Annotated in this window: 198 protein-coding genes (2 of these 198 running past the window's edge); 112 read left to right on the top strand and 86 right to left on the bottom strand. The window is 66.0% G+C overall.

The annotated features are described in order from the left end of the window. Together AC56LK_RS02605 and fliB are read right to left on the bottom strand one after the other, a co-directional pair. On the bottom strand, positions 1-38 hold the beginning of the coding sequence (locus AC56LK_RS02605; protein ID WP_497182997.1) for a flagellin N-terminal helical domain-containing protein. It extends 1,408 nt beyond the left edge of the window; 38 of the gene's 1,446 nt are visible here — the first part of the coding sequence; its start codon is at positions 36-38; the stop codon falls past the left edge of the window. Between the two features lie 314 nt (positions 39-352). Next, positions 353-1,585 (bottom strand): flagellin lysine-N-methylase, encoded by a 1,233-nt coding sequence (gene fliB / locus AC56LK_RS02600; RefSeq protein ID WP_497182996.1) that lies wholly within the window; start codon positions 1,583-1,585, stop codon positions 353-355. A gap of 283 nt (positions 1,586-1,868) precedes the next feature. Here fliB and AC56LK_RS02595 point away from each other — a divergent pair, with 283 nt between their 5' ends. Then, positions 1,869-2,120 carry a hypothetical protein gene (locus tag AC56LK_RS02595; protein WP_497182995.1) on the top strand — a complete coding sequence of 84 codons (252 nt, stop codon included), beginning with the start codon at positions 1,869-1,871 and terminating at the stop codon, positions 2,118-2,120. Between the two features lie 36 nt (positions 2,121-2,156). On the opposite strand, the gene AC56LK_RS02590 is transcribed toward AC56LK_RS02595, so the two are convergent. From AC56LK_RS02590 to AC56LK_RS02575, 4 genes are all read right to left on the bottom strand, one after another. Next, complete coding sequence (locus tag AC56LK_RS02590; RefSeq protein ID WP_497182994.1) at positions 2,157-3,713, bottom strand: GGDEF domain-containing protein; 1,557 nt, start codon at positions 3,711-3,713, stop codon at positions 2,157-2,159. A 108-nt stretch (positions 3,714-3,821) separates the two neighbouring features. Beyond that, on the bottom strand, positions 3,822-4,469 hold the full coding sequence (locus AC56LK_RS02585; protein ID WP_497182993.1) for a response regulator: 648 nt from the start codon (positions 4,467-4,469) through the stop codon (positions 3,822-3,824). Then, positions 4,462-5,916 carry a sensor histidine kinase gene (locus AC56LK_RS02580; protein WP_497182992.1) on the bottom strand — a complete coding sequence of 485 codons (1,455 nt, stop codon included), beginning with the start codon at positions 5,914-5,916 and terminating at the stop codon, positions 4,462-4,464. Before AC56LK_RS02580 ends, AC56LK_RS02585 begins: the two co-directional genes overlap by 8 nt. Next, entirely contained in the window at positions 5,913-6,086 is a 174-nt protein-coding gene (locus AC56LK_RS02575; protein WP_497182991.1) for a hypothetical protein, read from the bottom strand. The genes AC56LK_RS02580 and AC56LK_RS02575 overlap by 4 nt, the downstream gene beginning before the upstream one ends. 58 nt (positions 6,087-6,144) lie before the next feature. Here AC56LK_RS02575 and greB point away from each other — a divergent pair, with 58 nt between their 5' ends. From greB to AC56LK_RS02560, 3 genes are all read left to right on the top strand, one after another. Next, positions 6,145-6,714, top strand: a complete 570-nt coding sequence (gene greB, locus AC56LK_RS02570; RefSeq protein ID WP_497182990.1) for a transcription elongation factor GreB — start codon at positions 6,145-6,147, stop codon at positions 6,712-6,714. Between the two features lie 47 nt (positions 6,715-6,761). Next, positions 6,762-7,358 (top strand): biliverdin-producing heme oxygenase, encoded by a 597-nt coding sequence (locus tag AC56LK_RS02565; RefSeq protein ID WP_497182989.1) that lies wholly within the window; start codon positions 6,762-6,764, stop codon positions 7,356-7,358. Positions 7,359-7,459: 101 nt separating this feature from the next. After that, a complete protein-coding gene (locus AC56LK_RS02560) occupies positions 7,460-7,885 on the top strand; it encodes a YciI family protein (protein WP_497182988.1) in 426 nt (141 codons plus the stop codon). 47 nt (positions 7,886-7,932) lie between these two features. Here the strand turns inward: AC56LK_RS02560 and AC56LK_RS02555 are convergent, their stop codons facing one another. The 6 genes from AC56LK_RS02555 to AC56LK_RS02530 all read right to left on the bottom strand — a co-directional run bounded on the left by AC56LK_RS02555 (position 7,933) and on the right by AC56LK_RS02530 (position 14,934). After that, a complete protein-coding gene (locus AC56LK_RS02555; RefSeq protein WP_497182987.1) occupies positions 7,933-8,319 on the bottom strand; it encodes a VOC family protein in 387 nt (128 codons plus the stop codon). A gap of 37 nt (positions 8,320-8,356) precedes the next feature. Beyond that, a complete protein-coding gene (locus AC56LK_RS02550; protein WP_497182986.1) occupies positions 8,357-10,531 on the bottom strand; it encodes a tetratricopeptide repeat protein in 2,175 nt (724 codons plus the stop codon). Positions 10,532-10,676: 145 nt separating this feature from the next. After that, on the bottom strand, positions 10,677-12,920 hold the full coding sequence (locus tag AC56LK_RS02545) for a RelA/SpoT family protein (protein ID WP_497182985.1): 2,244 nt from the start codon (positions 12,918-12,920) through the stop codon (positions 10,677-10,679). Between the two features lie 77 nt (positions 12,921-12,997). Then, on the bottom strand, positions 12,998-13,201 hold the full coding sequence (rpoZ, locus tag AC56LK_RS02540; protein ID WP_056443456.1) for a DNA-directed RNA polymerase subunit omega: 204 nt from the start codon (positions 13,199-13,201) through the stop codon (positions 12,998-13,000). A 51-nt stretch (positions 13,202-13,252) separates the two neighbouring features. After that, positions 13,253-13,897 carry a guanylate kinase gene (gmk, locus tag AC56LK_RS02535; protein ID WP_497182984.1) on the bottom strand — a complete coding sequence of 215 codons (645 nt, stop codon included), beginning with the start codon at positions 13,895-13,897 and terminating at the stop codon, positions 13,253-13,255. A 149-nt stretch (positions 13,898-14,046) separates the two neighbouring features. Further along, positions 14,047-14,934, bottom strand: a complete 888-nt coding sequence (locus AC56LK_RS02530; RefSeq protein WP_436104774.1) for a YicC/YloC family endoribonuclease — start codon at positions 14,932-14,934, stop codon at positions 14,047-14,049. Positions 14,935-15,028: 94 nt separating this feature from the next. On the opposite strand from AC56LK_RS02530, the gene AC56LK_RS02525 reads away from it, so the two are divergent. The 5 genes from AC56LK_RS02525 (at position 15,029) to hemW (ending at position 19,628) form a co-directional block, all read left to right on the top strand. Continuing rightward, positions 15,029-16,009 carry a serine/threonine protein kinase gene (locus AC56LK_RS02525; RefSeq protein WP_497182983.1) on the top strand — a complete coding sequence of 327 codons (981 nt, stop codon included), beginning with the start codon at positions 15,029-15,031 and terminating at the stop codon, positions 16,007-16,009. Positions 16,010-16,017: 8 nt separating this feature from the next. Beyond that, positions 16,018-16,956 carry a PP2C family protein-serine/threonine phosphatase gene (locus AC56LK_RS02520; protein ID WP_497182982.1) on the top strand — a complete coding sequence of 313 codons (939 nt, stop codon included), beginning with the start codon at positions 16,018-16,020 and terminating at the stop codon, positions 16,954-16,956. A gap of 13 nt (positions 16,957-16,969) precedes the next feature. Continuing rightward, a complete protein-coding gene (gene rph / locus AC56LK_RS02515) occupies positions 16,970-17,704 on the top strand; it encodes a ribonuclease PH (RefSeq protein ID WP_497182981.1) in 735 nt (244 codons plus the stop codon). A 92-nt stretch (positions 17,705-17,796) separates the two neighbouring features. Further along, a complete protein-coding gene (gene rdgB / locus AC56LK_RS02510; protein WP_497182980.1) occupies positions 17,797-18,384 on the top strand; it encodes an RdgB/HAM1 family non-canonical purine NTP pyrophosphatase in 588 nt (195 codons plus the stop codon). Beyond that, the gene (gene hemW / locus AC56LK_RS02505) at positions 18,381-19,628 is read left to right on the top strand and encodes a radical SAM family heme chaperone HemW (RefSeq protein WP_497182979.1); all 1,248 of its coding nucleotides are present in this window, start codon (positions 18,381-18,383) and stop codon (positions 19,626-19,628) included. Before rdgB ends, hemW begins: the two co-directional genes overlap by 4 nt. A gap of 3 nt (positions 19,629-19,631) precedes the next feature. Here hemW and AC56LK_RS02500 read toward each other — a convergent pair whose 3' ends face one another. From AC56LK_RS02500 to AC56LK_RS02485, 4 genes are all read right to left on the bottom strand, one after another. Next, positions 19,632-20,633, bottom strand: coding sequence for a M28 family peptidase (locus AC56LK_RS02500; protein ID WP_497182978.1), 1,002 nt, complete (start codon positions 20,631-20,633; stop codon positions 19,632-19,634). A gap of 144 nt (positions 20,634-20,777) precedes the next feature. After that, entirely contained in the window at positions 20,778-22,202 is a 1,425-nt protein-coding gene (locus AC56LK_RS02495) for an efflux transporter outer membrane subunit (RefSeq protein ID WP_497183041.1), read from the bottom strand. 8 nt (positions 22,203-22,210) lie between these two features. Then, positions 22,211-25,369, bottom strand: a complete 3,159-nt coding sequence (locus tag AC56LK_RS02490; RefSeq protein WP_497182977.1) for an efflux RND transporter permease subunit — start codon at positions 25,367-25,369, stop codon at positions 22,211-22,213. 30 nt (positions 25,370-25,399) lie between these two features. Next, positions 25,400-26,620, bottom strand: a complete 1,221-nt coding sequence (locus AC56LK_RS02485; RefSeq protein ID WP_497182976.1) for an efflux RND transporter periplasmic adaptor subunit — start codon at positions 26,618-26,620, stop codon at positions 25,400-25,402. Positions 26,621-26,775: 155 nt separating this feature from the next. On the opposite strand from AC56LK_RS02485, the gene AC56LK_RS02480 reads away from it, so the two are divergent. Next, positions 26,776-27,396, top strand: a complete 621-nt coding sequence (locus tag AC56LK_RS02480; RefSeq protein ID WP_497182975.1) for a TetR family transcriptional regulator — start codon at positions 26,776-26,778, stop codon at positions 27,394-27,396. A gap of 28 nt (positions 27,397-27,424) precedes the next feature. On the opposite strand, the gene tal is transcribed toward AC56LK_RS02480, so the two are convergent. From tal to pgi, 6 genes are all read right to left on the bottom strand, one after another. Then, positions 27,425-28,354, bottom strand: coding sequence for a transaldolase (tal, locus tag AC56LK_RS02475; RefSeq protein ID WP_497182974.1), 930 nt, complete (start codon positions 28,352-28,354; stop codon positions 27,425-27,427). Positions 28,355-28,380: 26 nt separating this feature from the next. Next, positions 28,381-28,878, bottom strand: coding sequence for a GAF domain-containing protein (locus AC56LK_RS02470; protein ID WP_497182973.1), 498 nt, complete (start codon positions 28,876-28,878; stop codon positions 28,381-28,383). Positions 28,879-28,946: 68 nt separating this feature from the next. Then, complete coding sequence (locus tag AC56LK_RS02465; RefSeq protein ID WP_497182972.1) at positions 28,947-29,801, bottom strand: SIS domain-containing protein; 855 nt, start codon at positions 29,799-29,801, stop codon at positions 28,947-28,949. A 12-nt stretch (positions 29,802-29,813) separates the two neighbouring features. Next, positions 29,814-31,283, bottom strand: a complete 1,470-nt coding sequence (zwf, locus tag AC56LK_RS02460; protein WP_497182971.1) for a glucose-6-phosphate dehydrogenase — start codon at positions 31,281-31,283, stop codon at positions 29,814-29,816. A 127-nt stretch (positions 31,284-31,410) separates the two neighbouring features. Continuing rightward, positions 31,411-32,307, bottom strand: coding sequence for an SMP-30/gluconolactonase/LRE family protein (locus AC56LK_RS02455; protein ID WP_497182970.1), 897 nt, complete (start codon positions 32,305-32,307; stop codon positions 31,411-31,413). A 27-nt stretch (positions 32,308-32,334) separates the two neighbouring features. Then, the gene (gene pgi, locus AC56LK_RS02450) at positions 32,335-33,978 is read right to left on the bottom strand and encodes a glucose-6-phosphate isomerase (RefSeq protein ID WP_497182969.1); all 1,644 of its coding nucleotides are present in this window, start codon (positions 33,976-33,978) and stop codon (positions 32,335-32,337) included. A gap of 226 nt (positions 33,979-34,204) precedes the next feature. Here pgi and edd point away from each other — a divergent pair, with 226 nt between their 5' ends. The 4 genes from edd (at position 34,205) to AC56LK_RS02430 (ending at position 39,063) form a co-directional block, all read left to right on the top strand. Beyond that, positions 34,205-36,124, top strand: a complete 1,920-nt coding sequence (gene edd / locus AC56LK_RS02445; protein WP_497182968.1) for a phosphogluconate dehydratase — start codon at positions 34,205-34,207, stop codon at positions 36,122-36,124. Next, a complete protein-coding gene (eda, locus tag AC56LK_RS02440; protein ID WP_497182967.1) occupies positions 36,121-36,744 on the top strand; it encodes a bifunctional 4-hydroxy-2-oxoglutarate aldolase/2-dehydro-3-deoxy-phosphogluconate aldolase in 624 nt (207 codons plus the stop codon). Before edd ends, eda begins: the two co-directional genes overlap by 4 nt. 7 nt (positions 36,745-36,751) lie before the next feature. Beyond that, the gene (locus AC56LK_RS02435) at positions 36,752-37,309 is read left to right on the top strand and encodes a Rhs element Vgr protein (protein WP_497182966.1); all 558 of its coding nucleotides are present in this window, start codon (positions 36,752-36,754) and stop codon (positions 37,307-37,309) included. 146 nt (positions 37,310-37,455) lie between these two features. Beyond that, positions 37,456-39,063 carry a methyl-accepting chemotaxis protein gene (locus AC56LK_RS02430; protein WP_497182965.1) on the top strand — a complete coding sequence of 536 codons (1,608 nt, stop codon included), beginning with the start codon at positions 37,456-37,458 and terminating at the stop codon, positions 39,061-39,063. Positions 39,064-39,072: 9 nt separating this feature from the next. Here AC56LK_RS02430 and AC56LK_RS02425 read toward each other — a convergent pair whose 3' ends face one another. Genes AC56LK_RS02425 through AC56LK_RS02405 form a run of 5 tightly spaced genes read right to left on the bottom strand, consistent with a single transcriptional unit; the run spans position 39,073 to position 43,429 of the window. Beyond that, a complete protein-coding gene (locus AC56LK_RS02425; protein ID WP_497182964.1) occupies positions 39,073-39,828 on the bottom strand; it encodes a hypothetical protein in 756 nt (251 codons plus the stop codon). Next, complete coding sequence (locus AC56LK_RS02420) at positions 39,825-40,265, bottom strand: GNAT family N-acetyltransferase (RefSeq protein WP_497182963.1); 441 nt, start codon at positions 40,263-40,265, stop codon at positions 39,825-39,827. Before AC56LK_RS02420 ends, AC56LK_RS02425 begins: the two co-directional genes overlap by 4 nt. Then, a complete protein-coding gene (locus AC56LK_RS02415) occupies positions 40,258-41,481 on the bottom strand; it encodes an ABC transporter permease (RefSeq protein WP_497182962.1) in 1,224 nt (407 codons plus the stop codon). The genes AC56LK_RS02420 and AC56LK_RS02415 overlap by 8 nt, the downstream gene beginning before the upstream one ends. Continuing rightward, positions 41,478-42,224: an ABC transporter ATP-binding protein gene (locus AC56LK_RS02410; RefSeq protein WP_497182961.1), complete on the bottom strand. Its 747-nt coding sequence runs from the start codon at positions 42,222-42,224 to the stop codon at positions 41,478-41,480. Before AC56LK_RS02410 ends, AC56LK_RS02415 begins: the two co-directional genes overlap by 4 nt. Next, positions 42,221-43,429, bottom strand: coding sequence for an efflux RND transporter periplasmic adaptor subunit (locus AC56LK_RS02405; RefSeq protein ID WP_497182960.1), 1,209 nt, complete (start codon positions 43,427-43,429; stop codon positions 42,221-42,223). Before AC56LK_RS02405 ends, AC56LK_RS02410 begins: the two co-directional genes overlap by 4 nt. A 166-nt stretch (positions 43,430-43,595) precedes the next feature. Here AC56LK_RS02405 and rpiA point away from each other — a divergent pair, with 166 nt between their 5' ends. Further along, positions 43,596-44,273 (top strand): ribose-5-phosphate isomerase RpiA, encoded by a 678-nt coding sequence (rpiA, locus tag AC56LK_RS02400; RefSeq protein WP_497182959.1) that lies wholly within the window; start codon positions 43,596-43,598, stop codon positions 44,271-44,273. A gap of 14 nt (positions 44,274-44,287) precedes the next feature. After that, the gene (locus AC56LK_RS02395) at positions 44,288-44,635 is read left to right on the top strand and encodes a hypothetical protein (protein WP_497182958.1); all 348 of its coding nucleotides are present in this window, start codon (positions 44,288-44,290) and stop codon (positions 44,633-44,635) included. A gap of 44 nt (positions 44,636-44,679) precedes the next feature. Here the strand turns inward: AC56LK_RS02395 and AC56LK_RS02390 are convergent, their stop codons facing one another. Then, a complete protein-coding gene (locus AC56LK_RS02390) occupies positions 44,680-44,955 on the bottom strand; it encodes an oxidative damage protection protein (protein ID WP_497182957.1) in 276 nt (91 codons plus the stop codon). Positions 44,956-45,008: 53 nt separating this feature from the next. Further along, positions 45,009-46,322, bottom strand: a complete 1,314-nt coding sequence (gene argA / locus AC56LK_RS02385; protein ID WP_497182956.1) for an amino-acid N-acetyltransferase — start codon at positions 46,320-46,322, stop codon at positions 45,009-45,011. A gap of 55 nt (positions 46,323-46,377) precedes the next feature. Between argA and hrpA the strand changes: the two genes are divergently transcribed. Next, positions 46,378-50,436: an ATP-dependent RNA helicase HrpA gene (gene hrpA, locus AC56LK_RS02380; RefSeq protein WP_497182955.1), complete on the top strand. Its 4,059-nt coding sequence runs from the start codon at positions 46,378-46,380 to the stop codon at positions 50,434-50,436. Positions 50,437-50,473: 37 nt separating this feature from the next. Here hrpA and AC56LK_RS02375 read toward each other — a convergent pair whose 3' ends face one another. The 8 genes from AC56LK_RS02375 to AC56LK_RS02340 form a co-directional block, all read right to left on the bottom strand. Continuing rightward, positions 50,474-51,148 carry a PRC-barrel domain-containing protein gene (locus AC56LK_RS02375; protein WP_497182954.1) on the bottom strand — a complete coding sequence of 225 codons (675 nt, stop codon included), beginning with the start codon at positions 51,146-51,148 and terminating at the stop codon, positions 50,474-50,476. 404 nt (positions 51,149-51,552) lie between these two features. Further along, complete coding sequence (locus AC56LK_RS02370; protein ID WP_497182953.1) at positions 51,553-53,310, bottom strand: MFS transporter; 1,758 nt, start codon at positions 53,308-53,310, stop codon at positions 51,553-51,555. Positions 53,311-53,336: 26 nt separating this feature from the next. Further along, positions 53,337-54,425 (bottom strand): N-acetylglucosamine-6-phosphate deacetylase, encoded by a 1,089-nt coding sequence (locus tag AC56LK_RS02365; RefSeq protein ID WP_497182952.1) that lies wholly within the window; start codon positions 54,423-54,425, stop codon positions 53,337-53,339. Continuing rightward, positions 54,426-55,193 (bottom strand): DeoR family transcriptional regulator, encoded by a 768-nt coding sequence (locus AC56LK_RS02360; protein ID WP_497182951.1) that lies wholly within the window; start codon positions 55,191-55,193, stop codon positions 54,426-54,428. 36 nt (positions 55,194-55,229) lie between these two features. Next, positions 55,230-56,555 (bottom strand): D-tagatose-bisphosphate aldolase, class II, non-catalytic subunit, encoded by a 1,326-nt coding sequence (locus AC56LK_RS02355; RefSeq protein ID WP_497182950.1) that lies wholly within the window; start codon positions 56,553-56,555, stop codon positions 55,230-55,232. Then, positions 56,552-57,505 carry an ROK family protein gene (locus tag AC56LK_RS02350; RefSeq protein ID WP_497182949.1) on the bottom strand — a complete coding sequence of 318 codons (954 nt, stop codon included), beginning with the start codon at positions 57,503-57,505 and terminating at the stop codon, positions 56,552-56,554. The genes AC56LK_RS02355 and AC56LK_RS02350 overlap by 4 nt, the downstream gene beginning before the upstream one ends. Further along, entirely contained in the window at positions 57,492-58,628 is a 1,137-nt protein-coding gene (locus tag AC56LK_RS02345) for an SIS domain-containing protein (protein WP_497182948.1), read from the bottom strand. Before AC56LK_RS02345 ends, AC56LK_RS02350 begins: the two co-directional genes overlap by 14 nt. A 128-nt stretch (positions 58,629-58,756) precedes the next feature. Further along, a complete protein-coding gene (locus tag AC56LK_RS02340) occupies positions 58,757-58,909 on the bottom strand; it encodes a hypothetical protein (protein WP_497182947.1) in 153 nt (50 codons plus the stop codon). Between the two features lie 43 nt (positions 58,910-58,952). Between AC56LK_RS02340 and AC56LK_RS02335 the strand changes: the two genes are divergently transcribed. The 5 genes from AC56LK_RS02335 to AC56LK_RS02315 all read left to right on the top strand — a co-directional run bounded on the left by AC56LK_RS02335 (position 58,953) and on the right by AC56LK_RS02315 (position 68,717). Further along, positions 58,953-62,267 (top strand): TIM-barrel domain-containing protein, encoded by a 3,315-nt coding sequence (locus tag AC56LK_RS02335; protein ID WP_497182946.1) that lies wholly within the window; start codon positions 58,953-58,955, stop codon positions 62,265-62,267. A gap of 91 nt (positions 62,268-62,358) precedes the next feature. Continuing rightward, complete coding sequence (locus AC56LK_RS02330) at positions 62,359-63,720, top strand: Gfo/Idh/MocA family protein (RefSeq protein WP_497182945.1); 1,362 nt, start codon at positions 62,359-62,361, stop codon at positions 63,718-63,720. A 34-nt stretch (positions 63,721-63,754) separates the two neighbouring features. Then, the gene (locus tag AC56LK_RS02325; RefSeq protein ID WP_497182944.1) at positions 63,755-65,011 is read left to right on the top strand and encodes a DUF3472 domain-containing protein; all 1,257 of its coding nucleotides are present in this window, start codon (positions 63,755-63,757) and stop codon (positions 65,009-65,011) included. 53 nt (positions 65,012-65,064) lie between these two features. Next, positions 65,065-68,037, top strand: a complete 2,973-nt coding sequence (locus tag AC56LK_RS02320; protein WP_497182943.1) for a TonB-dependent receptor plug domain-containing protein — start codon at positions 65,065-65,067, stop codon at positions 68,035-68,037. A 65-nt stretch (positions 68,038-68,102) separates the two neighbouring features. Further along, a complete protein-coding gene (locus AC56LK_RS02315; protein WP_497182942.1) occupies positions 68,103-68,717 on the top strand; it encodes a TetR/AcrR family transcriptional regulator in 615 nt (204 codons plus the stop codon). A gap of 212 nt (positions 68,718-68,929) precedes the next feature. Here AC56LK_RS02315 and AC56LK_RS02310 read toward each other — a convergent pair whose 3' ends face one another. Genes AC56LK_RS02310 through AC56LK_RS02300 form a run of 3 tightly spaced genes read right to left on the bottom strand, consistent with a single transcriptional unit; the run spans position 68,930 to position 74,173 of the window. Further along, the gene (locus tag AC56LK_RS02310) at positions 68,930-71,740 is read right to left on the bottom strand and encodes an Hsp70 family protein (RefSeq protein WP_497182941.1); all 2,811 of its coding nucleotides are present in this window, start codon (positions 71,738-71,740) and stop codon (positions 68,930-68,932) included. Between the two features lie 7 nt (positions 71,741-71,747). Beyond that, a complete protein-coding gene (locus AC56LK_RS02305; protein WP_497182940.1) occupies positions 71,748-73,592 on the bottom strand; it encodes an Hsp70 family protein in 1,845 nt (614 codons plus the stop codon). Then, positions 73,589-74,173 carry a DUF2760 domain-containing protein gene (locus AC56LK_RS02300; RefSeq protein WP_497182939.1) on the bottom strand — a complete coding sequence of 195 codons (585 nt, stop codon included), beginning with the start codon at positions 74,171-74,173 and terminating at the stop codon, positions 73,589-73,591. The genes AC56LK_RS02305 and AC56LK_RS02300 overlap by 4 nt, the downstream gene beginning before the upstream one ends. Positions 74,174-74,390: 217 nt before the next feature. Here AC56LK_RS02300 and AC56LK_RS02295 point away from each other — a divergent pair, with 217 nt between their 5' ends. Next, complete coding sequence (locus AC56LK_RS02295; RefSeq protein ID WP_497182938.1) at positions 74,391-74,552, top strand: hypothetical protein; 162 nt, start codon at positions 74,391-74,393, stop codon at positions 74,550-74,552. Positions 74,553-74,804: 252 nt separating this feature from the next. Here the strand turns inward: AC56LK_RS02295 and AC56LK_RS02290 are convergent, their stop codons facing one another. The 3 genes from AC56LK_RS02290 to AC56LK_RS02280 all read right to left on the bottom strand — a co-directional run bounded on the left by AC56LK_RS02290 (position 74,805) and on the right by AC56LK_RS02280 (position 76,510). Continuing rightward, entirely contained in the window at positions 74,805-75,707 is a 903-nt protein-coding gene (locus AC56LK_RS02290; protein ID WP_497182937.1) for a DUF2145 domain-containing protein, read from the bottom strand. Beyond that, positions 75,708-76,172: a hypothetical protein gene (locus tag AC56LK_RS02285; RefSeq protein WP_497182936.1), complete on the bottom strand. Its 465-nt coding sequence runs from the start codon at positions 76,170-76,172 to the stop codon at positions 75,708-75,710. 182 nt (positions 76,173-76,354) lie between these two features. Beyond that, entirely contained in the window at positions 76,355-76,510 is a 156-nt protein-coding gene (locus tag AC56LK_RS02280; protein WP_497182935.1) for a hypothetical protein, read from the bottom strand. A 249-nt stretch (positions 76,511-76,759) separates the two neighbouring features. On the opposite strand from AC56LK_RS02280, the gene AC56LK_RS02275 reads away from it, so the two are divergent. Continuing rightward, positions 76,760-77,848 carry an endonuclease/exonuclease/phosphatase family protein gene (locus AC56LK_RS02275; protein WP_497182934.1) on the top strand — a complete coding sequence of 363 codons (1,089 nt, stop codon included), beginning with the start codon at positions 76,760-76,762 and terminating at the stop codon, positions 77,846-77,848. A gap of 24 nt (positions 77,849-77,872) precedes the next feature. On the opposite strand, the gene hepT is transcribed toward AC56LK_RS02275, so the two are convergent. Together hepT and AC56LK_RS02265 are read right to left on the bottom strand one after the other, a co-directional pair. Further along, positions 77,873-78,289 carry a type VII toxin-antitoxin system HepT family RNase toxin gene (gene hepT, locus AC56LK_RS02270; protein WP_497182933.1) on the bottom strand — a complete coding sequence of 139 codons (417 nt, stop codon included), beginning with the start codon at positions 78,287-78,289 and terminating at the stop codon, positions 77,873-77,875. A gap of 26 nt (positions 78,290-78,315) precedes the next feature. Next, the gene (locus AC56LK_RS02265) at positions 78,316-79,554 is read right to left on the bottom strand and encodes a putative Na+/H+ antiporter (RefSeq protein WP_497182932.1); all 1,239 of its coding nucleotides are present in this window, start codon (positions 79,552-79,554) and stop codon (positions 78,316-78,318) included. 191 nt (positions 79,555-79,745) lie between these two features. Here AC56LK_RS02265 and imuA point away from each other — a divergent pair, with 191 nt between their 5' ends. The 3 genes from imuA to AC56LK_RS02250 all read left to right on the top strand — a co-directional run bounded on the left by imuA (position 79,746) and on the right by AC56LK_RS02250 (position 82,553). Next, entirely contained in the window at positions 79,746-80,507 is a 762-nt protein-coding gene (gene imuA / locus AC56LK_RS02260; protein ID WP_497182931.1) for a translesion DNA synthesis-associated protein ImuA, read from the top strand. Beyond that, complete coding sequence (locus AC56LK_RS02255; RefSeq protein ID WP_497182930.1) at positions 80,437-81,984, top strand: Y-family DNA polymerase; 1,548 nt, start codon at positions 80,437-80,439, stop codon at positions 81,982-81,984. Before imuA ends, AC56LK_RS02255 begins: the two co-directional genes overlap by 71 nt. Positions 81,985-82,100: 116 nt before the next feature. Continuing rightward, complete coding sequence (locus AC56LK_RS02250; protein ID WP_497182929.1) at positions 82,101-82,553, top strand: response regulator; 453 nt, start codon at positions 82,101-82,103, stop codon at positions 82,551-82,553. Between the two features lie 6 nt (positions 82,554-82,559). Here the strand turns inward: AC56LK_RS02250 and AC56LK_RS02245 are convergent, their stop codons facing one another. Further along, positions 82,560-83,255 carry a GNAT family N-acetyltransferase gene (locus AC56LK_RS02245; RefSeq protein ID WP_497182928.1) on the bottom strand — a complete coding sequence of 232 codons (696 nt, stop codon included), beginning with the start codon at positions 83,253-83,255 and terminating at the stop codon, positions 82,560-82,562. 56 nt (positions 83,256-83,311) lie between these two features. Then, on the bottom strand, positions 83,312-83,707 hold the full coding sequence (gene arfB, locus AC56LK_RS02240) for an alternative ribosome rescue aminoacyl-tRNA hydrolase ArfB (RefSeq protein WP_497182927.1): 396 nt from the start codon (positions 83,705-83,707) through the stop codon (positions 83,312-83,314). Positions 83,708-83,873: 166 nt separating this feature from the next. On the opposite strand from arfB, the gene AC56LK_RS02235 reads away from it, so the two are divergent. Both AC56LK_RS02235 and AC56LK_RS02230 read left to right on the top strand, forming a co-directional pair. Continuing rightward, positions 83,874-86,258, top strand: coding sequence for a sensor domain-containing protein (locus AC56LK_RS02235; protein ID WP_497182926.1), 2,385 nt, complete (start codon positions 83,874-83,876; stop codon positions 86,256-86,258). Positions 86,259-86,393: 135 nt separating this feature from the next. Beyond that, positions 86,394-88,646, top strand: a complete 2,253-nt coding sequence (locus AC56LK_RS02230) for a DOMON domain-containing protein (protein ID WP_497182925.1) — start codon at positions 86,394-86,396, stop codon at positions 88,644-88,646. Here AC56LK_RS02230 and AC56LK_RS02225 read toward each other — a convergent pair. Beyond that, positions 88,624-89,754, bottom strand: coding sequence for a metallophosphoesterase (locus AC56LK_RS02225; RefSeq protein WP_497182924.1), 1,131 nt, complete (start codon positions 89,752-89,754; stop codon positions 88,624-88,626). The genes AC56LK_RS02230 and AC56LK_RS02225 overlap by 23 nt on opposite strands. 194 nt (positions 89,755-89,948) lie before the next feature. Here AC56LK_RS02225 and AC56LK_RS02220 point away from each other — a divergent pair, with 194 nt between their 5' ends. From AC56LK_RS02220 to AC56LK_RS02205, 4 genes are all read left to right on the top strand, one after another. Beyond that, positions 89,949-90,407: an Hsp20 family protein gene (locus AC56LK_RS02220; protein ID WP_497182923.1), complete on the top strand. Its 459-nt coding sequence runs from the start codon at positions 89,949-89,951 to the stop codon at positions 90,405-90,407. A 179-nt stretch (positions 90,408-90,586) separates the two neighbouring features. After that, positions 90,587-92,119: a Do family serine endopeptidase gene (locus tag AC56LK_RS02215; protein WP_497182922.1), complete on the top strand. Its 1,533-nt coding sequence runs from the start codon at positions 90,587-90,589 to the stop codon at positions 92,117-92,119. Between the two features lie 47 nt (positions 92,120-92,166). Continuing rightward, complete coding sequence (locus tag AC56LK_RS02210) at positions 92,167-92,829, top strand: response regulator (protein ID WP_436104842.1); 663 nt, start codon at positions 92,167-92,169, stop codon at positions 92,827-92,829. After that, positions 92,826-94,202 carry an ATP-binding protein gene (locus AC56LK_RS02205; protein WP_497182921.1) on the top strand — a complete coding sequence of 459 codons (1,377 nt, stop codon included), beginning with the start codon at positions 92,826-92,828 and terminating at the stop codon, positions 94,200-94,202. Before AC56LK_RS02210 ends, AC56LK_RS02205 begins: the two co-directional genes overlap by 4 nt. On the opposite strand, the gene AC56LK_RS02200 is transcribed toward AC56LK_RS02205, so the two are convergent. Further along, the gene (locus AC56LK_RS02200) at positions 94,203-94,970 is read right to left on the bottom strand and encodes a LytR/AlgR family response regulator transcription factor (RefSeq protein ID WP_497182920.1); all 768 of its coding nucleotides are present in this window, start codon (positions 94,968-94,970) and stop codon (positions 94,203-94,205) included. Beyond that, a complete protein-coding gene (locus tag AC56LK_RS02195) occupies positions 94,967-96,073 on the bottom strand; it encodes a sensor histidine kinase (RefSeq protein WP_497182919.1) in 1,107 nt (368 codons plus the stop codon). The genes AC56LK_RS02200 and AC56LK_RS02195 overlap by 4 nt, the downstream gene beginning before the upstream one ends. A gap of 145 nt (positions 96,074-96,218) precedes the next feature. Between AC56LK_RS02195 and dacB the strand changes: the two genes are divergently transcribed. Together dacB and AC56LK_RS02185 are read left to right on the top strand one after the other, a co-directional pair. Beyond that, on the top strand, positions 96,219-97,673 hold the full coding sequence (gene dacB / locus AC56LK_RS02190) for a D-alanyl-D-alanine carboxypeptidase/D-alanyl-D-alanine endopeptidase (RefSeq protein ID WP_497182918.1): 1,455 nt from the start codon (positions 96,219-96,221) through the stop codon (positions 97,671-97,673). 28 nt (positions 97,674-97,701) lie between these two features. Next, on the top strand, positions 97,702-99,840 hold the full coding sequence (locus tag AC56LK_RS02185; RefSeq protein ID WP_497182917.1) for a TonB-dependent receptor plug domain-containing protein: 2,139 nt from the start codon (positions 97,702-97,704) through the stop codon (positions 99,838-99,840). A gap of 6 nt (positions 99,841-99,846) precedes the next feature. Here AC56LK_RS02185 and AC56LK_RS02180 read toward each other — a convergent pair whose 3' ends face one another. Next, positions 99,847-100,179 carry a hypothetical protein gene (locus AC56LK_RS02180; RefSeq protein WP_497182916.1) on the bottom strand — a complete coding sequence of 111 codons (333 nt, stop codon included), beginning with the start codon at positions 100,177-100,179 and terminating at the stop codon, positions 99,847-99,849. Positions 100,180-100,329: 150 nt separating this feature from the next. Between AC56LK_RS02180 and AC56LK_RS02175 the strand changes: the two genes are divergently transcribed. Together AC56LK_RS02175 and AC56LK_RS02170 are read left to right on the top strand one after the other, a co-directional pair. Next, a complete protein-coding gene (locus AC56LK_RS02175) occupies positions 100,330-101,457 on the top strand; it encodes a branched-chain amino acid ABC transporter substrate-binding protein (protein ID WP_497182915.1) in 1,128 nt (375 codons plus the stop codon). Between the two features lie 12 nt (positions 101,458-101,469). Next, on the top strand, positions 101,470-101,715 hold the full coding sequence (locus tag AC56LK_RS02170; RefSeq protein ID WP_497182914.1) for an antitoxin Xre/MbcA/ParS toxin-binding domain-containing protein: 246 nt from the start codon (positions 101,470-101,472) through the stop codon (positions 101,713-101,715). A 107-nt stretch (positions 101,716-101,822) separates the two neighbouring features. Here the strand turns inward: AC56LK_RS02170 and AC56LK_RS02165 are convergent, their stop codons facing one another. From AC56LK_RS02165 to AC56LK_RS02140, 6 genes are all read right to left on the bottom strand, one after another. After that, a complete protein-coding gene (locus tag AC56LK_RS02165) occupies positions 101,823-102,011 on the bottom strand; it encodes a hypothetical protein (RefSeq protein WP_436104850.1) in 189 nt (62 codons plus the stop codon). A gap of 72 nt (positions 102,012-102,083) precedes the next feature. After that, complete coding sequence (locus AC56LK_RS02160) at positions 102,084-103,808, bottom strand: response regulator (protein ID WP_497182913.1); 1,725 nt, start codon at positions 103,806-103,808, stop codon at positions 102,084-102,086. Further along, on the bottom strand, positions 103,795-105,285 hold the full coding sequence (locus AC56LK_RS02155) for an ATPase domain-containing protein (protein ID WP_497182912.1): 1,491 nt from the start codon (positions 105,283-105,285) through the stop codon (positions 103,795-103,797). Before AC56LK_RS02155 ends, AC56LK_RS02160 begins: the two co-directional genes overlap by 14 nt. A 152-nt stretch (positions 105,286-105,437) precedes the next feature. After that, on the bottom strand, positions 105,438-107,867 hold the full coding sequence (locus AC56LK_RS02150; RefSeq protein WP_497182911.1) for a TonB-dependent receptor plug domain-containing protein: 2,430 nt from the start codon (positions 107,865-107,867) through the stop codon (positions 105,438-105,440). A gap of 195 nt (positions 107,868-108,062) precedes the next feature. After that, entirely contained in the window at positions 108,063-109,901 is a 1,839-nt protein-coding gene (locus AC56LK_RS02145; RefSeq protein ID WP_497182910.1) for a M61 family metallopeptidase, read from the bottom strand. Between the two features lie 93 nt (positions 109,902-109,994). Beyond that, a complete protein-coding gene (locus AC56LK_RS02140; RefSeq protein ID WP_497182909.1) occupies positions 109,995-110,774 on the bottom strand; it encodes a PhzF family phenazine biosynthesis protein in 780 nt (259 codons plus the stop codon). Positions 110,775-110,873: 99 nt separating this feature from the next. On the opposite strand from AC56LK_RS02140, the gene AC56LK_RS02135 reads away from it, so the two are divergent. The 7 genes from AC56LK_RS02135 to AC56LK_RS02105 all read left to right on the top strand — a co-directional run bounded on the left by AC56LK_RS02135 (position 110,874) and on the right by AC56LK_RS02105 (position 120,488). Further along, complete coding sequence (locus tag AC56LK_RS02135) at positions 110,874-114,056, top strand: error-prone DNA polymerase (RefSeq protein ID WP_497182908.1); 3,183 nt, start codon at positions 110,874-110,876, stop codon at positions 114,054-114,056. Positions 114,057-114,597: 541 nt separating this feature from the next. Further along, the gene (locus AC56LK_RS02130; RefSeq protein WP_497182907.1) at positions 114,598-116,253 is read left to right on the top strand and encodes a multicopper oxidase family protein; all 1,656 of its coding nucleotides are present in this window, start codon (positions 114,598-114,600) and stop codon (positions 116,251-116,253) included. 8 nt (positions 116,254-116,261) lie between these two features. After that, positions 116,262-116,843 (top strand): SCO family protein, encoded by a 582-nt coding sequence (locus AC56LK_RS02125; RefSeq protein WP_497182906.1) that lies wholly within the window; start codon positions 116,262-116,264, stop codon positions 116,841-116,843. 305 nt (positions 116,844-117,148) lie between these two features. Next, positions 117,149-117,595: a hypothetical protein gene (locus tag AC56LK_RS02120; protein WP_497182905.1), complete on the top strand. Its 447-nt coding sequence runs from the start codon at positions 117,149-117,151 to the stop codon at positions 117,593-117,595. Positions 117,596-117,614: 19 nt separating this feature from the next. Beyond that, complete coding sequence (locus AC56LK_RS02115; protein ID WP_497182904.1) at positions 117,615-118,142, top strand: gluconokinase; 528 nt, start codon at positions 117,615-117,617, stop codon at positions 118,140-118,142. 103 nt (positions 118,143-118,245) lie between these two features. Further along, entirely contained in the window at positions 118,246-119,853 is a 1,608-nt protein-coding gene (locus tag AC56LK_RS02110) for a DUF4139 domain-containing protein (protein WP_497182903.1), read from the top strand. 110 nt (positions 119,854-119,963) lie between these two features. Beyond that, on the top strand, positions 119,964-120,488 hold the full coding sequence (locus AC56LK_RS02105) for a cytochrome C (RefSeq protein ID WP_497182902.1): 525 nt from the start codon (positions 119,964-119,966) through the stop codon (positions 120,486-120,488). A 7-nt stretch (positions 120,489-120,495) separates the two neighbouring features. Here the strand turns inward: AC56LK_RS02105 and AC56LK_RS02100 are convergent, their stop codons facing one another. The 4 genes from AC56LK_RS02100 to AC56LK_RS02085 form a co-directional block, all read right to left on the bottom strand. After that, positions 120,496-122,769, bottom strand: a complete 2,274-nt coding sequence (locus tag AC56LK_RS02100; protein ID WP_497182901.1) for a penicillin-binding protein 1A — start codon at positions 122,767-122,769, stop codon at positions 120,496-120,498. Positions 122,770-122,949: 180 nt separating this feature from the next. Next, on the bottom strand, positions 122,950-124,635 hold the full coding sequence (locus AC56LK_RS02095; protein WP_497182900.1) for a methyl-accepting chemotaxis protein: 1,686 nt from the start codon (positions 124,633-124,635) through the stop codon (positions 122,950-122,952). Positions 124,636-124,729: 94 nt separating this feature from the next. After that, a complete protein-coding gene (locus tag AC56LK_RS02090; protein ID WP_497182899.1) occupies positions 124,730-125,776 on the bottom strand; it encodes a M48 family metallopeptidase in 1,047 nt (348 codons plus the stop codon). Between the two features lie 15 nt (positions 125,777-125,791). Continuing rightward, complete coding sequence (locus tag AC56LK_RS02085; RefSeq protein WP_497182898.1) at positions 125,792-126,934, bottom strand: YjgN family protein; 1,143 nt, start codon at positions 126,932-126,934, stop codon at positions 125,792-125,794. A gap of 220 nt (positions 126,935-127,154) precedes the next feature. On the opposite strand from AC56LK_RS02085, the gene pyrG reads away from it, so the two are divergent. The 5 genes from pyrG (at position 127,155) to AC56LK_RS02060 (ending at position 131,741) form a co-directional block, all read left to right on the top strand. Further along, the gene (pyrG, locus tag AC56LK_RS02080; protein WP_497182897.1) at positions 127,155-128,834 is read left to right on the top strand and encodes a CTP synthase; all 1,680 of its coding nucleotides are present in this window, start codon (positions 127,155-127,157) and stop codon (positions 128,832-128,834) included. Beyond that, positions 128,831-129,685 (top strand): 3-deoxy-8-phosphooctulonate synthase, encoded by an 855-nt coding sequence (kdsA, locus tag AC56LK_RS02075; RefSeq protein ID WP_436104864.1) that lies wholly within the window; start codon positions 128,831-128,833, stop codon positions 129,683-129,685. Before pyrG ends, kdsA begins: the two co-directional genes overlap by 4 nt. Before the next feature lie 90 nt (positions 129,686-129,775). Further along, positions 129,776-131,062, top strand: a complete 1,287-nt coding sequence (gene eno, locus AC56LK_RS02070; RefSeq protein WP_497182896.1) for a phosphopyruvate hydratase — start codon at positions 129,776-129,778, stop codon at positions 131,060-131,062. A 62-nt stretch (positions 131,063-131,124) separates the two neighbouring features. Further along, positions 131,125-131,466, top strand: a complete 342-nt coding sequence (gene ftsB / locus AC56LK_RS02065) for a cell division protein FtsB (RefSeq protein WP_497182895.1) — start codon at positions 131,125-131,127, stop codon at positions 131,464-131,466. A 14-nt stretch (positions 131,467-131,480) separates the two neighbouring features. Continuing rightward, complete coding sequence (locus AC56LK_RS02060) at positions 131,481-131,741, top strand: helix-turn-helix domain-containing protein (protein WP_497182894.1); 261 nt, start codon at positions 131,481-131,483, stop codon at positions 131,739-131,741. 67 nt (positions 131,742-131,808) lie between these two features. Here AC56LK_RS02060 and AC56LK_RS02055 read toward each other — a convergent pair whose 3' ends face one another. From AC56LK_RS02055 to AC56LK_RS02045, 3 genes are all read right to left on the bottom strand, one after another. After that, on the bottom strand, positions 131,809-132,315 hold the full coding sequence (locus tag AC56LK_RS02055) for a Dps family protein (RefSeq protein ID WP_497182893.1): 507 nt from the start codon (positions 132,313-132,315) through the stop codon (positions 131,809-131,811). A gap of 130 nt (positions 132,316-132,445) precedes the next feature. Beyond that, positions 132,446-133,411: an Hsp33 family molecular chaperone HslO gene (gene hslO / locus AC56LK_RS02050; RefSeq protein WP_497182892.1), complete on the bottom strand. Its 966-nt coding sequence runs from the start codon at positions 133,409-133,411 to the stop codon at positions 132,446-132,448. Positions 133,412-133,414: 3 nt separating this feature from the next. Next, complete coding sequence (locus AC56LK_RS02045; protein ID WP_497182891.1) at positions 133,415-133,939, bottom strand: gamma carbonic anhydrase family protein; 525 nt, start codon at positions 133,937-133,939, stop codon at positions 133,415-133,417. A gap of 154 nt (positions 133,940-134,093) precedes the next feature. On the opposite strand from AC56LK_RS02045, the gene AC56LK_RS02040 reads away from it, so the two are divergent. The 9 genes from AC56LK_RS02040 to bamC all read left to right on the top strand — a co-directional run bounded on the left by AC56LK_RS02040 (position 134,094) and on the right by bamC (position 141,565). Further along, positions 134,094-134,987, top strand: a complete 894-nt coding sequence (locus AC56LK_RS02040; RefSeq protein ID WP_497182890.1) for an alpha/beta fold hydrolase — start codon at positions 134,094-134,096, stop codon at positions 134,985-134,987. Positions 134,988-135,218: 231 nt separating this feature from the next. Then, positions 135,219-136,049: a 3',5'-nucleoside bisphosphate phosphatase gene (locus AC56LK_RS02035; protein WP_497182889.1), complete on the top strand. Its 831-nt coding sequence runs from the start codon at positions 135,219-135,221 to the stop codon at positions 136,047-136,049. A gap of 234 nt (positions 136,050-136,283) precedes the next feature. Next, positions 136,284-136,493, top strand: a complete 210-nt coding sequence (locus AC56LK_RS02030; protein WP_436104875.1) for a cold-shock protein — start codon at positions 136,284-136,286, stop codon at positions 136,491-136,493. 119 nt (positions 136,494-136,612) lie between these two features. Then, positions 136,613-137,488, top strand: a complete 876-nt coding sequence (htpX, locus tag AC56LK_RS02025) for a protease HtpX (RefSeq protein WP_497182888.1) — start codon at positions 136,613-136,615, stop codon at positions 137,486-137,488. Between the two features lie 30 nt (positions 137,489-137,518). After that, positions 137,519-138,142: an L-threonylcarbamoyladenylate synthase gene (locus AC56LK_RS02020; RefSeq protein ID WP_497183040.1), complete on the top strand. Its 624-nt coding sequence runs from the start codon at positions 137,519-137,521 to the stop codon at positions 138,140-138,142. Between the two features lie 52 nt (positions 138,143-138,194). Continuing rightward, complete coding sequence (locus tag AC56LK_RS02015) at positions 138,195-138,851, top strand: site-2 protease family protein (RefSeq protein WP_497182887.1); 657 nt, start codon at positions 138,195-138,197, stop codon at positions 138,849-138,851. Positions 138,852-138,860: 9 nt separating this feature from the next. Beyond that, the gene (locus tag AC56LK_RS02010) at positions 138,861-139,436 is read left to right on the top strand and encodes a class I SAM-dependent methyltransferase (protein ID WP_497182886.1); all 576 of its coding nucleotides are present in this window, start codon (positions 138,861-138,863) and stop codon (positions 139,434-139,436) included. A 57-nt stretch (positions 139,437-139,493) separates the two neighbouring features. Then, positions 139,494-140,375, top strand: a complete 882-nt coding sequence (gene dapA, locus AC56LK_RS02005; protein WP_497182885.1) for a 4-hydroxy-tetrahydrodipicolinate synthase — start codon at positions 139,494-139,496, stop codon at positions 140,373-140,375. A gap of 41 nt (positions 140,376-140,416) precedes the next feature. Further along, on the top strand, positions 140,417-141,565 hold the full coding sequence (gene bamC, locus AC56LK_RS02000) for an NlpB/DapX family lipoprotein (protein WP_497182884.1): 1,149 nt from the start codon (positions 140,417-140,419) through the stop codon (positions 141,563-141,565). Between the two features lie 131 nt (positions 141,566-141,696). Here the strand turns inward: bamC and AC56LK_RS01995 are convergent, their stop codons facing one another. From AC56LK_RS01995 to AC56LK_RS01985, 3 genes are all read right to left on the bottom strand, one after another. Next, a complete protein-coding gene (locus AC56LK_RS01995) occupies positions 141,697-141,984 on the bottom strand; it encodes a hypothetical protein (protein ID WP_497182883.1) in 288 nt (95 codons plus the stop codon). 270 nt (positions 141,985-142,254) lie between these two features. After that, complete coding sequence (locus AC56LK_RS01990; RefSeq protein ID WP_497182882.1) at positions 142,255-142,734, bottom strand: DUF7931 domain-containing protein; 480 nt, start codon at positions 142,732-142,734, stop codon at positions 142,255-142,257. Between the two features lie 11 nt (positions 142,735-142,745). Further along, positions 142,746-143,867: a JmjC domain-containing protein gene (locus AC56LK_RS01985; protein WP_497182881.1), complete on the bottom strand. Its 1,122-nt coding sequence runs from the start codon at positions 143,865-143,867 to the stop codon at positions 142,746-142,748. 76 nt (positions 143,868-143,943) lie between these two features. Between AC56LK_RS01985 and AC56LK_RS01980 the strand changes: the two genes are divergently transcribed. Continuing rightward, on the top strand, positions 143,944-144,477 hold the full coding sequence (locus tag AC56LK_RS01980) for an FKBP-type peptidyl-prolyl cis-trans isomerase (RefSeq protein ID WP_436104883.1): 534 nt from the start codon (positions 143,944-143,946) through the stop codon (positions 144,475-144,477). Positions 144,478-144,539: 62 nt separating this feature from the next. On the opposite strand, the gene AC56LK_RS01975 is transcribed toward AC56LK_RS01980, so the two are convergent. The 5 genes from AC56LK_RS01975 to AC56LK_RS01955 all read right to left on the bottom strand — a co-directional run bounded on the left by AC56LK_RS01975 (position 144,540) and on the right by AC56LK_RS01955 (position 152,707). Continuing rightward, positions 144,540-145,511, bottom strand: a complete 972-nt coding sequence (locus tag AC56LK_RS01975) for a hypothetical protein (RefSeq protein ID WP_497182880.1) — start codon at positions 145,509-145,511, stop codon at positions 144,540-144,542. Beyond that, the gene (gene mutS, locus AC56LK_RS01970; RefSeq protein ID WP_497182879.1) at positions 145,511-148,174 is read right to left on the bottom strand and encodes a DNA mismatch repair protein MutS; all 2,664 of its coding nucleotides are present in this window, start codon (positions 148,172-148,174) and stop codon (positions 145,511-145,513) included. Before mutS ends, AC56LK_RS01975 begins: the two co-directional genes overlap by 1 nt. 151 nt (positions 148,175-148,325) lie before the next feature. Then, positions 148,326-150,023 (bottom strand): hypothetical protein, encoded by a 1,698-nt coding sequence (locus tag AC56LK_RS01965; protein WP_497182878.1) that lies wholly within the window; start codon positions 150,021-150,023, stop codon positions 148,326-148,328. A gap of 323 nt (positions 150,024-150,346) precedes the next feature. Beyond that, positions 150,347-150,925 carry an SCO family protein gene (locus AC56LK_RS01960; protein WP_497182877.1) on the bottom strand — a complete coding sequence of 193 codons (579 nt, stop codon included), beginning with the start codon at positions 150,923-150,925 and terminating at the stop codon, positions 150,347-150,349. A 66-nt stretch (positions 150,926-150,991) separates the two neighbouring features. Continuing rightward, a complete protein-coding gene (locus AC56LK_RS01955) occupies positions 150,992-152,707 on the bottom strand; it encodes a multicopper oxidase family protein (RefSeq protein ID WP_497182876.1) in 1,716 nt (571 codons plus the stop codon). Positions 152,708-152,880: 173 nt separating this feature from the next. Here AC56LK_RS01955 and AC56LK_RS01950 point away from each other — a divergent pair, with 173 nt between their 5' ends. Then, the gene (locus AC56LK_RS01950) at positions 152,881-153,105 is read left to right on the top strand and encodes a hypothetical protein (protein WP_497182875.1); all 225 of its coding nucleotides are present in this window, start codon (positions 152,881-152,883) and stop codon (positions 153,103-153,105) included. 671 nt (positions 153,106-153,776) lie between these two features. After that, positions 153,777-154,919, top strand: a complete 1,143-nt coding sequence (locus AC56LK_RS01945; protein ID WP_497182874.1) for a GNAT family N-acetyltransferase — start codon at positions 153,777-153,779, stop codon at positions 154,917-154,919. 20 nt (positions 154,920-154,939) lie between these two features. Here the strand turns inward: AC56LK_RS01945 and AC56LK_RS01940 are convergent, their stop codons facing one another. From AC56LK_RS01940 to AC56LK_RS01930, 3 genes are read right to left on the bottom strand one after another with little or no spacing between them, the layout of a single operon-like run. Further along, positions 154,940-155,794 carry a MaoC family dehydratase gene (locus tag AC56LK_RS01940; protein ID WP_497182873.1) on the bottom strand — a complete coding sequence of 285 codons (855 nt, stop codon included), beginning with the start codon at positions 155,792-155,794 and terminating at the stop codon, positions 154,940-154,942. Continuing rightward, a complete protein-coding gene (cphA, locus tag AC56LK_RS01935) occupies positions 155,794-158,364 on the bottom strand; it encodes a cyanophycin synthetase (RefSeq protein WP_497182872.1) in 2,571 nt (856 codons plus the stop codon). Before cphA ends, AC56LK_RS01940 begins: the two co-directional genes overlap by 1 nt. 27 nt (positions 158,365-158,391) lie before the next feature. Further along, positions 158,392-160,560 (bottom strand): cyanophycin synthetase, encoded by a 2,169-nt coding sequence (locus AC56LK_RS01930; RefSeq protein WP_497182871.1) that lies wholly within the window; start codon positions 160,558-160,560, stop codon positions 158,392-158,394. A 330-nt stretch (positions 160,561-160,890) separates the two neighbouring features. Here AC56LK_RS01930 and AC56LK_RS01925 point away from each other — a divergent pair, with 330 nt between their 5' ends. The 16 genes from AC56LK_RS01925 to AC56LK_RS01850 all read left to right on the top strand — a co-directional run bounded on the left by AC56LK_RS01925 (position 160,891) and on the right by AC56LK_RS01850 (position 180,117). Further along, a complete protein-coding gene (locus tag AC56LK_RS01925) occupies positions 160,891-163,173 on the top strand; it encodes a cyanophycin metabolism-associated ABC transporter (RefSeq protein ID WP_497182870.1) in 2,283 nt (760 codons plus the stop codon). Continuing rightward, positions 163,173-163,640 carry a cyanophycin metabolism-associated DUF1854 family protein gene (locus AC56LK_RS01920; RefSeq protein ID WP_497182869.1) on the top strand — a complete coding sequence of 156 codons (468 nt, stop codon included), beginning with the start codon at positions 163,173-163,175 and terminating at the stop codon, positions 163,638-163,640. Before AC56LK_RS01925 ends, AC56LK_RS01920 begins: the two co-directional genes overlap by 1 nt. A gap of 196 nt (positions 163,641-163,836) precedes the next feature. Next, positions 163,837-164,724, top strand: coding sequence for an alpha/beta hydrolase family protein (locus AC56LK_RS01915; protein WP_497182868.1), 888 nt, complete (start codon positions 163,837-163,839; stop codon positions 164,722-164,724). Further along, entirely contained in the window at positions 164,711-165,151 is a 441-nt protein-coding gene (locus tag AC56LK_RS01910; protein WP_497182867.1) for a MarR family winged helix-turn-helix transcriptional regulator, read from the top strand. The genes AC56LK_RS01915 and AC56LK_RS01910 overlap by 14 nt, the downstream gene beginning before the upstream one ends. 106 nt (positions 165,152-165,257) lie before the next feature. Further along, complete coding sequence (locus tag AC56LK_RS01905) at positions 165,258-165,794, top strand: pyridoxamine 5'-phosphate oxidase family protein (RefSeq protein WP_497182866.1); 537 nt, start codon at positions 165,258-165,260, stop codon at positions 165,792-165,794. Positions 165,795-165,802: 8 nt separating this feature from the next. Further along, on the top strand, positions 165,803-167,050 hold the full coding sequence (locus AC56LK_RS01900) for a nucleotide disphospho-sugar-binding domain-containing protein (RefSeq protein WP_497182865.1): 1,248 nt from the start codon (positions 165,803-165,805) through the stop codon (positions 167,048-167,050). Positions 167,051-167,125: 75 nt separating this feature from the next. Continuing rightward, on the top strand, positions 167,126-169,678 hold the full coding sequence (locus AC56LK_RS01895) for an excinuclease ABC subunit UvrA (protein WP_497182864.1): 2,553 nt from the start codon (positions 167,126-167,128) through the stop codon (positions 169,676-169,678). 127 nt (positions 169,679-169,805) lie between these two features. Next, positions 169,806-173,288 (top strand): response regulator, encoded by a 3,483-nt coding sequence (locus tag AC56LK_RS01890; protein ID WP_497182863.1) that lies wholly within the window; start codon positions 169,806-169,808, stop codon positions 173,286-173,288. A gap of 47 nt (positions 173,289-173,335) precedes the next feature. Next, positions 173,336-174,127 (top strand): CheR family methyltransferase, encoded by a 792-nt coding sequence (locus AC56LK_RS01885; protein WP_497183039.1) that lies wholly within the window; start codon positions 173,336-173,338, stop codon positions 174,125-174,127. A 29-nt stretch (positions 174,128-174,156) separates the two neighbouring features. Beyond that, entirely contained in the window at positions 174,157-174,753 is a 597-nt protein-coding gene (locus AC56LK_RS01880) for a chemotaxis protein CheB (RefSeq protein ID WP_497183038.1), read from the top strand. Beyond that, positions 174,750-175,964 carry a hybrid sensor histidine kinase/response regulator gene (locus AC56LK_RS01875; RefSeq protein ID WP_497182862.1) on the top strand — a complete coding sequence of 405 codons (1,215 nt, stop codon included), beginning with the start codon at positions 174,750-174,752 and terminating at the stop codon, positions 175,962-175,964. The genes AC56LK_RS01880 and AC56LK_RS01875 overlap by 4 nt, the downstream gene beginning before the upstream one ends. A gap of 156 nt (positions 175,965-176,120) precedes the next feature. Further along, positions 176,121-176,363 carry a hypothetical protein gene (locus AC56LK_RS01870; protein ID WP_497183037.1) on the top strand — a complete coding sequence of 81 codons (243 nt, stop codon included), beginning with the start codon at positions 176,121-176,123 and terminating at the stop codon, positions 176,361-176,363. A 261-nt stretch (positions 176,364-176,624) separates the two neighbouring features. Then, positions 176,625-177,188, top strand: a complete 564-nt coding sequence (ahpC, locus tag AC56LK_RS01865; protein ID WP_497182861.1) for an alkyl hydroperoxide reductase subunit C — start codon at positions 176,625-176,627, stop codon at positions 177,186-177,188. A gap of 119 nt (positions 177,189-177,307) precedes the next feature. Further along, positions 177,308-178,894 (top strand): alkyl hydroperoxide reductase subunit F, encoded by a 1,587-nt coding sequence (ahpF, locus tag AC56LK_RS01860; RefSeq protein ID WP_497182860.1) that lies wholly within the window; start codon positions 177,308-177,310, stop codon positions 178,892-178,894. Positions 178,895-179,002: 108 nt separating this feature from the next. After that, positions 179,003-179,590: a helix-turn-helix domain-containing protein gene (locus AC56LK_RS01855; RefSeq protein ID WP_497182859.1), complete on the top strand. Its 588-nt coding sequence runs from the start codon at positions 179,003-179,005 to the stop codon at positions 179,588-179,590. Next, positions 179,590-180,117: a GNAT family N-acetyltransferase gene (locus AC56LK_RS01850; RefSeq protein ID WP_497182858.1), complete on the top strand. Its 528-nt coding sequence runs from the start codon at positions 179,590-179,592 to the stop codon at positions 180,115-180,117. Before AC56LK_RS01855 ends, AC56LK_RS01850 begins: the two co-directional genes overlap by 1 nt. 38 nt (positions 180,118-180,155) lie before the next feature. On the opposite strand, the gene AC56LK_RS01845 is transcribed toward AC56LK_RS01850, so the two are convergent. Further along, positions 180,156-181,835, bottom strand: a complete 1,680-nt coding sequence (locus AC56LK_RS01845; RefSeq protein ID WP_497182857.1) for a hybrid sensor histidine kinase/response regulator — start codon at positions 181,833-181,835, stop codon at positions 180,156-180,158. Positions 181,836-181,842: 7 nt separating this feature from the next. After that, positions 181,843-183,015, bottom strand: a complete 1,173-nt coding sequence (locus AC56LK_RS01840) for an FIST signal transduction protein (protein WP_497182856.1) — start codon at positions 183,013-183,015, stop codon at positions 181,843-181,845. A 567-nt stretch (positions 183,016-183,582) separates the two neighbouring features. On the opposite strand from AC56LK_RS01840, the gene AC56LK_RS01835 reads away from it, so the two are divergent. The 4 genes from AC56LK_RS01835 (at position 183,583) to AC56LK_RS01820 (ending at position 188,686) form a co-directional block, all read left to right on the top strand. Then, positions 183,583-185,292, top strand: coding sequence for a RecQ family ATP-dependent DNA helicase (locus tag AC56LK_RS01835; RefSeq protein ID WP_497182855.1), 1,710 nt, complete (start codon positions 183,583-183,585; stop codon positions 185,290-185,292). 15 nt (positions 185,293-185,307) lie between these two features. After that, entirely contained in the window at positions 185,308-186,357 is a 1,050-nt protein-coding gene (locus tag AC56LK_RS01830; RefSeq protein ID WP_497182854.1) for a ligase-associated DNA damage response exonuclease, read from the top strand. Continuing rightward, complete coding sequence (locus tag AC56LK_RS01825) at positions 186,350-187,984, top strand: ATP-dependent DNA ligase (protein WP_497182853.1); 1,635 nt, start codon at positions 186,350-186,352, stop codon at positions 187,982-187,984. The genes AC56LK_RS01830 and AC56LK_RS01825 overlap by 8 nt, the downstream gene beginning before the upstream one ends. Positions 187,985-188,089: 105 nt before the next feature. Continuing rightward, positions 188,090-188,686, top strand: a complete 597-nt coding sequence (locus AC56LK_RS01820) for a YdcF family protein (protein WP_497182852.1) — start codon at positions 188,090-188,092, stop codon at positions 188,684-188,686. A gap of 140 nt (positions 188,687-188,826) precedes the next feature. Here AC56LK_RS01820 and AC56LK_RS01815 read toward each other — a convergent pair whose 3' ends face one another. From AC56LK_RS01815 to AC56LK_RS01800, 4 genes are all read right to left on the bottom strand, one after another. Continuing rightward, positions 188,827-189,885, bottom strand: a complete 1,059-nt coding sequence (locus AC56LK_RS01815; RefSeq protein ID WP_497182851.1) for a GGDEF domain-containing protein — start codon at positions 189,883-189,885, stop codon at positions 188,827-188,829. Between the two features lie 22 nt (positions 189,886-189,907). Next, complete coding sequence (locus tag AC56LK_RS01810) at positions 189,908-190,144, bottom strand: hypothetical protein (protein WP_497182850.1); 237 nt, start codon at positions 190,142-190,144, stop codon at positions 189,908-189,910. 139 nt (positions 190,145-190,283) lie between these two features. Then, positions 190,284-190,610 (bottom strand): hypothetical protein, encoded by a 327-nt coding sequence (locus tag AC56LK_RS01805; protein WP_497182849.1) that lies wholly within the window; start codon positions 190,608-190,610, stop codon positions 190,284-190,286. Positions 190,611-190,667: 57 nt separating this feature from the next. Next, complete coding sequence (locus AC56LK_RS01800) at positions 190,668-191,747, bottom strand: NAD(P)H-dependent flavin oxidoreductase (protein ID WP_497182848.1); 1,080 nt, start codon at positions 191,745-191,747, stop codon at positions 190,668-190,670. An 84-nt stretch (positions 191,748-191,831) separates the two neighbouring features. On the opposite strand from AC56LK_RS01800, the gene AC56LK_RS01795 reads away from it, so the two are divergent. The 5 genes from AC56LK_RS01795 to AC56LK_RS01775 all read left to right on the top strand — a co-directional run bounded on the left by AC56LK_RS01795 (position 191,832) and on the right by AC56LK_RS01775 (position 197,567). Continuing rightward, positions 191,832-192,704: a LysR substrate-binding domain-containing protein gene (locus AC56LK_RS01795; RefSeq protein ID WP_497182847.1), complete on the top strand. Its 873-nt coding sequence runs from the start codon at positions 191,832-191,834 to the stop codon at positions 192,702-192,704. Positions 192,705-192,752: 48 nt separating this feature from the next. Further along, positions 192,753-193,142: a tautomerase family protein gene (locus AC56LK_RS01790; protein ID WP_497182846.1), complete on the top strand. Its 390-nt coding sequence runs from the start codon at positions 192,753-192,755 to the stop codon at positions 193,140-193,142. A gap of 138 nt (positions 193,143-193,280) precedes the next feature. Further along, positions 193,281-195,740: a ligase-associated DNA damage response DEXH box helicase gene (locus AC56LK_RS01785; RefSeq protein ID WP_497182845.1), complete on the top strand. Its 2,460-nt coding sequence runs from the start codon at positions 193,281-193,283 to the stop codon at positions 195,738-195,740. Then, complete coding sequence (pdeM, locus tag AC56LK_RS01780) at positions 195,737-196,393, top strand: ligase-associated DNA damage response endonuclease PdeM (RefSeq protein ID WP_497182844.1); 657 nt, start codon at positions 195,737-195,739, stop codon at positions 196,391-196,393. Before AC56LK_RS01785 ends, pdeM begins: the two co-directional genes overlap by 4 nt. Positions 196,394-196,478: 85 nt before the next feature. Then, positions 196,479-197,567, top strand: coding sequence for a glycine zipper 2TM domain-containing protein (locus AC56LK_RS01775; RefSeq protein WP_497182843.1), 1,089 nt, complete (start codon positions 196,479-196,481; stop codon positions 197,565-197,567). A 60-nt stretch (positions 197,568-197,627) separates the two neighbouring features. On the opposite strand, the gene AC56LK_RS01770 is transcribed toward AC56LK_RS01775, so the two are convergent. The 3 genes from AC56LK_RS01770 to AC56LK_RS01760 form a co-directional block, all read right to left on the bottom strand. Further along, a complete protein-coding gene (locus AC56LK_RS01770) occupies positions 197,628-198,422 on the bottom strand; it encodes a Crp/Fnr family transcriptional regulator (RefSeq protein WP_436108032.1) in 795 nt (264 codons plus the stop codon). 415 nt (positions 198,423-198,837) lie between these two features. After that, complete coding sequence (locus AC56LK_RS01765; RefSeq protein WP_436104915.1) at positions 198,838-199,482, bottom strand: response regulator; 645 nt, start codon at positions 199,480-199,482, stop codon at positions 198,838-198,840. 97 nt (positions 199,483-199,579) lie between these two features. After that, entirely contained in the window at positions 199,580-200,047 is a 468-nt protein-coding gene (locus tag AC56LK_RS01760) for a universal stress protein (RefSeq protein WP_497182842.1), read from the bottom strand. Between the two features lie 385 nt (positions 200,048-200,432). Here AC56LK_RS01760 and AC56LK_RS01755 point away from each other — a divergent pair, with 385 nt between their 5' ends. The 22 genes from AC56LK_RS01755 (at position 200,433) to AC56LK_RS01650 (ending at position 225,346) form a co-directional block, all read left to right on the top strand. Beyond that, entirely contained in the window at positions 200,433-201,296 is an 864-nt protein-coding gene (locus AC56LK_RS01755) for a protein phosphatase CheZ (RefSeq protein WP_497182841.1), read from the top strand. Then, positions 201,296-203,182, top strand: a complete 1,887-nt coding sequence (locus AC56LK_RS01750; RefSeq protein ID WP_497182840.1) for a chemotaxis protein CheA — start codon at positions 201,296-201,298, stop codon at positions 203,180-203,182. Before AC56LK_RS01755 ends, AC56LK_RS01750 begins: the two co-directional genes overlap by 1 nt. A gap of 246 nt (positions 203,183-203,428) precedes the next feature. Beyond that, entirely contained in the window at positions 203,429-204,829 is a 1,401-nt protein-coding gene (leuC, locus tag AC56LK_RS01745; RefSeq protein ID WP_497182839.1) for a 3-isopropylmalate dehydratase large subunit, read from the top strand. A 39-nt stretch (positions 204,830-204,868) separates the two neighbouring features. Next, the gene (locus AC56LK_RS01740; protein ID WP_497182838.1) at positions 204,869-205,003 is read left to right on the top strand and encodes a hypothetical protein; all 135 of its coding nucleotides are present in this window, start codon (positions 204,869-204,871) and stop codon (positions 205,001-205,003) included. 28 nt (positions 205,004-205,031) lie between these two features. After that, entirely contained in the window at positions 205,032-205,679 is a 648-nt protein-coding gene (gene leuD, locus AC56LK_RS01735) for a 3-isopropylmalate dehydratase small subunit (protein WP_497182837.1), read from the top strand. Positions 205,680-205,692: 13 nt separating this feature from the next. After that, positions 205,693-206,763: a 3-isopropylmalate dehydrogenase gene (gene leuB / locus AC56LK_RS01730; protein ID WP_497182836.1), complete on the top strand. Its 1,071-nt coding sequence runs from the start codon at positions 205,693-205,695 to the stop codon at positions 206,761-206,763. Positions 206,764-206,785: 22 nt separating this feature from the next. Then, positions 206,786-207,913, top strand: coding sequence for an aspartate-semialdehyde dehydrogenase (gene asd, locus AC56LK_RS01725; RefSeq protein ID WP_497182835.1), 1,128 nt, complete (start codon positions 206,786-206,788; stop codon positions 207,911-207,913). Between the two features lie 280 nt (positions 207,914-208,193). Continuing rightward, positions 208,194-211,253, top strand: a complete 3,060-nt coding sequence (locus tag AC56LK_RS01720) for a motility hub landmark protein FimV (protein WP_497182834.1) — start codon at positions 208,194-208,196, stop codon at positions 211,251-211,253. Continuing rightward, positions 211,250-212,050 carry a tRNA pseudouridine(38-40) synthase TruA gene (gene truA, locus AC56LK_RS01715; RefSeq protein ID WP_497182833.1) on the top strand — a complete coding sequence of 267 codons (801 nt, stop codon included), beginning with the start codon at positions 211,250-211,252 and terminating at the stop codon, positions 212,048-212,050. The genes AC56LK_RS01720 and truA overlap by 4 nt, the downstream gene beginning before the upstream one ends. 8 nt (positions 212,051-212,058) lie before the next feature. Further along, on the top strand, positions 212,059-212,751 hold the full coding sequence (locus AC56LK_RS01710; RefSeq protein ID WP_497182832.1) for a phosphoribosylanthranilate isomerase: 693 nt from the start codon (positions 212,059-212,061) through the stop codon (positions 212,749-212,751). Then, entirely contained in the window at positions 212,735-213,976 is a 1,242-nt protein-coding gene (gene trpB / locus AC56LK_RS01705; protein ID WP_497182831.1) for a tryptophan synthase subunit beta, read from the top strand. The genes AC56LK_RS01710 and trpB overlap by 17 nt, the downstream gene beginning before the upstream one ends. Before the next feature lie 45 nt (positions 213,977-214,021). Further along, entirely contained in the window at positions 214,022-214,819 is a 798-nt protein-coding gene (gene trpA, locus AC56LK_RS01700) for a tryptophan synthase subunit alpha (protein WP_497182830.1), read from the top strand. Between the two features lie 267 nt (positions 214,820-215,086). Then, complete coding sequence (locus AC56LK_RS01695) at positions 215,087-215,371, top strand: hypothetical protein (RefSeq protein ID WP_497182829.1); 285 nt, start codon at positions 215,087-215,089, stop codon at positions 215,369-215,371. Between the two features lie 280 nt (positions 215,372-215,651). Beyond that, positions 215,652-216,524, top strand: coding sequence for an acetyl-CoA carboxylase, carboxyltransferase subunit beta (gene accD / locus AC56LK_RS01690; RefSeq protein ID WP_436104930.1), 873 nt, complete (start codon positions 215,652-215,654; stop codon positions 216,522-216,524). A 1-nt stretch (position 216,525) separates the two neighbouring features. Next, positions 216,526-217,788, top strand: coding sequence for a folylpolyglutamate synthase/dihydrofolate synthase family protein (locus tag AC56LK_RS01685; protein WP_497182828.1), 1,263 nt, complete (start codon positions 216,526-216,528; stop codon positions 217,786-217,788). Between the two features lie 27 nt (positions 217,789-217,815). After that, positions 217,816-219,006 carry a hypothetical protein gene (locus AC56LK_RS01680; RefSeq protein WP_497182827.1) on the top strand — a complete coding sequence of 397 codons (1,191 nt, stop codon included), beginning with the start codon at positions 217,816-217,818 and terminating at the stop codon, positions 219,004-219,006. Between the two features lie 12 nt (positions 219,007-219,018). Next, positions 219,019-220,293: a bifunctional tetrahydrofolate synthase/dihydrofolate synthase gene (gene folC, locus AC56LK_RS01675; RefSeq protein ID WP_497182826.1), complete on the top strand. Its 1,275-nt coding sequence runs from the start codon at positions 219,019-219,021 to the stop codon at positions 220,291-220,293. 12 nt (positions 220,294-220,305) lie between these two features. Next, the gene (locus tag AC56LK_RS01670) at positions 220,306-221,196 is read left to right on the top strand and encodes an SPOR domain-containing protein (RefSeq protein WP_497182825.1); all 891 of its coding nucleotides are present in this window, start codon (positions 220,306-220,308) and stop codon (positions 221,194-221,196) included. Between the two features lie 16 nt (positions 221,197-221,212). Further along, positions 221,213-221,701 (top strand): CvpA family protein, encoded by a 489-nt coding sequence (locus AC56LK_RS01665; RefSeq protein ID WP_497182824.1) that lies wholly within the window; start codon positions 221,213-221,215, stop codon positions 221,699-221,701. A gap of 37 nt (positions 221,702-221,738) precedes the next feature. After that, on the top strand, positions 221,739-223,262 hold the full coding sequence (gene purF / locus AC56LK_RS01660; RefSeq protein WP_497182823.1) for an amidophosphoribosyltransferase: 1,524 nt from the start codon (positions 221,739-221,741) through the stop codon (positions 223,260-223,262). An 8-nt stretch (positions 223,263-223,270) separates the two neighbouring features. Next, positions 223,271-224,509 (top strand): cystathionine gamma-synthase family protein, encoded by a 1,239-nt coding sequence (locus tag AC56LK_RS01655; RefSeq protein WP_497182822.1) that lies wholly within the window; start codon positions 223,271-223,273, stop codon positions 224,507-224,509. Between the two features lie 102 nt (positions 224,510-224,611). Beyond that, positions 224,612-225,346 (top strand): tetratricopeptide repeat protein, encoded by a 735-nt coding sequence (locus AC56LK_RS01650; protein WP_497182821.1) that lies wholly within the window; start codon positions 224,612-224,614, stop codon positions 225,344-225,346. Positions 225,347-225,397: 51 nt separating this feature from the next. Here the strand turns inward: AC56LK_RS01650 and lexA are convergent, their stop codons facing one another. Beyond that, the gene (lexA, locus tag AC56LK_RS01645) at positions 225,398-226,030 is read right to left on the bottom strand and encodes a transcriptional repressor LexA (protein ID WP_497182820.1); all 633 of its coding nucleotides are present in this window, start codon (positions 226,028-226,030) and stop codon (positions 225,398-225,400) included. A 155-nt stretch (positions 226,031-226,185) separates the two neighbouring features. Continuing rightward, the gene (locus AC56LK_RS01640) at positions 226,186-226,404 is read right to left on the bottom strand and encodes a DUF6289 family protein (protein WP_497182819.1); all 219 of its coding nucleotides are present in this window, start codon (positions 226,402-226,404) and stop codon (positions 226,186-226,188) included. A gap of 267 nt (positions 226,405-226,671) precedes the next feature. Here AC56LK_RS01640 and rpsF point away from each other — a divergent pair, with 267 nt between their 5' ends. The 4 genes in view from rpsF to rplI are tightly spaced (at most 39 nt apart) and all read left to right on the top strand, a layout consistent with a single transcriptional unit that may run on beyond the window. Further along, the gene (gene rpsF / locus AC56LK_RS01635) at positions 226,672-227,064 is read left to right on the top strand and encodes a 30S ribosomal protein S6 (protein ID WP_005666068.1); all 393 of its coding nucleotides are present in this window, start codon (positions 226,672-226,674) and stop codon (positions 227,062-227,064) included. Positions 227,065-227,092: 28 nt separating this feature from the next. Continuing rightward, complete coding sequence (gene priB / locus AC56LK_RS01630) at positions 227,093-227,383, top strand: primosomal replication protein N (protein ID WP_497182818.1); 291 nt, start codon at positions 227,093-227,095, stop codon at positions 227,381-227,383. A 36-nt stretch (positions 227,384-227,419) separates the two neighbouring features. After that, positions 227,420-227,710: a 30S ribosomal protein S18 gene (gene rpsR / locus AC56LK_RS01625; protein ID WP_379726590.1), complete on the top strand. Its 291-nt coding sequence runs from the start codon at positions 227,420-227,422 to the stop codon at positions 227,708-227,710. 39 nt (positions 227,711-227,749) lie between these two features. Further along, a protein-coding gene (gene rplI / locus AC56LK_RS01620) for a 50S ribosomal protein L9 (RefSeq protein WP_497182817.1) crosses the window boundary here: on the top strand, positions 227,750-228,065 show its 5' portion. The gene runs 137 nt beyond the window's last position; only the first 316 of its 453 coding nucleotides appear in the window; the start codon lies at positions 227,750-227,752; the stop codon falls past the right edge of the window.

Genomic DNA, 228,065 nt, shown 5'->3' with positions numbered 1-228,065 from the left:
TTCAGGGATGCAACGTTGGTATTGATTACGGATGCCATGGTATTTCTCCAGACTGGTATTTCGGGGTGGGCCACCTTGCCCTGTTCACTTTGGTGCGCCACCTGTTCCGTGACGATCACACCGCTGTTGATGCTGGTAACGGAGTACCCCGGGTAATCTTTATGGTGGGCAATGAAAATAGTTGGCGAAAAAAATCCTCAAGTTCCCTGTCGCGCCGCGTCTAAACGACCCTGGAGCACAAAACTTTAGGGCCGAAAAAATTAAATTTTCTGAAAATTGCTCTTCAAGTCCTCGCGCCGGGCAAAAAAAAACACGGCCCGGGCCGTGTTTCCATGCCATCTTGACCACAAGATCAATGGCGCAGGAAGCCATACAGCTTGTCCAGGCTGTCCAGGCCACTATTCTTGAGCGCATCGTTGACGCGCTGCGCGAAATCCGCGTGGTGGCGGAAGCGGCGGTAGAACACCTGCACCGTCTCGACCAGGGCGGCGGCGTCGGGGAGGGGGGCAGCGCCCGCGCACCGTCCCGCCAGCATCAGGCGCAACAGGCCGAAGCGCGAGATCAGTTGCAGGTAGCTGTCGTATGCCGTGCTGCGGTCGAATGGGAACAGGTGTGTGAACATTTCATTCAGGATGTAATGCTCCAGCAAGTGCGGCGCTGCCTCCAGCGCCAGGGGCAGGCGCTTCACGCCGGTAGTATAGGCCGCGAGCAGATCTTCGACGCGCGCGTCGCCCGTTTCCGGGTCGGCGCCGAGATTGGTCGCGACCGTCGCCAGCACGGCGCGCTCGCGCTCGGTGCGCGCGCCCCCGTCTTTTCCGCCCCAGATTGTGGCGAATACCAGCGCCTGCGCTTCGTGGTCCGGTTGCAGTTCGTGCAAGGCGTCGAGTGCCGAACCGCTTCCCAGCAGGGAGGTGAAGCCGTGGATGAGCGCGCCGGCTGCGGCGCTGTCGCTTTCAACTGCAGTGAACTGTTCGCAGAACACGCCCAGCAGCGCCAGGCGCTGCCACAGTTCCAGGCCCTGCGTTCGCATGAGCTGCAGGCAGAAGATCCGCACGTCATGCATGAGCTGCTCGGGAAAACCCTCCCTGGGGCGCGCCAAGAGCAGCTCGTCCGGTCGGATGGCCACGTTCGTTTCGATGAATTCGAAGGCGTCCGGCGCCAGCAGGGCCTGGCGCGCCGCCTCGGGACAGGACAGTTGCAGCGCTTGCTGCATCTGTCCGCCAAAGTCCGCGGAGACGCGGGGATAGCTGAAGCAAGTGTTCGACAGGTGGCTTTCATCCATGTGCTTTTGCACGCCGCACAGGCCGCCCTGCATCATCGGGCAGCTGCCATCCGACTCGCTCATATCGAGCCGGCCATAGAAGCGATCGCTCCCATCGCTGTCCTGGCGCCGCAGGCCGCGATCGAAAGCAGCCTTCAATTCCGGATGCCCGCTCTGGCGATAGGCTTCAAAGGTTTTCTTGTCCAGGCTGACCAGCCATCCGGAGCAACAGTTGTCTTCGCATTCGGCGCCGATGCAGCGGAAGCGGCTGACATAGGTGGGCATCAAGGCTTGGATGGTACGGGTCAGGTGCAGGGTTGCCATGGTCGGGGTTCGAAGAATGTCATCGGGGCCGTGGCGCTCCGGAGCGGAGGCCGCAGCTTGCGTGGCGCAAGTCTACCTGCGTCGCGGCCCGCGCCATGACCTGATTACCGCCCGGTTCCTGTCCCTGTTTCCGGTTTGCCGCCCGCGACCCGCACCAGGACCGGCAGCCATGGAGAATAATTTTGCCAATCCCGCCTGCCGGGGCCGACAAAATGCTAGGATTTTGGCAAGCCCGGCCGTATTGACGGGCGCCGCCACCGATAGTTCTTGCATGGAGAACAATATGAAGAGGATCGCAGCAGGTTTGGCCGCACTGGCACTGGCAGGATGCGCCACGCAGGATGTCCCGGATGGCCCGACCGAGGCCGAACTGATCGCCAGTGCCGGCAACACCGCCGGCCAGGACGGCCACCAGATGACCGGCAGCCGCCTGAAGGACCGGACGTCGACCGACCGCATGCTGAAGGCGGTCGGCGCGCAGGGCGCGCGCGACGAGATGCGCAATGCGCCCCGGCCCGGCGCTATAACAAATTAGTTTCGCTAAACTTATTACAGCTTAGATAAGCGCAGCTTAATCTGCGACCACGACCCGGTTCTTGCCGCTCTGCTTAGCCTGGTACATGGCCCGGTCGGCCCGCGCCATCAGGCTGGCCTGGTCCTCGTTCGGGGTGCGCAGGGCCACGCCGCAGGAGAAGGTGATCAGCATCTTCTCGTTGTCGTGCAAGAAGAAGTGGCGGGTCAGCTCGCGCTGCACGCGCACCATCGCCGCCGCCGCCGCCTCGACCGGGGTTTCCGGCATCAGGATCAGGAATTCCTCGCCGCCGAAGCGGGCGATCACGTCCATCGAGCGCAGCGTGTCGCGCACCACCTTGACCAGGTGCTTGAGGGCGCCGTCGCCGGCCAGGTGGCCGTAGGTATCGTTCAGCTTCTTGAAATTGTCGAGGTCGAGCATGGCCACGCACAGCGGCGTGTCGCGGCGGTCGGCACGCGCGCTTTCGCGCTCGAAGACGTCGTCCAGGCCGCGGCGGTTCAGGCTGCCCGTCAGCTGGTCTTCGCGCACCAGCTCGCTCATGTGCTGCAGTTCCGCCTCCAGCGTGCGGATGCGTTCCTCGGCTTCCTGCACCTCGCGGTGCACCGCCACCATGCGGTCGCGCGAGGCCAGCGCCTCGTCCTGGGCGGCGCGCATCTCGCGCAGTACTTCGTTCATTACCTCGTTCAGCTCGCCGATATTGGCGGCACTGCCGATGCGTTCAGAGTAGCCGGCCAGTTTCGCATGGTGGTCGCCGGTCGAGGCCGCCACCGAGCCAAGGCGGTCGATGAAGCTCATCATCATGTTCTTGACGGTGGCGCGCACGTCCGAGAGGCTGTGGCGCAGCTGGCCCTGCTTGAGGATCACGTCCTTCAGGCTGCGCGTCGCGTCTTCCAGGGCGCGCACGTCGAGCGGGCCGGCGATCAGGTCCTGCACGGCGGCGATCTGGCCGCGCATCCAGCTGTCGTCGTCGAGCAGCTCGTTGACGTTGTCGAGCAGCAGGCGGAACAGGCGCAGCAGCAGTTCCTGCTGCTCGGCGCTGTCGCCGCTGCGCAGTTCGATCTGGTAGCATAGCTGCTTCAGGCGGCCGGACAGTTCGCCCAGTTCCTCGCCGCGCGCCAGGCGCACGGAGCCGCCCAGCGTTTCGGCCTCGGTGACGAGGTCCGGACTGCCTGCCAGCAGGGTGGCCAGCGCATAGGCCAGTGCGCGGTTCAGCATCTCGCGCAGTTGGCGCGCCTCCGGATCCTCGTCGCCGAGCGCCATCACCGGCGTGTTGCGCCGCAGGTGGCGGTCGGCCACCTGGCCCAGCGCCTGGGCATAGGCGGTCCAGTCGCCGGTTTTGGCGGCGCGCACCAGGCGGCGGCCGTACTCGGACACCTCGCCCGGCGTGTCGGCCAGGCGGCGCGCGAAGTTCTCCAGCAACTCGGTGGCTGCGTTGCCGGCGGGCGCCGGCGGTGGCGTGCCGGCGATCTCGTCATAGATGGCCCGGTAGGCATCAGGCGTGGGCGCGATACGGCGCGTCGCGAGGCGCCGGAAAGCTTCGCGGGCAATATCGGCGGGGTTCTGGCCGGTGGCGGCGGGCGGGGACGAAATGGACATGGTGTAAAGACGCGAATTGCTGTTTGGCGTAATGATAAGCAGCTTCTTTGCCAATCATCAATTAAAAAACGGAAACAAAGTGTTTTAGTCCTGCGCCATACAACAATGTCACCCAACCAGCTGGTTGCGGATGGCGTAGTGCGTCAGTTCCGCACTGTTCTTCAGCTTCATCTTGGCCAGCAGCCGGGCGCGGTATTCGCTCACCGTCTTCACCGACAGCGACAGTTCGCGCGCGATGTCGCTGACCGTCATCCCGGAGGCGATCATGGTCAGGGTCTGGTACTCGCGGTCGGACAGCGTGTCGTGCAGGGGCGCCTCGTGGTCTTCGCCGACCTGGGCCGCCAGGGTCTGGGCCAGCGCGGCGCTGACGTATTTCTGGCCGGCGGCGACCTGGCGGATCGCCGTCACCAGCTCGCGCGGGGCGCTCTGCTTGGTCATGTAGCCGGCCGCGCCCGCCTTCAGCGAGCGGATCGCGTACTGGTCTTCGCGGTGCATCGACAGCATCAGCACCGCCAGTTCCGGCTTGTCCTTCTTGATCTGCTTGAGCACCTCGATGCCGTTGCGGTCGGGCAGGGAAATGTCGAGCAGCATCACGTGCGGCTTGGCCTTGCCGACCAGCTTGATGGCGTCGAGCCCGGTTTCGGCTTCGCCGGCGACGATGAGGTCGCGCTGCTCGGCCAGGATTTGCTTCAGGCCCTCGCGGACGATCGCATGGTCGTCGGCGATGAATACCCGGATTGTTGCCTTGTCACTCATTCTTGCCTGTGTCGGTTGATGCCAGCCTGGTCTTGATAGTCACCATCGTGCCACCTCCGGGCGCCGTCGACAAGGCCAGCGTTCCGCCGAGTGCCTTGGCCCGCTCGCTCATGCCGCGCAGGCCGAAGGAATGGGGCTTGAGGCGGTCGGCCGCCGCGATGCCGCGCCCGTTGTCGCAGATGCTCAGGGTCAGGTGGGCACGCTGGGGCCGCAGCGTCACCGTCACCCGGGTAGCGCCGGCGTGCTTGGCGATATTGGTCAGCGCTTCCTGGAAGATACGGAACAGGGCGGTGGCGTGGTCGTCGTCCAGCAGGATTTCCTTCTCGGGGCAGCGGAAGATGCAGGCGATGCCCATCTGCTTTTCGAATTCCCGGGCCTGCCATTCGAGTGCGGCCACGATGCCGAGGTCGAGCATGGTCGGGCGCAGGTCGAGCGAGATCCGGTGCACCGCCTCGATGGTGCGGTCGACCAGGTCGTCCACGTAGTTCGCCTTTTCCAGCAGGGCAGGCTGGTTGTCGGGCAGGCGCGCGCTCAGCATGGCCAGCGCCATCTTGATGGCCGTCAGGTTGCCGCCCAGGTCGTCGTGGATCTCGCGCGCGATGCGCGTCCTTTCCTGTTCCTTGACCTGCTCGATGTGGTCGGTCAGCTCGGCCAGGCGGGCGCGCGAGCGCACCACTTCCTGCTGCTCCTGCTTGCTGGCGCTGATGTTGGTCATGATGCCGTCCCACTGCACCGCGCCGCCTTCGACGAGGTACGGGGTGGCGCGCAGGTTGATCCACTTGACGTCTTTCCAGGCATCGATCCAGATCCGTCCTTCCCAGTTCCAGCCCGTCATGGCGGCGCGCGAAACCTGCATCGATTCCAGGTAGCCCTTGCGGTCTTCCGCCAGGATCAGGCGTTCGAACAGGGTGGCATCATGCTGCAGTTCCAGCACCGACAAGCCGAGCAGGGCCGAACAGCCCTCGCTCAGCCAGGGGAAGTCGATGCGCCCGTCGGGATACGACACGAACTGGAACACCAGGCCGGGCGTATTGCGCACGATGGCGTCGAAGCGCGCCTGCGACTGGGCCAGGGCCTGGGCGGCCGCCTGTTCCAGGCTCAGGTCGTCGGCGATGGCCAGCAGGAAGGCATGGCCGTCGCGCACGATGCGCAGGAAGCACAACCGGACCGGGTAGCTGCTGCCATCAAGGCGCCGCAGCTGCGTGCGCAGGCTGACCTGGGCGCCGATTTCCTCGCCCAGTCCTGCCAGCAGTCCGCCGAGCGCGGCGCAGTCGAGGGTGGGCGCGAGCGCATGGACGTCGAGCGCCTCCAGGGCGGCGGCATCCATGCCGAGATTCAGGCGCGCGGCCTGATTGGCGTCCACCACCTGCAGGGTGGCGGCGTCGAGCAGGTAGATTTCCGAGGCGGAGGCCTGCATTTCGGCGGCCAGGGCGGGCATGGGACTCATGGAAGTTCGGTCTCTGTCTTGTTCTGGCGGCGCGCCCTGGCGCGCGTCCTGAGTCGCCCCAGCACACGCAGCAGGTGGCCGGGTTGCTGCCGCAGGCGGCGCAGCAGCCCGCGCAGCGCGGCAAGGAGGGTGCTGGCGGACGGATGGGGCGGCGGGTTTGCTCGTCTCATGATGCGCATGATACGGCAAGCAATGCAATCGGGGCGCCGCTGCCGTTACAATGAGGCCATGAACAAGGCATTCGTAAAAGAGTCGGACAACGACGAAGACGACGCGGAGGCGTTGGCGCTGGCCCAGGCGATTCCCGCCGGGGCCAAGAACTACATCACCCCGGCCGGCTACAAGGCCATCAAGGACGAGCTGCTGCAGCTGATCGACGTCGACCGTCCCGAGGTGGTGAAAATCGTGCACTGGGCCGCCTCGAACGGCGACCGCTCCGAGAATGGCGACTATATCTACGGCAAGCGCCGCCTGCGCGAGATCGACCGCCGTATCCGCTTCCTCACCAAGCGCATGGATTCGGCCTTCGTGGTCGACCCCAGCGTGCATTACGGCAACGATCAGGTCTTCTTCGGCGCCACCGTCAGCTACCTCAACAAGGCGGGCGAGGAGCATACGGTCACCATCGTCGGCATCGACGAGCTCGACCCGCTGCGCGGCAAGATCAGCTGGGTCTCGCCGGTGGCACGCGCCCTGACCAAGGGGCGCGAGGGGGATGTCATCACGCTGCAGACCCCGCTTGGTACGGACGAGCTCGAGATCCTGTCGGTGGACTATCCCGAGCCCATCGCCGACTGAGCTCCCGGCGCTGGTAAGATGAGCGATTCGCCGCTTTCCCCGCCCCCATGAACCGTTCCAACGACGCCGCACGCGATACCGATGTACTGGCCGCGCTGCGGACTGCGACTGCCTCGCGCCACGAGCGGCTCGACAGCGGCTTGCCGCTGTCCGCCCCCCTTTCCAACCTCGACGATTACGCCGTGCACCTGTGCATGGTGCGCGACTGGCTGGCGCCGCTCGAGCGCTGGCTGGGCGGCTTCGCCGACGGGCCCCAGGCGGAGCCCACGCTGCCCCCGACTGCGCGCCTGACCGCGATCCAGGCCGACCTTGCCGAGCCCGGCATGCCGGAGGTCCCCCCATTGCGGCCGGCCACCGCCTGGCCGGTCGGCGCCGGCGCCGCCTGGCGCTGGGGCGTCGCCTATGTGATCGAAGGTTCGCAGCTCGGCGGCGCCGTCCTGTACGGCAAGCTGGCCGGGCCGCTGGGGCCGCATCCGCTGCGCTACCTGCGCGGCGAGGAGGGCGGCCCGGGCCCGCGCTGGCGCGCCTTCATGCAGGCGCTGCGCGCGCGCGTCACCAGCCCGCATGAGATCGCCGAAGCCTGCGCGGGCGCCTGCGCGGCCTTCGATGCCATCCTGGACCTTGCGCCACTGAAAAAAAATTAAAAAAGCCGGGCGGCGATGTCGATTCCGCGCCGCGCCGCTCGTCGTAGTGTCAAATGGTGGACAAATAACGCCATCTTCAACCACACCAAACGGAGGATACGATGCGATTCATGATTTTGCTGAAGGCGGACAAGCACAGCGAAGCTGGCGAAATGCCGGACGAGAAACTGCTCACGGACATGGGCAAGTTCAACGACGAACTGATCAAGGCCGGCGTGATGGTGTCGGGCGAAGGCCTGCATCCGTCCTCGCGTGGCGCGCGCGTGCACTTCGGCAAGGACGGCAAAGTGCGCGTGGTCGACGGCCCCTTCGCCGAGACCAAGGAATTGCTGGCCGGGTTCTGGATCTGGCAGGTGAAATCGAAGGAAGAAGCGATCGACTGGGTCAAGCGGGTGCCGATGCCGATGCTCGGCGGCGAAGCCGAGATCGAGATTCGCCAGATCTTCGACATGGAAGACTTCGGCGAGGCCATGACGCCCGAGCTGCGCGCGCAGGAAGAACGCCAGCGCGCCGCACTGGCCGGCTGAGCGGCGCTTACCGGTAAGCGGCGGGGATCGTCAGCCCGCCCGCGAACTTATTGCCCCGCGGGTGGCTCCCAGAGCTCGACCTTGTTGCCCTCGGGGTCGATGACCCAGCCGAACTTCCCGTACTCCGAATCGTCGGTCTGGTCCAGCACATGGCAGCCTTCGGCGCGCAGGGCCTGCAGCAGGGCGTGCAGGTCGGCGACCCGGTAGTTGATCATGAAGTTCGCCTTGCCGGGCGCGAAGTGCTCGCTGCCGGCCTGGCCGATCGACCAGACGGTCACGCCCCCGTCCGGCTTGCGCGCCTCGTCGCTCCAGGTGAAGGCCGCGCCGCCCCAGTCCAGCACGTCGACGCCGAGGTGGCGCGCGTACCAGGCGCGCAGGGCGACAGGGTCTTGCGCGTGGAAGAAGATGCCGCCGATGCCGGTAACCCGTTTCATGTCATGTCCGATCTGCACTTGATGAGGGATAGCAACATTACCACTGCTTGCCCGGCAGGTCGATAGCCGCCGCCGGCATGCCGGCGCACCATCGTTGCCACATCAGGCGAAACGCCTGTTCGAGACCGTCGGCAACCCGGTCGAAGGCGTCCGATCCCCACAGCCGCGAACTGCCGCGTAGCGATGAGCGCACCTGGGCCAGTGCCGGCAAGTCTTTGCTCAGCGCTATGCCTTTGCGGACGAAATCCTCCGTATCAGTCGCGATAAATTGCTGCAGGCCATGGTGTCCAAGCATGCAGGCCCCCTGTCGCCCGGCCATGGTCGCGCCTGCCAGCGTCAGCGTCGGCACACCCATGTGCAGTGCGTGCAGCGTCGTGGTGCCGCCTGTGTAGGGGAAGGTGTCGAGGCACACGTCGACCTCCTGATGCAGGGCCAGGTAATCGTCCAGGCCGGTGCGCGGGTGGAAGCGCGTGCGCTGGGGATCGATGCCTTCCTCCTGCAGCCAGGCCTGTAACTGTTCGCGGTCACGTCCTCCCGGAGGCATCGCGGCCAGGAGCAGGCGTGCATCCGGCAGGGCACGCAGGAGGCTGCCCCAGCGGGCGATGACGCGGCGGTTGATCTTGCTGAGCCGGTTGAAGCTGGCGAACGTCAGGTAGCCGTTCGCCAGCGCGGGCAAGGGCAGGAGCCCGGGCGCGTGCGCGGGCGGCTTGAACGCGATGGAAGTGGGCAGGCGCACCAGCTTTTCGGTGAACTGGTCGTCGAACTGACCATGCGGGAGCATGTGCGGGTCGCTCAGGCAATAATCCATCGCCGCCAGGCCGGTGGTGCCGGGGTAGCCGATCCAGGTCGCCTGCAGTGGCGCCGGCTTGCGCGCGAACATGGGCAGGCGGTTGTGGGCGGTATGGCCGGACAGGTCGATCAGGATGTCGATGCCGTCGGCACGGATCAGCGCGTCCAGCGCCGTGTCGTCGAACTCGGCGACGTCGCGCCATTGCGCCATCGTGCCCCGTAAGCGCGCCGTGACCTCGTCGTGGATCGGATAATTATAGTAAGCATGCAGCACCAGGCCGGGACGCCTTGCAAGGCACGCGAATACCGGCTCGACAAAGCTGGCGACCGCGTGGTTACGCAAATCCCCCGAAACGAAGCCGATCCGCAAGGGGCGTCCTGGCTCCGGTGTATTGTCCCATGCAAGCGGCTGCGGCAGGTATGCTTCCAGCCGCAGGCCGAACTGGCGGTGTTCGTCGAACAGCGCGCCGGGCGCGATGCTATCCATGTGACTCATACAGAACAGCATGTTGCTGCGCGCATCGCTGTGGTCGGGGCACACCTGCAGCGCGCGGCGATAGGTATCGATCGCCTCGTCAGGGCGGCCCAGGCTTTCCAGGATGACCGCAAGCGTATTCAGGGCTTCGGCATGGCCCGGATCGAGACGCACGGCAGCGGCTGCACTCGCGTGGGCCTCGCTCAGGCGCCCCACTTCCATCAGTGCCGACGCCATGTTGCTGAGCGCGTGAGGGTTGTCCGGCTGCATGGCGAGCGACTGTTCGAGAACCTGCAGGGCCTCGGCATGCCGGCCGGTGTCCTTCAGCACTACGCCCAGGTTGCAGAGCGATTCCGCATCGTCGGGGCCGAACGCCACCGCTTTTTCCATTGCCGCCATGGCCTGGATCGGCTTGCGGTTCTTGTGGAGGATGGCGCCCAGCAGCTTCCAGCCGAACGCATGCTGGGGGAAGCGGTCGCTCAAGCCACGCGCCGCCTGAGCGGCCGCTTCCATGTTTCCTTGTGCGAAGAGGGCGGCGGCGGCGTCGATCTCCTGCGCTTCCGGCGCGGCGTTTGCGCTCAGCTGCTGTTCGAAGGCGTCGAGCTCCGGCCCCTGCAGCCCTTGGCTGCGGCCGAGCGCGATCAGTTCGCGGGCGGTGGCGAACTGGCGTGCCGCCATCAGCGCGTCCAGGTAAACCAGCCAATAGGCCGCTTCTTCTGGCGCGGCCTGCAGGGCATTGGCGAAATGCGGGATTGCCGCGCCCGGATCGCCGGCCCCGCGTTCGAGCAGGCCCAGCCCGACATGGGCTTCGGCACGGTCGGGCTGGAGCTGCAGGACCGCACGATACAGTTCGCCAGCCTGGTCGTGCCGGCCGGCATCGGTCTCGCGCAGCGCGGCCTGCAGCGCTGCATTGGCGAGCTTCTGGATTTCGTCGTTGGACGCTGACATCGGTGGTTCCTGCGCGGAGGCTGTGGAATACGTATTATCCCTCAGTTGCTGGGCAGGAGCGGCGGCCGGGCTGTCGCAGGTGGTGGGGACCTTCAGGCTGGAGCGCGCCCCACGTGGCCCTGGCTCTCGGCTGAGCCTGCTGGCGTCAGGAGCGCTCGCGCTCGACCCGGTTGACGCCCGCCACCCGCCGCAGGTTGCGGATCAGCTGCGCCAGGTGCACCCGGTCCTTCACCTGGATGGTGAAGCGCAGCTGCGTCATCACGTGTTCGTCGTCCTCGTCCATGCCGACATAGGTGATGTTGGCGTCGGACTCGCCGATCTCGGCCGCGACGCGCGCCAGGATGCCCTTTTCATTATTGATGAGCAGGCGGATGCGGCAATCGAAGCGGCGGTTGAGTTCCTCGCCCCATTGCACGGCGATCCAGCGGTCGGGTTCCTTGGCGCGGATCCGCGTCGCCGGCAGGCAGTCCTTGGTATGCACCACCAGGCCCTGGTCGCGGCGCAGCTGGCCGACGATCTGGTCGCCCGGGATCGGCAGGCAGCAGGGCGCCAGCTGGACCGACACGCCTTCGCTGCCGTAGATCGTGACCGGATCGATGTCGCTGGCCGGGACCGGCAGGCTGGATGGCTTGTGCTCGGGGTCGGCGTCCATCAGGCCGAAGATGTGGCGCGCCACCAGCTGCGGCATGCGCTTGCCGATGCCGATGTCGGCATACAGCTCTTCCATCGACTTGGCCGAGGATTCGGCCAGCAGCTTTTCGATCGTGGCCGGCGGCAGGTCAGGGCTGAGGTTGCGGGCGGCGAGGGCGCCGGCCAGCAGTTCCTGGCCCAGCTCGACCGACTCGTTGACGTTCACCGTGCGCAGGTAGTGGCGGATCGCCGAACGCGCCTTGCCGGTGCGGACATAACTCAGCCAGGTCGGGCTCGGGCGCGATTCCGGGTCGGTGACGATCTCGACGATGTCGCCGTTGTGCAGTTCGTTGCGCAGCTGCGCCGGCTCGTTGTTGATCTTGACCGAGACCGTGTGGTCGCCGATGCCGGTGTGGATCGAGTAGGCGAAGTCGAGCGCCGTGGCGCCGCGCGGCAGCGCGATGATCTTCGACTTCGGCGTGAACACGTAGACCGAATCCGGGAACAGGTCGACCTTGACGTGCTCGAGGAATTCGGCCGAGTCGCCGGTCTGCTGCTGGATGTCGAGCAGCGACTGCAGCCAGGCGTGGGTGCGCTGCTGCAGGTCCGACATGTTCGAATCGCCGGTCTTGTACAGCCAGTGCGCCGCCACGCCGCTCTCGGCGGTGCGGTGCATGTCCTGGGTGCGGATCTGGAATTCGACCGGGGTGCCGTAGGGGCCGATCAGGGTCGTGTGCAGCGACTGGTAGCCGTTGATCTTGCGGATCGCGATGTAGTCCTTGAACTTGCCGGGCATCGGCTTGTACAGGGCGTGCAGGGTGCCGAGCGCCACGTAGCAGTTCGGGACCGTGTCGACCACCACGCGGAAGCCGTACACGTCAAGCACCTGCGAGAACGACAGGTGCTTGTTGCGCATCTTCTTGTAGATGCCGTACAGGGTCTTTTCGCGGCCGTAGACTTCGGCCTCGATGCCGGCGCCGGCGAGTGTGTTCTTGACTGACTCGAGGATCTTCTTGACCACTTCGCGGCGGTTGCCGCGCGCCGCCTTGATGGCCTTGGCCAGCGTGGACCAGCGAAGCGGGTAGAGATGGGCAAAGGACAGGTCCTGCAGCTCGCGGTAGATGTCGTTCAGGCCGAGGCGGTGCGCGATCGGCACGTAGACTTCCATGGTCTCGCGCGAGATGCGGCGGCGCTTGGCCGGCACCATCACGCCCATGGTCCGCATATTGTGCAGGCGGTCGGCGAGCTTGATCAGGATCACGCGCACGTCCGAGGCCATGGCCAGCAGCATCTTGCGGAAGTTCTCGGCCTGGGCTTCGATCTGGCTCTGGAACTCGATCTTCTCGAGCTTGGACAGGCCGTCGACCATGTTGGCGACCTGGGCGCCGAAGCGCTCGATCAGCTCGTCCTTCTTGACGTCCTGGTCTTCGATCACGTCGTGCAGCAGCGCGGCCATGATGGCCTGGGCATCGAGCTTCCACTCGGCGCAGATCTCGGCGACGGCGATCGGATGGGAGATGTAGGGCTCGCCCGACTTGCGGACCTGGCCGAGGTGCATCTCGTCGGAGAAGCGGTAGGCTTCCTTGACCTTTTTCAGCTCGGCGGGGGTGAGGTAGTCGGACAGCTTGTTGATCAGCTGCGTAACCGAAGCAACGCCCGGGGCGGGCGCCGGTGCCTCGGCGTCTTGCGGTTTGCCCGGGCGCTTGCCGCGGGCGGGGGGCGTGTCTGGATGGGTCGAATCCGGGGAAGACAGTTTCATGCGTTCTATCGATCAGCCAGTGTAGGCACAGAATAACAGAATATCGATATACCTAAATCCGCCCACCCCACGGGCTCTTACATCGGCACCTTTTTCAGCATCTCGAGGCCGACCTTGCCGGCGGCGATTTCGCGCAGCGCGACGACGGTCGGCTTGTCCTTGGCTTCGACCTTCGGGGTGTGGCCCTGCAGCAGCTGGCGTGCGCGATAGGTCGCGGCCAGGGTCAGCTGGAAGCGGTTCGGGATGTTCTTGAGGCAATCTTCGATGGTAATACGGGCCATGGTCACTCCTGAATAGACAATGTGCGGCAAGCCATTTACGGCGCCGCGCTCTTACGATGGTTGATGCGCGTGGATTCCCAGCTGGGCAAACAAGTCGGCGTTGCGGGCCGCCTGCTGGGCGAAACGGCAACGTGTCGCTTTGACAATCGCCTGCAGTTCCGCGAGGGCGACGTTGAACTCTTCGTTGATGATAGCATATTCGAACTCCGGAGCGTGAGCGATCTCCCCCCCGGCGGCCAGCAGGCGGCGGGTGATGATATGGGGCTCGTCGGTGCCGCGTTTGTGCAGGCGCTCCTCCAGGGCTTCGATCGACGGCGGCAGAATGAAGATGCCGGCCGCGTCGGGGAACTGCTTCTTCACCTGGCGCGCGCCCTGCCAGTCGATTTCCAGCAGGATGTCGGTGCCGTTCTTCATTTCCTGTTCCACGGTCAGGCGGCTGGTGCCGTAGTAATTGCCGTGGACTTCCGCCCATTCCATGAATTCGCCCCGGTCGGCGCGCGAGACGAAGTCTTCCGCCGACGTGAAGTGGTACTCGCGGCCGTCCTGCTCGCCCGGACGCGGCGGACGCGTGGTGGTCGAGATCGACAGCTTGATGCCCGGTTCCAGCTTCAGCAGGGCGTTGACCAGGGTCGATTTACCGGCGCCGGACGGGGCGGCGACGACGAACAGGCTGCCGGAGAGGGCGGGAGTGAGCATGATGTGGTTCCTTGTTTGGTACGTAGTGTTCATCATAAGTTTGAACGCGCGGGCGGGGAACCCGCCCGCCCTGCGTAAGGTGGGCGGGTCTCCCGCCCGCGCGTTCAAATCACCGTCGCGCTGTTGCGCAACGACAACATACAAATTATTTATTCGAGGTTCTGAACCTGCTCGCGCATCTGCTCGATCAGCAGCTTCAGCTCCATCGACGCATCGGCCAGCTCCTTGACCGAGGCCTTGGCGCCCAGCGTATTCGCCTCGCGGTTCAGTTCCTGCATCATGAAGTCGAGGCGCTTGCCGACCTGGCCGCCCTTCTTGAGGATGTGGCGGGTTTCGTTCAGGTGGGCCGACAGGCGCGACAGCTCTTCCGAGACGTCGATGCGGATGCCGTACAGCGTCACTTCCTGGCGGATGCGCTCCAGTACTTCCTGGCGGCTCAGCACCGACGGGTTGCCGTGGCCGGCCAGGCCCAGCGCGTCCTGCATGCGCTCGACTGCTTTCTGCTGGAACTGCGAGATTACCTGCGGGATCAGCGGCGTGATGCGCTTGACGATCGCTTCCATTGAATCGATGCGCGACAGCAACATCGCCTCGAGCGCCGCGCCTTCGCGCTTGCGGCTGTCGACGAAAGCGGCGACGGTGGTCGCGGTGAGGGCGGCGACGTCAAGCTGCAGGGATTCCTGGCCGACCGTCGATTCCTCGATGACGCCGGGCCAGCGCAGCAGCTCGGCCACCGTCATCTGCGGCGCCGCGGCGAAGTGCTTGGTCACTTCGGCCTGCAGGCGCGCGAGGTCGGACAGCAATTCCTGGTTGAGTGCCTGCGAGCCGCCGGCAGCCTTGCGGCCGAAGGACAAGCGCACTTCAACCTTTCCGCGCGTGATCGCGGCCATGATGGCGGAGCGCAGGTCGGGTTCGAGCGCGCGCAGGTCGTCATTGATGCGGAACTGGAGGTCGAGGAAGCGCGAATTGACGCTCTTGATCTCGATCGTGAGGGTGCCGGCAGCGCCTTCGCTGGTGGCCACCGCATAACCTGTCATGCTTGAAATGCTCAATGAAATCCCCGTTTTTTTATTCTTTACAAAGGCGACATTTATCCCACACAATCGTTGTGTTAAGCAAGGATTCTCCTGAATGGCCGCACAGAATAACGCCCCCCTGCCGGATGGCCTGGAAATTGCCGGATATCGCATTGTAAAGAAAATTGCGTCCGGTGGGTTCAGTATTGTTTATCTGGCATATGACGCCGAAGGCAATGCGGTCGCCATCAAGGAATACCTGCCCAGCCAGCTCGCCTTGCGCGCGCCCGGCGAGCTGATACCCGTGGTTTCCAAGCCCAACCTACCGGTCTTCCGCATCGGCCTGAAGTGCTTCTTCGAAGAGGGGCGGGCGCTGGCGCGCATCGTCCATCCGAACGTGGTGCGGGTGGTGAACTTCTTCCGTGCCCACGAGACGGTCTACATGGTGATGGCCTACGAGTCCGGCCACACCTTGCAGGACCATATCGCGCGCCTGCATGCGAGGGGCAGCCGCATGGGCGAAGCCTCGATCCGCCAGCTGTTCAAGGGCGTGTGCGCCGGCGTGCGCGAAGTCCACGCCAACAAGCTGCTGCACCTGGACCTGAAGCCGGCCAACATCTACCTGCGCAGCGACGGCTCGCCGCTGCTGCTCGACTTCGGCGCGGCGCGCCAGACCATCAACATCGATGCGCCGATGCTGGCGCCGATGTACACGCCCGGTTTCGCGGCGCCCGAGCTGTACAGCAAGGCGGCGGCACTCGGACCCTGGACCGACATCTACAGCATCGGCGCGGCCATGTACGCCTGCATGACGCGCTCGATGCCGCAGCCGGTGGAAGCACGCAAGATCGAGGACAAGACCGAGGCCGCGCTGGCCACGCTGGCGGGCAGCTATTCGCCCGAGCTGATCGACATGGTCCGCTCCTGCATGGCGCTCGATCCGCTGGCGCGCCTGCAGAGCGTGTTCTCGATGCAGAAGGTGCTGCAGGCCGCGCCCTCGATCGCGCCGCAGGCCGAGGAAGAAGAATCCGAAGCGCCGGCCGCCGGCTGGCGCGGCCTGGCAGGGCGCCTCGGATTCGGGCGCAAGGCGAGCTAGGAGAGAACATGCAGTTTTCCGTCTATCAGCAAACCCACATCGGTGGGCGCAAGGTCAACCAGGACCGCATGGGCTACAGCTTCACGCGCGACGCGCTGCTGCTGGTGCTGGCCGACGGCATGGGCGGCCACCTGGCCGGCGAGGTCGCCGCCACCATCACGCTGCAAACGATGTCGATGATGTTCCGCATGCAGGCCAAGCCCTACGTGAAGAAGCCCGAGCGCTTCCTGGAAGAGGCCCTGAACCAGGCCCACTGGGATATCCTCGCCTACGCCGAAGCCAACAAGCTGCCCGAGACGCCGCGCACCACCGTGGTGGCCTGCCTGGTCCAGCACAACTGCGCCGTATGGGCGCACTGCGGCGATTCGCGCCTGTACTGGGTGCGCCGCAACCAGGTGCTGGCGCGCACGCGCGACCACTCGCACCTCGAATACCTGATCGACCGCGGCAAGGCCAGCGAGGCCGACCGCAATACCCACCCGGACCGCAACAAGCTGTGGAACTGCCTCGGCGCCAACCAGGCGCCGAAAGTCGAGCTGTCGCGCCAGGCCAGCCTGGAGCCGGGGGACACGCTGCTGCTGTGTTCGGATGGCCTGTGGGGCATGCTGCCCGAGACCGAGATCGTGCACCGATTGTCCACCTCGACCATCGTGCAGGCCGTGCCCGACATGGTGGCGATGGCGGCCGCGATCGGCGGCGCGCGCGCGGACAACACGACCGCGCTGGCGATCACCTGGCAGGGCGCGGAGGCGAAGGGCAGCCTGGGGCCGGACGTGATCTCGACCCAGATGCTGCCCGAGGACGAGGTCAGCTCGACGATCACCGCCGGCCAGCCCTTGCCCTCGGGTGCCGCCGACGTTGCAGATGCGTTCGACGAAGACGAGATCGAAAAGGCGATTGCCGAGATCCGCGAAGCGATCGAAAAATCTTCCCAATTACTCAAATAAGAAAAGGCTTCCCATGACGTTTGCACAACGCCCGAGCGGGCGCGCGGTCGACCAGCTGCGCGCCATCCGCATCACCCGCCAGTACACCCGGCATGCCGAGGGATCGGTGCTGATCGAATGCGGCGACACCAAGGTGATCTGCACCGCCAGCATCGAAGAGAAGGTGCCGGGCTTCCTGAAGGGCAAAGGGCAGGGCTGGCTGACGGCCGAATACGGCATGCTGCCGCGTTCGACCCACACCCGCATGGACCGCGAGGCCGCGCGCGGCAAGCAGACCGGCCGCACCCAGGAAATCCAGCGCCTGATCGGCCGCTCCCTGCGCGCCGCCTTCGACCTGGAAGCCTTCGGCGAGCGCACCCTGCACCTGGACTGCGACGTCATCCAGGCCGACGGCGGCACCCGCACCGCCTCGATCACGGGCGCCATGGTGGCGGCCTACGACGCGTTCAGCGTGCTGGTGGGGCAGGGGCTGCTGGCGGCGGTGCCGGTGAAGCACTTCGTGGCGGCGATCTCGGTGGGCGTGTACAAGGGCACGCCGGTGCTGGACCTGGATTACGTCGAGGATTCGGATTGCGATACCGACATGAATATCGTGATGACGGACCAGGGGCATTTCATCGAGGTGCAAGGGACGGCTGAAGGGGCGGCCTTCGATCGCGTCGGGATGAACCGGCTGCTGGATCTGGGGCAGTTGGGGATTACGGAGTTGATTCGTTTGCAGAAGCAGTCGCTGGGACTGATTGGCTGATTCGGCATGCTTAATCCGCACCGCAGCCACAAAGCGTCCTTTAGCCCAACGCGCTAAAATACCACCCCTCCGCGCCACCGCACCCCATCGCCATGACCCAACGCCTGATCCTCGCCTCCAATAACGCCGGCAAACTGAAGGAATTCGCCCAACTGCTGGAACCCATCGGGTTCGCGCTGCACCCGCAAGGCGAATTCAATGTCCCGGAAGCGGAAGAGCCCTTCGGCACCTTCGTGGAAAACGCCCTGGCCAAGGCCCGCCACGCGTCGCGCCTGACCGGCCTGCCGGCCCTGGCCGACGACTCCGGGGTCTGCGTCAACGCACTGGGCGGCGCACCGGGCGTCTACTCGGCCCGCTACGCCGGCGAACCGAAATCCGACGCCCGCAATAACGAAAAACTGGTCGCCGACCTGGCCCGGCACGCCGACAAGTCGGCCTACTACTATTGCGTGCTGGTCTACGTGCGCCATGCCGATGACCCGCAGCCCGTGATCGCCGACGGCCAGTGGCATGGCGAGATCATCGACACGCCGCGCGGCGCCAACGGCTTCGGCTACGACCCGCACTTCCTGATCCCTTCGCTCGGCAAGACCACCGCCGAACTCGAGCCAAGTGTGAAGAATGCCCACTCGCACCGTGGCCAGGCCCTGCGCGCCCTCGTGGAAAAACTGTCCAAATGATTCCGATTAAAGTCGCCGGCCCAAGTCATGGCACAAGCGCGGGCGAACCGCGTTCACCCGCCGCGACGGCCCTGCAATACCTGCAGCCGGGCGCGCTGAACCTGACAGCCCTGCCGCCGCTGTCGCTCTACATCCACTTCCCCTGGTGCGTGCGCAAGTGCCCGTATTGCGACTTCAATTCGCACGAGGCCAAGGGCGAGCTGCCGGAGAAGGACTACCTGGACGCCGTGCGCCTCGACCTGGAGCAGTCGCTGCCGATGATCTGGGGCCGCAAGATCCACACCGTCTTCATCGGCGGCGGCACGCCGAGCCTGATGTCGGCCGCCGGCCTCGATCGCCTGCTGTCCGACGTGCGCACCCTGCTGCCGCTCGAGATCGGGGCCGAGATCACCATGGAAGCCAATCCAGGCACCTTCGAAGCCGAGCGCTTCAAGGCCTACCGCGACAGCGGCGTGAACCGCCTGTCGATCGGGACCCAGAGCTTCAACGGCGCCCACCTCAAGGCCCTGGGCCGCATCCACGACGAAGCCGAGGCCCTGCGCGCGGTGGAAATCGCCTGTTCGACCTTCGATAATTTCAACCTCGACCTCATGTTCGCGCTGCCGTCGCAGACGCTCGACGAAGCGCGCCGCGACCTCGCGACTGCGCTGTCCTTCGCCCCGCCGCACCTGTCGATGTACCACCTGACGATGGAACCGAACACGGTGTTCGCCAAGTATCCGCCGGCGCTGCCGGACGACGACCTGAGCGCCGACATCCAGGACATGATCCTCGAAGCCACGGCCGCCGCCGGCTACCGGCACTACGAGGTCTCGGCCTATGCCAGGGAAGGCCGCCAGGCGCAGCACAACCTGAACTACTGGCAGTTCGGCGACTACCTGGGTATCGGCGCCGGCGCCCATTCGAAGATTTCGTTCCCGCACCGCGTGCTGCGCCAGGCGCGCTACAAGCAGCCGGGCTCCTTCATCGACGCCGCCAAGCGCGGCAACCCGGTGCAGGAAGAGCACGAGATCGCGCGCGCCGACATGGGCTTCGAGTTCATGCTCAATGCCCTGCGCCTGGTCGACGGCTTCGATCCGAACCTGTTCGGCGAGCGCACCGGCATGAACATCAGCGCCATCAGCAAGGCGCTCAACGAGGCGGAAAGCAAGGGCCTGCTCTACCGCGACCACAAGCTGATCAAGCCGACCGAGCTCGGCCAGCGCTTCCTCAATGATCTGCAGGAGATGTTCCTGGCGGGGTAAGGTTCAGGTGCGTACTGCACCCGCCAGCGATTCGATGGTGCGCGCCAGTCCCTTGACCACGCGCGCCATGCCCGTGTAGTCGAGCTTGTCCGGCGTATCCTCCGCCGTGTGGTAGTAGGGGTAGCGCAGGAAGGCGGTGTCGGTGATCATCAGGGCAGGGTAGCCGTGCCGGTTGTAGGAGGCATGGTCCGACAAGGTCACGCCCATCACGTGGGCCGGCGCCGCCAGGCCCTCGGCCGGGAAGTCCGACTGCGCCCGGAACGCCCCCAGCGCCTGGCGCACCAGCGCCGACGATTCGAGCGTGCCCACGAAGGCGATGAAGTTGCCGGTGCTCGGATACTGCTTCTCCAGCCCCGGCGGCAGCTTCCGGCTGTTCTGCGCCTGCGAGTACCAGCCGACCGTTTCCAGGATCAGGGCCCCTTCCACGTTCTGCCCGTTTTTCTTCAGCTCGCGGGCGTGCTGCATGCTGCCCATCTCTTCGCCCATGAAGAATGGCGGCTCCTCGTTGACGAAGAAGACGAACTTGATTTCGGTGCCGCGGCTCGGCTGCATGGCCTTGAGCAGGCGCGCCAGCTCCAGCACGGCGGCGGTGCCGCTGCCGCCGTCGTTGCCACTGAGGTTCGCGCCCGGGGCGCCGCCCGCGGAATCGTAATGGGCGCCGACGATGAAGATGCGTTCCGGCTTGCTGCCCGGCGCCGTGTTCGCAATCGAGACTTCGATGTTGCGCACCTTCTGGCCGCCGGCCTGGTATTCCTGGCGGCGCAGGCGGTAGCCATAGCCTTGCAGCGTGCTCTCGATGTGCCGTGCGGCCTGCTCCTGCGCGCGCGGGGTCGCGGTGTTGTGCTCCTGGCTGGCGATCGCCGTGACGTGCGCGCGCAGGCGGGCGGACAGGTCGGGGCCGGAAGCGGACGGGGCGGAATCGGTTTCCAGGGTCAGCGTCGCCAGCGCGACCGCAAGCAGGATCGCGATGAGGATTTTCCAGTGTGAGCGGGCGAATTTGCGCATGGCAGTCGGGCAGCGAGCCCCCAAGCGTTCATGCGTCCAGTGTAGCGAGCTTGTGAAACCTGCATCATTTCAATTCCGCGTTTCAATTCGACAGCGCAAAAAAATCGGGCCGCGAAGGGCCCGATGTCATGGACAAGCAGCAGCTCAGCGCGCCGCCACCGGCGTGCCCGGCTCGGTCCAGCCGCCGCCCAGCACGCTGTACAGCGTCACCTGGTTCTGCAGGCGCTGCAGGTTGGCCTGCACCGCCGCCTGCTGCGCCTGGAACAGCGCGCGCTGGGCGTCGAGCAGCTCGAGGTAGCTGGCCGCGCCGTTACGGTAGCGCAGGTCGGCCAGGTTGAAGCGGTCGGCCTCGGCCTCGGCCACCGCGCGCTGGGCGCGCAGCTGCTCGCTGAAGGTCGATTGCCCGGCCAGCGCGTCCGCCACTTCGCGGAACGCGGTCTGGATCGAGCGCTCGTACTGCGCCACCGCGACGTCGCGCTGGGCGCGGGCAGAGCCCAGCACGGCGGTATTGCGGCCGTAGTCGAAGATCGGCAGGATCGCCTGCGGCGCGAAGGTCCAGCCGTAAGTGCCGCTCTTGAACAGGCCGGACAGCTCGGTGCTGGCGCTGCCCACGCTGCCCGTCAGCGTAATGCGCGGGAAGAAGTTGGCACGCGCCGCGCCGATGTTGGCGTTGGCCGCGATCAGCTGCTGCTCGGCCGCGCGGATATCCGGGCGGCTGGCCAGCAGGCTTGATGGCAGGCCGGCCGGCAGGTCGGGCAGCTCGGTGGTCGCCAGGGTGGTGCCGCTCGGTACCGGTTCCACCGGGGTGCCGACCAGCAGCGTGAGCAGGTTGAGGTCCTGCGCGCGCTGGCGCTGCTGCGCCGCGAGCGTGGCCAGTGCGGTTTCCACCAGCGAGCGCGCCTGCTGCAGTTCGAAGCGCGAGGCTACGCCGTTGTCGAAGCGCAGCTGGGTCAGGCGCAGCGATTCCTGGCGCGTGCCCAGGGTCTGCTGGGTGATCGCCAGCAGCTCTTCGTCGGCCAGCAGCTGCAGGTAGACGCTGGCCACCGAGGAGACCAGGCTGATCTGCGCCGACTTGCGCGCTTCTTCGGTGGCCAGGTACTGGGCCAGCGCAGCCTGCGACAGGTTGCGCACGCGCCCGAACAGGTCGAGCTCGAAGCTTGATACCGAGAAGCCCGACTGGTACAGGCTCGAGATCGGCTCGTCTTCGCCGGTGGTCTGGCGCTGGCCGCTGATGCCTACGCCGACGGTCGGCAGGCGGTCGGCGCGGCTGATGCGGTACTGCGCACGGGCCTGCTCGATGTTGGCGATTGCGACGCGCAGGTCGCGGTTGTTGCTCAGCGCCTGCTCGATCAGGCCGCGCAGGCGCGCGTCCGGGAAGAAGCGCTGCCAGGCGATCATGGCCGGCGCCTCGCTCGCCAGCTGGGCGGCCGGCGCGCTGGCGGGCTTCGCCAGTTCAGGGAAGGCCCCGGCCACCGGCGCCGCCGGACGCTCGTACTTCGGCGCCAGCGACATGCAGCCTGCCAGCGTCATAGCCAGAGCGAGCGGAGTCAAGCGGGTCATTTTTTTCATCATGTCGATCATATTTTTTCCTGGACTGCGCTTGCAGCGTCTTCCTCATGCGCGTACTTCTTGCGCTGGCGTTCGCTGCCCTTGAAGATCTTGCGGACCACGACGAAGAACAGCGGCACGAACAGCACGCCCAGCGTCGAAGCCGTAATCATACCGCCCATCACGCCGGTACCGATCGCGCGCTGCGATGCCGAGCCGGCGCCGCCCGCGATCACCAGCGGCAGCACGCCGAGGATGAAGGCCAGCGAGGTCATGATGATCGGGCGGAAGCGCAGGTGCGCCGCCTCGATCGCCGCTTCCATCGGCGACTTGCCCTGCGCCTGCAGGTCCTTCGCGAACTCGATGATCAGCACCGCGTTCTTCGCCGCCAGGCCGATGATGGTCACCAGGCCGATCTTGAAGTACACGTCGTTCGGGTAGCCCCGCATCATGGCTGCCAGCACGGCGCCCAGGATACCGAAAGGCACCACCAGCAGCACCGACACCGGGATCGACCAGCTTTCATACAGCGCGGCCAGGGCCAGGAAGATCGCCAGCAGCGAGAAGGCCATCAGGATGCCCATGGTGCCGCCCGAGAGCTGTTCCTCGCGCGACTGGCCGGTCCACTCGAAGGCGAAGCCCGGCGGCAGCTTGGCTGCCAGGCGCTCCATCTCGGCCAGCGCGTCGCCGGTCGAATAGCCCGGCTTGGCGTCGCCCGAGATGCTCATTGCCGGATAGCCGTTGTAGCGCAGGGTCTGCATCGGACCGGTCACCCAGCGCGTGGTCGCGAACGAGGACAGCGGCACCGGCTGGCCCTGGACGTTCATGGCGTTCAGGCGCAGCAGGTCGTCCGGCTGCATGCGGGCGCTGGCATCGGCCTGCACCACGACGCGCTGCAGGCGGCCGGCGTTCGGGAAGTCGTTCACGTACGAGGAACCGAGCGAGGTCGAGATCGCGGTGTTGATCGCATCGAAGCTCACGCCCAGGGCCTGGGCCTTGTCGCGGTCGATGTCGAGCATGACCTGGGGCGCGTCTTCCAGGCCTTCCGGGCGCACGCCGGCCAGGATCGGGCTCTGCGCCGCCATGCCGAGCAGCTGGTTGCGGGCTGCCAGCAGGGCGTTGTGGCCGTTGCCGCCGCGGTCCTGCAGGCGGAAGCTGAAGCCGGTGCCGCGGCCCAGTTCCGGGATCGGCGGCGGCGACAGCGCGAAGATGAAGGCGTCGCGCACACCGGACAGGCCGCCGATGATGCGGCCGGCCACGGCCTGGGCGCTCGAATTCTCGCCCTTGCGCTCGTCCCAGTCCTTCAGCGGGATGAAGGCCAGCGCCATGTTCTGGCCCGCGCCCGAGAACGAGAAGCCCAGCACGCTGACCATGTTGGCCACTTCCGGCTGCTTCATGATGAAGGCCTCGGCGGTACGCATCACCTCGTTGGTGCGTTCGAGCGTGGCGCCCGGCGGCAGCTGGATGTTGGCGATCACGTAGCCCTGGTCTTCGTTCGGCAGGAAGGAGTTCGGCATGCGGGTGAAGAACAGCGTCACCAGGCCGATCACCAGCGCGAAGGCGAGCAGCGCGCGGCCCGAGTTGCGGATCAGCTTGCCGACCCAGCCCTCATACCCCTTGGCGGTCCTGGCGAAGCGGCGGTTGAACCAGCCGAAGAAACCCTTCTTCTCGTGATGGTGGCCGGCTTCGACAGGTTTGAGCAGGTGCGCGCACAGGGCCGGGGTCAGGGACAGCGCCAGGAAGGCCGAGAAGGCGATCGAGGAGACCATGACCACCGAGAACTGGCGGTAGATGTTGCCCACCGCGCCGCCGAAGAAGGCGAGCGGCACGAACACCGACATCAGGACCACGGTCACGCCGACGATGGCGCCCGAGATCTGGCCCATGGCCTTGCGGGTCGCGGCCAGCGGGCTCAGACCCTCTTCGCTCATGATGCGCTCGACGTTCTCGACGACCACGATGGCGTCGTCGACCACGATACCGATCACCAGCACCATGCCGAACATGGTCAGCACGTTGATCGAGTAGCCCAGCGCCAGCAGGGTGCCGAGGGAACCGAGCAGGGCGACCGGAACCACGATGGTCGGGATGATCGTATAGCGGAAGTTCTGCAGGAACAGGTACATCACCAGGAACACCAGCACGATCGCTTCGACCAGGGTATGCAGTACCTGCTCGATCGAGATGTCGATGAACTTCGAGCTGTCGAAAGGCACGGTGGCCTTCATCCCGGCCGGGAAGAACTTCGACAGTTCATCCATGCGCTCGCGCACCAGGCGCGCGGTTTCCAGCGCGTTGCCGCTCGGGGCCAGCTGCACGCCGATGCCGGTGGACGGCTTGCCGTTCAGGCGCGCCGAGGTGCCATAGGCCTGGCCGCCGATTTCGATGCGGGCCACGTCCTTCAGGCGCACGGTCGAACCGTCCGGATTCGCGCGCAGCACGATGTTGCCGAACTGTTCGACGGTGGAGAGCTGGCCGGTCACGACCACGGTCGCGGTGATTTCCTGGCCGCGTGCCAGCGGCAGTTCGCCGATGGTGCCGGAGGCCACCTGGGCATTCTGGCTGCGGATCGCGTTGTTGACGTCGGCCGGCGACAGGCGGAAGCCCACCAGCTTGGCCGGGTCGATCCAGACGCGCATGGCGCGCTCGGTACCGAACAGCTGCGCGGTACCGACGCCCTTGATACGCTGGATCTCGGGCAGCACCGTGCGCGAGGCGTAATCGCCCAGCGCGATCGGGTCCCACTTCGGATCGTCGGACGAGAGGATGGTAAACAGCAGGAAGTTCGCGCGCACCTTGTCGACGCGCACGCCCTGCTGGTTCACCGCCGCCGGCAGGCGCGGGGCCGCGCGCGACAGGCGGTTCTGGACGTCCACCTGGGCCAGCTCCGGATTGGTGCCGGTTTCAAAGGTCAGGGTGATCGAGCCGCTGCCGTTGGCGGTGCTGCTCGATTCCATGTAGACGAGGCCCGGCGAACCGTTCATCTCGCGTTCGATGACGGAGATGACCGAGTCTTCCAGGGTCTGGGCCGACGCGCCCGGATAGGCGGCATTGATCACGATCGATGGCGGGGCCACGTTCGGATACTGGGCGATCGGCAGCTGGGTGATCGAGACCGCGCCGATCACCATGATGAACAGCGCGATCACCCAGGCGAAAATAGGGCGGTCAATAAAGAAACGTGCCATGAATTAGTCCTGTTCTTGTCCTGCGGCGGCTCAGTTGCGCGCCGAGGCGGTGGCCGGAGCCGGCGCCGCGCCAGGCGCCGCGGCGGTGGCAGCATGCCACGGCACGACCTTGACCGGGGTACCCGGCGGCAGCATCTGCAGCTTCTGGAAGCCGTCGACCATCACGCGTTCGCCTTCCTTCAGGCCTTCGGTGACGATCCAGTTGGCGCCCTGCTGCGAGCCGATCTTGACGGTGCGCGGCGTCGGTTTGTTGTCCGGGCCGACGACCATCAGGGTATCGCCCTGCGGGCCGCCGCGGGTGACGGCCTGCTGCGGCACCACGATGCCGTTCGGGAGCTGGGCCTGGGCCAGGCGCACGCGCACGTACTGGCCCGGCAGCAGGGCGTTGTCCGGGTTCGGTACCTGCGCACGCAGGGTGACCTGGCCGGTGCTCGGGTCGACGGTGACGTCCGAGAACAGCAGGCGCCCCTTGGTAGCCAGCTCGGTGCCGTCGTCCAGCACCACCGTCACCGGTGCATCTTTGGCGTTACCGCCGCCGGCCTGCTTGCGCAGGCGCTGCAGCTCGGTGGCCGACTGGGTGATGTTCAGGTACATCGGATTGGTCTGCTGGATCAGCGCCATTTCGGTCGCCTGGGTCGCCGAGACGAGGGCGCCTTCGGTCACCAGCGAGCGGCCGATGCGGCCCGAGATCGGGGCGTACACGTTGGCGTAGCCCGCGTTGATCTGGGCGATGCGCACCTGGGCCCTGGCGGCCGCAACGGCCGCTTCCGCCTGCTTCTGGGCGGCCACGGCGTTGGTGTATTCCTGCTTGCTGATGGCATTGGCCTCGACCAGTGGCTTGTAGCGCTCGGCCTGGGCGGCGGCCTGGTTCAGGGTTGCCTGGGCGCTGCCGACGTCGGCCTGGGCCGCGGCGAGGCGTGCCTGGTAGGGAGCCGGATCGATCTGGTACAGGGACTGGCCTTGCTTGACTTCGCTGCCTTCAGTGAACAGGCGCTTGAGCACCACGCCGTCCACGCGCGCGCGGACCTGGGAAGTGCGGACCGGCTCGGCACGCGCCGGCAGTTCGGTCAGCAGCGACACCGGCTCGTACTTGGTGGTGACGACGCCGACTTCCGGCGCCGGCATGCCGCCGCCTGGGCCAGCGGCGGCCGGGGCGGCGTCATTCTTGCCGCAGCCCGACAGCAGGGCGATGGCCACCAGCGTGCCTGCGGCGATGCGGGTCAGGGTCAGGGAGGAGTGGTCTGAGCGCATTACGTATGCTTCCTTCTCATTGTTGTTTCGATATCCGGCGTCAGATACTTCGATGACGCACGAATTGTTACTGGCTTTCGGGGACAGTTTTATATACTATCACGGCTGTATGTTTATTGCTGGAGAGCCCCAACAAATTTAAGGGCAATGAAAAAATGGCACGTAAAACCAAGGCGGAGGCTGCGGCGACCCGCGACAGCATCCTTGACGCTGCAGAAAAATTGTTCGCTGAACAAGGCGTATCAAGAACAACTTTACAACATATTGCGAGCGCTGCGGGAGTGACGCGGGGCGCGATTTATTGGCATTTCCTCGACAAGGGCGCGCTGTTCAACGCCATGTTCGACCGCGCCAAGATGCCGATGGACGAGGCCATGCAGCAGCTCGACGAGCAGCGCGACGTCAGGGATCCGCTGCAATGCCTGCGCGACGACATGATGACGGTGCTGCGCATCGTGGTGGAAGACGAGAAGGCGCGCCGCGTGTTCGAGATCGCCACCCTGAAGACGGAATTCATCGACGAGGTGGATTCGGTACGCGCGCGCCGCCGCGAGTCGATCGGCCTGTGGCAGGACCGCATGGAAGCGCACCTGAAGCAGGCGCAGGAGAAGGGCATGCTGCGCCCGGGCGTCACCACCCTGGCCGCCGCGCAGGGTGGCTGGATCATGGTCGATGGCCTGATCCGCAACTGGATCTTCGAGCCGGCCTGGTTCGACCTGCAGGAGCTCGGCGGGACGGTGATCGATACCTACCTGAACGGCCTGCGGGCGATGTAAAAAACGCGCCGGAGGCGCGTTTTCCTTGTTACTTCATTTCTTCGATCATCTTCTTCAGCTTGATCGAATCCGCCACGAAGGCGCGGATGCCTTCGGCCAGCTTCTCGGTTCCCATCGCGTCTTCATTCAGCATGAAGCGGAAGGTCTTCTCGTCGATTGCGATCTTCCGGATGTCAGCGTTGGCATCGGCCACCAGCTTGCGCTCGACCGGCGCCTGGGTGTCGGCCAGCTTCTGCAGCAGGTCCGGCGAGATGGTCAGCAGGTCGCAGCCCGCCAGTTCCAGGATCTGCGAGGTGTTGCGGAAGCTCGCGCCCATGACTTCGGTCTTGTAGCCGAACTTGCGGTAGTACTGGTAGATGCGCTTGACCGACTGCACGCCCGGATCGTCGGCGCCCTGGTACTCAAGGCCGGTCGACTTCTTGTACCAGTCGTAGATGCGGCCGACGAAGGGCGAGATCAGCTGGACGCCCGCTTCGGCGCAGGCGATCGCCTGGCACAGCGAGAACAGCAGGGTCAGGTTGCAGTGAATGCCTTCCTTCTCCAGGATCTCGGCGGCGCGGATGCCTTCCCAGGTCGAGGCGATCTTGATCAGCACGCGCTCGCGCGACACGCCGGCCTTCTCGTACAGGGCGATCAGCTCGCGGCCCTTGGCGACGGTGGCTTCGGTATCGAAGGACAGGGCGGCATCGATCTCGGTCGAGACGCGGCCCGGCACGTACTTCAGGATCTCGACGCCGAAACCGATCAGGAGGTTGTCGACGATTTCATCGACCGTGGCGTGGGGCGCATCGGCGATCGCCTTTTCCAGCAGCGGACGGTATTCCGGCTTCTGCACGGCCTTCAGGATCAGCGACGGATTGGTGGTCGCATCCTGCGGCGCGTAGGCCTTGATCGACTGGAAGTCGCCGGTATCGGCGACGACGGTGGTGTATTGCTTGAGTTGTTCGAGTTGGTTCATGGCGGGGCGCTTAAAGATGAGTCAAATTAAAAGTCGGTGCCGTCGATGAAGGCGGCGAGCATGCCTTCCAGGCCGGCGCGGTCTTCGTCCGAGAAGCGGTTCAGTACCGGGCTGTCGATGTCGAACACGCCCAGCAGCACGCCGTCCTTGATCACCGGGATCACGATCTCGGATGCCGAGGCCGAATCGCAGGCGATATGGCCCGGGAAGGCGTGCACGTCCGGCACGACGATGGTCTTGCGCTCGACCGCGGTGGTGCCGCAGACGCCGCGGCCGAAGGGAATGCGGGCGCAGGCCGGCTTGCCCTGGAAGGGGCCGACCAGCAAATCCTGGCCGTCGCCCTTGCGGGCCGGCACGGTGAAGTAGAAGCCGGCCCAGTTCAGGTCGGCGAGGGTGTCGTACACGAGGGCAGAGAACTGCGCGGCGTTCGCCATCAAATTGCGTTCGCCTTCGAGGACGCTTTCGACCTGGCGCACCAGCAGGGCGTAGTCAGGGCGGGAGCTGCGTTCGGGATTGATGTGCATGGCGTGACCCGGGATGCTATGGAAACCGGGTATTTTACACCTGCGCGAATGTGCGCGCCGCCGGCGGCTCAGCCGAGGAAGGAATCGAACTGCATGTCGAATTCCTGCAGCGCCTTCTGCGCGTTCTGCATTTTCTTGCGGAATTCCGGCCCGCGCCGCAGCGCCAGCCCCACCGCCAGCACGTCGATCACGACCAGGTAAGCCAGGCGCGCTGAAATCGGCGTGTAGGGGTCGATCGCGAACACCAGGTCGATCGGGATGAACAGGGTCGCGATCTCGGCCAGCGGCGTCCCGGAGGGCGCCAGCACGATCACGTCGGCGCCGCCGCGCCGCGCCAGCTTGGCCGAGCGGGTCAGCGCCGGATTATTGCCGCGCTGCGAAATCGCCACCACCGCATCGCCTTCGCGCAGCAGGGCCGCGGCGATCGAGTGGATCGCCGGATCGGTATAGGCGACCGTCGGCACCCCCGAGCGGAAGAACTTGTGCTGGGCGTCGGCGGCCACGAAGCCCGACGAGCCCTGGCCGTAGAACTCGATCTTGTTGGCGCGCGACAGGATGTCGAGCGCCTTCTGGACCAGTTCCGGCTTGAGGTTGTTGCGCAGGTCGAGCAGGGTGTTGATCGAACGGCTGCAGATCTTGTTCACCAGGTCGGACGCCAGGTCGTCCGGCGCCGGCTGCTCGTTCGCACCCGGCAGGGCCAGGGCGAGACCCTGGGCCAGCTTGAGCTTGAACTCGTGCCAGCCGTCGTAGCCGAGGGTGCGGCAGAAACGCACCACGGTGGGTTCGGACACCTGGGCGCTCTTGGCCAGCGCCGTGATGTTCTGGCTCACCGTCACGGAAGGCGCGGCGAGCACGGCGAGCGCCACCTTGCGCTCGGATTTCGAGAGCGAGTCGAGCTGGGTACGGATGGAATCGAGCAGCATGATGGCCTAGGTTCAGTCTTCCGGCAGCACTTCTTCGCGCCACTGCAGCCCGTCGCGGCCGATCAGCGCGCTCGCGGCGGCAGGGCCCCAGGTGCCCGAGGTATATGGTACCGGCGCGTTGTCGTTCTGCTCCCAGTGCTGCAGGATCGGCTCGACCCATTCCCAGGCCGCTTCCAGCTCGTCGCCGCGCATGAACAGGGTCAGCTGGCCGCGCAGCACGTCGACCAGCAGGCGCTCGTAGGCTTCCATGCGCGGGCTGGTGAACTGCTCGCGGAAATCGAGTTCGAGCTCGGCCTGCTTCAGGCGCATCGAATCGCCCGGGGTCTTGGCCATCAGGTTCATCGACAGGCCTTCGTCCGGCTGCAGGCGGATCACCAGGCTGTTGGGCTGGAAGCTCGAGGTCGGCTGGTTGAAGATCGAATGCGGGATCTGCTTGAAGCGCACCACGATCTCGGCCAGGCGGTCGGCCATGCGTTTGCCGGTGCGCAGGTAGAAGGGCACGCCGGCCCAGCGCCAGGTGTCGATCTCGGCCTTCATGGCCACGAAGGTCTCGGTCTTCGAGCCCTTCGGCGCTTCCGGTTCTTCGCGGTAGCCCGGCACGGCCTGGCCGTCGATGTGTCCGGAGCGGTACTGGCCGCGCACGATGTTCTGCGCCAGCGTGGTCGGGGTGAAGCGCTTTAAGGACCTCAATACCTGCAGCTTGGCGTCGCGCACGGCGTCAGGCGCGATCGAGGTGGGCGGTTCCATCGCCACGATGCACAGCAGCTGCAGCAGGTGGTTCTGCAGCATGTCGCGCAGCGCGCCCGAGGTGTCGTAGTAGCCCAGGCGGTTGCCGACGCCGATCTTCTCGGCGATGGTGATCTGCACGTCCGAGATCCATTCGCGGCGCCACAGCGGCTCGAACAGGATGTTCCCGAAGCGCAGGGCCAGCAGGTTCTGCACGGTCTCCTTGCCCAGGTAGTGGTCGATCCGGTAGATCTGCGACTCGGCGAACACCTTGCCGACATCCAGGTTGATCTGCTTGGCCGAGGCCAGGTCGCGGCCCAGCGGCTTTTCCAGCACCACGCGCGAGCTCGGCGTCACCAACGTCGTTTCGGCCAGGTTGTCGCAGATGGTCGCGAACAAATGCGGCGGAGTCGCGAGGTAGTAGACGCGGGTCAGTCCCTCGTCCTGGCGCAGGGCCTCGGCCAGCGGGCCAAAGGTGGACAGGTCGGTGGCGTTCAGCGACACGTAGACGATGCGCTTCAGGAATCTCGCCCAGGTGTCGCTGGCCGGCGCCTCCTTGATGTGCGGCTTCGAGTTCTTTTCGATGAACGCGAGGAAGTCTTCCTGTGTGAAGTCGTCGCGGCCCACGCAAATGATGCGGGCCGTGTCGGGCAGGTCGTGGCAGACGTCGCGCGCATACATTGCAGGGAGCAGCTTGCGCATCGCAAGGTCGCCGCTGCCACCAAAGAAAACGAGGTCGAAATCGGAAAGGGCCATGGGATATCTGAAAGAGGAGGGTAAGCGTTTGTGTAAATTTACTACACGATTATTCGCTTAGCAAGAAAATATACTACGGAATTGCCTGCTTGGGAACAGGGCCGGCAGTGCCGGCCCCGTGCAAGCATCAACGGTGATGCAGGTACTCCGGCTCTTCGCGCCCGGCGACATCGACACGGATAGCCAGCAGCTTGCCGCTGAGCGGATACTGCGCCAGCTCCTCGGCCGAGCGGCCATGGCTGGCGCTGGTGATGTAAAGCGTGCGCAGGTCCGAGCCGCCGAAGGCGACCGAGGTCGGGCAGCGCACCGGCAGCAGGATCTCGCGCAGGATCTCGCCGCTTGGGGCCAGCCGCAGCACGCGCCCGCCTTCGAACATCGCCACCCAGTAGGCGCCTTCGCTGTCGACGGTGGCGCCGTCCGGACGGCCGCCGTAGTCCGGGGCCGATTTGTCGGTCGAGAAGGTCTTGATCGTGCGCCCATTCGATTGGACGCCGGTCGCCGGATCGTAGTCGTAGCAGTCGATCCGGTGGGTGGTGGTATCGGCATGGAACATCGTGCGGCCGTCCAGGCTCCAGGCCAGGCCGTTCGAGTTGGTCATGCCGCCCGTCCAGGCGCGGCGCAGCTGGCCCTGCTCGAGCACGTACATCTCGGCCGCCGGCTTGTCGCGCGGCTCGTACATGGTGCCGATCCAGAAGCGGCCCGCCGGATCCACGCGGCCGTCGTTGAAGCGGACGATGGACGTGTCGTAGGGCGCGTCGGCGATCGGCGTTTCCTTGCCGCTGGTGGTGTTCAGGCAGATCAGGCCCGTGCGCGTTGATACCACCAGGTTGTTGTCGCCGTCGATGGCCAGGGCCGAGGGCTCGGAGCCCATCTTCCAGTACGAATACTTGCCGCTGGCCGGGTGCACGCGGTTGACCGTGTGCCCGTTGATGTCGACCCAGTACAGCGCCGACTCGACTTCGTGCCAGGTTGCTGCTTCGCCGACGAGCATCGGCGCGTCGTGCACCACTTCGAATTTATCCATTGCCATATGATTGCGTGTGGTTCAGGTTCAGACGGCGGCCTTGGCGCGGGCGATCAGGCCGTTGGTGGAGCTGTCGTGATTGGCCGGCTGCGGCTCGCCCGCCAGCTCGGCTTCGATCTTCTTCGCCAGCACCTTGCCCAGTTCAACGCCCCACTGGTCGAAACTGTTGACATTCCAGATCACGCCCTGCACGAAGGTCTTGTGTTCGTACAGCGCGATCAGGGCGCCCAGGGTGGACGGCGTCAGGCGTTCCATCAGGATGGTGTTGCTCGGGCGGTTGCCCGGGAAGGTCTTGTGCGGCGCCAGGCGCTCGACTTCTTCGGGCGCCAGTCCCTGCGCCTGCAGGTCGGCACGGACCTCGTCAATCGTCTTGCCCTTCATGAAGGCTTCCGACTGCGCGAAGCAGTTCGCCAGCAGGGCGGTGTGGTGATGCTGCATCTCGTGGGCCGGACGCAGGGCGGCGATGAAGTCGATCGGGGTCAGGTCGGTGCCCTGGTGGAGCAGCTGGAAGTAGGCGTGCTGGCCGTTGGTGCCCGGCTCGCCCCAGATCGCCGGGCAGGTCGGGGTGTCGACCGGGTCGCCGTCGCGGGTGACGCACTTGCCGTTGCTTTCCATGTCGAGCTGCTGCAGGTAGGCCGGGAAGCGGTTCAGGTCCTGGTGGTAGGGCGCGATCGTGACCGAGTGGGCATCCAGGAACTCGCGGTTCCAGAAGCCGACCAGGGCCAGCAACATCGGCATGTTCTGCTCGACCGGAGACGTGCGGAAGTGCTCGTCCATCTCGTGGGCGCCGGCCAGGAAATCGCTGAAGTAGCCGAAGCCGACCGCCAGCGCCACCGACAGGCCGATCGCCGACCACACCGAATAACGGCCGCCGACCCAGTCCCAGAACGGGAACATGTTGGCCGGGTCGATGCCGAAAGCCTTGATCGCCTCGGTATTCGTCGAGACGGCGACGAAGTGCTTCGCCAAGGCCGCTTCCGGTGCATGGTTCAGGAACCAGCTGCGCGCGGTCTGCGCGTTCATCATGGTCTCGGCGGTGGTGAAGGTCTTGGAGGCGACGATGAAGAGCGTGGTTTCCGGATCGACCTGGGACAGGGCCGCGTCCATGTCGTGGCCGTCGACGTTCGACACGAAGTGCATGCGCAGACGCGGATGGGCATAGTGGCGCAGGGCCAGCACGACCATCTTCGGGCCCAGGTCGGAACCTCCGATGCCGATGTTCACGATGTCGGTGATCGGCTTGCCGGTGTGGCCCAGCCATTCGCCGCTGCGCACCGCATCGGTGAAGCTCTTGACGCGGTCGAGCACGGCGTGCACCTCTAGGTTGACGTCCTGGCCGTCGACGCTGAGCGCCGCGCCGCGCGGGGCGCGCAGGGCGGTGTGCAGGACGGCGCGGTTCTCGGTATTGTTGATGCGTTCGCCGGCAAACATGGCGTCGCGTTGGGTCTCCACGCCGCGCTCGCGTGCCAGCGCCGCCAGCAGTTCAAGCGTGCGCCCGTCGAGGCGATTTTTTGAATAGTCTAGGAACAGCCCCGCGGCTTCGAGCGACATGCGCTCGAAGCGCTGTGGATCGGCGGCGAAGAGGCTGCGCATCTCCCAGTCTTCGGCCGCGAGGGCATGGTTTTCGAGGGCTTGGAAGCTGGCGGTGCTGGTCAAGGATGGCGTGCGCATGGGGTCGGTGTCGAGGGAACAATATTGTCAAGTGCAGATTATCGAATAATACAGGAAGCAAGCGTAAATTCACTACACAAAAACTAGCCGCTTTGATCAGGGCTTTCGCTGCGCGAGGTTCCCGCTCCGGACGAGTTCAGTCTGGGTTGAGAGGCAAACCGCGCTATCTGCGCTGCTTTCAAATTCGTAGTAAAATTTCAGATACCAACTAACGAAGGAATCGAACATGGCGCTGCATCCTGTAGTAGAACAGGTAACGAACCGGATCATCAAGCGAAGCCGTCCCTCGCGCGCGGCCTACCTCGCTCACCTTGAAGCGGCCCGCGTGCAGGGCGTGCAGCGCGGGTCGTTGTCGTGCACCAACCTCGCGCACGGCTTCGCCGCCTTCCCGGCCAACGACAAGCTCAAGCTGAAGGAATACAAGAAGCCGTCGGTGGCGATCGTCTCCTCCTACAACGACATGCTGTCGGCCCACCAGCCCTTCGAGACCTACCCGCAGCTGATCAAGGAAGCCGTGCGCGAGGTCGACGCCGTGGCCCAGTTCGCGGGCGGCGTGCCGGCCATGTGCGACGGCGTGACGCAAGGCCAGCCGGGCATGGAGCTGTCGCTGTTCTCGCGCGACACCATCGCCATGGCGACCGCGGTCGCGATGTCGCACAATATGTTCGACTCGGCCCTGTACCTGGGCATCTGCGACAAGATCGTGCCGGGCCTGCTGATCGGCGCGCTGCATTTCGGCCACATCCCGGGCATCTTCGTGCCGGGCGGCCCGATGACTACCGGTATCTCGAACAAGCAGAAGGCGGCGATCCGCCAGCGCTACGCCAAGGGCGAAGCCACCCGCGAGGAACTGCTGGAAGGCGAATCCGCCTCCTACCACGGCGCCGGCACCTGCACCTTCTACGGCACCGCCAACAGCAACCAGATGCTGATGGAGATGATGGGCCTGCACATGCCGGGCTCCGCCTTCATCACCCCGGGCACGCCGCTGCGCGACGCACTGACGCGCGCAGCAAGCCATCAGGCGGTCGCGATCTCCCAGCAGGGCAGCAACTACATGCCGATCGGCCGCATCGTCGACGAGAAGAGCATCGTCAACGCCATCGTCGCGCTGCACGCGACCGGCGGCTCGACCAACCACACCCTGCACATCATCGCGATCGCGCGGGCGGCGGGCATCGTGGTCGACTGGAACGATTTCGACGAACTGTCGAAAGTCGTGCCCTCGCTGACGCGCATCTACCCGAACGGCGAAGCGGACGTGAACCACTTCCAGGCCGCCGGCGGCCCGGGCTTCGTGATCCGCGAACTGCTCGATGCCGGCCTGGCGCACGAGGACGTCAACACCATCCTCGGCCACGGCCTGCGCGCGCACTGCAAGGAGCCTTTCCTGGGCGAGGACGGCAAGCTCGTGTTCCGCGACGCGCCGGCGCAAAGCGGCGACGAAGCCGTGCTGCGCCCGGCCAGCAATCCTTTCTCGAACAACGGCGGCATGGTGCTGGTGCAGGGCAACCTGGGCCGCGCCGTGATGAAGATCTCGGCGGTCAAGTCCGAGTACCACGTGATCGAAGCGCCGGCACTGACCTTCGATTCGCAGGAAGACTTCATGCAGCGCTACAAGGACGGCCTGCTGAACCGCGACTTCGTGGCCGTGATCCGCTTCCAGGGCCCGCGCGCCAACGGCATGCCGGAACTGCATGCACTGACCCCGGCGCTGTCGAACCTGCAGGATGCCGGCTTCAAGGTGGCGATGGTCACCGACGGCCGCATGTCCGGCGCTTCCGGCAAGGTGCCGGCGGCGATCCACGTGTCGCCCGAGATCCTGGCCGGCGGCCCGCTCGGCCTGGTGCGCGAGGGCGACATCATCCGCGTCGACGCCACCACCGGCTCGCTCGAAGCCCTGGTGCCGGACGATGTCTGGGCGTCGCGCAGCATGGCGACCGCCGACCTGTCGAAGAGCCACATCGGCATGGGACGCGAACTGTTCGCGATGTTCCGCTCCCATTCCAGCCCGGCGGAGCTGGGGGCGGCGACGTTCCCGCTGCCGTCGCCGATTGATACCACCGTACCGCTGCACGACGGCATCCAGACCGACGAAGTGCAACCCGGTTCCGACGAAGACTTTCTCTTTAGGACGCAGAAATGACCTTACTTGAAATCATGCGCTCGGCGAGCGTGATCCCCGTCATCGCCATCGACGACCCGGCCCACGCCGTACCGCTGGCGAAGGCCCTGGTGGCGGGAGGCATCCGCGTGCTGGAAGTGACGCTGCGGACCGAACACGGCCTGCAGGCGATCCGCGACATGAGCGGCGTCGAAGGTGCGATCGTCGGCGTCGGCACCCTGACCCAGCCGCACGAGTTCGCGGCCTCGCGCGATGCGGGCGCCGTGTTCGGCGTGTCGCCGGGCCTGACCCCTTCGCTCATCGAGGCGTCCAGGAAGAGCGGCCTGCCGCTGCTGCCGGGCGTGATGACCCCGTCCGAAGTGATGGCGGCGCGCGAGCACGGCTTCAAGCAGCTGAAACTGTTCCCGGCGGTGCCGGCGGGCGGCGTCGGCATGCTGAACGCGATCGGCGGTCCGCTGCCGGACGTGACCTTCTGCCCGACCGGCGGCATCTCGATCGAGACCGCGCCGAAGTTCCTGGCCTGTAAGAACGTGGCCTGCGTGGGCGGTTCCTGGCTCACGCCGAAGGACCTGATCGCGGCCGGCGACTGGGCCGGGATCACCGAACTGGCAAAGGCGGCGGCCGCGCTGCGTGCCGGCTGAGCGTTCCATGAAACGCCCTCGTTCCCGGCCCCTGACCGGGAACGAGATCGCGATGGCGTCGCTGCTGTTCCGCGACGCCATCGACTACAGCCGCGTCCGTATTCACGGCCGGCGTTACATGCCTTTCCAGCCGAAGAACTGCTGCATGACGCCGAACGGCAGCATGTACTTTCACCGGTCCTGCTTCCTTCCCGATTACACGCGTGGGGATCCGACCGCGATCCACTGGTTCATCCATGAGATGGTGCATGTGTGGCAGCATCAGCTGGGCTATCCGGTGCGTTTGCGCGGGGCCATCCGGCTTGGCCTGCCATATGCCTATTCGCTGCGCGCGGGAACCACGCTGGCGGACTACAACATGGAAGCGCAAGGCGACCTGCTGGCCGATTATTTCGTGCTGAAGTACCTGAAGAAGCCGCAAGCGATGCGGCAAGCGCAATACCGCGACAGCCTGCCGATGTTCGAGCAAGTGCTCGCCGGCTTCCTTGCCGCGCCCCGTAATTCGGACAACCTGCACCGTGGGGTGGCGCGCTGGCTGGCTCGCCGCGCCATGCGTCGATCCTAGCTATTGTTTCCGCGCAACACTGTGATAATCGGCTAGATTTGCATTGCAAGCGCTGCTGTAGCATTGATGAGCGTATTTCCATGCAGCAACATCAAGCCCGTGTTGACCTGCTTCTCATCTCACAAACCAAGCTACGCTGCATCTCCATGTTAAAAAATCTGAAAATCGGCGTGCGTCTTGCGCTGTCATTCGCGGTGGTCGGCGCCTTGACCATCCTGCTTGCCGTCATCGCCGTGCTGCGGATGAACGAAACCGCCCACGTGATCGCCGAAGAAAAGCGTATCCGGACCACCGAAGTCGCCCGCCTGTACGAGCTGCGGGAGGCTCTGGGCCAGACCGGCCTCGCGGCGCGCAATGCCTTCATCTACGAGCGCAATGAAGACGCGCTCCGAGAGCTCGACGTGCTCGACCAGCAAAAGGCGCTCTACCTGCAACGCCTGCAGCAGCTCGAGCCGATCCTGAAGGGACGTGCCGATTTCGACAAGGCGAGTGCCGGCCTGAAGGCGATGGCGCAGGCACTTGAGCGGCCCCGGCAGTTCCGCCAGGCGAACCAGATGGCGGAGTTCGGAACCTTCCTGGTGAACGATTGCAGCCCGCTGCGCCGGCAGATCGTCACCGACCTGGACGTCATCATCAAGAGTATCGACTCGGAACTGCACCGGGCGAGCGACGACGTCGATACCGTGCTCGACGCCTCCAGAACGGTGGTGCTCGCGATCGCGCTGGCCGCCTTGCTGATCGGCGGCGTGCTGGCGGTGCTGGTCACCCGCAGCATTACCCGTCCTCTCGGCCGTGCCACCGCATTCGCCGAAGCCGTGGCGGTCGGCGACCTGAGCGCACGCATCCGCTCCACCTCGTCCGACGAGATCGGCACACTGTTGCTCGCCCTGGGCAATATGCGCGCAGGCCTGGCAAAGATTGTCCATGAAGTACGTTCGCGCGGCGATGCGATTTCGCGCAGCAGCGACGAGATCGCAGCGGGCAACATGGACCTGTCGGCCCGTACCGAACAGCAGGCCGGCTCGCTGGAAGAAACCGCCTCCTCGATGGAAGAGCTGACCTCGACCGTCAAGCAGAACGCCGACAACGCCCGCCAGGCCAACGTGCTGGCGGAAGCGGCCTCGCAGGTGGCGCAGCGCGGCGGCGCCGTGATCGGCCAGGTGGTCGGCACCATGTCCGACATCGATGCGTCGTCCGGCAAGATCAGCGACATCATCGGCGTCATCGACGGCATCGCCTTCCAGACCAACATCCTCGCACTGAATGCAGCCGTGGAAGCGGCGCGGGCGGGCGAACAGGGCCGCGGCTTCGCGGTGGTGGCGAGCGAGGTGCGCAACCTGGCCCAGCGATCGGCGGCGGCGGCCAAGGAAATCAAGAGCCTGATCCACGACTCGTCCGAAAAGGTCGCCAGCGGCAGCAAGCTGGTGGCCGAAGCCGGCGCCACCATGCAGGAAATCGTCGACAGCGTGCGCCGCGTGACCGACATCATGGGCGAGATCACCTCGGCAAGCCAGGAGCAGACGGCCGGCATCGAGCAGATCAACCAGGCAGTAGTGGAGATGGACCGTGCGACGCAGCAGAACGCCGCGCTGGTGGAAGAGGCGGCGGCTGCGGCCGAAGCGATGAAGGAACAGGCGGCCATGCTGAATACGGCCGTTGCCGCGTTCCGCACCGACGCAGGGCAGGAGGGGACGCCGGCTGTTGCCACGGCGCGGTCCGCCGCAAGACCGCCGCTCAGGCCGATGCTGGCCTGAGGACGCTTTTCAGATACCGCCCCTGCTCAGGGTGACGATCTCGAGCGGACCGATAAACCGGATGTCGGCTGGCCCGGCATTCGCCTTGGCGGGATCGAACTTCAGCACCCGGCAGGCGCCGTCGGTCTCGGTCTCGGCCGCGTACCCGCCGATCTCGATGCGCCCCTCGTTCGTCCGGAAGCAGGCCCTGAGTCCGTCGTATGCGACCATGCGGACTTCACGCAGGCCATTCCGGTTGAACGGGATCTGGTGCTGTACCGACCTGACCTCGCTCATCGCCTGCGCAAACGTGGCATAGGAGATGACCTGGCGCTCGCCGACCCGCAGCTTCCATTCCAGGGCGACGCGTCCTTCCCTGGTGGGGGTGTTGAACATGATGGTCGCATTCTCGTGCACGGCCTCGCGCAGCTCGGGCAGAAGGAAATAACCGCCGCGGGTGACCGGAACGACGTGATCGGTCGTGTCGCCGACGATGGCGACCGCCCAGGACTTGGGATCGAAGCGATCGTAGTCCGGCCCCTTGTCGCTGGCAAAATTCACCCGAAGCCGCACGTCGACGACGCGCCGCCGTTCGGGAAGGAGCGACTGCACATAGTTCTGGATGTAGAGGAAGTCCTTGTAGGGCAGGTCGCCGGGATTGGTCTTGCGGTGGACTTTCACCGGCGGCAGTTCTTTCAGTACCGGCGCGCTGGCATCCTGGGCGGATGCGCAAGCGGCCGGAAAGGCCAGGAAGGCAGCAACTACGGCACGGGCGCGCATGTTCATCGCATGTCGTCTCGCCTGGCTAAAACGAATTCGGCCTCGGCGCCCTGGCCCGGCATCCTGGTCCAGCCCTGGGCCTGATAGAACCGGTCGGCCCTGGTGCCGGGTGTCGTACCAAGCTTGACACGCTCGTGCCCGAGTTCGAACAGCCAGTCGACCGCCAGCGCGAGCAGGGCCTTGCCGAGTCCCCGTCCTTCCATTCCCGGGCTGACGAACAGCGCCCAGATCGACGCATCGTGCCGGTCCGCATAGCAGAAGGCGGCCACCGCGCCGTCGACTTCCGCCACCCAGCCCCGCCCATCCTTCTCGAGATAATCCTCGTACATCTGCAGGGTCACGCGGGCCGGGTCGGACAGCACGTTCTCGCGGACCGACAGGCGGATCGCCGACATCGCCGGGATGTCGGCACTGCGGGCCCGGCGCAAGCGCAGCTCACTCATAGCGCAGGCAATCCACGGGCAGCAGGCGCGAAGCGCGGCGCGCCGGATAGAAGCCGAAGAACACGCCGACCGCCGTCGCGAAGCCGCAGGCCACCAGCACGCCCTGGAAGGTGAGGAAGACGTCGAACTCGCCGGTCGAGGTGATCGCCGCCGCACCGGCCGCCGCGATCGCGACGCCGACCAGGCCGCCGGCCACGCAGATCACGACCGACTCCGCCAGGAACTGCAGCAGCACCGCACCCGGCCGCGCACCGATGGCCATGCGGATGCCGATCTCGCGGGTGCGCTCGGTGACCGACACCAGCATGATGTTCATGATGCCGATCCCGCCCACCAGCAGGGAAATCGCGCCGATCAGGCCGAGCAGCAGGGCGACGCCCGCGCTGATCTTCTCGGCGGTCTCCGCGAACGAGGCGATGTTCTCGACCCGGAAGTCGTCCGGATCGCCGGGACGGATGCGGTGACGGACGCGCAGGGTTTCCTTGATGTCCTCCACCGCTTCGTCGAGCGACATGTCGGGCCGGCCCTGCGCGGCGATATAGTGGGCGTTCTGGGGGAAAGGCGTGCGGATCAGGTTCGCGCTGGCCGCCGTGCCCGGCACCAGCACCATGTCCGCGATGTTTCCGCCGTCGATCTGCTTGCCTTCGCCGGCCAGCACGCCGATCACCTGGAAGGCGACGTTCTCGATACGGATGTAGCGGCCGAGCGGATCGGTCCTGTAGAAGAACTGGTCCGCCACCTTCTGCCCGATGACCACCATGCGCGCCGACGAGCGCATGTCGGCTTCGCTGAAGGTGGTGCCGGCGTCGAGTTTCCAGTTGCGGATCTTGAACATGGCCGGGGTGACGCCATGCACGGTGCTGTTCGCGGTCTCGTTGCCGGCGCTGAGCTTGAAGCCGCCCTGCAGGGCAGGCGCCGCGCCGACCAGGCTTGGCAGCCGGTTCAGGGCCTCTGCATCGGCAAGGGTGATCGACTGTATCGCGCCGGCGCGTGCGCGGCGCTCGGAGGTACGGTCGCCGCCCGGGAACACGTAGATCATGTTGGTGCCCAGCTGCTGCAGTTCCTTGCCGATGAAGCGCTGCATGCTGTCGCCGATCGCGAGCAGCAGGACCACCGAGGCGATGCCGATGACGATGCCGAGCATGGTCAGGGCAGTGCGCAGGCGGTTGGCCGCCATCGAGCGGAAGGCTTCGATCAATACCTGGATGAAGTTCATGCCACCGCCTCCGCCGGGTTTGCGTGCGGATTGGTGTTCAGCTGGCGCAAGCCCTCGGCGGACGCTCCGTCGTACATGACCCGCCCGTCCTTCAGGCGCACCAGGCGGCGGCTGTAGGCGGCGACGTCGGGCTCGTGGGTGACGAGCACGATGGTGATGCCGCGCTCCTTGTTGAGTTCACGGAAGCTGTTCATGATGTCGTCGCTGGTATGCGTGTCGAGGTTGCCGGTCGGTTCGTCGGCCAGCAGCAGCGGCGGATCGGTGGCCAGGGCGCGGGCAATCGCCACGCGCTGCTGCTGGCCGCCCGACAGCTGGTTCGGCGTGCGTTTGGCCAGGCCGCCCAGGCCGACGCGTTCGAGCTCCTGCAGCGCGCGTGTGTGCGCCTTGCCGCGGCCGATCCCTGCATAGATCAGCGGCAGGGCCACGTTCTCGGCCACGCTCATGCGCTTGATCAGGTTGAAGCTCTGGAACACGAAGCCGATGGCGCGGTTGCGGATATCGGCCAGCTGGGCGCGCGACAGCGACAAGGTGTCGGCGCCGTCGAGCAGGTAGGTACCGCCGGTGGCCTGGTCGAGGCAGCCGAGGATGTTCATCAGGGTCGACTTGCCCGAGCCGGACTGGCCCATGATGGAGACGAAGTCGCCGCGCGCCACCTGCAGGTCGATCCCGTGCAATACCCGGGTCTCGACGCTGCCGCTCACATAGGTCTTGGTGACGCCGCGGATATCGATCAGCATGCTCATAGGCCTTCTTCAGGTTTCGCCAGGGCACGCGTGACGATCTGGTCGCCCGCCTTCAGGCCGCCGCCCAGCACTTCGGTATAGCGGAAGTTCGACAGGCCGACCCGGATGTCGACCGGCTGCGGCTCGTTCTTGGCATCCAGGCGGTAGACCTTGAACATGCGCGCCGTCTCGTTGGCGCTGCGGAAGGCCACGTCATCATCCGGGGCCGGCTTGAGGGCCGCCTGCCTGACCTCGGGCTTGGCTTTCTCCTTCTTGCGCAGCTTTTCCTGTTCTTCTTCCGGCAGCTGGAAGCGCAGGGCGGTGGTCGGGATGCGCAGCACGTTCGGGCGGTTGGCCACGACCAGGCGCACCTGGGCCGTCATGCCCGGCTTCAGCATCTCGTCCTTGTTGTCGACGTCGAGCACCACGTTGTAGGTGACGACGTTCTGCACCACGTTGGCGGCCAGGCGGAACTGGCGCATGGTGGCGTGGAATTCGCGGTCCGGATAGGCATCGACCACGAAGCGTGCCGGCAATCCGTCCCTCAGGGCGCCGACGTCGGCTTCCGAGACGCTGGTGTCGATCTGCATCTTGGTCAGGTCGCGCGCGATCTGGAACAGGTTCGGCGTATTGAACGAGGCGGCCACGGTCTGGCCCAGGTCGATGGTGCGCTTGATGATCACGCCGTCGATCGGGGAGCGGATCACGCTGTTGTTCAGGTCCGCACGGGCGCGGTCGAGCTGGGCCTGGGACAGCTGCACGTTGGCGCGGGCGACGTCCATCTCGCGGCGCGACCCGTCGAGCGCAGTGCTGGACACGAAGTGCTGCGCCACCAGCTGCTGGTTGCGCTGGTAGTTGGCCTCGGCCAGCCTGAGGTTGGCCAGGGCCGAGGCCTTGCTGGCCTCGAACTGGCGGATCTGGGCATTGAAGATGGTCGGGTCGAGCTTGAGCAGCACCTGCCCCTTGGTCACGCGGTCGTTGAAGTCGGCATTCAGTTCGACCACGGTGCCGGACACCTGCGAGCCGACGTTCACCAGCGCCACCGGGTTGATGGTGCCGGTGGCGGTGACGGTCTGGTTGATGGCGCCCGTGTCGACCGCCGCGCTACGGTACTTCGACGGCGGAATCTTGGGTTCGCCCTTCGGGACCAGCCAGAAGGCGGCGGCGCCGCCCACCACGACCAGCGCGGCGGCAATCGCCACCCGCTTCTTGGTAAAGAGTTTCATTGTGCTCTCGTTATGCCTGCGGAAAGACTTAGTGTGCTGTAGAGATATCAGCTTTGCAATGCATGATGCATCGACTGTCGAAACGGTGCGATGAAGCGTCGATTTTGAGGGGTGAACGGGGCGATCCGTTAAAATGGCGGCTTCCTTTTATCTCACTGACAGCATCATGACCCAGGACGAACTCAAGCAAGCCGTGGCGCGCGCCGCCATCGATTACGTGGTGGACGGCGAAATCATCGGCGTCGGCACCGGCTCCACCGCCAACTTCTTCATCGACGAACTGGCGAAGATCAAGGACCGCATCAAGGGCACCGTCGCCTCGTCCGAAGCCACCGCGGCCCGCCTGCGCGGCCATGGCATCCCGGTGTTCGAGCTCAACGACGTGAGCTCGATGGCGGTCTACATCGACGGCGCCGACGAGATCACCGCCAGCGGCGCGATGATCAAGGGCGGCGGCGCGGCCCTGACGCGCGAGAAGATCGTGGCCTCGGTGTCGAAGAAATTCGTCTGCATCGCGGACGGCTCGAAGCTGGTCGAGACCCTCGGCAAGTTCCCGCTGCCGGTCGAAGTGATCCCGATGGCGCGCGCCTCCGTGATGCGCCAGCTGGCGGCCCTCGGCGGCCAGCCGCGCCTGCGTACCAAGGCGGGCAGCGATGAAGCCTTCATCACCGACAACGGCGGCGAGATCATCGACGTGGTCGGCCTGTCGATCACCGATCCGGTCGGCATGGAAGAGCAGATCAACCAGATGGTCGGCGTGATCGCCGTGGGCCTGTTCGCCAAGGCCGGCGCCAATGTCTGCCTGCTGGGCACGTCCGAAGGCGTCAAGACCCTGACTTTCTGAGCGGAGAACGCAGCATGAAGCACGCACTGGTCCTGTTTGCCGTCCTGCTGGGCGGCTGCACGCTGTTCAAGAGCAAGATGGAACCGGCGCGCGCGCCCGTGGCGGCCGTTGCCAGGACGGCGCCGGCGGCGCTGCTCGACCCGAACGGCACGCCGATCGAGCGCGTGCCGTTTCGGATGGGCGTGTCCTCGGCGACGGTCGAGAAGATGGCGAAGCAGCAGGGCTGCACAAGCGGGCAGGGCGCCGGACTGGTGACGGAAGCAGGGCCGGTGGAGGTTTACCGGATGCGCTGCGAGGATGGACCGATGCGTGGGAAGGTGTTCATGGCGCGTTGTGAATTGCGCCAGTGCGTGAAAATGTAGTTGCGGCGTAAGGCGGACGGCAGGCCGTCCGCCGTGCCAAGACCTTAGGCCGCCGGCGGCACGTAGCCCTGTGCCTGGTCGGCTGCGCCGTCACCGAAGAAATGACGTTCCATCTGCTGCGCCAGGTACTTGCGCGCGCGGTCGTCCGCCAGGTTCAGGCGGTTTTCGTTGATCAGCATGGTCTGGTGCTTCAGCCATGCCTGCCAGGCCTCTTTCGAGACCGACTGGTACAGCTTCTTGCCCATTTCGCCTGGTACCGGCGGGAAGTCCAGTCCTTCGGCTTCCTTGTTCAGTTTGATGCATTGGACGGTGCGGGCCATGGTATTGCTCCTGTAATCCTGTTAAGTGCGCTATAAAGCGGGTCAGACCGTCATTATAAAGTCTTGATGAAAACCTGTGACCGGCGCTGCCAGTTATACATGTGCTGGCGGTCCTTGGGCAGGTCGTCGACCGTGGCCGGCACGAAGCCGCGCTTCTTGAACCAGTGCGCCGTGCGGGTGGTCAGCACGAACAGCTTGGTCAGGCCGGCGGCGCGGGCGCGGTTCTCGATGTGCTTGAGGATGCGCTCGCCGTCGCCCTGGGTCTGGGCGTCCGGGCTCACGGTCAGGCAGGCCATTTCGCCCATCTTCGCTTCCGGGAAGGGATACAGGGCGGCGCAGCCGAAGATCACGCCGTCGTGGTCGATCACCGAGAACTGGTCGATTTCGCGTTCGATCAGCTCGCGGCCGCGGTAAACCAGGGTGCCGTCGGCTTCCAGCGGTTCGATGAGCTTGATAATTCCGCCGACGTCCTCAATTGTGGCCTGGCGCAGGCTCTCCAGGTTTTCGTGGCTGATCATGGTGCCGACGCCGTCGTGGGTGAACAGCTCGAGCAGGGCGGAGCCGTCCATCTCGAAAGGCACGATGTGGGCGCGGTCCACGCCGCTGTTGCAGGCCTTGATGGCGTGGCGCAGGTAGAAGGCCGCGTCGGGCGGCAGGAAACCGGCCTGCAGCACGGCCTCGGCCTGGTGCGAGGACAGTTCGCGGATCTCGGCGCCCGCCGCATCCGACATCATCCCGGTTTCGGTGATGAAGATCAGCTTGTCGGCGTGCAGGGCGATCGCGGCCGCGGCGGCCACGTCTTCCATGGTCAGGTTGAAGATCTCGCCGGTCGGCGAGAAGCCCAGCGGCGACAGCAGCACCAGGCTGTCCTCGGTCTGCAGGATGGGCTGGATCTTGTCGGCGGCGATCTTGCGGGTCACGCCGGTGAGCTCGAAGTCGGTGCCGTCGATCACGCCGAGCGGACGCGCGACCACGAAGTTGCCCGAGACGATGCTGATCTGGGCGTGCGACATCGGGGTGTTCGGCAAGCCCTGGCTGAAGGCGGCTTCGATGTCGAGACGCAATTCGCCGGCGGCTTCCTTCGCGCATTCGAGCGCGGCGGGGTCGGTGATCCGGACACCGTTGTGGAAGCGGCCTTCCACGTTACGCAGGGCCAGCTGCTCCGCCACCTGTGGACGCGAGCCGTGCACCAGCACCAGGCGGATGCCGAGTCCCAGCAGCAGGGACAAGTCCTGGGCCAGCACCGGCAGGGCGCCGGAAGCGACCAGTTCGCCCGGGAAGGCGACGACGAAGGTCTTGCCGCCGAAGGTGTGGATATACGGCGCGACAGAGCGCAGCCACTGGACGAATTGGGTAGGGTTTTCCATTTGCCGCATTATAATTCGCTGCGCGTTGTGCGCACCAAATACCTCGTAAAAATCAATGTCTGATCAGAGTAACAAGCCTTCGCAGCCGCAGGCGCATGCCGTTTCCAGGAACACTTCCGCAACCGACCAGCGCAAGCCGCGGCCGGAGGGAGAGGCACGCCGTCCGCGTCCGCCACGCGACGCGGCGCGTGCTCCCGAAGTCCGGACGCCACCCGTGCGCAACCCGCTCCCGCCGATCACCTTCCCCGAAGACCTGCCGGTCTCCGGCCGCCGCGCCGAGATCGCGAAGGCGATCGAAGCAAACCAGGTGGTCATCGTCTCCGGCGAAACCGGTTCCGGCAAGACCACCCAGCTGCCGAAGATCTGCCTGGAGCTGGGCCGCGGCCAGAAGGGCCTGATCGGCCACACCCAGCCGCGCCGTATCGCCGCGTCGAGCACCGCCAAGCGCATCGCGCAGGAACTCGGCTCGCCGCTGGGCGAGCACGTGGGCTTCAAGGTGCGCTTCAACGACACGCTCTCGAAGGGCGCGTCGGTCAAGCTGATGACCGACGGTATCCTGCTGGCCGAAACCCAGACCGACCCGCTGCTGCGCGCCTACGACACCATCATCATCGACGAGGCGCACGAGCGCAGCCTGAACATCGACTTCCTGCTCGGCTACCTGAAGCAGCTGCTGCCGCGCCGTCCCGACCTGAAGGTGATCATCACCTCGGCGACCATCGATGCCGAGCGCTTCTCGCGCCATTTCGGCACGCCGGAGAAGCCGGCGCCCGTCATCGAAGTCTCGGGCCGCCTGTACAAGGTCGAAGTGCGCTACCGCCCGGTCGACCGCGATCCGGTCACGGCCACCAACGCCAAGCCGGGCGAGCCGGCACCCAAGGCCCAGGTGGCGCGCCAGGTTGTACGAGATAAGCGCGACCTGATGGAGGCCGTGGTCGACGCCGTCGATGAGTTGTGCCGCATCGGCTCGGGCGACGTGCTGGTCTTCCTGCCGGGCGAGCGCGAGATCCGCGATTGCGCCGAAGCCCTGCGCAAACATCATCCGCCGCACGTCGAGATCCTGCCGCTGTTCGCCCGCCTGTCGGTGGAAGAGCAGGACCGCGTGTTCAAGACCACCAATGCGCGCCGCATCGTGCTGGCCACCAACGTGGCCGAGACCTCGCTGACGGTGCCGGGCATCCGCTACGTGGTCGATACGGGCCTGGCGCGTGTAAAACGCTACAGCTTCCGCAACAAGGTCGAGCAGCTGCAGATCGAGCCGGTGGCGCAATCGTCCGCCAACCAGCGTGCCGGCCGTTGCGGCCGCGTGGCCGACGGCGTCTGCATCCGCCTCTACGAAGAAGACGATTTCAACAAGCGCCCGAAGTTCGCCGATCCGGAGATCCTGCGTTCCTCGCTGGCCTCGGTCATCCTGCGCATGAAGTCGCTGCACCTGACCGACGTCGAGACCTTCCCCTTCATCGAGCCGCCGCAAGGCCGCGCCATCGCGGACGGCTACCAGCTGCTGCAGGAAGTCGGCGCGGTCGACGACACCAACGAACTCACACCGCTCGGTAACAAGCTGGCCAAGCTGCCGCTCGACCCGCGCGTGGGCCGCATGATCCTGGCGGCGGTGGACAACGACTGCCTCACCGAGATGCTGATCGTGGCCTCCGCGCTGTCGACGCAGGATCCGCGCGACCGCCCGATCGAATACCAGCAGCAGGCCGACGAGAAGCACAAGAAGTTCGCCGACGAGAAGTCCGAATTCCTCAGCTACCTCAAGATCTGGGCCTGGTTCGAAGATGCGATCGAGCACAAGAAATCGAACCGCCAGCTGCAGGAAAACTGCCGCGCCAACTTCCTGTCGCAGCTGCGCCTGCGCGAGTGGCGCGACGTGCATTCGCAGCTGCTGACCGTGGCGCGCGAGCAGGGCTGGCGCCTGAACGCCGCCCCGGCCACCTACGACCAGCTGCACCTGGCCCTGCTCACCGGCCTGCTCGGTAACATCGGTTTCAAGGCCGAGGACGAGCCGGTGTTCCTGGGCGCGCGCGGCATCAAGTTCCACATCTGGCCGGGTTCCTACCTGGCCAAGAAGCCGGGACGCTGGGTGATGGCGGCCGAGCTGGTCGAGACCACGCGCCTGTATGCGCGCACCATCGCCCAGATCCAGCCCGAGTGGGTGGAAAAGATCGGCGCCCACCTGCTCAAGAAATCCTGGGGCGAGCCGCGCTGGGAGAAGCGCCAGGCGCAAGTGACGGCGCTGGAGCGCGCGACCCTGTACGGCATCGTCGTGTACAGCAACCGCCGCATCAACTACAGCCAGTACAACCCGCGTGAAGCGCGCGAGATCTTCATCCGCGACGCCCTGGTGGCCGGCGACTACGAGACCCGGGCGCCGTTCTTTGCGCACAACCACAAGCTGGTGCGCGAGATCGAGAACCTCGAACACAAGTCGCGCCGCCTGGACGTGCTGGTGGACGAGCAGCTGATCGCCGCCTTCTACGACAAGGAGATCCCGGACACGGTCGTGAACGGCGCCGGTTTCGAGAAGTGGTACAAGGACGCCGCGCGCGACAACCCGAAGCTGCTGTACCTGGTGCGCGAAGAACTGATGCGGCACGAAGCGGCCGGCGTCACCACCGAGCTGTTCCCGAAGACGATGAACGTTACCGGCATCGAGATGGGCCTGACCTATCACTTCGAGCCGGGCAGCCCGCGCGACGGCGTGACCCTGGCCGTGCCGCTGTTCGCGCTGAACCAGATTCCGCAGGAGCGGGCGGGCTGGCTGGTGCCGGGCATGCTGAAGGAGAAGGTGCACCTGCTGCTGAAATCCCTGCCGCAGAAACTGCGCCGCCATTGCGTGCCGCTGCCGGAGTACGCGGCGAACTTCTACGAGCGCCACCAGGACCCGCTGCGTTTCGCCAGGGGCGACCTGATCGACGCGCTGATCGACGACATCCACCGGCACACCAGCGCCCGCGTGCTCACCACCGACTTCAAGCAGGAGACCCTGCCGGCCCACCTGTCCATGAATTTCAAGGTGATCGACGAGCACGGACGCCAGCTCGACATGGGCCGCAACCTGGCGACGCTGCAGGCGGAGCTGGGCGGGCAGGCGCGCCAGAGCTTCCAGAAGATGGCGGAAGCCACGCCGGCGGCGGCGCCGGCCAAGCTGCAGGCCGCGGCTGCGCCGGCCGCGCCCGCGCCGTCGAAAGGGAAGGGCAATGCGCCCCAGACCAAAGCACCGGCCGCCGCACCTGCCGCTTCGGCGGCCGGCGCGGTCCAGCACACCGGGCTTACCACCTGGAGCTTCGGCGAGCTGCCGGAACTGCTGGAGATCACCCAGGGCAAGCTGACCCTGATCGGCTTCCCGGCGCTGGTGGACAAGGGCACGCACTGCGACCTGGAAGTCTTCGACGACCCCAACGTCGCCGCGCGCACCCACCGCGTCGGCCTGCGCCGCCTGTTCGCGCTGCAGCTGAAGGACCAGCTCAAGTTCGCCGAGAAGAACATCCCCGGCCTGCAGCAGATGGGCATGCAGTTCATGAGCATTGGCACGCAGGAAGACCTGCGCGACCAGATCATCGCCAAGGCGATCGACATCGCCTGCCTGCAGGATCCGCTGCCGCTGGACGCGGCATCCTTCAACAAGCGCAAGGAAGAGGGCAAGGGGCGGATCGGGCTCCTGATCAACGAGATCGCGCGCCTGGTGGGCTCGGTGCTGGCGGAATTCCACGGCATGCCGAAGCGTATCCAGAGCCTGCCGCAGGCGGTGCAGCAGGACATCCAGGGACAGCTGCAGGGCCTGGTCCACAAGCGCTTCATCGCGGACAACGAGTACAGCCAGCTGGCGCACTTCCCGCGCTACCTGAAGGCGATCAACGTGCGTCTCGAGAAGCTGCGCGGCAATCCCTCGCGCGATGCGCAGCTGATGGCGGAGTGGCAGGGCGCGGCCAGCCAGTTCCAGCGCACGCTCAAGAACCAGGCGGGCAAGAACAACGACCCGCGCATGACGGAGTTCAGGTGGATGCTGGAAGAATTGCGCGTGTCGCTGTTCGCGCAGGAGCTGCGGACGCCGATGCCGGTGTCGGCCAAGCGGCTGCAGAAGGTGTGGGAGTCGATGATTCGGTGATGCATGGTGGGCGGGTTTTCCCGCCCACCATGCAAGATCAGCCGATATTGCTGCCGCGGATGCGGCTCAGGTCCTTGTCATCCCCTTCATGACTCGGCCGCGGATCGGCACTGCCGCCGACGCCGTAGGAGTCCCCGTGCAGGCTGCCCGAACCGACGCTGACGCCCAGGCTGCTGCCTGCGCCCGTCGCGCTGCCGGCCGACCCCGCCCCCATGCTCGATCCCATGCCGCTGCCCATCGCCGAGCTGGCGCTGGTGCCGCCGATCATGCCGCCCATCGTCGTGCTCGGACCCATGGTCGGCGCCCCCGAACGCTGCGGATCGGTGCCGTAGAAGCTGTGGACGCCGCCGGCCCAGCTCACGTCGCTCATGTCGGGCCAAGCATCCTTGTCGAAGCCCGGCGCGTTCCTCAGGCGTTCCTTGTCCACGTTGAGCACCATGCGCTTGTTCTCGGTGTCCAGGTGCAGCGCCTGCCAGGGCACGGCGAGCAGCTTTTCGCCCAGGCCGAGGACGCCGCCGAAAGCCAGCACGGCGTAGGCCACCTGGCCGGTCTGCATGTCCAGCATGATTTCCTTGATGTCGCCGAGGTCTTCCTCCTGCGCATTGACGACGCTGTCACCGATCAGAGTATCGGCGCCCATCAGCGCCGGTCCGGGACCGGTGCTGCGCGTGTTCCTGTACATCCCATATTTGTCTCGATCTGCGTAGCTCATGGCAACCTCCTTGGTCGTTGAGTTGTCCGCGAAGCAGAAACCTACCCGTCAAGGGTAGCCCGCTGCTTCCATCATATGACTCAATCGCCACAAGGCGCGCGCGGAAGGGGCCTGCGTGCGCGCTATGCGAGCTGGCGCACAGAGCGGCATTTGCAGCGTGGTTAATGTACTAAGTAATGTTTCGGAGAAAAAAGAGATGACAGTCAATTCGCGCTGCAACTACACCGGCCTGTTCAGCAAACGCATCCCGACGCGTTCGGTCGCTACCGCATTCACTTCCGTTTTCGCCCGCCTGGGCTGGTTCGGCCGCCGCTGAACCGGGGCGCAGCGCGCGGGCCGGCCCCGGCCCGCGCGCCAGTCTCAGGGTAGCGCCCGCTACCTGATCCGGCGCCTCATCGAGGTGCCTATCCCAGCTTTTCCATCGATTCCTGCCCTTTCGGCCCGTTGCCCGCAGCGGCGCCGGTGAAATGCAGTTCGATCTCCTCCAGCGTCTTGCCCTTGGTCTCCGGCAGCAGGAAGGCGGCGGTCAGGAAGTACAGCCCCGCGAAGCCTGCGCCGACGAAAAAGACGGCCGAGTAGCCGTAAAAGCCCACCGTGGGCAGGAACATGGCGGCGATCACGGTCGAGACGAACTGGTTGACCAGCAGCGCGATGCTCATGCCGTTCGAGCGGATCCGGGTCGGCATCAGCTCGGACAGCGCCAGCCACACGCACACGCCCGGCCCCACCGCGAAACCGGCGACGAACAGGCAGATCGCCAGCGCCACCTGCCAGCCGTGGGTCTCGGAGGGCACCGTGCCCAGCCAGGCGCGCTCGATTACCAGCGGCGCGTCGCGGCCCGCGGCCGGGTCGGCGAAGGGATTCAGGTGCCAGCGGCGCAGGGTGGCGCCGATCACGCTGTCCTCGTCGATGGCGTCTTCGCGCCGCAGCTGCACCGTGGGCAGCAGCGGATCGTCGCTGCGCAGCGACTTGACGTCGGTGAAGGGGCCATAGGCGTAGGCCACAGTCAGCTGCTGCGGCGCGCTGCCGCCGGCGCCGAGCGCGGCCAGCTGCTTGCCGTCCAGGCGCAAGGCGAGACGGTCGTCATGTACCTGGGCCTCGACCAGCATGCGCACGTCGCGCTGGCCGTCTTCGGCGCCACGGAACAGCAGGCCGGCCGCCACCAGCGCGACCACGATGGTGGCGCTGCCCAGCATCAGCAGGAACTTGCGGCCCTTGCGGTCGACCAGCACCACCGCCACCACGGTCATCACGGCATTCAGCACCTTCAGGCCGACGTCCGCGGTGTTGGCGGTGGAGCCGGGCAGGCCGGCCTGGTTCAGGATCGTGACCACGTAGGCGAGGATGGAATTGATGCCGGTGGCCTGGGTCAGGGCCAGCACCAGGCAGGCCAGCAGGAAGGGCAGCACGTAGCGGCGGCTGGCCAGCGAATCGCGCAGCGGGACCGGCGGCGCATCCGGCGCGGCCGGACCGCCGGCGCCGCGCATGGCCAGCCAGCGCGGCGATTCCTTCAGCGCCAGGCTGCCGAGGGTGAACACCAGGCCGGGAGCGAGGCAGAGCCAGAAGATGCTGCGCCAGGCCTTGTCCTGGGCTGCGAACACCAGTTCCGCCCGGGCCGCCTGCGGCAGCGCGGCGGCCGCACGGGTCGCCTCGTCGACGGTGTGCGCCTGGCTCAGGCCGATCACCGCCGCACCGACCAGGCCCACCGTCAGCATCAGCTGGAACAGGGCGGCGCCGCGGCCACGGCGTGCGGCCGGCAGCGACTCGGCCAGGTAGAGCGGCACCACGACGCCGATCAGGCCTCCGCTGATGCCCTGCAGCAGGCGGCCCAGCAGCAGCGGCGTGTAGCCTTCGGCCAGGGCGATCATGGGAATGCTGAGGGTGAACAGCGCGCCGGCCAGCACCATGGCGCGGCGGCGCCCGATGGCGTCGGCCAGCGCGCCGGCGAACAGCGAGGACAGCACGGAGCCGAGCAGCACCGCCGCCACGATGAAGGACAGCTGCTGGGTGCTCAGCTTCCAGGCCACCGAGGCCGTCGATTCCAGGTAGGGCAGGGCGCCGGCGATGATGCCGACGTCGATGCCGTACAACAGGCCGCCCATGCCGGCGATGAACAGCAGGTAGCGCATTGCGCGGTCGGACGTGGGGTCAAGGGCGTTCATCGTGTCTCCGGAGTGTTTTATGTTTTCTAATTGCCGAGGGCGATCGCTTCGCCTTCGACGTAGACCGCGGCCGGGCGCAGGGCTGCGTCCAGCACGACCATGTCGGCCCAGGCGCCGGGCGCGAGTCGTCCGCGTTCCGTTTCGCCCAGGTAGTCGGCGGGGAAGCGCGACAGGCGCTGCGAGGCATCCGCCAGGTCGAGCCCGAGGTCGACGAAGTTGCGCAGCGCCGCGTCCATGGTCAGCACGCTGCCGGCCAGCGAGCCGCCGGCCAGGCGCACGCAGTTCCCGCACTTGAACACGCGCTGGGTGCCGAGCGCGTATTCGCCGTCCGGCATGCCGGTGGCCGAGGTGGCGTCGGTCACGCCATACAGGCGCGGGATGGCGCGCAGCGCGGCGCGCAGGGCGCCCGGGGCCACGTGCTGGAGGTCGGGGATGATCTCGGCGTACTCGGCGTGCGCCAGCGCCGCGCCGACCATGCCGGGTTCGCGGTGATGCAGGCCGCTCATGCCGTTGAACAGGTGGGTGAATCCGGCGGCGCCGGCGCGCAGCGCAGCCACGCCGTCATCATAGCTGCCGGCGCTGTGGCCGATCTGCACCCGGATGCCCAGCGCCGCCAGCTGCGGGATCAAGGCAAGGTTGTTGTCGACTTCCGGCGCCATCGTCAGCACGCGGATGGGCGCGATGGCGTGCAGGCTGCGCACCAGTTCCAGGCGGGCGGGAATCACGTCGGGCGGCTGGGCGCCGAGGCGCGCCAGGTTCAGGAAGGGGCCCTCCAGGTGCACGCCGAGCATGCGCGCGCCGCCCTGGGGACGATCGGCGATGACGCCGGCCAGGCCGTGCAGGGCATGGCGGATGCCGGCTTCCTGTGCGGTCAGGGTGGTGCCGAGCAGGGAGGTGGTGCCGTGGCGCGCATGGCTGCGGGCCACCACGGCGCCTGCTTCGCCGCCTGTCATGATGTCGGTGCCGGCCGCACCGTGGACGTGCAGGTCGATGAAGCCGGGGAGGATGGTGTGCCCGCTGGCGGCAGGGCCCTCGATGATCCGGTGGATGCGATCGCTGAAATCGATACTGCCTGTGATCCAGCCTTGGGGAGTGAGGATTCTGCCGCTGAGCATTTAGTCCGCTATGAGTAATTCGATGCCCAGCTTCTGCAAGCCCTCGCGGTATTCCGGGCCGATGCTGGCATCGGTGATGACGGTATCGACCCGGTCCAGCTGCACGATGCGGTGCAGGCTGACCCGGCCGAACTTGGAGGCGTCGGTGAGCACGATGATCTTCTTGGCCCGCTCCACCATCTTGTGGTTCAGGCTCGCTTCCGCCTCGTGATGGGTGGTGACGCCGAACTGCAGGTCGAAGCCGTCCACGCCGAGGAACAGCTTGTCGAAGTTGTAGGCCTGCAGGGTCGCCTCGGCCTGGCTGCCCTGGATCGACAGGGATTGCTTGCGCAACTGGCCCCCGGTCAGGATCAGCTCCACGCCGGCGGTGTCGGCCAGCTCCCAGGCGATGTTCAGGCCATTCGTCATCACCGTCACGTTGTTCGCCTCGCGCAGGTGGCGCGCCAGCGAGATCGTGGTGGTGCCCGAGTCGATGATGATGTTGTCGCCTTCCTGTACCAGGGTGGCGGCCAGGGCGCCGATGCGGTCCTTCTGCTCCTGGTTGATCGCATCCTTCTGGCGGATCGACTGCTCGGGCGGCGGGGTGCGGGTGAGGGTGGCGCCGCCGTGGCTGCGCGTGGCCAGTCCCTGCGCCTCGAGCGCGCTCAGGTCGCTGCGGATGGTCACCGCCGAGACGCCGAATTCCTGCACCAGGTCGGTCACGTGGACCGAACCCTGGCGGGTCAGGTGCTGGAGGATGGCTTCGCGGCGTTGGGTGGTGTTTCGCATGGTGGCGGCTCGGGTCGGCGGTCGAAAACGGCGAGCTTAACAGATCGATGCGGCGTGATCGACTGCCACCGCTGCGTTGTGGTTGCAGGCCCTTGCGTATTGCGCCAGCACCTGGCCGATCTTGTGCTCCAGCAGCGCGCGTGCGCCGGTACCGAGCCGGCCTTGCAGCACCTCGAGGTACTGCTCGTGCAGGTGCTGGCTCAGGAGCGGCAGCGGAATCTCCACCGCATCCAGGTTGGCGCACAACCGCTCCACCGCGGCCGCCACCGGCGCCTCGTTCCAGTAGTAGCGGCAGCGGTCGGACAGGCCGTAGCGGCGCATCAGGCGCTGTTCTTCGCTGCTGCCCGGGTAGTGCTTGCGCCAGTGCTCGGGCTTGGCCAGCATGACCTCGTCCAGCACCGCCATCAGGCGCGAGGCCCGGGCCGCCGGCACCAGTTCGTCCTCGATCTGGCACAGGGCCAGCAGGCCTTCGCGCAGGGCGAAGGTGGCGGCCGGGCCGACCTTCAGGATGGCGAAGTGGTCACTCACCATCTGGTGCAGGCTCGACTCGCGCTGGTAGTCGGTGGAGTGGGCTTCGAACACCAGGCCCGGCTGGCCGGCCACGAAGGCCGACAGCAGTTCGGCCTGGGCGGCATCATAGTGCTGGATGTGACTGTGGTCGAAGTCCACGCCGGGCTGCACCACCATGGCGACCACGCGGCGCCAGGCGGCGTGCAAGCCGGCGTCGAGGAAGGCGCGGCAATGCACTTCCAGCGTGCGTTCGGCCGCTCGTGGCGAGGTCGGGGCGCCGGCATCGGCGAGGGCCGATTCGCCGCCCGGCACCGGCACTTCGGTTCCGATCACGTAGACCGGCGGCGGGTGGCCGGCCTGCTCTGCCGCGGCGTCGGCAATGGCGGCCAGGCGTGCCGAGCGCGCCGCCACCGTCTCGTCATCGAGGGTGGCCGGGTCGTCGGCGCAGCGCATGCTGCAGTCGAGGTGGATCTTGTGGAAGCCGGCGGCGGCATAGGCCGCGACCAGCACCTCGGCATGGGCCATGGCTTCCAGCGCGGGACGCGTTTGCCAGGCGTTCGGGCCCAGGTGGTCGCCGCCCAGCACCAGGCGCTCGCGCGGGAAACCGCGCTCCCGTGCCAGTTGGTGGACGTAGTCGCGGAACTGTTCCGGGTTCATGCCGGTATAGCCGCCGAACTGGTCGACCTGGTTCGAGGTCGCCTCGATCAGCAGCAGGGTGTCGTAGCGCAGCGCCACGCCCATGGCGGCGCTCAGGACCATGGGATGGCTGCAGCAGACGCTGTACAGGCCGACGGCTTCGCCGCGGCGGTGCGCCTTGACGAGCTGCTGGACGGGCGAGAGGGTCTGGTTCATGGTGCGCTCCGGTTCGGTTGTTGTTGGCGGGCCAGCAGGGCGGCGCCGCGTGCCCCGCCGGCGTCGCCGAAGCGCGGCGGCAGGATCGGCGGCACGAGCGCTCCGGGGAACAGGTGGCGCCGCACGGCGGCCGGCAGCTGCTGGTATAAATGGGGCAGCTGCGACAGGCCGCCGCCCAGCACGATCGCGTGCGGATCGAGCCCCAGCACCAGGCTGGAAAAGGCATGGGCCAGCAGGTCGAGGTGGGCGGCCAGCGTCGCCGCGGCCACCGCATCGCCGGCATTGGCACGCGCCGCGATCACCATCGGCTCGGCGCCATCACCGCCGAGGTGGCGGTGCAGCATCCGCATGCCCGGACCGGACACGTAGCGTTCGAAGCAGCCCTGGCGTCCGCAGGGGCAGGGGATCGACGGCAGGCCGTACTGGGCGAGCAGGTGGGCCGGCACCGACCAGTGGCCCCATTCGGCGGCCACGCCGTTGAAGCCGCGCTGCAGGCGTCCGCCCGCACAGTAACCGCCGCCGGCGCCGGTGCCGAGGATGGCGCCGAACATGGTCGGCAGGCCGTCGGCGGCGCCGCCCTGCGCTTCGGACAGGGCGAAGCACTGGCAGTCGTTGCCGATGACGACGGGGCGTCCCAGCGCCTGTTCCAGCGCCGGGGCGACCAGGCGGCCGTTCAGCGCAGGTACGTTGGAACTGAGCTGGCGGCCGCTGGCCGGATCGGCGACGCCGGGCAGGCCGACGCCGACCGCGGCCTGGCGGCCGAGCGCCGCGTCGGCGCGCCCTACCAGGCCGGCGACGCCCTGCACGAAGGCCGCGAAATCGTGGCCGGGCGTGGCGATCCGCTCGCGGAACACCTCGCGCAGGCCGGCGTCATCGGCGAAGGCGACCAGCTCGATCTTGCTGCCGCCGATGTCGATGCCGTGGAAGCCTTGTGGATCAGTGTTCGTCATGGCGGTAGATGGTGACGCCCTTGACGACACGGTTGACCGTGCCGCTGGCGAAGGGATTGTCGGGACGCAGCTGCAGGGCAGCCGACTGGTGCAGGGCAAGCTGCTGCGCGACCAGCAGCCACAGCGGCGCCAGCCAGGCATCCGGCAGCGCCGGCACGGGGATGCCGATGTCGCCGCCCGGACCCACGGTGACGATGCGGCCGGCCACGCCGTCGCGCCGCAGCTCGTCGACCAGGTCGGCTTCGTAGCGTTGCGACAGCGCCTTGCTGCTGCCGAAGACGAGCACCAGCGCGCCGGCGTTGAGCACCGACTTGGGACCATGGCGGAAGCCCAGCGGCGTGTTCGCCATCGCCGGCACGCGCCCGGCCGTCAGTTCCAGCAGCTTGAGCGCGCTTTCCTTGGCCAGGCCTTCGAGCGGGCCGCTGCCAAGATAGACCACGCGGCCGGCCTCGGCAGCGGCCAATGCCGCCACCGGGGCTTCCCAGGCCGCCATGGCATCCTGGGCCAGGCCGGCCAGGGTCGCGATGCGTTCGACCCCGTCGCCCTTGCCGAGTACCGCCAGCGCGGCCAGCAGCATGCAGGTGAAGCTGCTGGTCATGGCGAAGCCGCGGTCGCAGCTGGCGGCCGGCATCAGCAGGTTGAAGGCGCGGCTGTCGCCGGCGCTGTCGCGTGCCAGCCTGCCTTCGGGGTTGCAGGTGATGTTCAGCAGGCGCGCATCCGGCACCAGGTCGCGCACCAGCTGGACGGCGGCCAGGCTTTCCGGGCTGTCGCCGCTGCGGGCGAAGGATACCAGCAGGGTGGGTGCGCCGCGTTCAAGATAGAGCTCGGGATGGGTGAGCAGGGTGGTGGTGGCGATTGCCCGCACCTGGGCCGGCCAGGCGGCATTCAGCTCGTCGGCGACGATTTCGCCGACATAGGCCGAGCTGCCGGCGCCGGTCAGGATCACCCGCTGCAGCGGATCGGCCAGGCATCCGCCCAGGAAGGCTTCCACCTGTGCGCGGCTGCCGCGCAGGCCGGCGGCCAGTTCGCCCCACAGCGCGGGCTGCTGGGCGATTTCCTCGGCGGTGTACAGGCCGCCGATGTCGCGCCATGCTTGTGGGCTTCGCTGCAGAAGAGTAGTCATCGAAAGAAAGGTAAAAAGTTTTCAGTGCGATCCATCATAAATAGAAAGTTTGCGAAAGTCAAATACGAAAGTAAAACGAAAGTTATATTGATCGGAAGATCGGATGTGAGTCACAGAACGTAGCAATTTCACCACTGACCGCTCATCAATTTCGCGATAAACGAAAGTTCAAATACCGATAAAAGCGCCAAACGAAAGGTAAATTCCGGAATATTTGGCTTCTTTCGAACTTTTTTGAAATTTTTCTTTCCTTTTTGTTGACCTGCTTTGCTTTTGTTCATACATTATCCTCATCGAAACGCCAAACGATCCGAAAGAGCCGTCATGAAGCATCCATCTTCCCTGCATCGCCTGCTCGTCCTGCCCATGCTGCTGCTGGCCGCCTTTCCGGCCGCTGCCGCCCCGCTGGGCAAGCTGCGCACGGTCAGCGCGGGCCAGGCCGACGGTCCTTCGTGGGACATCGTGGCCGATTCCGGTGCCCGTGTGCGTATCAGCCTGCCGCGCGCCGACGTGCTGCGCATCCAGGCAGGACGCAAGGAGCTGAGCGGCCCGGGCGACAAGGCCGCGCCCATCGTGGTGGCCACGGCTTCGGCCAAGGTGGAACACCAGTTCAGCGAAGAGAACGGCCAGCTGGTGCTGCGCACCGCCGCGCTCACGCTGCGGGTCGACCGCGCCCCCTTGCGCTTCACCCTCTACCGCAGCGGCGAGACCCAGCCCCTGTGGCGCGAACTGCAGCCGCTCGACCTGGGCGACAAGCACAGCGTGCAGGTGCTCTCCAGCGACAAGGCCGAGCGCTTCTACGGCGGCGGCCAGCAGAACGGCCGTTTCGAATTCAAGGGGCGCGAGCTGCCGGTGTCGTATTCGGGCGGCTGGGAAGAGGGCGACCGCCCGAATCCGGCGCCCTTCCTGATGAGCTCCCGCGGCTGGGGCATGCTGCGCCACAGCTGGGCCGACGGCAATTACGACCTGCGCGAAGACGGGCAAGTCACGCTGCAGCATGCGGAAGAACGCTTCGACGCCTACTACTTCGTCGGCACGTCGATGCACGAGGTGCTGGCGCGCTATACCGAATGGACCGGCCGTGCGCGCATGCTGCCGCGCTGGGCCCTGGAATACGGCGACGCCGACTGCTACAACGACGGCGACAACGTCAAGAAGCCGGGCACGGTGCCGCGCGGCTGGAGCGATGGCCCCACCGGCAAGACGCTTGATGTGGTCGACAGCGTGGCGCGCAAGTACCGCGAGCACGACATGCCGGGCGGCTGGATCCTGCCCAACGACGGCTACGGCTGCGGCTATACGGCGCTGCCCGAGACCGTGCAGGGCCTGGCGAAACACGGCTTCCGTACCGGCCTGTGGACCGAGAACGGCGTCGACAAGATCGCCTGGGAGGTCGGCACCGCCGGCAGCCGCGCCCAGAAGCTCGACGTGGCCTGGACCGGCAAGGGCTACCAGTTCTCGCTGGACGCCAACAAGGCCGCCTATGACGGCATCCTGAACAATTCCGACGGCCGTCCCTTCATCTGGACCGTGATGGGCTGGGCCGGAACCCAGCGCTATGCGGTGGCCTGGACCGGCGACCAGAGCGCCAGCTGGGACTACATCCGCTGGCACGTGCCGACCCTGATCGGCTCCGGCCTGTCCGGCCAGGCCTATGCCACCGGCGACGTCGACGCGATCTTCGGCGGCAGCCCCGAAACCTTCACCCGCGACCTGCAGTGGAAGAGCTTCACGCCGGTGCTGATGGGGATGTCGGGCTGGTCCGCGAGTGCACGCAAGCATCCGTGGTGGTTCGACGAACCCTACCGCAGCATCAACCGGCGCTACCTGAAGCTCAAGATGCGCCTGACCCCCTACATGTACACGCTGGCGCACGAGGCCGAGCAGACCGGCGCGCCGCTGGTGCGCGGCCTGATGTGGGACTACCCGGGCGACCCGGCGGCCCTGGGCGAGGCGCATAAATACCAGTTCCTGCTCGGGCGCGACCTGCTGGTCGCCCCGGTCTATCGCAGCCAGGCGGTCAGCCAGGGCTGGCGCACCGGCATCCACCTGCCGCAGGGCCGCTGGATCGATTACTGGGATGGCCGCCAGCTCAGCGCCGACGGCCAGGGCCGCGACATCGACCTGCAGGTCACGTTAGAGAAGCTGCCGGTATTCGTGCGCGCCGGCGCCATTATCCCGATGTACCCCGAGATGCTGTACGACGGCCACAAGCCCAAGGACCGGCTCACGCTCGACCTCTACCCCGAGGGCGAATCCGAATACGTTTTGTATGAGGACGACGGCAATACGCGCCGCTACCAGCAGGGCGCGTCGAGCCGGCAGCGCATCGCCATGCGCGAACAGGGCGGCAAGGTGGACGTGACCATTTACCCGGTCGAAGGCAGCTACGACGGCCAGGAAGCGCGGCGCGGTGTCAGCCTGCGCCTGCCGAGCCGCCGGCGTCCGGCCGGGGTGCTGCTGGGCGCCGCGCCGCTGAAGGAACTGGCCAGCCGCGCCGCCTTCGACGCCGCGGATGCCGGCTGGTTCTTCGACCCGGCCGAGCGCCTCGGCAGCATGCACGTGAAGGCCCCGCCGCAGGACATCCGCCAGCCGCTGGCCTTCACGCTGCAGGGCATCGCCCGCCCGGCCGCCGACGACGCCTTCCCGGCCGCACCGGTGCCGGGCCGGGCCCTGCCGGCGGACGCCATGGTGGTCGTGAACCGTCCTGCCGAAGAGCCGGGCCATCCGCTCGAAAACGCGTTGGACGGCAAGCCCGAGACCTGGTTCCGCAGCGTGCGCAGCCAGGCGGTCAAGAGCGGCGCCCACGAGTGGGTGATCGGTTTTACGGAGCGCCGCCTGGTGGACGGCATCGAGATCGCCCCGCGCAGCGACAAGAACTGGAAGCACGGCCAGGTGCGCGATTACGAGATCTACGTCGCCGACAGCAATGGCGAGTGGGGCGCTCCGGTGCAGCGCGGCCGCCTGGCGCTGTCGCAGGACATGCAGGCGATCGCTTTCCCGGCCACCGCCGGACGCCTGCTGCGCTTCCGCGTGCTCAGCACCCAGAACCCGGACGGCAGCGGCGCGGCGGCCACCGACCCGATGGTCACGGCCGTGGACGGTTCCGCCCCGGCGCGCGCCGTCGATGCCTCCGCGCCGCTCGAGGTCGCGCCGATCACGCTGTCCGAATTCCGCGTGCTCGAGTACCGGGCGCCGGAAGGAACTGAGCTGCGGCGCTACCTGAGCGAACTGCCGCTGCCGAAAAGCTTTGGGCGCGACAAGCCCGCCGGCAAGGCCAGCGAGATGCGCATGAACGGCCTGCGCTTCAACAAGGGCATCGGCGCCGGACCTTCCAGCCGGCTCGACCTTCAACTCGGCGGCAACTGGCGCCTGCTGCGCGCCGACCTGGGCGTGGACGACAGCTGCCGCAGTGTGGGCAAAGGCGGCAGCATGCGCTTCCAGGTCTGGAGCGGCGAACGCCTGCTCTACGACAGCGGCCTGGTCACGGCGCCGGCGGTGGTCAAGCCCGAGATCGACGTGCGCGGCCTGAAGCAACTCAGCCTGCGCACCCTGGGCGACAAGTCGTCCGGAACCTGCGGCAACTGGGCCAATGCCGCCCTGATCGGCACGGAAGGCGCCACGCTCAAGCTGCGCTAGAGCTTCCCATTACCTTGCAGTGACAGAGCCCCTCTCCGGACGGGGAGGGCTTCTTGCATCCTTCGACCTGAAAAAAGAACGGAAACAGCCTATGAAACGACGCAATTTTCTCTCCTTCGGTCCTGCACTGGCGGGCAGCGCCCTGGCCGCCGGCGCCATTCCCGGCGCCGCCGGGGCAGGCCGCCAGCGCCTGCGCCTCGGCATGATCGGCACCGGCATGCGCGGCCAGGTGCTGCTGCGCGAACTGGTGCGGCGCGACGACGTCGAGGTGGCCGCGCTGTGCGACATCGAGCCGATCATGCTCGGCCGCGCGGTCGAGATGGTCACCAAGGCCGGCCGCGCGCGCCCGGCCACCTTCGGCGCGGACGGCGACCAGCAGGCATACCGCCGCATGCTGGACGCCGGCAAGCTGGATGGCGTGATCATCGCCACCCCTTGGGAATGGCATGCCCGGATGGCGATCGACGCCATGGAAGCCAAGGTGCCGGTGGGCTGCGAGGTGGTGGCCGGGGTGAGCCTGCAGGACCACTGGGACGTGCTGGCCACCCAGCTCAGGACCAACACGCCTTACATGCTGCTCGAGAACGTGTGCTACCGGCGCGACGTGCTGGCGGTGCTGCGCATGGTGCGCTCCGGCCTGTTCGGCGATCTGGTGCACCTGCAGGGCGGTTACCAGCACGACCTGCGCGCCGTGAAGTTCAACAGCGGCGATCCGGCCAAGCCCTACGGCGGCGGCGTCGAGTTCGGGGCCAAGGGCTGGTCCGAGGCGCGCTGGCGCACCGAGCACTCGGTGCGCCGCAACGGCGAGCTGTATCCGAGCCACGGCATCGGTCCCTGCGCGATGTACACCAACATCAACCGCGGCAACCGCTTCACCCGCATCAATGCCTTCGCCAGCAAGGCCGCCGGCCTGCACGACTACGTGGTGCGCCAGGGCGGCAAGGACCATCCGAACGCCAAGACCCGCTTCAGCCTGGGCGACATCGTCACCACCACGCTGGCCTGCGACAACGGCGAGACCATCATCCTGCAGCACGACACCTCGCTGCCGCGCCCGTATTCGCTGGGCTTCCGCGTGCAGGGCACGCGCGGGCTGTGGATGGACCTGAACCGCTCGGTGCACATCGAGGGCGTCAGCAAGCCGCACGAATGGGACGAGGCCAAGACCTGGTTCGAGAAATACGACCACCCGCTGTGGCGCAAGCACGGCCAGCAGGCCGCCGGGGCCGGCCACGGAGGCATGGACTTCTTCGTGATCCACGCCTTCGTGGAAGCGCTGAAGGCGAACGCGCCGATGCCGATCGATATCTACGACGCCATCACCTGGAGCGCGATCACGCCGCTGTCCGAGCAGTCGATCGCGCTCGGCTTCCAGACGCTCGACTTCCCGGACTTCACCAACGGGGCCTGGCGCACCCGCAAGCCGATCTTCGGATTCGACGACCGTTACTGATTCCACGCTGTTCCACCCCAACCAGGAGAACCAGATGAAACCGATGTTGCCGATCTTGCGCGCTGCCACCCTCATCCTGCTCGGCGCCAGTGCCGCCATTGCCGCCGCCCAGTCGCCTGCCACCGTGGCCTTGCCGGGCAATGCCTTCGTCACCACGGCCGGCGCCGGCGCGACCGAGACCATCACGGCCAACGGCCTGGCCAACTGGACCAGCGCATCGACCGTGAGCAGCGCCTGGTTCCGTATGGCGCAGGCCGGCGCTGCCACCATCGGGCTGGATGCGAGCCTGGCGGGCGGCAAGTCGAGCACGGTGCGGGTGACGGTCAACGGTACGCCCTTCGAGGTCAGGCTGAGCAAGGGGCCGAAGAAGACCTATGCCGTTGGCACGCTCAGCCTGCCGGCCGGCTACATCCGGATCGACCTGCAAGGCGTCGGCAAGGACGGCGCCTACTTCGGCGAGGTTTCCGGCATCAAGGTGACGACGGCTTCCAGCCTCAATTACGCCAACGACCCGGCCAACTACTACTGGTCGCGCCGCGGCCCATCGGTCCACCTGGGCTACACCGTACCCGCCAACACCGAGTACTTCTACAGCGAAGTCACGGTGCCGGCCGGGCAGGATGCGATCGGCTCCTACTACATGGCCAACGGCTTCAATGGCGGCTATGTCGGCATCCAGGTGAAGTCGCCCTCCGAGCGCTGGGTGCTGTTCTCGGTGTGGGACGCCGACAACGGCGCCAAGACCACGCTGGTGGGCAAGGGCGCCGGGGTGGTCGACAACGCCTTCGGCGGCGAAGGCACCGGCGGCCAGACCTACCTGGTCTACAACTGGGCGGCGGGGAGCACCTACCGCTTCCTCACCCGCGTGCGCCCGGACGGCGCCGGCGCCACCGATTTCTCGGCCTGGTTCTTCGCGCCGGAACTCGGCACCTGGCGCTACATCGCCACCTGGAAGCGCCCGGCCACGACCACCTGGCACGCCGGTGTGTATTCCTTCCTCGAGAACTTCATCGATACCAAGGGCTACCTGGGCCGGCTGTCCGAGCACGGCAACCAGTGGGCGCGCGGCACGGACGGCGCCTGGAGCGAAATCACCTCTGCGCGCTTCACCGGCGACGCCACCGCCGTCAACGGCCAGCGCCTGGACTATGCCGGCGGCTTGCGCAACGGCCGCTTCTACCTGCGTAACGGCGGCTTCTTCAGCGACTACGTGCCGCTCAACCAGACCTTCAACCGTCCCGCGACGGGCAGCGCGCCCGCGGTCAACGTCGACACCCTGCCGCTGCAATAAAACCTACCCCATCGCCCCACGGGGGGCACATATCCATAAAAACAGGAGAGGCAATGAGACTCAAGAAGATGATGGCCGCGCTGGCGGCAGCCGGTCTGGCAACGGGCGCCCTGGCGCAGGAACCCGCCACCAAGCCCGAGGACAGCAAGGACGGCAAGATGGCGCGGGTCGAGGTGACCGGTTCGAGCCTGAAGCGCATCAACGCCGAAACCGCGTCGCCGGTGCAGGTGGTGGACGCCAGGCAGATCGAGAACATGGGTGCGCGCACCCTGATGCAGGTGCTGGACAACCTGCCGGCCGCGCGTCCGGCCCAGCAGGACTTCCGCTCGATGTTCACCGGCTCGGACGGCGGCTCGCAGGCCAACCTGCGCGGCCTGGGCGCCCAGGGCACCCTGGTGCTGCTCAACGGCCGCCGCCTGTCCTTCTACGGCGCGCCGTCCGGCTTCCAGACCATGTTCGTGAACATCGACGCGATTCCCGCGGCGGCGATCGAACGCATGGAGATCCTGACCGACGGCGCCTCGGCGGTGTACGGCTCGGATGCGGTGGCGGGCGTGATCAACGTGATCACCAAGAAGAACTACCAGGGCCTGGAAGCGCGCGTCAGCCATGATTCCTCGGCCGATGTCGACTCGTATGGCGAGCGCCAGGGCGGCATCGTGTTCGGCACCGGCGACCTGGGCGCCGACGGCTACAACGTGATCGGCTCGCTCAACCTCTACAAGCGCGACCGCATCGCCCTGTCCGATACCTACGACAAGCGTCCGGACCACTTCTACGTCAACAACCCGAACTTCATCCCCAACTTCCGCATCGGCACCGGCAGCGAGCCGGGTGTGCTGAACCCGGGCACGTTCTTCGTGTTCAACCCGGCCCGCAACAACGCCCGCACCCAGCGCGCCGTCGGCGGTTGCCCGACCGCGATCACCGAGGCCTCGGGCACCCGCTGCGTCTGGAACAACCTGCCGTATGCGCTCGATACCGGCCCCTCGTCGGAGCGCGCCACCGGTTACCTGGCCGGGCGCAAGCGCTTCGCCAACGGCTTCGAAGGCTTCGCCGAAGCGGCCTACACCCACATCAAGATGGTGGGTGCGAACGGTCCGCGCAGCTTCAACAGCGGCAGCACCAACAACTGGTTCGCACGCAATACAGGAACGAAGCTGAACACCTTCGCGATTCCCTACCTGGGACCGAACAACGCCTACCTGAAGGGCAGGCTGGCGCCGGACATGGCCGCCCTGATGGGCGGCGCCGCCGGCCTGAACTACCTGATGCAGGACGCCACCAACCACTTCGGCCAGCGCAACATCGACGACAGCTACCGCGCCCTGGCCGGCCTGCGCGGCACCGTGTTCGGCGACTGGGAATTCGAGACCGCGCTGAGCGTGGCGGGCAGCCATTCGACCTTGTACCAGACCATCAACATCAATACCGCCGGCTTCGCGAAGGCCTTCGGTCCCTTCACCACCGACCCGGTGACGGGCCGCACCTACATCGCCGACAACCCGGCCTACAAGTTCGGCGAGATCAGCGAGGCCAATGCCGCGCTGCTGCGCCAGGCCTACCCGACCTTCGACATCCAGTCCTGGACCAAGCTGATCACCTGGGACGCGAAAGTCGAGGGCACGCTGGCGAAGATCGGCGGGCGTGAAGTGCGCGCCGCCTTCGGCACCAGCCTGATGCGCGAAAGCTTCGACACCCCGGGCAATGCCGACGCAGCCAACGGCCTGATCACCCAGCAGGGCGGTTCCTGGTTCGACGGCAAGCGCACCATTGCCGCCGTGTTCGGCGAAGTGGTGGTGCCGCTCACCGAGAAGCTCGAGCTGAACGCCGCCGCCCGCCTCGACAAGTACCCGAACTTCAGCGCCAACCTGGCGCCGAAGATCGGCGTGGTGTGGCGCGCGCGTCCGGAAGTCATGGTGCGCGGCACCTATTCGGAGGGCTTCCGCGCGCCGAACCTGGCCGAATCGGGTTCGGGCGGCGTGTTCGCCCAGGTGGGCGGCATCCGCGATACCGTGCGCTGCGACGAGACCAATGCCATCGCGCGCCTCTTGATGCGCTCCGTCTCGGCGGCCGAAGTCGACCTGGGACGCAGCCTGCTGAACTCGAACTGCTCGACCACCGTGGGCGGCCTGACCCCGCCGAACCCGGAACTGGAGCCGGAAAAGGCGAAGATCGCCACCCTTGGCCTGGTGCTGCAGCCGGTGCGCGACGTCAGCGTCTCGCTCGACTACTGGATCGTCAACCGCCGCAACGAGATCGTGCGCCAGGACTTCAACCAGCTGTTCACCGAACTGGTGGACCAGTACGGCCCCGGCCTGGCCGGCACCGACCAGGCGATCCGCAATGCCCTGACCGATGCCGACCGCGCCAACATGGCTGCAATCGGCACCATGTGCGCCAATCCGGCCAATGCGGGGGCCTGCGCCGGCACGCGGCCGACTTACTCGGTCGGCAACCTGGGCGGCCTGATCAACTCCTACCTGAACCGCGGCCGCACCCTGGTCGACGGCTTCGACATCGATGCGCGCACCCGCATCGGGCTGGGCGACTACGGACGCCTGAACACCGGCGTGGCCTTCACCATCCGCCGGCGCGAGATCTACAACTACGAGGACGGCAGCGGCTTCTCGGGCAACTACGTCGGCTACTACAACTCGCCGCGCCTGCGCGGCACCTTCAACGCCGACTGGAACTACGCTAACTTCACCACCAGCCTGTTCGTGAACTACACGGGCAAGACCAAGTGGGCCTACGGCGAGTACGACACCGACAACACGCCGGAGAACTGCCTGGCCGCCGGGGTCTCGCTGCCGGAGAACCTGTGCGGCGGCGCGCCCTCGTTCACCACGGTCAACCTCGGCTTCAACTGGAAACCGACCAAGAACCTGAACCTGGGCCTCAACATCAAGAACGTGCTCGACAAGAAGCCTTACTACGATCCGAACGGCTGGGAAGGCTATAACCACAGCCAGAACCTGTTCGGCCGCCAGTTCGCTTTCTCGGCCAGCTACAAGTTCTGGTAAGCGTGGAGTGCGAGGCAGCAAGAAAAAGCGCTTGCTGTTTCGCACACCTGTGCTAAAGTGAGGGCATGAACACCACGGCCAAAAGCGAAGCGACCTTTGCGACCATCCTCGAGGCCGCCTATGCGATGGCGGCGCAGGATGGGATCGGCAAGGTATCGCTGGGTGAGCTGTCCAAGCGCACGGGCATCAGCAAGAGCGGCGTGTTTTCCCGCGTCGGTTCGCTCGAGGCCCTGCAGGACGCCGTGCTGGACGAATACGACCGCCGCTTCGCGGAGGAAGTCTTCGCCCCCTCGCTGCAGGCGCCCCGGGGCTTGCCGCGCCTGGTCCTGCAGGTGGAATTGTGGCTGAAGAAGATCGGCAACGAGACGGAGCGCGGCGGCTGCCTGTACACGGCCGGCGCTTTCGAGTTCGACGACGTGCCCGGACCGCTGCGCGACCGCATCGAGGCCGGCGTGACGCGCTGGCGCGCCTCGTTGCGCAAGACTGTCCTGCAGGCGATGGAAGCGGGACACCTGCGGCCGGACACCGAACCCGAGCAGCTGGTGTTCGAGGTCTACAGCCTGGCGATCGGGGTGATGCACGATGCGCGCTTCCTGCGCACCGCCGCCGTGCCGCGCAGGGCGCAACGGGCATTCAACCGCCTGATATCGACGTACAAGAGTTTTAACGATCTCGAGTAGGGAATCACCGGACCGGGGCGGGCACGCCCGTCCCTTTTTTTACATTCATTTCGCACACCCGTGCGAAACAAGCTGTGCTGAAGGAGTCGATCATGTCTGCATTCTGGTTGCTGCTGGTTCCCGTCGCCGGGTTTGTGTGGGTCGGCGTTCGCGGTGTCATGTGCGCGCTGCCGAAGTCGAACGAGGACTTCGTGTTTTGCTGATGCGCTGTGTCAGCGCAGCAGCTTGAGGCCGGGCGGCAGCGCATCGCCCAGCATGCGGGTCTCGACGGCCTGGTCGAGTTCGACGACTTCGCGCACCATGGCCGCCCAGGCGGGCGGCGCGCCGCTGGCGGACAGGCGGCGCAGCACTTCGTCGCGCACGGCCTGGCCGATGTCGCGCGAGCGGTCGCCGGTCATGCGTGCGATGTGGGCGGCGGCGAAGCCGGCCGGCTCGATCTTCTTCCAGTCGAGCTGGAGGAGCTGGCCGAGCCAGCTCTCGGCCGATGCCGCCGGGGCCACTTCGTGCGCGGCGCCATGGAAGGACTGGCGCGCACCGACGCGGCCCAGGGCCCATAGGTAGCGCGCATACCTTGCCGTGGCGCGGGCGTCGATCTTGGCGCCGCCGGGCATTTCCATGACCTGGCCCATCAGCCACTCCCCGATCTCGGCCTTGTAGGCGGACGGGATGCGTTCGAGCGAGGCGCCGACGCGCAGCATGTCGTCCTCGCTGCCGTCGACCAGCGTGACGGGGCGGCGTCCGCGCTCCGCTTCATTGGCCTGCAGGTTGAATGCGAAGTCGTCGAGCAGGCGCAGCTGGGCTTCGGTCGAGAGACCGCCGGCCACGCGACGCCACAGGGTCCACCATTCGGCGCGCACCTGGCTGTCCTTGTGGTACTGGACGCCGGTCTCGAACATCGCCCACAGCTGCTCGATGCGCCATTCGTCGAGCGGATGGCCGAAGCCCGGGCGCAGGCAGTAGCCGGTCAGGTTGAGCCACGCGCGCTCGTGCTCGGCCGAGCGACGACGGCCCTTGGCGCGCGCCAGCAGGGCGTCGAACAGGCGGCGCAGCAGCGGCGTGGTCCAGCGCTCGCGCCCGCCCAGCAGGTGTTCGAGCGAGGCGCGCAACTGGCGCACCTCGCGCGGGTCGACTTGCTGCGAACGGTTGCCGAAGATGCGGTCGATGCGGGCGATGGCATCGTCGAGCTGGGGCGGCAGGGCCGTGTCCTCGACCGCAGCCTCGTCCTCGCCGCGCAGCTGGAATTCGAGGCGCCAGCGTTGGGAGGGATCCTCTTCGGCCACGCAGGAGACTTCCAGCGTGCCGACTTCGGACAGCACGGTGGCCAGCTGTACCGGAATGTCGGTAGTCCGCGTGCTGCGCAATACCGTGGAGATGGCGGGCAGGCGCACGATGTCGGCGGCCGGCAGGTCCGCCAGGTGGCCCGCCTGCGGCAGGACGCCGCCCGGGTCGGCGGTGGACGATACCAGGTGGAAGCGTACCGGCCGCCCGAGCCGCAGGGCGAAGCTGCGGCCTTCCAGGCGGACTTCTTCGCCGGCGGGCGCGCCGCGCGGCAGAAGGCAGACCGCGCGCAGGGTGTCGCCTGACTGTTCCGCATCCAGCAGCAGGTAGTAGTTGCGCGCGGAGCCGCTTTCGATGCTCGGCGCCTGGCCCGCGCGCGCCAGCGAATAGGCGACGCCGCCGCGCGCCACGGCCACGTCCGGATCCTCGTTGTGCAGCACCTGCACCGGCGCGCCGCGCCAGGTGGACAGCACCTCGGCCAGGCGCCGGGCCAGCGCCGCGCCGCGGAACACGCCGCCGTTGAGCAGCAGGGCGTCGGGCACGGGCAGGCTGCCATCGTCCGCGACGCCGAGGGCTTCGCGCGCCGCCTGCGCATGTTGGCGCAGGAAGCCGGCCAGGTGGCGCGTGACGGCCGGATCGCTCGCATACGGCAGGCCGAATTCGACGATACCGGCGCGCGCGCGCTTCGCCCCTTCCTGCGCTTCGTTCGGCGGGAAGAAGCCGTCGAGGACGATGCGCTGCACGTCCTCGCGCGTGATGGTGGCCGAGCGGCTGGCGCCGATCAGGCGCGAGCCCGAACCGAGCTGGGTGACGTTCACTTGTTCCGGTGCGCCGGGCGCGAGCAGCTGTTCCTTGGCGGCGCGGCAGCGTTCGGTGAGCTGGGCCAGGCGGCCGGCCGACAGGCGTTCGGGCGCATGTTCTCCCGCGAGGCGCGCTTCGGCCAGGTGCGCCAGCGCCAGGTCCATGTTGTCGCCGCCGAGGATTAAATGATTGCCGACGCCGATGCGGGTCAGCTTCGGCTGGCCGTCTTCGTCCAGTTCGACCTTGACCAGGCTGAAGTCCGTGGTGCCGCCGCCGACGTCTGCCACCAGGACCAGGCGCGTGCCCGCCAGGTCCTGGGCCAGGGTGCTGCGGTGGCGGTACAGCCAGTCGTAGAGGGCGGCCTGCGGTTCTTCCAGCAGGCGCAGGTCCGGCAGGCCGGCCATGCGCGCCGCCTCGAGCGTGAGTGCGCGCGCGCCTTCGTCGAAGGAGGCGGGCACGGTGAGGACGATCTGCTGGTGTTCCAGCAGCGCCTTGGGGAAGCGCCGGTTCCAGGCCGCGCGCAGGTGCGCGAGGTAGCTGGCGCTGGCCGCGACCGGCGAGACCTTGGCGATGTCCGCATCCTCGGCGCCCCAGGGCAGGATGGGGGCCATGCGGTCCACGCCCGCATGCGACAGCCAGCTCTTGGCGCTGGCCACCAGCCGTCCCGGCGCCTGCGCGCCGAGCACGCGCGCCAGGCGGCCGACGGCGACGCGCTCGACCCCGGCGGGGTCTGGCGAGGCCCAGGGCAGCTGGAGTTCGCCGGGAGCGAGTTCGCCCTCGGCGGGGTGGTAGCGCATCGAGGGCAGCAAGGGCGCGGCGGCGACTTCGCCGGGCGCGACCAGCTGCTCGATGGCCAGCAGCTCGACCTGCCCTGCGCCGGGCAGGGCATAAGCGAGCACCGTGTTGGTGGTGCCCAGGTCGATGCTGACGAGGTACGCAGTCACTACGAGGTCACTGCTGGCGGACGTCGAACTCGATCTTCCAGCGCTGGCCTTCGCGCGATACGGCGGCCAGTTCGAGCGTGCCGGCGTCGGTTGCGAGCGCGTGCAGTTTGACCTGCACGACGTCGCCCGCGATGCGTCCCTCTGCCGGAAGAGTTGCCTGAATTTCGTTCATCTCCTGCAGCTCGTCCGGACCCCAGAACTCGAGCACCTCGCCGATGCGGTCCTGGCGGCGCGTGGTGGAACCGAAGAAGCGGAAGGTGACCGGCTCGCCCACCACCAGGCCGAACTCCTGGCCCGGCAGTTCGAGTTCGCTGCCTTCTTCCATGCCGAAGGGCGCCACGCACAGCGCCTCGATCGGCGGTTCCATGCCCGGGATTGCCGGCATCGAGGACTCCACGCCGACGTAGTAGGAACGGGCCGTGCCGCCGCGGATGCGCACGCCGCCGCCGCGCCGCGCGTAGCTGAAGTAGGCGGCGCCGCGTGCGACAGCGAGGTCGAGGTCGGCGCCTTCCAGCATGCGTGCCGGTTCCGCGCCTTCCATGTAGAGCCAGTCGTTGATGGTGTCCATCACGCGCTGGGCCAGGATGCCCGACTTGAACACGCCGCCGTTGAATAGCACGGCGCTCGGGTGCAGGAAACTGTGTTCGGCGTTCACGCGGCCTTCGAAGCCTTCCAGCTCCGCCGTGGCGCCGGCCTGGCGCGCCAGGAAGGCGGCCAGGTGTTTGGTGATCGCGGCGTCCTGCGCATACGGCAGGCCGACCTGGGTCAGGCCGGCGCGCTGGCGGGTGGCCGGTCTGCTCGATGCGTCCACGCGCGGGAAGAAACCGTCGGTGATGAAGGCGGTGACTTCCTCGCGCGTCAGTTCGGTGCGGATCGAGCCGCCGATGAGCTTCGAGCCGCGGCTCGGCACGACGATCGGCCAGACGGTGCCGTTGGGGTCGGCCAGCAGGTGTTCCTTGGCGCCGCGGCAGCCGTAGGTGAGGGCGCGCATCTGCCAGGTATCCAGCTGGGTGCCGCCCGCCTGCAGCTTGCGTGCCACGAAGTGGGCCAGCGCCAGGTCCATGTTGTCGCCGCCCAGCAGGATGTGGTCGCCCACGGCCACGCGGTGCGGTTCGAGCTTGCCGTCGCGCTCGAGGATGGCGATCAGCGAGAAGTCGCTGGTGCCGCCGCCCACGTCCACCACCAGCACGATGTCGCCGGCCTTGACCTGCTTGCGCCAGGCGCCCTTGCTACCCTGGATCCAGCTGTACAGGGCCGCTTGCGGCTCTTCCAGCAGGGTAGGCGAGAAGCCGGCGTTGCGCGCTGCTTCGGCGGTGAGTTCGCGCGCGCCCGGGTCGAAGGAGGCGGGAATGGTGACGGTGACCTGCTGCTGGTCGAAGGGCGCACCCGGATGGGCGGCGTTCCATGCCTGGCGCAGGTGCGCCAGGTAGCGGGTCGAGGCCTCGAGCGGCGAGACGCGCGTGACTTCTTCCGGCGCGTCGTGCGGCAGGATGGCGGCGCGGCGGTCCACGCTCGGGTGGCTCAGCCAGCTCTTGGCCGAGGACACCAGGCGGATCGGGGTGGTGGCGCCGCGGCTGCGCGCCATTTCGCCGGCGATGAAGCCTTCGCCGCCGGCGCTCCAGGGCAGGGCCGTTTCGCCCGCCGCCAGTTCGTCCGGGTGCGGCAGGTAGAGGAAGGAGGGCAGCAGCGGCAGGGCCTCGACCGTGCCCGGCCCGGTCAGTTGCGGGACCGGCAGCACGCCGTCGACGGCCTTTTCGCCGTCGCTGGCCTGCAGGTCGACATAGGACAGGGCGCTGTGGGTGGTGCCGAGATCGATGCCGATGGCGTAGCGCGCGTCTTGTTGGTCGCTCACAGTTCCACCTCCGCCGGTGCCAGCACGCGCGCGTCGTGCTTCTCGGCCAGCTGCGGCAGCTGGACCCTGGTGGCGCGCCAGCCGCGGTGCGACAGGGTGCCCTTGAACGGGGCCTGGCCGACCACGTTGCCGGTCAGGCGCACGCTGGCGGCATCGAAGCCTTCTTCCAGCGTGAGGCGCGCGCCTTCGGCTTCGGCGCGTACGGGCTCGATGGTGAAGTGCTCGCGCAGCACGCGCGCGCAGCCTTCGTGCACGATGCGCGCGGCGGCGCCGATGTCGGCGTCGGAATAGGCGCTCAGGTTTTCCTGGGCGAAGTCGATCAGGCGGGCTTCGCGCTGGAACAGGCTCAGCAGTTGCAGGGCCGATTCGGCGGTCGGGGCGCGCAGCGGCGCGGCGGTCGGGGCCGGGGTGGGAGCAGGCGTCGGGGCCGCGGTCGGGGCCGGCGTCGGCATCGCGACCGGGCCTACCCGGTCATCGCGCACGCGTGCGGCGAATTCGGCGTCGCCGAGCGATTTGAAGAAGGCGCCAAAGGCGATCGAAAGCCGGCTCCAGAAGCCAGGCAATTGGGTCGGTGTGTTCATTCTTGATGTTCGGTAGGGTGGGGACGGGCGCGCTCGGGGCCGAGGTCCGGAAAACGCGCATGATACCAGTTTGGCTACAGCCGAGGCACGCGTGCCTCCCGTCGGTCCTTTACAGATAGTTGGATGGTGAATGACGATCATCATGGATCGCAATTTGATTTCTATCTCAGAGAGCGCATACTGTCCTCATTCAATCGCGCTTTCAGGGAAGAACATCATGTCTACCACCTTCGACTTCATCCGCAGCCTGTTCCGTAGCCCCGCCCTTGCCCCTAGCGGCAACGCGGTCGATCTCCGTACGCTGTACCTGCTGAGCCGCGGCCGCGACTCGGTGTCGCCCGCCGTCCTGCGCAAGCTGGCCGACGCGGCAGCCAAATAAGCCGCCGCCGCCGCCGCCGTCAAGCCCTGCCCCGAGCAGGGCTTTTTGTTGGTGCGGCGGATATCGGCGCGCCATGCGCGATCCAATCGGGGTAGGCTGGATTCTTCGAGAGCGGCCGGTCGCGGATCCAGGTCTACCGTTCGGAGTAGGCGACATCCATGTCATGGAAGACATGGGCATGAAGGCGGTGTGGCTGAAGGACCCCTGGCGGGAATATCCTGAACATCAACGGCCGCTGAGCGGCCTGCAGGTTCAGGGGGCGAGCGGGATCACCTCGTCGCCCGCGGCCGGTTCGCAGGCGGCGCCCAGCGGCTCCCAGCCGCGGCGCACCACGATGCGCTCCTGCGTATGGCACAGCTCGACGCGGCGCGCCTGCGGCGCCCGGCGCTGCACGAAGGCTTCGATCGAGGCCGGCACGCTCACGTGCAGCGCGAGCGCATGCAGGTCGTCCGCCGGGTGGTCGCTCATGTGCACCAGCGGCACGAACTGCCCGGCGAACATCATCCAGTGCGAAGGAATCCGGACCGGGCCGGCGGTATAGCCCTGCGTGCGCAGCCAGCCCTGGGCGTCTTCGCGCGCATGGGCGCTGCCGTCGAGGCGGCCCCAGGCGCTGGCGAGCAGCTCGGCCACCCAGCCGTTGCAATTCTGGTAGCGGGTGCCGTAGGCATAGGCGTTGGCGCTGTATTCTCCGCCCAGCAGGGCCAGCGCCAGGCGCTTGTCCAGCGCCGCCCCTTCAAGCAGGGCGCCGTCTTCGTCCGGCGGGAATACCAACGAGATATGGCCGCGCGTGGGCGCGTCGGCGCCCAGCGCGAAGCCGGCGACGCCCTGGTCGAACAGGCGCGGGCGCGATTCGTCGCAAGCGTAATAGAGCTGGCGCACGGCCCAGGGACCGCCGGGATTGTCGCGCAGGGCGATGCCGGCATGCGAATACAGCTGGCCGAAGCGGCTCAGGTCGAGGCCGGCGCGTGCGATGAGGGCGACGCGCGCCCCGGAGCGCTCGAGTTCGGTCTTGACCGCGCCGGCGAAACGCAGCACGCGGTCCTGCTCGGCGGCGCTGATGTCGATCGACTGCTGGCAGAAGGCCGGCAGCCCGGCCTGGGCGGCCGCGCTCGCGCCCAGCAGGAGCGCGGCCGCGGCGAGCTTACTGAACTTCACTCAGATGGTGACCTTGCGCGAAGCCAGGTCGCGGTACCAGTCGTCCTGCAGGGCCAGGAAGAACGAGCGCTTGCTGTCGGCGTGGGCGAACTCGAAGCCGTACACACGCTCGCTGACCTGCACCAGCTCGCCCTTGTTCACGCCGCGCTCGGCCAGTGCGCGGTTGGGCACGTCGAGGGTGAACTCGCGCGCCGGACCGGCGGCCACGGCACGCAGGGTCATGCGGGTGGTGTCGGGCTTGGCCGGGGCCTGGGCAATGTCGATCACGCGGTAGTCCCCGGCGGCCACGCGGTCCTCGCCGCTCGAGCTGTTGCTGGAGGCGCCGATCGAATCGGAAATGCTGCCGGACGAGGCCGAGCCCGCGCTCGAGGCGGACGAGGTGAAGCTGGTGGCGTGGGTCGGCGCGGCGCAGGCGGCAGCGAAAGCGGCCAGGCACAGCGCGCGGGACAGGGTGGTGAAGGTCATGGTGCTTTTCTGTGAGGATGAATCGGGAATGACGGCTATGGTAACTGCGCCGCGTACTGTTGAGAAGGCGGCCGGCGAGGAATTCTGTAAGTTCTTGTAATTCTGTCTACCAGCGTGTTGGCGTTGCGCCCAGCCGGCGTCACGGCCCGCGGGTGTGGCCGTGGTCGATGCTTCCGCCTTGCTCAGGCGGACAGCAGGAGATACGTGGCGCCATAGCCGAGTACGGCTGCCAGGATAACGAGGAGGATTCCCAGCAGCGGATACAGGTTGATTTCCGGCTTGCCTCGGGCGCTAGGCTTGGGGAAATGTCTGAAGTGCCCTGTCTTGATGTGATTCATACGGACCACCGCGAATGTCGTTCATTTGGAACGCACATTACGCCTTGTCTTCGGAGTTTCAAGCGTCGAACCGGGGGTGGATACGAATACTTACAAATTTCTTGCCATTATTTGCGGCAGCTCAATGAAAGCTGACAGGGGCATTCAAGATCTTGTCGCTTGTGCACGCTAGCGTACAGAAGCGTGGGGCCGGAAAGCGCATACTTCGACCATCGCCTTTGATGAGTCACCAGACCGCCCTTGAGTACCATGCTGCCCACTTTCGTGATCCTGGTCGCCGTGATCGTCCTCGCGACGCTGCTGCCCTTGTTGCGATGCACGGGGTGGTGGATACGCGACCTCGATTTCCCGCGCCTGCAACTCGCCATCCTGTCGCTTGCCGTGCTGGTCGGACAATTCCTGTTCCTCGACTGGCGGGACGCCAGATTCCATTTGCTGCTGGTGGCCAATGCCGCCTGCCTCGCTTACCAGGCCTGGTGGATCATTCCGTACACTAAGGCCTATCCCCATGAAGTGAAGAACGCGGTCGCCGGTGGAGCGAACCGGCAGTTCCGTATCTTGACGGCGAATGTGCTGATGCCGAACCGGAATACCGATGGCCTGATCGCCCTGATCAGGAAGCATCAGCCGGATATCTTCGTGACACTGGAAACGGATAGCTGGTGGCAGGAGCGGCTGGACGTGCTCGAGGACGAGTATCCCCATGCGCTCAAGTGCCCGCTCGACAATCTGTACGGCATGCACGTGTACTCGCGCCTCCCGCTGGAAGACAGCGCCATCCAGTTCCTGGTCGAGGACGACATCCCGTCGATCCATACCCTGGTCGTCCTGCCCTCCGGACAGAAGGTACGTATGCATTTCCTGCATCCGACCCCGCCCAGCCCGACGGAGCACATGGAATCGACCCAGCGCGACGCCGAACTGCTGGTGGTCGCCAAGAGCGTGAACGAGGCCGGTCTGGAAACGCCGGTGATCGTCGCGGGCGACCTGAACGACGTCGCGTGGTCGACCACGACCCGGCTGTTCCGCAAGATCAGCGGCCTGCTCGATCCGCGCATCGGGCGCGGCATGTTCAATACCTTCCACGCCGGCTTCTGGTTTGCCCGCTGGCCGCTCGACCACCTGTTCCACAGCGAGCATTTCACGCTGTCGCACATCGAGCGCCTGCCTTCCTTCGGCTCGGACCATTTCCCGATGCTGGTCGAGCTGACCTATGACAGCGCACGCGGCGCCGACCAGGAGGGCTTGGAGGCGGACGAGGAAGACCACGCCTTGGCCGAGGAGAAGATCGCCGCCGAGGACGTCGAAGTCTCGGACGTGCACGAACCGCAGCCCTGAGAGCGGCCTGCGTGCCGCCCCGGCTCAAGCCGTTGCGGCGCCGCTCACCAATGCCTGGGCATAGACCGTGAAGTCGTCCAGCCCGCGCTTGAGGACGGTCACCAGGGCCGGCAGCGGCGCTTCCTGGTAGTCCCACTCGGCGCGGCAGAATTCGCCGGTACGCTTGAGGTCCTCGGCCAGTACCGGAGAGATCCAGCCGTGTTCGGCCAGCAGGGTGATCACTTCGCGCTCGTCCTGCGGCAGGCCGAGGCGGGCAGTGCCGATCACGTAGTCGCCCATTTCGATCGCGGCTTCCCAGGCGCGGATCACGTTGAGGGTGGCCGCGTCCTGGCGCGTGAGGTCGCTGACGAAGGTGGTCGGGTCTTTTTCGTATTCCTCGCGTGCGCGCCGGCAGCAGCGTTCGATGGTGCCGGCCTTGTGTACCAGGATGTCGTCGTCCATCTCGCCCTCCGTTTGTTTCAGCTCCATCAGACCAGGAACATCACCGCCGCCACGCAGGTCGGTCCCAGCGCGCCCAGGAACAGTCCGCCCATGCCGATCGAGCCTTCGCTGAAGCCCTCGCGCAGCAGCGCGGCGCCGGCCGGATTGGGGGCGTTGGCGATCACGGTCAGGCCGCCGCCGCCGACCGCGCCGGCCACCAGCATGTACTTGGCGTGGTCGGACAGACCCTCGATCAGCGAACCGAGGTAGGTCAGTGCCGCATTATCGGTGATTGCCGTCAGGGCCAGCGCGCCGAAGAACAGCGCGGTCGGCTCCAGGCTGGAGACCAGGGGCTGCAGCCACCACTGCTGCATCCCGCCCAGCACCACCAGGCCGGCCAGGAAGAAGGCGACCAGCAGGCCTTCCTTCAGGATCAGCGGCGACTGGTGTTTCGGATAAGCCTTGGTGTAGCCCAGGAAGAGCAGGAACAGGCCGATGAACAGCACCGGGTGGTGGGCCAGCAGCACGACGCCGGCCAGCAGGGCCAGGTGGACGGCGGAGACGATGGCCGGCATGTGCACGTCCGCCACCGCCGCGCCTGGCGCCAGGTGGCGGCGCAGCAGCCAGGTGATGACGCTGGCATTGAAGATCACCGCCAGCGCCGCGCGCCAGCCGAAGGTCGAGGCCATGAAGGCGCTGTCCCAGCCCCAGGTGGCGGCCACCATCAGCACCGGCGGGGCGGCATAGGAGGTGAGGGTGCCGCCGATCGAGACGTTGACGAACAGCACGCCGATGGCGCCGTACTTGAGCCATTCGGGGATCCCGTGCCGGAATACCTGCGGCGCCAGCATCAGGGCGGCCAGCGTCATCGCGGCCGGCTCGGTGATCAGGGAGCCGCTCAGCGGCACCAGCGCCAGGCCGAGCCAGCACAGCGCCACTTCCGTGCGTAGCGGGGCCAGCCGTGCAAGCAGGGCCAGCAGGTCGCGCACCGCATCCAGCACCGGCTGCGAGGCCGCGATCACCATCACCACGAACACGAACAGCGGTTCGGTGTAGTGGCGCGATTCGGCATAGGCGATGGCTTCGCTTCCGCCGGCCAGCAGGGCCATGACGAGGATCAGCACGAAGGCCCAGAAGCCGAACACCACCTCGACTTCGCCCATCAGGTGGAACAGTCCGGCATGGCGTGGATGGCGTTTGGCCAGCGAGTGGAACAGCTTGGTGGAAAAGGTATGGACGAGGGCGATCGCGAACAGGATGGCACCGCTGAGTTGGAGCGTGGTCATTGTCTGGATGTAAATGGACGAGCCAGCATTATTCCATGATTCGCCATTGGCACCCGGGTTTTCCGGCAGAGCGCACCTTTAGGTTTTGTCAATACCAATCGCCCGACTGGTATGTCCAAAATGAATACATCTTGCCAAATTCCGGCTCAGCGAGTACTGTACGTTTATACAGTACTTTTTACCAACCCACCATGATCCTGTCATCCACTCCGGGAATTTCGCCCCCGCCCAAGCCACCTGTGGCTGAGCCGGAGGCCTTGCATCCTTCCCTCTGGCGCGCCTCGCAACTGGCGCGTTCGGGCACGCGCTGCGTCGACACCGGGCATGCGGCGCTGTCGGGCCAGTTGCCCGGCGGCGGCTGGCCCGCCGGCACCCTGGTCGAACTGCTGCAGCAACAGCCCGGCATCGGCGAAATGCGCCTGCTGCGCCCGGCCCTGCAAGCCTGCGCAGAGCGCCGCATCGTCCTGCTGCAGCCGCCCCATCCGCCGCAAGCCCTGGCGCTGGCCGCGCTGGGCCTGCCGCCCTCGCAACTGCTGTGGCTGCGTACCGGCCGCAGCGCCGACGCGCTGTGGGCGGCCGAGCAGGTGCTGCGCAGCGGCAGTTGCGGCGCGCTGCTGTTCTGGGCCAACCATGCGCGCGGCGAAAGCCTGCGCCGCCTGCACCTGGCGGCCCAGACCGGCGAAACCCTGTTCTTCATGCTCCGCCCGCTGGCCGCGGCGCAAGACGCATCGCCTGCGCCCTTGCGCCTGGCGCTGCGCCCGGCGGCCGGCGGCATGCACATCGACTTCGTCAAGCGCCGGGGGCCGCAGCGCGATGCGCCGCTGCTTTTGCCACTTTCTTTGCCGCTTGGTTTGGCTCCAACTTCTTCTCTCTTGCAACGACATGCGTTTGTGGATCGGCCTGTCACTACCCCAGCTGCCGCTCGAGGTCTTCAGTCCCAACTGGTCCAGTGACCCGGGCAGCGTCGTGCTGGAGCAGGAGCGCGTGCTGGCGGTCTCGCCGGCGGCGCGCGCGGCCGGCGTCCAGCGCGGCATGCGGCGCGGCGGCGTACTCATGCTCATGCCCGAAGCACGGCTGGTCGAGCGCAGCAGCGCGCGCGAAGCCGAGGCGCTCGATGCGGTCGCGTTGGCGATGCTGCAATACACGCCCCAGGTCGCGCTGGCCGAAGAAGCGACCTTGCTGCTCGACATCGGCGCCAGCCTGCGCCTGTTCGGCGGCATCCGGGCCCTGTGCGCGCGCGTGCGCGCCAGCCTGCGCGCGCTCGGCTTCACCGCCTCGCTCAGCTGCGCGCCGACGGCGCGTGGCGCCTGGCTGCTGGCACGCGCCGGCGCCGCCTTTGCCGGTGGCGGCGGGCGGAGCCGCGGGCGGGCACCCGCACGTTCATTACGGATGGCCTCGCTCGAACGCCGCCTCGAACGCCTGCCGGTGGCCCTGCTGCCGCCGGCCCGGCCTTATATGTCCTGGTTCGAGGGCATCGGCTGCGAACGCCTCGGCGAGCTGCGGCGCCTGCCGCGTCCCGGCCTGCAGCGGCGTTGCGGGCGCGAGCTGCTCGACATGCTCGACGCCGCCTACGGCCTGTGTCCCGAGCTGTTCGAGTGGGTGACGCCGCCCGACAGTTTCCGGGCCCGGCTCGAATTGTTCGACCGCATCGAGCAGGCCGAGCTGCTGCTGGCCGGCGCCCACCACCTGATACTGCAGCTGGTCGGCTGGCTGTGCGCGCGCCAGCTCGCGGTAGAGCGCATCACGCTGCTGATGGAGCACGAGCGCGGCCGGGTGGCGATGCCGCCGACGGCGCTCGAGATCGTCCTGGCCGAGCCGGCCTGGCGCGACGAGCACCTGGTGCGCCTGCTGAAAGAGCGGCTGGCCAGGCAGGAGCTGCCGGCGCCGGTGATCGGGCTCGGGCTGGAAGCGCGGCAGGTAAGGGCGATGGCGCCGCCGACCGAATCGCTGTTCCCCGAGCCGGGCGGCAGCGAGGAAGACCGCATGCGCATGCTCGAGCTGCTGGTGGCGCGGCTGGGAGCCGACAACGTGCTGCAGGCGCTGCCCCAGGCCGATTACCGGCCCGAGGTCGCCAACGAATGGGTGCCGGTGCAGGAAAAGGGCAGCGCCGCCCGCAGTGCCGCGCGCAACGCAGCCTTGTGCGATGCGCGCCTGCCGCCCGACGTGGCCAGCCTGCCGCGTCCGAGCTGGCTGCTGGCCAAGCCGATCGCGCTGCTGATGCGCAACCACCGGCCCTTCTACGGCTCGCCGCTGAAGGTGGCCTCGACCCCCGAGCGCATCGAGGCCGGCTGGTGGAGCGAAACCCAGACCCGCGACTACTTCATTGCCGAAGGACAGGACCATACCTTGTACTGGATCTATCGCGAGCGCATCGTCGGCGCCGGCGAGGATGCCGAACCGCGCTGGTATCTGCACGGGCTGTTCGGCTAGCAGCCCCTTCGGTGCGAACCGGGCGCTTCCCTGGGCGCGCTTGCGCGATACTAGACGGCAGGCGCAGCGCATCCCGGCTGCGTTGGCAATGAACAATTTCACTCCATGGAGGCCGCGTGTTCGGCTTGATGAGCAGCCGCTGGTGTAGCGACAAGGCGCCGTCCGGATTCCCGCCCGGCAGCACCCAGGAAGCCGGGCAGGATGCGGGAACGCCGGTGCAAGGCGTGCGCAAGGTGCTGGTCGTGGACGACGAGGCCGACGTCGCCGACCTGACCGAGGTGCTCCTGTCGGCGCACGGCCTGGACACCGTGGTGGCCTACTCCGGCGCCGCGGCCCTCGACATCCTGGCGGCCGATCCCCAGATCGATGCCGTCGTCTCCGACGTCATGATGCCCGGCATGACCGGCCTCGAACTGGCCGAGCAGATCGCCGGGCGCCATCCCAGGGTCAAGATCGTCCTGGCGTCCGGCTACATGGCGCCGTCCATGTTCAAGGACCAGCCGCTGAAGCAGTTGTTCATCGCCAAGCCCTACCGGATCGAGCAGCTCCTCAGGCTGCTGCGTACCTGACTTCGCTCAGTCGCTCCGCTCGGCACGCGTCAGGTGCAACTGCCGGCGCAGCACATAACCCAGCGATTCGTACAGTGCGATCGCGCCACGGTTGCTGGGGTAGACGTGCAGGAAGGGCTGGCTGCCCTGCGCCATGATGCGGCGCGTCCGTTCGGCGAGCAGGTGGCGTGCATAGGCATGGCCGCGGTGCTCGGGATGCACGCAGACCGCACTCACTTCGACCGCGCCATCCGGGCGCATCCGTTCTCCCGCCATCGCCGCCAGCCGGCCGCCGGCGCGGACGCCGAGGAACTCGCCCAGCTCGTGGGTGCGCTGGGCGAAGGGGCCGGGATTGGTCAACCCGGCCAGTTCGCGCATCTCCGGCGCATCCGCGTCGCCCAATACCGAGAAGGGCAGCGTGGCCGGCGCCAGGGCACGCGTGGCCACCATCTGCAGCACCGGATCGAGCGGCGTCAGGCTGAGGCCGGGCGCCTGCACCGGCGCGGCCGCCGTCACCAGCATGGCGGCCTCGCCCGGCAGCAGCAGCGCCGCCAGCGCTTCCCAGGCTTGCGGGCTGTCGTCGGCGAGGGCGGCGAACGGACCGATCTCGCGCGGATAGCGCTTCGCGAGCGGGCCGCCGAGGGCGAGGTGGCGGTGGCCGCCTACGAGGGCGGACCAGACCGGCCGGTCGAGGGCGGCATGCAGGGCAGGGTGAATGGGCATGGTCGTCATCTTCTCCATTGTCGACAGGGTGACATGATAGCGCCGCCGGCGTAGCCTTATTCGCTGACCTTGCCGCGCAGCGACTTGACCCGCCCGCTGCGGGTCTTGGCGTCGAGCCGGCGCAGCTGCGAGCCGCGCGTCGGCCGGGTAGGGCGGCGCATCACGGGCACGACGGCAGCCTGGTCGACCAGCGCCTGCAGGCGCTGCAGCGCGTCGAGCTTGTTCTGCTCGAGGCTGCGCGAAGCCTGGGCCTTCAGGACGATCACGCCTTCCTGGGTGATGCGGGCGTCGCGCAGCGCCAGCAGGCGTTCCTTGACGGCCGCCGGCAGCGACGAGGCCGCCACGTCGAAGCGCGCATGCACCGCGCACGACACCTTGTTCACATTCTGTCCGCCCGGCCCCTGGGCCCGGATCGCGCTGAATTCGACTTCCGCCGGATCGATGACTGCCATTGCTTTCCTTCGCTGCGGCCACCGCCGGCCGCGTCCCCCATTGTAAAGCCAGGCTTTCTTGCCGCACGAAACAAAAATCGCAATGGCCCAAGGCCGGTCCCTGCGCTATGATGTATCGACGATCACTGCGCGCCGCGCACCTCTGTACGGCCAACCAGGAGGAGCTTTGAACCTCTCGCCCTTGCCACTTGCCGTGTTCGTCGTCGATACGGCAGGCACCGTCACCAGCTGGAACAAGGCTTGCGAAAAGCTGGCCGGTTATGGCGCCGCCGACATCCAGGGCATGACGCTGGAGCGCATCATCGAATTCGACGATGCGCCCGGCGCCACGCCGCGCATCGCCGCGCGCGCCGACGCCGAGAACGAAGGCATGCTGAAAACCGCCGACGGCCGGCGCCTGCCGGTGCGCGTCACGGTAGCGCCGCAAACCCTCGATCCGGAGCTTCCGGGCACCTTCAGCATCATCGTGATCCCGCGCACCGGCCAGTTCCCGCCGCGCTATGCCCTGATCCAGGACCTGCCGGTGGCCGACATCATCGAAGCGCTGCCCTGCGTGTTCTACGTCATCGACCAGAGTGGCCACCTGCTGCTGTGGAACCGCCTGCTCGAAGAAGCGCTCGAAATGGATGCAGAAGCACTGCCCACCTTCAACGTCAAGTTCTTCTTCGACGAAAAGGACCGGCCCATGATCGTCGACAAGATCCTCAGCGCCTTCGAAGAGGGCGGCTCGACCCACGAGGCGGAACTGATCGGCAAGCACGGCAAGCGCACCGCCTACCTGTTCACCTGCTCGCGCTCCAAGCTGGGCAACGTCCCGGTCGTGTTCGGTACCGGCCTCGACATCACCGAGCGCAAGCAGGCCGAGCACGGCCTGCGGGTGCGCGAACGCGCCATGTTCTCGAGCCTGAACGCCATCGTGATCACCCGCTGCGAACAGGGCGAACACCGGATCGAATACGTCAACCCGGCCTTCGAGCGGATCACCGGCTACACCCTGGCCGAGATCAAGGGCCACGATCCGCGCTTCATGCGCATCGAAGGCTGCGACGAAGACGAGCGCAGCCGTGTCCGCGAAGCGCTCAAGCGCAAGGAAAGCGTGCGCGCGGTGCTGCGCAACAGGCGCAAGAATGGCGACATGTTCTGGAACGACCTGCGCATCGATCCGGTGTCGAATATCGACGGCGAGATCACGCACTTCGTCGGGATCATCAACGACATCACCGAGGCCCGGCACTACGAGCGCCGGCTGCACCACCTGGCCCACCACGATCCGCTCACCGGCCTCGCCAACCGCACCCTGCTGCAGGACCGCCTGCGCCACGCCATCGAGCACGCGACGCGCGACCGCTTCATGGTGGCATTGGCCTTCCTCGACCTCGACAACTTCAAGCACATCAACGACAACTTCGGCCATGAGGCGGGCGATGCGGTGCTGCGCGAAGTCGCCCAGCGCCTGCGCGAGACCATGCGCGAAGAGGACACCATCGCCCGCATGGGCGGCGACGAATTCGTCCTCATCATCTGCGATCCGGCCAGCCACGAACAGGTCGCGGAGCTGGCCGAACGCATCCGCCGCAGCGTCACCGCGCCGGTGCGGGTGGGCGAACAGGACATCCTGCCGGGCACCAGCATCGGCGTCAGCATGTTCCCCGACGACGGCGACACGCCCGAGAAGATCATGCGCGCCGCCGACGCCGCCATGTACCACGCGAAAACCCTGGGCAAGAACAATTTCCAGTTCTATTCCAGCGACCTGAACCAGATCGTGCACCAGCACCTGATGCTGGAGGCGAACCTGAGCCGCGCGATCCGCGAACACGAGATGGTGCTGGACTACCAGCCAAAGGTCGACCTGCGCAGCGGCAAGGTGGTGGGCGCCGAAGCCCTGGTGCGCTGGCGCCACCCGGTGGACGGCCTGATCCAGCCCGACCACTTCATCCCGGTCGCCGAAGAAACCGGGCTCATCGTACCGCTGGGCGAGTGGGTCATCGACGAGGCCTGCGGCGCACTCAAGGCCATGACGGCGCTGGGCATCAAGGACTTCGTCATTGCGGTCAACCTGTCGGCGCGCCAGTTGCGCCAGCGCCAGTTTGCCGACCGGCTCGGCCAGACCCTGCACCGCCACGGGATCGACCCGCGCAGCCTCGAGCTCGAGGTGACCGAAAGCCACCTGATGGACCACCCGGAAGAAGCCCTGGATGCGCTGACCCAGCTCAAGGCGCTGGGCGTGCGCCTGTCGATCGACGACTTCGGCACCGGCTATTCAAGCCTGAGCCACCTGCAGAAATTCCCGGTCGACTACATCAAGATCGACCGTTCCTTCCTGGGCGACGTCGGCCACAACGGCCAGCTCGTCATCACCCGCGCCATCATCGCGCTCGGCCACAACCTCAAGCTCAAGGTGGTCGCCGAGGGCGTCGAGACGCGCGAGCAGATCGCCTTCCTGCGCAAGCACGACTGCGACCAGATGCAGGGCTATTACTTCAGCCCGGCGCTGTCGCAGGAAACCCTGCAGCAGATGGTCACCAGCGACGCGCGCCTGCCCGATTGATTGGCGCTTCTCCCGAATGGGAGGGCGCAGCAGTAGCTGCGTTGTCAAAAACGCATGGTAAACTTGCAGGTTCCTCGCGTCCATCCCGCTCCCCCGATCGTGCCCTGCTTCCCGTTTCGCCTATCCGCCCTGTTATTGTCCGCCTCCCTCGCCGCCGAAGCCGGCGCCGCCGCCGAGGGCGCCAGCCTGCGGGCCGCGCGCAGCGGCGGCGGCCCCGCAGCCCTCATCGACGGCCGGCTCGACGAAGCCGCATGGCAGCAGGCGCCGGCCTATGACGGCTTCCACAAGCACGCCCCGCGCGACGGCAAGGCAGCGCCGGCCGGCCTGCGCACGACGGTGCAGCTGCTGGTCGACGACCATGCCCTGGTGTTCGGCATCCGGGCCTGGGACGCGGACCCGGCGCGCATGCGCGGCCTGCTTGCCCGGCGCGACAAGGTCGACGTCGACCAGGACTTCATCGGCATCTGGATCGACCCCGTGGGCCATGGGCGCGCCGCCCAGTTCGTGCGGGTGAACCTGTCCGGCGTGGTGAGCGACGGCCTGCACAGGGCAAGCGACGATGAATCCGACCTCGGTCCCGACTTCCCGGTCGAAGCGGCCGTCACCCGCCTGGCCGACGGCTACAGCATGGAAGTGCGCTGGCCGCTGTCGAACCTGCGCTTTCCCTACCACGGCGGCAAGGACTGGCGCCTGATGGTCGAGCGCAGCGTCCCGCACGCCGACGGCACCCTGCTGGTGAGCGCCCCCCTGCGCACCGATGCCCTGAGCCACCTGGCCTTCCTGCGCGAAGTCGAAGGCATGGGCGAGACCGTGACGGCGGTGCGCGACCGCCGCTTCCTCGAGCTGCGGCCCGAACTGACGCTGCGCGCCGGCCGCGCCGCCGATGGCCTCCTGCGCCGGCGCTCGCACGCGGCCGACCTCGGCCTGGAGATCAATGCCCGGCCGCGCGCCGACTGGGTGTTCAACGCCACCATCAATCCGGATTACTCGCAGGTCGAGATCGACCAGCCGGTGTCCCAGGGCGCCGGCAACATCGCCCTGAGCCTGCCGGAAAAGCGCGGCTTCTTCCTCGAAAGCGCCGACGTGCTCGGCCTGCCGCTGCCGGCCTTCTACTCGCGCACCGTGAGCAATCCGGCCTGGGGTCTGCGCGCCACCTGGCGCGCGGCCGATGCCGACGCCACCGCGATGAGCCTGCGCGACCAGGAGGGCGGGCTGGTGCTGCGCGGCCGGCCCTACGAGACGCTCGAATACGTCCAGACCCGTGCTACCCGCGCCAGCCTGTGGCGCACGCGCTGGCATGGCGAGGGCGGCCTGTTGCTGGGGGCCTTCGTATCGCAGCGCGCCTATGAAGGCCTGGGCGCCAACGACGTGCTCGGGCTGGATGCCCAGTGGCGCAGCAAGGCCGGCGAGGGCGCCCAGCGCCAGGCCAGCCTCACCGCCATGCATTCGCGGACCAGTGCCGGCTTCGACGAGGAATCGCGGCCGGTGCGCGCCGCAGCCGTGCCGGGCAACTACCTGCACGGCAAGTACATCCATAGTTCCGAGGCCTGGTGGAACGAGTTCGCGCTGGAGGCGATCGGTCCCGGCTTCGTCAACGACAACGGCTTCGTGCCGCAGGCCGGGATCGTCAAGGCCGCGACCGAGATGAGCCGCAAGCTCGGCCGGCAGTCGGTGGCGGGCGTCGAGCTGTACGAGTTCGAATTCCTGGTGCAGGCCGCCGAAGTGCGCACCCTGCGCGACCGGACCAGCGCGCAGGCCGGCGGCGAGGTGGTCATGCGCGAGCTGCGCCCGGGCATCTGGCTGATGGCGCCGGGCCAGACCGAGTTCTGGACCCTGCTCGGCTTCGACCGCCAGCGCGCACGCACCGGCGGCCGGCTGCACGACACCCGCGCCCTGCACCTCGGCTTCGCGACCACGCCGGCACCCTGGGTATCGAAGGTCGCGGGCGAGGTAGTGCTGGGCCGCCAGCTCGACGCCGACGCCGACCGCGTCGGCCCGGGCGGCAACGTGACGCTCGATGTCGGCCTGCGCTTCGGACTGGCGCGCGGCTGGTCGCTGGAACTCGACCACCACTGGAACCGCGCCTGGGTCCAGGGCACGCTGGGCCAGCCGGCCTTTGCCGACAATGCCTGGCGCTGGCTCGCCAACCTGCACTTCAGCCCGCGCGCTTCGCTGCGCCTGCTGGCGCAGAACACCTGGGCCGCGCGCCGCGACGACGGCGTCACCCAGCTGGAAGCCTGGAACGAACGCCAGGTGCACCGCTCGCTGCTGTACCGCTACCAGTGGCGGCACGGCCGCATCGTCTCCGCCGGCTACGTGGACGAGAAGATGCCCCTGGCCGGCCGGCGCAGCAAGTCGCTGACGCTCAAGCTGCAGTGGGAGATCTGAGGGTCAGCCTGACGATCTCGCCGGGCTTCCACAGGCGCATGCGCGGCCCCCAGCTGCCGGCGCCGCGCGTCACGTACAGCAGCATGCCGTTCACGTCGTAGGCGCCGTCGAACTTCGCGAAGCGCTTCTGCACCGCATAGCTGAAGGGCCAGATCTGGCCGCCGTGGGTGTGCCCGGACAGCATCAGGTCGACGCCGCGCGCGCTGGCTTCGTCGATGATCTTCGCGGCCGGGATGTGCGACATCAGGATGGTCGCGGTATCGGTCGGCGCCGGGATGGTGCGCGCCAGGCCGTCCGTGTAGGCGCTGTCGTTGCGCATCCTGCGGCCGATGTCCTCGATCCCGGCCAGCACCAGGCCCGGCGCCAGTTCCACCTGGCGGTCACGCAGCCAGCGCACCCCGCCTTCCTCGAATTCGCGCACGGTGGTCTCGGCGTCGCCGTAGAACTCGTGGTTGCCCGTCACCGCCCACACGCCGAGCGGCGCACGCAGGCCGCGCAGGGTAGGGGCGAGCTGGGGCTCGCCCGGCAGTGGCCGACCAACCGGATTGTCCTCGACCTGGTCGCCCAGCATCAGCACCGCCGCCGGTTGCAGGGCGTTGATCTGCGCCACGCGCGCCGCCAGCCATTCGGAGCGGCGCTGGGCGCCGAGGTGGATGTCGCTCACCGCCACGATCACGGTGCCGTCCAGCGCTTCCGGCAGGTCCCTCAACACGACTTCCTGGTCGACGATGCTAGGCGCGCGCATGCCCTGGAACATGGCGAAGGCGGCCAGCGACACGCCGGCGACCGCACCGAGCGCGCGGATCTTCTGCGTATGGGTGCGCCACCAAAAACCGAAGCCGCTCGCCAGGTCCGCCGCCAGGATGCACAGGGACATCACGAACGTGATGCCAAGCCAGGTCAGCGCGAACTGCCCCGGCCACCAGCGCCAGTCGAGCGCCTCGTCGCCGATCCGCACGCCGGCAAAATACACCAGCCAGACCAGCAGGGCGCCGACCCACCACACGCGCCGCGGAACGCGGCTGCGCACCGCATCGAGCGAATACAGGCGCGCGGCGACGTACAGGTGGAACAGGGTACCGACGATATTCAGGACAATCGAAAACATGAACGGAGAAGGCTGGTGGCTGAGGGCCCCCACCTTAGCGCAAAATCGACGATGCAAATAAAATTTGCAGAACGATATAAGAATCCGTATTTCGTATGCCTTGAAACTGGCTTCGCATGGCACTAGATTGGACTCACCGGATGCTCACGATGAGGTCCGGCAACATATCGCTTAACCTGAAAAGGATATACACCATGCGTACTTTCGACCTGACTCCCCTGTACCGTTCCGCCATCGGTTTCGATCGCCTGGCCAGCCTGCTCGAGCAGCGCGGCGAGCCGAGCTACCCACCCTACAACATCGAACTGGTGAGCGAAGACAATTACCGCATCGTGATGGCCCTGGCCGGCTTCACCCGCGACGAAGTGGAAATCGTGACCGAGCGTGACACCCTGCACGTCACCGGCCGCAAGCAGAAGGACGAGACCCAGCGCACCTTCCTGCACCGCGGCATTGCCGCCCGCGATTTCGAACAGCGCTTCCAGCTGGCGAACCACGTGAAGGTCACCGCGGCCTCCTTCGACAACGGCATGCTCACCATCGAACTGGTGCGCGAAGTGCCGGAAGCGTTCAAGCCGCGCAAGATCGCCATCGGCGACGGCAACGCCGCTACCTCCAACGTGCAAGCGCTGGAACAGCGCGAAGCCGCCTGAGGTGCCGGACGCCTGAGTACAAGCGAGTAGTTTGAAGAAGGGCGTCCCGCGGGGCGCCCTTTTTGACGATGGCCCTACGCTGAAGTGCCAGCTTAAGCATGGTCTAAGCCAGCTTTGGGAAACTATGCCCATCGATAAGACAACATCATCGGTCAACCATTTTCATCAGGAGCACATACATGCGTAACGAAGGTGCCGTCACTGCCATCACTGCCAAACGCCTCACGCTGGCCCTGTGTGCCGCGGGCGTCATCGGCGGAGCGGTCGGTGCGCTTGCCGTCAACCATAACAACGTCGCCGCCGAAACCGCGGCTGCCGCCCCGGCACCGGCGCCTGTCGCAGCGCCGGCTCCCGCCGTCGCAGCCCCCCTGCCTGCGGCCACGGTCACGCTTCCCGATTTCACCCGCATCGCCGCCACCAACGGCAAGGCGGTGGTGAACATCCGCGTGGTCGGCAGCACCAAGACCGCGAATCGCGGCAACGTGCCCGAGCTCGACCCGCGCCACCCGTTCTATGAATTCTTCCGTCAGTTCCAGGACCCGCGCTACGGTGGCGGCGGCGGCCGTGGAGCGCCCGTTTTCGGCGCCGGATCGGGCTTCATCGTAAGCCCGGACGGCGTCATCCTGACCAATGCCCACGTCGTGCAAGGCGCCGACGAAGTCACCGTCAAGCTGCAGGACCGCCGCGAATTCCGCGCCAAGGTCGTCGGTTCCGACGCGCGCACCGACGTGGCCGTGCTGAAGATCGATGCGAAAAACCTGCCGGTGGCGCCGCTCGGCAAATCGCGCAACCTGGCGCCGGGCGAGTGGGTGCTGGCCATCGGCTCGCCGTATGGCCTCGAGAGCACCGTCACCGCCGGCGTGGTCAGCGCCACCGGCCGCAACCTGCCGGACGGCCAGGTGCCCTTCATCCAGACCGACGTCGCGATCAACCCCGGCAACTCGGGTGGTCCGCTGTTCAACACCCGCGGCGAAGTGGTGGGCATCAACTCGCAGATCTACAGCCAGACCGGCGGCTACCAGGGCCTGGCCTTCTCGATCCCGATCGACATCGCGGTCAAGATCAAGGACCAGATCATGACCAACGGTAAGGTGCAGCATGCCAAGCTGGGCGTGAATGTGCAGCCGATCGACCAGGTGTTCGCCGACTCCTTCGGTCTCGAGTCGCCGGAAGGCGTCCTGATCGCGAACGTCGAGCGCGGCGGCCCGGCCGAGCGCGCCGGCCTGCGCTCGGGCGACATCATCCGCCGCCTCAACGGCCAGCCTATCGTGTCGCCGGGCGACCTGTCCAGCAATGTCTCGCTGTCCAGGCCGGGCGAGCGGGTGGCGCTCGACGTCTGGCGTGACGGCAAGCTGGTGCGCATCGACGCCGTCCTCGGCGACGCGAGCGAAAAGGCCAAGCGCGGCGTGGCGGAAGAGCTGGCGTCGACTGGCGGCGGCGAAAACAGCGCCAAGCTGGGCCTGGTCCTGCGTCCGCTGGAGCCGATCGAGCGCCGCCAGAGCGGCATCGCATCGGGCCTGGTGATCGAGGATGCGCAGGGCGCCGCCGCGATGGCCGGCGTCGAACCGGGCGATGTGCTGGTGTCGGTCAACGGCCGGGCGGTCAACTCGCTCGACCAGGTCCGCAACCTGGTGGCGAAAGCCAACAAGTCGGTGGCCTTGCTGATCCAGCGGGGGAATGACAGAATCTTTATCCCCGTGCGGATTGGTTAAGGAGGCGTAGCGTCCTCGACCCGCACGGTTTCAAGAATGGGGAATTCATGCGGCTATTGCTGGTGGAAGACGATACGATGATCGGCGAAGTGGTGCTCGACCTGTTACGGGCCGAGCACTACGCCGTCGACTGGGTCAAGGACGGCGAGATGGCCGACACGGCCCTGCTGCAGAACCAGAACTATGACCTGGTCCTGCTCGACCTTGGCCTGCCGCGCAAGGACGGGCTGGAGGTGCTGCGCTCGATGCGCACGCGCAAGGACCGCACGCCGGTGCTGGTGGCCACCGCGCGCGACTCGGTGGCCCAGCGCATCGCCGGGCTGGACGCCGGCGCCGACGACTACGTCCTCAAGCCCTACGACCTCGACGAACTGCTGGCGCGCATCCGCGCGCTGCTGCGCCGCGCCGCCGGGCGCGCCGAACCGATCTTCGAGTACAAGAACATCACGGTCAATCCCGCCACCCGCGAAGTGCTGGTCGACGGCACCCAGGTCGCGCTGTCGGCGCGCGAATGGGCCGTGCTCGAAGCGCTGGTGGCGCGGCCGGGCGCCGTGCTGTCGCGCGCCCAGCTCGAGGAAAAGCTGTACAGCTGGCGCGACGAAGTCTCCAGCAACGCGGTCGAGGTCTACATCCACGGCCTGCGCAAGAAGCTCGGCTCCGACGTGATCCAGAACGTGCGCGGCGTCGGCTACATGGTGCCGAAGGCATGAAGCTGAGGCCAAAGCTCAGGTCCAAAGTCACGCACTCGCTGCGGGGGCGCCTGCTGTGGTACCTGCTGGCGGCGATCACCATCGCCGCGCTGGCGCAAGCCTCGATCGCCTACCGTACCTCGCTGCACGACGCCGACCAGATCTTCGACTACCACATGCAGCAGATGGCGCTGTCGCTGCGCTCGAGCACCCCGCTGTCGAACAGCCAGGCGCAGCAGCGCCTGGAGGCCCAGAACGACGGGGGCGGCAAAAGCGGCGCCGGCAACGACGACATGGTGGTGCAGATGTGGTCCCCCGACGGCGTGCAGGTCTTCCACAGCGTCTCGCGCGCCAAGCTGCCGCAGCGCGCGGTGCTGGGCTTCTCCAACGTGAAAGCCAACGGCACCGTGTACCGCGTGTTCTCGATCCAGTCCGAGAACCAGACCGTGCAGGTGGCGCAAGACCTGGCCGTGCGCCGCAACATGGCCGGCAACCTCGCGCTGCGCACCCTCGGCCCGATTGCCGTCATGATGCCGATTTTGATGCTGGTCGTGTGGTGGGTGGTGAGCGGCTCGCTCGACCCGGTCGCGCGGGTGCGCTCGCAGGTGGCCTCGCGCCAGGCCGACGACCTGTCGCCGGTGTCGGAAGCCGGCCTGCCGGACGAGGTGCGGCCGCTGGTGCAGGAACTGAATCTGCTGTTCGGACGCGTGAAGACCGCCTTCGAGGCCCAGCAGACCTTTGTCGCCGACGCCGCGCACGAGCTGCGCACGCCGCTGGCGGCCCTGCGGCTGCAGGCGCAAAGCCTGGACCGCGCCGATTCGCTGGAAGCGCGCAAGCTGGCCGTGTCGCGCCTGACCGCCGGCATCGACCGCGCCACCCGCCTGGTCGAGCAGCTGCTGGTGCTGGCGCGCCAGGAAGCCGCCGCCAACGGCGCCGCCGCGCGGCCGGTCGACCTGGCCGAGCTGGCGCGGCGCACCGTGGCCGACCTGGCCGGCGTGGCCGCGGCCAAGGGCGTCGACGTCGGCATCCAGCACGCCGACCCGGCCGTCGTGGAAGGGCAGCCGGATGCGCTGCACATCCTGCTGCGCAACCTGGTCGACAACGCCGTCAAGTACACCCCGCCAGGGGGCACCGCCGACATCTCGGTGCGCAGCGAAGCGGGGCGCGCCCTCGTCACCGTCGAGGACAGCGGCCCGGGCATCCCGGCGGAAGAGCGCGAGCGCGTGTTCGACCGCTTCTACCGCGTCGCCGGCAGCGAGGCGGCCGGCAGCGGGCTGGGGCTGGCGATCATCAAGGCGATCGCGGAGCGCCACGGTGCCCAGCTGAGCCTCGGCGAATCCGCGCGCCTGGGCGGCCTGTCGGCCACGGTCAGCTTCAAATTGCACGAAGCCTGATCAGGTATCCCGGTTCAGCAGGATGGTTTTCAGCGCAGCCGCATAGCGCTCGCTGACCGCCACCTGCCCGCCGCTGCGCATGCTCAGCCAGTAGCTGCCGTCGCCGCGGGTCTCCAGGCTGGCGATCTGCCTGCGCCGCACGATCGTGCCGCGGTGGACGCGCACGAATTCGCCCGGCGCCAGCATGCCTTCGAGCCGTCCCAGCGTCATCCGGTGCAGGACGGTGCGCCCGGCCAGGTGCAGCTCGACGTAGTTGCCCGCCGATTCGATCCGCAGGATCTCGTCCACGCCGATCCGCTCGATGCGGCCGACCGAGCGCACGCTGATGGTGTCGGGGTAGGGCGCCTGGTCCTCGTCCACGTACCGGCGCAGGGCTTCGCCATAGGCCTCGCGCTGGCGCCGGCGCAGCATCGTCCCGGCGCGCTCGACGGCCTGGGCCAGGCGCGCATCGTCGAGCGGCTTGAGGAGGTAATCGAGGGCATGCACGTCGAAGGCCTCGACCGCGTGCTCGCTGTAGGCGGTCACGAACACGACCAGCGGCGGCTCGCGCAGGCGGCTGATCTCGCGTGCCAGCGCCAGTCCGGATTGCCCCGGCATCTGGATGTCGAGGAACACCAGGTCGACCTCGTGCTTCGCCAGCGCCGCGCGCGCCGCCGCCGCGCCGCCGCATTCCGCCAGCAGCTCCCACTCCGGGTGGGCGGCCATGGCCAGGCGCAGGTTCATCCTGCCCGGCATTTCGTCGTCGACGATGAGGTAGCGGATCGTCATGCCGCCTCCACTCCCGCCAGCGGCAGGCGGACTTCGGCCACGAAGCGCTCTCCCTGGCGTCCGGCGCGCAGCGAGGCCTCGGGCTGCATCAGGCGCAGGCGGTCCTGGGTGTTGGCCAGCCCGAGCCCGGCGCCCGGGTTGGCCGGCGTCCCGCCGACCGCCGGATTGGTGACCCGCACCAGCAGCGCGTCGGTCTCGCGGATGAAGGACAGGTGGATATCGCTCGGCCCTTCGCAGCAATCGAGCTGGTGCCGCAGCGCGTTCTCGACCAGCGGCTGCAACAGCAGCGGCGTACATTCGACCTTGTCCAGGAACGCGCCGGCGCCGTCGACGTGCATGCGCAGCCGCTCGCCGTAGCGCAGGCGCTGCAGGTCCAGGTAGTCCTGCACGAAGCGCAGCTCGGCGGCGACGGTGGTCGTGCTGCCGGCGCTGGCCGACAGCACATAGCGCAACAGCCCGCTCAGCAGGCCGATGCCGTGCAGGGCCAGGGGCTTGTCGCCGCCGCGCACCAGGGCGCTGATCGCGTTCAGGGCATTGAAGAGGAAGTGCGGTTCGAGCTGGGCGCGCAGGGCCAGCATGCGCTGTTCCTCGAGCGCCAGGCGCAGGTTGAGCATGTCGGTCTGCGAACGCTGCCAGGCCAGTTCGCGTTCCCTGGCCTGGCGCGAATAAAAGAAGGCCAGGATGGCGGCGAAGGTGCCGGTCGTCGAGAACCAGCCGACCAGCAGCATCTTCAGCAGCAGCTGCCGGGCATCCTCCAGGCTGGCGATGTCCAGCATGTCGCGCTGCCAGGCCATCCAGGTCCACTGCGCGGGCTGGAACAGCAGGACCAGGCCTGCGAACAGCAGCACCAGGTTGCGCGGCCGCGCGATCAGCGCCGGCCAGCGCACCAGCGCCATGCTCAAGCCCCAGCTCAGAACGATCAGCGGCACCGCATATTCGACGAACCAGGTCCCCAGCAGCACCGGATAGTGGCTGTCGACCCCGGCGCGCAGGTTGTCGCTGTAGGTTTGCAAGGCCCCGAGCACGCTGATGGCCGTCCACAGGCAGAGCGTGACGGCGAGGATCCTGGCGAAAGGCGGGACGCGGGAGAGGGAAGAAGTCATCGGGAAAAGTATAGCAGCGCGCAACGGCCGCCAGAACCGCCGCCGAGGGAGGCCATCACACGGAAGCGGTCGTTCGTCACATTTCACGTGGCCGGTGGCGGATCGGTGCGCAGAATGGGTCTCTTTGCCTGTCCCGAGAACGAACATGCCCAATTCCATCCACGCTGCCGCCGCCTTCTGTGCGGCCTTCCTTCTGGCGGCGGCCCATGCCGCAGCCGCCATGCCGCCCGCGGTGGCGCAGGAACTGGCACGCAAGGGCATCCCCGTCGAGGCGCTGAGCTATCGGATCGAAGCGCTGGCCGGTCCATCGGCGCCGCAGGCGCTGGCCGAGCGCCGCATCGTCAATCCCGCCTCGGCCATGAAGCTGGTGACTACCCTGGCTGCCCTGGACGCGCTGGGCCCGGCGCATCGCTGGACTACCGCGATGTTCACCGATGCCGTGCCGGAGAAAGGTGTGCTGAAGGGGAACCTGTACCTGCTCGGCGGCGGCGATCCCGGGCTGAGCTGGGAGGGGCTCGGGGCGCTGCTGCGCAGCTTGCGCAACAGCGGCATCGTCACCATCACAGAGGACCTGGTGCTGGACCGGTCCCTGTTCCAGCCGGCCCGGCTAGACACCGGCGCGGCGCCCTTCGACGATACGCCGGACGCATCCTATAACGTGATTCCCGATGCGCTGACGGTGTCGGACTACTTGATTACCTATACGCTGTCCTCGGATGCGTCGGCGGTGGCGGTGCAGACCACGCCGCCGCTGTCCGGGGTCAGCGTGGCGAACGGCCTGGCCCTGGACGATCGTCCTTGCAGGGAATGGCGTGAGCACTGGCGCCAGCCGGCCGTGCAGCCGGGAGCAGGGGGCGAGGTCAGGATCGTGCTGGCCGGCGCCTTTCCGCGCCATTGCAAGGTCACCGTTGAGCTGCAGACTCTCGATCGCGACCTGTATGTCGAACGCCTGGTCCGCGCCCTCTGGCAGGAAATGGGCGGACAGTGGAGCGGGCGGACCCGTGAGGGCAAGCTGCCTGCGGGCGCGCTCAGGCTGGTCGAGCGCCGCTCCGAGACGCTGGCCGAGACGGTCCGCGCGACCAACAAGACCTCGCACGCGGTCAAGGCACGGATGCTGTATCTGGCGCTTGGGGCGACGTCGGCGAATGGTGCAGGCCAGCCGACGCTCGAACGCGCGCGCCGCCGTGTGCTCGACTGGATCGCCGCGCAGGGGATCGAAGCGGCCGGCATCGTCATCGAGAACGGATCCGGACTGTCGCGCATCGAAAGGATCAGTCCCGCCCAGTTGTCCGCCTTGCTGAAGTCGGCGGCGGCGAGCCGCTGGTACCCGGAGTTCGCGGCCAGCCTGCCCATCGTTGCCTTGGATGGCACGATGAAGAACCGCCTGAAAAGCAGCGGTGCGGCTGGCAATGCGCGCCTCAAGACCGGCACCCTGCAAGACGTCGCGGCACTGGCGGGCTACGTGCGCGACGTGCACGGACAGGACTGGATCGTGACGGCCTTCGTCAATGACCCGCAGGCCGACCAGGGCCGGGCGGTGCTGGACCAGCTGGTGAACTGGGTCGCCGAGGGCGGCGCGGCTCAGGCATCCGGCAATTAAGCCTTCCTCTATCAATCTTTCAATCACCATGCAAATCATCCGAACCCGCAGCGCCGCTACGCTGCTGCTGGCGGCGCACGCTTGTGCCTCCGCCCAGACCGCCCTCGAACCCGTGCAGCAGGTCGTCGTCAGCGCCGCCGCCGCAGACCGGCGAACCGAGTCGACCACCACCGCCATCGTCATCGGGCGCGACGAACTCTTGCGCCAGGGAGACGCCAGCCTGGTCGAGGTGCTGAAGCGCCAGCCCGGCATCACGTTGGATGGCGGACCCGGCAAGGAAGCCGCGGTCCGCATGCGCGGCATGGGCGGCGGCCATGTGGCGATCCTGCTCGACGGCCTGCCTGCTCCCGGCGGTTTTTCGCTGGAAGCGCTCAGTCCCGAGCTGGTCGAGCGCATCGAGATCCGGCGCGCCGCCACCGCCGAGACCAGCAGCCAGGCCATGGCCGGGACGATCAACGTGATCATGCGGCGCGCCGGTCCCGTGAAAGGCGGCAGTGCGCACGAGATCAAGGCGGGCGGCGCCTGGATCGGTGGCCACGCGGCGCCGCAGCTGCTCGCCCAGCACAGCGGCCGTAACGGGGCGCTTGCCTATACCTTCGCGGCGACGCTCAAGCGCACCGTGAATCCGATTGCGGCACTCACCACCGAAGCAGGATCGGATCCCCAACTCCTGCGCCACACGCTGTGGACCGACCACCAGGTGGAGGACGTGCTGGAACTGGCGCCGCGCCTGTCGTGGCAGCCGAGCGCCGTCGACAGCCTCAGCTCGCAAAGCTATGTGCGCCGCCGCCACATCGACAACCTCAAGCGCGAACACGAAACCACGGCGCTTGGCCGGCCGACGGCCTTCCCGCACGCGCAGCAGCGCTTCGAGACGCGCCCATTGCACGCCTACGCCGACCTGTCCTGGACCCGCAGGCTCGAGGCCGGTGCGCGCCTGAGCGCCAAGCTGGCCGGCTTCTCGATGCGGCGCGAAGCCGACTTCAGCTACCACGGCATGGACTTGCGCGACCGCCTGCTCGAATCCCATTTCGTCGATTCCGGTCCGGTCGAGCGCGAATGGACCTTCAACGGCAGCTGGCGCCGCCCGCTGGGGGGCAGCCACGCGCTGGCCGCCGGCTGGGAAGTCGGGCGCAAGCGGCGCAGCGAGTACCGGCGCGAACGGCATACCGGCCCGGGCGGCAGCCTGCTGCTCTCCAGCGACGAGGACTACCGCGCCGCCGTGGCACGCAGCGCCTTCTTCATCCAGGACGAATGGGACATCGGTGAGGCCTGGTCCGCCTACGCCGGCCTGCGCCGCGAAGACCTGCGTACCACCGGCGAAGGGAATGCCGCCGCGGCGGTCGACGTCGATGCCGGCGCCTGGAGCCCGGTATTCCAGGCGCTGTACAAGCCGCGCCGGCTTGACGTCGACACGGGGCCGCGCGACGGCTTCCGCTTTGCCCTGGGCCGCACCTACAAGGCGCCCAACATCGTCCAGCTCATGCCGCGCCGCTACACGGTCGACAACAACAACAGCGCCACCAACCCCGACCAGCAGGGCAATCCGGGCCTGCGGCCCGAACTCGCCCTCGGCATCGACCTCGCCTGGGAACGCAGCATGGGCAAGGACGACATGCTCGGCATCAGCGTCTTCCACAAGCGCATCCGCGACATCACCCTGGTGCGTATCGGCGAGAACCGGGGCGTGTGGACCGCGATGCCGGAGAACGGCGGCGGCGCGACCGTGCGCGGCATCGAATTCGAAGGCAAGTTCACGCGCGGACCGCTGGCGGCGCGGATCAACCTGGCGCGCAACTGGTCGCGCCTCGACAGCCTGCCGGGCCCGGACAACCGCATCGAGGGCCAGCCGGCCTACAGCGGCAATCTCGGACTGGACTATGCCGCGCCCGGCCGGCTCGACCTGGGCGGCAGCTACAGCCACCGCGGACGGGTGGCCAGGCGCGTGAGCGCACTGATGTTCAGCGACGACGGCAGCCGCCGCCAGCTCGACCTGTACGCGGTATGGAAGATTGATGCCCGCGCGCGGCTGCGCCTGTCCGTCGCCGGCCTGGCGCAGGGGGACTATCGGGAAAGCCTGCTCTACGAGGGGAGCAGCCGGCTCGAACGCGCGACCGTCTTCCGGATGCGTCCGGTCTGGCGCCTGGTGTGGGAACAGTCCTTGTGACGGCGCCTACCTGCTGGCCGGTGCCTGGCAGCCCAGCTTGCGGAAGCGCTGGCGCAGGCTGAACAGGTCGTGCTGGGCGCCTTCCATCATGCGCGCCCGTTCGCGGCGCTCGGCCTGTTCCGACGCCAGGATGGCGGCGCGCAGACGGCTGCATTCGTGCAGCTTGTGAGCATGCGCGCTGCCGCGCACAGTGGCGGCAGGGCGCGTGGATGGCGGCGGGCCGGCATGGGCCGGCATCAGGATGCAGGACAGGAGGACGCCTGCCGCAAGGCGGGCAGCGGGTCGCATTGCGAGGGTAGGAATGGTGGTCTCCGTCAAGATGGAGGAATGCTCGGGCACAGCCGGCTCCTCTCTTTCTTATGTAAGGCGGGGAGGATACAAGCGTTTGGCCCCTCGAATTCTCTCCAATTGTCACGGCAGGTCGCCTGCCGGCCGGCAGGCCCGGCGCGGCGGCGGTAGAATGGCCGTTTTGCTGAATACGAGGAATCGATGAAGAAGCAAGCAGTCCTGTTGGCCGGCGTGGCGATGGCGGGTATGGCGTCGGCGCAGGAAGTGGTAAAGATCGGCCATGCGGCGGCCGTGACCGGCCCGGTAGCCTACTTCGGCAAGGACACCGAGAACGGTGCGCGCATGGCGATCGAGGCACTGAACGCCAGGGGCGTGAGCATCGGCGGGAAGAACGTCCGCTTCGCGCTGGCGGCCGAGGACGACGGCGGCGACCCGAAACAGGCCACCGCCGTGGCCCAGAAGCTGGTGGACGCGAAGATCCAGGGCATGGTCGGCCACGAGACCTCGGGCACGACGATCCCGGCATCGAAGATCTACCACGCCGCCGGCATCCCGCAGATTTCGCCCTCGTCCACTTCGCCGAAGTACACCCAGCAGGGTTTCAATACGGCCTTCCGCGTGGTCGCCAACGACGTGCAGCTGGGCCAGGCCCTGGGCCGCTACGCGATCGGCAGCATGGGCGCGAAGCGCGTGGCCGTGGTCGACGACCGCACCGCCTACGGCCAGGGCCTGGTCACCGAGTTCTCGCGCAGCCTGCAGAAGCAGGGCGGCAGCGTGGTGGCGCGTGAGTTCACCAACGACAAGGCGACCGATTTTTCCGCCATCATCACGCGCATCCGCGCAAGCAAACCCGACCTGGTCTTCTTCGGCGGCATGAGCGCAACCGCGGGCCCGATGCTGCGCCAGATGAAGCAGCTGGGCATGAACGTGCGCATGATGGGTGGCGACGGCATCTGCTCGGACGAGATCCACAAGCTCTCCGGCGGCACCATGGCGGACGGCCAGGTGGTGTGCGCGGAAGCGGGCGGCGTGCAGGGCGAGGCCAGGGCCGCCATGGACAAGTTCCGCGCCGACTACCGGAAGCGCTTCGGCATCGACGTCCAGATCAATGCGCCCTACGCCTACGACGCCGTGATGACCATGGCCGAGGCGATGGTGAAGGCTGGTTCCGCGCAGCCGGCGAAGTACCTCCCGGTGCTGGCGAAGATCCAGTACAAGGGCGTGACCGGTCCGATCGCTTTCGACGCCCGCGGCGATATCCGCGACGGCACCATCACGCTGTATTCGTTCAAGGGCGGCAAGCGCTCGCTGCTGACCGTGACCAAGTAGGGAGAATCCAGCATGGCCGACCAACTCGATCCCGCTGCCTTCGCGGCACTGCAGGCGCGCGTCAAGCAGCAGTCGCGCAAGGCGCAGGCCTACTACACGGTGATGCACGAAGTGCGCGCCATCGTGGGCGGCGACGACGCCGCCAGCGCGTGGATGAACGAGGCGCAGCAGGCGCTCGGCGGCAAGAGCGCCGCCGACGCGGTGGGCGAGGGACGCGAAGACGAGGTCCTGGCCTACGTCCGCTCGCTGAAGAAGTAGCGCTTCCCTAGAAAACGCCGAAGAGCAGCAGGACGATCAGCGTCAGCACGATCGACACGGCGATCGAGCCGAGGCAGCCGAGTTTGTTCGAGAAGAATAGGAACATCTCAGTCGCCCGGTCCTTCGCCCGGCATCGTGTCGGCCATCAGCCTGAGCTCTTCGGGCGTCAGTTCTTCCGGCTTCTTGTCCGCGAGGCCGTCCACCTCGGGTCCCGCCTGCTGCTGGTTCTGCGGCGCCGCCTGGCCGGCCTGCTGCCGGTCCTGCTCCTGCTCCTGCGACTTCTGTTCGTTGTTCATGATGTGCTCCCTGGATGGCTCAAGAGGTGATGAACAAAGTGTGGCACAGAGTCGTTTTCGGCGGCGTCCAGCTCATTGCCGCGGCACCGCCGCGTCGCCGCGGCCGAGCGCGCGCTCGACGCTGAGCGCCAGTTCGGCCAGCTGGAAGGGCTTGCGCAGCAGGATGTCGTCGCCCAGTACCTGGTCGATCGCATGCATGTCGGCATAGCCGGTGGCGATGATCATCGGTATCCCCGGGAACACCTCGCGTGCCTGCAGCATGAGTTCGGCCCCGGTGATCCCCGGCATCAGGTAATCGGTGATGATCAGGTCGGGGCGCCTGCGCCGCAGTTCGCGCAGGGCCGCTTCGCCATCGGCGGCCTGGGTCACCGCGTGTCCGAAGGCTTCCAGCGAGAGCACCATCGACTCGCGCACGAAATTGTCGTCCTCGACCACCAGGATGTGGAAGCCCGGCCGGGCGTCCGGGACGGCGGCGGGCAGGGGCACAGCTTCGGCGGCGCCGTGGCCGTCCCAGGCACGCAGCCAGATCTCGACCGTGGTGCCGGCGCCCGGCTGGCTCAGTATGCGCGCCGCGCCGCCCGACTGCTGGGCCATGCCGTACACCTGGCTCAGGCCCAGGCCGGTGCCCTTGCCGACGGCCTTGGTGGTGAAGAAGGGTTCGAACACCTTGGCGACCAGCTCCGGCGCCATGCCCGGGCCCTTGTCGGCGACCGCGATGCGGACATAGTCGCCGGCCGGCAGCAGCCCCGCGGGCGGCTGCGCGTTCCCGGCATGGAAGGCCAGCTCGCCGCCGCCGTCCATGGCGTCGCGTGCATTGATGGCGAGGTTCAGCAGCGCCATCTCCATCTGGTTCGCATCCGCGAACACGCGTGCGCAGCCGTCCTCGACTTCGAAGCGCAGGGCGATGCGCGATCCGACCGAGGTCGCCACCAGTTCGCGCACGCCCTCGAACAGGGCGCCCACGTCGGCCGGGCGCAGGTCGAGGTTCTGGTTGCGGGCGAAGGCCAGCAGCTGGCTGGTCAGCTTGCCGCCGCGCTGGCAGGCGCGGCGCGCGATCTCGGCGCGCTGCTTCGCCACCTCGTCCTTGGACAGCAGCAGGATCAGGTCCATGCTGCCCTGGACCACGTTGAGCAGGTTGTTGAAGTCGTGGGCGATGCCGCCGGTCAGGCGGCCGACCGCTTCCATCTTCTGGAACTGCACCATCGCCTGCTGCACCCGTTCGCGCTCGATCACCTCGTTCATCAGGCGGTCGTTGGCCTGGGCCAGGGCGCGGGTGCGTTCTTCGATGCGCGACTCGAGGGTTTCGTTGAGCGAGAGCAGGGCCTGCTGGCTCTGCTGCAGGCGCGCCGCCGTGCGTTCGCGGTCGGCCAGGATGTCGCGCGCCTGGTACTGGCGGCGGCGCGCGCGCAGCGCGGAGCTGGCGGCGCTGCGCAGCGTCTGCGCATTCAGCGGCCGTTCGAGCAGGATGATGTTGCCCAGCTCTTCGAGCCGGGCCCGCGCACCGTCGGGCTGCGGGCCGATGACCTTGGCCAGCAGGATCACCAGGGGAAAGTCCGACCAGGGTTCCTGGCGCGCCAGCCAGGCATGCAAGGGACGCATGTCCACGCCATGCAGTGCTTCCTCGGCGACGATCGCCGTTCCCGCGCCCTGGGCAATGCCTTCGGCCAGTTCCGGAAAGCCGTGGACGACGCTGCAGGAAGCATTGTCGCGTGCCAGGACCGAGCACATGACTTCGGCGTCGCGCCCGCGCGGCGCGAAGATCAGGATGCGTTCGTCGTGCGTACTAGCTGTCGGCATGCGGGACGTTGGGCATCATCGGCGTCGAGCCGCGGTAGCTGGGCAGGCCCGTAAGGACACCGTCGAAACCTTCGAGCGGCGCGCCGACGCGGATGCCGTCGCGGCCCAGCTGCAGTTCGTGGATGGTCTGCGCGTGCTCGGTGGTGCGGCTCTTGAGCACCGTGATGGCGCGGCGCAGCCGCCCGTTCGACTCGAAGAAACGCAGCAGCATGGTGCTGTCGCTCAGGTAGCTCAGGTCGACGTCGCTGCGCACTTCACCGATCATGCCGTGCTGCCCCAGCACCATCATCGTGGTGACGCCCTGCTGGTTCAGGTAGGAGAGCAGTTCGTGCATCTGCAGGATCAGGAACTGCTCGCCAGGCATCGCCTGCAGGTAGGCGTTCAGGCTGTCGATGACGATGCAGCGCACGTTCTCGTGTTCGACCGCGTCGCGCAGCATCTGGGCGAACTGGCCGGGCGCCAGTTCGGCCGGATCGATGTGGTGCATGTGCAGCTGGCCATTGTCGGCGTAGGGGCGCAGCTCCATGCCGAGCGCCGCGCAGCGTGCGAAGAAGGTGCCGAGTCCTTCGTCGAACAGGTAAAAGGCGCATTTCTCGCCGCGCTCCAGGGCCGACAGCAGGCAGCGCGTCGCCAGGGTGGTCTTGCCGATCCCGGACGGGCCGACCACCAGGGTATTGGTACCGCGCACCAGGCCGCCGCCGAGCAGCATGTCGATGCCTTCGGAACCGGTCGAACTGACCTGGGGCGTGAATTCGCGGTTGTGCTCGGCCGCGACCAGGCGCGGATACATGGTGATGCCGCCCGTGTCGAGCGTATAGTCGTGGAAACCGCCGCGGAAGCGCAGGCCGCGCATCTTGATGATGTTGACGCGCCGGCGTTCGGTACCGAAATCCTTGGCGATCTGCTCGAGGCTGATGACGCCGTGCGCAATGCTGTGCAGGTGCTGGTCGGAAGCGCTGCTTTTATCGTCGAGCAGCAGCACGGTGCAGGCGCGCGCCGAGAAGAACTGCTTGAGGGCGAGAATCTGGCGGCGGTAGCGCAGCGGATTCTGCGCCAGCAGGCGCATTTCGGAGAGGCTGTCGAACACGACCCGCGCCGGCCTGACCTCATCGACCCGCGTCATGACATTGCGCGTGGTCTCGGCGAGTTCGACTTCGGACGGGTGGAAGACCGACTGCTGCGCATCGAGGTCGAGCTCGATGTCGCTGGCCAGCTCGAAGATCGACAGCGCATCGATGTTCCAGCCATGGCTGTGCGCCACCGCCTTGAGCTCGTCGGTCGTTTCGGACAGGGTGATATACAGCCCGTTGTCGCCCTTGACAACGCCGTCGAGCAGGAACTGGAGCCCGAGCGTGGTCTTGCCGGCGCCCGGCGATCCCTCCACCAGGTAGACGCGTTGCGGCGTGAGGCCGCCGCCCAGGATGTCGTCGAGGCCGGCGATGCCGGTGGAAATGCGGTTCTGTACAGCGGTATTCATAGGACAGCCTTCGATGCCGCGCCGGAGCGGGCTGGGATAATGCAAAGCATTATACGCAGTCGGCGGGCAATGTCCGTGTGCTCGCGAACGCTGCTCATCCATGCAAAAAGGGTTCCCTCAAGGAACCCTTTTTGCTGGCAAAACCGACGCCGTCAGAACTTGTGCGACAGGCGCGCGAACCAGGCCGCGCCGTTCAGGCCGAACTGCACGCTCTCGTACTTGAAGCCGTTGTCGGTCTCGTTCGAATCCTGCTCGCTCGGCTTCACGTCGAAGATGTTGGTGCCGCCGACGGTGAACTTGGTCTTGTCGGTGAAGGCCCAGGTGAAGGACAGGTCGGCCGAGGTCTTCGGCTTGTAGTACTGGTTCGGCACCGGCGGGCCCGAGAAGGTGCCCAGGGTCTGCGGGCCGAAGTGCACGATGCGCAGCGCGGTTTCCAGCTTGCCCACCGTGTGGTCGAAGCCCAGGGTGGCCTTGCGGCGCGGCGCGCCTTCCTCGATGAACAGGCGCTCGCGCTCGGACAGCAGCACGTCTTCGAAGCCGCGCAGCGCGCTCGGCGCGTGCACGCCGGTCACTTCGGTCTTGCTGAAGTTCATGGCCAGGAAGGCGTTCAGCTTGCCGGCGCCCAGGTCCATGCGGTGCGACAGCGTCACGTCCAGGCCCTGGGTCTTGGTGTCCACCGAATTGACGAAGAACTGCGCCTGGCCCACGCCCAGCTGCTGCAGGGTGGCGCCCAGGGCAGGGTAGTTGTCGGCGTCGAAACGGCCCGACAGCACGATGCGGTCGTCGATGTTGATGCGGTACAGGTCGGCCGTCAGCGAGGTCGCCGCGCCCGGAGTCCAGGTCAGGCCCAGGGTATAGCTCTTCGATTCCTCGTCCTTGAGCTGGGGGATGCCGGCGGCATTCGCCACGCGGCCGCCGTTCGGCGCCAGCACCACGTCGAGCGGCTGGCCGTTGACGAAGTCGGTGAAGGTCGACGAGAAGTAGACCTGCTGCAGCGAAGGCGCGCGGAAGCCGGTGCTGGCCGAGGCGCGCAGCAGCACGCTCGGATTCAGCCTGAAGGCGCCGGCCAGCTTGCCGGTGGTGGTCGAGCCGAAGTCCGAATAGCGCTCGTGGCGCAGGGCGGCCTGCAGCTTGAAACCTTCGCTCAGGTCGGTCTCGAGGTCGAGGTAGGCGGCGTTCGAGTGGCGGTCGCTGTCGGTCTCGTCGATCGGCTGGAAGCCGGGGAAACCCTGGCTGCCGGCATTGCCGCCGACGCCCACGCCGTCGGCGTCGATGTAGGAACCCGGTTCGCCCGCGTTGATCCGGTAGTTCTCGCGGCGGTGTTCGAAGCCGAAGGCCACGTTCATGCCGTTGCCGATGCCGTCATAGAAGCGCGAGAAGTCCAGGTTGGTGGTCGCCTGGCGGAACGAGAAGCCGCCGGCGTCGAACATGCTGGCGCTGACGCCGCGCCCGCCCCGCTGCAGGTCGCGGTTCGCGATCGACGCATTGAGCGTGTTCGCGATGGTGTAGCGCATGCGGTTCTGGCCGAAGGTCTGCGAGACGTCGGTGTTCCACTCGCCCATGCTGAAGCGGTAGCCGAGGGTGCCGTAGTGGTCGTTGATGTCGCCGTTGATGAAGGGGACGAAGCCATTCGGGTACATCGCGGCCGAATTGCGCGAAGGGATGTCCTCCGAGCCCAGGCCTTCGCGCGCCCACGCGGCCGACGAGGCGTCGCGGTTCTGGGCGCCGGCAGTGACGTAGAGCTTGCCCGGTCCGGCCGGGAACTCGCCGTTCAGGTAGACGGTGCTGTTCTGCGACTTGGTGTCGCCGATGATGCGCGGGCTGTCTTCCTCCGCACGATTGGAGCGGCCGCGGTCATAGTATTCGCCGGTGATCCCCAGCACGCCGCCGCCCACGGCCACGCCGCAGTAGGCCGAGGCCAGATAGTTGTCGCCGTCGCCTTCGGTGTACTGGCCGAAGCCCACGGCCATCTCGCAGCCCAGGTTCTTCTTCAGTTCGATATTCAGCACGCCGGCGATCGCGTCCGAGCCGTACTGCGCGGCGGCGCCGTCGCGCAGCACCTGTACGTTACGGATGGCCATCACGGGGATCGCGTTCATGTCGGTGCCGGTATTGCCGCGGTTGCGCGCGCCGAACAGGTTCACCAGCGCCGTGGTGTGGCGGCGCTTGCCGTTCACCAGCACCAGGGTCTGGTCCGAACCCAGGCCGCGCAGGGCGGCGGAGTCGACCAGGTCGGCGCCGTCGGCGCCGGTCTGGCGCGTCGAGTTGAACGAGGGGGACACGTTGTTCAGCACCTGGGCCAGGTCGAACTGGCCGCCCTGTTCGGAGGCCTTGGTCATCGGGATGAAGTCGATCGGCACCGGGGTGTCGGTCGAGGACGAGCTGCCGACGCGGCGCGAGCCGACCACAGTGACGCTTTGGATGCCGTCCTGGGCGGCGGCCGGGGTACCGGCGGCGACCGGGGTGGTAGCCGGCGCTTGCGCGGTGCCCTGGGCAAAGGCGGCGGGAATCAGGGAAGCGAATGCGGCGCCGCCGTACAGGGCGAGCAGGACCGACTGGGGAAGGCGTTTGAGTGTGAGCACTGGTTTCTCCGGGGGAAAATTGAATACTAAACAATCCGGCGGCAGAGCACCAAGGAGCTGTAGTATTAACACAACGTTGTCAGCATATAACTTCGGTTTATCGACCGCGCTAGCGCTAGCTGTGAAAATACTTTCAAGAAAAAACGCGGCGCCGGTAGTAGACCGGCGCCGCGTTCGGATCTGCTCAGGAACGGGTCAAGGCTTCTTCGCCGCTTCCGCCTTCGCGGCATCCTCTTTCGGCCAGGCCACGCCCAGCCAGGATGCATTCAGCGCCTTCTGCGTGTCGCTCAGCTTTTCCACCGCCTGCAGCTTGGCCTTGCCTTTCGGCTGCTGCGTCGGTGCGAGCTGCTTTTCCACCAGCTCGTCGCGGCGGAACAGGTGCAGCCTGAATGGCCCGGTTTTCGTGAGCGCCATCTTGTCGCCGATGTCCTTGCTCGACACGCGCAGGCCGTTCACCGCCAGCAGCGTATCGCCCGAGACCACGCCCGCCTTCCAGGCCGGGCTGTCGCGCTCGACGACGGTGACCACGGCCGGGTCGCTGCCTTCGCGCAGGGTCCAGCCGGCCCACCATTCCGTCTTCTGCTCCTGGTCCTTGGGCACGTCGACCAGCTTGCGCAGGCCGACCTGGGCCAGCAGGGTGTCGAACGGGATCTCGGCGGTGCCGTCCACGTACTGGCTCCACCAGCCGCTCCAGTCCTGGCCGCTGACGCTGCGCAGCGCGGCCTGGACCGCCGCCACGTCGTAGCCGCCCTGGGTGGTCGGATGCTTCTCGAACAGGATGCGGTGCATGTCCTCGAGGCCGCGCTGAGAGCCGGTCTGGCGGCGCAGCTCGATGTCCATCATCAGCGCCAGCACCTGGCCCTTCGAATAGATGTTCACCGAGGCGTTGCGGGCGCGCTCGCCGCCGCCGGCGATCCATTCGTCGAAGCTGGCGTCGGCCGCGCTTTGCTGGAAGCGGCCGGGCTGGTGCAGGTAGTCGTCGATCAGCTTGGCATAACCTTCCAGGAATTCCTCGCGCTTCTGCAGGCCGGCGCGCAGCACGATCAGCTCGTCGTAGTAGGAGGTGTGGCCTTCGGCGATCCACAGCAGGCGGTTGTAGTTCTCGTTCTGGTAGTCGTACGGGACCATCTCTTTCGGACGGTAGGCCTTGACGTTCCAGGTGTGATAGAACTCGTGGGCGGCGACGCGCAGGAAGTCCAGGTAGGGCTTGCGCGGCGCAAAGGTCCAGCGCGGCTTCTGGATCACGGTGGAATTGGCGTGCTCGGTGGCGCCGCCGGCGCCGTCGGTGGCGTGGACGATGAACAGGTAGCGCTGGAAGGGATACTTGTTCCCGTAGAGTTTCGCGGTCTCGGCCACGATCTTCTTCAGGTCGGTCATCATCTGCTTGCCGTCGTGGTTGCCGCGGCCCCAGAGCGCCAGCTCGATCGTGCGGCCGTCCACCTTGTCGGTGTAGAACTCGTGGATGCCGGTCTCGATCGGCGCGTCGATCAGCACGTCGTAGTTGGGCGCGACGAAGCAGTGGCCGCAGTCGCCTGCGTCCATGCCCGAACGCGACTGCCAGCCCTGCGGCACGTCCAGCTTGACCTTCACCGGCTCCTTGCGGAACGGGGCGGCGTAGACGAACACGCCGCTGGCGTCGAGGTAGGCGTGGGTGTCGTCGATGTGGCGGGTGCGCTCGCCCAGCATGTTGGCGTACAGCTCGTACTGCACGGTGACCGCATCACCCGGGCGCGTAGCGACCTGCCAGGTGCCCTTGTCGGTCTTGGCGACGGCCAGCGGCTCGCCCTTGGCGTTGAATGCCTTGAACAGGCGCACGCCGTTGGCCAGGTTGAGCATGTTGTAGCGGCCGGTGCGCCAGTTCGGCATCTGCACGTCGAGCGTGTTGCCGCTGGTGGCCGGGAAGGTGGCGCGTACTTCGGCCAGGTGCTGGGCCGCATCGGTAATGCGCAGCTGGTAATCGACGTCGGCGCGCGCGGTAGCGCTGGCGCCGAGCAGGATCACGGGGAGGGCGTAGGCAAGGAAGGGTGGTTTCATGTCCGCGGTCTGGTACGAGCCCGGGATGGGCTCTTTATTGTGCGCGAAAGTGTATACCAGCTTGCCGGGGCCGAACAGCGCCGGATACTGTACTTACAGGCCGGTGGGCGCGATGACAGCCGCCGGTTCCGCGCGGCCGCCGACCAGGATCGCGCCGTCTTCCATGCGGGTCCGGATCAGGCAGGCCTGGCCCTGCAGCAGGGTGATGCCCTGTCCCAGCAGCGCCGTGAGGGCGCCCGCCGCCACGCCGGTGGCGCTGTCTTCCAGCGCCGGGTCGAGGTGGTTGAAGTTGCGGCCTTCAAAGCGTCCATCCTGCCGGCGGCACCAGGCGTAGATGCCGTTCACCCCGGCCTCCTTGCCCCAGGCGACGATCGCCGCCAGGTCGGGGCGCAGGCCGTGCAGCGCGGCGGCGTCGGCCACTTCGACCAGCAGCTTCGGGCTGCCGACCGAGGCGACGCGCGGTGGCGATGCCGCTTCGAAGCCGGGCGCGGCGAGAAGGCGCGCAAGCAGGTCCGGCGCGAGAACCGGCTGCGCGACCTCCAGCGCCTGCAGGCGCACGAAAAAGGCATCGCCGTCGCGCCTCAGTTCCAGCCGCTGGCCGCGCATCGCCGTCGTCACCGCCAGCGTCCCGGCATCCGGATGGCGCACGAACAGCACGTGGGCCACGGCCAGCGTCGCGTGCAGGCACAAGGGGCTGCGCATGTGCGGATAGTAGAAATCGACCGCCTCGCCGTCGAGGAAGACGCAGGTCGTGTTGCGTGCTTTGGCGAGCGCACGGCGTGCTTCTTCGCCGGCGTGGCCGCCTTCGATGACGAGGGCAGGGTTGCCGGTGCCGGGCGTGGCGCCAAAACAGCTCAGTGCATGGATCTGCATGCGTTTTCCTTGTCGGGTGGTTCGTCTCGGTTATACTGTGTTTTTATACAGTATTGCTGGTTTGACTAGCATTGTAGCCCGTTCGCCTTCTCCTTGCCGATGACAGATCCGCTTCCTCCGCCGCCTCAAGTCTTGCCTCCGTATGCGGAGCTGTTCTGCCTGTCGAACTTCTCCTTTCTCGAAGGCGCCTCGCATGCGGAGGAGCTGGTGGCGCGCGCGGTGCAGCTGAATTATTTTGCGCTGGCGCTGACCGACGAATGCTCGCTGGCCGGCGTGGTGCGCGCCCATGCCGAGGCCAGGAAGGCCGGCCTGCCGCTGGTGATCGGCGCCCACTTCCACCTGAAGAACGCGGACGGCTGCCCGGCGCTGTCGCTGATCCTGCTGGCCAAGAACCGCAATGGCTACGGCAACCTGTCCGAGCTGATCACCCTGGGCCGCACGCGCAGCGAAAAGGGGACCTACTTCCTCACCCCGGACGACCTGGCCCGTCCCGCGCCGGCCTACGCGCACCTGCGCCACATGCCCGACTGCCTGGCGATCCTGCTGCCGCACTATCCCTCGCACGAAGCGCGCGATGTCGACCGCCTGCATGCCCAGGCCGCGTGGATGGCCTCCACCTTCCCGGGCCGCAGCTGGCTCGGCCTGGTGCTGCTGCACCGCGCCTTCGACGAGGCGCACCGCGAGACGGTGGAAGAGGTGGGCTGGCAGCACGGCCTGCCGATCACGGCGCTCGGCCACGTGGTGATGCACGTCCGTTCGCGCAAGCCGCTGCAGGACACGCTCACCGCCACCCGCCTGAAGAAGCCGGTGGCCGAATGCGGCTATGGCCTGGCCCAGAACGCCGAGCAGCACCTGCGCTCGCGCCTGCGCCTGGGGAACATCTACGGGCGCGAGGCGCTGGCGGAGACGGTGCGCATCGCGCGCCTGTGCACCTTTTCGCTCGACGAACTGCGCTACGAATATCCCGATGAAGTGGTCCCGCCCGGCCACGACGCCAGCAGCTTCCTGCGCCAGGAAACCTATATCGGCGCACACCGGCGCTTCCGCGACGGCATCCCGGCCAAGGTACAGGCCCAGGTCGAACACGAGCTGCAGCTGATCGCCGAGATGCAGTACGAGCACTACTTCCTGACCGTGTACGACATCGTGCGCTTCGCCCGTTCGCAGCACATCCTGTGCCAGGGCCGCGGCTCGGCCGCCAACTCCGCGGTGTGCTACTGCCTCGGCATCACCGAGGTCGATCCGGCCCGCGCCAGCCTGCTGTTCGAGCGCTTCATCTCGAAGGAACGCAACGAGCCGCCCGACATCGACGTCGACTTCGAGCACCAGCGCCGCGAAGAGGTCATCCAGTACATCTATTCAAAGTATGGGCGCGAGCGGGCGGCACTGGCCGCGGTGGTGATCAGCTACCGTCCCAAGAGCGCGCTGCGTGACAGCGGGCGCGCGCTCGGCATCGACCTGGCCATCGTCGAGAAGGTGGCCAAGACCCACCACTGGTTCGACAGCCGCGCCGACCTGCTGGGACGCCTGGCGGAGGCGGGCCTTGACCCGGAATCGCGCCTGGCGCAGCAATGGGCCACGCTGGCCGACAAGCTGCTGAACTTCCCGCGCCACCTGTCGCAGCACCCGGGCGGCTTCGTCATCGCCCGCGGCAAGCTGTCGCGCCTGGTGCCGATCGAGAACGCGACCATGGCCGACCGCAGCGTCATCCAGTGGGACAAGAACGACCTGGAAGAACTCGGCCTCATGAAGGTGGATGTGCTGGCGCTGGGCATGCTGTCGATGATGCGGCGCGGCCTCGAACTGGTCGGCCAGCGCTACGGCAACCTGTTCGAGATGCAGGACATCCCGCCCGACGACACGGCCACCTACGACATGATCTGCGCGGCCGATACCGTGGGCGTGTTCCAGATCGAGTCGCGCGCGCAGATGAGCATGTTGCCGCGCATGCGTCCGCGCCGCTTCTACGACCTGGTCATCGAGGTGGCCGTGGTGCGCCCCGGTCCGATCCAGGGCGGCATGGTGCATCCGTACCTGCGGCGCCGGCAGGGCCTCGAACCGATCCACTACCCGAGTCCCGAGATGAAGGTGGCACTGGAACGCACGCTGGGCGTGCCGATCTTCCAGGAGCAGGTGATGCAGGTGGCGATCCTCGGCGCCGGTTTCACCCCGGGCGAGGCCGACCAGCTGCGCCGCGCGATGGCGGCCTGGAAGCGCAAGGGCGGACTCGAAAAATACTACGACCGCATCGTGCGCGGCATGCTGGAACGCGGCTACACGCTGGAATTCGCGGAAGCGATCTTCAGCCAGATCCAGGGCTTCGGCGAATACGGCTTCCCGGAATCGCACGCGGCCAGCTTCGCGCTGCTGGCCTATGCCAGCTCCTGGCTCAAGTGCCACGAGCCGGCGGCCTTCCTGTGCGCGCTGCTCAACAGCCAGCCGATGGGTTTCTACAGTCCCTCGCAGCTGGTGCAGGACGCGCGCCGCCATGGCATCGAGGTGCGCCCTAGCGACGTCGCCATCAGCGGCTGGGATTCGGCGCTGGAAGAATACGACCCGGTCGACCGCAGCCGCCAGCCGGCGGTGCGCCTGGGCCTGTCGCTGCAGCGCGGCTTGAAGCAGGAAGTGGCCCTGCGCATCGAGATGGCGCGCGCGGTGCGTCCCTTCGAGAGCGTGGCCGACCTCGCGCGCCGTGCGCAGCTGGATCGCGGCGACCTGCAGGTGCTGGCCGGCGCGAATGCGCTGCAGTCACTGGCCGGGCACCGGCGCGAGGCGCTGTGGCAGGCGGTGGGCGCGGTGCCGGACCGCGACCTGCTGCGCCCGACCACGCCGCTGGAGGAACTGCCGCAGCTGGAAGCACCGTCCGAGGCCGACGAGATCGTGGGCGACTACCGCGCGCAAGGGCTGACGCTGGGCCGCCATCCGCTGGCGCTGCTGCGCGAAGGACTGCTGGCCAAGCGCTTCGTGCCGGCGTCTACCCTGAACGATTATGCGGACGGCCAGCTGGCGCGCGCCTGCGGCCTGGTGACGGTGCGCCAGCGTCCGGGCACCGCCAAGGGCGTACTGTTCATGACGCTGGAGGATGAGACCGGGAACATCAACGTGATCGTCTGGCCGACGCTGGTGGAGCAGCAGAGGAGGGAAGTGTTGAATGCGCCGCTGCTGGGGGTGTATGGGATCTGGCAGAAGCAGGGCGAGGTGCGCCACCTGGTGGCGAAGCGGCTGGTGGACATGTCGCACTTGCTGGGCAGGCTGAGGGCGCCGAGCCGGGATTTTTGTTAACAGAACATGCAAGAAGCCGATCTTCTCATCAGAAAATAAGCGTCGTACACAGAACTATTATGAACTGGAAGTTAAAGTCGTCACCGACTCTCTTGTACAACGCGGCAGGATATTTCTCCTTCCTGAACTCGTTAAACGCGCATAGACTCAATATCTTAAACGGCCGAAAACGATCCCGGTCATCGGGCCGCCATCTTATTACGTCCGGCATTGAAATTCAGCAAACTCCATTCTTGATAAGGAGCAGCGCAATAAGTAAGCGTATAGCTACTTTCGCCGGCGGATTTCTTTATGCATGGGCATATCTGCTCCAGCGTCGGCGGTACCGACCAAGCTCACGTCCGATGAGTTTACAGATTAATTGGGATTACCACTGAGTATTAAATTCTCGGTGTAATAGTTTCTTGTGTCAACGCACCTCGCTGCTCAGGGAACGATCTCCACCAGCACTGCCGAAGGATACTAAAGTTTCACGCAAGATCGGAACTGCCAAAAGAAAAATGGCGGCATTTTGTCGTGTGATTCCTGAAGGAGTCTTCAAATGAAGAATAGTCGTCGGACTTTACTCAAAGGTACTGCCACAGCAGGCGTACTCGCATCAACTGGTCTTAAAACGGGTGACATCGCTGGTCAGGTTATTGCTGTTCCAACGCCTTATGTCATGCCGTTCAAAGACCGGTTGTTTGTGCCACCGATTAAGACGCCAGAGCCAATGCACCCCGAATGCGCAGAATTTCCGGTGCCAGGAGAATGTGGACGCGATCCGCATCAGGCATTTAATCGTTTTCCACCGAATGCGAATTGCGAATACATTGTCAATGTGGCAGTTTCAGCTCATCGTTTTCACTCCGAGCTTCCCCTTGAACAGGTGTGGACATATGATGGGACGATTCCCGGCCCAACGTTTGTGGAACGCAGCTTCAGGCCAACAATGGTGCGCTTCATCAACAATCTTCCGGAAGATCACAAAGGGTTTGGTTCTCCTGAAATCAGCACGCACCTTCACGGCGCACACGTTGGCTCAGAGTCGGACGGCTACGCTGGCAATTACTACAGCAGGGAAGACAAAGGGCCAACGGTTAGCGAAAAAGGTGCTTTTTACGATAACCACTATCCAAACTACCCGAGCAAAGGAGATCCTCGCAGCACCTGCGGAACAATGTGGTATCACGATCATCGCGAAGAGTTTACCGCTCCAAACGTTTATCGTGGTCTTGCGGGTATGTACCTCGTGTTCGATGAAATTGATTCAGGCAACGAGAAGGACACGAATCCGAAGGCGCTGCGACTTCCGAGTGGAGTCAAGTACGACATACCGCTGGTAGTGCAGGACAAAAAGTTTGATGTTGGCGGTAACCTGATATTCAATCAGTTGGACCCTGAGGGCTTCCTGGGTAACCTCATGATGGTCAACGGGACGGTCTCGCCTTACCTCGAGGTGGAGGGTCGAAAATATCGCTTTCGCCTGCTGGACGCGTCCATGGCCAGGTACTTCCAGTTCCACCTTCACGATGAAGCTGGCAGAGACCAGGAGTTCACCTTCATTGCAAGCGACGGCAACCTGCTGGAGCGGCCAGTGAAGATGACGAAGCTGTTCATGGGTATGGCGGAACGGTCGGACATCATCATCGACTTTGGCAAGTATCGACCTGGCACTAAGCTGTACCTCGTCAACAGGCTGGAACAAACTGACCCGCGTAAGCCCACTGGCAACCTGTTGAGCAAGCCTGTTCGGCTGATGCGCTTTGACATTGGTGAAAAGACGACTGACTCACCACCCATTCCTGACTTCCTCCGCGCCTTGCCTCCAATGCCAAGCAACGTCGTGCGCACCCGTCAATGGGAACTTGGAAGGAAAAATGGACAATGGACCATCAACGACAAGTTCTTTGATCCTAAGCGGGTCGATGCAGTCGTAAAGCACGACCAGGCAGAAATCTGGAAGTTCAATATCGGTGGCGGCTGGGCTCATCCGATTCACATCCACTTGGATGACTTCCGCATTCTCTCGTACAACGGAAGGAAGCCACCACCCGAATGGGCTGGCCGCAAGGACGTTATTCCACTTTTGCCAGGAGTTGAAACGCGTTTGCTTGTTATGTTCACCGACTATGTCGGCAAGTACATGATGCACTGTCACCAGACGGCGCATGAGGACAGCGCCATGATGATTCGCTACGATGTTGTTAAAAGCTGAGGCCCGACATGAACAGCAAGAGAGATTTTCTGCTAGGCGCCTTTGGTGCAGCCGCAGCGATTCCGGCAATTGCAGCTCGGCCGCAATTAAAAGAGTATTTGCCAAACGTAGTACTGCAAACTCACCTTGGTAAAGAGGTCAGGTTTTACGATGACCTTGTGAAAGGGAATAAGGTCGTTGTATTCAACATGATTTACACGGCATGCCAAAACATCTGCCCGCCGAATACGGCAAACCTGATTCACGTGCAGAAAATGCTCGGCAGCCGGATGGGCCGTGATATCTTCTTCTTCTCCATCACCCTGCAGCCGGAGGTCGACAAGCCACGTGATTTACAGGCATATGCCAAGCAGTATGGCCTTGCAACCGGCTGGACGCTGCTGACAGGGAGGCGGAAGGAAGTTGACATTGTTCGAAAAACCTTGGGTTTTGTCGATCCTGACCCGGCGGTTGATGAACGTCTTGAACGTCATACGGGCATGCTTCGTATTGGCAATGCAGGGATTGATCGTTGGTCGATGATGCCATCGTTATTGAAACCTGAGCAGATCGTCAAGTCAATTACGTCGATGAAGAAAAGGCCGTCTTGAAAGATCCCGCATGATGGCGTAGCAATGGCCATAAGTCCTTTCTGCGCCATATTAAAAACAGGACCTCCTCGTTTTGTTCTGTTCAGACCATTGCACAAGGCTAATGAGCAAAAGGCCGGGATTACCACGATGCATGCCTGGGTCGTCATGGGCGTCAGCGGCTGCGGCGAAGTCGGACAGCGGCTGGTGGACATGTCGCACTTGCTGGGCAGGCTGCGGGCGCCGAGCCGGGATTTTTGTTAACAGATCGGCCCGTGTGATATTTCGCGCATTTCTCATCCTGCCGTTTTGGTAACTTGTCGGCGATGAAGAATCTCCCTACACGTCTTACCTATCTTGCCGTGGTAGTTGCCTTTGCCGGCGTCGCAATCCATGTCGCAGCTATTGCGGGAGGGCCATCCTGGTATGCATTTTTTGGCGCGCCGCCACAGATCGTGGCCTCGGCACAAGCCGGTACATGGCTGGCACCAGTCTCTACTGCGGGCATTGCAGTTCTGATGGGTATCTGTGCCTTGTATGCTTGCTCAGCGCTCGGACTGGTCAGGCGCCTGCCTTTACTGCGGACGATGCTTGCCGGGATCGCGACGATCTGTCTTCTTCGCGCGCTGATCCTTGTCCCTGTGGCGTCCACCCATCCTGAGCTGATCAATCTGTTTGAAGTCATTGCTGCGCTGACCTGGGGAGCGGCAGGGATCGGTTTTGTTGCTGGATTTCTGATAGCCAAAAGCAGGCTCGCAATCGTGCCTGCCTGAATGCGCCACAATACGCTCGATGGAAACCTCCACACACGAAAAAGCGCCCGCCGCCTGGGTCGTCATGGGCGTGAGCGGCTGCGGCAAGAGCGACATCGGGCAGCGGCTGGCACAGGCCCTGGGCGCGACGTTCATCGAGGGCGACCGCTTCCACCCGCCGCAGAACGTGGCGAAGATGTCCGCCGGCGTGCCGCTCACCGATGCCGACCGGCGCGACTGGCTGCAGGCGCTGCGCGCCGAGATCCTGCGTGTGCAGGAAGCAGGAGGGCTGCCGGTGCTGGCCTGCTCCGCGCTGAAGCGCAGGTACCGGGACGTGCTGCGCGGCGGCGACGAGGGCGTCTGCTTCGTCCACCTGCACGGCGACCGTGAACTCATCGCCCAGCGCATGGCAGCACGCAGCGGCCACTTCATGCCGCCCGCACTGCTCGACAGCCAGTTGCGCGAGCTCGAGCCCTTGCAAGCGGATGAATGCGGCATCACGCTCGACCTGCGCGAAGCGCCGGAACGGCTGGTGGAGCAGGCGCTGGACCGGATCAGGGCCTCCTGAGACACCTGCTTACACATGCGTGGCCATGCCGTGGTTTTGTGTGGGATTTTGCGGCATGCCGTCTGCTACGCTCGCGACATCATCCATTCCAAAAAGGGATTCCATGGCAAGCACGCAGCACTGGACCATCGTCCTGGCCCTCGCCGCCTCCGGCGCATCCGCCATCGAGGCGCCGATTCAGAGCGTCACCCTGTACCCCGGCAGCGCCACGGTCGAGCGCGTGGTGCAGGTCACGCCGGGCATGAACTCGGTCGAGATCACCGGCCTGCTGGCCAACTTCAGCACCGACACCCTGCGCCTGCAGGCCGACCCCGGCATCCAGGTCGGGCAAGTCCTGACGCGCGACCAGGGAAGCGCCGACAGCCCGAGCCCGCGCGTGGCGGAGCTGGAGGCGAAGATCCAGGCGCTGCAGGACCAGGCCGCCGTGATCGATGCGGACCACAAATCAGCGCAGCTGGTGCAGGGCTACCTGGAGCGGCTGGGTGGCGGCGAGAATGCCGCAGGCCGTGCGGGTCCGAGCGATCCCAAGGCCCTGCTGGGAACCCTCGAGGCCATCCGCAAGGGCGGCAGCGATGCCCTGGCGCGCATGCACGAAGCCGAGGTCAGGAAGCGTGCACTGACCAGGCAGATCGACGCCCTCAAGCTGGACTTAACCAAGGCCCAGGCCAATACGCGCGAAAGCCGCAGCATGACGGTGGCCGTGTCGGCGAAGCAGGCCGGCCGCCTGGTGCTCACCTACCAGGTCAACCGCGCCGGATGGAAACCGACCTACCGCGCATCGCTGGATTCGAACACGTCGATCGTCGAACTGGAGCGGATGGCGTCGATCTCGCAAAAGACCGGGGAAGACTGGAGCCGGGTCAAGCTGCGGCTGTCGACCGGCCAGCCGAACCTGTCGGTGAATGCACCGGATCCTTCGCCCTGGCTGCTGAGCTGGCGGCCGCCGCAGGAGGTGCAGGAAATGGTCCGGTATAACTACGCGCCCGCACCCCCACCCGCGCCTGCGCCTGCGATGGTGAGCAGCTTGCGGCGGGCCCGCCCGGAGCAGGCGGCCGATGACTACGTCGCGCCCATCGTGGAAGCGCAGGGGAACTTCACGACCGAATACGAGGTGCCGGCCAGAGTCGACCTGGCATCGGACGGTCGCGAGATCTCGGTCGGGCTGGCGAAGCAGAACCTGCCGGTCAAGCAGCTGGTGCGCATTGCTCCGCGCACCAGCAAGGACACGGCCGTGCTGACCGCCGAGGCGGCGCGCCTGGACGGCGTCTGGCTGCCCGGCCAGGTGCAGCTGCGCCGCGACGGTTCCTACGTCGGCGTGCTGTACTGGGATCCCCGCGCCAGCGAGCGCTTCACGATGGCCTTCGGCCGCGATCCGCTGGTGCGCGTCAGCGTCGAGCAGCGTGACGAGAAATCCGGACAGGCGGGCTTCTTCAGGCAGGAGAACCAGAAACGCATCGCCGACACCTATGTGGTGACGAGCGCGCACCGCCAGCCGATCGACATCCTGGTGCTGGAACCTAGCCCGGTCAGCCAGAACGACAAAGTCAGCGTCAAAGTCGCGCACAGCCCCGAGCCGACGATCAAGGACTGGCAGGGCCGGCGCGGCCTGGTGGGCTGGGAACGCACGCTCAAGCCGAACGAGACGGGCCGCTTCAACGTCGACTACGTGATCGATTATCCGAAAGAGGGGACGGTGCAGGGCTTGCCATAGATAAATGCGGAAGGGCCGTATGTACGATCCCCCCCGAAATGGGGTTGGTAGCGGCTGTGATCGGGGCGTATCTTGTCAGGGATCGACAAGAACATCAGGAGCAGACCACCATGACCAACCCTCTCCACCAGGCCACGCGTGCGGCCGCCCGGGCAGCCATGCTGCTGGCCTTCGGCATCCCGGCCCATGCCGCGCAGAATGATGCGCATCCGCCGGCGAACATGTCGGCCCAGGGCAAGCACGTCGAGCGCGGGCGCTACCTGGTCAAGATCGGCGGCTGCAACGACTGCCACACGGCCGGCTACGGCATGAGCGCCGGCAAGGTGCCGGAAAAGGACTGGCTCCAGGGCGACCAGCTGGGCTGGCGCGGCCCCTGGGGCACGACCTACCCGACCAACCTGCGCCTGTCGCTGAACGCCATGAGCGAGAACGACTGGATCAAGAGGGCGCAGACCCTGCAGGCACGCCCGCCGATGCCTTGGTTCGTGCTGCACCAGATGGACAAGGAAGACCTGCGCGCGATCTACCGCTTCGTGCGCCACCTCGGGCCGGCCGGCAAGCCGGCGCCGGCCTGGGTGCCGCCGGACCGTACGCCTGCGGGCCCGTTCGTCCAGTTCCCGGCACCGCCGAAGTAATCGTCCCTCACTGCAACTGCTGCGCCACGGGTGCCTCCACCGCTTCCGGCACTGCGGGCGCCGCTTCGGCAAACTCCGCATACACCCAGTCACCGCCCGCCTGCACCACGCCCGCGGGCGGCGTGCGCTCGCGCTGCGGCGTATTGGCCAGCGCCACCCGCATGTAGTCGACCCAGACCGGCAGCGCCAGCGTGGAGCCGAACTCGCGGCTGCCCAGCGAGCGCGGTTCGTCATAGCCCATCCACGAGACGGCCACCACGTTGCCGCCATAGCCTGCGAACCAGCCGTCGATGGCGTCGGTGGTGGTGCCGGTCTTGCCCGCCAGGTCGCTGCGATTGAGCAGGCGCGACGCCTGGGCGCCGGTGCCGATGCGCGCGACGTCGCGCAGCATGCTGTCGGCGATGAAGGCGTTGCGCGCATCGAGCACCCGCGCTCCCTCGTGGAGCGGGCGCGGCTTGCCGCTCTCGAACAGCAGCTTGCCGTCGCGGTCGCGGATCGTCATGGACAGAAGCGGCTCGACCCGGTAGCCGCCGTTCGCCAGCACCGCGTAGGCGCCGGCCAGCTGCAGCGGCGTCACCGCGCCGGTGCCGAGGGCCAGGGTCAGGTTGCTGGGATGGCGCGCCATGTCGAAGCCGAAGCGGCCCAGGTGTTCGCGCGCGTAGTCGACGTCGAGCGCGCGCAGCATGCGGACGGTGGGCACGTTGCGCGAATGCGTGAGCGCATGGCGGATCGTCACCGGACCCTCGAACAGGTTATCGTCATTGCGCGGCGCCCAGTTGGCATAGGCCTTCTCATCCGAGAAATCGAGCGGCTCGTCGAGGATGGTGGTGCCCGGGAAGAAGCCGCGCTCCAGCGCCGCCGAATACACGAAGGGCTTGATGCTCGATCCCGGCTGGCGCCAGGCCTGGGTCACGTGGTTGAGTTTCTGCAGCCCGTAGTCGAAGCCGCCGACCAGTGCGCGCACGCTGCCGGTCTGGGCGTCGATCGCCACGAAGGCCGAAGCCACCTGCGGCACCTGGGTGATCGCCCAGCCGTCCTTGCCCGATTCGACGATGCGCACCACTGCGCCCGGCGCCAGGCGCAGGCCGGCCTTGGCCGCCGGCGACAGGGCAGGGGCGGCGAACGCGAGTCCGGCGCCCTTGACCTCGATTTCTTCGCCATCGCGGGTGGCGGCCCGCACCCGCTTGGGCGAGGCCGACAGCACCACGGCGGACGTGAAGCCGGCCACCGCCGGGTACTTCTGCAGCGCTTCCGTGATCGCTTCTTCGCGCGCTTCTGCTGCCTTGGGCAGGGTGATGCGCGCTTCCGGCCCACGGTAGCCATGGCGGCGATCGTAGGCGATGGTGTTGCGGCGCACCGCCTCGTAGGCTGCGGTCTGTTCCGCCGCCACGATGCTGGTGGTGACGCTGTAGCCGTGTTCATAGGCGGCCTGGCCGAAGCGGGCATAGGCGGCCTGGCGCGCCAGCTCGGCGACATATTCCGCGCCAGCGCCCGGGCCGCCGCCGTCGCGGCGCACGCGCAGCGGCTCGGCCAGCGCGCGGCGGTACTGGGCCTCGCTGATCTTGCCCAGCTCGAACATGCGCTTCAAGACCACCCGCTGGCGCTGCTGCGCGCGTTCCGGGTTGGCGACCGGGTTGTGGCGCGAGGGGTTCTGGGGGAGGCCGGCCAGCATCGCGTACTCGGCCAGGCTCAGGCTTTCCAGCGGCTTGCCGAAATAGGTGCGCGCCGCACTGGCGAAGCCATAGGAACGCTGCCCCAGGTAGATCTGGTTCATGTAGACCTCGAGGATCTGGTCCTTCGAGAGGGCCTGCTCGATCTTGTAGGCCAGCGCCACCTCGGTCAGCTTGCGCGGCAGGGTCTTGTCGCGCGACAGGAAGAAGTTGCGCGCCACCTGCATGGTGATGGTGGAGCCGCCCTGGCGGTAGCCGCCGCCCAGCGCCGCCAGGTTGGCCTTGGCGGCGCCCAGCGCGCGGATCCAGTCGATGCCGCCGTGATCATAGAAGCGCGAGTCCTCGATCGACAGCACGGCCGCCTTCATGAGCGCCGGGATCTTCGCGATCGGCACGAAGTCGCGGCGCTCGGCGCCGAACTCGCCGATCAGGACCTTGTCGGCCGAGTACACCCGCAGCGGGATCTTGGGGCGGTAGTCGGTGACGGCGCCGATGTCCGGCAGCGGGACTTCGTCCAGGACGCCGGCGGCGGCAGGCGCGCATGCGGCGGACAACATGGCGGCAAGCAGCAGGGCGCGGGCGTTCGGGCGTGGCAGGAATGGCTGGTACATGGAATTCTCGGTGAGCTTGGGTTGGATGCGGCGCCGATCTTACCGCCATTGCGCGCCCGGCGCAGCGGCAAGCGCCAAGGTAGCGTCCCTTGCCTCGGGCGGGCGCGGCTGGCGCTACCCGCCAAACGACAACGCCCGGTGCTAGGACCGGGCGTTGTCGTCAGTTTTTACAGGAAAAGCCTAGAAGGTTTCCCACTCCTCGGCATCGGCACGCGCGGCGCGGCGTGCGCTTGCCGGCGCCGGCTTCGCCACCCGGGTGGGCGGCTTGGCCTTCAGCGCCAGGGCACGCGCCGGGGACGCCGCCGGGGCATGGACCTGGGCGCCGAGCTTGAACACGCCGACCACCTCGGCCAGGCGGGCTGCCTGCTCCTGCATCGAGGCGGCTGCCGCGGCCGACTCTTCGACCAGGGCGGCGTTCTGCTGGGTCACCTGGTCCATCTGGCCGATGGCCTGGTTGACCTGCTCGATGCCGCCGGTCTGTTCCTGGCTGGCCGACGAGATCTCGGCCATGATATCGGTCACGCGCTGGATCGCGCTGACCACCTGCTCCATGGTGTCGCCGGTCTGGTCGACCAATTTGGTGCCGGCTTCGACCTGCTCGACCGAGTCGCCGATCAGGCCCTTGATTTCCTTGGCCGCCGCCGCCGAGCGCTGGGCCAGGGTGCGCACCTCGGATGCCACCACCGCGAAGCCGCGGCCCTGTTCGCCGGCGCGCGCCGCTTCCACGGCCGCGTTCAGCGCCAGGATATTGGTCTGGAAGGCGATGCCGTCGATGACGCCGATGATGTCGACGATCTTGCGCGAGGATTCGTTGATCGAGCCCATGGTCGAGATGACCTTGTCCACCGAGTTGCCGGCATCGCGGGCCACGGTCGACGCGGTGATCGCCAGCTGGTTGGCCTGGCGCGCGTTGTCGGCGTTCTGGCGCACGGTGGTGGTCAGTTCTTCCATCGACGCGGCGGTTTCTTCCAGCGCGCTGGCCTGCTGTTCGGTGCGGGCCGACAAGTCGAAGTTACCGGCCGAGATCTCGGCGGAACCGGTGGCGATGGTGTCGGTACCGCTGCGCACTTCGCTGACGATCTTCACCAGGCTGTCGTTCATGTGGCCCAGGGCGCGCAGCAGGGCCCCGGTCTCGTCCTTCGTATTGGCTTCGATGCGGCCGGTCAGGTCGCCCGCGGCCACGGTTTCGGCGGCCTGCACGGCGGCGCGGATCGGGCGGGTGATGCCGCGCGTGAGCATCCATGAGAACAGGGCGCCCAGCAGCACGGCGACGCCCGTCAGGCCGGCGATGACCAACTGGCCGCGCGAGGCGGTAGCATCAATGCCGGCGGCGGTGGCAGCAATGTTGTCACGCTGCATTGTTACCAGTTCACGCACCGACTCCTGGTAAAGCTTCGCGGCCGGGGTAAACGAATCATCCAGGATCTTGTCGGCAAGTTCCTGATTACCTTCCGCTTTGGCCTTGACCGCGTTGTCGCGTGCGGCGCTGTACTGCTTGCGCTGCTCCTGGATGCGCTGGAACAGGGCGGTTTCCTTGTCGCCACTGATGAGCGGCTCGATTTTCTTGATGAGCTCGGTCGACAGCTGGCCGGTCGCGGCGGAATCTTCCTTGAAATAGGCAGTCAGCGACGAGTCGCTGCTCTTGACGATGGCGGCGGTGCGGCGAACGGCGGCGAAGATCTGGGTATACCACTCGGCAATGTAGCGCTCCTTGGCCAATGGCGCGGACAGGGTGATCCTGGTGGCGGTGGCCACCTGGTCGAGGCGCCACATGCCGGTGCCGGCGATCAGGACCGCCATTACGAGGGTCAGGGCAAAACCGGCGGTGAGCCGCATGCCAATACTGAGATTGTTGAAGGTGCGCATAGGGTCGGTAGGCGTGGAAAGCAAGAATTATTGCCCAGCTGAAACGTTAACGCACGCTTTATCGAGGATGGTATAGACGAATTACAACGGTCGGCTAGTCTCCCCGGTCTGCCTCCGCTTCGCGCAGGCGCTGGCTGCGGGCGTAGCCGTCCGGGTGGGTAGCGGCATACGACATCGCCTGGCGGAAGAACTTCGGCATCTTGTCGGCCTGCTCATCGAGGCGGTCGAACAGGTCCGCCAGCGGTCCGGTAGGGATGCCGTGCGCGCGCAGTCGCTGCGCCGCGTAGTCGTCGGCGGCCAGTTCCATGTCGCGCGAATATTCCGTGTTGGCGAGCAGCGCCGGCAGGCCGGTGGCGACTGCGCTGAAGTCGCCGAACAGCGTGGCCGACAGCGCTGCCGTCAGGGACGAGCGCGTCAGCGTGCGCACGGTGTGGCGCTGCTCGATGTGGGCGACTTCGTGCGCCAGCACGCCGGCCAGCGCGGCGGCGGCGTGGGTGTCGATGTCGTTGTTCATGTTCATTACCTGGCGCACCATCTGGTCGGTAATGACGATGGTCCCGTCGGGGAAGGCCAATGCGTTCGGACCCAGCCGGGGCGCGGCATGCACCCGCAGGCGCAGCGGAATGCGCGGCGCGGCCGGCTGCACGCGCTGCAGGATGCCCTGCAGGGCGGCGAGGCGGTCGTCGCTCAGGCGCGAAGGCTGCAGCACGCCCTGGCGCTGGAGCAGGGCAAGGGTGTTCCGGCCAAGGGACTGGTCGGCCGAGGGCGGCACCTCGTCCGCCAGGCGTTCGGCGGCGGCCGGTACGCCCCAGTGCCAGGCGGCGGCGATCAGGAGCACCAGCAGCACCAGGGCCGCCAGGGCGGCGCCGGTATGTTCCTGCCAGCGCACCACCCAGGGCTTGCGGTAGCCGAGCGCCGCGGCGAGCAGCGGCCGCATGGCCGCGTCCTGCACCTCGGCATGGCTGCCATCCTCGAAATACAGCACGGCCGGCGCATGCCGGAAGGGTTCGGCCAGGCGGGTGCTCGCCGCGGGATAGCTGCGCGTAGTGTCGCCGCGTAATTGGATGCTGCCGTCGCCGGTCGCCAGCTCGACCAGGTGCAGGCGGGCACTGTGGCCATCGAAGTAGTGTGCTGCGCTCATGATGTCCTTGCCTTCTTACCAGGAGAGGTCGATGCCGAAACCGTCGGCCACGCTGTCGCCGGCCGCGCCGCCGCGGGTCGCCACGTGGGCGCAGGCGGCTTCGATGTCGCCGTCCACCTCGATGTGCAGGTGGGCCAGCCGGAAGCGGTACACGTTGACCACGGCGAAGGGGCGGTACAGGCCGAGGCTCAGGAGGGTCAGCAGGACGTTCTTGGTCTGCAGCTTCATGAACGCGCGGGCCGGCAGCGTCGAGCGGAAACGGATGCCGGGGAAGCCGGTGTTCGACCAGGCCAGGTTCGATACCCGCACCACCATATAGGGCCCGATCACCAGGTAGGCCAGGTAGAGCGAGACGACGCCGGTGGCCAGGCCGGCGAAGAGGGCCGCGCCGCGCAGGTTGCCGGCGGCGACGCTGGCGAAGCCGGCCACCACCCCGGTGGTGACGATCGCGGCCAGCGCGAGGCTGCCGGCGATCAGGTAGAAACGGTAGAAGCGGCTTGCCCTGACCTCGTAGTGCGCGTGCTGGTCGCCGAACAGCAGGTGGGCGTGCTGGAAGTGACGGATGCGCGCGTGCATCAAGGGCCACAGCAGGTAGAGCGGCACCGGCAGCGCCGCCAGGGCCGGCTGTTCCGGATACAGGGCCAGCAGCGCGCCCGGCATCAGGACGGTGAAGGCGGGCGGCAGCCAGGCCAGGCAGGCCTGGCCGATCGAGCCGTCGAAGCCCAGCCGCAGGCCGCGGTAGCAGGTGTTCCCGAGCCGGAAGCGCAGCGCGCCGCGCATCAGGTAGGGGAGGGCGAGCAGCAGGCCGGCGATCACCACCAGCCCGAAGGTGGTCGAGAAGCCGAAGGCATAGTGATAGGCCGCCAGCAGCACGACCGACAGCAGGCGCCCGGCCAGCACGGCGCGCGGGTTGCCGTGGAAATCGAAACTGGCGCCGGCCAGTATCGTGTTGCGGTCGAAGTATTGCAGCCGGCGTACCTTGGCCCAGGCCGAGTAGATCCCGAGCGTGGCCAGGCTCAGGAGCAGGTTGACCACCCAGATGCGGAAGTATTCGCGGCCGTCGCCCGTAAAGTTCAGCGCCAGGGTGCGCGGGGCAGGGGCGGCGGCGGGGACATCGGCAGGGGCGGCGGCGGCGGGCGGGTCGGCAAGGGTGTACATAGAGGTAGCCCGGGCAAAAAATGCAGTATCGGTGTGCCCTGCCGGTCGGTCAATTGATTGGGCATATTCTGGCGGGGCGCGGGCATGTCTTGCAGATGTCGTATTTTTCTAGGGTAATCGACGGTTTTGAAAGGAAGTTGGCAGGGTAACCAGAAGTATTTTGACGGTTTAAGGTATAATTTCTATTTCCCGCGCGTGCCATTCGGCACCTTCAGTACAAATGACCAAATTCGTATTCGTCACTGGCGGCGTCGTGTCTTCCCTGGGCAAGGGGATCGCGGCCGCTTCCCTCGCCGCGATCCTCGAGTCGCGCGGTCTCAAAGTCACCATGCTCAAGCTCGACCCGTACATCAACGTGGACCCGGGCACCATGAGTCCTACCCAGCACGGCGAAGTGTTCGTCACCGACGACGGCGCCGAGACCGACCTGGACCTGGGCCACTACGAGCGCTTCATCAGCACCCGCATGAAGAAGGTGAACAACTTCACCACCGGCCAGATCTACGAATCCGTGATCCGCAAGGAGCGCCGTGGCGAATACCTCGGCAAGACCGTGCAGGTGATCCCGCACATCACCAATGAGATCCAGGACTACATCCGCCGCGGCGCCGAAGGCGTCGACGTGGCGCTGGTGGAAATCGGCGGCACCGTCGGCGACATCGAGTCGCTGCCCTTCCTGGAAGCCGCGCGCCAGCTGTCGCTGCGCTCGGGCCGCAAGGGTGCCGCCTTCGTCCACCTGACCCTGGTGCCGTATATCGCATCGGCCGGCGAGCTCAAGACCAAGCCGACCCAGCACTCGGTGCAGAAGCTGCGCGAGATCGGCATCTCGCCGAACGCGCTGCTGTGCCGCGCCGACCGCCGCATCCCGGACGACGAGCGCGCCAAGATCTCGCTGTTCGCCAACGTCGAAGAGCAGGCCGTGATCTCGGTCTGGGACGTGGACACCATCTACAAGGTGCCGCAGGTGCTGTGCGACCAGGGCCTGGACGACATCATCCTCGAGGCGCTCGGCCTGGAAGCGCCGAAGGCCGACCTGTCGATGTGGACCAAGCTGATCCACACCCTGGAAAACCCGAAACACGAAATCACCATCGGCATGGTGGGCAAGTACGTCGACCTGATCGAATCGTACAAGTCCCTCACCGAAGCGCTGCGCCACGCCGGCATCCATACCGAGAGCCGCGTCAACATCGAATACCTCGACTCGGAAGAGATCGAAAGCAAGGGCTGCGCGCACCTGGCCAAGTACGACGCCATCCTGGTGCCGGGCGGCTTCGGCAAGCGCGGCGTGGAAGGCAAGATCCAGGCCGCCCGCTATGCCCGCGAGAACAAGATTCCTTACCTCGGCATCTGCCTGGGCATGCAGGTCGCGCTGATCGAATATGCGCGCCACGTGGCCGGCCTGCCGAACGCGAACTCGACCGAGTTCGATCCGGAAACCGACCAGCCGGTCGTGGCCCTGATCACCGAATGGCAGAACCATGACGGCAAGGTCGAGAAGCGCGACCTGAACTCCGACCTGGGCGGCACCATGCGCCTGGGCGCCCAGACCTGCGCCGTGAACCCCGGCACCCTGGCCGCCGAGATCTACGGCAATGTCGTGACCGAGCGCCACCGCCACCGTTACGAAGGCAACAACTTCTACCTGCCGCGCATCGAAGCGGCCGGCCTGGTCGTGTCGGCGCGTACCCCGAACGAAGACCTGCTGGAGATCATGGAACTGCCGCGCGAGGTGCACCCGTTCTACATCGGCGTGCAGTTCCACCCGGAGTTCAAGTCGACCCCGCGTAACGGCCACCCCCTGTTCACCTCGTTCATCCAGGCGGCCCTGAAGCACCAGGCGGCCGACACCAATGTGGCGGCGAACAATTCGTCGGCACTGCAAGGAGATGCAGCATGAAACTCGCCGGTTTCGACGTCGGCCTCGACCACCCCATTTTCCTGATCGCCGGTACCTGCGTGATCGAATCGCGCCAGATGGCGCTCGACACCGCGGGCACGCTGAAGGAAATCACCAGCGCGCTGGGCATCCCGTTCATCTACAAGTCCTCGTTCGACAAGGCCAACCGCTCGTCGGGTAAATCCTTCCGCGGCCCGGGCCGCGACAAAGGCCTGGAAATCCTGGCCGACGTGCGCAAGGAAATCGGCGTGCCGGTGCTCACCGACGTGCACGACGAAGAGATGATCCCGCAAGTGGCCAGCGTGGTCGACGTGCTGCAGACCCCGGCCTTCCTGTGCCGCCAGACCGACTTCATCAACGCCTGCGCGCGTTCGGGCAAGCCGGTCAACATCAAGAAGGGCCAGTTCCTGGCCCCGGGCGACATGAAGAACGTGATCGACAAGGCGCGCGCCGCCGCACGCGAAGCGGGCCTGCCTGAAGATAACTTCATGGCCTGCGAGCGCGGCGCCTCCTTCGGCTACAACAACCTGGTCTCGGACATGCGTTCGCTGGCCATCATGCGCGAATCGAACTGCCCGGTGGTGTTCGACGCGACCCACTCGGTGCAGCTGCCGGGCGGCCAGGGCACCTCGTCCGGCGGCCAGCGCGAGCACGTGCCGGTGCTGTCGCGCGCGGCCGTGGCGGCCGGCATCGCCGGCCTGTTCATGGAAACCCATCCGGACCCGGCGAACGCCCTGTCGGACGGCCCGAACGCGGTGCCGCTCGGCCGCATGAAGGAACTGCTGACCACGCTCGTCGAGATCGACCGCATCGTCAAGAAGACCGGCTTCCTCGAAGCAAGCTTCAAGTAAAAGCATCCAACGCGCGCGGCCTGCGGCTGGCCGCGCGCGAACCGAACACAAGACGTTACCGACTTTTTACTCTTCCGGAGACTGTAAAACATGAGTGCTATCGTTGATATCATCGGCCGCGAAATCATTGACTCGCGCGGCAATCCGACCGTGGAATGCGACGTCCTGCTGGAATCGGGCGTGATGGGCCGTGCCGCCGTGCCCTCGGGCGCCTCGACCGGTTCGCGCGAAGCGATCGAACTGCGCGACGGCGATCCGAAGCGTTACTTCGGCAAGGGCGTGCTGCAGGCCTGCGAGAATATCAACACCGAGATCTCCGAAGCGATCATGGGCCTGGACGCCAATGAACAGGCCTTCCTCGACCGCACCCTGATCGATCTCGACGGCACCGAGAACAAGAGCCGCCTGGGCGCCAACGCGATGCTGGCCGTGTCGATGGCCGTCGCCAAGGCAGCCGCCGAAGAAGCCGGCCTGCCGCTGTACCGCTACTTCGGCGGTTCGGGCGCGATGCAGCTGCCGGTCCCGATGATGAACGTCATCAACGGCGGCGCGCACGCGGACAACAACCTGGACATCCAGGAATTCATGATCATCCCGGTCGGCGCACCGTCCTTCAAGGAAGCGGTCCGCTGGGGCGCCGAGGTGTTCCACACCCTCAAGAAGATCCTGCACTCGAAGGGCCTGAACACCGCGGTCGGCGACGAAGGCGGTTTCGCCCCTTCCGTGGCGAACCATGAGGAAGCGATCAAGCTGATCATGCAGGCGATCGACCAGGCGGGCTACGTGGCCGGCACCCAGATCGCGCTCGGCCTCGATTGCGCCGCCAGCGAGTTCCACAAGGACGGCAAGTACGTCTTGGCGGGCGAAGGCGGCCTGGCGCTGTCGGCAGCCGACTTCACCAACATGCTGGCCACCTGGTGCGACAAGTACCCGATCATCTCGATCGAAGACGCGATGGCCGAAGGCGACTGGGAAGGCTGGGCAACGCTGACCGCCGCCCTCGGCAAGAAGGTCCAGCTGGTGGGCGACGATTTGTTCGTCACCAACACCAAGATCCTGAAAGAGGGCATCCAGAAGGGCATCGCCAACTCGATCCTCATCAAGATCAACCAGATCGGCACCCTGACCGAGACCTTCGCCGCCATCGAGATGGCCAAGCGCGCCGGATACACCGCCGTGATCTCGCACCGTTCGGGCGAGACCGAAGACTCGACCATCGCGGACATCGCGGTTGGCCTGAACGCCCTGCAGATCAAGACCGGCTCGATGTCGCGCTCGGACCGCATGGCCAAGTACAACCAGCTGCTGCGCATCGAGGAAGACCTGGGCGACGTCGCCACCTACCCGGGCCGCGACGCCTTCTATAACCTGAAGTAAACACTGCAGGCCGGATTGCCCTCGCGGGCGATCCGGCCTCGCATTCGATCACCGCGCTTCCCATGCGACTCATCACCATCGCCCTTGCCGCCCTGCTGCTGCTGATCCAGTACCCGCTGTGGCTGGGGAAGGGCGGCTGGCTGGCCGTTGCCGACATGCGCGACCAGGTCGACAAGACCCGCCACAAGACCGAGCTGCTGGAGGCGCGCAACGCCAAGCTCGAATCGGAAGTGCGCGACCTGCGCGACGGCACCGGTGCGGTCGAGGAGCGCGCCCGCTACGAGCTGGGCATGATCAAGCAGAATGAGATCTTCGTGCAGGTGCTGCGCAAGGACGAACAGCCGGCGGTCTCGATGACCGTGCCGCCGCCCCCGCCGCAGCCGAAGGACAAGACGAAGCGCTGAGCTTCGCCATCCCTATGACGCAAGCAAACAAGCCACTCGATTCGCTCGACGCGATCGCCGACTGCCTGGCCGAAGCCTTCGAAGACGGCGACGGCGCCGCCATCGCGGCCGCCATGAAGGCTGTGGCGCAGGCGCCCGGCCTGGATTCCCTGGCCGCCGCCGTGGGCATGCCGCGCGAGGAACTGCAGGCGGCCCTGGTGGCGGACGAATTCAACCTCGATCTCACGCTCGAGATCATGAAAGTGGTCGACCTGCATATGTCGGACAAGGGCTGAGGGCCCGTCGCGCCCGCAAAGTAAAAACGCGCCTTCCGGCGCGTTTTTCGTTTCATGGGGCGGCCCGTCAGTCCGACGACGCCTCGCCCTGCATCGAGCCGGCGCCCTGCTCCAGGAAGGAGCGCAGCATCCAGGCGTTCTTTTCATGCACTTCCATGCGGGTGGTCAGCATGTCGGCGGTCGGATAGTCGTCCAGCTCGTCGGCAACCTTCACGCCGGCGCGCAGGGTGCGGATCAGGGTCTCGTTGCCGTCGACCAGCTGGCGGATCATGTCCTTGGACGACAGGACTTCCGGCTCTTCCTTGATGCTCGACAGTTCGACGTAGCGCTTCGACGTGGCCGGCGCAAAGTGGCCGAGGGCGCGGATGCGCTCGGCGATCTCGTCCAGTGCATTCCACTGTTCGGTGTACTGCTCCTCGAACATCACGTGCAGGGTCGAGAACATCGGGCCGGTGACGTTCCAGTGGAAGTTGTGGGTCTTCAGGTACAGCATGAATGCGTCTCCCAGTACGGTCGACAGCGATTCGACGATCTTGGCACGGTCATCCGTGCCGATTCCGGTATCCATGTGCATCGCGTTTTCTCCTGAGTGAATTCAACAGTGTTCGTAAGGAAATAACAACACTGTCAAAGATGCATCAGCTTAGCATCGCTGGAGAAAATGCGCATTTTGAGTGTCCCGGTTCAACACCGGGACGGATGCCTTAATTGATGCTGCCGCTCGGCGGCATCATGGTCTCGACCGGGGTGTCGGTCGCGAACAGCTGGGCGCAATCGACCTTGTCGAAGGCGTAGTGCTTGCCGCAGAAATCGCAGTTGATGCCCAGTTCGCCCAGGTCGGCCAGGGCCGATTCGACTTCCGGCTGGCCCAGCATCTTGAGCATGTTGCCGACCTTCTCGCGGGTGCAGCTGCAGTGGAACTGCGGGTGCTGCGGATCGAACACGCGGATCGTCTCTTCCCAGAACAGGCGCTTGAGCAGGGTCTCGATGCCGGTCACGAGCAGTTCCTCGCGCTTCAGGGTCTGGCCCAGCATGACGGCGCGGTTCCAGGTTTCCAGGTCTTCCGCTTCCGAGGCCTGCTTCTGCTGGTCGTCCTTGCCGCTGTGGCGCGGCAGCTTCTGCAGCAGCAGGCCGCGCGAGACCTGGTCGTCGGCCGCCAGCCACAGGCGCGTGTCCATCTGCTCGGAACGCAGCATGTAGTTCTCGATGACGGTCGCCATGTTTTCGCCGATCAGCGGCACCACGCCCTGGTAGGGCTGCTGGCCCGGCACCTTGTCGACCGGGTCGAGGGTGATCACGAAGCGGCCCTTGCCGTGGGCGTTGAACATCTGGGTCAGCGTCGCGTCCTCGGCCAGCTCGGCGTCCGGCGCCAGTTTTGCGGTGGCGCGGATGCGCAACTGGGCGTCGCACTCGACCACCAGCAGGCGCACCGGGCCGTCGCCGAAGATCTGCATCACGATGGCGCCGTTGAACTTCAGGTTGGCCGACAGCAGGGCGCTGGCCGCCACCATTTCGCCCAGCGCGGAGCGCACGGCCTTCGGGTAGGCGTGGCGGGCCTGGATCTCGCGCCAGGTGTCGGAAATCTCGATCAGCTCACCGCGCACGGCAGCGTTGTCGAAGATGAATTTTTGCAGGGTGTCGCGCGAGTCTGTCATAACGTCCGTAGTCATTCTTTATCCGATTTTCTTGAGCTGCGCCTTGAACATCTGGCCGCGTGCCACGTAGCTCGCGGCGCTGGCCTGCAGGCGCAGCAGGTCTTCTTCCGTCAGGGTGCGCACCACCTTGGCAGGTGAACCGAGGATCAGCGAGCCGTCCGGGAATTCCTTGCCTTCGGTGACCAGCGCGCCGGCGCCCACCAGGCAGCCCTTGCCGATCCGGGCGCCGTTCAGGATCACGGCCTGGATGCCGATCAGGGAACCGTCGCCGACCGTGCAGCCATGCAGCATGGCCTGGTGCCCGACCGTCACGTTCTTGCCGAGCGTGAGCGGGTATCCCAGGTCGGTGTGCATCACCGTGCCTTCCTGCACGTTGCTGTTTTCGCCGATGGTGATCCGTTCGTTGTCGCCGCGCAGCGTCGCGCCGTACCACACCGAGGCGTTGGCCTCGAGCGTGACTTTGCCGATCAGGGTTGCCGAATCCGCCACGAAGGCCGACGCGTCGATCTCGGGCGCATGCTCGCCCAGCTGGTAAATCGCCATGGATGTGCTCGGGGAAGGGTTGTGATGCCGCTATTGTAAACCCTGCGCCCGCCATCGTCCGACCGGGGGAAGATGGGGTTGGCCAGCATAATATCAAGCACGCGGCTATAATGCGAACGATCGTACTTTTTTAGCCGCTTTCGCGTATATATCCATGACCCCGTCCCGTTCCGAATTCCTTACCGTGCGCGGCCTGCGCACCCATGTGCGCCATTGGGGCCGCGCAGGCGCCCCGAAGATCTTCATGCAGCACGGCTGGATGGATGTCGCCGCCTCGTTCCAGTTCGTGGTCGACGCCCTGAAGGGCGACTGGCACGTGATCGCCTTCGACTGGCGCGGTTTCGGCCTGAGCGAACGCCCGCATTCGGACACCTACTGGTTCCCCGACTACCTGGCCGACCTCGAAGCGGTGCTCGACCATTACGCCCCTGGCGAAGCCGTGAACCTGCTCGGCCACAGCATGGGCGGCAACATCGTCAGCCTGTATGCGGGCGTGCGCCCGCAGCGGATCGCGAAACTCGTCAACCTGGAAGGCTTCGGGCTGCCGGTGACCCGTCCCTCGCAGGCGCCGGGACGTTTCGCCAAGTGGCTCGACGAGCTGCGCGAGAAACCGGAAATGCGCGGCTACGCCAGCCTGGAAGAGGTGGCCGCGCGGCTGCAGAAGACCAATCCGCGCCTGCCGGGCGAGCGCGCGGCCTTCCTGGCCGGCCACTGGGCGGCCCGGGATGCCGACGGCCAGTGGCGCATCCTGGGCGACCCGGCGCACAAGATGACCGGTCCGCTGCTGTACCACGCCGACGAGGTGCTGGCCTGCTGGAGCCGGATCACGGCGCCGGTGCTGTGGGTCGAGGCGGAAGAGACCGACATGTGGCGCTGGATGGGACCGAAGGAGGAGACGCGGGCCGAGATCGACCGGCGGCGCGGGCACCTGGCCGACGTGACGGCGCGCATGATGCCCGGGGCGGGGCACATGCTGCATCATGATCGGCCGGAGCTGCTGGCTGCCATGGTCGAGGCGTTTTTGAAAGGAGCTCAGGTTCCGGGCTGAGTGCGCATCGGCAGCGTTGCGGGCACCCTCACAACAGCAGCAATAATTGCCTCAAGCGCGGGCAGGGCGGGCTGATGCTCACGCGCGCGATCGGCGACGTGGCCAGCACCCACAACGCCCAGGCGGTGGTCGGTGCGGTCGATGCCGCAGTCCAACCAAGCGCTTCCTTCAGCCGCACGGACCGTTTGGCGCGTACAATGTTCCGCTCCATCGCCAATGAAGCGCCGTGCCATGAAAGCCGATCTCCACAGCCATTCCAACGTCTCCGACGGCGTGCTTGCACCCGCCGCCGTCGCCGCCTATGCGCGCAAGGGCGGCGTCGAGCTCTGGGCGCTGACCGACCATGACGAGGTCGGCGGGATCAAGGCCGCGCGCAAGGCGGCCGGCGAACTCGGGATGCGCTTCGTCGCCGGTGTCGAGATCTCGGTCACCTGGGCCAACGAGACCGTGCACATCGTCGGCCTGCGGATCGACGAGGACAACCCGGCCCTGGTCGCCGGCCTGGCCGCCACCCGCAACGGCCGCCAGGCGCGGGCCATGGAAATCGGGGCCCAGCTGGCCAGCGCCGGCATCCCCGGCGCCTACGAAGGCGCGCTGCGCTACGTCGGCAACCCGGACCTGATCTCGCGCACCCACTTCGCCCGCTACCTGGTCGAGATCGGCGCCTGCGGCTCGACCTCGGATGTGTTCCGCAAATACCTCACCGAGGGCAAGCCGGGCTATGTGCCGCACCGCTGGGCCACCCTTGCCGACGCGGTCGGCTGGATCCGCGGAGCCGGCGGCATCCCCGTGATCGCGCATCCGGGGCGCTACCCGTTCAGCGACACAGCGGAAGGCGCGCTGTTCGACGAGTTCCGCCAGCTCGGCGGCAATGCCATCGAAGTGGTGACCGGCAGCCACACGCCCGACCAGTACCAGACCTACGCCGAGCTGGCGCGGCGCTACGGTTTCCTGGCCTCGCGCGGCACCGATTTCCATGCGCCGGGCGAAGCGCGCGTCGAGTTCGCCGAACTGCCGCCGCTGCCTGGCGGGCTCACGCCGGTCTGGCACGACTGGGTTTGAGAAAGCTGTATGTCGGGAAAGTCTTGCACGCGGCTATAAAATAAATCCGAAATGATTAGGTGAAACGGGCGAATCCCTGTATCTTCAATCGCGCACAACATCAAGTCGTCGTTCTCGTTGGTCTCTTTCCCGTCTCGCCATCCGGCATTCCTGTTTGATACCCTACAGTCGCATCCTTCTTGCTTGCCTGTGCGTTTCGGCATCATTGCCCTCATCACACTCAAGGTATTAAACATGACTACTCAAACCGGCACCGTCAAATGGTTCAACGATTCCAAGGGCTTCGGCTTCATCACCCCTGACGCAGGCGGCGGCGACCTGTTCGCGCACTTCAAGGACATCCAGTCGGATGGCTTCAAGAGCCTGCAGGAGAACCAGCGCGTGTCCTTCCAGCGTGCCAGCAGCCCGAAGGGCGACAAGGCAAGCGAAATCCGCGCCATCTGATTCCGTCGCGACGGAACACCGAAGCCCGCTGATGCGGGCTTTTTTTATTCTCTTGAATTTCCCGCTCTGCAGCCCAATCTCGGCAGCCTGATATCATCCAGCTGCCCGGAGGCGTCTTCATGAAGCGTGTCGTCCTGTTCCTTGCCACCAACCTGGCCGTCGTGCTGGTGGTGTCGCTCGTGCTGAACCTGCTCGGGGTGGGGCGCGCCGTCACGGGGCAGGGCATCGACATCGGCGCGCTGGCCGTATTCTCGCTGGTGGTCGGCTTCACCGGTTCCTTCATTTCGCTCCTGATGAGCAAGCCGATGGCCAAGTGGTCGACCGGCGCGCGCGTCATCGAAACACCGAGCAACGGCACCGAGCGCTGGCTGGTCGACACCGTGCGCAAGCTGTCCGAGCGCGCCGGCGTCCAGATGCCGGAAGTTGCCGTCTACGAGGGCGAGCCGAACGCCTTCGCAACCGGCGCCTTCAAGAATTCCGCGCTGGTGGCGGTGTCCACCGGCCTGCTGGCCAATATGGACCAGGACGAGGTCGAGGCCGTGCTCGGCCACGAGGTGGCCCACATCGCCAACGGCGACATGGTCACGCTCACCCTGATCCAGGGCGTGGTGAATACCTTCGTCGTGTTCCTGGCCCGGGTAGTCGGCTTCTTCGTCGATAAGCTGCTGTTCCGCAGCGAGGACCGCGGTCCCGGCATCGGCTATATGATCACGGTGTTCGTCTGCGAAATCGCGTTCGGCATCCTGGCCTCGATCATCGTGGCCTGGTTCTCGCGCAAGCGCGAATTCCGCGCCGACGCCGGGGCTGCGAAGCTGATGGGCACCCCGGTGCCGATGCAGCACGCGCTGGCCCGCCTCGGCGGCCTGGCGCCGGGCGCGCTGCCTTCGTCGATGGCCGCTTCCGGCATCTCGGGCAGCGGGGGCGGCTGGGGCGCGCTGTTTTCGACCCATCCGCCGATGGAGCAGCGCATCGCGGCGCTCCAGGCGCTTCGTTAATCCATGCATTTACACTTAGAGATCACGCCGATGGCCCAGCACTTCCAGATCCACCCCGAGGACCCGCAGCCGCGCCTGATCAAGCAGGCTGCCCAGATCATCAGCTCGGGAGGGATCGTGGCGGCGCCGACCGACTCGGCCTATGCGCTGGTGTGCCGCCTCGACGACAAGGGGGCGGTCGAGAAGCTGCGCCGCATCCGCGGCGTCGACGACAAGCACCACCTGACCCTGCTGGTGCGCGACCTGTCCGCGATCGCCCACTTCGCGCGCGTCGACAACACCCAGTACCGGCTGCTCAAGGCCACCACCCCCGGGCCCTACACCGTGATCCTGGAGGCGACCCGCGAAGTGCCGCGCCGCCTGTCTCACCCCTCGCGCAAGACCATCGGCGTGCGCGTCCCCGAGAACCACATCCTGCTGGCGCTGATCGAGGAACTGGGCGAGCCCCTGATCGGCACCACGCTGCAGCTGCCGGGCGACGACCACATGCTGTCCGATCCCGACGAGGTACTGGAGCGCCTCGGCAAGCAGATCGAGCTGGTGATCGACGGCGGCGCCGGCACCCTGGAGGCGACCACGGTCATCGATCTGACCGGGCCGGCCCCGGAACTGGTGCGCGAGGGCAGGGGCGATCCGGCGGCGTTCGGCCTGTGATCTTCAGCCTCGCCTAACTGCCGGGCTGGCCGCCTCTGATAGAATCGCGCACATGGATCCTGAACTGATACGCAACATTGCCGTCTACGCGCTCCCCGTTCTTTTTGCGATTACCCTGCACGAAGCCGCCCACGCCTACGTCGCCCGCTATTTCGGCGACAACACCGCCTATGCCGCGGGGCGCATGACCCTCAACCCGCTGGTGCACATCGACGTGTTCGGCACCATCGTCATTCCCATCGTGCTGTACCTCACCACCGGATTCGTGTTCGGCTATGCCAAGCCGGTGCCGGTCGACTTCGGCCGCCTGCGCAACCCGAAGCGCGACATGGCCTGGGTAGCGCTGGCCGGCCCCGCCGCGAACTTCATCATGGCCTTCCTGTGGCTGGTCCTGGCCGTACTGCTGGTGGCTTTCGGCGTGAACGAGGAATTCCCGCACAAGGTGGCGCAGGCCGGCCTGTTCGCGAACCTCCTGATGTTCGCCTTCAACCTGCTGCCGATCCCGCCGCTGGACGGCGGCCGCGTCCTGACCAGCATGCTGCCGAACACCCTGGCGTATAAATTCGCGCGCATCGAGCCGTATGGCTTCTACATCGTGCTGGCGCTGATCTTCTTCAACCTGCTGGCCTTCTGGGTGATGCCGGTGATGACGCTGGGCCGCGTGCTGCTGCAGCTGATCGCCTCGCCGCTCACGATCCTGCTCACCTGAGCCGCCGACATGAACATGATGAACCTGCCGGTCTCGCCCTGGGTCGCGCGCTTCGCGCCCCTGGCCAAGGCGGGCGAGGCGCTCGACCTGGCCTGCGGCAGCGGCCGCCATACCCGCCTGCTGGCGGCGCGCGGCATGCAGGTGACTGCGCTGGACCGCAATCCGGAGCTGCTGGCGCCGCTGGCCGGTCCGCAGGTCACCACGCTGCTGCACGACCTCGAGACCGCCGATGCCGTCTGGCCCTTCGCGCCGGGGCGTTTCGCGCTGATCGTCGTCACCAATTACCTGCACCGCCCCTTGTTCGCGCAGCTGGCCGCCAGCCTGCGCCCGGACGGCATCCTGATTTACGAAACTTTCGCCCAGGGAAACCAGGTCTACGGCAAGCCGTCGAACCCGGATTTCCTGCTGGGCCCGGAAGAACTGCTGGGCCTGGCGCGCCAGGGCGGACTGCAGGTGCTGGCCTACGAGGACGGCCACGTCGATCGTCCCCACCCGGCGCAGGTGCAGCGCCTGTGCGCGGCCGGGCCGGCGTTTGCCAAAACCGAAGGGAAGCTCGACCATTATGTCGGCGCGAATGAACCATAGAGGCGGGCGATCCGCTACAATCAGACTTTTATTTACTTTCCGGCACCGTCAACGCATATGATTAAGGGCAGCATCGTAGCAATCGTCACCCCGATGTTCGAGGACGGCAGTCTTGACCGCGATTCCTTGCGCAAGCTGATCGACTGGCACATCGCGGAAGGCACCGATGGCATCGTCATCGTCGGCACCACGGGCGAATCGGCCACCGTCTCTCCCGAGGAGCACGCCGAACTGATCAAGATAGCGGTGGAACACGCCGGCGGCCGCATCCCGGTGATCGCCGGCGCGGGCGGCAATTCCACCGTCGAAGCCATCGCACTGACCAGGCACGCGAAGGACGTCGGCGCCGACGCCTCGCTGCAGGTGGTCCCGTACTACAACCGTCCGACCCAAGAAGGCATGTACCGCCACTTCCGCGCCATCGCGGAAGCGGTCGACCTGCCGGTCATCCTGTACAACGTCCCGGGCCGCACCGTTGCCGACATGAGCAACGAGACCGTCGCGCGCCTGGCGCCGATCGACAACATCGTCGGCATCAAGGACGCCACCGGCAACATCGGCCGCGGCATCGAACTGCTGCGCATGGTCGGCAAATCCTTCGCCGTGTACTCGGGCGACGACGCGAGCGCGATGGCCCTGATGTTCTGCGGCGCCGCCGGCAACATCTCGGTGACCGCCAACGTGGCGCCGCGCGCGATGCACGAGCTGTGCGTCGCCGCGATGGCCGGCGAGGTGGCGCGCGCGGTCGAGATCAACAACCGCGTCCTCGACCTGCACGCCAAGCTGTTCATCGAACCGAACCCGGTGCCGGTCAAGTGGGCCCTGGCCGAGATGGGCAGGATCCCGTCCGGCCTGCGCCTGCCGCTGGCGCCGCTGTCTTCCTCGTTCCACGACACCGTCCGTGGCGCACTGGCCCAGGCGGGCCTTCTCTCTGCCTGAACCCGCAAGGTTCCGGTTCCCAGTACCTGATATCGAAAGCCATGACTAACCGCACCAACAAGACATCTGCCGCCGCGCGCGTGCTGACGCTTACCGCGATCGCGCTGAGCGTCTCGGCCTGCACTACCATCTTCGAATCGGACAAGGTCGATTACCGCGGCGCCAAGAAGGCCGCCGACCTGGCGGTCCCGCCTGACCTGACCGCGCTGCAGCGCGACAACCGCTACGCCATCCCGGACGGCAAGGGCGTGGCCACCGCCTCCGGCTTCCAGCAGCAGCGCGCCGGCCAGCCGGGCCTGGCACCGGTCGCCGGCTCGATGGAAACGATCGGCCCGGTCTCGACCGAGGCGGTGAGCGTCCAGCGCAACGGCGACCAGCGCTGGCTGGTGGTCAAGCAGACCCCGGAACAACTGTGGCCGCAACTGCGCCAGTTCTGGGAAAACCAGGGCTTCGCCATCGAGACCGAGTCGGCCACGACCGGCACCATGGAGACCAACTGGGTCGAGAACCGTTCGAAGATCCCGCAGGACTTCATCCGCCGCTCGATCGGCAAGGTATTCGACAGCGCCTACTCGACCGGCGAACGCGACAAGTTCCGTACCCGACTGGAGCGCCTGCCGGACGGTTCGACGGAGGTCTGGATCAGCCACCGCGGTGCCGAAGAGGTGCTGCAGGGTGCCCAGAAGGAAACGACGATCTGGACCGTGCGTCCGAACGACCCGGGCCTGGAATCGCAGTTCCTGGGCCGCCTGGTGGCGCAGCTGACCGGCAGCAAGGAAGTCAAGCAGGCCGAGACCATGGTCGCCAACGCACCGGTCGCACCGCAGCAGGCCAAGCTGGTCGGCAACGTGGTGGAACTGAACGAAGGCTACGACCGCGCATGGCGCCGTGTCGGCCTGGCGCTGGACCGCGTCGGCTTCACCGTGGAAGACCGCGACCGCGTGCAGGGCGTGTACTTCGTACGCTACGTCGATCCGGATGCGGCCGGCAAGGAAGGCTTCTTCAAGAAGCTGTTCACCTTCGGCAGTGCCGAAGACAAGGCCAAGGAAGCGCAGCGCTACCGCGTGATCGTCAAGGCGGAGCAGGGCGCGTCGACCAGCCAGGTGAGCGTGCAGACCAATGACGGCAAGTCGGAAACCGGCGAGACCGGCGCGAAGATCCTGAAGCTGCTGACGGATGAGCTGAAGTAATTCCGATCTTGCGGCGCCCCATGAGAAACCGGCCTTGATGGCCGGTTTTTTATGTGCTGCAGCCAGCAAGGCAAAAGCTACAGGCGATAAAAAACCGGCCCGCAGGCCGGTTCTGATTCAGATTGCTCTGATTACTTCTTGGCAGCGTCGGCAGCTTGGGTAGCGGTTGCAGCAGCGTCGGTCGCGGTTGCAGCAGCTTGGTTAGCGGTTGCAGCAGCGTCGGTAGCGGTTGCAGCAGCAGCGTCAGCAGCCGGAGCAGCGGTGGTTGCGTCGGTAGCGGCTGGGGTAGCAGCTGCGTCGGTGGTTGCAGCAGCAGGTGCTTCGACAGCAGCCGGAGCGGCCGGAGCAGCTTCTTCTTTCTTGCTGCAAGCAGCCAGAGCAACAGCCATCAGGGAAACGATCAGCAGGGATTTTTTCATGATTTTCCTTAATATTTCAAAAGTAAGTACTGCTTGTTTGAATAATAATTACCGGTAATTATTGCTCAGAGGAATTCTCGTGCTTTCAACAAAAGCAATACTGCCAGATAGGCAACGGAACCTTCCTGACCTGATATTATAGCCAAATTTACTGAATCGCAATAGCGAACTCATGCTCTGGCGAAAGTATTTTGCGACTTAACAAAATTTAGTTTGTTACAAGTTGCAACCGGTAATGCCTCTCACCAGATTCGGCTTCTCTTATAACGTTCACAACCCGGTTTGGGTTGACTGCAAGACGGTTTTTGATTCGTCCCAGATGGCATCGAAGCGGTGGCGCGGCAGGTCGACCGCGCCCGGTGAGGCGAAAGCCGCTTCGCCCCGCAGGTGATCGCTGTGAAAACGCCGCACGACGTGCAGGTCGTCCGCGATGCAGAAGGAATCCGTGAGCTGCCGCAGGATCTTGGGCGAAGCGCGGCATTCGGCGCCATGGCTGTAGTCGCGCAGCAGGCGCAGGAAGCGCGGGTAATGGCGTTCGATGCGGGCCGGCGTATGCAGCGCCAGGCGCAGCACGCCCCCGCGCTTGAGAAAATCCCGCAGCGCCGCATCGACGTCGCTTGTTCCCAGCGGGAATATGGCGAAGTCCGGATCGAACAGGTCGAGGCGGGTGCGGGCGGCGGCCAGGCAGGCGCGGAACTGCGCTTCGAACCCGGTGCGGGTATCGAAACGGGTGATCATCGGCTCCTGCATGGCTCCTCCTGTCAGCCCAGTTCCACCCAGCCGTCCTGGTACCAGGTGTACAGCGCCTCGAGCACGTCGTCGGTGGCACTGGCCAGCAGCGCCCCGTCGATGCGGCGTTGGTTGGCGAGCACGTCCAGCACCGCCTTGTCGGCCCGGCCGACGGCGAAGGATTCGCCATTGATAAAGACGTTCTTGCCGCGGTAGAGCATCAGCGTCTTGCTCGACAGCTTGAGGCCACGCTTAGCAGCGGTTTCCATGAAACGGCCCACAGTGAGCGGCTTTGCCGGGCCGGTGAAGAACACATTGTGCTTCGGCTCGGACAGGTGTTCACCCAGGAAGATGGTGACGTCCTCCTCGTCCCAGCGCACCTTGTTGAGTTCCTCGGTGATGGTGGCGAGCATCTCGCGCGGGATCTCGGCCGGGTTCTTCGGCTGTTGCAGGTCCGGGTCGGCATAGCGGCCGGGCAGGTCGATCGAATCGGCCATGAACTGCAGGAAGGCTTCGCCCAGTTCCTGGAAGGACGGCGAGCGGAAGCCGATCGAGTAGGTCATGCATTCGCCTTCGGCCACGCCGTCGTGGGCATAGTGGGGCGGCAGGTAGAGCATGTCGCCCGGCTCCAGCACGAATTCTTCTTCCGCTTGGAAGTTGGCCAGGATCTTGAGCGGCAGGCCTTCGACCAGGTCGAGGTCTTGCTGGGCGCTGATGCGCCAGCGGCGCTTGCCTTGCGCCTGCAGCAGGAACACGTCGTAGGAGTCGAAGTGGGGGCCGACGCCGCCGCCGTCGGTGGCGTAGCTCACCATCAGGTCGTCGAGCCTGGCGTCGGGCACGAAGCGGAACTGGCGCAGCAGTTCGTCGGCATGCTGGTCGACCAGGTTGACGCCCTGGACCAGCATGGTCCATTCGCGTTCGCTGCGGGCCGGCAGCTCGGCGAGCGGGCCATGCTGCATGTCCCACTGGCCGTCGCGCAGGCTCACCAGGCGCGATTCGACATGGTTCTGGCCGGCCAGTTCGGCCAGCTTCGAGAAGGTGAGCAGGGGCTTGAAGCCCGGGATGGCCTGGCGGATCAGCAGCGGTTTTTTATGCCAGTAATCGCGCAGGAACTGGGCGGGAGTAATATTCCCAAGAAGCTGTAATTTTTTCATGCGCCATTATAACCAGTGGAATAAGTGCCACGGCCCGTGAGGGTATAATCCGGGGCTTACAACGAAAGGATCTGCGATGAAGATTGCCAAGAATACGGTCGTGTCGGTCAACTACAAGCTGTCGGACGCCCAGAACAACCTGATCGAAGAGGGCTCCCAGCCGATGGTGTACCTCCACGGCGGTTATGAGAATACCCTGCCGAAGATCGAAGAAGAACTCGACGGCAAGGAAGCCGGCTATTCTTCGACGATCCAGGTCGAGCCGGAAGACGCTTTCGGCGACTACGATCCGGAACTGGTCAAGGTCGAAGACCGCAAGCGCCTGCCGGAGCCGCTCGAAGTCGGCATGCAGTTCGAAGGCGTGGCTGAAGGCGTGGACGACGAACCGACCATCTTCACCGTGACCGACATCGCGGACGACAAGGTGGTTCTGGATGGCAACCACCCGCTGGCCGGCATGGCGCTGCGCTTCGACCTGTCGGTGATCGACGTGCGCGAAGCCACCGCCGAAGAAATCGCCCACGGCCACGTGCATGGCGCGCATGGTCACCATCATGAAGAGATGGACGACAGCGAAGAGGGTGATCACTTCCGCAGCAAGCCGCTGTAATTCGCGGCTTTGCGTCGAGCCTGTATCCCGGCCAGGGCCGGGATACCCTGATCGGGCAGCTGCTAGCGCAGCACTTCGCCCAGCGTAAACACCTTCTCTCCCTTGCCCGCCACCCGCAGCTCCACCGCGTGCGCCCCGACGGACAAGTGCCCCAGATTGCCGCGCCAGGCGATCGCCGGCCGCGCATCCTTCGGCAGCCCGGCGCTGTCCACCACCAGCACCTGCCCCTTGAAACTCGCCGCACGCTGCTGCACCTGGCGGCGTGTCTCGGCAAAGCCGTCATGCCCGCTCGGCGCGCGCTGCAGCAGTGCGCGCAGGCCGTTGGCCGGCTGCAGCAGCGGCTGCATATCCCCTTCGGCGAACAGCACCACCGCATCGAGCTTGTCCTGCTTGGCGATCGCGAACAGGCGGTTGAGCCAGTAGCGGTTGGCCACGGTCCGGTCTTCGTATTCGCTGTTGCGCCCCGCTGCCGGCAGGTAGTGATTGTTCGCGGCAGGCAGGTTGATGGTCGCGTACAGCACCTTGCCGACCTGCCAGTGGGCGTTCTCGGCATAGCTGCGGAAGCGTGGGCTGCTCGACAGGCGGGTCAGCGGCAGCTTGTCCTTGCCGAGCGATTCGGGCTCGCCGTAGAACACCTCGCGCAGCCGGTTCAGGCGTTCGATGGCATTGGTGCGGCCCGCCGAGTTGCGGCAGCCGGTCCAGTCGTTCCCGCTCAAGGACAGGATCACGGGCCGCTTCGCCTTGTCGAACAGGGCGCGCCGCTTCTGGTACACGCGGTCGCCGCAGGCTTCGCCAGCGCCCTTGATGCCGGTGACGACGAAGAAAGCGAGCTCCTCGTCCTTTGCTTCCAGCAGCAGTTCCTTCAGCGCATCTTCGCCGCCCTCGGCGGCGCGCTGGCCCACGACGGCGAAATGGTGGGCATCCGGATCCTTCGGCAAGTCCGCCGCCTTCTTCCTGTCGCGCGCAAGGGCGGGCGCCGTGAGCACGGCAGCCGCGAGCAGGGCAGCGATGAAGAAAGGACGGCGCGCCGGCATCAGGCCGCGAGCCTCTTCAGCTCGTAGAGCCGCTCGAGCGCCTCGCGCGGGCTCAAGGTATCCGGATCGATTGCCGCCAGCGCCTGTTGCAGTTCGTCGGACGCGCCATCGACCGGGGCAGGGGAAGGCGCCGGCGCTTCATCGCCGTCGTCGCAGGGCGCGGCGAACAGGTCGAGCTGCGGCGTCGTATCCAGCGCCTGCGACTCGAGACGCGCCAGGTGCTTGCGCGCGGCGCGGATCACGCCAGGCGGCACGCCGGCCAGCTGCGCCACCTGCAGGCCGTAGCTCTGCGAGGCCGGGCCGTCCTGCACCGCGTGCAGGAACACGATGCTGTCCTTGTGCTCGACCGCCGACAGGTGCACGTTGACCGCGCTCGGGTGGGTCTCGGGCAGCTGGGTGAGTTCGAAATAGTGGGTCGCGAACAGCGTGAAGCTGCGGCTGGTCTCGATCAGGTGGCGCGCGATCGCCCAGGCCAGCGCCAGGCCGTCGAAGGTCGAGGTGCCGCGGCCGACTTCGTCCATCAGCACCAGCGATTGCTCGGTGGCGCCGTTGAGGATGGCCGCCGATTCGGTCATCTCGACCATGAAGGTCGAGCGGCCGTTGGCCAGGTCGTCGCTGGCGCCGATGCGGGTGAAGATGCGGTCGATCGGACCGATCACCGCACTGGTCGCGGGCACGTAGCTGCCGACGTAGGCCAGCAGCGTAATCAGGGCCACCTGGCGCATGAAGGTCGACTTACCGCCCATGTTCGGGCCGGTGATCAGGAGCATGCGGCGGTCGTCCGACAGGCGACAATCGTTGGCGATGAAGCGTTCGATCTGGTTTTCCACCACCGGGTGGCGGCCCTCGACGATGGTGAGGCAGGGCTCGTCGACGAGTTGCGGCGCGCACCAGTTGTTGCGCAGCGCGTGGCTGGTGAGGGCCACCAGCGTGTCGAGCTGCGCCAGGCCGACGGCGATCGACTGCAGGGTGCCGATGAAGGGCGCGAGCTCGCCGAGCAGCAGGTCGTACAGCATCTTCTCGCGCGCCAATGCGCGGTCCTGGGCCGACAGCGCCTTGTCCTCGAAGGCCTTGAGTTCCGGCGTGATGTAGCGCTCGGCGTTCTTCAGGGTCTGGCGGCGGCGGTAGTCTTCCGGCACCTTGTCGGCCTGGCCGTTGGTGACTTCGATGTAGAAGCCGTGCACGCGGTTGTACTCGACGCGCAGGTTGGCGATGCCGGTACGGGCGCGCTCGCGCGTTTCCAGGTCGACCAGGAACTGGCCGGCGTTCTCGGACAGGGCGCGCAGCTCGTCGAGTTCGGCATCATAGCCGCGTGCGAACACGCCGCCGTCGCGCACCATCACGCTCGGTTCCTCGGCGATCGCACGGGTGAGCAGGTCGAGGCAGGCCTCGGGCGGAGCCAGCAGCTCGTGGATCTCGCGCAGCAGGCTCGTGTCGCCCGGGATGAAGCAGCGTGCCACCCCTTCGCGCAGGACCGGCAGGGCCTTGAGCCCGTCGCGCAGGCAGGACAGGTCGCGCGGGCGCGCGCTCAGGAGGGCGATGCGGGTGGTGATGCGTTCGATGTCGGGCACGTCGGCCAGCGTCGACGACAGGCCGTGGATGGCATCCGCCTGCGCCAGCGCCGCGATCGCCTCATGGCGCGAGCGCGCCACTGCTTGGCGTCGGCGCGCATGGTGCAGCCAGTGGCGCAGCATGCGCGAGCCCATCGCGGTGCGGCAGCCGTCGAGCAGCGAGAACAGGGTCGGCGCTTCCTGGCCGCGGATGGTCTCGGTCAGTTCCAGGTTGCGGCGGGTCGCCGCGTCCAGTCCGATGTGTTCGTTTTCGGTTTCGCAGGCCAGGCTCTTCACGTGCTGCAGGCCGCGCCCTTGGGTCGATTGCGCATAGCGCAGCAGCGCGCCGGCCGCGCCGAAGGCGGCGCCGAAGCCGTCCGCGCCGAAGCCGGCGAGGGTGGCCACGCCCAGCTGGTCGAGGAGGGACTGGTGGCCCTTGAGCACGTCGAAATGCCACTCCGGCACCCGGTTGGTGTGCGCCACCGGCTCGGACTCGAACAGGTCGGCGCAGTCGGCGCGCAGGATCTCGGCCGGCGCGATGCGTTCGAGTTCATGCGCCAGGCGGTTTTCGACGGAACGCGACTCGCCCGAGAATTCCATCAGGCGCAGCACGCCGCTGGCGAGCGACAGCCAGGCCAGGCCGACGGTGACCTGCTTGCGCTGGCTGAGCATGCACATGGCCAGCAGCGGGCGGTCGGCCTTTTCCGGCAGCAGGTCGCTGTCGGTCAGGGTGCCCGGCGTGACGACCCGCACCACCTTGCGCTCGACCGGCCCCTTGCTCAGGGCCGGGTCGCCGATCTGCTCGCAGATCGCGCAGGATTCGCCGATCTTGACCAGCTTGGCCAGGTAGCCGTCCAGCGAGTGGAAGGGCACGCCGCACATCTTGATCGGCTGGCCGTTCGAGCTGCCGCGCGCGGTCAGCGTGATGCCGAGGAGGCGTGCCGCCTTTTCGGCGTCGTCGTGGAACAGCTCGTAGAAATCGCCCATGCGGTAGAAGACCAGCATGGTGGGGTAATCGGCTTTGATGCGCAGGTATTGCTGCATCATCGGTGTGACTTTTTCCGCCGGCCCGCTCTTGAGGGCGGCGGCGTTGATTTCGTTGGGAGCGTTCATTTCTTCGTGATTCGGTACGGCGGGCGGGTGCTGAGCCAAGGCTTGTCATTTTACCGCGTTCAGATAGCTCGGCGCGGTAAAACGGACAATCTGCCTGGCGGAGCGTGGCAAAGTGCAGCGGTTCCTGTCGGAACCGCTGCCGCGCCTTGCGCTATCGTGCAGGGGGAATGGCGATCGAGGCCTGGCCCCGCGCCGGGCAGCTTCCCATGCCCGGTCCACCCACCTCGCCGAACTCGGAGATCGTCATGCCAAAGCGGTCGCCATTGCCGTTGGTGGAAAGCCAGGCCATCGCGCGACTCTGCCCTGCGACGGCAAGTTGCTTTTCAGCGTCGTTCAGTCCCGTATAGATGGCGCGCCATTCATTGCTGGTACCGCCGCCGGTGCGCAGCAGGTTGCCAGTGCCGCCAGGAACATTTTCGACGCGCCCGCCACTGGTATCGGCACGAATGTCCCGTCGCCCGATGCGGGTATCCGCCAGATCCGGGTTGATGATGCGCTGTTCCATGAATCGTAGAGGCAGGGGCGCACCGTTATCCATCGCGCTGCCGTTGACGCGCAACTCGCCGGTGGCAGTAACGAAGGCGGGTCTGGTGATCTTCGTATCGATCACCCGCTGTGTTTGTCCTGAGGCAAAACTTCCGCTCGTGACTTTGAACACATCGACGAAGTCGCCCGCGAGTATGTCCGGCGTTTGCCCGGTCCAGCATACGCCACCGGGATGGTTGACTTCGAACACGCCTCCCCTGGCGACGAAGCCACGGGCCGTGCCGATGACCGGCTTGTCATTCGTTCCCCTGCGAACGACGACCTGCAGCTCGGTGCCCGGATCGAATCCGTCGATCGAGATGAAGTCACGCTCCGGGAACACCGTGACATCTTTGAGCGACGCCTGATTTCCCGCGTACCCGGCGTCGAGCAAGGAGCCAGGATAGTAGTGGACCGGGGGAGTCGGGTCCGCCGGCGGAACGACGCCCGTTGGCCCCGGTGGGCAACCGCCCATGCCAGGTCCGCCGCTCTCGTCTGCTTCGTAGATGGTCATGCCGAGGCGGTCGCCGGCCCCGGTAGTCTGCTGCCACCCCATGACACGCGTCTGTCCGGAGACGGCCAACTGCCTTTCATCCGGGTTCAAGCCGCGGAAGGTGGCGGTAAAAGAGGTTCCGGTTGCTGAATCATAGACGAGCGTTGCACTGGTTCCCGGAATCGGGGCATCCCCGGGACCATCGATGCGGCCGCCGGTATTGTCGGCGCGGATGTCGCGCGTCGTGATACGGCTGATTGGCGGATTGATGAACTCCTTGTTAACAATCCGCACTTCGAGCCGGTTCAAGGGAATGCGGCCACCGCCGGGCAGGATGGCTTTGCCCTTCACCACCACGGTATCGTCGCCGGGTTCAAAGGCTTGTGTCGCCGTCACGTTCAGCGTGTTCATGGCCGCGCCGGAGTCTTTGACAGGAGGCGGCACGAGACTGCGGTTATTGTTGGTATCCCGGTAGGTCACCCTTACCACGTCGCCCGCAGTAATATCCGGCGTAACATTCCTCCAACATACGCCCCCTGGATGGTTCACCTCGAGCGAGCCGGTCGCGTCCGTGCGGCCAACGGCATCGCCGACCACGCCGCCGCGTCTCACTTGCACGAGCACGTCGGCATTCTTCGCAAAGCCCTCGATCGACGTGAAATCGCGCATCGGGAAGACAGTGACATCCATCGGCGGTAATGGCGGATTATTGATGGTTTGCGCTGATGCCATGGTGGATGCAAGGAGCGTCAAGGTCGCGGCAAGCCTGGCCGGTACAACTGCGCCCTTGTACAAGCGGGCAGTAAGACGAAAGTGCTTAGTAGTGTTCATGTCAATTCCTTGACTAAATTGATTCAGTTGCTGGTATGGTTGACACATCCAGAGCGACACTCCCCTGCGTGTGTGGCCTGGTCGGACTGCGGTCTCCCTTCATTGCGTCTACATGGTCGAGCAGCGCGGGTCGGCACGGCAGGGCCTCTCACGTTCTCGACGCGATCAGGTTCGGGCCAGGGGCAGGCCTGGCCGGGTGGTTCAAGGGCTTGTCCAGGCGCCGGAGCCGGAGCGGAGTGGCCTTGCCTCCGGTTACGGCGCTCGTCCGCAGGCATCTCGCCATCGGCGAGCCTGCCTTGCGTAGCTGGTGCGGTCGGTCACTGTCAGGCGATCTCCTGGATCGACCGGACAATCTGATGTGTCGCGGACAATGCGGGCAGCATGCACCATCGGTCGATCCTGTCGTTGCCAATGCTGAGCATGCCCGTATGCCGGAAGACATCGGCATCGGCGGCAGGATCGGTATCGTAAAAGCCAAGCCTGCGGCGCACCGCGTCCATATGCGAACGGGTGCCGGTCAGGAAGGTCCATCCCGGACCGATGCCATGGCGCTTCATGTAAGTTCGTAATGCGCTTGGAGAGTCGAGCTCCGGCAGCAGGCTGAGGGAGACCATGTGGATGTCGCGCCCGATGCGGTCTCCCAGCGCTTCCTGAACCTTGAGCAGACTGGCAGTGTTACTGGGACAGGTGCTGGTGCAGGCCGTGTACATCATGTTGACGACGACAACCTTGTCGTGAATGATGTCCTCATAAAACCTGCGCTGCCTCCCTTCGTGATCGATCAATTCCGCATTGGTAAAGTATTCTTCGCGCTCATCCACCGTTGGGCGATGGTGTGACTCCCACACCGTTGCCGAGGCTGAAACCGCCGAGGTCGCGGCGCTGGCCAACAGCGTGAGCAAGGTCGACCTTCTTGAATTCATTTTTCTCTCCCTGGACGATCATTTTGGCTGCCTGAGGCGGCAGGTTCAGGCGACCACATCCCAGCGAACCATCATCGCGTGGTCTTCGTGTACCAAGTTATGGCAATGCATCATGTACTTTCCGGTGTAGTCCCTGAATTTCATGATGAAGCGCAGCTCCTCGTTCGGACCGATCACATAGACGTCCTTGCGGCCGCGCTCGTGCAAGGGCGGGGCGATGCCGTTCCTCGACAAAATGCGCCCTTCTTCGAAGTGGATGTGGATCGGGTGCCACCAGTCGCCTTTGCCCCGCAATATCCATAGTTCCTGGGTGCCGAGGCGCGGCTTGGCCGCTACCGACAGTACGTTGAACAGCTTGCCGTTCACGGTCCAGCCGCCATTGCTGCGGTCAAACTCCCATACCCGCCTTGGCAGTTGCCTGATCTCTTCCGGTGTGGGCAGCGGAGGGAGCTCCCGCAATGCGGGGGGCACGCGACTGGCGTCGGCGACGGGCGGGTCACGCTTGACGTCGAAACGCAGGATCTGCGTGCCGGGATTCAAGAGATTGCCGCTTGGCCCACGGCCGTTGGTTTGCTCGAGCTTGTTGACAAGGAATAGCTTACTGCCCAGCGGATAGTCCTTGAAGTCGATGACGATATCGGCCCGCTCGGCCGCACCCAGGCGTATCTTCTTCATCGTCAGCGGCGCGGGGAGCAGGTTCCCATCGTTGGCAATGTAAGTGAAAGCCTGGTCCCGGCCGCCATAGCTCAGATAGAATTCGTAAAACCGGGAGGGACCGCCGTCGAGCAGGCGGAACCGGTATTTCCTTCGTTCCACTTCAAAATACGGCTGGATTTTTCCATTCACGCAAAACTTGTCGCCGAGAATTCCATCGGAGTTGAATGAATCGAAGGCCATGATGCCTTTTGAATTGAACTGCTTGTCGTGGAATACCAGCGGTATATCGTATTTGCCGACGCCGCTCGGCAAACGCAGGGCTTTGGGATTGGGGTCGTATTCGTCTCCCGAATCGATTTCATCGAAAAGCAGATAAAAACCGCTCAATCCCCTGCATACATTCGGACCCGTAAAATCGAGCCGGTGGTCGTGATACCAGAGCGTTCCCAGTGCTTCCCGCGGATCGCCATGGGTCTCGTAAAACTGGTCGTAACCGGCCAGGCAATTGGCATACAAGTGGTCCTTGTACCTCCCGGGCGCGCTCATCGTGGGGCCCGCCTTGAGGGGGCTATAATAATCTCCCGTAAAGCCGTCGCTTTCCGATGCACTGTGCAGGTTATGCAAGTGGGTGCTGATTTCTGGCGATCCATAACCGACGTGATTCTGCGGAAGATTGTTATAGATGCGAACGATGACCGGTTCGCCGTATTTCGCCACAAATGTTGGTCCGGGAAATATCCCGTCATACCCCCATATCGCTTGCGTCGGCAATTCCTTGTGAAATGAATGCATTTCCTGGCGCACATCCAGTTCGTAGAATTTGGTGGCTGGAAATTCCGCCCAGCGCTGGTGATTCTGCCGCCCGCACTCCTCGCCAGTGGCGACCGGGTAGGAAGGCGGATTCAGTGCGTCAATCGGGGCCTTGGCCGTGTAGACCGGCAGAGCTTCGACGAACGGTGTAGTGCGCGGACTGACGAGGTCCGCAGCCTTGGCGGGCACCGAGGCCAGTTTTGCAGCGAGCAGGCCGGAGCCGGCTGCCGCGATACTCCCCTTGAGTAAATCCCTGCGGCCCATGGAAGCGCACGCCGGGCTAATTTTGGACATAATATGTCCTCCTATACAAACAGGTATCTGAAAAACCGACAGTCGATGACAGGCCGCATCTTGAATTAACAAAGTGTTGGCCACTTTGTTTAATATATATCAAGGCGGAGAATCGACGTGTGTGCCTTTTGACTGTCTCTATTGCACCATAAAAATAGAACATCCCGATTATTATGAACGGCACCGCTCATCCAGCTCTCAGGCTTTTCCGCAGCGAAATGCAAGCATACGGAAGCAAATACCGTCAGTGGCTTCAGGATACCTACTGGTTTTTCGATGTTCAAGAACTTAATAAATATTTTGATTTTTCCGAATTTCCACAGCGCGGTAAATTTGATTTTTGTAAATTACTCGCTGAAGTAAATCATTCATTAAAACAGCGGCCCGCCCGGCGTTAACTCAACTTAATGATAAAACACGTCCTTTGAATACAAGTACTTACGTAAGGCGCCACTGGAGGTGGAGATAGTTTCACTTCCGAAATTTCGGTTTTGGATAATTTGTTTTCGGATTGGCAAGGCTTTAAAACGCCATGATGTGCGCCCCTGCTGGGTTGCTGCGGTGCGACACGCGAGCAGGGGCAAACGGCATTCGCGTAGCAACATAGGACGGCATGTCTGGCGTTGCCGATGCATGAGGCATCCAGCAGGCAAGTACCGGAGACGCTCAGTGGGAATAGAACCCTTTGGCCTGCTCCGGGCCAGATCCTTTTTGAGACGAGCTCGCGTTCCTCGGTTTACGCGAGTGTAAAACACCCGTCAGCGCCGGCTTTCCGCCGGCATCCACCACGAATCCGTTCAAGCCGGGAGGGGTGGCCATGCCAGAATAGCCAGGAAGCTGCGTCGTGAATGCGGATCTTCATTTCGAAAACTACCTATCGTAGATCAACTTTGCTCCCTTGTCTCAAAGCTTAAGTTTGATCCAAGTCAATCACGGATGAAGTTGCTCCTTGCGCGCCGAAGTGCAGGACTACCATTTGTAGCTATAGGTCCAATTACACGTTTCATGATTTGCTGTGCGCGACATGCAGTAATTCCTTGAGCATGCGGTGGTCTTGATAGGAAACGCGATGAAAACAATGTTGAACCGTGAACAAATCGACTCGGTATGTCGGAGCGGCAATGAACGGATCGAATGTTATGAATACGATGTCCCGGATTTCGTGGCGGAGGAGACGGATCGCTGTTACGGCGCCATGTACGCATCCATTCCATACCTAAAGCTTACTGGAAAGCTGACCGATTCGACATGCACGTATATAGCATTTTCCAAAGGCACAATTTGCTCGATATTTCTGTTCGAGCGAAAAGGACCGGTAGTCGACGTGTTGAACGCTCAGTTCAGGACTGCGTCTGAAGAAGTAGGCAGATTTGCTGACTACATTTTCAAGAAAATGCCTGATATTACCCGTATTTCCTTTCCCGCAATACACATGAGTAGAGAGAGGATCCGTTATCCCTGCCAGCGATTTTTTTCCGGCGAAGATATCGTAATTTCATTTTCAGGAACGGCCGACGAGTATACGCGGCAGATCGGGAAAAGCACGCGTAAAAATCTGAGGCGCCGTGCCGCAGCATTTGAACTACGGCATCCGTCCCTGCATTACAAAATAATCCCATGGGACTTGGTCAATGCAGAACTAATCAACTGTATCGTTAGTTGGAATCGCGAAAGGATGTCCGGTAAAAACAAGATCTCCACTTATAAGGACGAGGATGTCAAGCGGTATATGGCCATGGCAGGGAAGGATAGCTGGGTTGGTGCGGTCATGGTTGAAGACACTATTTGCGCGGCCACCTTTTGCTGCCGTTTCGGTGGAACGTATTACATGATCATGACCAGCCATGCGCGGGAGTATGAGGAATTCAGCCCAGGCATGCTATGTTGTTACTGGGCTGCTAAAGAATGCCTGCGCTTGAAGAGCGAAGAAATTAATATGATGTGTGGCCGGCTCCCCTATAAATACACCTTGCTGGGGGAGTCTCGGAAATATGATTGCTTGACCATGTACCGCGACCGAATTTCACTTTTTCGCAATTTAAAGAGTGTAGTCTGGACGGCGCTTCGGGGGTACACGGTGGAGGCGAAATTTGCGCTCCTGGATTGCGAGCGTAAGGACGGTAGAGCCGCAAGACTAGTTACACGCGCGCTCATGGCGTGGCGCGCATCGAAGAAAATTTATTGCCGAATTCGCTCGAGCAACGCTGCCTAGCTTGAATCGCGGCGCCGGCATCAGGTCAGCACGCAGTGCCCCGTCATCGCCGGCTTACCGTCGGCCTCCACGATGAAATCGTCCGGCGCAGTCCCCGCCCGCAGCGTGACCTTGCTTTCAAGCGTGACCGGCGCGCGGAAACGGCAGGCGATTGCCGCAATGTGACGGCCCGACTGCTTTTCCAGCGCCGCGCAGCTTGCGCCCAAGGTGTGCATCCCATGGATGATGGGCGCGCGCAGGCCCATCAGCCGGGCGCTCCAGCCAGTCAGGTGGATCGGGTTCCAGTCGCCGGACAGGCGCGCGTAGCGGCGCCCCGCTGCCGCGTCCAGCGTCCATTGCGCCAGCGGCGGTCCGGCAAGGAAGGGGCCAGCATCGGTCTGCTTTGCGCCGCTCCGCTCGCCGCGCCGGATGAGGTAGGTGCTGGCGCAACTGAACACCGGCGTGCCGTCCGCACTGCCGGTGGTGTCGAGCACGCAGCGCAGCGCGCCGCTGGAAGTGGGCGGCAGCAGGCGCAGCACGGTCCGCACCAGCAGCGGCTGCCCGGGGGCGGCGCTGCCTTGCGCCGCGAGCGTATTTTCCATGTGGACGAGTCCCGCGATCCGGAACCGGAAACCCGGTTCGAGCATCGTCGCCAGGTGGGCGCGCTGGGCGATGAGGTACCACCAGGTCAGCGGGATGTGATCGCCCACGAAGCCGAAGGCTGCGCGGTAACGCGCGATGTCGTCCAGCGGCAGCTGGTCGAGGCGGTATTCGGTGATCAGTTCCGGCGGCGCGGATTGGCGCTGGCGCTGCGGGCGCTTGAACAAGGCCCGCAGCAGGGTGACAGGGCCCATGGCCGGCAATGCCGGCACATGGGCAGTCTGGCGCGTGGGCATCAGCCCCGGGCGACCCGGCTCTTGATGTGAGCCAGCGCCTCGTCCACCTGGTCGATCAGGATCAGGCACAGGTCGCCGGCTTCGAGGCGCGACAGGGCGCGGTCGATGGCGACGAATTCGCCATTGATTTCCTCGACGTGGCTGGTGCGGCTGGCGCCGTCCAGGCCGCGGCGCAGGAGTGCAACCACTTCGCCGTCGGCACGGCCGCGCTGGCACTGGTCCTGGTACAGCAGCACGTCGTCGAAGGCGCGGCCGAGGATTTCGGTCTGCTGGGTGATGTCCTGGTCGCGGCGGTCGCCGGCGCCGCTGATCACCACCGAGCGGCGCTTGCCCGGCATGCCTTCGACGGCACTCACCAGCGCGGCGATCGCGTCCGGGTTGTGGCCATAGTCGGCGATGACGGTGGCGCCGCGGTAGTCGAACACGTTGAAGCGGCCCGGCGCGTTGTCGCTTTCGCCCACGAAGGTCTTGAGGCCGAGGCGGATCTTGTCCCAGTCGATGCCCACGGCCCAGGCCGCGGCCACCGAGGCCATCACGTTCTCGACCTGGAAGCCGACCGCGCCGTTGCGCGTGATCGGCACCTCGCCGAGGGACACGCGGTGTTCGACCTTGCCCTGGGCGGCCACCAGGTGGCCGTCCTCGACGAAGACGACGCGGTGGCCCTGGGCGCGGTGCATGCCCATGACCGGATGGCCGACGTCGGGCGCGAAGAAGGTGACGTCGCCGCGGGTGGTTTCGGCCATCGCGGCCACCACCGGGTCGGCCGCGTTCAGCACGGCCATGCCGCCGTCCGCCACGTTCTGGACGATCACGCGTTTCAGCACCGCGAGGTCTTCGAGGGTCGTGATGTAGTTCAGGCCGAGGTGGTCGCCGGCGCCGATGTTGGTCACCACCGCCACCTGGCAGCGGTCGAAGGCCAGGCCTTCGCGCAGCAGGCCGCCGCGCGCGGTCTCGAACACGGCGGCGTCGACGTCCGGGTGCAGCAGCACGTTGCGCGCGCTGCGCGGGCCCGAGCAGTCGCCGCTGTCGATGCGGCGGCCTTCGATGTAGACGCCGTCGGTGTTGGTCATGCCGGTGCGCAGGCCGGATGCGGTGAGCAGGTGGGCGATCAGGCGCACGGTGGTGGTCTTGCCGTTGGTGCCGGTCACGGCCACCACCGGGATGCGGCCGTCGTCGCCGTCCGCGAACAGGGTGTCCATGATGGCTTCGCCGATCGGGCGGCTCTTGCCGAACGAAGGCGACAGGTGCATGCGCAGGCCCGGCGCGGCGTTGACTTCGACGATGCCGCCGTTCTGTTCTTCGATCGGTTTCAGCACGCTGTCGCACACCAGGTCGACGCCGCAGATGTCCAGGCCGACCATGTGGGCGGCCGCGATGCAGCGCGCGGCGACTTCCGGATGGACGTCGTCGGTCACGTCGGTGGCGCTGCCGCCGGTCGACAGGTTGGCGTTATTGCGCAGCACCACGCGCTGGCCCTGGTCAGGGACCGAGTCGGCGTTCATGCCGTGCTTGGCGAGCGTCGCCAGGGCGATGTCGTCGAAGCGGATCTTGGTCAGCGAGGTGGCATGGCCATCGCCGCGGCGCGGGTCCTTGTTGACCTGCTCGACCAGTTCGCGCACGCTGTGCACGCCATCGCCCACCACCTGGGGCGGGTCGCGGCGCGCCGCCGCCACCAGCTTGTCGCCGATGACGAGCAGGCGGTAGTCGTGGCCCGGCAGGTAGCGCTCGACCAGGATGTCGTCGCGGAATTCCGAGGCGGCGTGGAAGCCGGCGGTCAGCTGTTCCCTGGTGGTGACGTTGACGGTCACGCCCTTGCCCTGGTTGCCGTCCTTCGGCTTGATCACGACCGGCAGGCCGATCTCCTGGGCAGCAAGCCAGGCGTCGTCCGGATCGGTCACGCTGCGGCCCATCGGCACCGGCACGCCGGCGGCGTCGAGCAGCTTCTTGGTCAGTTCCTTGTCCTGGGCGATGGTTTCGGCGATCGCGCCGGTGGCGTCGATCTCGGCGGCCTGGATGCGGCGCTGGCGGCTGCCCCAGCCGAACTGCACCAGGCTGCCCTCGGTCAGGCGGCGGAAGGGGATGTTGCGCGCGATGGCGGCCTGCACGATGGCGCCGGTGGACGGACCCAGGCGCACGTCTTCGTCGACTTCGCGCAGTTTCGCCAGGGCGCCGGCCAGGTCGAAGGCGGTGTCGTGACGGGCGGCGTCGACCAGTTGCCGGGCCAGGTCCAAGGCCAGGCGGCCGACGTCTTCTTCGCTGTACTCGACCACGACCTGGTAGATGCCGCGTTCGACGGTGGCGGTGGTGCGGCTGAAGGTCACCGGGCAGCCGGCTTCGGCCTGCAGGGCAAGCGCCACGTGCTCGAGTACCTGGGCCAGCGACACCGTATCGTCATGGCCGTAGGGCTGCAGTTCGCCGACTTGCGGGAAGCGCGCGCGCAGGCGGGTTTCAAAACCCGGGAGCAGGGCGATCGATTCTTCTTCCGCCGTGCAGGCGACGATCGCCTCCACCGAGGTGTGGTGGCTCCAGAGATTGGGGCCACGCAGGGCCCTGACGCGAGATACTTCCATAAACCTTCAGTCTTATCTAGTGAATCGTTATTTTTTCGGGCTCGCGTCGAACGCGCGCAGGCCGCCGCAGATCAGGTCCGAGGGCACGCCCAGCGCCCATGCCGCCGCCACCGCGGCCAGCACGCTGTCCGGATGCTTCACCGTTGCCGGCGGGATCTTCGCCAGGTCGAGCAGCAGGTCTTCGTTGTCGAAGCCGTCGGCCAGCACGATGCGGTTGTCGCGCACGAACACGGCGCGTTCGCCCTGCGCGCGATGGTTCGCCAGCACCGGGTTATTCTCGTCGAGCGCGTAGAAGATCACGCGGCCGTCCGACAGTTCGGCCAGCGCCGCCACCTGTTCGTTGGCCGCGTTCAGCACCGCGGCGCCTTCCGGCAGGATCACGTCGACCTGGCTGCGGATCACGTTGCGCATGCCGTCCTCGTCATGGACGTGGAATTCGGCGACATCGGCCAGGCCTTCCATGTCGGTGACGATGCCGACCGTGCAGCGATCGTAGGGCAGGCCTTCGCGCAGGATCGAGCGCGCGTTCGATTCGAACACGGCGGTCTGCACGGTGCGGTTGATCAGCAGGCGCTGGCCGGCCTCGAAGCCGGTCGAATCGCGGCTCGACACTTCGCGCGCGTCGAGATAGAGGCCTTCGCCGTTGGCTACGCCGACGTGCTTGCCGGTGATGTGGACCAGGCAGCCCACCAGGCGCGCGATCAGGCTGGTGCCGAGCGTGCCGGTGACGCCGACCACGGGGATGCGGCCGCTCTCGCCCTGCTCGAACAGGTGGTCGATGATCGCCTTGCCGACATTGCGCGGGGTGCCGCTGGCCGGCTTGATGTGGGCCAGCAGGCCCGGGCTCGAATTGACTTCGATGATCGCGCCGCGCTGTTCTTCCAGCGGGCGGGAGATGTCTTCGCACACCAGGTCGATGCCGGCGATGTCCAGGCCGACGATGCGCGCCGCCAGTGCCGCCACGTGGGCGACCGAAGGGTGGACCTGGTCGGTGACGTCGTCGGCGACGTTGCCGTTCACCTGGATCAGCACCTTCTGGCCGGCCTGCGGCACCGATTCGGGCGTGAGGCCCTGACGCTGCAGGTCGAGCATGATCTCGCTGTCGAGCGGGTTGACGCGGCCGAGCGGGTGTTCTTCGCTCTCGCCGCGGCGCGGATCGGTGTTGATCTGGCTGTCGCACAGGACGATGACGTTCGACTGGCCGTCGCCCGTCACCCACAGCGACTCGCCCTTGGCGGCGGCCACCACTTCGCGGCCGACCACCAGCAGGCGGTGCTCGTTGCCGGGAATGAAGCGCTCGACCAGCACGGCGCTGCTGTCGCCGGCTTCCGCGGCGATCGCATAGGCGGCGCTGACTTCGGCCTGCGTCATCAGGTTCAGGGTCACGCCGCGCCCGTGGTTGCCGTCGACCGGCTTGACCACGACCGGCAGTCCGATGTCCTGGGCTTCTTCCCAGGCCTGTTCGGCGCTGCGCACCAGGGCGCCTTCCGGCACCGGTACGCCGCAGGAGGAGAGCAGGGTCTTGGTCAGGTCCTTGTCGCTGGCGATGCCTTCGCCGATGGCGCTGGTGCGGTCGGTCTCGGCGGTCCAGATGCGGCGCTGCGCGGCGCCGTGGCCGAGCTGCACCAGGTTGCCGTCGGTGAGGCGGATCGAGGGGATGCGGCGCTCGGTGGCAGCGTCGACGATGTGTGCGGTCGACGGGCCCAGGCACCAGCGGTCCACCAGTTCGGTCAGGCGCTGCACCGTGGCGGCCAGGTCGAAGGGGGTGTCGTTGATGGCGGCCATCATGAGCTGGTGGCCGGCATCCAGGGCGGCGCGGCCGACGACGTCGTCGCGGGTGCGGAAGGCCATCTTGTATACGCCGCGCTGGCTTGTCGAGCGGGTCTTGCCGAAACCGGTCTTCATGCCTGCCATGTTCTGCAGCTCGAGCACGACGTGCTCGAGGATGTGGCCGGCCCAGGTGCCGTCGTGCAGGCGTTCCAGGAAGCCGCCTTCGTAGCCCACGCCGCAATGGTGTACGGCCAGGCCCGGGAGCCAGGCGGTCAAACGCTCGGTAAATCCGGGCAGGGTGTTCGAGGGGTAGTCTTCGAGTTCGCCGATGTCGAGCCAGGCCTCGATCACCGGTCGGTAGGTCCAGATGTTCGGGCCGCGCAGGTGGTTCACGCGGAGGAACTTGATGTCGTTCTTCTTGTTCATGAAAAAATGTCTTTGCCGGCCGCGGGCGTCCTGCTCACCGCCGGTCTTACCCTTAGTTACCTTCACACCTGTCCAGACGTCACGGTACCGAAAGCCGGTATTCCGCAGCGCACATCATGTATACTTGCCGGCCCGAAGCTTACCGTGCCGCAACGTTTTCTGCCAGTTCGGCTCATCCCTGTCATCCAAAAGATACACAGCAACGTTATATCCGTTTGTGGGATGCGTTTGTGTAGCGCATAACCCAAACGGGCATCCGGCAGTCCCGTCGCTGCCGAGCGCCATGTTGGCCATCCCTCCAGAACCAAAGCCTGATCTCGGGCGCAATACATGACAACTCAACAACTTGCTATTCCGTCGTCCCTGGCGGTGACCGCCGGCGTATTGCCTGAACACTGGCAAAATGACGTTGCGAAACAGCTTGCACCAGGGGAAAACGTTTTGACCAGCGTCGAGGTTGACCTCGATGTGAAATTACGTTTTAAGAAGGGCTTGGTGGTGGTCACCGGCCGCCGCCTGCTGGCCAAGGCGCCGGGCGAGGACGTCTGGCGCGACTGGAGCTACCGTCCCGGGCTGGCGCTGCGCCACCACGACCACGCCGGTGTCGGCCACCTGGAACTGGTCGATACCGAAGGCTTGCTGGCCGCCTGGCGCTTCACGCTGGGCCAGAACCTGAACGCGATCCGGGTGGTCGACCATTTCGCCGAACAGCTCAAGAGCGCGGTGAGCGGGGTGCCGGTGACGCTGCCGGACCAGCACACCTGCCCGAGCTGCAAGGCCCCGCTGGAGGCCGACGACGCCGAGTGCGCGGTGTGCGCCAAGGTGCTGCACACGCCGCCGTCCACCTGGACCCTGTTCCGCCTGTGGCGCTTCGCCCGGCCCTACAAGGGCCAGCTGCTGCTGGGCTTCCTGTTGATGCTCGGCTCGACCGGCGCGCACATGATCCCGCCCTACCTGACCAAGCCGCTGATGGATAACGTCCTGATCCCGTATCAGAACGGCCAGACCATCGACACCGCGCTCGTCTATCTCTATATGGGCGGGCTGTTCGCGGCGGCCATGCTGGCCTGGGCGCTGGGTTGGGGCAAGACCTATGTACTGGCGCTGGCCTCCGAGCGCATCAGCGCCGACCTGCGCTCGACCACCTATGAACACCTGCTGCGCCTGTCGCTGGAATACTTCGGCGGCAAGCGCACCGGCGACCTGATGTCGCGCATCGGCAGCGGTTCGGACCGGATCAGCGTCTTCCTGTCGCTGCACCTGCTCGACTTCCTGTCGGACGTCCTCCTGATCATCATGACGGGCGTGATCCTGTTCAGCATGAATCCCTGGCTGGCCCTGGTCACGCTGGTGCCGCTGCCCTTCATCGCCTGGATGATCCACGTGGTGCGCGACAGGCTGCGTACCGGTTTTGAAAAGATCGACCGGGTCTGGGGCGAGGTCACCAACGTGCTGGCGGATACGATTCCCGGCATCCGCGTGGTGAAGGCCTTTGCCCAGGAAAAGCGCGAAGCGGCGCGTTTCCGCGAAGCCAACAAGCACAACCTGGCCGTCAACGACAAGCTGAACAAGGTCTGGTCGCTGTTCTCGCCGACCGTCTCGCTGCTGACCGAGATGGGCCTGCTGGTGATCTGGTGCTTCGGCATCTGGCAGGTCTCGCAGGGCGACATCACGGTGGGTACCCTGACCGCCTTCATCGCCTACAGCGGCCGCTTCTACGTGAAGCTGGATTCGATGAGCCGCATCGTCTCTGTGACCCAGAAGTCGGCGTCGGCCGCCAAGCGCATCTTCGACATCCTCGACCACGTGTCGAGCGTGCCGGACCCGGTCAACCCGGTCAAGGTGAACAAGGTGGCCGGCAATATCGAGCTGCGCGAAGTCGGTTTCCGCTACGGCAACCGCGCCGTCAACCGCGGCATCTCGCTGAAGATCAAGGCCGGCGAGATGGTCGGCCTGGTCGGCCACTCGGGCTCGGGCAAGAGCACCCTGGTCAACCTGATCTGCCGCTTCTACGACGTGGCCGAAGGCGCCATCCTGCTGGACGGCACCGACATCCGTAGTTTTGCGGTGGCGGATTATCGCCGCCACATCGGCCTGGTGCTGCAGGAACCCTTCCTGTTCTTCGGCACGATCGCCGAGAACATCGCCTACGGCAAGCCGGGCGCCAGCCGCGAAGAAATCATCGCCGCGGCGCGCGCGGCCCACGCCCACGAGTTCATCCTGCGCCTGCCGCAGGGCTACGATTCGATGGTGGGCGAGCGCGGCCAGGGCCTGTCGGGCGGCGAGCGCCAGCGCATCTCGATCGCGCGCGCACTGCTGATCGACCCGCCGATCCTGATCCTGGACGAAGCGACGTCCTCGGTGGACTCGGAAACCGAGAAGGAAATCCAGAAGGCGCTCGACAATCTCGTGCAGGGCCGCACCACGATCGCCATCGCGCACCGCCTGTCCACGCTGCATCGGGCCGACCGCCTGGTGGTGCTGGACCGCGGCGTGGTGGTGGAAGAGGGCAACCACGACGAGCTGATGGCGCGCGAAGGCGCCTACCACCGCCTCTACGAAGCGCAGGCGCGCAACGTGGACCAGGATCCCGACGACGACAAGGAAGACTGATGAGCACCACTTTCCAGTTACGCCGCGACAGCTTCGGCAAATTGGTCCTGACCACGCCCGAGGGCGAAGAACACGTCGGCGTCATTCCGGTGCGCGCCTTCCCGATCCAGGCGCCGACGCGCGGCATCTCGATGGTGCGCGAGGGCGGCAAGGAGGTGGCCTGGATCGACGACCTGGCCGAGGTGCCGGAACAGGTCCGTACCCTCGTGCAGGAAGAGATCGAGGGCCGCGAATTCATTCCCGAGATCCTGCATATCAGGGACGTGTCGAGCTTCGCCACGCCCTGCACCTGGTATGTGAAGACCGACCGCGGCGACACCGAGTTCGTGCTCAAGGTCGACGAGGACATCCGCCGCGTCGGCGAAGCCTCGCTGCTGATCGCGGACAACCACGGGATCAACTTCCTGGTGCGCGACATGTTCCACATCGATAAGCACAGCCGCAAGATCCTGGATCGCTTCCTGTAAAACGCCGTTTTTGGGGCGGTGCCAAGGTTTTCCCTCGATCGGACAAGGCAGGCGGTAATGGCAAGGACAGCAAGTCGTTCTTCGACCTGTTCGCCCAGCTGCGCGCCGCGCGCCTGATTCCCTGACGCCGACCCGGCCGCTTGCAGCGGCGGCATACTGGTGCTAAAGTCGTTAACACGTTAACGATATGCGCGCCATGAGCCCCGAACATCTCTCCATTTCCGCCGGCCGGATGCCGATCGAAGCCAGCTGCTGGTCGGTGGCCGGCGCTGCCGCCACCGTCATCCTGCACCCCGCCACGGCGGTCACCCAGGCCTATTACGGAGCTTTCGCCGCCTGGCTGGCGGGACGCGGCTTCAATGTCGTCACCTACGACTACCGCGGCACCGGCCGTTCGCGGCCGCACAGCCTGCGCGGCTTCAGGGTGACGATGTCGGACTGGATCGACAAGGACGTCGCCGCTGTTACACGCTGGGCCGAAGCGCGCTTTCCCGGCCCGCCCTTGCTGGCGGTGGGGCACAGCGTGGGCGGCCATGCGATCGGCCTGTCGCCCGAGACGGCGCGCCTGCAGGCGGCCGTGCTGATCGCCTCGCATGCCGGCGCCACCCACACCGTGCGCGGCCTGGGCGAGCGCCTGCGGGTGGGCTTCGTGCTGCGCGTGCTGGCGCCGGTCCTGTGCGCGCTGTTCGGCTACATGCCGGGGCGGCGCATCGGCCTCGGAGAAGACCTGCCGCGCGGCGTCATGCTGCAGTGGGCACGCTGGACGGCGCTGCCGCGCTACTTCTTCGACGATCCGGCAGTCGATGCGGCGCGCCGCATGGCGCGGGTCGAGATCCCGCTGCTGGTGCTGGGTTTCGACGACGACCCCTGGGCCAATCCGGTGGCGGTCGACATGCTGGTATCGCACCTGGTGAACGCCCCGATGGAAAAGCGCCATATCGATCCGCGCGCGGCCGCCCTGCCGGCGGTGGGCCACATGGGCTTCTTCCGCCGGCGTTGCGAAGCGGCGCTGTGGCCGCAGGTGGCGGACTGGCTGCAGGTCCAGGCGCAGCGGGTGGGGAAGCTAGAGCATGCCGCCGACTAAGCCACGCTTTGTCCAGCTGCTCAACCGTGCCCAGCGTGCGCTGCAGCGCTGGATCGAGACCCGACCCGAAGCCTGGGAAGGCATCAGCGCCGCCCAGGTCGGCCTCTTGTTCGTGCTGAAGTCACGGGGGGATGCCGCCATCGGCGAGATCGCCGGCGAGCTGGGTGTGGCCCCGGCCGCCGTCACCAACCTGTCCAAGCGCATGCAGGCGGCCGGTCTGGTCGAGCGCGTCGCCGACGCCGGCGATGCGCGCCTGACCCGCCTGCGCATGACTGGGCAGGGCGCGGACGCGAGTACGCGCGCCGGCGAGGTGCTGGCCGAGCTCAACGCGCGCCTGGCTGACGGCTTCACGCCCGAGGAACTGCAGGTGGTGGCGCGCTGGCTGAAGCAGGCGGCGGCGTTGGAACCCGGCGCGCCGCAGGATTGACCCGCGCCGAGGCAGGTTTTGACCGCCAGTGTACGCGCGCCCACATACCGGCAGGCGCGACACGGCTAGAGTCGTCCCATCCACAACCTGCAGACCGGGAGACTCCATGGATTCGATCAACCGCAAGCAGCCGGAACAGAACCGGCTCGACCTCGGCGGCCAGGAGGCCGTGCAGCGCCTCAAGGACATGGCGAAGGATGCCGACAGCTGCTTCTTCGTCACCCATGGCGGCACGGGCCCGAGCCGGGGCGTGCGGCCGATGAGCGTGCGCGAGGTGGACGACGCCGGCCAGCTCTGGTTCCTGAGCGCCGGCGACAGCCACAAGAACGCCGAGATCGCGGCCCACCCAAGTGTGAAGCTGTATTTCCAGCAGTGCGCGCATTCCGGTTTCCTCGAGCTCGACGGCTACGCGGAGGTGATCACCGACCGCCGGCGCATCAAGCAGCTGTGGAATTTCATGCTCAAGACCTGGTTTACCGAAGGCGAGGATGATCCGCGCATCACCGCCATCCGGGTCATTCCGCGCCAGGGCTACTACTGGGACAACAAGCATGGCGAGGTCGTGGCCGGCGCCAAGGTGGTGGTCGGCGCGTTGCTCGGCAAGACCCTGGACGATTCGATCGAAGGCAAGCTCGGCTTCTGACGCCTGCGATGCCTGCGCCGCACTTCGTCGTCGTCGCCATCGGCTCGGCCGGCGACCTGTTTCCCTTCATGCGCGTGGCGCTGGCCCTGAAGGAAAGCGGGCAGCGGGTCAGCATGCTCGGCCCCATGCAGCACGCGCTCTTCGTGGAGCCGACGGGCCTGGCCTTCCATGGCCTGCCGGCCGACGAGGCGGTGCTCGACCATCCCGACCTGTGGCATCCGACCCGCGGCCTGGCCGTGGTCTGGAACGCCACCCGTCCGGCCATGGCCCGGGTGCCGGAGTTCATCGCCGCGCTGCCGCCGGATGAGCGCATCGTGCTGCTGGTGCATCCGCTGGCCTTGCCGGAAGCGGACCTGTGCCGCGCGCGCCGGCCCGGCCTGAAGGTGGCGGCGGCCTACCTGGCGCCCTCGAACTTGCCGACCGTGCACGACCCGCTGCTGCTGGGACCCTGGCCGGTGCCGCGCTGGGTGCCGCTGGGCCTGCGCCGCTGGCTGTGGCGCAGGCTGGGCGACGCCCTGATCAACCCGGTGGCGCTACCAGGCGTGAATGCGGCGCGCGCGGCGCAGGGACTGGCGCCGGTTGCCGACCTGGTCGATTACATCGTCCAGGTGCCGGACCTGTCGGCGACCCTGTTCCCGGCATGGTTCGCGCCGACCCAGCCCGACTGGCCCCAGCCCCTGGAGCGCCTTGGTTTTCCGCTGTACGACCCGTCGCCCCAGGCCGAGCTGTCGCCGGCGGTGGCGCGTTTTCTCGAAGAAGGGCCGAAGCCGGTGGTGTTCACGCCCGGCACCGGCAACCGCCAGGCGGCGTATTACTTCCGCTGTGCGCTCGACGCCTGCGCGCGGCGCGGCCTGCGCGCGATCCTGCTCACGCCGCACCGGGCCCAGTTGCCGGCGCACCTGCCGTCGCCGGTGCTGTGGCAGGACTACGTGCCGCTGCGCGTGCTGCTGCCGCACGTGGCCGCGCTGGTGCACCATGGCGGCATCGGCACGCTCGCCGAAGCCTTGCGTGCCGGCACGCCGCAACTGGTGGTGCCGCTGGCCCACGACCAGTTCGACAACGCGGCGCGGGTAAGCAGCCTGGGCGTGGGCGGCAGCCTGCACGCCACGCGCCTGACGCCGCGCCGCCTGGAGCGGCGGCTGGGTGAGATCGTCGGCAATGGGCGCGTGAGCGATGCTTGCCGCAAGGCAGCTTTCTTGGCTTGCCCTGCCGACCTGGGACCTTTGTGCGAACGGCTGGCGTCGCTCGTCCCGTAACTGTTGGGAAGCGCACGGTTCGGTTCGTCCATCTGGGATGAAATACGGTATCGACCTCAGCATGCAGGGAAATCCATGCGACACAAGCAGAACGAGCCGCCGGCCGCCGGCGAGAGCCGCGAAGGCTATGTCCGGGTGCGCGGCGCGCGCGAGCACAACCTCAAAAATGCCGACGTCGACATCCCGCGCGGCGCCCTGGTGGTGTTCACCGGGGTGTCCGGCTCGGGCAAGTCTTCGCTCGCCTTCGGCACCCTGTACGCGGAAGCCCAGCGGCGCTACCTGGAATCGGTGTCGCCCTATGCGCGCCGCCTGTTCCACCAGATGCCGGTGCCCGAGGTCGACGAGATCGACGGCCTGCCGCCGGCGGTGGCCTTGCAGCAGCAGCGCGGCTCGCCCACGGCGCGCTCCTCGGTCGGCAGCGTCAGCACCCTGTCGAATTCCCTGCGCATGCTGTACTCGCGCGCCGGCGACTATCCGCCCGGCCAGGAGCTGCTGTATGCCGAATCATTCTCGCCCAACACCCCGGAAGGCGCCTGCCCGCAGTGCTCGGGACTGGGACGGGTCTACGAGGTCACCGAGCAGTCGCTGGTGCCGGACGATACGCTCACCATCCGCGAACGCGCGGTGGCGGCCTGGCCGCCGGCCTGGCACGGCCAGAACCTGCGCGACATCCTGGTCACCATGGGCTACGACGTCGATACCCCCTGGCGCGATCTGCCGAAGAAGGACCGCGACTGGATCCTGTTCACCGACGAGACCCCGACCGTGCCGGTGTATGCCGGCCTGACCCCCAAGGAAACGAAAGCGGCGCTGCGGCGCAAGGAGACGCCGAGCTACCAGGGCACCTTCACCGGCGCGCGCCGCTACGTGCTACAGACCTTCGCGAATACCGAGAGCGCCTCGATGAAGAAGCGGGTGGCGCGCTACATGGTGAGCACCGAATGCCCGCTGTGCCGCGGCAAGCGCCTGCGCCAGGAGGCGCTGTCGGTGACCTTCGCCGGCATCGACATCATGGAGCTGTCGCGCCTGCCGCTGGCGCGCCTGGCCGAGCTGCTCAAGCCCTATGCGTCGGGCGAGGCGGCCAAGGACAAGACCCGCGCCAAAGAACACCCGGAGCAGATGATCGTCACCCAGCGCATCGCCCAGGACCTGTGCGGGCGCCTGCGCGTGCTGCTCGACCTGGGCCTGGGCTACCTGGCGCTGGAGCGCAGCACGCCGACCCTGTCGCCCGGGGAGCTGCAGCGCCTGCGCCTGGCGACCCAGGTGCGCTCGAACCTGTTCGGCGTGGTCTACGTGCTGGATGAACCCTCGGCCGGCCTGCATCCGGCCGATACGGAGGCCCTGCTGGACGCCCTGGCCCAGCTGAAGGCGGCCGGCAACTCGCTGTTCGTGGTCGAGCACGCGCTGGACGTGATCCGGCGCGCCGACTGGATCGTCGACGTCGGCCCGGCGGCGGGCGAGAAGGGTGGGCAGGTGCTGTACAGCGGCGTGCCCGACGGCCTGAAGCGGGTGAAGGAATCGCAGACGCGCCGCTACCTGTTCAATGAAGCGCCGCTCGAACGCCGTACCCCGCGCCAGCCAAGCGGCTGGCTGCGCCTGGAGGGCGTGCGCCGCAATAACCTGGACGGCATCGACGCCGCCTTCCCGCTCGGCGTCTTGAGCGCGGTGACCGGCGTCTCCGGTTCCGGCAAATCCAGCCTGGTGAGCCAGGTGCTGGTGGAGCTGGTAGGCGCCGCGCTCGGCCCGGGGGCTTCGGAAGCGGAAGCGCCGGAAACCGGGGAGCCGGGCCTGGAACACGAGGCGGTGCTGCCGCTCGAAGGCCGCATCGTCGCGGGCATGGAAGGGGTCAGGCGCATGGTGCGGGTCGACCAGAAGCCGATCGGCCGCACCCCGCGTTCCAACCTGGCCACCTACACCGGCCTGTTCGACCAGGTGCGCAAGCTGTTCGCGGCCACGCCGGACGCGAAGAAGCGCCGCTACGATGCCGGCCGCTTTTCCTTCAATGTCGCCAAGGGCCGCTGCGAGCACTGCGCGGGCGAGGGCTTCGTGATGGTGGAGCTGCTGTTCCTGCCCAGCGTGTATGCGCCTTGTCCGACCTGCGAGGGCGCGCGCTACAACGCCAAGACCCTCGAGGTCCGCTATCGTGGCAGGAACATCGCCGAGGTGCTGGGCATGACGGTGGGCGAGGCGATCGACTTCTTCGAGGGCGAGGCGCTGGTCGAGCGCGCGCTGGAGGTGCTGCGCGAGGTGGGACTGGACTACCTCCGCCTGGGCCAGCCGGCCACGGAACTGTCGGGCGGCGAGGCCCAGCGCATCAAGCTGGCGGCCGAGCTGCAGCGCGCCGGCCGCGGCAACACCCTGTATGTGCTGGACGAGCCGACCACCGGCCTGCATCCGCGCGACGCCGACCGCCTGGTGCTGCAGCTGAACCGGCTGGTGGATGCCGGCAACACGGTGATCGTGGTCGAACACACGATGCGCGTCGTGGCCGGCTGCGACTGGGTGATCGACGTCGGCCCCGGCGCGGGCGACGAGGGCGGCAGGCTGATATGCGCCGGCCCGCCCGCAGAGGTGGCGCGCTGCAAGGAAAGCCGCACCGCGCCCTACCTGCGGGCCCATCTGAGCTAGCCGAACCGCTGCCATCTTTATTGCATTAATAACAATGTTTGTGCTGCCAGGGCAATCCAATTGTGTGCGAAAAAATCAAGCGATGCGTTACACTTAGGATATTTTTTTCCTAACATTTTCGGCACGCATGACCGGTCCAGCCATCGATACTCAACAATTCCGCCGCATCCTGACCCGCAACGTGGCCCTGCCGCTGGGAATGAGCGTCGTCACCGCGATCGTCTTCGTGGCCATCATTGCCTACCTGATCAATGTGCTGACCTGGGTCGAGCATTCCGAGCGGGTCATCGGCAACGTCCAGGAGGTCAGCAAGCTGTCGGCCGAGATGGAAGCGGGCATGCGCGGCTACCTGATTGCCGGCGACGAGGCTTTCCTGGCGCCGTACACCTCGGCCAAGCGCCGCATGGAGACCGGGCTGCAGAGTCTCGAAGAGGTGGTCCGGGACAATCCCGTCCAGATCGAGCGCGTCCAGCGCGTCCAGGCGGCGCAAACCCAGTGGGAGCAGTTCGCCGACAACATGATCGAACTGCGCCGTGGGGGCTTCGACGTGGTCGAGCCCGTACGCGCCGGACGCGGCAAGAACCTGACCGATGAGATCCGCCGCAATTTCGAGCTCTTCCTCGATGCCGAACGCCGCCTGCTGCAGGAGCGCAACGATTCGGCGCGCCGCGTCACCACCTGGTCGGTCGCCTGCTTCCTCCTGCTCAGCATGTCGATCGGCGCCGGCCTCGCCATGTTCGGGCGCCGCCAGCTGGTCAGCCTGTCGACGGCCTATAACAAGACGATCGAGCACGAAGCCGAGCACAACGCCCAGTTGCGCCACCAGGCCTGGCTGCGCGACGGCCAGGCCGAACTGGCCACGCGCAGTACCGGGATCCACACGCTCGAGCCGCTCGCCGAGGCGGTGCTGGCCCAGGTGACCCGCTACGTGGACGGTGTGGTCTCCGCCATGTATGTGCGCAGCGAGGAGGGCGTGCTGCGCCGCATCGGCGCCTACGGCTTTGCCCATGACACCGCCGAGCATGCGCAACTGATCCAGCCGACCGAATCGCTGGCCAGCCAGGCCGCCAACGAGAACCGCCTCCTGCACCTGCGCGAGCTGCCGGAGGGCTACATCAAGGTCGGCTCGGGGCTGGGCGAAGCGTCGCCGCGCGAACTGCTGATCGCCCCGGTCTATAACTACGGCAAGGTCAAGGGCGTAATCGAGATCGGTTTCCTGCACCCGATCACGGCGCGCGACCGCGAGTTCATGGAACTGATCGGGCCGGCCGTCGGCGCCTCGATGGCGGCGGTGCTGTACCGCCAGCGCCTCCAGCACGCGCTGGAAGAAACCCAGACCCTGAACGAGGAACTGCAGGTGCAGCAGGAAGAACTGCGCACCGCCAACGAAGAACTGGAAGAGCAGTCGCGTGCGCTGGAAGAGTCGCAAACGGCGCTGGAAAACCAGCAGTCCGAACTGCGCGCGACCAACGACCAGCTGGCCGAGCAGGCCCTGAGTCTCGACATGAAGAACGCGGCCCTGACCGCCGCACAGGATCAGTTGCGCCAGCGCGCGCTGGAACTGGAACGCGCGAGCCGCTACAAATCCGAATTCCTGGCCAATATGTCGCACGAGCTGCGCACGCCGCTCAACAGCTCGCTGATCCTGGCCAAGCTGCTGGCCGATAACGCGGCCGGCAACCTGAACGAGGAGCAGGTGCGCTTCGCCCAGACCATCTACTCGGCGGGCAACGACCTGCTGCACCTGATCAACGACATCCTCGACATCTCGAAGGTCGAGGCGGGCAAGCTCGAACTGGTGCCGGAAGAAGTGCCGCTGCGCCGCATGGTCGAGGGCCTGGCGCGCAGCTTCGAGCCGCTGGCGCGCCAGAAGGCGCTCGACTTCAGCGTGGCGATCGACCCCACCGTACCGGCGGCGATCACCACCGACCGCCAGCGCGTGGAGCAGATCCTCAAGAACCTGCTGTCCAACGCCGTGAAATTCACCGACAAGGGCACCGTGCGCATGACCGTGGGCGTGACGCCCGAGGGCTGGGTGCAGTTCGGCGTGCGCGATTCCGGCATCGGCATCGCCCCGGAGCAACAGGAAAGAATCTTCGATGCCTTCCACCAGGCCGACGGCACCACCAGCCGCCGCTTCGGCGGCACCGGCCTGGGCCTGTCGATTTCGCGCGATCTCACCAACCTGCTGGGCGGCGCCCTGAATGTGTCGAGCACGCCGGGCCAGGGCAGCCTGTTCACCCTGAGCCTGCCGCGCAGCGGCGCGGTGGCGGCGACCCCGCCGCCCACCCCGACCCTGGCGCAGGCACAGGCACAGGCGGTCCCGGTGACGACCCCCGCGCCGACGCCGGCGCCGGCTCCCAGCGAGCCGGTGGCCAGCTTCGCGGACGACCGCGACCAGCCGGCCGCCGTGTCCGGGCCAAAGGCGCGCACCGTGCTGGTGATCGAGGACGAGCCGGAATTCGCGCGCATCCTGTTCGACCTCGCGCACGAACTCGACTACCGCTGCCTGGTGGCGCTCAGCGCCGGCGAGGGGCTGGCGCTGGCCGCCAGCCAGAAGCCGGATGCCGTGCTGCTCGACATCCGCCTGCCGGACGGCTCGGGCCTGTCGGTGCTGCAGCAGCTGAAGGACAACCCGGCCACCCGCCACATTCCGGTGCACATCGTCTCGAGCGTGGAAAACGGCGGCGAGGCCCTGCACCTGGGCGCGATCGGCTACGCGCTGAAACCGACCAGCCGCGAGCAGCTGGAAGAGGTGTTCCGCAAGCTGCAGGAGAAGTCGAGCCAGAAGATCAAGCGCGTGCTGCTGGTCGAGGACGACGAGCGCCAGCGCGAGAGCGTGGTGCAGCTGATCGCCGACGCCGACGTCGAGATCGAGGCGGTCGGCACCGGGGGCGAAGCCCTGGCCCTGCTGCATGCGCAGATCTTCGACTGCATGATCATCGACCTCAAGCTGCCCGACATGCAGGGCGGGGAACTGCTGGAGCGCATGGCGAGCGAGGAGGTCTGCTCCTTCCCGCCGGTGATCGTGTACACCGGCCGCAACCTGACCCGTGAAGAGGAAGCCGAGCTGCTCAAGTATTCGCGCTCGATCATCATCAAGGGCGCGCGCTCGCCCGAGCGCCTGCTGGACGAGGTCACGCTGTTCCTGCACAAGGTGGAAAGCGAGCTCTCGTCCGAACGCCAGACCATGCTGAAGGCCGTGCGCGGGCGCGACCGCGTGTTCGAAGGGCGTACCATCCTGCTGGTGGACGACGACGTGCGCAACGTGTTCGCGCTGACCAGCGCGCTCGAGTCGCGCGGCGCCAAGGTGGAAGTCGGCCGTAACGGCTTCGAAGCGATCGCCAAGCTGGACGAGGTGCCGGGGATCGACCTGGTGCTGATGGATGTGATGATGCCGGGCATGGACGGCCTGGAAGCGACGCGCCGGATCCGCGCCGACGGCCGCTTCGAGCGCCTGCCGATCATCGCGATCACGGCCAAGGCGATGAAGGACGACCAGGAGCAATGCCTGGCCGCCGGCGCGAACGACTACCTGGCCAAGCCGATCGACCTGGGCCGGCTGTACTCGCTGCTGCGCGTGTGGATGCCGGCACTGGAGCGTATTTGAATCCCGTGAATCCGAACCAGCCCGACGACTTCGACATCGAGCTGAAGATGCTCGTCGAAGCCATCTACCTGAAGTACAACTACGACTTCCGGGACTACACGGGTGCCTCGCAGAAGCGCCGCGTCCTGGTGGCCATGCGCGCCATGGAGTGCGACACGGTGTCGGCGCTGCAGGCGAAGGTGATGCACGCGCCGGACGGCTTCGCCCAGCTGCTGCAGTTCCTGACGATCCCGGTCACCGAGATGTTCCGCGACCCGGAATACTGGCTGGCGCTGCGCGAGCACGTCGTGCCTTTCCTGAGGACCTATCCCTCGCTGAAGGTCTGGGTGGCCGGCTGCAGCACCGGCGAAGAGGTGTATTCGCTGGCGATCCTGCTGCAGGAAGAAGGGCTGCTGGACCGCAGCATCGTCTACGCCACCGACATCAACCCGGAATCGCTGGAAGCGGCGCGGCGCGGCGTGTTCAACCTGGAGCGGATGCGCCTGTACACCGAGAACTACCAGAAGGCGGGCGGCAAGCGCGCCTTCTCCGACTATTACACGGCGGCCTACAACGGCGCGCTGTTCGACCGCGCCCTGGTCGAGAACGTGAGCTTCGCCGACCACAGCCTGGCGACCGACAGCGTGTTTTCGGAGACCCACTTCGTCAGCTGCCGCAATGTGCTGATCTACTTTAACCGCAAGCTGCAGGACCGCGTGCTCGGCCTGTTCCACGAATCGCTGTGCTACCGCGGTTTCCTGGGCCTGGGCAGCAAGGAGAGCATCGATTTCTCGGCGTATGCCGAGCGTTTCGACGTGCTGGCGCGGCGCGAGCGCATCTACCGCAAGGGTGTGGCGTGAATACCCAGGGAAATTCGCCGGTCAATGCCCTGGACGATGTCGAGCGCTGCCTGCGCGGCCGCCGCGTCGAGCTGGTCGTGATCGGCGGCTCGGCCGGTGGCGTCGATGCGCTGCTCGGCCTGCTGCCGGCGATCCCGCCGGACTACCGTTCCACGGTGGTGTGCATCCTGCACGTACCGGCCGACCGCGACAGCCGCCTGGCCGAGCTGTTCGAATTGCGCGCCGCGCTGCCGGTGCGCGAGGCGCGCGACAAGGAGCCGATCGCGCCGGGCGTGATTTATTTCGCCGGATCGGGCTATCATCTGTCGGTCGAGCGCGAGCGCTGCTTTTCGCTCAGCTGCGAGCCGCCGGTGCAGTTCGCGCGCCCGGCGATCGACGTGCTGATGGAATCCGCCGCCGACGCCTACGGCCCGGTGCTGGCCGGCATCCTGCTGACCGGCGCCAACCACGACGGCGCCGACGGCATGTGCCGCATCCGCGAACGCGGCGGCCTGACCGTCGTGCAGGACCCCTTGGAGGCCCAGGCCAGCGCCATGCCGGAAGCAGCCATCCGCCGCTGCGCCCCCGATCTCGTGCTGCCATTGTCCGGCATCCGGACCCTGCTTCCCATGCTGAGGAACCCATGAGCGCCCAAGACCCAAGCAAACTTCTGATTGTCGATGACCTGCCGGAAAACCTGCGCGCCCTCGACGCCCTGATCCGCGGCGAAGGCCGCCTGGTGTTCCAGGCGTCCTCGGGCGACGAAGCGCTGACGCTGATGCTCCAGCACGACTTCGCGCTCGCCATCCTCGACGTGCAGATGCCGGGCATGGACGGCTTCGAACTGGCCGAGCTGATGCGCGGCACGGAACGCACCCGCAACATCCCGATCGTATTCGTGTCGGCCGCCGGGCGCGAGCTGAATTACGCCTTCAAGGGCTACGAGACCGGCGCGGTCGACTTCCTGTACAAGCCGCTCGATTCCGATGCGGTGCGCAGCAAGGTCAACGTGTTCGTCACGCTCGACCAGCAGCGCCGCGAGATGCAGCGCCAGATGGCCGCGCTCGAGCGCAGCCGCCAGGAGCAGGAAACCCTGCTGCGCGAGCTGCACCAGACCCAGGACGAGCTGCAGCGTTCGCTGCGCATGCGCGACGAATTCATGTCCCTGGTGGCGCACGAGCTGCGCACGCCGCTCAACACCCTGTTCCTGGAAACGCAGATGCGCAGCCTGCAGCTCAAGCGCGGCACGCTGGCCTCGATCAGTCCGGACCAGTTCGACGAGATGATCAAGCGCGACGAACGCCAGATCAAGGCCATGATCCGCCTGATCGACGACATGCTGGACGTTTCGCGCATGCGCAGCGGCCAGCTGTCGATCCGCCCGGCCCAGGTCCAGCTGATGGACCTGCTCGAGCGGGTGGTGAGCGACCTGTCGCTGCAGGCCAACGCGACCGGCTGCAAGCTCTCGCTGCAGCCGCATCCGCCGGTGCAGGGCTGCTGGGACGAATTCCGCGTCGAGCAGGTGGTCGTCAACCTGCTGACCAATGCGCTGCGCTACGGCGGCGGCCAGCCGGTCGAAGTGAGCGTGCAGTATGCGGACGACACGGTGAGCATCCACGTGCGCGACGAAGGCAAGGGCATCGCCCCGGCCGACCTGGAGCGCATCTTCGAACCCTATGAGCGCGGCGCGCGCAACGGCGAGCCCAAGGGGCTGGGCCTGGGCCTGTACATCTCGCGCCAGCTGGCGATCTCGCATGGCGGCGAGCTGCGGGTGACCAGCAAGCCGGGGGAGGGGTCGACCTTTACCTTGGTTTTGCCGACCTGCGAACAGACCGTTCCGGCGGTTACGACGGCCTGATCTTCATCTTGTATGGATTTCAACTGGGACATTTTGCCTCAGTGTATGGATAGTGCTTTTAAGTAGAATGCCTCAGAACGCGCAGCAGCACCATCCTTGCATCCAGTCGCTGACGTTTTCGCCTCTCTCACTAACAGCCTGGAAGTACTCAACATCATGGATTGGTTCCCTATTGTCGCCGGCACGTTCAAGGCGCTCGCCTTAGCCACGGGCATGTTCTTCGCCATCAAGTGGCATTACGACCAAGGGAAGAAGGAACAGGACAAGGAGCAGGAGAAGCGCGCCGTGCTGCGCGCGGCCGGCAAGGTGGCTGCGGTCTTCATGCTTTCGCTCCTGGGCCTGGGGCTGGTCACCTTCGTCCTTGTCACCAGGCTCAGTCTGGACTTGAGCTTGCCGTGATGGCAGGGAATAGTCGGCCGAACGGAAATCGATAAGCACGTCCGATTCGGACACGGCTTGCACGACGCTGTCGTTTCGTCCACACTTCACGGATCGCGCCGCTTCGCCGGCGTGGTTTCCCTTCGCAAGGAGGGGAGAGCTATACTTGTTCGATAGTTAAAATCAATCGACTGTATCGCATCAATCAATTTCACAAAAGACGTCCAGGTCGCTACACTGGCGTCTATCAAATCTTTCAACCACCCGAAAACAGGAGAGTACATGTCCCTCATCAACACCCAGATCAAGCCGTTCAAGGCAACCGCTTACCACAACGGCAAGTTCATCGATCTGACGGAAGAGAACTTCAAGGGCACCTGGTCGGTTCTGATGTTCTACCCGGCTGACTTCACCTTCGTCTGCCCGACCGAACTGGAAGACCTGGCTGCCTTCCAGCCGGAATTCGCACAGATGGGCGTGAAGGTCTACGGCGTGTCGACCGACAGCCACTTCGCCCACAAGGCATGGCACGACACCTCGGACGCAATCAAGAAAGTGAACTACCCGCTGATCGGCGACCCGACCGGCACCCTGTCGCGCAACTTCGAAGTCATGATCGAAGAAGAAGGCATGGCACTGCGCGGCACCTTCGTGATCAATCCGGAAGGCCAGATCAAGCTGATGGAAGTGCACGACAACGGCATCGGCCGCGACGCATCGGAACTGATGCGCAAGGTCAAGGCTGCCCAGTACGTCGCATCGCACCCGGGCGAAGTGTGCCCGGCCAAGTGGACCGAAGGCGCTGAAACCCTGACCCCGTCGCTGGACCTGGTCGGCAAGATCTAAATAGCAGTTCAGTAGTACTGTCCCGGGCCGCCCTGGCGGCCCGGTTCATTTCAGGGACCCGTTGCGGTTCCAGGCATCGCCATACCCCGAACAACAAGGTCATAGTCAAGGAAACCATCATGCTGGACGCAACCCTCAAGAAGCAGTTGCAAGCCTATCTGGAAAAAGTGGTGCAGCCGATTGAGCTCGTTGCATCGCTGGATGATTCGCCCAAGGCGCGCGACATGGATGAACTGCTCCGCGAAATCGCCGCGTTGAGCGACAAGATCACCGTGCGCCAATCCGATGACGCCAATGAGCGCAAGCCTTCGTTCGCCATCAAGCGCGTTGGCACCGACATCGGCGTGCGTTTCGCCGGCCTGCCGCTCGGCCACGAATTCAGCTCGCTGGTGCTGGCGCTGCTGCAGGTGGGCGGCCACCCGATCAAGCTGGACCAGGCCGTCATCGACCAGATCAAGAACCTGGAAGGCGACTACGTCTTCGAAACCTTCATTTCGCTGAGCTGCCATAACTGCCCGGAAGTGGTGCAGGCCCTCAACGCTATGTCGGTGATTAACCCGCGCATCAAGGTCGTCGCCATCGACGGCGGCGTGTTCAAGGAAGAAGTCGAAGCGCGCCAGATCATGGCGGTACCGATGATGTTCCTGAACGGCCAGCACTTCGGCCAGGGCCGCACCAGCGTGGAAGAGATCCTGGCCAAGATCGACACCAATGCCGGCGCCCGCAAGGCAGCCGAGCTGAACAAGAAAGACCCGTTCGACGTGCTGATCGTCGGCGGCGGTCCTGCCGGCGCGGCCGCGGCGATCTACGCCGCCCGTAAAGGCATTCGCACCGGCGTGCTGGCCGACCGCTTCGGCGGCCAGGTGCTGGACACGCTCGCCATCGAGAACTTCGTCTCGATGAAGGAAACCGACGGCCCGAAGTTCGCCGTCGCCCTGGAAGAGCACGTCAAGCACTACGACGTCGACATCATGAACACCCAGCGCGCCAACAAGCTGGTCGAAGGCAAGATGATCGAAGTGCACACCGAGACCGGTGCGGTGCTGAAGTCGAAAACGGTGATCATCGCCACCGGCGCCCGCTGGCGCGAGATCAACGTGCCGGGCGAGCGCGAGTACCGTAACCACGGCGTGGCTTACTGCCCGCACTGCGACGGTCCGCTGTTCAAGGGCAAGCGCGTGGCCGTGATCGGCGGCGGCAATTCGGGGGTCGAGGCGGCGATCGACCTGGCGGGCATCGTCAAGGAAGTGACCCTGATCGAGTTCGGCGCCGAACTGCGTGCCGATGCGGTCCTGCAGCGCAAGCTCTACTCGCTGAAGAACGTCACCGTGATCAAGTCGGCGCAGACCACCGAGATCCACGGCGACGGCAAGATCGTCAACGGCCTGTCGTACAAGGACCGCAACAGCGGCGAAGTGAAGAAGGTCGAGCTGGAAGGCGTGTTCGTGCAGATCGGCCTGGTGCCGAACGCCGAATGGCTGAAGGGCACGATGGACCTGTCGGCGCACGGCGAGATCGAAGTCGACGCCAAGGGCCAGACCTCGATCCCGGGCGTGTTCGCGGCGGGCGACGTCACCACGGTGCCGTTCAAGCAGATCGTGATCGCGGTGGGCGAGGGCGCCAAGGCCTCGCTGGCGGCCTTCGATTACCTGATGCGCCAGCCGGTGGAAGAAGAGCACACCGCCGAGGAAGCCAAGGCTGCCTAAGCACAAGGTCGCGCATGCCGAAACGCCATTCCCGTAATTGGGGATGGCGTTTTTATTTGTCCAATAAATCCAGTTTACTGGATGATATTCTCCATTATAATGGATTGCATGGACATCAACGACCTGATCGCCCGCCGCGTGCGGGCCTTGCGCGAGGAACGCGGCCATTCGCTGGCGACCCTTGCCGAGCTGAGCGGCGTGAGCCGTTCGACCATTTCCCTGATCGAGCGGGGCGAGAGCAGCGCCACCGCCACCGTGCTCGACAAGCTGGCCAGCGCCCTCGGCGTCACGCTGGCCTCGCTGTTCGAGCAGGGCGGCGATGACAATAGCGCGCCTTCGCCCCTGTCGCGCGCGGCGGATCAGCCGGTGTGGACCGACCCCGTCACCGGTTATGTGCGCCGCAACCTGTCTCCGGCAGCCCGTTCGCCGATCCAGCTGGTCGAAGTCGTCTTCCCGGCGGGCCAGCGGGTCGCCTTCGACACCTCCACCCGCGACGCCGACATCCAGCAGCAGGTCTGGATGATCGACGGCGACATGGAGATCACGGTCGGCGACGCGCACTGGCGCCTGGAGAGCGGCGACTGCCTCGCCATGCGCCTGGACCGTCCGGTCGCGTTTCACAATCCCGGCGCCCGGCCGGCCCGCTACCTGGTGGCGCTGGTCACGCAGCCCGCCGTATCGAACAGGAGAAACTGATGGAACAGGCGATTACCGTGCGGCGCCTCGGTACGGACGAGGCCGCCGCGGCTGTCGAGGCGCTGGCCGACGTGCTGGTCGATTGCGTCGAGGGTGGCGCTTCCGTGAGCTTCATGCTGCCGCTGGCGCGCGACAAGGCCCTGGCATTCTGGCGCGGCGTGGCCGCTGGCGTGGAACGTGGGGAGCGCGCCCTGCTGGTTGCCGAAGACGCCGCCGGCCGCATCGTCGGCACCGTGCAGCTGGTCATGGCGATGCCCGACAACCAGCCGCACCGGGCCGATGTCGCCAAGATGCTGGTGCATCGCCGGGCGCGCCGCGCCGGCATCGCCCAAGCCTTGATGGCGGCGCTCGACGAGGTGGCGAAAGAGGAGGGCAAAAGCGTGCTGGTGCTGGATACGGTCACGGGCGGCGATGCCGAGCGCCTGTACGAGCGGGCCGGCTGGCAGCGGGCCGGCGTGGTGCCGAAGTACGCGCTCATGCCCGACGGCGAATGGTGCGCGACGACTTTCTTCTACAAGCATCTTTAAACTGCATGGCGGCGATGATCGGTGTCAGCTAAGCCTCATCATGCGGTCTGTTTCGCTACGGTCGCGAGCAAGCGCAGCAGCGCCGCCGCGTCGACCGGCTTGGTCAGGTGGTGGTTGAAGCCCGCGGCGGCGGAGCGTTCGCGGTCTGCCTGCTGGCCGTAGCCGGTCAGCGCGATCAGCGTCGCGCGCGCAGTCTGGGGCAGCGCCCGCACTCGCCGTGCCAGTTCATAGCCATCGATGTCGGGTAGGCCGATATCAAGCAGCAGAATATCCGGCGGAGCCTCCGCCACCAGCTGCAGCGCACTGTTTCCTTCGTAGGCGACACGTAGCTGGTGTCCGACTGTACTCAGGAACAGCGACAAGGTGTCAGCAGCGTCGGCATTGTCATCGACGATGAGTATGTCCATCGCGCGTTCGCAGGCGGCTCCGCGCGGCTCGCACGGCGTTGACACTGGCGCAAGGCCCTGGGCCCTCGGCAGCCGGATGGTAAATTCGCTGCCGGCGCCAGGCCCTGCACTGGCCGCGCCGACGCTGCCACCGTGCCGCTCGACCAAGGCCCTGACCAGGGCCAGCCCGAGCCCGAGACCGCCCTGGGCCCGGTCCGGCGAGCGCTCGCCCTGAACGAACAGATCGAAGACATGGGGGAGCAGCGCGGCGTCGATGCCCATCCCGTTGTCGCGCACTACGATTTGCACCATGCTAGCGTCCTGTGTCAGCTCCAGCTCGATGACGCCGCCCTGCGGGGTGTACTTGCTTGCGTTGTTGAGCAGGTTAGTGATGATCTGGACCAGCCGGGTGCCATCACCGTACACCTGCACAGCTTGCCCGGTGTCCGTCAGCGACAGGCGCTGGCGGCGAATGTCGACCAGCGGTCGCGCCTGCTCGACAGCATCCCGTACGATCGTACCCATCTCATGCACTTGTTTCTCCAGCACCACCAGGCCGCGTGTGACGCGTGAGACGTCAAGCAAGTCGTCCAGCAAACTGGTCATGTGGCTTATCTGACGGTTGATGACCTCACAGGTCTGCTTCACGCGCGCCGGCGTTACCTGTCCCATCCGCAGGATCTCGGCTGCCATGCCGATCGGTGCCAATGGATTGCGCAATTCGTGCGCCAACATCGCCAGGAACTCGTCCTTGCGGCGATCGGCGTCGCGCAGCCTGGCCTCCGCTTCGCGTCTCGACACCAACTCGCTTTCGGCGCGCTGGTAGGCCGCCTGTAGCTCGCGACGGCTGGCATCGAGGGCGCTATTGAGTTGGCTGGCGCGCCGGTTGCTGTCGCGCGCGGCAGAGGCGATGCCGGCGGCTGCCAGTTCAGCCCGTTCGCCAGCCAGCTTGGCGGCCAGAAGGGGCAGCAGGGCAAGGATGGCGCCGAGCACAGGCGCTGCGGGTTGTTGCCCAAGGAATACGATGATGACACCACCTGCGCAGTCACAGTGGCCCCAGACAGGTGACTCTGACGCTTTCTCACCCGAAGGCAGGGACGACTGTGCGTTGCCGGCGTGTGCACACTGACGCAGAAACGCTTGCCAGCGCTTGCCACCGCGTAGCGTCTGAGCCAAGCCAGGAGCGGGCAAGAATATTCCCACTTCGGTGTCCTTGCTGAACACCAGGACCTGCTCGACGCCGGCGTAACGAGCAAGCTTATCCGTTGCGGCAAGTCTCGCGTCCGGCCTCTGTAGATCAATGAAGATGGAGACCAGCTCAAACGGAATCATCGTGCATTCACAGCGGGATTGCACACACGACCGCAGTGCAGTTGTGGAATCCGCTAAATTGCGCAGTACTTCGCGCAATCTGGCCGTAAGTATTGCACCCTGCGAAATTTTCGGAACCAAGCGTCGCTGCAACCGCTTCCAATTCGTCTCCGAACTGGCGTCCCAGGCGTAGCCGCGTAGCGGCGCAGTCAAACAGCAGCGAACCGGCGTGTTGGCCACCCTCCAGGCCGTCGAGCGCCGCCTGCGACGCCTGGCGTGCCGCTTCGCAGGCAGAGGCCTCATCGGCTGCCATGATATGGACCGTGGCCCCGACCGGTACCTCGGCAGCACAGGAAATCGAGCCGTCCTCATTGAGGGAAAGCGGCACGCGCAGCTTGTGGCCGTCGCCGGTTTCGATGCCGATCACGTTGTGAAGGAAAAACGGGAGCGGGTCGGCGCGGCTGAAGGTCTGTCCGGTCGCCTGCGCGTGCTCTTCAAAGACTTCCACCGCTGGCGCGGCGTTCAGGCTGACCAGGCAGTTGCCCCGGGCTTCGGTGACGCGCAACGCCGGCCCGCTTGGTTGCCAGCCATGGCGCACGCCGAGGCCGATGGGCTTTTTCGACAGCATTTCCAACACGACGATCGCATCTGTATGCGCTTCAGTCCCGATGAATACATGGGTTTTATGGAACTTTGCGTCATCGGCCGCGCCACCGCCGAACAATTGGTAGGTACCGCCGGTCAGGACCATCATTTCGTGGATGATCTCGTCCACATAGCCTGCCAGCGCATCGGTCAACACAAGCGCGTTACGGTAAGGGAAATCCGGATGCTCACTTCCGCTAAAGACGGGCATCACCTGGTCGATAGCGCCCCTGAAATTGTTGCGAAGGCCAGTGCCCACCCCAGCCCGGAACAGGATGTCATCTGTGCGGATTGCCATTGCAGACACCGAAGCGTTCCCTGTGGCGCAGCCAGAGAATTCGCCCGCTGACGAGCAGCCAACCAGCAAGCGCGGCTGACATCTGGAATCGAGCGTGACCAACAGTGACTGGAAATCGATCTCGGGCGAGGCAAACACAATCAGCACGTCGGGACGGCCGCCATCCAACTTGTGAAGTATCGAGTCGGCGAGCGCCAGCCCTGCGGCGTCAGGCGTGCCGAGGGACGTGTGACTCACTGCCACTATCGTATTTGCCATATTTGATCTATAAAGAGGATGAAGCCCGGGCAGTGCCTGCAGAAAGGGTGCAGACAGGACCGAGCTAGCCGGAGAACATACTATATTCTAGTAATCTTTGGCAAATATGTGTCACACGCCTATAAAAATGTTAAAGCGTGCATACCAAAAAGAGACCCTGCCAGTCAGGGCCTTCCTCATCGGACCGTGGCGAAAACAGCTGGAAGAATCGTCGACACGCTGGTGAAGCGATCAGTGAAACGCCACCAACAGGGCGCCGGTGAGCGCTTCGGTCTCGAGCAGCAGCCAGGTGGCCGCACTGGCCAGGGCCAGGTGGACTGCGGTCCAGGTCATTGGATGATGGCGTGCCATGATGAGACTCCCTGATCGATGAATTCGTAGTGACGATGGAGCCATCTTAGGCATTTGCTCCATCCGTTGCCATCGGCAAAAACTCCGCGGGTTTGTAGGAATAAACCTTGTGACATTGTCACGACGATTTTCAGTCGCGCGAAAAGTTGAGTTCCTACGGGGGAGCTAGGCTAAGTCCTATACGTGTGCGCATGCGGCGAGCATAGAGTAGCCTCCATGACCCGACACGAACCCAAACTCCTGCACCGCGGCCTGGTGGCCGTGCGCCGCAACACCATCCGTCGCCTGCTGCGCTCCGTCTTCGGCATCGAGCAGCTGCGCGAGGGCCAGCAACACGTGATCGACAGCGTCCTCGACGGAAAGGACACCCTGGCGATCATGCCCACCGGCGGCGGCAAGTCGCTGTGCTACCAGATCCCCGCCAAGATGCTCGAGGGGATCACCATCGTCGTCTCGCCCCTGATCTCGCTGATGAAGGACCAGCTCGAGAAGCTGGAAGAGCTGGGCATCCGCTCGGTCCAGGTCAACAGCAGCCTGTCCGCCGAGGAAGAAGCGGCGGCGCTGGAGGCGATCGCCGGCGAGGCCTGCGAAATCGTGTTCTGTACCCCGGAACGCCTGGTCTCGCCCGAGTTCATCGCCGTGCTCAAGGAGGTCACCCTCGACATCGTCGTCATCGACGAAGCCCATTGCATCTCGCAGTGGGGCCACGATTTCCGACCCGCCTACATCGGCATCGCCTCCGCCATCGACGCGCTCGGCAAGCCGCCGGTGCTGGCCCTGACCGCCACCGCCACCGAGGACGTGATCGCCGACATCCGCCGGCAGCTCAACCGCCCGAAGATGAACGTCATCAATACGGGCATCTACCGGCCGAACCTGCACTACCGCGTGCTGCAGGCGACCAATCCCCAGGAAAAGCTGGCCCAGGCCTTGAAGCTGGTGCAGGAGACGCCGGGCGTCGGCATCGTCTACGCTGCGACCGTCAAGGTGGCCGAGGAAATGCTGGCCGTGCTGGAAGAGGCCGGCGAGTCGGTCACGATCTACCATGGCAAGCTGCCCAGCGCCGAGCGCAAGCTGAACCAGGACATGTTCATGAACGGCGAGCGCCGCGTCATGGTGGCGACCAATGCCTTCGGCATGGGCATCGACAAGAGCGACACCCGCTTCGTGATCCACCTGCAGGTCCCCGCCAACCTCGAATCCTATTACCAGGAATCGGGCCGCGCCGGACGCGACGGACTGGACGCGCACTGCACGCTGCTGTTCCTGCAGGACGACAAGCGCATCCAGCAGTTCTTCCTGGTCAAGCATTACCCGAGCGCGGCCGAGCTGCAGACGGTGTACACCGTCGTGCACGAGCTGGCGGAGGAGGCGCCGGTCACGGGCGAGCGCCTGGAAGCGGCGCTGGAAGAAGCGGGTGACGCCAAGCTCAAGGTCTGCCTCAAGCTGCTGAAGGATGGCAAGCTGCTGCGCCAGAACCGCAAGCTCGAGTATGTGCCGACCAACAAGGAGCCTGACCCGGAAGTGTTCGGGGAACTGGCCGAGGTCTACGTCCGCAAGGCCGAACGCGACCGCGAAGCGCTCGAGCAGATGGTAGGCTATGCGGTCAGCGGCTTTTGCCGCTGGAAGCTGCTGCTGGACTATTTCGGCGATGCCGTCGAGGGCTTCGAGAAGTGCTGCAAGTGCGACAACTGCCTGAATCCGCCGGCCGCGCTGCTGGAAGACATCGCCATCCGCGACGACGAATTCGACCATGAACCGGCGCCGGAACCGAGCGGTCCGCAGTTCGAGGTCGGCGGCCGCGCGAAGGCGCCGAAGCACGGCGAAGGCACGGTGCTGGCCGTCGCCGGCGAGCAGGTGACACTGGCGTTTCCGGACCAGGAAGAGCCGCGTACCTTCCTGGCCGAATTCCTCGAACCGGCCTGACGCGAAAGGAGCCGCATGGGAGACATGGTCGTCGTCCGCAAGGAAGGACTGTATTGCGTGCCCGGCGGGTTCTACATCGACCCGTGGCGCCCGGTCGACCGGGCGGTGATCACCCATGCCCACGGCGACCATGCGCGCTACGGCCACGGCCACTACCTGTCGGCGGCGCCCGGCGTCAACGTACTCAAGTCGCGTCTCGGCGACATCAATGTACAGGGGCTGGAATACGGCGAGACCGTCACCCACAACGGCGTCGCCATCTCGCTGCATCCGGCCGGCCACGTGCTCGGCTCGGCACAGATCCGCATGGAGTGCGGCGGCGAAGTCTGGGTGGCCTCGGGCGACTACAAGGTGGAACCCGACAAGACCTGCGCGCCCTTCGAGCCGGTGCGCTGCGACACCTTCATCACCGAATCGACCTTCGGGCTGCCGATCTACCGCTGGGACCCCGAGCAGCAGACCATCGACGAGATCAACGCCTGGTGGCGCCGCAATGCCGAGGAAGGCCGCTGCAGCGTGGTCTTCGCCTACGCCTTCGGCAAGGCCCAGCGCATCCTGTCGCGCCTGGACGCCTCGATCGGCCCGATCGTCTGCCATGGCGCGGTGGAGCCGCTCAATCGCGTGTACCGGGCCGGCGGGGTCGAGCTGCCGGAGACGGTCATGGTCAGCGAGATCGACAAGGCAGCGCTGCGGCGCGCCATCGTGATCGCGCCGCCATCGAGCAGCGGCTCGCCCTGGATGAAACGCTTCGGCGACTACAGCGATTCCTTCGCGAGCGGCTGGATGCTGCTGCGCGGCGCACGCCGGCGGCGCGGCGTCGATCGCGGTTTCGTGCTGTCCGACCATGCCGACTGGCCCGGCCTGATGAGCGCCATCAAGGCCACCGAGGCGCAGCAGGTCATCGTCACTCACGGCTCGATTCCGACCATGGTGCGCTGGCTGTGCCAGAACGGGCTGGATGCGAAGGGCTTCGATACCGAATACGGCGACGAGGAAGAAGACGAGGCGATTCCGCCGGCCGGGCCAGCCCCCGCGGAGGCGCCCACGGGAGAGCCCGATGCGTGAATTCGCCCGCCTGTACGCCGAACTCGACGAAACCACCTCCACCACCCGCAAGCTCGACGCCCTGCAGTCCTACTTCTCGCAGGCCGCGCCGGAAAACGCCGCCTGGGCCGTGTACTTCCTGGCCGGCGGCAAGCCGCGCCAGGCGGTGCCGACGAAACTGCTGCGCCAGTACGCCATCGAATATGCGGGCCTGGACGACTGGCTGTTCGACGAGTCCTACCACGCGGTCGGCGACATGGCCGAGACCATCGCCCACATCCTGCCGCCGCCGAGCCGGCGCAGCGAGATCGGCCTGGCCGAATGGATGGAGTCGCGGATCGGTCCCCTGCGCGGCGCCGATCCCGGCACCATCCGCGCAGCCCTGTTCGCGGCCTGGGATGAACTCGACTGGCGCGAGCGCTTCCTGTTCGTCAAGCTGATCGGCGGCGGCTTCCGCGTAGGCGTCTCGCGCCTGCTGGTGACGCGCGCGCTGGCGGCGATCGCCGCCGTGGACAGCAAACTGATCGCCCAGCGCCTGATGGGCTGGACCGACAACTCGGTGCGTCCCACGGCCGCCAGCTTCCTGAAGCTGATCGCCGCCCAGTCGGACGAGGAACATGCGCTGCGCGGCGGCCAGCCCTATCCCTTCTTCCTGGCCCACCAGCTGCAGGGCGACCCTGCGGCGCTGGGCGAAGTGGACGACTGGCAGGTGGAGTGGAAGTACGACGGCATCCGCGCCCAGCTGGTGCGGCGCGGCGGCCAGAGCTTCCTGTGGTCGCGTGGCGAAGACCTGATCACCGAGCGCTTCCCCGAGCTGGCCAGTCTGCACATCCCGGAAGGCACGGTGCTGGATGGCGAGGTGCTGATCTGGCAGAGCGGCTGCGCCGCCCCCGCGCCCTTCGCCGACCTGCAGAAGCGCATCGGCCGCAAGACCCTGAGCGCCAAGCTGCTGGCCGAGCTGCCGGCGGTGCTGTGCTGTTACGACCTGCTGGAGTTCGGCGGCGTCGACCTGCGCGCGCTGCCCCAGCACGAGCGGCGCGCGCTGATGGAAACCGAAGTGGCCGCCATCGACCTGCCGCAGCTGCGCCTGTCGCCGCTAGTGAAGGCCGACAGCTGGGACGATCTGGCGAAGCTGCGGACGGAATCGCGCGAGCGCGGCGTCGAGGGCATGATGCTCAAGGCGCGCAGCGCCCAGTACGGCGTGGGCCGCACCAAGGACGTCGGCACCTGGTGGAAGTGGAAGATCGATCCCTACACGGTCGATGCGGTGCTGATCTACGCCCAGGCCGGCAGCGGTCGGCGCGCCTCGCTCTACACCGACTACACCTTCGCCGTGTGGGACGGGGAGGGCGAGGAACGCAAGCTGGTGCCCTTCGCGAAAGCCTATTCGGGCCTGACCGACGCCGAGATCGCCCAGGTGGACAATGCGGTGCGCAAGACCACCATCGAGAAGTTCGGGCCGGTGCGCTCGGTGAAGCCGACCATGGTGTTCGAGATCGGCTTTGAGGGCATCGCCCTGTCCACCCGCCACAAGGCCGGCATCGCGGTGCGCTTTCCGCGCATCCTGCGGCGGCGCCTTGACAAGCCGGTGGAGGAGGCGGATACGCTCGATACCTTGAAGGGCTTGCTGGCCGCTGCCGGCGCTTAGGGCTGCAACGCCTGACATCAGCTCTTGCTTGTCTTGAGAGCAACAGCACCATACACTAAGAGAGTCTGGCCGTCCCTTATCGGGCCACGAGCAATCATTGAATTTATGTCACACGACGACTTACAGAGCATTGCTGATTACGTCATGCCGTCATTTCCGGTGTGCGCCTCCGATCTCGGATTCCTTTTTGGCACTCGTCATGGCGTGCCGGAGTTTTGCGAGGCAGCGCATGAACTCTGGCAGAACGGCATGTACAGCCGGCTGCTGGTATCTGGTGGGCGGACAAGGTCGATGCCTCTAGCAGAGGCAGAGGTGATCGCTGAGCGACTAGTCGGTCTCGGGATACCTGAGAACGTTCTCATACTGGAAACTGAAGCAATGAACACCGGAGAGAACGTACGGTTCGGACGGGCCAAGGTAGCCGAGGTGATAGACCTTGCTGCGATTCGCAGTGTCGTCGTCATTGGGAAAATATGCTCGACCCGACGCTACCTAATGACTTTGCGGAGGCATTGGCCAGGTTTGAGCTTATCAGTTTGCCCGATCAATTATTTCCAAACTCCTGCCGAGCGCTGGCACGAGCATGAAGAGTTTCGCGCCCGGGTACTTGGCGAATTCAACAAAATCCCTCGTTACTTAGCAGAAGGTTTCCTGGAAGAGATAGACGGATGCTCAGGATATCCGCGGTCGGCAGTTGGTTAAAGCCATAGCACGGGCAACTGCTTTGGGTCGGTTCCATCCCTTCGTAACAGTGCGATGTTGGATGGCCGCGCACTGCGATTCGTACTCGCTGGCAACTTCGCTGACCATGCGCACAGCGCGCTCGATGACTTTGTGGCAATTCAGTGCAGGCGGCTGCGCTTGCGCGCATACATCTGCTCGTCCGCCAGCAGCACGTAGTCCACCAGCGAATGCCCGCCGAGCGGATCGCAGGACACCACGCCGGTGCTGATCGATACCGGATAGGACCGTTCCTGCATCAGGTTGAAGGCATGCAGGTTGGCCTCGATGCGCTCGATGATCGCGCCGGGACGCTCGTCGTCGAGGGTATAGGCGACGAACTCGTCGCCGCCCAGGCGCGACACCACGTCGGCTTGGCGGAAGGACTGGCGGAACACCAGGGCCGCGTCGCGGATCAGGCCATCGCCGGCGTCATGGCCCTGCTGATCGTTGACGCGCTTGAGGCCGTCGATGTCGGCGAAGATCACGGCGCTGCGCGCCCGCTTGCGCTGCGCCACCTTGAAGACGCGTTCGGCCTGCACGAAGAAGCCGCGCCGGTTGTACAGGCCCGTGAGCACGTCGGTGAGCGAGAGCATGCGCATCTCGGTGGCCGTCTGGTCGCGCCGCGCGAGTTCGGCGGCGTGGGCAGCGGCCGAGCTGGCGAGCAGCGCATGCTGCTGCGCGATCCGGTGTTCGAGCACGCTGCGGGTTTCGATCTTGCCCAGCGCCGCCGCGGTCAGCTCGAGGATGGTCTGCCCGGCCCGCCGGCAGGCGTCCTGCGCGGCGGGGTGCTGGTCGTGGTCCCAGGCGACGGTGAGCGAGGCCAGCGCGTCATGCAGGGGCACCGCCAGCGCCAGCGTGCGCGCGGCGGGTGGCGCGCCGGTTCGCTCACTGGGGTTCTCGAGGGTGGACAGCTGGGCGATGCCGGCCGCGTACAGGGGATGGGCCTCGTCCGCCTCCTGCGCGTTGCCGGCGCGGTCGAAACCGGTCATGATCAGGCGGCTGTTGCGCAGGATGAGCAGGGCCGCATCGGGCCGCAGCATCTCGGCCAGGGTCCGTCCAGCCAGGGCCAGCGAACTGGCGGTGTCGTCGGTCTGGAACAGCTCGCGAGACAAGCTCAGCAAGATGCGAAGCTGGGGTGCGTCCAGTGGGCGGGCTTGCGCCCCATCCTTGCTCATCATCGCTGCGCCTCTTTGCTGTCGCCTAATCGTCCACCGGCCGGCGCGGGAAGGGAACGATCGCTTCCGACATCTGCAGTTCGGCGCTGGGCGTGCGCCGCAAGCCGGGCTGGTCGAGCACGCGCGCGATGACCTCCGGCGGGACATGCATGTATTCCATGTAATGCCGCGCCACCGAGCGGTCGCGCACCATCAGGATGTTCACCCCGCGCGTCACCACTTTTGCCGTCTCGACGTCTGTGCGCCTCTGCCGTTCACTCATGTCACGATCCGCCGTCCAGGCCATGCTGGTCTGCCCCTTGCAAAAGCCCACCATACACCCATTCGTCACGCGGCCGGGAAAAACTTTCCTTACCTTCGTCGGAACTATTTACAAGCGGATACGGACGCCAGCTACCTCCTTAGTGAAATGACAGCACAGCAACACACTGTCCAGCTTCTATCCTGGCAATTTGCCGAATGACTTCAGGCAGCAGCGCCCGTACAGCTCGTCCATCATCGACCGACGCAGGCTGTCCGATGGCCAGGGATCCGTCCCGGTGGTCGGCTTGCCGTTGAAATTCGTCGAGCCTGTCCAGAAGCAGCACATCAAAACGAAACACCGAAGCGGCGATTTTTCTACGGTCCTCTTTGGGAGCGTTCACGGCGTGCTCAATCGCCTCGATGAACGAACGCGTTACATCCGCAATTCCTCGCTCGCCGGATCGATGCCGCTGCAGCTCATGCATCAGCTGCTCCGCCAGGCTTTCGGCAGGGCGGGAAATACGCAGGGGCGAACACATTGTTCAGCTTCCCGTGTCAGGTGCCGCATCCAGCTCGTCGACGAGCGTACGCACCAGTTCCGCGGCCGGCAGTTCGCGTGCGAGCGGAGCGCCTTGCCCTGCCCAATGTGCAGCGAATTCATGCTTGCCCGCCTTTGCGGCAGCCGCATGAAGTTGCTTGGCCGCGTCATACGCCACCGGATAGGCGGCAGGCGGTGGCGCGCCGGCTGCATCGCCGTGTGAAATGAGGCGATTCACGATCCCCCGGGCCAGCCGCCCCGAAAGCGCGGCGGTGAGCCTTGTCACGGCGGCACGCTCACTCTTCAGGTTTGCGCGGTAGGCGGCGTTGGCGGCCGACTCGGGACACAGGATGAAGGCGGTACCGAGCTGGGCAGCCGCCGCTCCAAGATCGAGCATCGCCCTGACGCCTGCGCCATCCATGATGCCGCCCGCAGCAATGACCGGCAGCCGCGAGTGTCTGACAAGCTGCCGTACCAGGACTGCTGTGCTCAGCCGTTCATCGATGGCGTCAGGATCGAACATCCCCCGGTGTCCACCAGCCTCCATGCCTTGCGCCACGATGGCATCGACACCCGCATCTTCGATCTGGCGGGCTTCCTGGACATCGGTCGCTGTCGCCATGGTCCGGATGCCCGCCTGCCGCAGTGCGGCGATGCGTTCTGTCGAAGGTAATCCAAAGTGAAAACTGACCACGGCTGGACGCAGCTCAAGCAGCATCCGGAACGCATCCTCGTCGTCGATAAACGGTTTGTAGATTTCTTCAAGCGACGGCGGCAAGGCGATTCCCGCCTCGGCGAACAGGGGCGCGAGATGGGCCAGCCAGGCGGCTTCGCCGGCAGCATCGCGCCGCGCAGGTGCATGGCAGAACAGGTTGACGTTAATCGGCTTGCTGGTCATGGCAAGCGTTTCTTCGATCATCTGGCGCGCCTGGGCAACGGTGCTCGCGCCCACGCCAAGTGATCCGAGTGCTCCTGTATTCGACACTTCGGCCGCAAGACGAGGTGTGGCAACACCGGCCATCGGCGCCTGGATAATGGGGTAGCGCATGCCAAATTGCGCAAGGAAGTGCTGGGACGAATGCATGGCTTCTCCTTCGGCGAATGATCGACACTGTATGTTCTCATTAAGAGAATAAGATGATACTATCATTCTGAACGGAGGAATGATATGGATTCAGAGTCCTTGAAGATTTTTTGCGCTGTTGCGGCAGAACTGAGCATTACGCAGGCCGCTGCGCGGCTCGGGCGTGTCCCGTCGAATGTCACCACACGCATTCAACAGTTGGAAGCCGATGTGGGCGCTGACCTGTTCGTCCGCACCGGAAAACGCATTGCGCTCTCGACAGCCGGCGAGCGCTTCCTCGACTATGCAAAGCGCCTGCTGGCACTGGAAGAGGAGGCGCGCCATGTCGTGACTGGCGGCCGCGATGGCGGCGTGCTCAGGCTCGGCAGCATGGAGAGTACGGCTGCAAGCCGTCTGCCGACCGTCCTTGCGGAGTTTCACAGGCACCACCCGAATACCCGTCTGGAACTCAGCACGGGGCCATCCCGCCAGCTGATTGAACAGCTGAGGACAGGCAAACTGGACTGTGCATTCGCAGCGCTCCCGCCCTCCATGGACGCTACGACTCTGCAGGAAATCGGTATCCAGGCCACGCAGGTGTGGACCGAAGAGCTTGTCTTGCTGTTGCCCGCCAGCGAGTCGGACGCCCGAAACCCCAGGCAGATCCGGACCCGTTCGCTTGCTGCGTTTCCGCAAGGCTGTACCTACCGGAGCCTGGCAGATACCCGCTTGGGGATCGCCGGCACGACGGAGTGGAAGATCCAGGAGATGAGTTCCTACCATGCGATGATCGCCTGCGTCGCTGCCGGCGCATGCGTAACGGTGTTGCCGCAAAGTGTGCTGGCGCTGACCAGCGCGCCAGTGGACCTGAAGACCTTGTCACTTGGCCCTTGTGTGACCTACCTTTTCGCGCGCGACGGTTTCGATGTCCCTGCATTCCAGCATCTGGTCGCCCAGATCGCCGAGATCCGGGCATGAACGCCGCTGTCGAGCACGATTTTCATTTCTTTACGCTGGAGTTCCTGTATGCCCTTACTTAAATTCGACCTGATCACGGGGCGCAACGATGCGCAGCTGCGTCAACTGCTCGACAGCGCTCACCACGCAATGGTCGAGGCTTTCGAGGTTCCCTCGCGCGATCGCTATCAATGCGTCACACAGCATCGTCCGGGTGAACTCATTCTTGAAGATACCGGTCTTGGCTACACGCGCTCCAATGACGTGGTGCTGCTGACGGTCATATCGAGGCCGCGCCCGGAATCCCAGAAAGTCGCGTTCTATCGTCTTCTTGTCGAGAAGCTGGAAGCGGACTGCGGTCTCTCTGCCGACGACCTGATCGTGTCGCTGATCGAGAATACCGATGCCGACTGGTCCTTCGGCCGCGGGCGGGCACAGTTTCTAACTGGGGAGCTCTAAGCCCCGGAAGGTCGGCCGGCGAGCACTGCGCCATCCGGCAAGTGCCTCTGCTAGACTCGGCCCAGACCCAAAGCCAGCAAGCATGGACACGACCTTCGAACACGAGCGAACAGCCGGCATGTGCGTCCGGCCGCCTGCATGAGCGGGCCTACGCCAGCCACCGTCAAGGCCTGGTTCGCCGCGCGCGGCTGGACCGCCTTTCCCTTCCAGCGCAATGTCTGGAAGGCGGCATTGGCCGGGCAATCCGGCCTGCTGCACGCGAACACGGGCGCCGGCAAGACCTTCGCGGTCTGGTTCGCCGCCCTGCAGCGCGGCTCGCTCGTCAAGGGACGCAAACCCGGCGGCCTGCGGGTCCTGTGGATCACGCCCATGCGGGCGCTGGCGGCCGACACCCTGCGCGCGCTGGAGCAGTCGGCAGCCGAACTGGCGCCCGGCTGGACCATCGGCGCGCGCACCGGCGACACCGGTTCGGCCGAGCGCGCGCGCCAGTCGCGCAGCTGGCCCAGCGCCCTCGTCACCACGCCCGAGAGCCTGTCGCTGCTGCTCAGCCACGCGGCCGCGCAGGAGCAGTTCAAGCACCTCGACATGATCGTCATCGACGAGTGGCACGAGCTGATGGGCAGCAAGCGCGGCGTGCAGGTGCAGCTGGCGCTGGCGCGCCTGCGCCACTGGCGCCCGGAGCTGGTCATCTGGGGCGTGTCGGCCACGATGGGCAACCTCGACCTCGCGCGCCAGGTGCTGCTGGGCGGAGACGAGGGTGTACTGGTCGAGGGCGACCTGCGCAAGCAGATCGTGGTCGACTGCCTGATTCCCGATAACGTCGCGCGCTTTCCCTGGGGCGGCCACATGGGCCTGCAGATGCTCGGGCCGGTGATCCGCGAGATCGAGCACTACGAGGCCACGCTGGTGTTCACCAACACCCGCGCGCAGTCCGAGATCTGGTACCAGAACATCCTCGACGAACGGCCCGACTGGGCCGGCGTGATCGCGCTGCACCACGGCTCGCTCGACCGCGAGGTGCGCGAGTGGGTCGAGATGGGCCTCAAGAAGGGCGCGCTGAAAGCGGTGATCTGCACCGCCAGCCTGGACCTCGGCGTCGACTTTCTGCCGGTCGAGCGCGTGCTGCAGGTGGGCAGCGCCAAGGGCATTGCGCGCCTGCTGCAGCGCGCCGGCCGCAGCGGCCATGCGCCGGGGCGGGTGTCGCGCGTGACCCTGGTGCCGACCAACAGCCTGGAATTGCTGGAGGCGGCGGCCGCCAGGAAGGCGGTGGCGGCGCGCCGCATCGAGGGCCGCTACGTGCCCAACAAACCCTTCGACGTGCTGGTGCAGCACCTGGTCACGGTGGCGCTGGGCGGCGGCTTCCGTTCGGGCGAATTGTTCGAGGAAGTGAAGCGCGCCTGGTCCTACCGCCACCTGGACGAGGAAGAATGGCAGTGGGCGCTCGACTTCGTCGCGCGCGGCGGCCAGAGCCTGACCGTGTATCCCGAGTACCGCCGCGTGCTGCCGGACGAGGAGGGCGTCTACCGCGTGCCCGATACGGCGATCGGCCGGCGCCACCGGATGGGGATCGGCACCATCGTGTCCGACTCGACCATCTCGGTGAAGTACATGAGCGGGGGGCGGATCGGCAGCGTCGAGGAATCCTTCATCTCGCGCATGAAGCCGGGCGACCACTTCCTGTTCGGCGGGCGCATCCTCGAATTCGTGCGGGTCCACGAGATGACGGCCTTCGTCAAGCGCGCCAACACCAACCGCGGGGCGATCGCGCGCTGGAGCGGCGCCAAGATGCCGATGTCCTCGGAGCTGGCGCATGCGGCGCTGGAAGAGCTGCGCCTGGCCTCACAAGGCATCTACGACAGCCCCGAGATGGAGTCCATCCGTCCGCTGATCGAGATCCAGTGCCGCTGGTCGGCGCTGCCGACCAGCGAGACCCTGGTCCTCGAAAGCATGAAGAGCCGTGAAGGCTGGCACCTGTTCGTCTATCCCTTTGCCGGGCGCTCGGTGCACATGGGACTGGCCTCGCTGTTCGCCTACCGCATCGGGCGCATGCAGCCATCGACCTTCTCGATCGCGATCAACGACTACGGCTTCGAGCTGATGAGCCCTGAAGCGGTCGACTGGACCCGCATCTTCGAGGCTGCCACAGGGGCGGGCGTGGACCTGTTCAGCACCGACTGCCTGCTCGAGGACGTGCTGGGCAGCCTGAACGCGACCCAGTTGTCGCAGCAGCGCTTCCGCGAGGTGGCGCGCATCGCCGGCCTGGTGTTCCAGGGCTATCCGGGCCAGCCGAAATCGAACCGCCAGCTGCAGGCATCCTCGTCCCTGTTCTTCGAGGTCTTCCGCAAGCACGATGCCGGCAACCTGCTGCTGACCCAGGCGCAGCGCGAAGTGCTGGAGCAGGAGCTGGAACTGACCCGCCTGCGCGAGACGCTGGAGGAGCTGCACGGGCGCCGCGTCGCCTTCCGCGAAGTGAAGCGCGCCACCCCCTTCGGCTTCGCGCTGATGGTCGAGCGCTTCCGCGAGAAGGTCAGCACCGAGAAGCTGTCCGACCGCGTCGCGCGCATGGTGCGCGAACTGGAAAAGGCGGCGGCGGTATGAGCGGCGCCGGCGTGGAAGTCGGCGTCGCAGGTGAAACCGTCCTGCTGCTGCCCGAGAAGGCGCTGTACTGGCCGCATGAAAAGATGCTGGTGATCGCCGACATCCACTTCGGCAAGGCCGCAGCCTTCCGCGCGCTGGGCGTGCCGGTGCCGCGCGGGACCACCACCGAGAACCTGCTCGGGCTCGATGCCCTGGTCGATACGCATGGGGCGCGCCACGTGGTCTTCCTGGGCGACTTCCTGCATGCGCGCGCGGCCCATGCCGGCGCCACCCAGGCGGCCATGCTGGCCTGGCGCGAACGGCGGCGCGACTTGCTGCTCACCCTGGTGCGCGGCAACCACGACCGCCATGCGGGCGACCCGGCCGCGGCGCTCGGCATTGCCCTCGTCGACGAGCCGCATGTGCTGGGGCCCTTCGCCTTCTGCCACCATCCCGACCTCGAGTCCCCGGCTTATGCGCTGGCCGGCCACATCCATCCGGTCTATGTGCTGGCGACCCGTTTCGACGCCTTGCGCCTGCCGTGCTTCGTGGTCGGCCGGGACCGCATGATCCTCCCATCCTTCGGCGCCTTCACCGGCGGCCATGCGATCCGACCGGAACCGGGCGACCGCATCTACGTCAGCTCGGGCGAGGCGGTCCACTGCGTACGATAGCGTACCGACCCTCGCTGTGCTCGAGCGTACTGTCTTGTCAGACACAGAGGTGACCCCGTAAGCCATCGACAAGGGAGGAGAAGCCATGGTTTTCCGCAAGCTGCTGCAAGCCGCGTTCACCGCGCTGATTGCGCTCGGACCGGTCCTGACGGGTAGCGCCACCGTCCAGGCCCAGCAATACCAGAACAACCGCGCCTACGGGCCGGTCATCAACGGATTCAACGTGGAAGAGGTGCGCCGCCTGACGCCGGGCGTGGAACTGCATTTCGACCTGTACGGCAGCCCGGGCGGCATCGCGACGCTGCGCATCGACGGCGCCACGCGTAACCTGAACCTGACCGAAGTCGAGCCGGGCCAGTACACCGGCACCTATACCATCGGCACCCATGACCGCATCCGCCCGGAAAGCGGCGTCACTGCCAACCTGCGCCTGGGCAACCAGGTCGCGACCAACCTGCTGAGCGAATCGCTGCTGCAGCCGAATGCGGCGCGCGGCCAGCGCCGCGGCGAGCTGGCGGGCGCGCCGGCAATCGAGCGTTTTAACGTGCAGGGCAGCCCCGACCTGAGCCCGGGCAACGAGCTGCGCTTCACGGTGTTCGGCACGCCGGGCGGCCGGGTCGAGGTCTCGGTTGCCGGCGCACGCGGCGTGTTCTTCCTGCCGGAAGTGCGGCCGGGCGAATACGACGCGGTGTACACGATCCGCGCCGCCGACCGGATCGCACCGGACAGCCGCGTGACCGCCACCATCCGCGCCAATGGCCGCTATGCCAGCAGCGTGCTGGGCCGTCCGCTGCTGGCGGGCGCGCGCGTGAGCGAGCCGCGCCAGGCGCGCTACTGCAGCAATTGCGCGACCGTCGAGACGGTGAACGTGATCGAAGTCTCGGGCAATGGTGATTACCTGGGCACGGCCGGCGGCGCCGTGGTGGGTGGCCTGCTCGGCAGCCAGGTCGGCAGCGGCAGCGGCCGCACCGCGGCCACGGTGGCCGGCGCGGTGGCAGGCGGCCTTGCCGGCCGCCAGGTCCAGCGCAATATGAACAAGGAGCAGCGTTACGAGGTGGTGGTGCGCTACGCGACCAGCGGTGCGACCCAGACCCTGCAGTTCGACAACGATCCGGGCTTCCGCCAGGGCGACCGGGTGCGGGTGAACAGGGGCGTGCTGTCGCGGGATGAGTGATCAGCAATAGAAAAGGCCGGTCCCTTCGCAGGGGCCGGCCTTTGTCGTCGAGCGGTCGGTTCAGGCCGTGGCCAGGACCTGGTCGTCGCCCGGCTGTTCGCTCTCGGCCTTCTGCTTGGCGCCGGCCTTGGCGCGCGAGCGCGAGGGCGGCAGGCGGCGCAGGGTCTTGAGCGCCTCGGCGTCCTTGATGCCGATGGTGCGCTGGTCGACGGTGATCAGGCCGATCTCGTTGAAAGCCGACAGGGTGCGGCTGACCGTTTCCAGGGTCAGGCCGAGGTAGCTGCCGATCTCGTGGCGGGTCATGCGCAGGTTGAACAGCTTGCTCGAGTAACCCATCGCGGCGAAGCGGTCGGCCAGCGAGACCAGGAAGCGGGCCACGCGCGCCTCGGCCGACAGGGCGCCGAGCATGCCGATCATGGTCTGCTCGCGCACCAGTTCGCGGCTCATGACGCCGTACATCATGTTCTCGAGCTCGGCGTGGACGCGGCCGAGGGCGGTCAGCTTCTTGAAGGGGAGCAGGATCAGGTCGCAGTCGGACAGGGCCACGGCTTCGGAGGCGTAGTGGCGGGTATGGATGCCGTCCACGCCCAGCATGTCGCCCTTCATCGGGAAGCTCAGTACCTGCTCGTTGCCGAATTCGTCGATGAGCACGGTTTTCAGGAAACCGGAGTTGACGATGTACAGGGTGTCGAAAGCCTGGCCGATGGTGTGGACGCGCTGCCCGGTCTTGAACTGGACGTGCTGGAACAGCAGCTCTTCGGAGGTCACGGAGACGCTGGCCGGGATGCGCAGCAGGTCGCAGACTTCCTTGAGGTTGGACCAGAGGCGTCCCTGGCGCTGGCGGCCGGCTTCCATGGGGGAGTGCAGGGTCGGCTGGGTGACATTGCGTTGTTCTGATGTTGGCTGGGACTGCATGCTCATCTCCAGGTGAAAGACTCAGGGTTTCAGGCGGCGACCACAGGGCGGAGCAGGCAACCGGCGCTGTGGAGGAGAACCCCGCTGCAGGCTGGCTCACGCTGGGACTTGGATCGCAAGCAAGTCGAAACGCTGAAATCAGTATGCCAACACGAGTCCGGCACGGATATCAGCGATGGCTGAATATGACGGTAGGAGGGGTCGGCGCCCTGTAGGAATAATCCGACGAGAAGCGGGTGCTACAGAGGGAAGGGCCGGGCAGGCGCCATCGGAGAAGGGATGATGCGAGGAAGGCAAAGCGCCCGGGGGCGGGCGCCGGTGGGCACGAAATCGCGCGTGGCCTGTCTAAATCGTCTTAGGCCTTCATCGGAGACAGTAGTCGATGCGCAACGGCGTACTGGACCATTTCCGACAGCGAACTCATGCCCATCTTTTGCATGATGCGGGTCTTGTGGGTGCTGACCGTCTTGACCGACAGGTGCAGATTATTCGCGATCTCGGTAATCGATTTCCCACCAACGAGTAGCGAAAACACCTCGAACTCGCGGTCCGACAGCTGTTTGTGCAAGAGCTGTTCGTTCGGCGCCATGATGTTCAGGGCCAGCTGTTCGGCGACTTCGGTGCTGATGTACGGACGGCCCGAGGCCACCTTGCGGATGGCGCCGACCAGCTGGGTGCCGGCGCTCTCCTTGGTGAGATAGCCCTGGGCGCCGGCGCGGATCGCCCGCACCGCATACTGCTCTTCCTCGTGCATGGTCAGGATCAGGATTGCCAGCTTGGGCGCTTCGCTGCGCACCTGGCGGATCAGGTCGACGCCGCTGCGGCCCGGCATCGACAGGTCGAGCAGCAGCAGGTCGAAGCCGCCCTGGCGGACCTGGGCCAGGACTTCGAAGCCGTTGGTCGCTTCGCCGGCGATCTCGATATCCGAGGCACCGTCGAGGATGCGCTTGAGTCCTTCGCGCATGATGGTGTGGTCGTCAGCAATTACGATGCGAATCATAAAACCATCCTTCAGGGTGAAAGCGACAATGTGCGCTTCAGGCTAACACAGGACGCCAAGGGCATTTGTCGTGCTTTCTCACCAGCCGCCCGGCGCTTCACACCGGCGCCGGCTCGCTGATCAGGCGGTGCACCAGGACCGGCTTGGTCGTGTGCGACAGCACCTTGTTGGTCACGCTGCCCAGCAGCAGCTGGCCCCAGCCGCTGCGGCCATGCGAGCCCATGAAGATCAGGTCGCAGCCTTCCTGCTCGGCGACGTCGACGATCTTGAGGGCCGCGGTGTCGGAAAACGCGGTCATGCAGGCATGCTTCAGGCCCGCGCCGGCGCAGGAACGCATGATCTTGCCCATGTACTCCTCGCCCATGCGGCGCATCTGCGCGATGTATTCTTCTTCGCTCGGGTAGGAGGGCGGGATGATCTCCACGTACACGGGATACTGGTAGTCGGGAGCGACGAACAGGGCCAGTACTTCGGCGCCCATCTGTTGCGCGAATTTGACGCCGGCGCAGGCCGTATGCTGCGACACGGCCGAGCCGTCGGTGGTGATCAGGATTTTGCGGTACATGGTTGACTCCCTCAATGGCCACGCCATTCTGGGGCGTCAGGGACGTGGCGGCGATTGCAAGAACGCAAACTGTTGAGCTCGATCAAACTTCAACCCCTTAATTCAGTGCAACAGTACACCGATGGGGCCATGCGCTTACGAAAAACAACACCTCCCTTGTGTAAATATTCAGGAACCGCTGCATTTAATTGTCGCGGAATTAAGTTTCGCTGTCCATTTTGTTGCGTCTCCATCTCCGAGATTTACCTACGGCAACCACGCTGCTACACTCCCATGCAGACTTGAACCATCCCGCATGGCGCCCATGCGCGCCCGGATGGATGCAGCAAACACCGAATTGCAACGCTCATTGCGCACTTACAGACACCATGGAGAAGCAGGGATTATGACCGACGCCGCTGACGATTTCGACGCACTATTCGAGGAAGTGGCGGCCCAGCGCGCCAGCGCTCCCGCTGCCCCGGCACCGGTGGCCGAGCCGGCGCCCGCGCCTGCCGCCGCCGCGGCCGACGAAGACGACCTCGAGTCCCTGTTCGACCAGGTGGCCGCATCGAGTGCCCCGGCCATCGCCGCCGTCGCCGCACCGGTGGCTGCGGCCGCTGCCGTGCCGGCCGCGAACGCCGTGGCGGGTGACGGCGAGCACGCCATGTTCGAACGCCTCGGCGGCATCGTGCGCCTGCTGCACGATTCGCTGCGCGAACTGGGCTACGACAAGGCGCTGACCGAGGCCTCGTCGGCCATCGTCGACGCCCAGGACCGCCTGGAATACGTCGCCAGCCTGACCGAACAGGCCGCCAACAAGGTGCTGAACACCCTGGACGACGGCATGCCGGCCCAGGACCTGCTGTCGAAGCAGGCCAAGGACATGGAAAACCGCTGGGGCGACCTGTTCTCGGGCAAGCTGAGCCTGGACGAGTTCAAGGCCCTGGCCGGCGACTCGCGCCAGTTCGCGGCCAGCGTGAACGAAGCGACCGAAGCCGAGAAGGCGCGCCTGCTCGAGATCATGATGGCCCAGGACTTCCAGGACATCACCGGCCAGCTGATCAAGAAGGTGGTGAAGATCACCCAGACCGTCGAGCAGGAACTGGCGCAGCTGCTGCGCGACCACGCGCCGGCCGACCTGAAGGAAAAGCTGGCGAAGAAGGAAACCCCGCCGGTCGCTGAACCGCTGATGCAGGGCCCGTCGGTGCCGGATACGGCGCTGAACCAGGACAACGTTGACGATCTTCTGGCCGATCTGGGATTCTAATGGACGATATGCTCAAGGACTTCGTCGTCGAGGCGATGGACCTTGCGGTGAATGTTGAAGAACATTTGCTGCGCCTCGAACGCGATCCGGACAACAAGGAAACGCTGAATGCGGTGTTCCGCTCCTTCCACACGATCAAGGGCGGCGCCGGCTTCATGGGCCTGCCCGCGCTGGTCGCGGCCTGCCACCTGACCGAAAACCTGTTCGACGCACTGCGCACCGGCGCCGCGCCGGTGACCCCGCTCGCGATCGAAGCGGCGCTCGAGGCCTCGGGCTTCGTGGCCGACCAGCTGAATGACCTGAACAACGGCACCCCGCCGGAAGGCCTGGCTTCGATGCCGGAAGCGCTCGAGCGCATCCTGACGGATGCGATCGAAGGCAAGGGCACGCCGAGCGCACCGGCCGCCGCACCGGTTGCTGCAGTCGTTGCAGCGGCGCCGAGCGCTGCGCCGGTCGCCGCCGCTCCGCCCCCGGCCGCCGGCGACGATGGCCTCGACTGGGTCGCCATGTACAACGCGGTGGTGCCGGCCAACGTTGCTATCGCGGCAGGATCGGCTGCAGCGGCCGTCGCTGCGGCGCCTGCCGCTGCAGCGCCGCTTGCCGCCGCCGACAGCGCGCCCGCCGCCAAGGCCTCGGGCTGGGACGGCGTCGACCGCCGTTCGAACGACAAGGTCGCCGATGCGCGCGCCGCCGCGGCCCCGGCCAAGGACGAAAGCATCCGTATCGATGCGGTCAAGCTGGACGCGCTGCTCGAAGTGGCGGGCGAGTCGGTGCAGGCCGCCAACCAGGCCGCCGTGCTGCTCGAGCGCCTGCAGCAGTTCAAGTTCGAGGGTCCGGCCGCCGCACTGATGGCGACGCTCACCGAGACCCTGGAACGCGCCTCGCGCTACTCGGCCGAACTGCAGCGCGCCACGCTGGCGACCCGCATGCAGCCGGTGGGCCGCCTGTTCCAGAAATTCCCGCGCCTGGTGCGCGAGCTGGCCAAGGACCTCGGCAAGGACGTCGAGCTGACCATCGAAGGCGCCGAGACCGAAGTCGACCGCGTCGTGGTGGACAGCCTGTACGACCCGCTGGTGCACATGCTGCGCAATGCGCTCGACCACGGTGTCGAGTCGCCCGAAGAGCGCGTCGCGGCAGGCAAGCCGGCCAAGGCCTTCATCCTGCTGAAAGCCTGGCAGGAAGCGAACAGCGTCATGATCGTGCTGCAGGACGACGGCAAGGGCATGGACCCGGTCAGGCTGCGCAAGAAGGCGATCGACAAGGGCCTGATTGGCGAGAACGGCGCCCCCAACGACGACGACGCCTACCAGCTGGTGTTCCTGCCGGGCTTCTCGACCAAGGAAGTGGCTTCCTCGGTCTCGGGCCGCGGGGTGGGCATGGACGTGGTCAAGACCGCGGTCGAGAAGAACCGCGGCGCGATCCGCATCGAGTCGCAGCTGGGCGCGGGCACGCGCTTCGCGATCCGCCTGCCGATCGAACTGTCGATCGTCCCGACCATGCTGGTGTCGACCTCGAGCGCCTCGCTGGCGCTGCCGATGGCCGTCGTCGAGCGCGTGGTCGAGCTGCCGGAAGAGTTCCAGTGCGTCGGCGGCGCCCCGGTGCTGAAGGACCAGGGGCGCCCGCTGCCGGTGCGTTCGCTGGCGCTGGCGCTGGGCTACGAAGCCTGCTCGGAACGCGTCGGCATCGTCATCAACGCCCCCCAGCCTTATATCCTTGCGGTGGAAGCGGTGGATGGCACGGCCGACCTGGTGATCAAGCCGATGACCGCGCTGTCGGTCGAAGGCATCACCGGTACCGCGCGTTCGGCCGAGGGCGAGCTGGTGCTGGTGGTCGGCCTGTCCTTCCTGATGGATGGCTGCCGTTCGAACGTTCGTCTGGCAGCGTAAGTAGTTGCCGCAGTGCGCAAAGCGGAGATTGTTTCCGCTCTGTGACAAAAGCGCATACAAAAGCCTGAGCAAGCCTGCTCAGGCTTTTTTTATTTGCATTTGAAGTTGTATATGCAAATAACATTTGCTCTAATTTTCGTTCATTGGCAGAAAAATGCGTTGCCCCGGCTTGGTGCGGCAGTGCACAATTATGGCATAATCAAAAACCGTCCCCGCATAAGGGGTACCGCGCTCACCGGATAGACCATGCAAAAAACGCTCTACGACAAACTCTGGGATTCCCATGTCGTGCGTGCCGACGCTGATGGCACCACAGTCCTCTACATCGACCGCCACCTGGTGCACGAAGTCACCAGCCCGCAAGCCTTCGAGGGCCTGCGCGAGGCCGGCCGCGGACTGTGGCGCACCTCGGCCAACCTGGCGGTGGCCGACCACAACGTGCCGACCACCGACCGTGCCCACGGCATCGCCGACCCGACCTCGCGCCTGCAGGTCGAAACCCTGGACGCCAACGCGAAGAGCTTCGGCCTCACCTACTTCAACATGAACGACAAGCGCCAGGGCATCGTCCATGTGATCGGACCGGAGCAGGGCGCCACGCTGCCCGGCATGACGGTGGTCTGCGGCGACTCGCACACCTCGACCCACGGCGCCTTCGGCTGCCTGGCGCACGGCATCGGCACCTCGGAAGTCGAGCACGTGCTGGCCACCCAGACCCTGCTGGCCAAGAAGTCGAAGTCGATGCTGGTGCAGGTCGACGGCGAGCTGCCCCCGGGCGTCACCGCCAAGGACATCGTGCTGGCCGTGATCGGCAAGATCGGCACCGCCGGCGGCACCGGCTACGCCATCGAATTCGGCGGCTCGACCATCCGCGCGCTGTCGATGGAAGGCCGCATGACGGTCTGTAACATGGCGATCGAAGCGGGCGCGCGCGCCGGCATGGTCGCGGTGGACGACACCACCATCGACTACGTGAAAAACCGCCCGCTTTCGCCCAAGGGCGAGCAGTGGGAACAGGCCGTCGCCTACTGGCGCACCCTGCATTCGGACGAAGGCGCGAGCTTCGATACCGTCGTCACGCTCGATGCGTCGGAAATCCGCCCGCAGGTCACCTGGGGCACCTCGCCCGAGATGGTGACCTCGGTCGACGGCCGCGTGCCGGACCCGCGCGACGAGAGCGACGCGGTGCGCCGCGGCGCCATCGAGAAGGCCCTGGCCTACATGGACCTGGCGCCGAACACCCCGATCGACCAGATCCAGATCGACAAGGTCTTCATCGGCTCCTGCACCAACTCGCGCATCGAAGACCTGCGCGCCGCCGCCGAGGTCGTGCGCGGCCGCCGGCGCGCGCCCAACGTCAAGCTGGCGATGGTCGTGCCGGGCTCGGGCCTGGTCAAGGAACAGGCCGAGCGCGAAGGTCTCGACCGCATCTTCGTCGATGCCGGCTTCGAATGGCGCGAGCCGGGCTGCTCGATGTGCCTGGCGATGAATGCCGACCGCCTGGAACCGGGCGAGCGCTGCGCCTCGACTTCGAACCGCAACTTCGAGGGACGCCAGGGGCAGGGCGGCCGCACCCACCTGGTGTCGCCCGCGATGGCGGCGGCGGCAGGCATCGCCGGCCACTTTGTCGACGTACGCGCACTCTGATGCGTTAATTCCGTTTTAACCCGTAACAACAGGAACATCATGAAGAAAGTCATCGCCCGTGTAGTTGCCACTTCGCTCGTCGCTCTCACCCTGGCAGGCTGCAACACCATCTCCGGCATCGGCCGCGATGTGCAGAAGGTCGGCCAGGTCGTCACCGGCGCCGGCGGCAAATAACAATTCAATAACAAGGAGCCGGAGCGACATGGATAAATTCACCGTACACGAAGGACTGGTGGCGCCGCTCGACCGCGCCAACGTCGACACCGACGCCATCATCCCGAAGCAGTTCCTGAAATCGATCCGCCGCACCGGCTTCGGCCCGAATCTATTCGACGAGTGGCGCTACCTGGACCACGGCGAGCCGGGCCAGGACTGCAGCACCCGTCCGGTGAACCCGGACTTCGTGCTGAACCAGCCGCGTTATGCGGGTGCCTCGATCCTGCTGGCCCGCAAGAACTTCGGCTGCGGCTCCTCACGCGAGCACGCACCCTGGGCCCTGCAGCAGTTCGGCTTCCGCGCCATCGTGGCGCCGAGCTTCGCCGACATCTTCTTCAACAACTGCTACAAGAGTGGTCTACTCCCGATTGTGTTGGAGGAAGAAGCGGTGGACGGCCTGTTCAAGGCGGTGGAAAGCACGCCCGGCTTCAAGCTGGTGGTCGATCTCGAGAAGCAGCGCATCGGCAGCGCCGACGGCAGCATCTGCTACGGCTTCGCGATCGACGACTTCCGCAAGTACTGCCTGCTGAACGGCCTGGACGACATCGGCCTGACCCTGCGCCACGCCGAGGACATCCGCGCCTTCGAACAGCGCCGCCTGGCGGCCCAGCCCTGGCTCGCAAACACGATTTAACAAGAGAGACCGCATGAAAATCGCAATCCTGCCGGGCGACGGCATCGGCCCGGAGATCATGGACCAGGCGGTCAAGGTCCTGAACGCCCTGGGTGAACCCTTCGAGATGGAAACCGCACAGGTCGGCGGCGCCGGCTACGCGGCCCACGGGCATCCGCTGCCGGAAGGCACCCTGAAGCTGGCGAAGGAAGCCGACGCGGTGCTGTTCGGCGCCGTCGGCGACTACAAGTACGACACGCTGGAGCGCGCGCTGCGTCCCGAGCAGGCCATCCTGGGCCTGCGCAAGGAGCTCGGCCTGTTCGCCAACCTGCGTCCGGCCATCCTGTATCCGGAACTTGCCGGCGCCTCGACGCTCAAACCCGAGGTCGTGTCGGGCCTGGACATCCTGATCATCCGCGAACTCACCGGCGACATCTATTTCGGCAAGCCGCGCGGCGTGCGCGAATGCCCGGACGGGCCGTTTGCAGGCCAGCGCGAAGGCTTCGACACCATGCGCTATGCCGAAGGCGAGATCCGCCGCATCGCCCACGTGGCCTTCCAGGCCGCGCGCAAGCGCGACCGCCGCGTGACCAGCGTCGACAAGGCGAATGTGCTGGAAACCTTCCAGTTCTGGCGCGACATCGTCACCGAGGTGCACAAGGAATACCAGGACGTCGAGCTCGAGCACATGTACGTCGATAACGCGGCCATGCAGCTGGTGCGGGCGCCGAAGAAGTTCGACGTCATCGTCACCGGCAACATGTTCGGCGACATCCTCTCGGACGCCGCCGCCATGCTGACCGGCTCGATCGGCATGCTGCCCTCGGCCTCGCTCGACGCGAACAACAAGGGCCTGTACGAGCCCTCGCACGGCTCGGCACCCGACATCGCGGGCCAGGGCGTGGCCAATCCGCTGGCGACCATCCTCTCAAGCGCGATGATGCTGCGCTTTACTTTCGGACGCACCGAGCAGGCCGACCGCATCGAGAACGCGGTCAAGCGCGTGCTGGCGCAAGGGCTGCGCACCCCCGACATTTACGAACCAGGTACCAGCAAGGTGGGTACCGAAGAAATGGGCAATGCGGTCCTGGCCGCGCTCCAATAATTTACATTCCAAGGAAAGCAAAATGAAACTGGTAGGCCTGGTAGGTTGGCGCGGCATGGTGGGCTCGGTCCTGATGCAGCGCATGCAGGAAGAGGGCGATTTCGACCACATCGAGCCGGTGTTCTTCACCACCTCGAACCCGGGCGGCGCCGCACCGAAGATGGCGAAGAACGAAACCACGCTGAAGAGCGCGAGCGACATCGCCGAACTGTCGAAGTGCGAGATCATCATCTCCTGCCAGGGCGGCGACTACACTTCCGAGATCTTCCCGAAACTGCGCGCCGGCGGCTGGAACGGCTACTGGATCGACGCCGCATCGACCCTGCGCATGAACGACGACGCCGTCATCGTGCTGGATCCGGTCAACAAGGAAGTCATCAAGAACGCCATGTCGCGCGGCGTGAAGAACTTCATCGGCGGTAACTGCACCGTGTCCTGCATGCTCATCGGCCTGGGCGGCCTGTTCGAGCAGGGCCTGGTCGAGTGGATGACCTCCATGACCTACCAGGCGGCATCGGGCGGCGGCGCCCAGCACATGCGCGAACTGCTGACCCAGTTCGGCACCATCAACGGCGCCGTCAAGCCGCTGCTGGACGATCCGGCTTCGGCCATCCTCGAGATCGACCGCACCGTGCTGGCCACCCAGCATGGCTTCTCAAGCGAAGAAACCAAGCAGTTCGGCGTGCCGCTGGCCGGCAACCTGATCCCGTGGATCGACAAGGACCTGGGCAACGGCCAGTCGAAGGAAGAGTGGAAGGCCGGCGCCGAGACCAACAAGATCCTCGGCCGCGGCGAAGGCTTCAATACCAAGGCGATTCCGGTGGACGGCCTGTGCGTGCGCATCGGCGCCATGCGCTGCCATTCGCAGGCGCTGACCATCAAGCTGACCAAGGACGTGCCGCTGGATGAGATCAGCGACATCATCGCCTCGCACAACCAGTGGGTGAAAGTGGTGCCGAACACCCGCGAAGCCTCGATGCGCGACCTGTCGCCGGCAGCCGTCACCGGCGGCCTGGGCATCCCGGTCGGCCGCCTGCGCAAGCTGGCCATGGGTGGCGATTACCTGTCGGCCTTCACCGTCGGCGACCAGCTACTGTGGGGCGCCGCCGAGCCGCTGCGCCGCATGCTGCGCATCGTGCTGGACAAGTAAGCATAGTCGGGGCCGGCCGGTAGCCGGCCCCGTATTCCGCGCATGTTGGCAGGCTTGCCACACCTCCTGCAAAATTGCTAAGCGCCTGTAATCAAACGCTATCAATTTCCTTCCGCATCGGTCATTCTGGCCACACATCCTCTCCAACTGCGCGCCCAGTGTGCGCCGGAAGCTTGCATGCTCTAGAGCATGATGATATGTTGAGACTCCCGGGAATTGTCTTTCCCCTGGCCAACTTCTTTCACTGCCAACTATGCATCTTCCTCAACGTCCTCCGCTCATGGCATTTGCGCTGAAATCAGTCACCGCGGCCGTGGCCAGCGCCGTGCTCCTGTCGTCCGCCGCTCACGCTGCCGGCCTCGGGAAACTGACGGTGCTGTCGGCACTCGGCCAGCCCTTGCGCGCCGAGATCGAACTGACGACGACCGCCGGCGAGGATGCCTCCAGCCTGGCAGTGAAACTGGCCTCTGCGGAAGCCTTCCGCGCGGCCAACATCGAATTCAACCCGGCCCTGCTGTCGCTGCGCTTCAACGTCGAGCAGCGCGCCGGCCGCCAGTTCATCCGCGTGAGCTCGACCCAGCCGCTGAACGAGCCCTTCGTGGACATGCTGCTCGAGCTGTCCTGGAACAACGGCCGCCTGGTGCGCGAATACACCTTCCTGCTCGACCCGGCCGAACTGCGCAGCACCCAGTCGGCCCAGGCGGCGGCGGAAGCCCGCCCGGCCGCGGCCCAGCCGGCAGTGCCGGCCGCCCAGCCGCGCGCGGCAGCCCCGCAACCGGCCGCCCAGCCGCAGGCGGAAGCGGCGCGCCGTGAAGCGCCGCCGCGTGCGGCCGCCCCGGCCGCCGCTGACGCTCCGTCGCGCTACCGCGTGCGCCCGGGCGACACCCTCGGCAAGATCGCGACCAGGCTCAAGCCGGCCGACATCTCGCTCGACATGATGCTGGTGGCGCTGTACCGCGCCAATCCGGACGCCTTCATCGGCAACAACATGAACCGCCTGAAGTCGGGCCAGATCCTGTCGGTGCCGGACTCGGACAGCCTGCGCGGCACCGGCGACGCCGAGGCGCGCGGCGTCGTGGTCGCGCACGCGGCCGACTTCAACGCCTACCGCAACAAGCTGGCCGGCCAGGTGGCCAACGCCGCCCCGCAGCGCACGCCGCAGGCCGGCCAGAGCGCGGCCGGCAAGATCACCGCCAAGGTCGAGGAACGCCCGACCGCCGCCAACGAATCGCAGGACCAGTTGCGCCTGTCGAAAGCCATCCAGGCCGCCGCCGGCGCGGGCGGCGCAAGCGCGAGCACCGAAGACGCCATCGCGCGCGAACGCGAACTGACGCAGGCCCAGGCCCGCGTCAAGGAACTCGAAAAGAACGTCAACGAGCTCGAACAGCTGATGACGGTGAAGAGCCGTTCCGGCAGCGAAGTACAGAACACGGCCGCCGCCGGCACTGCGGCAGTCCCGGCAAGCCCGCCGGCCAAGCCGGCCGCGCAGCCGAAGCCGAAGCCGAAGACCCCGGTGGTGGCGCAGCCGGAAGAGAAGGGCCTCGCCGACACGCTGATGGACAACATCAACATCGTCGCGGGCGGCGCCCTCGTCCTGCTGCTGGCCGCGCTGGGCATCTCGCAGCGCCGCAAGAAGCAAAAGAAGGAAGATCCCAAGACCGTGGTCGTCGAACCCTCGGTGCTGGGCGTGCCGGGCACGGCTGCGCACTCGCTGTTCGCGCAAGCGGGCGGCCAGAGCGTCGATACCAGCAACAGCGTGTTCAATTCCAGCTTCGCACCGTCGGCCTCGCAGCTCGACACCAATGAAGTCGATCCGGTGGCCGAAGCCGACGTCTATATCGCCTACGGCCGCGACGCCCAGGCCGAAGAGATCCTGAAGGAAGCGCTGCGTATCCATCCCGAGCGCCACCCGGTGCGCCTGAAGCTGCTCGAGATCTACGCGGCGCGCAAGGACCTGCGCGCCTTCGAAACCCAGGCCGGCGAGCTGTATGGCCTGACGCGCGGCCATGGCGACGAATGGACCCAGGCCGCGGCGCTCGGCCTGAGCATCGACCCGGCCAATCCGCTGTACGCCAGCGCCAGCGGCACCGCGCCGGTGGCACCGGCCCCGAGCCAGCAGGAGCGCGACCAGCAGTCGCTGCTGTCGCAGCAGCTGGAGGCTTCCTTCCGCTCCGGCGGCGCAGGCGCGCCGGCCGCAGCCCTCGGCGCAGGCGCCATGGCCGGCGCAGCCTATGCCGCGATGGATCACGACGAGCAGGACGTGACCGCCATGCCGGTGGCCGAGCAGCGTACCGATGACAACTCGCTCGATTTCGACCTCGGCGGCCTGAGCTTCGAGCCGGTCGCCAGCGGCGAGCCGATCGCCATGACCGGCCCCGACGCCGCGCAGGACGAGACCGCCGTGCACGAGCTCGATTTCGCGCTCGATCCGCTCGGTGATCCCATCACCGAGCCGCCTGCGGACGTCACCGCCGCACCGGCGCCGGCCTCGGAAGAGCCCTTCGATCTCGCCTTCGACATGAGCTTCGGCGAACCGGAAGCTGCCGCGCAGCCCGAGGTCCACGATGCAGCGCCGGCGCCGGCGCTGTCGCCGGTCGACATGGCCGGCCTGGCCGCGGAATTCGACCTGCCGCCGGCCGCTGCACCTGCGCCTGCGGCCGCGGAACACGATCCGCTGTTCGACCTCGACACCATGGACTTCGGCCTGCCGGCTACCCCGGTGCAGCCGGCAGCCGTGGCCGAGGCGACCCCGTTCCACGAAGAGGTGCCCGCAATCCTCGGTGCTCCGGCATCGAAGCCGGCGCTCGGCGCTGACGATCCGCTGTTCGACCTCGACACCATGGACTTCGGCAGCCCGGCCGAACCCGCCGCCGCGCCGACCCTGGCCCAGCCGGCGGTCGAGCCTTTCGACTTCGATGCGCCGCCGGCAGCCGCGGCCGCACCGGCGGAAGAAGCGTTCGCCTTCGACATGCCGCCGGCCACGGAAGACGACCCGTTCGCGCTGGAGGAAGTCCCGGCGATCACGCCGGCCGACCAGGCCGCGCCGACCCCGGGCATGCCGGTCGAGCCGTCCTTCGACCTGGCCGACATCGACCTCGACCTGGCTCCGTTCGAGCAGCCGGCGCTGGCCGATGCGGCCCTACCGGAAGCCGGCGAGGCTATCGAGCCGGCCGCGCTCTCGCCCGAATACATGGAAATGGAAACCAAGCTCGATCTCGCAATCGCCTACCAGGAAATCGGCGACAAGGAAGGTGCGCGTGAGTTGCTCGACGAAGTCATCAAGGGTGGCAGCAGCGAACAGGTGAGCAAGGCCAGCGCGATGCGCTCCCTGCTCGCGTGAGGCGCATCGCACTTGGTGTCCAGTACGTAGGCACCGCCTGGAACGGCTACCAGAAGCAGCCGGCGCGCAACACGGTCCAGGACCGCCTCGAGATCGCCCTCGAGAAGTTCGCCTGCACGTTTTTGGGAACCACCTGCGCCGGCCGCACCGACGCCGGCGTGCACGGCATCGAGCAGGTGGTCCACTTCGACACGGAACTCGACCGCGCCATGCAGAGCTGGGTGCGCGGCGTGAACGCCTTCCTGCCCGAGTCGATCGTGGTGCGCTGGGCGCATGAGGTCAAGCCCGACGCCGACGGCCTGGAGTTTCACGCGCGCTTCTCGGCGCGCTCGCGCACCTATCACTATGTGCTCTACAACCACCCCAACCCTTCGGCGCTGCTGGCCGGGCGGGCAGGGTGGACCTTCCGTCCGCTCGACGTCGAGCGCATGGTGGAGGCCGGGCAGCACCTGATCGGCGAGCACGATTTCTCGGCCTTCCGCGCCTCCGGCTGCCAGGCCAATTCTCCGGTCAAGCAGATGCACGAGGTGAGCATCCGGCGCTACGGCGACGTGATCGTGTTCACGGTGCGCGCCAGCGCTTTTCTGCACCACATGGTGCGCAACATCGTCGGCTCGCTCATCTACGTGGGCACCGGCCGCAACGAACCGGGCTGGATGAAAGAGGTGCTGGAAAGCCGCTCGCGCGACGCCGCCGCGCCGACCTTCATGCCGGACGGCCTGTACCTGGCCAAAATCGATTACGATCCCAAGTGGGGACTGCCGCAGGAGCCGGCCTCGCCCCTCCCTTTGCTGTAAGGATCGACATGCAACGCACCCGTATCAAGATTTGTGGCATCACGCGCGCGGAAGACCTGCGCGCGGCCGTTTCGTCCGGCGCCGACGCGCTGGGCTTCGTGTTCTATGCAAAAAGCCCGCGCTACGTCACACCCGCGCAGGCTGCTGAGCTATGCAAGGCGCTGCCGCCCTACGTCAGCGCGGTGGCGCTGTTCGTCAACGCGACGGTGGACGAGATCGAGGCGGTGGCGGCCAACGCGCCGCTCTCGCTGATCCAGTTCCACGGCGACGAAACGGCCGGGCAGTGCGCGGAGCTGGCTGCGGCGGTCCAGCGTCCCTTCGTGCGGGCCTTCCGCGTCAGGCCGGACACAAGCCCTGACGAACTGCTAGAATATGAGCGCACATACCGCGCCGCCAGTCCCTGGTTCTCCGGCCTCCTGCTGGACACCTGGGTGGACGCCTACGGCGGCGCAGGAAAGGTTTTCGATTGGTCTCTTGTCCCAAAAGAGCTCGCGCCTCGGGTCGTTTTGAGTGGTGGCTTGAACGTACAAAACGCGACTGACGCGATCGTACGTATTCGCCCTTTCGCGGTCGACGTCAGCAGTGGCGTCGAAGCGCAGAAGGGCATCAAGGATGCCCGCAGGATTGCCGACTTCGTCGGCGCCGTGCGGGCCGCCGACGCCATCATTTCGAGTGAGAACCATCATGAAAGATCGTCCTAGCGGGAACACCCCGTTATTTCAAACCCCGGATTACCAGCTGCCCGACCAGAGCGGGCACTTCGGCCCCTACGGCGGCAGCTTCGTCGCCGAGACCCTGTCGCACGCCCTGGCCGAGCTGAACGACGCCTATGCGCGCTATTCGACCGACCCCGAATTCCTCGAAGAATTCCGCTACGAGCTGGCCCACTTCGTCGGCCGTCCCTCGCCGGTCTACCACGCCAAGCGCTGGTCCGAGCAGACCGGCGGCGCCCAGATCTTCTTCAAGCGCGAAGACCTGAACCACACCGGCGCGCACAAGATCAATAACGTGATCGGCCAGGCCCTGCTGGCACGCCGCATGGGCAAGAAGCGCATCATCGCCGAAACCGGCGCCGGCCAGCACGGCGTGGCCACGGCCACCATCTGCGCGCGCTTCGGCATGGAATGCGTGGTCTACATGGGCAGCGAAGACGTCAAGCGCCAGGCCCAGAACGTCTATCGCATGAAACTGCTGGGTGCGACCGTGGTGCCGGTGGAATCCGGCTCCAAGACCCTGAAGGACGCGCTCAACGAAGCGATGCGCGACTGGGTCACCAACATCGAGAACACCTTCTACATCATCGGCACCGTGGCCGGTCCGCACCCGTATCCGATGATGGTGCGCGACTTCCAGTCGGTGATCGGCGAGGAATGCCGCGTGCAGATGCCGGCCATGACCGGCCGCCAGCCGGACTACGTGCTGGCCTGCGTCGGCGGTGGCTCGAACGCGATGGGCATCTTCTACCCCTACATCGACGAGCCGGGCGTCAAGCTGGTCGGCGTCGAGCCGGCGGGCGAGGGCCTCGAGACGGGCAAGCATGCGGCGTCCCTGAGCGCCGGCATCCCGGGCGTCCTGCACGGCAACCGCACTTACCTGCTACAGGATGCTAACGGGCAGATCATCGAGACGCATTCGGTGTCGGCCGGCCTGGATTACCCGGGCGTGGGGCCGGAACACGCCTGGCTGAAGGACATCAAGCGCGCCGAGTACGTGTCGATCACGGACGAGGAAGCGCTGGCGGCCTTCCACGACTGCTGCCGCATCGAGGGAATCATCCCGGCGCTGGAATCCTCCCACGCGATCGCCTACGCGGTGAAGTTGGCGAGCACGCTGCCGAAGGACCAGCTCATCCTGGTCAACCTGTCGGGCCGCGGGGACAAGGACATGCACACGGTGGCGCAGAGGATGGGGCTGGATTTCAGCTGATCATCCCTTTCGCACCTCCCGTGAACCTCGAATAGAAAGTACAGCATGTCCCGTATCGCATCGACCTTTGCCGCGCTCAAGGCGCAGAACAAGACCGGCCTCGTCACCTTCATCACCGCCGGCGACCCCGGCCCCGAACTGACCGTGCCCCTCATGCACGCCCTGGTGGAGGGCGGCGCCGACGTCCTGGAACTGGGCGTCCCGTTTTCCGACCCGATGGCCGAAGGCCCGGTGATCCAGCGCGCCTGCGAGCGCGCGCTCAAGTTCAACATCGGCCTGCCGGACGTCTTCAATTTCGTGCGCGAGTTCCGCAAGACGGACAGCAGCACGCCGGTGGTCCTGATGGGCTACGCCAACCCGATCGAACGCATCGGCCCGGACAACTTCATCCGCTGCGCGAAAGAAGCCGGGGCCGACGGCGCGATCGTGGTCGACTATCCACCGGAAGAGTGCGCGGCCTTTGCGGAAGCCATGCGCGCCAACGATCTCGACCTGATCTTCCTGCTCGCGCCGACCTCGACCACGAAGCGCGTGCAGCAGGTGGCCCAGTACGGCAGCGGCTTCAGCTACTACGTCTCGCTGAAGGGCGTGACCGGCGCCGGCACCATCGACACGCTTGATGTGGCGCGCCGCGTGGCCGCGATCCGCGAACACGTCAAGCTGCCGATCGGCGTCGGTTTCGGCATCCGCGACGGCGCTACCGCGCGGGCGGTGGCGGAAGTGGCGGATGCAGTGGTGATCGGCAGCCGCATCATCCAGGAACTGGAATCGGTACCGAAGGAGCAGGCCGTGGACGCGGTACGAAGCTTCACCGCAGGTATCCGCAGCGCCCTCGACGCCTGAACGGTAGGGTCAGAGTCGAATTGTCGAGAAACTTTCAAGAATCTCCTGTAATTCGACTCTGACCCTCATTACGAAACAATTGATCGCCCTGCCAACAATGAGGGTCAGAGTCGAATTGTGGGGCAATTCCTCTCGAGGGGGCGAGGCTGGTCGTCAAACTTATTGCCATTACGCAAGAGCTGACTTGTGGCAGCACGTCACGCCACGTAGGGCATGGCGGTACATTGAATTCGGTTCTCCCGATAACGAATTTTTTGGAAACTGCCCATGAAGATACAGATCGTAAATGTCTCGGTAACTCAATCAGCGAAGGTCCTGGCCGTCTTGTACATGGTGATGTCGATCCCCATCGTGGTCGTGCTGGCTGCGGTTGGCCTGCTCGGCGCTGGCGTTGCCGGAATGCTGGCGATGTTGCTGGCGCCGCTCATCTATGGAGTGCTGGCCTTCCTGGGGGCGGGCTTGGCTGCTTGGCTCTATAACGTGGTCGCGCAGTTTGTCGGTGGCCTCGAATACAGCACGAAGGAGGTCGAGGACGCCCCGATCAGCGCCTGAAGCCCAGCAATCACTCAAAAGTAGGGTCAGAGTCGAATTATTCGGATACATCCAACAGTTTCCCGATAATTCGACTCTGACCCTAATTGCTGTGTAGTACACGTAACTTGAGGCAATGAGGGTCAGAGTCGAATTGCAGGAAATTCTGGAGAATTGCCCAACAATTCAACTCTGACCCCAAAGTTGAAAGAATGATAATTGGCAGGGTGACACGATTCGACAAGCGGGTCGCTTGCGGCTACACTACCGCCACTTCGAAGACTTGCCGCAAGGAGAAAAGATGAGTTGGCTAGAAAAACTGCTGCCCCCACGGATCCAGCGCTCCGATGCCGCCAACCGCAAGACCATGCCCGAAGGGCTGTGGGTCAAATGCCCGTCGTGCGAATCGGTCCTGTACCGCGCCGACCTGGAATCGAATCTGCACGTATGCCCGAAGTGCGATCACCACATGCGCATCCGCGCCCGCGAGCGCCTCGATGCGCTGCTCGACGAGGGCGGCCGCTATGAGATCGGCCAGGAAGCCCTGCCGGTCGATACCCTGAAGTTCAAGGACAGCAAGAAGTACCCTGACCGCCTCAAGCAGGCCATGGATGCCACCGGCGAAACCGATGCGCTCATCGTGCAGGGCGGCTCGATCATGAGCCTGCCGGTCGTGGTGGCCTGCTTCGAGTTCGAATTCATGGGCGGCTCGATGGGCTCGGTCGTCGGCGAACGCTTCGCCCGGGGCGCCCAGGTGGCGCTGGAGCAGAAGGTGCCCTTCATCTGCATCACCGCCACCGGCGGCGCCCGCATGCAGGAAGGCCTGCTGTCGCTGATGCAGATGGCCAAGACCACCGCGATGCTGACCAAGCTCTCGGAAAAGAAGCTGCCCTTCATCAGCGTGCTGACCGACCCGACCATGGGCGGCGTGTCGGCGTCGTTCGCCTTCATGGGCGACGTCGTCATCGCAGAACCGAAGGCCCTGATCGGCTTCGCCGGTCCGCGCGTGATCGAGAACACCGTGCGCGAGAAGCTGCCGGAAGGCTTCCAGCGCGCCGAGTTCCTGGTGCAGAAGGGCGCCGTCGACATGATCGTCGACCGCCGCAAGATGCGCGAAGAAATCGCCCGCCTGCTGGCGCTGCTGCAAAACCAGGCCGCCGACGCGCTGGCCTGACATGGCCGCATCGAAGGCTGGCTGGTCGCTCGCCGACGGCCTGGACTACGTATTTTCGTTTTTCACGTCCGGTCACGACAAGCAGCGCGGACGCTTCGACCGCGATGTGCGCCAGCCAGAGATCTTCGCCGGCATCGCCCGGCAGCACGGCCTTCTGCCTGACCCGGAAAGGACCGTGCTCGTCACGGGCAGCAAAGGGAAGGGCAGCTGCGCCCGCCTCGCGGCGCAGCATCTGCAGCGTGCGGGGAAAAAGACCGGCCTGATCCTCACGCCGGAGGAACTGAGCCACCTCGACCGCATCCGGCTCGACGGCAAGCCGATTCCGGAAGACGCCTTCCTGTCCTGCCTCGCAGGCCTGCGCGCAAGCCTGGAGACGCCATCGCCCGGGCAGCGCGACAGCTATTACCATTCCCCCACCGCGATCTTCCTGCTCGTCGGCCTCGCCTGGTTTCGCGAGCAGGGCGTCGAGGCCTTCGTCATCGAGGGCGGCCGCGGGGCGCACTACGACGAGATCGGGCAGATTCCTGCCGCGGTCGGCATCGTGAGCAGCGTCTTGCTGGAACACGCCGGCAAGCTGGGGCCGGGCTTGCGCGAGATCTGTGCCGACAAGCTGTCCCTGGCGCGCCACTGCCGCACCGTGCTGTGCGCGCCGCAAGTGCGCGACTGTGCCCTTGCCGTGGGCCTGACGCTGCCGCCCACGGTGCAGGTGGTGGCGCCAGCCGCGACGCGCGGCGGTTTGCCGGGCTGGGTCGCGACGGCGGAAGCGCTGGCGCTGGCCGCCGTGCGCATGCTGGGACTCCCGGCCAAGCCCCTGGCCGCGGTGGGCGCGCTGCCTTCGTGTCAGCTGATCGATGCACGCCATTCGTCCCGCCTGCGCAAGGGGCAGACCGTATTCCTGGACGGCGCCGTCGGCGCCGATTGCCTCGACCTCGACTACATCCGCTCCGCCCAGTGTGATCCGGGTGCGGTCGTGCTCGGCATGACGGCCGACAAGGACTTGCCCGGTCTGCTCGGGCGCCTGCGCACAGCCGGCTTGAGCACTATTTTCTTCTTCGGCGCGGACAGCCCGGTCGGCCACGTCGCTGCTCCCGTGATCGAGGGCAGCTGGTCGGGCCGCTTCGATACGGTGACCGGCATGGACGAAGCCTCGACCGCGGCCTTCCTGGACCTGCTGGAGCGCCATGAACGCGTCTACGTGATCGGTGTGCAGGTGTTCCTGCGCTCGGTCCGTAGTGCCTTGCAGCTCAGCGAATTAAGTCATTGAATGTCTATTCGTAAAAGCATTTTATTCTTGAATTTCCGCTTCAGCGAGCGGGTGGTGACGGAATCCGGCAGCAACTTCGACCGTATCGCCGGGATGCGCCCACGCGAGCGTTTCGAACTGCTCGCGACCCTGGAAGGCCGGGCTGCGCGGCGCTGCGGCATCGACGATCCGCTGTTCAAGTCATCGCGTTTCACCGGCGTGATGCGCAGTCTGATCAGCAATTTGTTTGGGCGTCATAATATCTTCCGCTTCGACACGCCCGGCTTGCCGGCGACAATGCGCGTCGCCATGGAAGGCGAGGACGCGACCACGCGGGTGGAAGATTTGTTTGCCTGCTTCAGCGGCAGTGCGGATGCGTCCGGCGTCGAAGGCGACGACCTCGTATTCTGCATCGTGTTGGGGCACGTGGATGAGGCCGAGCTCGAGCCCGGCCGCACGCCGTTCTTGCTGAACCGGCGACCCAAGGACTACCAGGATGCCATCGCTTTCCTCGAACTGTGCGCGCCGGCGCTGACCGGCATGTTCCAGCCCGAGCGCTTCAGGCAGTTGCCGATACCCGGCTTCTACCTGCTCCCTCAGGGAAAGTGGCAGAGTACGCCGGCGGCCGAGCCCGCAACAGCCGTGACGGCCCAGGCGGAGAACGCCGTGCTGGCGGCGGTCGGGTGCTACCTCTTCTATTGCTGGCTCATATGCCAGCGCGCGGAACGCCTGCTCAACGAGCTCTCGTTCGAGGGCGAGCGCGACATGGAATCGCGCAAGCTGATCCTGACGCGAAAGAAGACCGTGGCGGCGCTGCGTTTCGCCAACGTCAAGAACCGTGCCGAGCCGGGATCGCCGACCCTGTCGGTATTCTTCGGCATGTACACCTCGTTCCGGCTGCAGGAGCAGCTGAGCAACCTGGTGGAAGTCTCGGAAGAATTTCAAAAAACAATCAGCCTGCAAGAGAATTACCTGGCATCCGCCCAGATCGCGAACATCCAGTGGATCCTGTTCGTTTTCACTATCCTGAGCGTCGGCGTGGCCTTCAACGCGCTGCCGGTACCCCCCTTCGTGTTCAGCGGAACCAAGAACGTCCTGCTGGAACCGGGTTTTTGGATCGTGTTCGGATTCGTCGTACTGGGCGCGTTCGGCATCTGGGCAGTGCTGCATTTCTCCGGGCCGTGCCGGCGCTTCATGCGCCGCGCCCTTGGCTGGGTCTTCAATCGTCGTAACAGGTAGGACGGAATCATCATGAGCTGGCAAGACATTCGCGCACAGTGGAGCGAAAAACCTATTCAACTGGGCCTGGAGCGGGTGCAGGCGGCGCGTGCCGCGCTCGACATTGCCGCGGCGCCGCCGGTGGTCATCACGGTGGGCGGCACCAACGGCAAGGGATCGACCTGCGCGATGCTCGAGTCGGTGCTGTTGCGCGCCGGCTACCGCGTCGGCTGCTATACCTCGCCGGACTTCCTGAGCTTCCGCGAGCGCATCCGGCTCAACGGCGCGCCCGCCGAGGACGCTGAGCTCGACCGTGCGTTCGGCCGGGTCGCGGCGCACGATGCGGCCACGAGCCTGTCCGCATTCGAACTCGATACGCTGGCCGCACTGGACATCTTCCAGCATGCGGAGCTCGACGTCTGGATCCTCGAGGTCGGACTGGGCGGACGCCTGGATGCGGTGAACATCCTGGACGCCGACGTGGCGATCGTCACCAGCGTCGACATCGACCATGCCAGCTACCTGGGCGACACGCGCGAGAAGATCGGCTTCGAGAAGGCGGGCATCTTCCGCCCGGGGAAGGCCGCGATCTGCAGCGACCCGGTGCCGCCGCGATCGCTGATCGATCACGCCGAGGCCATCGGCGCCGACCTGTGGCTGCTGGGCCGCGACTTCAACTACCAGGGCGACCAGCAGCAGTGGAGCTATGGCGGACGCTCGCAGCGCCGCAATTCGCTTGCCTATCCGGCGCTGCGCGGCGCCAACCAGCTGCTGAATGCCGCGGCCGTGCTGGCCGCGCTCGAGGTGCTGCGCATGCAGCTGCCCTGCGGTGCGCAGGAGGTGCGCGCCGGCCTGGCGATGGTCGAGCTGCCGGGACGCTTCCAGGTGCTGCCTGGCCGTCCCACCCAGGTGCTGGACGTGGCCCATAATCCGCATGCGGCCGCGGCCCTCGCGCACAACCTCGGCAACATGGGCTTCCACCGCTTTACCTATGCGGTGTTCGGCATCATGGAAGACAAGGACATCGAGGCCGTGATCGCGCCGCTGCGCGGCATCGTCGACCACTGGTGCGTCACCGCGCTGCCGACGCCGCGTTCGGCGCAGCCGGAACAGGTGGCGGAAAAGCTCGCGGCGCTCAGGCCCGCAGGTGCAAAAGAGGACGATTTTTCGGTCACCAGCTTCGCCACGCCGGCCGAGGCCTATGCAAACGCCGTGAGCCGGGCAGGGGAGAATGATAGAATTGTGGTCTTTGGCTCGTTCTTCACGGTCGCCGGCGTGATGGCGGCCCGTAAATCCTCTCTTCACTGACTCTTGAAACGCATGGGCTTGTTCTCGTTCGGTAGCAAAAACAAGCAAGACACTGTCCGGGACAGCGGCCACTTCGTCAAGGATGACGATGCCGCCTACGGCGAACGCGCCCGCACCAAGCGCGCTTCCCACGCCGGCGAGGGCGCAAGCCGCGGGCGCGGCCGCGCCGGCGCCGACCCGATCCTCCCCGAAAAGAAGCGCGCGCGCCGCCGACTGGTAGGCGCCATTGCGCTGGCCCTCGCGGCCGCGGTCGGCCTGCCGATGCTGCTCGACTCCGAGCCCAAGCCGCTCGGTGCCGACATCGCCATCAACATCCCGTCGAAAGACAAGGCTGCGGCGCTGCCGGTGCCTGCCGCCGCCACCGTCGACAGCGGCGAGGAAATCGTCGAGCCGGCCGATGCGCCGCTGGCCACGGTCGCGACCCCGCCGGCCGATCCACCGCCGCTGCGCACGCTCGACACCGCGCGCACCGAGCCTGCCGCGCCGAAGGTCGAGCCGAAGCTCGAGCCCAAGGTGGAGCCCGCCAAGCCGGAACCGAAGCGCAAGCCTGAAGCGGAGCTGCATCCGAAGGTCGCCGACCTCGAAGCCAAGAAGAGCGAAAAACCGGCCGCCAAGCCGACCCAGGACGAGGCCGCGCGCGCGCTGGCCATCCTCCAGGGCAAGCCGGTGGTGCAGGCCGCCGGCCCGTCGCAGAAATACGTGGTGCAGGTGGCGGCGCTGGCCACCCAGCAGAAAGTCGACGAACTGCAGGGCCGCCTGCGCGCGGCCGGCGTGTCCTCGTTCACCGAGAAGTCGGGTGAGCTGATCCGCGTGCGCGTGGGGCCGTACACCAAGGAAGAGGGCGAGAAGATTCGCTCGAAGCTGATCGCCATGGGCCTGTCGGGCACCCTGGTGCCGCTGTGATGAGGCTTGCGCGGGCGTGACGATTTTCGATTACCTGGTGTTGTTCGTACTGGTATCGTCGGTCATCATTTCCACCCTGCGCGGCCTGGTGAAGGAGATCCTGTCGCTGCTGGGCTGGGTCGTGGCCTTCGTGGTGGCGAACGCCTACGGCGCCCAGCTGGCGCCGATGCTGCCGGATATGCTGCCGGGCGAGAGCGCCCGGCTCATCCTGGCCTTCATCGTGCTGTTCCTCGGCGTGCGCATCCTGATGGGCCTGCTGTCGCTGGCGATCGGCGCCCTGATCACCGCCACCGGCCTGAGCCTGGCGGACCGCGGCCTGGGAGGATTGTTTGGATTGGCGCGCGGCATTGTAATCGTGCTTGCCGCCGTCATATTGTGTGGGATGACGTCCATTCCGCAACAGGATTTCTGGAGAAACGCGCTGCTCTCGCCCATGGCGGAAACCGGGGCGCGCACCGTGAAACCGTTTCTTCCCGCTGCGCTTGCGCAGCACGTGAAGTTTTAATTTTTGTAATCAGGCAGTCCAGTTTTAGGAGCGCACCATGTGTGGCATCGTCGGCGTCGTCTCGAACAATCCCGTCAACCAGCTTCTGTATGATGCCTTGCTGCTGCTGCAGCATCGCGGACAGGATGCTGCGGGCATTGCAACCAATCACAGCAGCATGTTCTCGATGTACAAGGCCAACGGCCTGGTGCGCGACGTGTTCCGCACGCGCAACATGCGCTCGCTGCAGGGCAATACCGGTATCGGCCACTGCCGCTACCCGACCGCGGGTTCGTCGAGCGAGGAAGAGGCGCAACCCTTCTACGTCAACGCCCCGTTCGGCATCACCCTGGCCCACAACGGCAACCTGACCAACCAGGCCGAGCTCAAGGAAGAGCTGTTCCGCAACGACCGCCGCCACATCAACACCGATTCCGATTCGGAAGTGCTGCTGAACGTGCTGGCCCACGAAATCCAGGAAGCGGCCGACGGCTACAATCTGGACACCGATGCGGTGTTCAAGGCGGTGTCCGCCGTGCATCGCCGCGTGCGCGGCGCCTATGCGGTGGTGTCCCAAATCGCCGGCCACGGCATGCTGGCCTTCCGCGATCCCTTCGGCATCCGTCCGCTGTGCCTCGGCATCAATGAAACCGAGCAGGGCACCGAATACCTGGTGGCGAGCGAATCGGTGGCGCTGGAAGGCCTGGGCTTCCGCTTCGTGCGCGACATCGCGCCGGGCGAGGCGGTCTTCATCGACAACGACGGCAAGCTGTACGAGCGCCAGTGCGCCGAGAACCCGTCGCTGAATCCCTGCGCCTTCGAATTCGTCTACCTGGCCCGTCCGGATTCGGTGATCGACGGCGCCTCGGTGTACGCGACCCGCCTGCGCATGGGCGAATACCTGGCCGACAAGATCCGCCAGGAGATCCCGGAAGGCGAGATCGACGTGGTCATGCCGATCCCCGATTCCTCGCGCCCGGCCGCGATCCAGCTGGCCCTGAAGCTCGGCGTCGAGTACCGCGAAGGCTTCATCAAGAACCGCTACATCGGCCGCACCTTCATCATGCCGGGGCAAGGGATGCGCAAGAAGTCGGTACGCCAGAAGCTCAACGCCATCGCCTCCGAGTTCAAGGACAAGAACGTGCTGCTGGTCGACGACTCGATCGTGCGCGGCACCACCAGCCGCGAGATCGTGCAGATGGCGCGCGACGCCGGCGCCCGCAAGGTGTTCTTCGCCTCGGCCGCGCCGCCGGTGCTGTACCCGAACGTGTACGGCATCGACATGCCGACCCGCGACGAGCTGATCGCCCATGGCCGCACCGTCGAGGAAGTCTGCGCCGAGATCACCGCCGACCGCCTGGTCTACCAGGACGTGGATGCGCTCAAGCGCGCCATCTCGGACGTCAACCCGGCCCTGAAGAACTTCGAGGCTTCCTGCTTCGACGGCGTCTACGTGACCGGCGACGTGACCCCGGAATACCTGGACCGCCAGGAAACCGCGCGCCATAACCCGAAGCAGAACCAGATCGAGGATCCGGTGCGCACCCAGCTGAACCTCAACACCCCGGCGACGGCGGAGTAAGGCCAGCCATGAGCGACCGGAAGTACGGTTTCACGACCACCATCCTGCACAACGACCGCCGCAAGGCGGTCGAGCAGGGTTCGCTGCACAAGCCGGTGCACACCTCGGTAGCCTTCGGCTACAACGATGCGCGCCAGCTGGCCGCGGTCTTCCAGGGCAAGGAACCGGGCTTCCGCTACGGCCGCCAGGGCAACCCGACGGTGAGCGCGCTCGAGGACAAGATCAGCAAGATGGAAGACGGCGTCGGCACCCTGTGCTTCGCCACCGGCATGGGCGCCATCGGCGCGCTGTTCCAGGCGCTGCTGCGCGCGGGCGACCATATCGTCTCGTCCTCCTTCCTGTTCGGGAATACCAACAGCCTGTGGCAGACGGTGGCGGGACAGGGCGTCGCGGTGGACTTCGTCGACGCGACCGATGTCGCCAATGTCGAAGCGGCCTTGACCCCGGACACGCGCATGGTCTTCGTCGAAACCATCGCCAATCCGCGCACCCAGGTCGCCGACCTGGCGCGCATCGGCCAGCTGTGCCGCGAGCGCGGCATCCTCTACGTGGTCGACAACACCATGACCACGCCCTACCTGTTCCGCCCGAAGGCGGTGGGCGCGGGCCTGGTGGTGAATTCGCTGACCAAGTCGATCGGCGGCCACGGCAATGCGCTGGGCGGCGCCCTGACCGATACCGGCCTGTTCGACTGGAGCGCCTACCCGAACATCGCGGCGAACTTCCGCAAGCAGCCGGCCGCCAACCAGGGCCTGGCCCAGCTGCGCGCCAAGGCCTTGCGCGATTTCGGCGCTGCCCTCGGGCCGGAAGCGGCGCACCATATCGCGGTCGGCGCCGAGACGCTGGCCTTGCGCATGGAACGCACCAGCGCCAACGCGCTGGCGCTGGCGCAGATGCTGGAAGCCGATCCGCGCGTGGCGGCCGTTCACTATCCGGGCCTGGCCTCGCACCCGCAGCATGGCATCACCAAGGAGCTGTTCCGCGCGGCTGGCTCGCTGTTGAGTTTCGAGCTGCGCGAGGACATCGACTGCTTCGACTACCTGAACCGCCTCAAGCTCGGCATCCCGGCCAGCAACCTGGGCGACACCCGTACCCTGGTGATCCCGGTGGCGCACACGATCTTCTTCGAGATGGGGGCGGAGCGGCGCGCCAGCATGGGCATCGCCGAGTCCCTGATCCGGGTATCGGTCGGCATCGAAGATACCGACGACCTGCTGGCGGACTTCCGCCAGGCGCTCGACGCGTAATGACACCGGCAGCCTTTGGGCTGCCGTTTTGTTTCAGCGGTTGAGCACGCCGGCCGATTACCGCTATCATGGGCTTTCTTATTCCTTATTCCTCACCTGCCCATGAAGACCAAGCTGTTCCTTGCATCCCTGCTGCTGTGCGGTGCCGCCTTTGCCGGCGAGCTGGAAGACGCCAATGCCCTGTTCGCGAAGAAGGATTACGCGGGTGCGTTGAAGATCTATACCAAGCTGGCGAATGCCGGCAATCCCGAGGCGCAACAGGCCCTCGGCCAGATGTACTGGTACGGCGAAGCGGGGCAGGTGGACGAGGCCAAGGCCGAGGCGCTGTTCAAGAAGGCTGCCGCCAAGGGCAACAAGGTCGCGGTCGCCTCGCTGGAACTGATGGACCAGCGCGTCAAGCGCCGCAAGGAAATCGATTACTGGATCAAGGGCTATGACGGCGAAGACCTGAAATCGGGCGAATACCGCTGCACCACGCCGCGCATTCCGGCGATGTCGAAGGTTAACGCGGATATCGACCGCATCGGTGCGGCCGTGCAGTCATGGCAGGACTGCTACAACAAATACGTGACCAACCTGAACGCGGCCATGCCGCTGACCCAGCGTATCCCGGCGGATATCGCCAAGCTGATGAACAAGGAAGAAACGGAGCAGTCGACCGCCTACCTGAAGCAGCTCCAGGAAAACCTGAGCGAGGAAGCGAAAGTCAGCTCGAAGCTGGTGTTGGCGGATTTCGCGGCTTGGCGCTCGGCAACCGAGGCCTATGTGGCGGAGCACAACAAGATGGTGAAGTCCGCCAAGAAGGATTCGCACTGGGCGGACAAGAAGATCCAATAAGACGCGATTGAACGCTTCGGCGGCTTGCCGCCGAAGCGTTCATGGCAGGCCTCAGTGCCAGCTGCGCATCAGGCCGACGGCCAGGCCTTCCAGCGCGAACTCGTCTTCCGGCGTCACCTGGATCACCTTGAAGTCCGGGTTTTCCGGCAGCAGTTCGACCAGGTTGCCGGTCTTGCGGTAGCGTTTGACGGTCACTTCCTCGCCCAGGCGGGCCACCACGATCTGGCCGTTTTTGGCGCTGTCGATCTTCTTGACCGCCAGGAAGTCGCCGTCGCAGATGCCGGCGTCGCGCATCGACCAGCCTTTGACCTTCAGCAGGAAATCGGGGCGCGCCGAGAACATGGCGGCATCGACGGAATAGGTGGCTTCGACGTGTTCCTGGGCCAGGATCGGCGAACCGGCGGCCACGCGGCCGACCAGCGGCAGCGACATCATCAGGGCCGCCGGGACCATGGGGACCTGCTCGACCGAGGCGCCGACCAGGCGGATGCCGCGCGAGGTGCCCGGCGAAATCTCGATCGCACCCTTGCGCGCCAGGGCTTGCAGGTGTTCCTCGGCCGCATTGGCCGACTTGAATCCCAGCTCGGCCGCGATTTCGGCGCGGGTCGGCGGGAAGCCGGTGTTTTCGATCGCTTCCTTGATCAGGTTGAGGATCTGTTCTTGCCTTGCAGTGAGCTTGAGCATGTCGTGCGGCTGGATAGTTGTATGACCAGACTGTATTTTTATACAGTATTTCGCAAGACGCAAGGGGATTCCGAAATTTTCTCGAAAAACTTCGTTGACGTTGGATTTTCAACTCAGGGCCGGGGTCGCTGCAAGCAGCGGCCCCGGCCGGGCGATTACCAGCCGCAGGCTTCTTCGTTGGTGACCACGCCGAAGTCGGTGCGCTCGCCGACCTGGACCCAGCGGCCCTGGCAGGTGAAGGTGCGGGTGCCCACTTCAGTCGTGTAGGTCGCGTCCGAATAATAGGTCAGGGTCGTGGTATAGCCAGGATAGGCGTAGGCAGCCGCCGATACGAGGATGGCGGCGACGCCGAGATAAATCCTTTTCAACTTCATCTTGTCTCCGATCGTTATTGAGGTAACTCATGTGCTCGGACCGTTGTCCGGCGAGTAAATACTAGCACCCCATATGAAACAATCGACCGGTGAAAATTCACATTATTGTATTTAATGCAATGTGCATAGCGGTGCCGGGACTGCAGCACTTGGTCCCTTCCGCTTGTCCTCGAGCCCGGGATCGTGTTACGATAGCCGGCTTTCCCTTCCCACACTCGTCTTGACGCCGAGGTGGGCATTTGTTTAAACGTCCTTAAGGAGTGTTGCATGCGTCATTATGAAATCGTTTTTATCGTCCACCCGGACCAGAGCGAGCAAGTCCCGGCGATGATCGAGCGTTACAAGACCACGGTGACCAGCCGCGGCGGTAACATCCATCGCGTGGAAGACTGGGGCCGTCGCCAGATGGCTTACCAGATCCAGAAGCTGCCGAAAGCCCACTACATCTGCCTGAACATCGAGTGCGACAACGAGACCCTGGTCGAGCTGGAAACCGCATTCAAGTTCAACGATGCCGTCCTGCGTCACCTGACCGTCAAGATGAAGAAGGCCGAAACCGCACCGTCGCCGATGATGAAGTCGGTCCAGCGCGAAGACGCAGCCAAGAGCCACCGCGCAGAAGCAGCAGCTCCTGCCGCTGCCCCGGCCGCAGCTGCCTGAGTTTTTTCTCGGGAATTCATAGAGCGCAGTGAACCGGTTCCAGCTCATCGCGACCATCGCGGAGCGTGACGTACTGCGTTATACCCCGGCCGGCGTCCCCATCGTGGGCGCGATCCTGATGCACGATTCGCAGCAGGTAGAGGCCGGAGTGGCAAGGCAGGTCGCGTTTGAAATCCCTGCGCTCGGCGCGGGCGAGATTTCAGGCAGGCTGGAAAGCGCCGAACTCGGTGCCGCCTACCGCTTCGAAGGATTCCTGGCCAGGAAAAACCGCAACAGCAAAGCCTTGGTGTTTCACATCATTGATTTCAGTGCTGCATAACGCAGCGCAATTTAGATTAGATACAGGAGCCTCGAAATGGCATTCGGTAAAAAGTTCGACAAAAACAAAGCTAAGCTCAAAGAGAAGCGCAAACAGCAAAACCCGCTGTTCAAGCGCAAGAAGTTCTGCCGCTTCACCGCTGCGAACGTGGAACAGGTCGATTACAAAGACGTCGACACCCTGAAGGACTTCGTCCAGGAAAACGGCAAGATCATGCCGGCACGTCTGACCGGCACCAAGGCGCACTACCAGCGCCAGGTCGACACCGCCATCAAGCGCGCACGCTACCTCGCGCTGCTGCCGTACACCGACCTGCACAACGCTTAATTCGCGTCGTACAGTTCAGAACATCCTGGAGAAAAGAACATGCAAGTTATCCTTTTGGAAAAAGTTGTTAACGTCGGCAACCTGGGCGACGTCGTCAAGGTCAAGGACGGTTACGCACGTAACTTCCTGATCCCGCAAAAGATGGCGCGCCGCGCCACCCAGGCCGCCGTGGCCGAGTTCGAAGTCAAGCGCGCCGAACTGGAAAAAGCAGCTGGCGAAAAGCTGGCCGCTGCCCAGGCACAAGGCGACAAGCTGAACGGCATGACCATCACCATCGCCCAGAAGGCGGGCGTGGACGGCCGTCTGTTCGGTTCGGTCACCAACTTCGACATCGCCGAAGCCCTGAGCAAGCAAG

Source organism: Telluria sp. ZB4P36 (assembly GCF_059685865.1).
This window is presented reverse-complemented; position numbering and strand designations above follow the sequence as displayed.

What these genes read in the sequence shown, in the direction of transcription:
- fliB (WP_497182996.1), bottom strand. Translation starts at nt 1,585, where the DNA reads ATGGCAACCCTGCACCTGACCCGTACCATCCAAGCCTTGATGCCCACC.
- AC56LK_RS02595 (WP_497182995.1), top strand. Translation starts at nt 1,869, where the DNA reads ATGAAGAGGATCGCAGCAGGTTTGGCCGCACTGGCACTGGCAGGATGC.
- AC56LK_RS02590 (WP_497182994.1), bottom strand. Translation starts at nt 3,713, where the DNA reads ATGTCCATTTCGTCCCCGCCCGCCGCCACCGGCCAGAACCCCGCCGAT.
- AC56LK_RS02585 (WP_497182993.1), bottom strand. Translation starts at nt 4,469, where the DNA reads ATGAGTGACAAGGCAACAATCCGGGTATTCATCGCCGACGACCATGCG.
- AC56LK_RS02580 (WP_497182992.1), bottom strand. Translation starts at nt 5,916, where the DNA reads ATGAGTCCCATGCCCGCCCTGGCCGCCGAAATGCAGGCCTCCGCCTCG.
- AC56LK_RS02575 (WP_497182991.1), bottom strand. Translation starts at nt 6,086, where the DNA reads ATGAGACGAGCAAACCCGCCGCCCCATCCGTCCGCCAGCACCCTCCTT.
- greB (WP_497182990.1), top strand. Translation starts at nt 6,145, where the DNA reads ATGAACAAGGCATTCGTAAAAGAGTCGGACAACGACGAAGACGACGCG.
- AC56LK_RS02565 (WP_497182989.1), top strand. Translation starts at nt 6,762, where the DNA reads ATGAACCGTTCCAACGACGCCGCACGCGATACCGATGTACTGGCCGCG.
- AC56LK_RS02560 (WP_497182988.1), top strand. Translation starts at nt 7,460, where the DNA reads ATGCGATTCATGATTTTGCTGAAGGCGGACAAGCACAGCGAAGCTGGC.
- AC56LK_RS02555 (WP_497182987.1), bottom strand. Translation starts at nt 8,319, where the DNA reads ATGAAACGGGTTACCGGCATCGGCGGCATCTTCTTCCACGCGCAAGAC.
- AC56LK_RS02550 (WP_497182986.1), bottom strand. Translation starts at nt 10,531, where the DNA reads ATGTCAGCGTCCAACGACGAAATCCAGAAGCTCGCCAATGCAGCGCTG.
- AC56LK_RS02545 (WP_497182985.1), bottom strand. Translation starts at nt 12,920, where the DNA reads ATGAAACTGTCTTCCCCGGATTCGACCCATCCAGACACGCCCCCCGCC.
- rpoZ (WP_056443456.1), bottom strand. Translation starts at nt 13,201, where the DNA reads ATGGCCCGTATTACCATCGAAGATTGCCTCAAGAACATCCCGAACCGC.
- gmk (WP_497182984.1), bottom strand. Translation starts at nt 13,897, where the DNA reads ATGCTCACTCCCGCCCTCTCCGGCAGCCTGTTCGTCGTCGCCGCCCCG.
- AC56LK_RS02530 (WP_436104774.1), bottom strand. Translation starts at nt 14,934, where the DNA reads ATGACAGGTTATGCGGTGGCCACCAGCGAAGGCGCTGCCGGCACCCTC.
- AC56LK_RS02525 (WP_497182983.1), top strand. Translation starts at nt 15,029, where the DNA reads ATGGCCGCACAGAATAACGCCCCCCTGCCGGATGGCCTGGAAATTGCC.
- AC56LK_RS02520 (WP_497182982.1), top strand. Translation starts at nt 16,018, where the DNA reads ATGCAGTTTTCCGTCTATCAGCAAACCCACATCGGTGGGCGCAAGGTC.
- rph (WP_497182981.1), top strand. Translation starts at nt 16,970, where the DNA reads ATGACGTTTGCACAACGCCCGAGCGGGCGCGCGGTCGACCAGCTGCGC.
- rdgB (WP_497182980.1), top strand. Translation starts at nt 17,797, where the DNA reads ATGACCCAACGCCTGATCCTCGCCTCCAATAACGCCGGCAAACTGAAG.
- hemW (WP_497182979.1), top strand. Translation starts at nt 18,381, where the DNA reads ATGATTCCGATTAAAGTCGCCGGCCCAAGTCATGGCACAAGCGCGGGC.
- AC56LK_RS02500 (WP_497182978.1), bottom strand. Translation starts at nt 20,633, where the DNA reads ATGCGCAAATTCGCCCGCTCACACTGGAAAATCCTCATCGCGATCCTG.
- AC56LK_RS02495 (WP_497183041.1), bottom strand. Translation starts at nt 22,202, where the DNA reads ATGAAAAAAATGACCCGCTTGACTCCGCTCGCTCTGGCTATGACGCTG.
- AC56LK_RS02490 (WP_497182977.1), bottom strand. Translation starts at nt 25,369, where the DNA reads ATGGCACGTTTCTTTATTGACCGCCCTATTTTCGCCTGGGTGATCGCG.
- AC56LK_RS02485 (WP_497182976.1), bottom strand. Translation starts at nt 26,620, where the DNA reads ATGCGCTCAGACCACTCCTCCCTGACCCTGACCCGCATCGCCGCAGGC.
- AC56LK_RS02480 (WP_497182975.1), top strand. Translation starts at nt 26,776, where the DNA reads ATGGCACGTAAAACCAAGGCGGAGGCTGCGGCGACCCGCGACAGCATC.
- tal (WP_497182974.1), bottom strand. Translation starts at nt 28,354, where the DNA reads ATGAACCAACTCGAACAACTCAAGCAATACACCACCGTCGTCGCCGAT.
- AC56LK_RS02470 (WP_497182973.1), bottom strand. Translation starts at nt 28,878, where the DNA reads ATGCACATCAATCCCGAACGCAGCTCCCGCCCTGACTACGCCCTGCTG.
- AC56LK_RS02465 (WP_497182972.1), bottom strand. Translation starts at nt 29,801, where the DNA reads ATGCTGCTCGATTCCATCCGTACCCAGCTCGACTCGCTCTCGAAATCC.
- zwf (WP_497182971.1), bottom strand. Translation starts at nt 31,283, where the DNA reads ATGGCCCTTTCCGATTTCGACCTCGTTTTCTTTGGTGGCAGCGGCGAC.
- AC56LK_RS02455 (WP_497182970.1), bottom strand. Translation starts at nt 32,307, where the DNA reads ATGGATAAATTCGAAGTGGTGCACGACGCGCCGATGCTCGTCGGCGAA.
- pgi (WP_497182969.1), bottom strand. Translation starts at nt 33,978, where the DNA reads ATGCGCACGCCATCCTTGACCAGCACCGCCAGCTTCCAAGCCCTCGAA.
- edd (WP_497182968.1), top strand. Translation starts at nt 34,205, where the DNA reads ATGGCGCTGCATCCTGTAGTAGAACAGGTAACGAACCGGATCATCAAG.
- eda (WP_497182967.1), top strand. Translation starts at nt 36,121, where the DNA reads ATGACCTTACTTGAAATCATGCGCTCGGCGAGCGTGATCCCCGTCATC.
- AC56LK_RS02435 (WP_497182966.1), top strand. Translation starts at nt 36,752, where the DNA reads ATGAAACGCCCTCGTTCCCGGCCCCTGACCGGGAACGAGATCGCGATG.
- AC56LK_RS02430 (WP_497182965.1), top strand. Translation starts at nt 37,456, where the DNA reads ATGTTAAAAAATCTGAAAATCGGCGTGCGTCTTGCGCTGTCATTCGCG.
- AC56LK_RS02425 (WP_497182964.1), bottom strand. Translation starts at nt 39,828, where the DNA reads ATGAACATGCGCGCCCGTGCCGTAGTTGCTGCCTTCCTGGCCTTTCCG.
- AC56LK_RS02420 (WP_497182963.1), bottom strand. Translation starts at nt 40,265, where the DNA reads ATGAGTGAGCTGCGCTTGCGCCGGGCCCGCAGTGCCGACATCCCGGCG.
- AC56LK_RS02415 (WP_497182962.1), bottom strand. Translation starts at nt 41,481, where the DNA reads ATGAACTTCATCCAGGTATTGATCGAAGCCTTCCGCTCGATGGCGGCC.
- AC56LK_RS02410 (WP_497182961.1), bottom strand. Translation starts at nt 42,224, where the DNA reads ATGAGCATGCTGATCGATATCCGCGGCGTCACCAAGACCTATGTGAGC.
- AC56LK_RS02405 (WP_497182960.1), bottom strand. Translation starts at nt 43,429, where the DNA reads ATGAAACTCTTTACCAAGAAGCGGGTGGCGATTGCCGCCGCGCTGGTC.
- rpiA (WP_497182959.1), top strand. Translation starts at nt 43,596, where the DNA reads ATGACCCAGGACGAACTCAAGCAAGCCGTGGCGCGCGCCGCCATCGAT.
- AC56LK_RS02395 (WP_497182958.1), top strand. Translation starts at nt 44,288, where the DNA reads ATGAAGCACGCACTGGTCCTGTTTGCCGTCCTGCTGGGCGGCTGCACG.
- AC56LK_RS02390 (WP_497182957.1), bottom strand. Translation starts at nt 44,955, where the DNA reads ATGGCCCGCACCGTCCAATGCATCAAACTGAACAAGGAAGCCGAAGGA.
- argA (WP_497182956.1), bottom strand. Translation starts at nt 46,322, where the DNA reads ATGGAAAACCCTACCCAATTCGTCCAGTGGCTGCGCTCTGTCGCGCCG.
- hrpA (WP_497182955.1), top strand. Translation starts at nt 46,378, where the DNA reads ATGTCTGATCAGAGTAACAAGCCTTCGCAGCCGCAGGCGCATGCCGTT.
- AC56LK_RS02375 (WP_497182954.1), bottom strand. Translation starts at nt 51,148, where the DNA reads ATGAGCTACGCAGATCGAGACAAATATGGGATGTACAGGAACACGCGC.
- AC56LK_RS02370 (WP_497182953.1), bottom strand. Translation starts at nt 53,310, where the DNA reads ATGAACGCCCTTGACCCCACGTCCGACCGCGCAATGCGCTACCTGCTG.
- AC56LK_RS02365 (WP_497182952.1), bottom strand. Translation starts at nt 54,425, where the DNA reads ATGCTCAGCGGCAGAATCCTCACTCCCCAAGGCTGGATCACAGGCAGT.
- AC56LK_RS02360 (WP_497182951.1), bottom strand. Translation starts at nt 55,193, where the DNA reads ATGCGAAACACCACCCAACGCCGCGAAGCCATCCTCCAGCACCTGACC.
- AC56LK_RS02355 (WP_497182950.1), bottom strand. Translation starts at nt 56,555, where the DNA reads ATGAACCAGACCCTCTCGCCCGTCCAGCAGCTCGTCAAGGCGCACCGC.
- AC56LK_RS02350 (WP_497182949.1), bottom strand. Translation starts at nt 57,505, where the DNA reads ATGACGAACACTGATCCACAAGGCTTCCACGGCATCGACATCGGCGGC.
- AC56LK_RS02345 (WP_497182948.1), bottom strand. Translation starts at nt 58,628, where the DNA reads ATGACTACTCTTCTGCAGCGAAGCCCACAAGCATGGCGCGACATCGGC.
- AC56LK_RS02340 (WP_497182947.1), bottom strand. Translation starts at nt 58,909, where the DNA reads ATGAACAAAAGCAAAGCAGGTCAACAAAAAGGAAAGAAAAATTTCAAA.
- AC56LK_RS02335 (WP_497182946.1), top strand. Translation starts at nt 58,953, where the DNA reads ATGAAGCATCCATCTTCCCTGCATCGCCTGCTCGTCCTGCCCATGCTG.
- AC56LK_RS02330 (WP_497182945.1), top strand. Translation starts at nt 62,359, where the DNA reads ATGAAACGACGCAATTTTCTCTCCTTCGGTCCTGCACTGGCGGGCAGC.
- AC56LK_RS02325 (WP_497182944.1), top strand. Translation starts at nt 63,755, where the DNA reads ATGAAACCGATGTTGCCGATCTTGCGCGCTGCCACCCTCATCCTGCTC.
- AC56LK_RS02320 (WP_497182943.1), top strand. Translation starts at nt 65,065, where the DNA reads ATGAGACTCAAGAAGATGATGGCCGCGCTGGCGGCAGCCGGTCTGGCA.
- AC56LK_RS02315 (WP_497182942.1), top strand. Translation starts at nt 68,103, where the DNA reads ATGAACACCACGGCCAAAAGCGAAGCGACCTTTGCGACCATCCTCGAG.
- AC56LK_RS02300 (WP_497182939.1), bottom strand. Translation starts at nt 74,173, where the DNA reads ATGAACACACCGACCCAATTGCCTGGCTTCTGGAGCCGGCTTTCGATC.
- AC56LK_RS02295 (WP_497182938.1), top strand. Translation starts at nt 74,391, where the DNA reads ATGTCTACCACCTTCGACTTCATCCGCAGCCTGTTCCGTAGCCCCGCC.
- AC56LK_RS02285 (WP_497182936.1), bottom strand. Translation starts at nt 76,172, where the DNA reads ATGACCTTCACCACCCTGTCCCGCGCGCTGTGCCTGGCCGCTTTCGCT.
- AC56LK_RS02280 (WP_497182935.1), bottom strand. Translation starts at nt 76,510, where the DNA reads ATGAATCACATCAAGACAGGGCACTTCAGACATTTCCCCAAGCCTAGC.
- AC56LK_RS02275 (WP_497182934.1), top strand. Translation starts at nt 76,760, where the DNA reads ATGCTGCCCACTTTCGTGATCCTGGTCGCCGTGATCGTCCTCGCGACG.
- hepT (WP_497182933.1), bottom strand. Translation starts at nt 78,289, where the DNA reads ATGGACGACGACATCCTGGTACACAAGGCCGGCACCATCGAACGCTGC.
- AC56LK_RS02265 (WP_497182932.1), bottom strand. Translation starts at nt 79,554, where the DNA reads ATGACCACGCTCCAACTCAGCGGTGCCATCCTGTTCGCGATCGCCCTC.
- imuA (WP_497182931.1), top strand. Translation starts at nt 79,746, where the DNA reads ATGATCCTGTCATCCACTCCGGGAATTTCGCCCCCGCCCAAGCCACCT.
- AC56LK_RS02255 (WP_497182930.1), top strand. Translation starts at nt 80,437, where the DNA reads ATGCGTTTGTGGATCGGCCTGTCACTACCCCAGCTGCCGCTCGAGGTC.
- AC56LK_RS02245 (WP_497182928.1), bottom strand. Translation starts at nt 83,255, where the DNA reads ATGCCCATTCACCCTGCCCTGCATGCCGCCCTCGACCGGCCGGTCTGG.
- arfB (WP_497182927.1), bottom strand. Translation starts at nt 83,707, where the DNA reads ATGGCAGTCATCGATCCGGCGGAAGTCGAATTCAGCGCGATCCGGGCC.
- AC56LK_RS02225 (WP_497182924.1), bottom strand. Translation starts at nt 89,754, where the DNA reads ATGTTTTCGATTGTCCTGAATATCGTCGGTACCCTGTTCCACCTGTAC.
- AC56LK_RS02220 (WP_497182923.1), top strand. Translation starts at nt 89,949, where the DNA reads ATGCGTACTTTCGACCTGACTCCCCTGTACCGTTCCGCCATCGGTTTC.
- AC56LK_RS02215 (WP_497182922.1), top strand. Translation starts at nt 90,587, where the DNA reads ATGCGTAACGAAGGTGCCGTCACTGCCATCACTGCCAAACGCCTCACG.
- AC56LK_RS02210 (WP_436104842.1), top strand. Translation starts at nt 92,167, where the DNA reads ATGCGGCTATTGCTGGTGGAAGACGATACGATGATCGGCGAAGTGGTG.
- AC56LK_RS02205 (WP_497182921.1), top strand. Translation starts at nt 92,826, where the DNA reads ATGAAGCTGAGGCCAAAGCTCAGGTCCAAAGTCACGCACTCGCTGCGG.
- AC56LK_RS02200 (WP_497182920.1), bottom strand. Translation starts at nt 94,970, where the DNA reads ATGACGATCCGCTACCTCATCGTCGACGACGAAATGCCGGGCAGGATG.
- AC56LK_RS02195 (WP_497182919.1), bottom strand. Translation starts at nt 96,073, where the DNA reads ATGACTTCTTCCCTCTCCCGCGTCCCGCCTTTCGCCAGGATCCTCGCC.
- dacB (WP_497182918.1), top strand. Translation starts at nt 96,219, where the DNA reads ATGCCCAATTCCATCCACGCTGCCGCCGCCTTCTGTGCGGCCTTCCTT.
- AC56LK_RS02185 (WP_497182917.1), top strand. Translation starts at nt 97,702, where the DNA reads ATGCAAATCATCCGAACCCGCAGCGCCGCTACGCTGCTGCTGGCGGCG.
- AC56LK_RS02175 (WP_497182915.1), top strand. Translation starts at nt 100,330, where the DNA reads ATGAAGAAGCAAGCAGTCCTGTTGGCCGGCGTGGCGATGGCGGGTATG.
- AC56LK_RS02170 (WP_497182914.1), top strand. Translation starts at nt 101,470, where the DNA reads ATGGCCGACCAACTCGATCCCGCTGCCTTCGCGGCACTGCAGGCGCGC.
- AC56LK_RS02165 (WP_436104850.1), bottom strand. Translation starts at nt 102,011, where the DNA reads ATGAACAACGAACAGAAGTCGCAGGAGCAGGAGCAGGACCGGCAGCAG.
- AC56LK_RS02160 (WP_497182913.1), bottom strand. Translation starts at nt 103,808, where the DNA reads ATGCCGACAGCTAGTACGCACGACGAACGCATCCTGATCTTCGCGCCG.
- AC56LK_RS02155 (WP_497182912.1), bottom strand. Translation starts at nt 105,285, where the DNA reads ATGAATACCGCTGTACAGAACCGCATTTCCACCGGCATCGCCGGCCTC.
- AC56LK_RS02145 (WP_497182910.1), bottom strand. Translation starts at nt 109,901, where the DNA reads ATGAAACCACCCTTCCTTGCCTACGCCCTCCCCGTGATCCTGCTCGGC.
- AC56LK_RS02140 (WP_497182909.1), bottom strand. Translation starts at nt 110,774, where the DNA reads ATGCAGATCCATGCACTGAGCTGTTTTGGCGCCACGCCCGGCACCGGC.
- AC56LK_RS02135 (WP_497182908.1), top strand. Translation starts at nt 110,874, where the DNA reads ATGACAGATCCGCTTCCTCCGCCGCCTCAAGTCTTGCCTCCGTATGCG.
- AC56LK_RS02130 (WP_497182907.1), top strand. Translation starts at nt 114,598, where the DNA reads ATGAAGAATAGTCGTCGGACTTTACTCAAAGGTACTGCCACAGCAGGC.
- AC56LK_RS02125 (WP_497182906.1), top strand. Translation starts at nt 116,262, where the DNA reads ATGAACAGCAAGAGAGATTTTCTGCTAGGCGCCTTTGGTGCAGCCGCA.
- AC56LK_RS02120 (WP_497182905.1), top strand. Translation starts at nt 117,149, where the DNA reads ATGAAGAATCTCCCTACACGTCTTACCTATCTTGCCGTGGTAGTTGCC.
- AC56LK_RS02115 (WP_497182904.1), top strand. Translation starts at nt 117,615, where the DNA reads ATGGAAACCTCCACACACGAAAAAGCGCCCGCCGCCTGGGTCGTCATG.
- AC56LK_RS02110 (WP_497182903.1), top strand. Translation starts at nt 118,246, where the DNA reads ATGGCAAGCACGCAGCACTGGACCATCGTCCTGGCCCTCGCCGCCTCC.
- AC56LK_RS02105 (WP_497182902.1), top strand. Translation starts at nt 119,964, where the DNA reads ATGACCAACCCTCTCCACCAGGCCACGCGTGCGGCCGCCCGGGCAGCC.
- AC56LK_RS02100 (WP_497182901.1), bottom strand. Translation starts at nt 122,769, where the DNA reads ATGTACCAGCCATTCCTGCCACGCCCGAACGCCCGCGCCCTGCTGCTT.
- AC56LK_RS02095 (WP_497182900.1), bottom strand. Translation starts at nt 124,635, where the DNA reads ATGCGCACCTTCAACAATCTCAGTATTGGCATGCGGCTCACCGCCGGT.
- AC56LK_RS02090 (WP_497182899.1), bottom strand. Translation starts at nt 125,776, where the DNA reads ATGAGCGCAGCACACTACTTCGATGGCCACAGTGCCCGCCTGCACCTG.
- AC56LK_RS02085 (WP_497182898.1), bottom strand. Translation starts at nt 126,934, where the DNA reads ATGTACACCCTTGCCGACCCGCCCGCCGCCGCCGCCCCTGCCGATGTC.
- pyrG (WP_497182897.1), top strand. Translation starts at nt 127,155, where the DNA reads ATGACCAAATTCGTATTCGTCACTGGCGGCGTCGTGTCTTCCCTGGGC.
- kdsA (WP_436104864.1), top strand. Translation starts at nt 128,831, where the DNA reads ATGAAACTCGCCGGTTTCGACGTCGGCCTCGACCACCCCATTTTCCTG.
- eno (WP_497182896.1), top strand. Translation starts at nt 129,776, where the DNA reads ATGAGTGCTATCGTTGATATCATCGGCCGCGAAATCATTGACTCGCGC.
- ftsB (WP_497182895.1), top strand. Translation starts at nt 131,125, where the DNA reads ATGCGACTCATCACCATCGCCCTTGCCGCCCTGCTGCTGCTGATCCAG.
- AC56LK_RS02060 (WP_497182894.1), top strand. Translation starts at nt 131,481, where the DNA reads ATGACGCAAGCAAACAAGCCACTCGATTCGCTCGACGCGATCGCCGAC.
- AC56LK_RS02055 (WP_497182893.1), bottom strand. Translation starts at nt 132,315, where the DNA reads ATGCACATGGATACCGGAATCGGCACGGATGACCGTGCCAAGATCGTC.
- hslO (WP_497182892.1), bottom strand. Translation starts at nt 133,411, where the DNA reads ATGACTACGGACGTTATGACAGACTCGCGCGACACCCTGCAAAAATTC.
- AC56LK_RS02045 (WP_497182891.1), bottom strand. Translation starts at nt 133,939, where the DNA reads ATGGCGATTTACCAGCTGGGCGAGCATGCGCCCGAGATCGACGCGTCG.
- AC56LK_RS02040 (WP_497182890.1), top strand. Translation starts at nt 134,094, where the DNA reads ATGACCCCGTCCCGTTCCGAATTCCTTACCGTGCGCGGCCTGCGCACC.
- AC56LK_RS02035 (WP_497182889.1), top strand. Translation starts at nt 135,219, where the DNA reads ATGAAAGCCGATCTCCACAGCCATTCCAACGTCTCCGACGGCGTGCTT.
- AC56LK_RS02030 (WP_436104875.1), top strand. Translation starts at nt 136,284, where the DNA reads ATGACTACTCAAACCGGCACCGTCAAATGGTTCAACGATTCCAAGGGC.
- htpX (WP_497182888.1), top strand. Translation starts at nt 136,613, where the DNA reads ATGAAGCGTGTCGTCCTGTTCCTTGCCACCAACCTGGCCGTCGTGCTG.
- AC56LK_RS02020 (WP_497183040.1), top strand. Translation starts at nt 137,519, where the DNA reads ATGGCCCAGCACTTCCAGATCCACCCCGAGGACCCGCAGCCGCGCCTG.
- AC56LK_RS02015 (WP_497182887.1), top strand. Translation starts at nt 138,195, where the DNA reads ATGGATCCTGAACTGATACGCAACATTGCCGTCTACGCGCTCCCCGTT.
- AC56LK_RS02010 (WP_497182886.1), top strand. Translation starts at nt 138,861, where the DNA reads ATGAACATGATGAACCTGCCGGTCTCGCCCTGGGTCGCGCGCTTCGCG.
- dapA (WP_497182885.1), top strand. Translation starts at nt 139,494, where the DNA reads ATGATTAAGGGCAGCATCGTAGCAATCGTCACCCCGATGTTCGAGGAC.
- bamC (WP_497182884.1), top strand. Translation starts at nt 140,417, where the DNA reads ATGACTAACCGCACCAACAAGACATCTGCCGCCGCGCGCGTGCTGACG.
- AC56LK_RS01995 (WP_497182883.1), bottom strand. Translation starts at nt 141,984, where the DNA reads ATGAAAAAATCCCTGCTGATCGTTTCCCTGATGGCTGTTGCTCTGGCT.
- AC56LK_RS01990 (WP_497182882.1), bottom strand. Translation starts at nt 142,734, where the DNA reads ATGCAGGAGCCGATGATCACCCGTTTCGATACCCGCACCGGGTTCGAA.
- AC56LK_RS01985 (WP_497182881.1), bottom strand. Translation starts at nt 143,867, where the DNA reads ATGAAAAAATTACAGCTTCTTGGGAATATTACTCCCGCCCAGTTCCTG.
- AC56LK_RS01980 (WP_436104883.1), top strand. Translation starts at nt 143,944, where the DNA reads ATGAAGATTGCCAAGAATACGGTCGTGTCGGTCAACTACAAGCTGTCG.
- AC56LK_RS01975 (WP_497182880.1), bottom strand. Translation starts at nt 145,511, where the DNA reads ATGCCGGCGCGCCGTCCTTTCTTCATCGCTGCCCTGCTCGCGGCTGCC.
- mutS (WP_497182879.1), bottom strand. Translation starts at nt 148,174, where the DNA reads ATGAACGCTCCCAACGAAATCAACGCCGCCGCCCTCAAGAGCGGGCCG.
- AC56LK_RS01965 (WP_497182878.1), bottom strand. Translation starts at nt 150,023, where the DNA reads ATGAACACTACTAAGCACTTTCGTCTTACTGCCCGCTTGTACAAGGGC.
- AC56LK_RS01955 (WP_497182876.1), bottom strand. Translation starts at nt 152,707, where the DNA reads ATGTCCAAAATTAGCCCGGCGTGCGCTTCCATGGGCCGCAGGGATTTA.
- AC56LK_RS01950 (WP_497182875.1), top strand. Translation starts at nt 152,881, where the DNA reads ATGAACGGCACCGCTCATCCAGCTCTCAGGCTTTTCCGCAGCGAAATG.
- AC56LK_RS01945 (WP_497182874.1), top strand. Translation starts at nt 153,777, where the DNA reads ATGAAAACAATGTTGAACCGTGAACAAATCGACTCGGTATGTCGGAGC.
- AC56LK_RS01940 (WP_497182873.1), bottom strand. Translation starts at nt 155,794, where the DNA reads ATGCCCACGCGCCAGACTGCCCATGTGCCGGCATTGCCGGCCATGGGC.
- cphA (WP_497182872.1), bottom strand. Translation starts at nt 158,364, where the DNA reads ATGGAAGTATCTCGCGTCAGGGCCCTGCGTGGCCCCAATCTCTGGAGC.
- AC56LK_RS01930 (WP_497182871.1), bottom strand. Translation starts at nt 160,560, where the DNA reads ATGAACAAGAAGAACGACATCAAGTTCCTCCGCGTGAACCACCTGCGC.
- AC56LK_RS01925 (WP_497182870.1), top strand. Translation starts at nt 160,891, where the DNA reads ATGACAACTCAACAACTTGCTATTCCGTCGTCCCTGGCGGTGACCGCC.
- AC56LK_RS01920 (WP_497182869.1), top strand. Translation starts at nt 163,173, where the DNA reads ATGAGCACCACTTTCCAGTTACGCCGCGACAGCTTCGGCAAATTGGTC.
- AC56LK_RS01915 (WP_497182868.1), top strand. Translation starts at nt 163,837, where the DNA reads ATGAGCCCCGAACATCTCTCCATTTCCGCCGGCCGGATGCCGATCGAA.
- AC56LK_RS01910 (WP_497182867.1), top strand. Translation starts at nt 164,711, where the DNA reads ATGCCGCCGACTAAGCCACGCTTTGTCCAGCTGCTCAACCGTGCCCAG.
- AC56LK_RS01905 (WP_497182866.1), top strand. Translation starts at nt 165,258, where the DNA reads ATGGATTCGATCAACCGCAAGCAGCCGGAACAGAACCGGCTCGACCTC.
- AC56LK_RS01900 (WP_497182865.1), top strand. Translation starts at nt 165,803, where the DNA reads ATGCCTGCGCCGCACTTCGTCGTCGTCGCCATCGGCTCGGCCGGCGAC.
- AC56LK_RS01895 (WP_497182864.1), top strand. Translation starts at nt 167,126, where the DNA reads ATGCGACACAAGCAGAACGAGCCGCCGGCCGCCGGCGAGAGCCGCGAA.
- AC56LK_RS01890 (WP_497182863.1), top strand. Translation starts at nt 169,806, where the DNA reads ATGACCGGTCCAGCCATCGATACTCAACAATTCCGCCGCATCCTGACC.
- AC56LK_RS01885 (WP_497183039.1), top strand. Translation starts at nt 173,336, where the DNA reads ATGCTCGTCGAAGCCATCTACCTGAAGTACAACTACGACTTCCGGGAC.
- AC56LK_RS01875 (WP_497182862.1), top strand. Translation starts at nt 174,750, where the DNA reads ATGAGCGCCCAAGACCCAAGCAAACTTCTGATTGTCGATGACCTGCCG.
- AC56LK_RS01870 (WP_497183037.1), top strand. Translation starts at nt 176,121, where the DNA reads ATGGATTGGTTCCCTATTGTCGCCGGCACGTTCAAGGCGCTCGCCTTA.
- ahpC (WP_497182861.1), top strand. Translation starts at nt 176,625, where the DNA reads ATGTCCCTCATCAACACCCAGATCAAGCCGTTCAAGGCAACCGCTTAC.
- ahpF (WP_497182860.1), top strand. Translation starts at nt 177,308, where the DNA reads ATGCTGGACGCAACCCTCAAGAAGCAGTTGCAAGCCTATCTGGAAAAA.
- AC56LK_RS01855 (WP_497182859.1), top strand. Translation starts at nt 179,003, where the DNA reads ATGGACATCAACGACCTGATCGCCCGCCGCGTGCGGGCCTTGCGCGAG.
- AC56LK_RS01850 (WP_497182858.1), top strand. Translation starts at nt 179,590, where the DNA reads ATGGAACAGGCGATTACCGTGCGGCGCCTCGGTACGGACGAGGCCGCC.
- AC56LK_RS01845 (WP_497182857.1), bottom strand. Translation starts at nt 181,835, where the DNA reads ATGATTCCGTTTGAGCTGGTCTCCATCTTCATTGATCTACAGAGGCCG.
- AC56LK_RS01840 (WP_497182856.1), bottom strand. Translation starts at nt 183,015, where the DNA reads ATGGCAAATACGATAGTGGCAGTGAGTCACACGTCCCTCGGCACGCCT.
- AC56LK_RS01835 (WP_497182855.1), top strand. Translation starts at nt 183,583, where the DNA reads ATGACCCGACACGAACCCAAACTCCTGCACCGCGGCCTGGTGGCCGTG.
- AC56LK_RS01830 (WP_497182854.1), top strand. Translation starts at nt 185,308, where the DNA reads ATGGGAGACATGGTCGTCGTCCGCAAGGAAGGACTGTATTGCGTGCCC.
- AC56LK_RS01825 (WP_497182853.1), top strand. Translation starts at nt 186,350, where the DNA reads ATGCGTGAATTCGCCCGCCTGTACGCCGAACTCGACGAAACCACCTCC.
- AC56LK_RS01820 (WP_497182852.1), top strand. Translation starts at nt 188,090, where the DNA reads ATGTCACACGACGACTTACAGAGCATTGCTGATTACGTCATGCCGTCA.
- AC56LK_RS01815 (WP_497182851.1), bottom strand. Translation starts at nt 189,885, where the DNA reads ATGATGAGCAAGGATGGGGCGCAAGCCCGCCCACTGGACGCACCCCAG.
- AC56LK_RS01810 (WP_497182850.1), bottom strand. Translation starts at nt 190,144, where the DNA reads ATGAGTGAACGGCAGAGGCGCACAGACGTCGAGACGGCAAAAGTGGTG.
- AC56LK_RS01805 (WP_497182849.1), bottom strand. Translation starts at nt 190,610, where the DNA reads ATGCATGAGCTGCAGCGGCATCGATCCGGCGAGCGAGGAATTGCGGAT.
- AC56LK_RS01800 (WP_497182848.1), bottom strand. Translation starts at nt 191,747, where the DNA reads ATGCATTCGTCCCAGCACTTCCTTGCGCAATTTGGCATGCGCTACCCC.
- AC56LK_RS01795 (WP_497182847.1), top strand. Translation starts at nt 191,832, where the DNA reads ATGGATTCAGAGTCCTTGAAGATTTTTTGCGCTGTTGCGGCAGAACTG.
- AC56LK_RS01790 (WP_497182846.1), top strand. Translation starts at nt 192,753, where the DNA reads ATGCCCTTACTTAAATTCGACCTGATCACGGGGCGCAACGATGCGCAG.
- AC56LK_RS01785 (WP_497182845.1), top strand. Translation starts at nt 193,281, where the DNA reads ATGAGCGGGCCTACGCCAGCCACCGTCAAGGCCTGGTTCGCCGCGCGC.
- pdeM (WP_497182844.1), top strand. Translation starts at nt 195,737, where the DNA reads ATGAGCGGCGCCGGCGTGGAAGTCGGCGTCGCAGGTGAAACCGTCCTG.
- AC56LK_RS01775 (WP_497182843.1), top strand. Translation starts at nt 196,479, where the DNA reads ATGGTTTTCCGCAAGCTGCTGCAAGCCGCGTTCACCGCGCTGATTGCG.
- AC56LK_RS01770 (WP_436108032.1), bottom strand. Translation starts at nt 198,422, where the DNA reads ATGGAAGCCGGCCGCCAGCGCCAGGGACGCCTCTGGTCCAACCTCAAG.
- AC56LK_RS01765 (WP_436104915.1), bottom strand. Translation starts at nt 199,482, where the DNA reads ATGATTCGCATCGTAATTGCTGACGACCACACCATCATGCGCGAAGGA.
- AC56LK_RS01760 (WP_497182842.1), bottom strand. Translation starts at nt 200,047, where the DNA reads ATGTACCGCAAAATCCTGATCACCACCGACGGCTCGGCCGTGTCGCAG.
- AC56LK_RS01755 (WP_497182841.1), top strand. Translation starts at nt 200,433, where the DNA reads ATGACCGACGCCGCTGACGATTTCGACGCACTATTCGAGGAAGTGGCG.
- AC56LK_RS01750 (WP_497182840.1), top strand. Translation starts at nt 201,296, where the DNA reads ATGGACGATATGCTCAAGGACTTCGTCGTCGAGGCGATGGACCTTGCG.
- leuC (WP_497182839.1), top strand. Translation starts at nt 203,429, where the DNA reads ATGCAAAAAACGCTCTACGACAAACTCTGGGATTCCCATGTCGTGCGT.
- AC56LK_RS01740 (WP_497182838.1), top strand. Translation starts at nt 204,869, where the DNA reads ATGAAGAAAGTCATCGCCCGTGTAGTTGCCACTTCGCTCGTCGCTCTC.
- leuD (WP_497182837.1), top strand. Translation starts at nt 205,032, where the DNA reads ATGGATAAATTCACCGTACACGAAGGACTGGTGGCGCCGCTCGACCGC.
- leuB (WP_497182836.1), top strand. Translation starts at nt 205,693, where the DNA reads ATGAAAATCGCAATCCTGCCGGGCGACGGCATCGGCCCGGAGATCATG.
- asd (WP_497182835.1), top strand. Translation starts at nt 206,786, where the DNA reads ATGAAACTGGTAGGCCTGGTAGGTTGGCGCGGCATGGTGGGCTCGGTC.
- AC56LK_RS01720 (WP_497182834.1), top strand. Translation starts at nt 208,194, where the DNA reads ATGGCATTTGCGCTGAAATCAGTCACCGCGGCCGTGGCCAGCGCCGTG.
- AC56LK_RS01710 (WP_497182832.1), top strand. Translation starts at nt 212,059, where the DNA reads ATGCAACGCACCCGTATCAAGATTTGTGGCATCACGCGCGCGGAAGAC.
- trpB (WP_497182831.1), top strand. Translation starts at nt 212,735, where the DNA reads ATGAAAGATCGTCCTAGCGGGAACACCCCGTTATTTCAAACCCCGGAT.
- trpA (WP_497182830.1), top strand. Translation starts at nt 214,022, where the DNA reads ATGTCCCGTATCGCATCGACCTTTGCCGCGCTCAAGGCGCAGAACAAG.
- AC56LK_RS01695 (WP_497182829.1), top strand. Translation starts at nt 215,087, where the DNA reads ATGAAGATACAGATCGTAAATGTCTCGGTAACTCAATCAGCGAAGGTC.
- accD (WP_436104930.1), top strand. Translation starts at nt 215,652, where the DNA reads ATGAGTTGGCTAGAAAAACTGCTGCCCCCACGGATCCAGCGCTCCGAT.
- AC56LK_RS01685 (WP_497182828.1), top strand. Translation starts at nt 216,526, where the DNA reads ATGGCCGCATCGAAGGCTGGCTGGTCGCTCGCCGACGGCCTGGACTAC.
- folC (WP_497182826.1), top strand. Translation starts at nt 219,019, where the DNA reads ATGAGCTGGCAAGACATTCGCGCACAGTGGAGCGAAAAACCTATTCAA.
- AC56LK_RS01670 (WP_497182825.1), top strand. Translation starts at nt 220,306, where the DNA reads ATGGGCTTGTTCTCGTTCGGTAGCAAAAACAAGCAAGACACTGTCCGG.
- purF (WP_497182823.1), top strand. Translation starts at nt 221,739, where the DNA reads ATGTGTGGCATCGTCGGCGTCGTCTCGAACAATCCCGTCAACCAGCTT.
- AC56LK_RS01655 (WP_497182822.1), top strand. Translation starts at nt 223,271, where the DNA reads ATGAGCGACCGGAAGTACGGTTTCACGACCACCATCCTGCACAACGAC.
- AC56LK_RS01650 (WP_497182821.1), top strand. Translation starts at nt 224,612, where the DNA reads ATGAAGACCAAGCTGTTCCTTGCATCCCTGCTGCTGTGCGGTGCCGCC.
- lexA (WP_497182820.1), bottom strand. Translation starts at nt 226,030, where the DNA reads ATGCTCAAGCTCACTGCAAGGCAAGAACAGATCCTCAACCTGATCAAG.
- AC56LK_RS01640 (WP_497182819.1), bottom strand. Translation starts at nt 226,404, where the DNA reads ATGAAGTTGAAAAGGATTTATCTCGGCGTCGCCGCCATCCTCGTATCG.
- rpsF (WP_005666068.1), top strand. Translation starts at nt 226,672, where the DNA reads ATGCGTCATTATGAAATCGTTTTTATCGTCCACCCGGACCAGAGCGAG.
- rpsR (WP_379726590.1), top strand. Translation starts at nt 227,420, where the DNA reads ATGGCATTCGGTAAAAAGTTCGACAAAAACAAAGCTAAGCTCAAAGAG.